The organism is Methylomonas sp. Uni0009, from assembly GCF_054188105.3.
Window position 1 is genome coordinate 4189446 of the sequence record NZ_JBTAFN010000001.1, and the last position, 230686, is coordinate 4420131.

The following is a 230686-nucleotide window of genomic DNA, read 5'->3' on the forward strand; positions in this document are numbered from 1 at the left end:
TGTACCGGCTATTAAGCCGTATGTGTTTCGCAAGGATCACTTACGGGATGTATTGGCGTTTTTAGGCGCGCATAACGGCGATGGCTTATACCTGACTGGCCCTACCGGCTCTGGAAAAACCTCGTTGTTGGAGCAAGTCGCGGCACGTCTGAATTGGGGCGTGCATTCGGTCACCGGTCACGGTCGACTGGAACTGAACGATCTGCTCGGTCAGTACATGCTGGTCGACGGCGGCGCGATGAAGTGGATCGATGGCCCGCTGACCCTGGCAGTCCGCCTGGGTCATGTGCTGTTGATCAACGAAATCGATGCCATCGACCCCGCTGAACTGATCGGTTTGAATGAAATCGTCGAAGGGAAACCTCTAACGATTCCACAGACTGGCGACGTAATTGCCCCGCATCCCAAGTTTCGTTTGGTGGCCACCGGCAATAGTGCCGGATCGGGTGATCAATCGGGAATGTATCAAGGGGTGTTGCGGCAGAACCTAGCGTTTCTGGACCGGTTTCGCTTGATGGAAGTCGGTTACCCGGAGCCGGAAGACGAAATGAAACTGTTGGCTGATGTGGTGCCGAGCATGCCGGAAACGGTACGCGAAAGCATGATCAAGGTCGCCAACCAGATTCGAAAAGTCTTCATTGGCGGCGCGGATGGCGCTGGCATGTTATCGGTGACGTTATCGACGCGCGGTTTAGTGCGTTGGGCGTCATTGGTGGCCACCTTCAAAAGTGCGCCTAATGCCTTGGCCTACTCGCTGGATCGGGCTTTGACCTTTCGGGCCGAACCGGCTGAGCGCGAAGCGATTCATCGTATAGCGAAAGATGTGTTTGGCGATGACTGGCAGGTCTGACCATGGCAGCCTGGAATTTATATCGTCATCGTAACAGTGATGGCAGCTCCAAAGACTGGGCGGTCAGGAGTAATTCGGATGGTTCGATTACGACGCGTTGGGGGAAAACGGCAGATAGTTTGCCGGGCGTTAGCAACCGATACAGCGTTAAGCAGCTCGACATCGAACGACAAAAGCAGGCCAAAGGCTATGTGTTTGTCGCCGAGGTGGATATTGATGTTAACGGCAAAGTGGTGTTTCCGGTCAAGACTTCGGCAACGCCATTACAAACGTCTGAGCCTGATTCCAATCCCGAACCCGTGCCAACACCGCTAGTCGAGGCACTGTATTGGACCATTGATTGCCATGCAAAACAGTCTATCCGTGTGGAATTGAGTAACGAGGTCAGGCGACTGATCGGCGCTATTCAAACCTTGTCGGATGGTCATGCTACGCCTGAACAGGAATGGAATGGCTGGCAACAATTCATTGATGCGACCCTCAATGCCGAAACCTTTGAACTCAGTGGTCAGATCAAATCAGTGCATGGCGTTTTGCCCTGGCTGTTTTTACTGGCGCTGAAAGCAAAAGGCTTTAAAGGCGTGGAGATTGATATTGCCACCGAAACTGCCCGAGATCTCTCGGTCGATCTGAAGGTTGAACAGGAGGTGCTGGCATTTTTTGGCACAGATCTGGATAGCATTCGTGAAACCGCTGAAGTTTTGGGCTTGCTCAAACCCCGATTAAATCTGGCAGTGGCCATGTCCGACACGGACGACTGCTGGTTTTAAGCGTACTGTTATTTTTATTTAACCCGAAAGGGGCACATCTGCCCCAGCGGGATGGGTGTGCCTCTTTTCTTTAGGAGGTTCCCATGTCGCATGAAACGCAAGTGATCTTAGATCGCGTGGTCTTGGTGAAAGTCGAAGCCAATATCTACGGTGCCCGCAAGAAACTGAAAAAAGAAGATCTGGTGCTGGCCGACGGTAGCAAACTGCCGCCGGAGGACTTAGCCAGCTTAGGGTCTAAACGTTTACTCGATCCTGACCAGTTGACGGTGTTTAACCGCCTGAAGAAAGAAGCCGAACGCATTTGTTTACGAGTCGGCACTCGCTTTCTGGGTGGCTTTGCCGTACCGGTTGAGTCTGCTTCGAGCATTACCGCTGAATTGGAACGCATCGCGCTAGATTTTGCAGCGGCTAAAACCGAGTTTATTGCCGGTTACGATGCGGCGGTGACTGACTGGGTGGTTCGCCATCCGGAATTTGCCGGCATTATCGAGCAAGCGGTGGATTCGGTGGAGTTTGTCTCGACGCGGCTGTCGTTTGATTTTTTGGTGGTCAGTGTCGGTTTGCCCGATAGTTTGCCGCCGGCAGACGTCGCGCGTCTGGAAAGCAAAATCAGTTCACTCAGTGAGCAGATGTTCTACGAAATCTCCGTGGAAGCCAATCAACTCATCGAGCAGTCGTTGCTAGGCAAGGAGCAAGTGACGCGAAATGCGTTACGACCGATTCGCCGTATGCGTGACAAGCTCGATGGTTTGGGCTTTCTGGATCATCGGGTCGCACCGGTGGTCAGCACCATTGACGATCTACTGACGAGAATTCCCAACAAAGGCGCCATTGAAGGCAGCATTTTGCAGGAGATTCTGGCGACAGCGATGCTGTTGTCCGATCCGGATAAAACCCGGCGGCACGGTGAAGGCTTGTTGGTAAATCAAACACCTGTTGTTGAAGAGACGGATGTTGAGGAAATCGTCGATCCTGCAGAGTTAGAACCACCAACGGTACCAACAGCAACAACAGTCGCAACCGAACCAACACCAGTCATCGCTGAAAGTGTTTCAGACAGCCACGATTTTTTCGATCTGTTTGACGGCATCTTTGACGATGAAATGGAACCTGAATCGGTATCGGGGGACTGGGCGCCTGGGGTCTTGCTAGATAAAAGCCAAGCCGATGCTGCTATTAATGATTCTGATGAAGACATCAAACCGGATGATCAATCCGATTTGGTAGCAGTCACTGCTGATGGCGATGATGATGAGGTCGCTGCGGAGCATTCTGACCAGGACTACTGGTTCTGAATGATCTGACGCCATTTAACTATTCACGCACTGGGGCAAATTCATGTCCCTTTGGGGCCGTGGTTTGCCCTAAATTTTGGAGCACACCATGAAAAATAGAACCTTACACAACGCCTTCCCCATCGTGGCGGCCGCCATCGGCAATCGCTTTGGCGTCAAAGTCAGTGTCGGTGGGAATCAAGCCTATACCGATGGCAAATCCATTCAGTTGCCGGCTTATGACGGTGACGATGCGGAATATCAGGATGTGGCCTGGGGGCTGTTGGCCCACGAAGCGGCGCACATTCGTTATTCGGACTTTACGCTGCGCTACGGTAATTCAGTATTACGCCGTCGGCTTTGCAACGCGATTGAAGATGTCCGCATTGAGTATGAACTGGCCAAGGATTTTCCGGGAACTCGGCTGACGATTCGCACGGTAATTGAAAAGATGATTGCCAAAGGCGACTTTGTCGCCAGCAATATCACTGATCATCCGGCCAATATTCTGTATAGCTTCGTGTTGAAAAGCTTGCGTGCCAGGGTATTGGGTCAGTCGTCGTTACGGCCGTTGGTCGAAGAAACTGAAACCGCTTTGAAGGCAACGTTCCCCACCGGCGCTGTGACACGTTTGAAAGGCTTATTGTCCGAAGTCCCGGAGGGATTGCAATCCGAATCCGATTGCCTGCAATTGACTGATCGCATCCTGACCATGATTGAGCAGGAGTTCGAGCAACAACGGCAGCGCAATCAGACTCAGCCATCGGTTGATGAGGACACATCGTGTGAATCGGATGATACGGATCAGGCCGGTGAAACAGCTGACTTGGACAATTCGAACGCTTCGGATTCCGAGGATGATATGGAACACGATCAAGATTTACCTACGGATAATGACGACGAACAGTCTTCAGAATCCGGTGGTAACGATGATTCCAATCCGGAAAATCCTGACGATGAACCCAGTGCGCAGGCAGAAAGTTCTTCATCCAATCCGCAAGGTGATGACGAAGAGAGCACGGAGATTGCAGACCCGATGGGCGTCTTGCAAACCCTGTTGTCCGCCGGCGACGGTGACATCGAACAAGACCTGTTTGAATCCCTTAAATCAGCCTTGTCGTTGGCGGCGGAAAACGTGTCAGAACTGCTAATGCCCAGTGGCCACGAGCCACCTATGGACGATCAGGCCGGTGCGTTTTTTCTGCGTAAGGTACAAAGCGAATCGGGGAAAATCCGCGCCGCTTTACAAGGCCTGGTGCAGTCACAAACCCTCAACCGCTCGCAACACGCCTGTCGTGGACGGCGAATGGATGGTAAGCGTTTACACCGCTTACCACTCGGCGAAACCAAGGTGTTTCAGCGTAAGCAGGCCAAATCGGCGCCCAATACTGCGATTCATCTGCTACTCGATAAATCCGAAAGCATGGGTTATCAGGTGACCGATAGCCAAGGCCAACCCATCGGATCGCGTATGCCGATTGCGTTGGAAGCCACCTTGGCGCTGGCATTGGCCTTTGAAGGCATTCCGGGGGTTAATCCCGGTGTCACTGCGTTTCCCGGCATTCAAGATGACTCGGTATTTCGTCTGCTGGAGCATGGTCAACGTGTGAATACTCGCACCGGTGCTTTTTCGCTGGCAGCCACTGGCAGTACGCCGATGACCGAAGCGATTTGGTTTGGTGCGGCGTCGCTATTAGGTTGCCGAGAACCTCGCAAAGTGTTGATGGTCATGACCGATGGTCAGCCCAACGATACCTTGAGCACGCTGGAACTGTTGCAGCGTTGCCGCGATAGTGGCATTGAAACGGTCGGTGTGGGATTGGGATTGGATGTCAGTCATCTATTCCCGATTGCGATCACCATTCACGATCTATCAGAGCTGAGAGCGCAATTGTTCGAACTCTCGAAAGCGGTGTTGTTGGCTGCCTAAGTCTCGGCCAGTCATTTATCCGTAGCCCAATCCTTGGCTTAATGCCTTGGATTGTGGCTATGGGTAGCTGATTGCAACCGTAGTTTGTCGAAGGCTATGTTCGCGTTAGTAGTTGAAAGGACATTGAAGCCGTCATCCCGGCATGGATTGCCGGGATCCAAGTCACAAGGATGTGAAGAAATCTTGCCATCCATGACTTCTGGGCCCCGGCAATCCATGCCGGGGCGACGTCAACTATTAACGCGAACATAGCCTTGTCGAATGCACTCACATCCTGGAGCCCATTCGACAAACAGACCTTTCATGCGTTCTTTTCGAAGAATGCTGAATCCGACCTTGGTCGGCGTTCCGTCATTAGGCGGCGAGCAAGGTGATCCCTTGATCGTGTCGGGTGCGTTAAGCCCGATGTAAATCGCAGTGGTGCTACCCACTGAAAATCAAAACCCGCTTCGGGCGACCATCGCCCGGCCGGGCGCTGCTCATTCGAAGTGTTTTCTTAAATCTTTAAAGGAGAACTTCAATGAACTTTATTTTCGGCGTCATCCTACTGGCTATGTTTATCCTCGCCTTGCGGGTGATTTGGGCAACAGCATTGCAACTGCTGAGCGCATTCAAACACACAGCTCAAACGTTTCACCGCTATCGTGCGCAGCGTTTGGCACGACACCGGCTACCGGTGATCATGCCCACCATCCGTCACGAGGTAGATTGGTTGGCCATGTCGGATTCCGTGCGTCAGGAAATTCATAGTCGCAACGCAGGTTCCAATCGGCAAGTTGATCGATTGGATGTGGAGTTGCAGATAAAATCCAAAACCATGGAACTGATTAAAGCCGATATTCAAATCGCCAAGTTACAACTGGAATTGGAAAAAGTCAGACCAATGGCAGCTTTAGATGAGCCGAAAGCCGGTAAACTGACAAAACGCTCGAAAAAAACTACTTCAGTGATGGATGAAGATTTATCCAAATCATCCCATCCAGTGCGTCAATTGAGGACTGCTCTCAAGTCTGGTAATGGCCTGGAGATTCAGGCTAATGAGCTTGCCCGCCATTGAAAACCGACCACTGAGCACCCGTTTGTGTTTTGAAGATACGAACGGGGTTTCTGTTGATTGGTTGATCAAATTGAGTCGGCAATAAGTTTGATGGCAACAAAGCCGAAAAATCGTGTTGGCTCTCTCGCCTGAGTTGGCGAATACGACTTAATAACGTCCAAGCGATTTCTGGATCGTCAATATCGTTCAAGACTTCCGCTTCGGCAGCGTCCAAATCAGCAAATAATTTTTTGCAGATTGGGGTGGCTTGATCGTTGGAATCCAACGGAATCGCCATCGGTTTTCGACTTGGATACGTCTCTTCCGTCTGCTTAGGACTGAGGAAATCAAAAATGCGCAAAATATCGTCAAACATGGCTATTTCTCTGCTTTTAATGAGTTTTAGTCACCATATACCGATTTTTGCGCGAATTCAACCCCGCTGCGCAAGCCGATTTTCGGCTTTATTCAGCGACTTTACCCTTGCAGGAACTTCATCCTGCCGGGTGGTCGTTCCTGCATTTTTTGGAGAACATGACCATGAAAACAATCAACCAACCCATCGTTGGCACAACCGCTGTCGAAAACAGCACGGTTCGCTATCTGAATCAGTACCGCTGTCCCTACTGCCAAACCGAATGGGAGGATGTATGGGATTGCGCCTGTAACGATCGCTGCCCGGACTGCAACAAGGAGATCGAGCCTTATGAAAGCGCATTGATCGAGGGTGAATCGGTGGAAACCGAATTGCCAGACGAAAAACCCGCCTCCGCCAATGTCACGGCGGCGGCTGTGAATCGGCTTTTCGTAGTTTCTTATGAAATCGACTATGTGCACCGGGTGTCGGTGGGTATCACCGCGGATAGTCCCGAAGCTGCACAACAGATTGCCGAGCAGGCATTCAACGATGCCACCATTTGGGATGACACAGCTAACGTGCCGCTATTATCCGACGAATACCTTGAGTCGGGCGATGAAAGTTTGGCCTGGGAATGCGTGGCCGTTGAACAATGGCCGGAACCGGATCATTCGGTTCGGCAATTGAAGAAAGAGCAAGCGGCCATGCAAGTTTGCCGCGGTTTGGTTGAAGCCTATCAACAAGGCGAAACCAACGGCGGCAGTATCGATTGGGAAAATTTAGATCAGTTAATCCCTCTGGCCTTACAAGCCTTGGGAAAGCCTGTACTGGAGATCCCATCCTGAAAAGTGCGCGCGGTGTTTAAGCGCGCAATTTGCAAAAACCTGAGTTAGCCACGTCATTCTATTCGGCACTCATTTTTGTCCATCCACACGGGAATGTCCTATTCCCGCTGGGGAATCGTGATGTTTCCGTATTTTTTGAGGACAACATCATGACACAAGTCTTTGAACACACCTTCGGCACGGGTCATTGCATCCAGTATCAGCGTTTGCCGTCCGGCACCTGTTATCACGCCGATACACCGGAACCGATGGTTGATTTGTTGGAACAACTTCGCCATAGCCGACGCAAAATTCGGGTTTATTACGGCGATACCCAAACCGGTCAGTCGTGGCTTGATGAACACGATGTCATCGGCTGGATTGGCCGTTCGACAGGCACCATCAAAGTGCCGTTATTGATCGAACCAGGTGACATCGGAGGTCCAGCGTTACTGGATCATTGTATCGTCCGTGTCGACAGTCCCCGCCAGGTACTTTACCAACATGATGATTTTCGAGTTGGCGAGGTAGAACTGGTGAAAGGCGAGCTTAACCGCTTGCCCTGGGAAATCTGGATCGACGGCAGCGTGCATGCCCGGTTCAAAGTAAAAACCGAAGCCCGGCAGTATCAGGACTTCATTCAAGGTAAGCGGTTCGCGTTGATATGACGCGCCGTTTAATTTCAACACTCGGTTAAACCGAGTCTTTCACACTACCCCTGCGGGATGATGCTATCCCGCCAGGGATAAATCGGTCGTCAGGGGCTTCTTTGGAGAAGATCATGACAGACCCCTATCAATATTACCCCACGCCAGAAGCACTGAGCCGTAAAGCCTGGGCGACGTTCAAGAACCAACAATTCACTCGGGTATTGGAGCCTTCAGCAGGCGAAGGCCATTTGCTTCGTTCAGTACCGTACCAATACGGGAAACGTTTGCCGATCGATTGCATTGAAATCGATATCCGCAAGCACGCGGTTCTGCGCGATGAAGGCTTTGCCGTGGTGGGGATGGATTTTCTGCAGTTTCAAAGCGGCAGTGTCTATTCGCACATCATCATGAATCCGCCGTTTGCCGACGGGGCCAAACACGTGTTGAAGGCTTGGGAGATTTTGTTTGACGGTGAAATCGTCGCCATCCTCAACGCCGAAACCGTGCGCAATCCGTTTTCGAAGGAACGCCAGCTGTTATTGCGTTTGATCGAGCAGCACGGCGAAGTCGAGTTTCTGCCAGAAATGTTCGCCGGCGAGGATGCCGAACGCAAAACGCCGGTCGAGGTGGCCTTGGTCTGGTTGAGGAAAACCTCAACGTTTGAGCAGGACATCCTCGGCTGTATTCTGGATGATTTGCGCCAGGATAGGCGGGAGGCCGACGATTTAGCCGGTGAGTTTCAAATGCCCAACGAGTTGGCCTTACCAAACGCCTTCATCGACAATGCGGTACTGATGTTCAATGCCGCGGTCGAAGCAGCGCGACAGGCCGTGGTCAGTGAAGCCCGTGCCAGTCGTTATCGGACCATGCTGGGCAAAACCCTCGGCGAACTAAGCGGTGGCGGTATCAGTAGTGAAGACGAGTCGTCTTCGGATGCGGTGAAGCGGACGCTGTTTAAACGCTATCACGATTTGAAGAATCGGGCCTGGGTCAGCATTTTACGCTCGACACAGGTCACGTCGCGCTTGTCGTCGGCGGCGCAAAAACGCTTGGAATCGGATTTCGAAACGGTCAAGTCTTTGGAATTTACCGTACCGAATATCTACGGCTTTTTGCAAGGCATCATCGATCAGCAAGGTGAAATTCAACTGAGCATGGTATGCGATGTATTCGATTTGATCACCCGCTATTACAGCGATAACGCGGTGTTTTACATGGGCTGGAAATCCAATGATAAACATCGCACGCTGGGTATGCGGATCAAAACCACGCGCTTCATTCTGCCGGGTCACGGCTCGAGTTCTTACCAGAATGGTTTGAACTGGGAATCGGAACGGCTGCTGGCCGACTTCGACAAGGTATTTGCCTTGCTCGACGGCAAGACCGAAGCGGAAGTAAGTTTGGTATCGGTGTTTCGGCAGCATTTTCACGCACTTCGGGTCGGCAAGCGGATTGGCGGTAGTTATTTTGACGTTCGCTATTATCCCGGCGTTGGCACCATTCACTTTTTTCCGAAAAGTAAAACCCTGATCGATCGGATGAACCGTTGGGTCGGCCGCCAGCGCCGCTGGTTGCCGCCGGTGGACATCCAAGCTGGAAAAGGTTTCTGGCATCAGTTCGAACAAGCGGAAGCGTTCGATAAGGCGTTTCACACCGAAGTGAACAAGCAGTGCAAACGCAATGGTCGAGCTATCCGATTCGATCCCTTTTGGGCTATCAAGCACGGCGGGGAGTCGGAACGGGAAAGAGGCCATGGCCTGTTGACACAAGCAATGAGCACGGTACTTGTCAGTCGGGGTATCGATCCCGATGCGGTATTGGAAAACGCCCAATCCAGCTTGCTGGAATGGGCGGGGTCTGTACCATCGGCTATTGATCTGGCTTTGGCATCGTAATCCGGTGTTATACAGGTCTTTAACTTAACCACTGGCCTAGCCAGTACTACCCGCCTCGGGGAGATGATCCGTTCTCCCCGTCGGGGTTGGACTATGTCATGTCCTTGGGGCATTTTTATACCCGGAGATAACACATGAACACACAAAACAACGAAGTCGCGATGAAAGTCAACCAAGCCAATTTGGTCAAAAGTCTACGCTTCAGTTTCACCAACAAAACCACGGTCCTGGGCGAGCTGATCCAAAATGCTCGCCGGGCCAATGCGGCCATGGTGGTGATTAAATTTTGTCCTGAAACCAAAACGCTACAGGTTTTGGATGATGGCTGCGGCATCGACTCGATGGCAACACTACTAACAGTAGCCGAATCCGGCTGGAATGCGGATGTGGTTGCCCATGAGCATCCGTTCGGAATCGGCTTTTTATCGGCACTGTTTGCCTGTCGACACATCAGCGTCACCAGCAAAAGCGGTTCGATCGATGTCGAAACTGACCACATTCTGGCATTTAAGCCGGTGACGATCACACCCGTCCAAGACTGGAACGGTATTACCCGTATTACATTGCAGGATGTGGCGTTGGAGATGGGGCAAATTGCCACCACGCTGAAACGCTTGGTGCGCGGTTTTCCTATTCCCGTGCTGTTTAACGATCAATTGCTGGAACGTGCCTGCGCACTGGATAGCGGATTGACTTTTGTTGACACTGAGATTGGCGCGATTTATCTGCATGGCATGGAGCAACCCAATGGGGCGCAATATGAGTTCGATGTCTACCTGCAGGGTTTACCTTTATATTCCTCGCACAACTATACATCGCACCGCCATATCATTCATCTGGATTCTGCCCGTTTTCACGCCCGCTTGCCGGATCGTGACAAGCTGGTCGACGAGGCTGATGTGGTCAAGCGGGTTAAAGCCGTGCTGGCGCAAACCATCGAACAGCGCTTTATCCAGATGAAAGCCACGCTGTCTGCCGAAGAATTTGTCGGATTTTATGACATGCTGCGGCATTGGGAGCTTCTGCGGTTACTCAACGATGTGCCCGTAGTACCGCCCGAGGCCTTACGCGAAATCATCGCTTATCCGGTTTGCGATACCGAAGTTTTTGATAACTTCGAGCAGCGGCCGGAAAAAGCCATGCCCCGTGCAGACATAATGGCCCGCGGCATCGTCTCGATTGACGATGACATCAAACAGGACGGCGCTGCGCGATATTTGTTTGCCTGGAACCGTGATTATTTGCTGTACCACGGCAACCTGGATAACGGGCATTGGCTTCATTCACTGGTTCGGCATCTTAACGACGAAGAGCTAGCGATTGAAACGGTCAATGAAACGCACCAAGCTCAATTCCAAGGTGCTTGGTGTTGGGTTAGCGTACGTTTTTGCGATGCTTACCGTATCCGGCTTGGGCAGGATGTTGTTGAAATCAGGGATGAGGCTTGCTATCAAGGTCAGGAAAACGCTGATGACATCATTGTGCCCAAGGGCGATTGCTCGGCTCAGGTTTTGCAACAAATGGCCAGTTTCAGAAGCGAATACGATGAATTTCAGGAATCGACCTTTGAAAGTGATTCGGATGCCTTCATCGCCTTTGTGGTGGCCAATACCGCCAGCGATCCAGCCAATGCCATGCAGCAACTATTGCCAAACTTTTGCGGCTGTCCGGCGTTGTACGGCAAAGCCTTCGTGGTGGAGTTGGATCAGCAAGGTAAACTGGCTTCGGTAATGGCGTATCCAGCGGCTCAATCCGTTCAAGCACAAACACCTGCAGCTGATAGGTAGCTAAGTCACTTTTATATTAGCGCATTATCCAGCCGAATAATGCGCTCTCCTTAATCACCGCAAATGAAATCAAATTAAAGCTCCATTCATGGATAGTGAAAAATCAACTTTAGACATTCAGCCGCCAGATCCGTTAGGGTCGGCGGCTTTTTTGTGCATGGCTTTTTCACGTTGCGTAAAAAAGTAGTTAATATAATACCTAACCCGCGCGGCCGCCACTCGACAACCCATTGATAGATTGTCGAGTGGCGGCCCATGGAGCATTTATTTGCTCCGGGTTCACTTCATGTCCTTTTCTCTGCGTAGTAGCCATTTTCTGTCCCAATGGATTTCCGCCTTGCTTCCCGCCGTGCCGCCGCGTTCGCGGGCGACCTTCATCAGATTGCTGCGCGCCTGCCTAGTGTTGCCGGTGCAAACCCTGAACTTGGTGATCGACGATACACTGGCGATGCGCCACGATCATGAGCACAAAACCAGTCGCCCTGATTTCGTGCAGGCACAATGTTGGGCGACGCTTAGCGTCAGCGTCTTGGGTCACAACAAGGCTAAGTTGGTGCTGCAGATTTTTTCGCGTTTGGTGTCAGACACCGGCAATCGTAACAAGCTGCCCCTCGCATTAGCCTTGCGCGAGTCTTGGCAACAACACAGACGGTGCCGACACGGTTGTTATGCGACTCATGGTTCATGCGCGGCCGTTTGGTTTTGCCGTTGCTCAGCCGTGGCATCCAGGCCATTACCCAAGCCCGCATCGATCCGCCTTGTTTTTGCCGCCCGACATGTCCGGCAAGTCTGGTCGTGGCCGACCGCGGAAGTATGGCCAACGCCTGACGGCGGAGGCGATCACCACCTTGCCGGCGATTGAGTTGTCGCTGACCATCTAGGGCAAACGCGAATACGTTCGGCGCTAGCCTTGGCCCGCTTCCTGAAAGGAGCACCTGTGCGGGCCGGCTGGTGCGAGTTTTACGACGACAAAAAACTATCCTGGGCAAAGCCGCGCCTGTTGTTGGTGACTGAAACCGAACTGTCAGGTCGAAGCGATGGTCGAGTTTTACGCCCGTCGCTGGTGGATAGAACCCTTGTTCCACAATCTGAAACGCTCGTGGGGGATTTCCAATCTCTGGCAACAATCGCGAACCGCCCTGGAAACCTGGATGTAAATCCGCTCCACCGCCTCCGAGGTTGATTTTCGTCAGTTCTTGAACATAAACCCGCTATCGTCTGTTGATTGGCTCGTTTTTAAGAATCTCATATTGTTCCTAATGAGACCGTTTACCAAAAAGCCTCAGTTTCGGGCAATGCTAACCTCCACTTGTGATTTAGTCCGAACGCTGAAACCAGTCCAATTGTTGATGAAGTGTAACTACCGCACCGACAATAATCAGTGACGGCGGCTTGATCTCGGACTGTTCCATACGACTTGGCATATCCGCTAGTGTTCCGGTTAAAACCCGCTGGTTTCGGGTTGTACCTTCCTGAATGACGGCAATGGGGTGATTGGCCGGACAACCGTACTGGATCAGCGATCGGCAGATGATTGCCAATCCAGCCAGTCCCATATAAATCACAATGGTTTGATGGGGACGAGATAATTGCTGCCAGTCGAGATTGATACTGCCGTCTTTTAAGTGGCCGGTGACAAATGTGCAGGATTGAGCATGATCGCGATGGGTCAGCGGAATGCCCGCATAAGCGGCACAGCCTGCCGCTGCAGTAATGCCAGGCACAACCTGAAAGCGGATCCCGAGTTGGATAAAGGACTCGATTTCTTCACCCCCACGACCAAAGATAAAAGGATCGCCCCCCTTTAATCGGGCGACACGTTTGCCGGCCAGGGCTAAATCAATTAACAGTTGATTAATCGACTCCTGCGGTAGGCTACGGTTATCCCTCTGTTTGCCGACATAGATTTTCTCGGCGTCTCGTCGGGCCATATCGAGCACTTCGATAGAAACCAGCCTGTCATAAACAATAACGTCTGCCTGCTGCAGCAGACGCAAGGCTTTAAACGTTAATAAATCGGGGTCGCCAGGACCGGCGCCTATTAAATACACTTCACCCTGATTTGCTGTAGGGTCAGCCTGCTGCAGTTGCGATCGCAGCAATTCTTCCGCTTCGCTCTGCTTGCCTACAAAAACTAATTCAGCCACTGGCCCTTGTAAAATCTTTTCCCAGAAAACTCTACGCAGACTCGGTTGTACAATGCGTTGTTTGACCAATAATTTGAATTTTTCAGCCAATTGCACCAACAGGCCAAACGATGCCGGAATGGCACTTTCCACCCTGGCGCGTAAAAGTCGCGTTAATACGGGAGATACACCACTTGAGGATATGGCGATAAGTAGGGGCGAACGATCAATAATGGCCGGGAATATAAAGGAACATAACGCCGGATCATCAACCACGTTAACAGGGATTTTCCGCTGATTCGCCAACTTGGAGACCTCTATATTTGTGGAGCGGCAATTGGTAGCGGAAACCACGAGCCCCATACCGTCGATATCCTCATGCGTAAATGCTTTTTGACGGATAACGATTTGATTTGACTGTTGCATAGCGGCTACCGCGCCACCAATTTCCATAGCAACAACGACGATGTTGGCTCCAGCCCGGAGCAGTAATTCAATTTTTCGCGCCGCAATTTCGCCAGCGCCTACCACCAAACAAGTTTGGTCTTTAACTTTTAAGAAAAGAGGAAAATAATCCATAACGCTTTGTTTTACTGCTATGGAACCGAGCAAGTACTTTGATGATAAATCAGCTCTTCGACAGGTCGACCGCCCACCAAATGCTCATCAATGATGCGCTGTAAATTGGTTTCATTGACGTTGTAATACCAGATACCATCGGGTTGCACGCATAGAATGGGGCCGGATTTGCAGGTGGCGAAACAGTGGGTGCGGGTGCGCTTAACCCTGAGTTCGCCTTTATCAATGCCGGCCGCTTTAAATTTCTCCCCCAGGGTTTCGAATAAGGCCTGCGCTTCGCCATTTTCGGTGCAGCGGGGGCCGGTACACACCAGCAAGTGGCGTTTGTAGTCACCCATTTTGGGTTTTTCTGGCATAGGTGTCGTGTTATCAGTCATGGTGGGTAGGTTCCAGAACAGTTGGGGCGCTAAATTGCGCTCGGTCATCGCGGTAATGTTGTAGGGCTGTGCTGTCGAAGCCTGCTTCGTCAGCGACTAACCATAAGTTGAATAAGGCGTCGCCGTGTTGATCGAGTACCTGAATGCCATAGGCTTGATTCTGTCGGCTCACAAACCAGATCTGCTGGGCCTTGCGCCAGTCGATGTGAAAATGAAAAGCGTCGTTGACGATACTCATCCAGCCGTTTTTGCTTTGCAAATCGGCAGCGTTGATCAGCAATTCCGCTACGGCGCCCGCTTCGCTGCGCACCACGGCGCGTAGTTTGCCCCAACCCTGGAATGACACAAGTAAACGTTCATGACTGTCTGGGGTTGCACGTTGCGCGCAGAACATGCCGGCTTGATCGCCCGGCGTGGACTGGCTGACGGCATCGAGAATGTCCGCCAGCGGTTGCGCGAAGTATGCTGCCGCCTGTTGCAATGTCACCTTGGGCGTGTCGCGCAAATATTGCCGCACACAAGCTTTCCAGCCCTCCAGGCCCATGCTCAGCGAACGACCCGCCTGTTCGCCTGCTCGGGTTACGCCGGTCATGGCGTCATATTTATTGGCATAGCCGCGCGGCGTCACCATCAACCCTGCACGGACGAAGGTGCTGCTGTTGCCGACCAAGACCGTGGTCAACATGCCGATGTCGCAATCGGCCATCTCCACCAAGCGAACAAGCTGGATGTGTTGCCGAGCACGATAACCGGATTTAACGATGGCAACCGGCGTGTCCGGGCTACGATGACGCAGCAATATAGTTTGCGCTTCGACGATATGCTGCGTGCGGCGACCGCTTTTCGGGTTATACAAAGCCACCACGAAATCCCCGCGCGCAGCGCTTTCCAGGCGGCGGGCGATCACCGGCCAGGGCGTCAACAAGTCGGACAGCGAGATCGAACAAAAATCATGGGTCAGCGGCGCCCCGACCAGGGATGCGCAACTCGACAACGCGGTACTACCGGGCACCACTTCCACCTGAATCGGATCATCCGGCGTCCAACCACTGTCCAGCAGCAGTTCATAAGTGGGTCCGGCCATGCCGTAAACGCCGATGTCGCCGGACGACACCATAGCGACGATCTTGCCCTGCTTGGCATGTTCATACGCTTCGATACTGCGATCGAGTTCTTCGGTCATACCTTTTTTGATGACTTCCTTGCCATCGAGCAAGTCTTGCACCAGTTTGATGTAGGTGCTGTAACCAATCACCACGTCCGCTTCCGCAATCGCTTGGCGAGCGCGGGCAGTCATGTGCTCATGCGCGCCGGGGCCGATACCCACCAGTAAAATTTTGCCTGCTTTTTTCATTTGATTCTCGCTATCGAAACGGTGGCGTTCTTGCCGTCCGTGCCGCAATATTTATGTTTCTCTACCAGTAAATCCGACAATTCGGCATTGGCCGCTCTCAAAGCGGCCGCTTCCGCCACAGCCGGAGTACCCATGTATTTCATGACCACCTCGGATGGATTCGGTACCGGGATGGTGGCCAGAGCCTCAGCCGGATAAAAATACAGCGGCCAATCGTATATCTGGGCTAGTTGTAACAAGGCTGCTTCATCATTTTTTTTGTCGATGCTGGCCAAGCCGGCTACCGTAGATGCATCGAGCCCGCAACGCCACAAGGCCTGGGCCAAGGCTTGCCGCAAGGTATCCAGGCTGGCATTGCGGTCGCAACCCATGCCAATCATGACTTTCATACACTTACGCTTGATCCGTGGGCGGCCTATACACCACCAATCGCTCAGCCAGTTGTTGCCAAACGGCCGGATCGATGGCCCGGTGTGTAACCCATAAAACCGACCGGTATTGTTCGGTATCAACGTCCTCGAAACGCTGGAACAGATGAATATTGGCCGGTAACGGCGATGGCCGCGTCCACCAATTTGAGCTGCCGGCTTCCTGCACGAAGGCAATCGGCAGTTGATTGACCACGTCCGCCGACACACGCGTGATGTTGACCTTAGGGGCTTCCACTTGCCAGCCCAGTTCACGGCCCAAGATATCCACCGGAATGGTTTTGCCCACGTCCGATGCGGTGGTCAGTACCGGCGTGGCATTTAGCAACGCGGCGACCTTTTCGGCATAAGCATTGGCACCGCCGACATGGCCGGATAGCACCGGGATCACGAATTCGGCGGCATCGTCGATCACCAGCACACCGGGATCCACATCCTTGGATTTAAGATGCGGCGCAATCAGCCGTACCACCGCACCGAGCGACACCAGAAAAATAATTTGGTCGTAGGATGCGAACAACTTGCCGAGTTGCGCGCTCAACGCCCCCTGATACACGCAACGCGGATTGGCAAAATCACCCAAATGTTCGGATTGCTTCTCCGATACCACCACCTCCGCTTCGGGGAGTTGTGGTGCCAGGCGAGTGGCAATCCCGGCGCCGTGTTTGGTAATCGCCACCAGGGCGACACGCACTTCATTCATCGATTGAGTCCTTTTTCTTGCGGCAACCGCGCTGCATTTCGCTGCGCTGACGGCCTGGGTTTTTGATGATAAGTAACGACAGATAATTGACCTTTTGCCCCTCGAGGCTGGCGATGTCGTGCACCATGCGTTCTTCCGGCGCCCCGGCTTTTTCGATAAACCAGCCTTGACCGAGCAAATCACGGCGGCGCAGCAAATCGATTACATCGTCCAGCAAAGGTTTGACCTTAAGCAGCACCAAGGTGTCGAAATCCTCGAGCAGGCGTTCAATCTGATCAATGCCGTATCCGGCGGGGATGATGGCGATAGTGTCATCAACATCAGCCAGCGGTTCGCCACTACGCGCCGCAGCGGCATGAAACGACGACACCCCCGGCACGACTTCCACGGTGACATCGGCTTGCAAAGCACGCACGCTGCGTTGCAAATGGCCGAAAGTGGAATAGGTCGAGGCGTCGCCCTCCACCAGAAACAACACATCCTCGCCGCGTTGTAATAGTGCTAACACGGTTTGTGCTGCTGCCAGCCAGTAACGGGCCAGAATCTCGGCATCGTGAGTCATCGGAAAATGCAGTTCGCTATGTTCGACAGGCAGTTTCAGGCCGGCGCGCAAGGCTATGTCCAAGGCATAACTATCGCTGTTTTTTTTGCGCACCGGATAAGTCCAATGGCCCGGACCGGTCAGTAAATCCCAGGCGTGCCGGGTCATCAGGCCAGGATCGCCGGGACCAAGGGAAACGCCGTAGAGGGTGCCGAGTTTAGTGTTCATCGTGACCGAATAATATGGGCTGTAAAGAATGGGTGGCAGATACGATCCACACTGGATTTTCGGCCTGCATGCGATGCATATTGAGAATCGGGCTACTACGCGAGGCTTGAATCTGACAGACGTCCCAGTCTGCGCCGAGTTGTTTCAGGGTATCGACGGCGGTGGACAGGTTTTCCAGCGTGACGAAGTTCATCACCAGCCAACCCGCCGGGCGCAAACGCCCTAAACACAAGGCTATCAATTCCGCCAATTCGCCACCGGAACCGCCGATGAATACTGCATCCGGATCGGGCCAGGTGTCGAGAAATTGCGGCGCCTTGCCATGCACTAAGCTGTAATTGCTGATACCCCAGGCAGCCTGATTCTGTTCGACATTAGCCATGTCATCGGCGTTTTTTTCGATGGCAAAGACATGACCCTCCGAACACAGCCGCGCCGCCTCCAAACCCACCGATCCGGAGCCGGCGCCGATGTCCCAGACAATACTTCGACGCGCCAATTGCATCCTCGCCAACGATACCGCACGCACTTCGCGTTTAGTGATCAGGCCTTTTTCCGGCTTGCGCTGCTGAAAGCTGTCGTCGCTGACGCCAAACAATACCGGTGCGGACAAAGCCGTTTTGCGTTTTAGAATGACGACGTTGGGATCGAGATAACGGCTTTGAGCGACCTCCGCGATACTCAGCCAGGCGTTGACTCGCTGTTGCGGCTGCTTTAGAGCTTCAGCAATCGCCATTTCGAACGCATCAGCCAAGCCTTCGATTTGCAATAAGCGGGCGATACGTGCTGGGGCGTTGTCCGGGCTGGTCAATATCGCCAGCAAATCGTGTTGGCGGCAGCGCTGAGCTAATTCGTACAAGCCATGCTCCGGCGTGGCCCCGCCCAGCCATTCACCGGCATCCTTGCTGTGGATCGAAACGATAGCGGCGGTTTGCCAAGACAATTTCAACTCGGCAAAGGTTAGTTGTATCGTACTTAGATTGGGCAAGATGCGTACCCTTCTGGACTCCAGCTTGCCGGCCAGGAAACCGGCGATGCCGTGGCACAAGGGATCACCAGTCGCTAGTACAGCTACTGCTTCATTTTGCGCCAACGCGACATTGATCCAGTCCGGCACTTGTTTGAGTTGCCCGGTTAAGTCGTAGTGTCTGGCCTGAGTAATGTCTTTAGCCAGCGTTGCCAGCAGACGGCTGCCGGCGATGACATGCTTTGCTTCGCGCAATGCCTGCAAGGCCTCCTGGCTCAGGCTGGCGACGCCGTTGTCTAGTACGCCGATAAAACTGCACATCGCTTGCATGATCAATTCCTGCCGGCTTCGGCCAGTTTGTTGCCATCGAAATCGCACACCAGAACACTGATGTGAAAACCGCCGGGATACCGGTTTTCCAAGGTGGCGATGACTCGGTTAGCCAGTTCGACATGAAATTCGTATTCCAATCCCAGCTCGGCCATGCATTCGGAGGCGTAACGAGCGGTTTCCTGGGCGGCGATGGCGTCGCATACATCGTCCGGCGCTCCGATGCTGCGGGCAATGTCGGCCACCAGTTCCACATCGACTGGGGCGCGACCGGCATGCGTAATGGTTTCACCCTGAGCCATTTTGGTCAGCTTGCCGACCATACCGCCAATGATGATGTGTTGAATGCCGCAACGAGCGGCGGTGTCCAGTGCCGGTGTCAGAAAGTCACCCATTTGCACGAAACAGCTTTCATCCAGGTCGGGCAATTCGCGCATCACGAATTTCTCGGTGCGGCCGCCGGTGGTCAGCACCACGCTAGCCTGCCCCTGATTGGCCGCCACTTCCACGCCTTGCACCACGCTAGCCCGAAACGCCGCCGTGGAATACGGATGCACGATTCCGGTCGTACCTAGAATCGAAATACCGCCGATAATGCCCAAACGATAATTCAGGGTTTTTTTCGCCATCTCTTCGCCGCCCGGCACCGAGATCGTTACCTGTAGGCCTCGGGTTTTTAGCGCTTCGGCGGCGATCAGACGGATGTTATCCTCGATATTTTTGCGCGGAACCGGGTTGATGGCCGGACCGCCGACCGCCAGCCCCAAACCGGGCCGAGTGATCAGGCCTATGCCCGCGCCGCCTTGCAATACGATAGTGTCCGGTTGTTCTATCCACATCACATCCGCCGTCAGCCGAGCGCGATGGGTGCAGTCCGGATCGTCGCCGGCGTCTTTTTCGATGACAGCATGTGCTCGGTCGTTCTGTACGAAGCTTTCTTCGACTTTGAATGCCACGTCTTGCCCATTGGGCAGCACGCAGTCGATAGTGTCCGGCACGTGCCCATTCAGCAAACCCTGCACTGCCGCCCGTGCCGCTGCCGCCGAACAGGCGCCGGTGGTGTAACCCTTCCGGGTACCTTTGGGTTTGCGTTCCGGCATTGCCATGCTATCAGCCGTTTTTCTGCCGGGTTTCCGCCAAGCTCAACAAGGCATGAATCGCCGCGACGACCAAGGTCGAGCCGCCTTTACGGCCACGGGTGATGATCCATGGCGCATCGGCTAATTCGGCGAGTAAATCTTTTGATTCCGTTGCAGAGACAAAACCGACTGGCATCCCGATGATCAGTGCCGGCTTGATGCCTTCTTCTTTGATCATCCGCAACACTTCCAACAGCGCGGTCGGTGCGTTGCCAACTGAGACGATACCGCCGGCGATTAAACCCAGGCGCTGCGCTTTACGCATGGCTTGTACCGCGCGGGTGCTGTTGACCTGTTTGGCGGCGGCTATGACATCCGCATCGGCGATGAACTGGCGGGCGCTGATGCCAAAATGCGCCAGGCGCGGCTGCGATAAGCCGACGCAAATCATTTCCACGTCGGCAACGATCGGCGCACCATTTAAAATGGCTTGAGTACCATCTTCGACTGCATGCGCGGAAAACTCGGTCAGGCCATTAAACTCAAAATCCGCAGTGGCGTGGATCATGCGACGCACCACTTGCCATTGGCCGTGGGAATAATGGTGCTCGCCGACTTCGCGGTCGACGATGGCAAAGGAATCGTGTTCGATTTGTTGCCCAGCCTGGGTCAGTTGTTCGGTTTGAATGTTGTGGCTCATGGCTAATCAATGATGGTGGTGATGTTCGGCTTGCTCGCGATACTGACAGCCGTCGCATTCCAGCATTTTCGGCGCGAGCGGGTCCCAGGCTTCGGTAACCCGTTGATCAAGCAATTTAAAAATGGCCGGATCAAAACCAAAATAAGTGCCGGCACCGAAGACAATCTGCGGATATTGGCTTTGCAAGCGTTCGATTTGTTTGCCGATGCGCTCGATCAGCAAGCCGGTAAACAGGTAATAGGGCAAAATCGCAATCTGCGTCATGCCCAGTCGTACTTGACGTTGCACGGCGGTTTCCAAACGCGGATGGGTAATACCGGTGAAGGCAATGTCGACGAGTTCATGCTCGGTAGCTTCAAACAGCCAACGCGCTAATTTTGCCAATTCCCCGTTGGCGACTTTGTCGGAGGAGCCACGGCCTAAAATGATCACGCCGGTAGTTTTAGGATCCGGCATCGCCAGTGATTTAAGCGCTGAATTGAGCTGTTTTTGCAGTATGGCCAACAAGGTTTCGTTACTGCCTAGATGCGGCGCATAGATGAATTCGACGGTTGGAAATTTTTCGCGGGCTTCCTCGATATGCTCGGGGATCTCCATCTTCACATGCCCGGCGGCGCTGATGATCAGCGGTACGATTATCACGCGGCTAGATCCTTGCGCGGCGCGGCTCAATCCTTCTTCCAACAGCACCTCGGCGAGTTCGATATAGCACAACTCGATGCGCCAGTCAGGGTGTTGCGCCTGCCATTGTTGTTGAAATTCGCGAATTTCATCGTTGCCGGCCTGATTGCGCGATCCGTGGCCGACCAAGAGAACGGTGGTTGTCATGCTTATTCCTTAGGCTGAGGCCGCTCGGCGCGGCGAAAACGATGCGTAAAACCGGCATCATAAAGTTTGGATTTTTTTAACGATGGCCAGTGCCTCGCGCCCAAGGTGGGGCTAATCACGATCATGGCCTGACTGTTGATTTTGGCGGCCCGGCAGCGTTCGCGAATATCAGCCAGGGTGCCGCGAATAATCTGTTGTTCACCCGGCCAGCTGGCCTTATGAACCACCAATACCGGGGAATCATCAGCCCAGTTGGCGGCTTTTAATTCGCGCTCGATCAAGGGCAACAAGGTGATCGATAAAAACAGGCACAGCGTGGTGTGATGGCTGGCCAATTCTTGCAAGGATTCACCGTCCGGCATTGGTGTGCGGCCTTCAACGCGAGTCAAAATCACGGTCTGCGTGACTTCCGGCAAGGTCAGGCTTTCGACTGCGCAAGCCATCGCAGCAAATGCCGACGAGACGCCCGGCACTACTTCGACGGCAATGTTGGCCGCATCCAGTGGTTGCACCATTTCAATCAATGCACCGTACAAGCCAGGGTCGCCGGTTTGCAGGCGAATGACGGTTTTGCCCGGACCGGCTTGTTCGGTCAGCCAGTTGGTAATCTGCTCCAAAGTCATGTCTTTGGAATCTTTGATCACGCAAGCGCTTGGTGCCCATTGCGTCGCTGCGGCCTGTACCAGAGAGCCTGCGAACAAAATGGCATCCGCTTTGGCAATTAAGTCGCGACCTTTGACAGTGATTAAATCAGGATCACCGGGACCTGCGCCGACAAACCATACTTTAGGTTGAGTGCTCATAGAAAAAATCCAGCCGCGACCTGGGGGTTGAACGGAAAGTAGGTGTGCAGATAAGACGCTCGCAACGAACCCACCTGATAAAAGTTTTCGCTACGGCTACGATTGCGTTGAGGCTTCGATTCGGTGAACGGCTGCTGTGTGGTTTCCAGTTGCGAGTGATGAAAGCTATGCCCGCGAATTTCGCCTTGTTCTAACTGCAAACTGTGCATGCCCAGATTCACCAAGCGTTTTTGCATCTGCGCGCTGCCGGGTAACAGACCAGCCATCGCTGCCGCATGGCCGTCTTTATCGATCAAGCGTTCCAGCAAATATAAAAAGCCGCCGCATTCTGCGTAAATCGGCTTACCGGCTTGATGATGTTGCTGCAAGGCTTGTTTCATGGCGACATTGTCGGCCAATGTTTGGAGATGCAGTTCCGGGTAACCGCCGGGCAGGTAGACACTGTCTGCCTCGGGAAATACGTGGTCTGCGAGCGGCGAGAAAAACGTCAGTTCAGCGCCCATGGCTTGCAAACAATCCAGATTGGCTTGATAGATAAACGAAAACGCCGCATCACGAGCCACAGCGATAAGCTTACCAGCCAGTAACGGTGGCGGCGGGGAGGTGGCGATCGGCGCGAAGGCAACCGGCTGCGGCAATCGGCACGGCGCATGGCTACTGAGTAATTCGGCTGCGCGCGCCAGGCGAAGGTCAAGGTCTGCAATTTCATCGGCCTGCACTAAGCCTAAGTGCCGCGACGGCAAGCCGACCGTTTCATCTTTCGCCATCGCCGCCAGTAGCGGCATGCTGTCCGGCAAGGCTTCTTCCAGCAATTTAGCATGACCCGGACTGCCGACTTTGTTGGCGATGACGCCGACAAACGGCAAGTTGGCTCTGTAATGGGCTAAGCCGTAAGCCACAGCGGCAAAAGTTTGTGCCATGCCGCCCGCATCGATGACAACGGCCACCGGCACGTCTAGTGTTTGTGCCAAATCGGCGCTGCTGCTATCGCCGTCGAACAAGCCCATGACACCTTCAATCAAGATGATGTCAGCGTCGGCGGCGTTATAAAGCATCTCACGGCAATGCGCTTCGCCCATCATCCATAAATCCAGCTGATAAACCGGTTGTCCGCAAGCAAAGCTCAATATTTGCGGATCGATAAAATCCGGGCCGGTTTTGAACACGCGTACCTTGCGGTTTTGCTGGCGATAGTAATAGGCCAAAGCCGCCGTAATGGTGGTTTTGCCTTGCCCGGAGGCAGGAGCGCTGATCAATATCGCCGGGCAATGGCGTGTTGCAGTAGCATTCACCACTAAAACGTTACTTTACGCAACAATCGGCCCGATATTGCGCCCAAGGTCAGCCAGAAAATAGCGTTGTTGATGGATGTCAACACCACAAAATGCTGTTGTAAGGCTTCGGGCGCTAAAGCCTGGGCAACCTCCGGATGCGGTGCGCCGATCAGATGCGGTAAGGCCAGTAAGCCAGCGCCGCCGATTTGCAGCCAGCGCTGTTTGGTCAAAAACAGACCAAACAAGCCAATCGCGGTAGCGGCGGCCGTAAAAAGCCACCACGCTTGGCGACTGTGTAATTCGGCGCTGTCGGTGCCCGGCAACTCCGGCGGCAAGCCCAATGATGGCGCGACAAAAAATACCAAATAACCGGCCAAACCCCAGCCGAGTCCGTACAGGTAACCATGTTGATCCCGCCAGTACAGGGCGACACTGATAAACAAGGCAAAGCCGAAGCCGGTTAGGCCATTGAACAGCAAGGTAAAGCCATTACGTTGCCAGCCGTCCATCGGTTGCCAGTCACGCACATGCTCAGCCGATGGCGTTTCGAATTGTTCGGCGGCCAAAATCAAGGGCAAGGTTTGATAGTGTTGTAGCACGCTGAGTAACAAGCCGCCCAATAGTCCCGCCAGTAGCGAGATGGTGACCAGCTTACGAAAATCCGCCATGTTAATGGCAAGGAAAAGCTGCGCTGTGACGTCCGTCGTGGGCGGCGTTATGCAGGTAGTTGTTAGCGTCCTGCAAGAAACCCAAACCTAACACGACGGTCAGGCCCAAAACAATAGCACTCAGGCCGGGCAGGATTTTTGAGGAAGAAAGGATGGTAGATGCCGCGAGTGTTTTCATGGTTGTCTGTTCCGAAAAAGGTGGACGGAATAACAGAGGGAAAGACAAACCAAAAAAACCGATTTGACAGATCGCCCTCCGCAATACTGTTGACTACAGTTTTAGGCCTGTCTCCGGGCTCGTGACGAATCACCTACCGTTGCGGGGGCAGCGTCGGCATTTAACCGACTTCCAGTTTCACCCGCCAAGAGCGGGAACCTTAAAACCAGCGGCGATTGTATGCCGCAGCTAGTCGTAGGGCAAATGAAATGTATTGAAATAAGAATAAACGGTGCGGCAGCAGCTCCTCTCGACAAGTTATCGATCAACCAGTAATCGCCCGCAACGAGTGATTCTATCAAAACTAAACACATGCTCTCTCGGGCTTTCATAACAACGCCCCACCAATCTTCGTCTGTAATCCGGCTCGCCTTTTTCGAGATAAATAGTGGCGCCACAAATGGGACATGCCGCCGAATACCGAACTAACCGAATTACTCTTAAATCTCCGTCTCGAAGCAGTTCGAACTGCGCAGACTGTTCATAAAAATTTGTGAATAGTTCATGGGCTACGACAATTCGATCATCCAACAATAATATCCAAGGCTTGATGATAGTTACCCAGGAACCATAGGGAATCGCAAAAATACTGACCAGTAATGTCAAATCTTGCGTTGTCACCGGCCTAGGCACGGATAACGATAGCCATCCTGCATAGGCAATTAACAATGCAAGTCCGCCTATTGTTGCCAACCAGCCCAGTACTCCCCATACATGCCATCGGCGTAATTCGATTTGTCCGTGCCGAAATAACCAACTCGCGATCCAACTGGGTTTGACTTCACCCAATTCTGTCAGTTGATAGCTGGCTTGCAAATCGGCTATGTTGCTCCCAGCCCGAACATTCTCGATTGCTTGGTCTTCTTCCAATATCACCGGAACCGTTTCAGCTTTGATATAGAACGTCGTGTGTCGTCCCGGCCCTCCCTTTGTGCTTTTACGCTCCGGCTTTGGATAATGCGAAAGCCTACGCTTACGGGCAAACTCCATGATTTGCGGTTCACGGATTTCGCAATATTTTTTTAACGAACCCGGCCAGTCGATCCATTTTTTAGGTTCGGCACTGTCTAAGGACTCACCAACAGCAGCGACGATTGCATCGGCCGTGAAACGTCGCTCCGACTCTTCGAAATCCACTTTCTTTAACGATTCCTGAGCTAACGCGCGCAATATGCGGTGGCCTTTTTCATCGCTTGGCTCACTATCCAACCAATCGATCAAGCATTGAATTACCTCGCGCATAAACCACCCCAAACCAGGTAACCGGTAGTTGCGGTCTGGTTAGCGAATAGCCGATTCATAACAATGTCCTCCATAACGAATGCGAGATGAGCGAAGTAAAAATGATTTTGGAAAGCACTTATTCAGGTCAAACGCCAATTAAGACTCCACTTGTTGTGGGCAAAGCCTCTAATAAGCAGAACGAGGTTAGAAGAATTTCAGAATCATTCAATCCATCAAACCATGCAAATTGCCTGGCGTTATCAAATTGGCCGCACATCACATGCCGAAAGAAGCATAACCAGCCCAATAAGCCAATTATTTTCAACAACGCCAAATCAGATCAATCGAGGCTTCCGGAGCTTTGTGACCCAAATCAGGTCACTTTGCGACCGAGACATTTGCGCGTTGCTCTCCTAGCATATCGACAACAGTCGTTAATCAACTCAGAGGCGTTTATGTCAACACTGGACGAAGATCTTGCCCGGTTAAATTTCGAATATCTCATGCTTGCTAGAGAGTGCGCGCGCAGTAATCCTGAAGAAGCGGCCTGGCGATTTGGATTAGATCGAGTTGGCATAGACCGTCTCGCCGGCATGACACAGGAGCAACTTCGTGAACACGCCGAAAGCAGTCGCGCTGTGATTCAGTTATTGCCTGTCTATACCCCAAGCAACTTGCCCCTGGTTGCCTATGTGGATCTCCTCCAACCTTGTATCACTAGAACTGCGGATGAAACCAATGCCGTTTAAAAGCAGGTCAAATATAGGCGCAGACTTGGTCTTGGCGGAAAGGCTAATTCAACTCGGCACCCGTCCGCCAATTGTCAGCCAACTCTGCCATCTAACCCGAAAGCAAAGCATCACATTTTTTAAAGCTATACAAGGAAAATCGCCCAAACAAGGCATGCTGCCACATGATCATCAATGGGCCATTCGCTCAGCATTCAACAATATTCATGCTTCTTTATTTTTAAGCATTATTGAAGACATTAGGAGCCGGCTTTCTACCCCAAGCCTAAGCGCGACCTTACTGGTTGCGACCTATGAGATATACACCAAGGTTGCTTCCAGAATTTTAGCCGATAGGCAATTTATCCAACCACGCTCCAGTCAACTTTATCCGTTAGACATCAACAGGGCTTGGTATTTGACCAGCCTGCTCTCTGCGGGTGATTTGGTATTCATGGTTTGCGGTCGTTGCCGCGCCCGCTACCTGGGCATGATTCACCCTGATGCCGCATTTAGCCAATGCCCTATCTGCGAGGTGTGGACTGATCGGTCGGGGCGGCGGCGTTGGGTTTCCGCAAAATCAAAAAGTCAATCTTTGAACAAACCAAGCACTCGTTAGAGGCAATCAATGAGCTACTAAGGAGAAGTCGCATGCATATCGTTGTCGTTACAGCCACCCATTCCCAAATACCCCAGACAATCCATGGCAAAAATTTCGCGCGACTGGCACGGGAGTGTTTTGCCAATCAGCAATCGCTGACGATTGATTTTAAGGACGTCAAAACCATCACGCAGAGTTTCTTTCAGGAATTGTTTTTGCCACTGGTTGCCGAATTCGGATCCGATTATCTGAAATCGAAACTGAAAATAGTCAATATGGCGGAGCACGTCGACAACATGATGCAGTCAGCATTCAAAAATCTTGAGGCCTACTTTGACAAACTGACGGCGATAGATCAACTGGGTTGCGATGAAGAGATCTATTCCATGAATCAGGCATGGCTCATCAAAGCCAGAGAAATCGCACGGGAGAACCCGGTGCTGACCGAATTAATCTTGGGGATTACCGATGAGGCCATGCGCTTGGCAGTTGGTCGTTTATCTTTAGAAGACATTGACTTAATTTCCCGCTCAAACTGGCTATGTTTTACCCCTCGATTTTCGAGTCAGTTTATTCAAAACATCAATAGAGAATCGCCTCCGATGCTGGAAGCCATGCTTGGATTAAGCGGCACTATTGATTAAGGGAGGCAGCTAATGCTCAAGAAATATCAACAACAAACCTTGGCGATAGAACTGCTCAATCTCCATGCGAAAGTCAAAATCGTGCATCAAGCAACGGGAGTACCAATAAAGTTACTGAGGCAGACATACCGTCAATTACATGGCCAATCGCCCAGTCGTGGATCGATCAAGTTTTCAACCCGAGGTTTGACCGGTAGTCGCCGTAAGTATAAAGATGTAACCATCTTCGCCGTGTGTTTTCAGGTTGCCACGGCCAAATCGAAAGAAGGCCAAATCCAGACGCTAATTACTGCCTTTAATGCGTATAAAAAATCATATCCCTTGGGACAACTCGAGTTTTCCGATGCTTGGGTGGTGGCACAGGACATCAAAGATAAACGAGTTCAACTTTCGAAGTGTCCACAATGTCAATCTTGGGTTTTGTTAAAAGCCCGTGAAGATCTCACTGATCGCTGCAGCATCTGCAAAATACATTTATGAGAAGGTTAACCAAAATATTTGAATCCTGAGTAAGATAAAATGGCAACCAATCCGGTCATTGCTTTATTTAAAACAAGGCCGGATCGAACGAGCGACCTATTTATTGGTAGACAACAAATACATGAGTAACGCCCATAAACGTCAGTCGGTATTGAGACCCATCATGATTGATCTTGAGGCGGTTTCAGAAGTCACAGGGCTTTCTGAATCTACCATCCAATCATTGATTCGTGCCGATGAGTTCCCTAAGCCTCGTAAAGCATCTGCACGCCGTTCCTGCTGGTTACTACGCGAAATTGAAGAATGGGCTGAGTCGCGTCCTGTTTCCGATTTATTACCCCCTCCTAATACGGCAATAGGCGGACGCAACGGCAAACCTAAATCTAGAAATTTGCCAATGACTCAAGATGCTCTGACAGATTAAAGAGCCATAGGCGTTTTTCATCGTCATATTGATGCCGATTATAAGTTCCTACCACACCGGGTAACATATGACCGAGAATCGTTTCACCTACGGAATCTGGACATCCTAATTTTGCAAGCAAGGTGCGTGAAGTCCGTCGCAAATCATGCGGTGCCCAATGAGTCACCGTTAATCGAGGCCTCACCTGCTCAGGGCGTATCTGACTATAGGGCTGTCTATAAAACACCTGTTCAGTGACGTATTTTTGTTCGATGTGCCCCACTTTATGACGGGATGGAAATAGAAAACCGTCTCCATACAATTTTTTCCGCCGTAACACCACTGCCAAACCCCTACCGAATAAGGGCACCCTTTGATCTGTAGCAGTTTCATGTCGAGCATTTTTCGTTCTAATTTTCGGTATCGTCCACCAAACTTGACCGCCCTCTTCACTAATTTCAGTTCCTGACATGCCGACAATTTCTGAGCCGCGAGTTCCGGTCCAGAGATATAACATTAGAACGTCAGTAATTATCGGTGCGAAATTTGGAAGCCAAGCTATCAATTCACCGATTTCGTCTTCAGTGAGTACGCGTTTGACCACGCCGATGTTCTTACCTTCTATGGTCTTTCCTTTTGATCTAATTTTTCCACGTAAAATTAAGCGCCACCAATTTACTGCAGCTTCAGGTAGTCTGCCGGCATCCATTGCATAATCCCATGCTGCTCCTAACTCACATCGTAATTTTCCGGCCTGCACGGGCGATATTGCGGCGTACTTTTGAATCAAATCAAAAGCCATTGAGCGGGTAATTGCAGTGGATGGTAAATCCGCCATATCACCCAGCATTGTGTTAAACATCCTAGTAATTTCAGTAGAACCTTTTTTGGCTCTGTGGCGACAAACATGTCCAGCTAAATATTCATCACACAGCACTCTAACTGTATAAGCGTTTTCAGAATTTGCCGCCTCTTGTTTTAATATTAAAGCTTTTGCCTCTAACTTAGCTTGCTTTGCCTCTAATACAGGATCATTACCAGAATCACGCTGGTTTTTCAAAGCTTCCCAAGCGACAATAGCCACGGGAAATGACATAGATGGCCAATGACCAATTGACACCTGCCTAAGGCGCCCATCAACAGTGCTTCTATACCGATAAAACCAAGTTCTCACTTTTGCCATGGCAGACAAACGCAGTCCTGGGTAATCGTCAAAAGCCATATGCTGTCCTGGCTGCAAAGCTTTAGCGGTGCGGGCATCGAATTGCATTTTAGTATAGGTTTTTTATGTTGATCGATGACACGAGTATAACTCGAAAAAACCTATACTAAAACCTATACTAAACAGCAAAGTGCAGGGAAGTTTTGAAAAGTGTAGCTGGAGTGAACCCGGCTCACAACATAGACATATTATCTGTTATTTCATTAACTTACGAATGAATATCCAAACAAAACAAGACAGCAGGCAAGGCAACAAAACACAGCACACCCCGATGATGCAACAATATATGCGCATCAAATCCGGCCAGCCTGAAACGCTGTTGTTTTACCGAATGGGAGATTTCTACGAGCTGTTTTTCGATGATGCGAAAAAGGCCGCGCAGTTATTGGATATTACGCTGACCGCTCGCGGGCAGTCCGGCGGCCAACCCATCCCTATGGCCGGCATTCCTTATCATGCAGCGGAAAACTACATCGCCCGCCTGCTTAAACAAGGCGAATCGATTGCAATCTGTGAGCAGATCGGCGACCCGGCCAAATCCAAAGGTCCAGTAGAACGCAAGGTGGTGCGCATCGTCACGCCAGGCACTGTCACCGACGAAGCGTTGTTGGAGGATCGCAAGGACAACCTGCTGGTGGCTTTAGCCGTATTCGACAAGTTCTTCGGGCTGGCTTGCCTGGACTTAGGCAGCGGGAAATTTACACTACAGCAATTGGACAGCGAAACCCAGCTACTTAGCGAGATCGAGCGCTTGAACCCGGCTGAATTGTTGTATAGCGAGGATATTAAACTGCCGTCGGCCATCAAGGAACGCCGGGGCTTATGCAAACGGCCGCCCTGGCATTTTGACTTGGATAGTTGTCGGCTATTGATTTTAAAACAGTTCAACAGCCACGATTTGAAAGGCTACGGCTGCGAACATTTACCGGCGGCCATTTGCGCGGCAGGTTGTTTGCTGCAATACATCCGCGACACCCAACAAAGCGCCCTGCCCCATATTCAAGGCATCCGCGTCGAGAACAGCGATGACAGCATTAGCCTGGACGCCGCCAGCCGCCGTAATCTGGAGCTGGACAGCCATCCCAGCGGTCAACTGCAATACACCTTGTTGGGGGTGTTGGACAAAACCGCCACCGCGATGGGCAGCCGTTGCCTACGGCGTTGGATACACCGACCGCTGCGCGATCATGCGATTGTCAATGGCCGTTATTCCTGCATCGCCAGTCTATTGCTGAATCATTTATACGAAGATCTACAAGGCTGCCTGCGTCAGGTGGGCGACATAGAACGGATTAGTTCACGTATCGCTCTGAAATCCGCGCGACCACGTGATTTGCTGGTACTGCGACAGACCTTGGCGGTTTTGCCGCAACTGCAAAGCCAGCTGGCAGATAGCGACAATCCGCATCTGGAAAGCCTGCGCACGCAATTGCGTGAGCAACCGGAATTACTGGCCCTGTTGCAACGCGCCATCATCGACAATCCGCCGGTGCTGATTCGCGACGGCGGCGTGATTGCCCCCGGTTATCATCCCGAGCTGGACGAGTTACGTAATCTCAGTCAGAACGCCGACCAGTTCCTGATCGATATGGAACTGCGCGAACGAGCGGCTACAGGTATCGCCACACTCAAGGTCAATTACAACCGAGTGCACGGTTATTACATCGAGATTTCCAATGCCCAGGCAGACAAGGTGCCGGTGCATTACACCCGCAAACAAACGCTGAAAGGTGCGGAGCGCTACATCACGCCGGAGCTTAAATCTTTTGAAGACAAGGTGCTAAGTGCCCGCGAAAAATCCCTGTCCTTCGAGAAAGCCTTATACGATCAGTTGCTGGAAACGCTAGGCAATGCGTTACTCGATCTGCAGCAGTGCGCCAATGCCTTGGCCGAACTGGATGTGCTGGTAAATTTTGCCGAACGTGCCGAAACCTTAAACTTGTCCCAACCGATATTGGACCAACAGCCGGGCATCGACATTATCGCCGGCCGGCATCTGGTGGTGGAAGCACTATCCAGTATTCCCTTCGTCGCCAACGATCTTAATTTCTCCGCAGAGCGGCGGATGCTGGTCATTACAGGCCCGAACATGGGCGGTAAATCGACTTATATGCGCCAAGCGGCGTTGATTGTGCTGATGGCTCACATCGGCTGTTATGTGCCGGCGCAAGCGCTGCGCTGCGGACCGATAGACAAGATATTCACCCGCATTGGTGCGTCCGACGATTTGGCCAGCGGCCGCTCGACTTTTATGGTGGAAATGTCGGAAACCGCCAATATTCTGCATAACGCCACTAGCAACAGCTTGATCTTGATGGATGAAATCGGCCGCGGTACCAGCACCTTCGATGGTTTGTCGTTGGCTTGGGCCTGCGCCGATTATTTGGCTCGCCACACCCAGGCATTCACGCTATTCGCCACCCATTATTTCGAATTAACCACGCTGGCGGAAGAACAAGCCAATATCCATAACATCCATTTGGACGCGATGGAACACGGCGACAAGATCGTATTTTTACATGCCGTGAAAGACGGTCCTGCCAGTCAAAGTTATGGTTTACAAGTGGCGGCGCTTGCCGGTGTACCGCAGAGCGTCATTGCCAACGCCAAAAACAAGCTGGCGCAACTGGAAAACACCGCCTATATCGAGCTGCAAAATCATAGCGAAATCAACCAGTTTGATTTATTCACCAGTCAGGAATGCCATCCGGCGGTCGTGCTGCTGGAAGAACTCGATCCTGATCATTTAAGTCCTCGGCAAGCATTGGACGCCTTATATCGATTGAAAGCGCTGCTAAAAGCTAACAAGCGTTGATAGTGGCGGGTTTGCGGACTCAAGACAATTTGTGCCCTGCTGTCAGGCCGTTAACAGCGGAAAGCCTTGTTTTACATTAACTGTTTGCGGTTGCAACTAGTATACTTTTCCTAGTATTTCCACTTTCACAGTAAATTCCATGGCGACTTGCCGCTTCGAAAAATCATTGATCGTCTTGCTGCTGATACTGTTTACGGTCGGCTTAAGCTATACGGATGCACTGTGGCGCTTTGATCGGTGGATTTATGATGCCCAACTAAAGCTGTTGGCTACACCGGCTTCAAAAGATATTGTCATTATCGAAATCGATCAAAAAAGCCTGCAAAAACTGGGGCGCTGGCCTTGGTCAAGAGATATTCACGCTCGCCTTCTTGAGACGCTAGCACCGGCTAAACCCAAGGCGATTGGGCTGGATTTTATTTTTTCCGAAGCGGATCGGCAACATCCTGAGTTGGACGCGCACTTAAGCCGTGCTCTAGCCAACAATGGACAGGTCGTACTGCCGGTAATTATCGAAAAAAACGATAACAAGATGGTGGAAACGCTGCCCTTGCCGGACTATGCCAAACATGCAGTCCTGGGGCACGCCAATGTCGATTTGGACAAAGACGGCATCAGTAGAAGCATTTTATTGCGATTGTCCTTGGGCGACTCGCAGTGGTCGGCGATGCCGCTGGCTATTTATGCGTTGAGCCATCCGGAGATACTTGCCGATTTACCGGGCTTACGGATCGAAACATCGCCAGAAAGCATACATGGCGATTATCGGGTCTGGTTGCCGTTCTTTGCGCCGGACAGTGATTTCATTAGGGTTTCTTATTTGGACGTATTATCGGGTAATGTGTCCGGACAATTATTCACCGATAAATACGTATTGGTCGGGCTCACCGCCAGCGGTATAGAACGTGACCTGCCGGCACCTCTGGCTATCGGAAGTCGGCCCATGAGCGGCGTGGATTTCGTCGCAGCCGGCTTGGATGGCCTGATTAAGCAAACGCTTTGGCAACCGCTGCCGGGCCATTGGCAATTTCTGTTAAGCCTGGTCATAGCCGGGATCGCCATCAAGATCAGCACCTGTTTTTCACTGCGCTGGCTGGCGCTGGCGGTTTCTATGCTGTCCATGGCAATTTTACTGTTTTGCTTAGTCTTACTGCATACCAGCCACTATTGGTTTGCACCGTCCGTGGCATTACTGGTGTTAATAATCAGCTATCCACTACGCAGCTGGCGGCATTTTGAGAAGCTGATCCAATCCTTATTCGCAGAACGAAAGCGCGCCTATATCACCTTAAACGCTATCGTCGATGGGGTAATCACCACCGATAACAAAGGCTCGATTGAATACATGAATGCCGCCGCTCTAGACATCATCGGCAGCAAACGTCCCAAGACTAGCAGTCAAAATATCGACGACATTTTTAGTTTGGAAATAGACGGCAAACCGCATCGAATCGCAGAATTGATACAACAAAGCGTCATCAATCAAGGACCGTTGAAAATCAGCAATACCCGCTTATCCATTTCCGACCATTATGCGATGAACGCGAATCTGACCATCGCTCCTTTGATAGGCAGTCGGGGCGCACTGATGGGCACTGTGTTGACCATCAACGATATTGGCGAGCGGATGCTCATGGCGAAAATGCTGCTGAAAAAAGCCGAAGAACAAACGGTAATGCGAGAATTGATTAACCGGACCGAACAAGTCAGCTTGGCCAAAAGCCAATTTCTGTCGCAAATGAGCCACGAATTACGCACCCCGCTAAATGCCATTATCGGTTTTGCGCAGCTGATGCAAATGGACGACCAGGAACATCCTTTGGCTGAAACTCACCTGGACTCGGTGAATGAAATACTCAAGGCCGGTCTGCACTTGCTCGGGCTGATTAACGAGCTTTTGGATCTGGCTAAAATCGAGTCCGGCAAAATCAGCGTGAATATCGGCAGCATCAATTTGGCGGAGCTGATCAAGGATTGCCAAACCCTGATCACACCCTTGGCGCAAAATAAAGGTCTGGCGTTGATTGTCGATAATTGCTTAACCGAGAACATTGAGTTGCAAGCAGACCCAAAACGCGCCAAACAAATTTTATTGAATTTTTTGTCCAACGCCGTGAAATACAATCGCCCCCACGGTTCCATCAACTTGAGCAGCAGACGGGTGGACGATAACCGGGTGAGAATTTCTATCACCGATACCGGCAACGGTCTGGCGGAGCAACAACAACAATTGTTATTCCAATCGTTTCAGCGCCTGGGTGCGGATAATACCGAAATAGAAGGCACCGGTATTGGATTGGCAATTACCAAACAACTGGCGGAATTGATGAACGGTACCGTCGGGGTTAGCAGCACACCGGGTGTGGGCAGCACTTTCTGGGTGGAATTGCTGATCCGTTAAAGCCGCTCAGACTTTTATCTAATGCAGGTAACCCTTCTATAAGCGCAGGTTTCCGATAGTGAGCTCGCGCCCGAAAGCCAGACCACGAACCGAATCCCACATAGCCACCAGGCTCCCGCCTTCGCCGGTGAGACAATATATAAAAGCGGCGTACGAATAGCCCTAAAACAAATAAGCTCTTGAATCTGACAACAATTAAATGCTGTCTATACTTACACGCTGAATTTCGATACCGCCCGCGCGGCTATTGATGTCCCAAAACACCGTTTGTAGAGGCCATTATGAAACGTCTTTTCGCCTGTTGTAGCCTGGGGTTAGCCCTTTGCATGCCGAATGCGGCATCGGCCGATGAAACAGTCATCGGCTACATCAAAACCATCAACGATCAAACGACTATTGACGAGAGTAGCGGCCCAATCAAAGCCAGCCTTGGTTCGCCAATTCATGTCGGCAACGTTATCAAAACCGACCAAAACGGCGCAGCCGGGGTAACACTGAAAGACAATACCATTTTGTCGATCGGCCCGAATACCGAATTCAAGATAGAAGCATATCAATTCGAACCACAACAGGACAAATTGCAATTAAACGCCAGCTTATTAAAAGGCACCCTGCACTATATTTCCGGCGTCATCGCCAAACTCAAACCGGAAGCGGTAACGGTAAAAACCCCCACCGGCGTGATTGCGGTAAGAGGCACACGTTTTTTAGTCAAAGTTGAAGATTAAACTGAGTATTTGCCATGACGACAATTTCCATACCCAAAACCTTAACATTCGCAGTCGCGCTGGCTTTAAGCGGTTGCGCCAAATCTTATTTGGTCTTACTGGAAGATCACGACGGCTCAACCGGAAAAGTGATTTTCAGCGGTGCCGGCAGCGAAACCGTGGTTGAACAAGCCGGTTTTGGTGCGGCTCTGGATAACTCTAAAACCGTATTCAAAGTAGAACAAGAGAAGATCAATAAGGACTTTGGCCGAGCCTTGGCGTCCGAGCCGGTATTACCGGAAACATTTTTATTGTATTTTGAAACTGGCGGCACCAAGCTGACTGCGGATTCTGCGGCCTTGATTCCGAAGATCATCGAAGCCGCCAGCAAACATCCGGCCGCCGATATTTCAGTGATAGGCCACACCGACACCGTGGGCGATGCCGGCAAAAACGAAAAGCTGGCTAATGAGCGCGCCGTTCAGGTCAGCAAGTTATTCGATGCCGGCAAAATGGATGTCAAAGAGGTCGCCGTGACATCGCACGGCGAAAAGAATTTGTTGATCAAGACCGGCGATGAAACGTCCGAACCGCGAAACCGTAGGGTAGAAGTGACGATCCGATAATTTTCTAACCCATCAAACCGCCAACTCGAAAGCTGGCGGTTTTTTGTATTTGCTTATTCGCTGGCCAGCACTTTTGCCAATTGCGCGGCAGGCACATAGCCGGGCAGGATATTACCTTTTTGCGTGACTATCATCGGTGTGCCGTTCATACCGAACGCTTCACCCAAGGCCATATGTTCATCCACTGGATTTTCGCAGGTTTTAGCGTCCAGATGTTCACCCTTCTTAGCAGTAGTTAGCGCTTTGTTTTTGTCGGCGGCACACCAGACTGAGACGGCCTTTTTATAGGAATCCGACCCTTTGCCGGCTCTAGGGAAAAACATATAGCGTATCGTAATACCCTGCGCCATGTATTGATCGATTTCAGAGTGCAACTTACGGCAATAACCGCAATCGATGTCGGTAAAGATAGACACGACATATTTGCTGTTTTCCGGTTTGAAAATAATCATTTTTTGTTCGCCGACTTTATCCAGCGAGGCTTTACGCACCTCAGCCAGCTTAGATTCGGTGATATTTTTCTTTGCTTCGGCGTCAAATAATTGCCCTTGCAGTAAATATTTACCGTCTTCGGATGAATAAAAGATATTGCCGCCCATAGACACTTCGTACAGACCTTTGACTTCCGATGGTTTCACCGAGTCAACCTGCCCACCCGGCATAAAGTTACTCAAGGCTTTTTTTATCGCAGCTTCGTCGGCAAATAATGCTGGACTAGTCAAAGCCAGTAGCGTCAGAGCCAGCGTGTGTGTGATTTTTTTCATGTAATTACCAGGGAAGATTAGAAATGAATGTGGTTGACCACAACGCGGCTGCTTTGTTCAGCGTTATTGAAATAATCTGCCTATATCCAGAAACATCGCCAGACCCATCAGCAGCATCAACAGCAACATGCCGGCCTGTTGAAAATACAGTTGTATTCTTTCCGGAATCGGGCTGCCTTTAACGGCCTCAACGGCGAAAAACAGCAAATGACCACCATCCAACACCGGGACAGGCAGCAAATTCAACACACCGAGACTGACGCTAACCAAGCCTAGAAACTTCAGAAACGCCGTAAATCCCATTTCAGCCGATTGACCGGCATATTGAGCAATGCTGATGGGGCCGCTCAAATTCTCGACGGAAGCCGAACCTACCACCATTTTTCCCATCATTTTTAATGTGGTCACCGCGTAAAACCAAACTCGCTTTCCGGCGACCGGAACCGCATCCCAGGGAGACAAGGCATGGGTCACCATCATGGAGTCCAGCAAGTCTTTCGGCGTATCCACACCGGCGCCGATTTTGCCGACAGCCTTGCCCTCACCCTGCTGTTCGCTACGCGGCGTTATGCTTAAGGATAATGGCGCGCCGCTACGCTCCAGCAATAACTTAATTTCAACATCCGGCCGGGCCTGCACATAATCTACCCATTGTTGCCAGTCGGTAATGGCGGTGCCGTCTGCGCTAATAATTAAATCGCCGCTTTGTAAACCGGCTTGTTTGGCGACACCATCGTCAAGCAGCTTGCCGATAACCGGTTTGATAGTGGGCACCCAGGGCTTCAGACCCAATCGCTTATGCAGCGTTTCCGGCGTTTGCACGTCTTGTTCCGTTAGGTGGATCAAACGTACCTGTTGACTATCGTCTATCGCTTTAGTCACTACGCTGATCTCGGTTTTGCCGTCAATCGCCGAGGTCAGCAAGGTGTCCAGAGCTTCTATCCAGGTAGGCGTGACGGTCTCATCGACGCTGATTATTTCGTCCCCTGCCGCAAAACCGGCCTGCTCGGCCAGAGATCCGGCCTCCACTCCACCGATAACCGGTCTAACGCCCGCTTCACCGATGACCAACACCAACCAAAATAAAACCACGGCCAGCAGTAAATTGGCAATCGGTCCGGCTGCGACGACGGCGGTTCGGGCTAATAGCGGCTGTCGGTTAAATGTGTAAGGTAAATCTTCCGCCTTAACGGCTTCTTCGCGTTCGTCGACCATTTTCACATAGCCGCCCAACGGAATGGCTGCGAGGACGAATTGAGTATCGGCCGAGCTTTTTTGCCAGCTGATTAACGGCTTGCCGAAACCGATGGAAAAACGGATAACTTTGATGCCAACCTTGCGTGCCGCCCAAAAATGGCCGTACTCATGAAACGCCACCAGTACCGCGATGGCGACGATGAAATAAAACAAGGTGTGCAAAGTATCCATCTAACTAGTGTTTGAGTTCGACAATCACTTTATTCGCAACGTCTCTGGCCTGCTGGTCGGCTGCCAAGACGTGTTCGAGCGTATCGGCGCAATCGGCAGTAAATTGGGCCATGCTTCGCTCTATGATGCGCGCAATATCGGTAAAGCGAACCTGCTCGTTCAAAAAGGCTTCCACGGCAATCTCATTGGCGGCGTTCAAAACGGTCGGCATGATGCCGCCGGCTTTGATAGCTTCGTAGGCCAGCCGCAAACACGGGAAACGTTGCAAATCAGGTTGTTCGAAATCCATGTGCTTGACTTCGAAAATATTCAGCGGCGCCACGCCGGAGTCAAAGCGCTCCGGCCAAGCCATGGCGTGCGCGATAGGTGTGCGCATGTCGGGGTTGCCCATTTGCGCTAACACAGAGCCGTCGACGTAATCGACCATGGAATGAATGATACTTTGCGGATGAATCACTACTTGGATCGCATCCGGATCCATGTTGAACAACAGGCAGGCCTCGATCAACTCCAAGCCTTTGTTCATCATCGTCGCCGAATCCACCGAAATTTTCCGGCCCATATCCCATTTCGGATGCGCGACCGCTTGTTCGGGGGTCACAGTATCCAAATCGGCAATTGGCGTTTGCCGAAACGGACCGCCGGATGCGGTCAACAAAATACGTCTGGCCTGTTTGGCAGTATGCCCGGTCGTATAGCCAGCCGGCATGCACTGAAATATTGCGTTGTGCTCGCTATCGATGGGCAGTAGCGTCGCGCCGTTTTCGGCGACGGCTTGCATAAAGATTTGCCCGGACATGACCAAAGCTTCCTTGTTAGCCAGCAATACCGTTTTGCCGGCTTTCGCAGCCGCCAAGGTTGGCAACAAACCGGCCGCGCCGACGATAGCGGCCATCACTGCGTCAACATTGTCCAAGGTTGCTACTTGCGTCAAGGCGTCCGCGCCGGCTAACACCTTAATATCGGCAAGAGGCGAACCGGCGATTTTGTCCTTGAATGCTTGAGCGTTATCCGGATTGGCGACTACCGCATACTCAGGACGATGGGCCAAACATTGTTCGTACAAGGCGTCGATATTACCGTTGGCGGTTAACGCTACCACTTTATATTGGTCGGGGTGGCGCGCAACCACATCTAAGGTGCTGACGCCAATCGAGCCGGTCGCTCCGAGTATGCAAAGACCTTTCATGCGTAAAACACCCTACCAATCAATAAAATCCCTGCATAGAAAAAAGGCGCGGCAGCAATGATGCTATCCACTCTGTCCAAAATGCCACCGTGACCGGGTAACAAGTTACCGCTGTCTTTAACACCTTTTTTGCGTTTTATCAGACTGAAAAACAAATCGCCGTAAATTGAGATCAACACGGTCATCACCGACAATATCAACATATCGGTCCACACCAATCCATTGAGGAAGCGCAACGTTCCGGAGTCAACATCTTCTGGCTGAGTCGCGGTAATCCAACCATAAATAGTAAAACCTATGCCGCAGACAGCCGCGGAAATTAAAGCACCATACATGCCTTGAATGGTTTTACCCGGACTTATTTCTGGCGCGAGTTTATCTTTACCCCAAGTTTTACCAGCAAAAAAGGCGGAAATATCCGCGGCCCAAATCAACAGCAAAAAGTAGATCACCATGCCAGGACCGTAATACGCTCTTAATTTGCTGAGAAACATCCAGGCAGAGAGCAATACCAACCAACCGCTGAAAGTCTTGAGCCGTGCCTTGAATTCGATATTCAACAACTGCGGACCGGCTTTTCTGATCAAAACCATTGTTAGCACCCAGAACAGCACAGGAGCGATAACAAACCACTCTAAAGCATCCGAATAGTCTTTGATTTCCGGCCATTCCATCGCCTCGCTAAGCAACTCCAGCAATACCGTCCAATAAGTAACGCCCAACATCGGCACAATTAAAAACAAGAGGAAAAGTATTTTGCGGATAAGCGTGTTTACGTCAGTCAAGGCCATCCATTCGAAGGCGGCGATCAGCGTAACCACAGCGATAAATAGGGAGAAATAAAGGGCTGGCAGCAGCATAACTGCCGTGATGACCACGGTAGCCAATACTAGCGCGGTTAAGATGCGTTTTAATAACATGTGTGTGGTTTTTTAATTATTATGGTTATAGAAAAAATCCCTAGAGAACTCTGTTATCGATGACTTGTTCGCCAGTGTGCCCAAAACGTCTTTGCCGGCCTTTGAAGCTGCCGATAGCTTTTTCCAATGCTTGCTGATCGAAATCCGGCCAAAGCGCATCGGTAAAATAAAATTCGGTATAGGCCAGTTGCCACAGCAGAAAGTTACTGATCCGTTCCTCTCCGCCGGAACGAATAAACAAATCAGGCTCGGGTAACTCAGCGGTCACCAGATATTGATTGACGAGCTGTTCTGAAATGGCTTTTTCGTCGATCTCGCCCGATTTCACCCCTGCTACGATTTGCCGCAAAGCTTGGGTGATGTCCCAACGTCCGCCGTAGTTGGCAGCAATCAGCAATGTCAATCCATCGTTTTGTGCGGTCTGCCCTTCGGCTGCGGCGATTTTTTCCCGCAGTTTTTCTGGAAACGCGCTTTTATCGCCGATGATTTTCAATCTGATGTTGTTTTTGTCGAGTTTATCGACCTCGGATTGCAGCGTGTTCATGAACAGTTCCATCAACAAACTCACTTCATCTTGCGGCCTGCGCCAGTTTTCGCTGCTGAAAGCGAACAATGACAGCACTTCAATGTTCTCTTTGGCACAATACTCGACGATCTTCCTGACCGCCTTCACACCAGCGTAATGCCCCATGATTCTGGGCATCAAGCGTTTTTGCGCCCAGCGGCCATTGCCATCCATGATGATGGCAATATGCCGTGGATTGCCGTTATTTATCGCCGGTTTATCGTTGTCAGCAGCAGTCATCACGCCTCTCGATTACATGGAAAGCAAATCGGCTTCTTTTTCTTCAAGATGCTTCTCTACTTCCTTGATGTATTGATCGGTGAGCTTCTGGATCTTTTCTTCGGCTTGACGCGCGTCGTCCTCAGAAATTAATTTTTCTTTCAAAGCATCTTTGATCGCGGCATTGGCATCGCGGCGAATATTACGAATCGCTACGCGGCCTTGTTCGGCTTCATTTTTGACGATTTTAACCAAATCGCGACGCCGCTCTTCGGTCAGCGCCGGCAAAGGCAGTCTGATGACGGTACCTTGAGTGGCGGGATTTAAGCCCAAGCCGGACGACATGATGGCTTTCTCGATAGCCTGGATCATGCTCTTTTCCCAAGGCACGACTTTCAAGGTGCGCGCGTCCTCGACAGAGACGTTGGCTACCTGCGACAAGGGCGATTCGTTACCGTAATACGTGACGCTGATTTGGTCCAGCAAGCTGGGATGCGCGCGCCCGGTTCTAATTTTGGTAAATGCTTTTTGTAGGGACTCGATGCTTTTTACCATACGGCTGGCGGCATCTTGTTGAATATCGCTGATCATTCTGTTAGTTCCTCTCGATTAGGGAGCCTATATCTTCACCGCGCATCAAGCGCATAATCGCTCCCGGCTCAAATACATTCATTACCCGCATGGGCAGATTGTTATCCCTACACAAAACCAAGGCCGTGGTGTCCATGACATTCAAACGTTGGTCGATGGCTTCGTCATAGGTCAAGCGGGGATAAAATACGGCGTCAGCCACCTTGTTCGGGTCCGCCGAATAAACGCCTTTGACTTTGGTCGCCTTAATCATCAACTCGGCGTCAATTTCAATAGCACGCAAACTGGCGGCGGTATCTGTAGTAAAAAACGGATTACCGGTACCGGCAGCGAAAATAGCCACTCTACCTTTTTCCAAATGTCTGACAGCCCGGCGACGGATGTAATCTTCGCACACCTGATTGATTTTCAGAGCAGTCATTACTCGGACGGGCTGCCCGAGATACTCCAGCGCGTCCTGCATCGCCAAGGCATTAATCACCGTAGCCAACATACCCATTTGGTCGCCGGTAACCCGATTCAGGCCTTCCGATGCTTTCTCGCCGCCGCGCAAAATATTACCGCCGCCAATCACCAAGCCGACCTGGATACCTGCATCGCACAAGTCTTTCACTTCTTGAGCCAAGCGTTGCACTATATCCGGATCGATACTGCCGCCGCGTTCGCTCGCCAGTGCTTCGCCGCTCAATTTAAGTAAAATTCTCTGACAAATCAATTGACTCATAATCAAATATCCACCGTAAACATGGGTTAAAAGCAACGAACTGATATAAATAAACCCGGCGAACCGGGTTTATTCCGAGGCGTTTAGCCTCTAACTTGTGCCATTACTTCGGCGGCAAAATCTTCTTCTTTTTTCTCAATGCCTTCGCCCACTTCGAAACGAGCAAAACGCACAACAGCATTGTCTTTGGATGCCAGCAATTTACCAACGGTAACGCTGTCGTCCTTGATGAAAGGTTGACCCAACAAAGTCACTTCCGCCAGGAATTTATTGATACGACCACCAATCATTTTTTCAACGATCTCGGCAGGCTTGCCACTTTCCAGTGCTTGCGCGGCAAAAATTTCTTTTTCCTTGGCGATGACATCGGCTGATACTTGATCATCCGATACATATTCAGGTTTAGCAGCGGCAACATGCATCGCCACGTCCTTACCCAAAGCGGGATCGTTTTTGCTTAACTCAACGATAACGCCAATTTTACTGCCGTGCAGGTAAGCCGCCTGACCACCTTCAGTGGTGGTGAATTTAACGAAACGGCGCACAGTAATGTTTTCGCCGATTTTAGCAATCAACGCACGACGGGTATCGTCAACGCTGACGCCGGTGCTCAGTACCATTGCTTGCAATTCTTCGTCGCTGTTGACATTGCTGGTCAACAAACTATTGACGACATCATTAGCAAAACCAATAAAATCATCGCCTTTGGCAACGAAATCGGTTTCGCAGTTCACGTCTACCATAACAACGGTTTTAGCGTCGTCGGAAACTTTAACACCTATGATGCCTTCCGCCGCGATACGGCCGGATTTTTTATCGGCTTTTGCCAAACCGGCTTTACGCATGTTTTCAATGGCCAGTTCCATATCGCCATTGGCTTCAACCAGGGCTTTCTTACACTCCATCATGCCTGAGCCGGTACGCTCACGCAATTCCTTGACCATCGCCGCACTAATACTCATCGTTTTTTCCTCAAATTTTATTAACTAAAAAAACGCCTCACAAAGGAGGCGTTTAAAAGACAGTCTGTTCTGAATACCAGATTCAGCGGCGCTCAACCACCTTGGCCGAGCGCGTTTAAAACTTACGCTTCCGTTACGACTTCTTCGACAAAATCGTCGGCTTTGGCTGAAGCATCCATACGCAAGGCTTTCGCTTCCAGCACGGAAGCCGAAGCACTTTGGCAATACAAAGTCACTGCGCGGATAGAATCGTCATTACCTGGGATAACGTAATCAATTTTTTCGGGCGAGTTATTGGAGTCAACCACGCCGACCACTGGAATGCCCAATTTTTTGGCTTCCATAATGGCATTTTTCTCATAACCTACGTCCAACACGAAGATAGCGTCAGGAGTGCCGCGCATATCTTTGATACCGCCCAAGCTACGCTCAAGCTTTTCCAATTCGCGCTCCATGCCCAAAGCTTCTTTTTTGCTGAAACGTTGGTACAAGGTGCCATCGGCTTTCATCGCTTCCAGTTCTTTCAAACGGTTGATGGATTTTTTGATGGTTTTGAAGTTGGTCAACATGCCGCCCAACCAACGATGGTTGACGTAGGGCATGCCACAACGTTTTGCTTCTTCGGCTACCACTTTACGCGCCGCTTTTTTGGTACCGACGAACAGGATGGTACCTTTGTTGGCGGTCATTTGGCCGAGGTAGTTCATCGCATCATTAAACAATGGAAGTGTTTGTTCCAAGTCGATGATATGAATTTTGTTACGCGCTCCAAACAAGTATGAAGCCATTTTTGGGTTCCAGTAACGGGTTTGATGTCCAAAGTGAACACCCGCTTCCAGCATTTGACGCATTGACACTGCTGCCATTTACTTCTCCTAATATTGCCGAAAATTCGGCGTTGGGTTACGCCTCCACTCGCCCCGATCAGTGACCGAAAATCTGCAATAGACTTTCAGCACCCCACCGACCGTGTCGACAAGTGTGAGTATTGGTTACATAGTGAACTTACCTTTATACCATGATTAGAATTTCACAACAACTTCAAGTCTGATAGACTCCTGTCGGCGCCTGCCTGCGAGAGCATCTTGAATTAAATAGCAAAACCAGGCCCGCACCCGCTTTTATCCTAATAATTAGCCACCTGCCGATGACTATTACCATAAAAACCGCTGAAGAAATCGACAAGATGCGCGTTGCCGGAAAACTGGCCGCCGAAGTACTTGAAATGATCGCCCCCTACGTCGTTGCCGGCATATCCACCGAAGAGCTTGACCAAATCTGCCACGACTACATCGTCGATGTGCAACAAGCCATTCCCGCGCCTTTAAATTATCGCGGCTTCCCTAAGTCGATTTGCACATCCATTAATCAACAGATTTGCCACGGTATTCCCAGCGAGAAAAAGCTAAAGAACGGCGACATCGTCAATATCGATATTACGGTGATAAAGGATGGTTATCACGGCGATACCAGCAAAATGTTTTGCATCGGCGAGGTCAGCCCACACGCCAAGCGCTTGGTGGACATCACCCGTGAATGCCTGTTTTTGGGCATAGCAGAAGTCAAACCCGGCGCCCGCCTGGGCGACATAGGCCACGCCATTCAAAAACATGCAGAAAGCAATCGCTACTCTATCGTGAGAGAGTTCTGCGGTCACGGCATCGGCAAAAAATTTCACGAAGATCCGCACGTGATGCATTTCGGCAAACGCGGTGAAGGCGAAATAATCGAGCCCGGCATGATTTTTACGATAGAGCCCATGCTCAATCAAGGCAAACGCCATATGAAGATCCTCGCCGACGGCTGGACGGCAGTGACCAAGGACCGCAGCTTGTCAGCACAATGGGAGCACACGATTTTGGTGACCGACACGGGCTACGAGATTTTGACGCTGAGACAGGAAGAACTGTGAGCCAAGCGCTGTTCACCGAAAACGATTTTCTCGACTGCTTTGCAGGCGAAAATCCGGTCGCCAAATTCAAAAATGCGATTAACGAAGAAAATGCGCAGTTAAAAATGCGCTTTAACCCGGACCAGGCGACCGTCGGCTTGCTGACCGAGAAAGCTCGCTTCATCGACAATCTATTGACCGCCTGCTGGCTACATTTCCTCGACGCAGCCGCCAGCCGCCATAGCCTAATTGCGACCGGCGGATATGGCAGAAGCGAATTGTTTCCCTACTCGGATATCGATATCTTGGTGCTGCTCGACGCCGCCAACCCGATAGACTATCAACAGCCGATATCCAGTTTTTGTAATTTTCTTTGGGACATTGGCTTAAAACCAGGACTCAGTACACGCTCTGTAGCAGAGTGCCTGGCGGTTGCCGCGGACGACCAAACCGTCTTTACCAATCTGCTGGAAATGCGCCTGATTACAGGCAACTCCGAACTATTTAGCGATCTAAAACACCAGATAAATTCTGAAACACTCTGGCCATCGGAACAATTTTTTCCAGCCAAAATGGCTGAACAGCAAAAGCGTTACAGTAAGTACCATGATACGGCTTACAACCTGGAGCCCAACATTAAGGAAGGCCCTGGTGGACTTCGCGACTTGCAGGTCATCAGCTGGGTATTCAAGCGCCATTACAACGCATCCTCTCTCCGCGAGTTGATCAAGTACGGTTTTTTACCGAAATCCGAATACGACAATCTTATTACCGCTCGCGACATCCTCTGGCGCCTGCGCTTTGCACTGCACAATCTGACCAACCGCTGCGAAGACCGATTGGTGTTCGATTACCAACGCGAGCTAGCCAGCCAGTTCGGTTACATCGATAAAAACGAACAACCCGACGTCGAGCAATTCATGCAGTTTTACTTCAAAACTGTCGTGGACATTGAACGCCTGAATGAAATGCTCTTGCAACTGCTGAACGAGAGACTGATCAGCAACAAGGAAAGCCTAACTCCCATCCCTATCACCGCCAATTTTTCATCGATTGACGGCTATCTGGAAGTCAGCCACAAAGACGTATTTCAAAAACAGCCACTGGCTTTGCTGGAAATTTTTTTAATCTTGCAACAATCGCCCTCTTTGAAGGGCATTCGCGCTAGCACCATCCGCTTGATTCGCAAAAACCTGCACCTGATCAATGCCGAATTCCGCACTAACAAACAGGCCAACCGCCTGTTTATGGATATTCTCAGACAGCCGCGCGGCATTACCAGCCAACTCAAGCGCATGAACCGATACGGTGTACTTGCCGCCTATTTGCCGGATTTCGCCAATATCGTGGCGCGCATGCAATACGACCTATTCCACATCTATACCGTGGACGAACACACATTGTTCGTTATCCGCAATTTGCGGCGCTTCTCGCTAGCCAAACACAATAAAGAATTGCCGTTTTGCAATAATATTTTTTTACTGATTTCAAAGCCTGACATTTTGTACATCGCCGCCATGTTTCACGACATAGCCAAAGGCAGAGGCGGAGATCATTCCACGCTCGGCGAAACCATCGCCAACAATTTTTGCCAGCAGCACGAATTATCAAGCCACGATACCAAGTTGATCACTTGGCTGGTTCGTCAGCACCTGTTGATGTCAATGACCGCACAACGCAAGGATATTAGCGACCCGGACGTGATCCACACCTTCGCCCAAGAAGTCGGCAGTATAGAGCGGCTAAATTATTTATATCTACTGACAGTGGCGGACATTCGCGCCACCAACCCTAGCTTATGGAATGCCTGGAAAGACGTATTGCTTAAAGACTTGTATATTTCTACCCACCAAGCCTTGCACCGCGGCCTGCAAAATCCGGTGGCCCGCTCGGAACGGGTACAGGAAAACAAAAAAGAAGCGGGCGACGAGCTTTTGAAACTGGGTATATCCAAAACCAATATCACGCAGTCGTGGCAGCATCTCAGCGACGACTATTTTCTGCGCTATTCTGCGGACGAAATCGCCTGGCACACCATCGCCATCGCGGCTTGCCAGGAAAGCGAACTGCCGTTGGTATTACTGCGCCCGCAAACCCAGCGCGGCAGTGCGGAGATTTTCGTTTACACCCGCAACGAAGCGCAGATTTTTTCGATTTCGACCGCGACTCTGGACCATTTGGGCCTGACAATTCTGGATGCCAGAATCATCACGACTGCCGATCAATACGTACTGAACAGTTTTCAGGTTTTGGAACAATCCGGCGAAGCCATTAACGACTTGTATCGCGAAGTACATATCTGCACCTCGCTACGCCAAGGCTTAATCGCCAAAAAAGTGAAAGCGTCAAAGAATATCCACAAGCAGTCCCGCCAGGCCCGACACTTTCCGATAGAAACCAGCATCACCTTTCTGGAAGATCCGTCGCATAAACACACCGTCATCGAATTAGTGACGACGGACCGCGCCGGCTTGCTATCGACCATAGGTAAGGCGTTTACGGAGCTGGATATTCAACTGCACGACGCAAAAATCACCACGATAGGCAGTCGCGCGGAAGACATGTTCTACATCAGCGACCAGCAGTCGCTACCGATCAGCAATGAAGATAAGAAGGCCCAGATACGCACTACGATGTTGAGATATTTGAGCCTGAAAGGTTAGAGACGCTATCTTGCCAACAGGCGCTCACCGCGCGCCAATTTCGGCAGACGACCTTCCAACCCCATCGCCGCTTTCATAGCTTTATTGCGCGCTGGGGTGATGCGCTGCGCCAACCCCAGCCCAAGATTTCTTAACAGCTTGATAGGCAAAATATCGTTACTAAACGATTTATAAAACACATCCATCAGGGTCATCATTTTCAGATTTTCGTTGCGGCGCATCGCTTCGTAACGTTCTAACACCGCCAGATCAGCAATGTCTTTACCGCGTTTTCGGGCATCTACCAGAATCTCCGCCAACGCCGCAGCGTCCAGCAAGCCGATATTAACACCCTGCCCGGCCAATGGGTTAATCATGTGCGCCGCATCGCCCACCAAAGCCACACCTTGTTTCACATAGCGTTGCGCATGCTGCCGCTTCAGCGGGAAGCTCGCCACACCTAACACCTGCTTGACCTCACCCAGGCAATCAGGGAAAGCCGCTACCAGCTCATCCCGCAATTGCTCGTAAGACAAGGCCTGTAAACGCCGGACTTCATCGGGGGATTGATACCAAACAATGGAAGCATAATTGCCTGTCAACGGTAAAAATGCTTGCGGGCCACTGGACACAAAACGTTGCCAGGTGATGTCCTGTTGCGGATAGCCCGTTTCTATGTAAATCACCAAAGCGTGCTGATTGTAATCCCAGCTGGTCACACCCAAGCCTACCGCCTGCCTGACTCGCGACTGCCCGCCGTCCGCCGCAACCAGCAACTTTGCTTGAAGCACGCGACCATCCGCCAATACCAACTCCGATTCGTGGCCGTCGTAATTTATCTTGGTGATGGTTTGCGGCATCAGTAATTCAATATTCTCAAAACTTGGCAGTCTATCCAGTAATGCCAGCTGGGTGATGCGATTTTCGACGATATAGCCCAGCTCGGGATAGCGAATGTCATCGCTGTTAAACGTGGTATCGCCGGCCGTTTCCCAAACCCGCATGCGTTTGAACGGGCAATAACGGCGTGACGTCACGCCTTCCCAAGCGCCGACGGCTTCCAGAATGTTCTTCGAGGCAATACTTAAGGCTGAAACTCTTAAATCATGCGGCTGCTCGCTGGAAAAAGCTTCTGAAACCTGCGCTTCTATCACAGCTACTTTTAACTCGCTACCACCCAGACAACAAGCCACGGCGGCACCCACCATCCCTCCGCCGACGATCACCACATCAAATTGTTCTTTCATATTTCTTCACAAAGTTTTAAAACTAGAGACCAGACGAGAGAACGACGCCGCCATTGGCTTTACGGAATGACAGAGGCCGCCCCACATGGTAGAATTACAAAGTTTCGCCAACTGAAATTCCGAAGTTAATCAGGGATTCTCGCCGCATGGGACGACTCTAACACGCAGCAGGCAGAAAAACCATAAACGGCACTACCGGTAAGGAAAATACCGGCTAGCGCATTTATTCAGTATGAGAGGATCTGGATAGCAATGATTAAAAACGCCCAGAAAATTAACGCAATACACATGCTTTACGACGCTGATCTTTCCCAGGACAGCTGCGGTGTTGGATTTATCACCCGCAAAGACAGCAAACAGACTCACGAGCTCCTAGTCAAGTCACACGAAGCCTTGTGTACTATTCCTCATCGCGGCGGCATGAGCGCGGAAGGTATAGGCGACGGCGCCGGCGTTAATATCGATTTGTCTCTGAAGTTTTTCCGTAAGGCCACAGGGAATGCGGACCTGGAACTGGGGCAATTTGGCGTAGCCAACTTTTTCTTCCCGGAAGATCACGCGCATTACGATTCCGAAGCACAAAAACTGGTCGAAGAACAATTTCTGGAATTCGATCTACCGATTATCAAATGGCGGGAAGTGCCGGTTGACAGTTCTGTGTTGAATGCCGCAGCGTTGCGCGCGCAATTACCGATCAAACAGGTCATTTTCGGTCGACCAAAATCCCTCAAAGATGCCAGTCACGAGGCTTTTGAAAGGCATATTCAATCTGCGCTGCTGACTATTGAAGCCCATGGCTTTACTCGCCCGGAACTGAATGGCTTTTACCCGTTATCCATGAGTTCCCGCACCCAAGTTTACAAAGGCCGCCTGAACTCGTTTGAAGTCATCCCCTACTTTGTCGATTTGTACGACGCGGACCACGAAATCAGTACGCTGTTTTTCCATACCCGTTTTTCCACTAATACCGCACCGGCGACGATGATGGCGCAGCCTTTTCGGTATATGGCACACAACGGCGAGCTGAACACCGACAAGAAAAACCGCCTGAGCGAAAACGCTATTGCTCGGCAAAACAACAAACATGTGGTGTTTCCTTGCGGCCAATCCGATTCCGGCCGCCTGGATCAAACCCTGACCCGCCGCATCAACGAAGATCAACTGGACATTGTCACCGCTATTTTGGCGATGATGCCACCGGCTTGGGAAAACGATAGCACCCTATCGGAAGATGTACGCGCGATGCTGGAATATTTCAGCCTGTACGAAGAGAAAAACGACGGCCCGGCCGCGTTAATCTTCAATGACGGCATTCGCGTCGGTGCGCGCCTGGACCGCCTGGGCTTAAGACCATTGCGCTCGGTCGAAACCGCAGAGTATCTGGCGGTGATGTCCGAAGCGGGCCAGATCGATTTTCCACCGGAAAAAGTACTCAAACGTGGCCGCATCGAAGCTGGCGGCATGCTGTATTTCGACCATAGCACCGGTGAATCTTACAACAGCCATCAAGTGATGGAACGTTTGGCTAAGGAAAGAGACTACAAAGCGCTGCTGAAACAAAGCTGCGTTCATATCAGCGAATTGCCCAAAGTAGAGCTTTCGGAACTCAGTAACGAGCATGAACTGAATATCGACCAACGTCACACAGCTTATTCGCTGAATCAGGAAAGCTTTAAATTTTTGCTGGACCCCATCCTGCAAACCGGCTTGGAAAAAGTCTCCGCGATGGGTTACGGCCTGACGCCGAACGCTTTGAGCGCATCTGAAGGCGGTATGTCGCGTTACTTCAGCCAACGCTTTGCGCAAGTGACCAATCCGCCGCTGGACTCCCTGCGCGAACGCGACGGCATGACTTTGCGCGTGGCACTGGGCGCCAAACCCACTTTTGCGCCGCAAAGCAGCAAACAGCTGATGATCGAATCGCCGATTCTGCAACGCACCCAACTGGAGCAGATTCGCAGACAAAGCCAGGTAAAAACCGCGACTATTGAGGCGCTATACACTCCAAACTTTGAAAACGCCGTGCAAAACGAACTGGCTTTAGAACAAGCCTTGCAAGCGGTATGCATACAAGTCGAACAAGCTGCGCGCGACAATACCGGCATTATCATTTTAAGCGATGCCAACATCAGCAAAGCCCAGGCGGCTCTCCCGGCGCTGCTCGCCATTGCCGCGGCCAACCAGCATCTGGTCAAACATGGTCTGCGCTTTAACAGTTCGTTGATCATGGAAACCGGCCAGGCAGCCAGCCCACACGACGTTGCCACCATACTGGGCTTCGGCGCTTCCGCGATCTGCCCGCTCAGCGTGCATAACCGGGTAATTACCGAATACGCCGATTCTGCAGCACAGCAAAAAGCGCTGTACAGCTTTCAAAAAGGCGTCGAAAAATCGCTGATGAAAACCATGGGCAAATTCGGCTTGTGTACAGCGGAAAGCTATATTGGCGGGGAGTTTTTCGAATCCAACTATCTGGATACCGACGAACCAAAGCTGAAACCGTATTTCCCCAACATCAATGCCTCGGTGGGCGGTGTTCGCTACAGTGACATCGCCGCCAGCGCAACGGAATGGCACCATAAGGCGCTATCCGTAACCAGCGAAAGCGACATTCCATTCCTTGGATTATTCAAAGAGCGGAATGAAGGCGCCGGCCACACGTTTGGCAATACGGCGGTGCGTGAATATATCAACATGACCGATGAAGCGATCATGTACATAGCACCACAACAAGCGCCGGAAGCCAGCGATACGGCGTATTTAGATTTTGGCTATGAGAAACGCACACCCGAGCAAATCGACGCTTTCGGCATTACCCCGGCTTATCGCAGCTTTACCCACAATCTGGCTCAGGAACGCGCGAACCGTCCCGCTGCTTTGCGCGATGTGATGGAGTTCCCAGCCGATGTCAGCGCCGCTAACAGCAAAGCCGATTTTGATCGTCTGCTGGGCAGCCAAGATTTGCACGGTAACAACAACTACCTGATCCGCGGCTTACAGGTCGAGAAAAGCAACGGTGTGGTCTTCAGCATTCGGTTTACCGAGAACTCAAGCAAAGCGCGTCTGGAACAACTAGCAGAACATCTGAAAGCTCGTTTTGCCGGCAACGATTTTGGTTTAAACCTGGAAAACGACAGTATCAGTCTGCGGGCGAACGACAGCGACAGCCTGATTTACCATTATTTGAGCAACGTGCGCCCTGCCCGCTCGCGGATAGCACTGGATCAGGTGCAACCAGCCCATGAAATAACCCCGACTTTCGCGTCCGGCGCGATGAGTCACGGCGCACTGCTGGCCGAAGCCCACGAAGCCGTGGCGCAAGGCACCAACATTGCCGGCGGCATGAGTAACTCCGGCGAAGGTGGTGAACACTCCAGCCGCTTTGGCACGATTCGCTCCAGTAAAATCAAACAGTTCGCGTCCGGCCGCTTCGGCGTCTGGGCCGGCTATCTGGCCGATCCGAATCTGGAAGAAATTGAAATTAAAATCGGCCAAGGCGCCAAGCCCGGCGAAGGCGGCCAATTGCCTGCACCGAAAGTATCAGTGGAAATCGCTGCATTACGTGGCGGCACACCCAAAGTAGAACTGGTCAGCCCACCACCGCATCACGACACTTATTCCATCGAAGACCTGGGCCAATTGATCCACGATGCCAAAGCCGCGCGCGTTCGCGTGGTGGTCAAGCTGGTATCTTCGGAAGGTATCGGCACCATCGCGGTCGGTGTCGCCAAGGCCGGTGCCGATGTGATTAACGTGGCCGGCAACACCGGCGGCACCGGCGCGGCGGCGGTGACCAGCTTGAAAAATACCGGCCGCTCACCGGAAATTGGCATCGCCGAAGTGCATCAAGCACTGGCGGCCAACGGTTTGCGCGATAAAGTGATTATACGGTGCAGCGCGGCCCACCAGAACGGTGCCGACGTCGTCAAATCCGCTATTTTAGGTGGCGATTCCTTTGAATTCGGCACCACCGCCTTGATGATGCTGCGCTGCGTGATGGCGAAAAACTGCAACATCCGCTGCCCCGCCGGTTTGACCACTGCCCACGAGGAATTCAAAGGCGACCCGCGCGTGTTGGCACAGTTCTTTATGAACCTGGCCCACGAAGTGCGCGAAATCCTGGCTGACTTAGGCTACACCAGTTTGCAGGAAATTCGCGGCAAAACCGAGTTGCTGCATTTGATCGATCATCCGAGCATGGTCGGCCAAATCCACCTGCAAAAACTGCTGGCGGAAGTACCGGTTGTCAAAATTGAGAAACCGATTTATCTGGAAAAAGATTTCGCCATCGACGATTTGATCTTTGCCCGCGTTAAATCGGCCTTGTTCGAAAAAGGTCAAAAGCAAGTGCTTGTCGAAGGCGACGAATTCAAACTGAACAACCGTAACAAAACCGTCGGCGGTCAAACCGCAGTCGATCTGGAACGCTTGTTGGCTTATGAACTCAGCCCTGAGCAAGTCGCTAAATCGAACATCATCTATACCAACCAACATGGTCGCCGCTATTTAGCCGACGATACAATTATCGTTCGCACCCATGGCTCGGCGGGCCAAAGTTATGCCGCGTTCAACAACGACGGCATGCGCATGGAACACACCGGCACTTGCAACGACGGTGTCGGAAAAACCGCTTGCGGCGGCACCATCGTGATTAAATCACCCGGTGGCGGCTCCCAGTTACCCGGCGAGAACGTGTTGATCGGTAACTTCGCGCTGTTCGGCGCTTCCGGCGGCAAAACCTTTATCAATGGCGAAGCCGGCGACCGGTTTGCCGTGCGTAACTCCGGCGCGATGGCGGTTGTCGAAGGCGTCGGTGATTTTGCCTGCGAATACATGATTAACGGCGCGGTATTGAATCTGGGCGGCTTTGGTAAAGGCTTCTGCACCGGCATGTCTGGCGGCAACGCCTACCAATACGATCCAGACAATCGTTTAAATGATCTGTATGACGATACCTCGGTATCCATACACAGTTTGACCGATGACAACGACCTAGCAAGCAGCCATGAGCAATTTATTTTGTACATGCTGGAACAACATGTTGAACATACCGACTCGGAAAAAGCCAAGGCTATCCTGGCTAATTGGGCCAACGAGCGTCGGCACTTCAAATTTGCCTTGCCGCTCTGGTTAAATCGCACGCAAACGGCGGAATACCTAAGCAAAGCGCTGGATCGCAAAGCGATGATCGAAGAGCTGTCGGTGGCATTTGCGCAAAAACAAATCGAGCAAATCAAACAGGCTTACAAACACAATACACCATTGTTCGATGGCGCCATTCCCGGTTACGGCGAAACCGACACCGATCTGACCTTGAAATTGATCAACAGCTATGCGGTGATCGATAAAGCCCAGCAAATTGCCCGCGATCAGTTAACTAAAGCCGGCCAACCGGCTACTGAAGCCTTAGTTGATAAGCATGCCTACAAACTCGTGATGGAACGTCCGCGCAAGCTGCAAGATGCGCTGATTAAAAATATCCGCGAAGCTTACAGCCAATACGATGATGGTCAGTTAGCCTCGTTGATGGCGGAAAAACGCCTGAACGACTACAAAACCACGCTGATGCTGCGCGACGTGCAAAGCATTTACTCGATAGGCTCCACGGCCTGGATCATCGAACAAGATAGATTCAACCGTTTAGCGTTGGCCGGCCTGCCGTCTATCGATAAAAATCTGGCGAGCTTGGAAAGCCTGTCTATTGTGAAAGACATGCTGGAAAGCGAGTCTGCCTGAGCTGAGGGAGGGTGCTTCATGCACCCTTCGCGCGCCACTTGGCAAGAACCAAATACAGTGACTGGACAACCTGACACCTGTCCACAGATGGTAATGAAATGAAAGCACCTTTTATCCCGCAAAACGCCCCTTTTAGTGATACTCAACGCGCCTGGCTTGGCGGTTTTTTCGCCGGCATGCACAGCCATATGTTGCAAAGCGCCGGTAGTGTCAATCAAGCGAACGCCCGCACCTTGCACATTCTTTATGGTACTCAGACCGGCAACTCCGAGTCGCTGGCTAACGACGCCGCCAATGCAGCCAAAAAACATGGCTTGCAACCGGTCGTCAAAAGCATGGATGAAGTTGAAATCGGCCAATTGCCGCAAATGCAATACTTGCTAATCATTACCAGCACATACGGCGAAGGCGCTATGCCGGACAACGCCGAAATGCTTTGGGAAGCGGCCAATAGTGATGCCGCGCCGCACCTGGACAACGTCAATTATTCGGTATTGGCCCTGGGAGATACCAGTTACGACTTGTTCTGTCAGGCTGGAATAGACTGGGATAATAAACTGGCAGCTCTGGGTGCCAAGCGCGTGTTTGACCGCGTCGACTGCGATGTGGATTTTGAAGCCCCAGCGGAAAAATGGCTCAGCGAAGTGATTCCGTTGATGGCGGAAGGCGCCAGCACCGTTGCGGTAGTCGATACCGAAACCCAAACTGCCAAATCGGTTTACAACCGCAAAAACCCATTCCCAGCCAAAATGCGCGTCAACCGCATTGTCACGGCATTGGATTCGTCGAAAGAAACTCGGCATTACGAAATTTCTATCAACGGCTCCGGCCTCAGTTACGAAGCCGGCGACGCATTGTGCGTGATCCCGACTAACTGCCCGGATCTGGTCGCGCAAATCGTCAAAGCCATCGGCTGCACTGGCGCGGAGGATGAACCGGTCAATGGCGAATTAATGAAGCTGTCGGATGCCTTACGCACACATTTCGAGATCAAATTACCCAGCAAAGAACTGATTGAAGAGATCGCCAGCCGTTCCGGCGATCAAGAGTTAAACGCATTATTGCTGTCCGGCGACAAGGAAAAACTGTCCGATTACCTGTGGGGCCGCGACATACTCGATCTACTGTTGCAATTCCCCGGCGTGGAATTTTCGGCCGCCGAATTTTTGCGTTTATTAAAACCGTTGCAACATCGCGCTTACTCCATCTCCTCCAGCGGCAAGAAACATCCGGACAGCGTGCATCTGACAGTCGCCAGCGTGCGCTACGACGCGCATGGCCGCCAACACAAAGGCGTTTGCTCCACTTATCTGGCGGATTTGGTGAATGAAGAAACCGATATACGGATATTCTTCACCCCCAACAACAACTTCCGCGTGCCGGCCGATGATAGCCTGCCCATGATTATGGTTGGACCCGGCACCGGTATCGCGCCGTTCCGCGCCTTCCTGCAAGAGCGCGAATTCCGCAAGGCCTCTGGTAAAAACTGGCTGTTTTTCGGCGACCGCAACGCTTCGACCGATTTTATCTACCGTGAGGAAATCGAAGCGATGCAATCCAGCGGCTTGCTGACCAAGCTGGATTTAGCGTTCTCACGCGACCAGGCGGAAAAAATTTATGTGCAGGATCGCATGAAAGAGCATGGTGCCGAACTGTATGCCTGGCTGGAACAAGGCGGTTACTTCTTCGTGTGCGGCGACGCTTACCGGATGGCCAAAGACGTCGATCAAGCCCTGCACGATGTGATTCGCGAGCATGGCAAGAAAACTTTGGTCGAGGCGGTTGAGTATGTCAACCAATTGAAAAAAGACAAACGCTACGTCAGAGACGTTTATTGATCCGGCATTGATATTTACGGGTACATCTGCGTCTCGACGTACCCGTAAGTTTTCTCCCATCGCAATCCTCTGAAGCCCCATGCCTTTCACGCCTTTTCACATGGGACCCGGCACGGCAATCAAAGCAGTTTTCGGCAAATATTTCAGCTTGACAGTGTTTGGATTCGCACAGGTGATGATGGACATAGAACCATTGGTGCGCATGGTTCGCGGCGATATGATTTTACACGGCGCGACTCACACCTACCTTGGCGCCATCTGTATCGGCGGTTTTTCCGCACTGGTAGGCAAACCAATTTGTGTTTTCCTATTAAGGTTTTGGAATGCCGGGCTTGGCTCAAAAACTCTGCGCTGGCTAAGAATCCGAACCGACATTGCATGGATACCCGCGATTACTGGTGCGTTTATCGGCACGTTTTCTCATGTGTTTTTGGACAGCATGATGCATGCGGACATGCAGCCGTTTGCACCATTCAGTAGTAACAACGGACTGTTGGGTTTTTTACCACTTGGCTTCCTGCACGTTCTTTGCGTGTTTTTTGGCGTTTTCGGGGTTTTTACTATATTTCTGGTTTGGGCCTGGCGCAAGTGGTCCATCGACGTTTGATCATCAGTCATCCCGTATCCGTTTTATCTTGGTGCAGATGAAGCACGAACGATGACGTCCCAGACAGACATTCCGTTCTCCCTGAGCCTATCGAGGCCAGAATCGGCCTAGCCTTCGAAGGCTCAGGGGTATTAGTATCTAAGGGCTGGGAGGCCCTTAGCAGCACTTAATCGATAGTCATCCGCTGTCCGCTTTTTTTCAGCTTCTTCGCTAGATTCAGCGTCAATATGCCGTTCTCGTAACGGGCTTTGCTGGCTTCCTCGTCAATCTCGGCGGATAGTTGAAAGCTGCGCGACACTTCACCGAAATAGCGCTCACTACGCAGCAATTTATCGTCTTTATTTTCGGTATCCAACTGGCTGATTTGCGCGCGGATGGCAACCACGTTGCCATCGATATCCACATGGATGTTCTCTTTACCAGCGCCCGGAATTTCGGCTTGGACGATAAACTCGGCTGGATTTTCCTTCACATCCACTTTGATTTGCACCGGCAAACCGTCACCGTGCAGCGGTTTAATGTAATAACCGGGATTAACATCGCGAAACAGTTCGTCAAACAGACCGCGACTAACAAATGGGCTTAAGTTACTCATGTCGATTCTCCTCTTTGTTGCATGTAAAAACCTGAATGGTTCTATATCAATATGGTGTTAGACCACAAGAAATTCAAGAGAAAGACACTTAAAAAACAACAGACAATCGCTGCAAAAAAATGGCTTAAAGAACTAGCGGCGTGTTAGCTATTTCGTTGGGATTTTCTTTATTTAACGCCGGAAAATGCTTTTGCAATTGCGCGGTGATTTGGGCAATCCCCTCAATCACGCCTAATTCGAATCGACCTGCCCTAAACTGCGCTTCCATCTGTTTGCAAATCCGGGCCCAAACCGCTTCGCCAACTCTGGCATGTATACCGCGATCAGCGACAATCTCTACATCACGATCAGCAAACAGCAAATAAATCAGCACGCCGGTATTGTGTTCCGTATCCCAGATTCGGCATTGTGAAAATACCTCAAGCGCGCGTTGTCTCGGCGTAACACCCTGCAATAACTCGCCTATCTCCAGCGCACTTTCCACCACAAAACGAATTTCACCCAAGTGTGATGTTTCGCTTTCAGTGATTGCCGCTTCGATAGCTTGCAAACTGCGCTTGGAAAACGCCAGACGCACACGCCAGGGACCACTAAAAATATGCTTTAGGAATCTAGGGGCTGTTGCCGTTTTACATGGGTAGCCAAATGAAAGCGCAGGCCAAAGCGACAACGCCTTCAAAATTGCGTTTCAATTTGTCATATCGCGTTGCGATGGCTCTGAAATGTTTCAATCGCGCAAAGACATTTTCAACGAGGTGGCGATATTGGTAGAGGCACCAATCCATTCCGTCATTCCCGACGATTGAATTTTGTTTTCTAGGAATGATAGGGACACTCCCTTTCTCGCGAATTTGAATCCGTAGAGGTTCACTGTCATAGCCTTTGTCAGCGACCGTGTAGTCAGCCAAAGGCAGTTTAGCCACTAATTCCGGCGCTTCTTTGCAGTCATGGACTTCACCACCGGTGATCGAGAAATGAATAGGCAGCCCACAGGCATCAACGGCCATATGGATTTTCGTGGTGTGACCCGCAACGGATTTCCCAATCGCGGCATCCTGTTCATGAGCCGCACCACTACTATGCTGATGCGCTTTCACGATACTGCCGTCAATAAAGGTCCATTCCAAATCCGGTGCCACAACCAGGCCTCGAAAGATGCCCATCAGTTTTTCTTGCAGTGACCACGCATTAAACCGTTTGTAGACTGCATTCCACTTACCAAACGTGGCAGGCAGGTCTCGCCAGGGGCAGCCGACTCGCATGCGATAAAAAATCCCTTCTACCGTTTGCCTGAGCGAAGGCTTGTCATAAATCCCCAGGCTTAACAGGATGGCTTTGAATTTATTCCAGTATGCATCCGTAAACATTTGTCGCGGCATAGCTCACTTGTCTTCTGATTGAAAAATCAATCAATGAGGCAGAGCCGTTCGATTTCAAGGCTATCGTTTCAAAATGGCAACAGCCCCTAATCACTTGCATGGTCTACCATCTCCCCGACGCACCGCCGCCGCCAAAACCGCCGCCTCCGCCGGAGAATCCGCCTCCCGACCCGCCGCCAAAATCGTCATCGTCGTAAAAATTGTCGTTTTGCCGGCCGCGAAACGCACGCCTGCCATTGCTAAGCGAAACCATGAACGCAAACAATGCCGCAAGACATACAACCAGCCAACCCGCGTTCAATAGCCAAGCGATAATACCAACCACGCTGCCGTTGATTATCCCGCCGAGAAAGCTTCCAAACAGAGTCCGTAAAATCCAAGCGCCGGCCACCGCTAGAAACACCAAGAGGGGCAGCAAGCGTTGCACCCGCCCATCGACAAACGAAGCTTGAGGGGCAGGCAGTGGCACACCATCAAATATTCCGATCAGGCTATCCACGCCGGCATTAATACCTTCCGCATAGTCGCCCTGCCGAAAATACGGAATCATGACGTCGTCAATAATCCGCTTAGCCAATACGTCCGGCACCACACCCTCCAAGCCGTAACCCACTTCGATGCGCGTGGCGCGGTCGTCCTTGGCCAGCAACATCAATATGCCGTCATCGACCCCCTTGCGGCCCAGAAGCCATTGTTCGACCACGCGAATAGCATATTGCGCAATGTCTTCCGGCTGGGTAGTGGCAACGATCAATACCGCAATCTGGCTGCCTTTTTGTTGTTCAAACGCCTGTAAGCGTTGTTCCAGCTCGGTTCTTTGCTGTGTGGATAAGGTAGCGGTCATATCGGTGACACGCTGTTCAAGATTGGGCACTACTTGCTCGGCATTTACGGCCGCCGCAAACAGACAAACCGCCAGGAATCGGGCGACCCAAAACCCTGAAAAGCCAGCTGTCTTCCGCATCTTATTTACCAAAATCAACCACTGGTGCAGTCGAAATGGCTTTCTCATTTTCAACGGTAAACGATGGCTTGGTTTTGTAGCCAAACAGCATCGCAGTCAGATTGCTGGGAAACGAGCGCACGGTGATGTTGTACTCCTTGATCGCGGCGATATAACGATTGCGTGCCACGGTGATACGGTTTTCGGTACCTTCCAATTGCGCTTGCAGATCGCGGAAATTGGCGTCAGCCTTCAGTTGCGGATAATTTTCAGATACCACCATCAAGCGCGACAAAGCAGAGCTCAATTCGCCCTGCGCCGCTTGAAATTTGGCAAAAGCCTGTTCGTCGTTCACCAATTCCGGCGTCACTTGCATGCTGCCCACTTTGGCGCGCGAAGCCGTCACGGCTTCCAATACGTCCTTTTCATGTCCTGCGTAGCCTTTCACCGTGTTCACCAGATTCGGTACCAAATCCGCGCGGCGCTGATATTGATTCAGCACTTCCGCCCAACCGGCATTGATTTGTTCGTCTTGTGTTTGAAAGGTGTTGTAACCGCAACCGGGCAGCATCAAGATCACGATTAAAAGAAAAACCGTTACTATTTTTTGCATCGTCCACTCCGTGAATAGAAAAACTTTAATTGTGGCAGCAGAATAACACGCAGGCACTTAAGTCACGCCAAACGTCAGACTTTGATCCCTATGCCCGCTTGCGCAACACTAATAGCCGGTTATTGGCCGGCATGGCGTGGTCGGCCTGTAAGGTCAAACCGATGTGTTCGGCCAAGGCCATGATCGCCTCGAAATCCTTGATACCGCTGCGCGCATCCCGTTCTTTCAACCATAGGTCGAAACGGGCGTTGCTTTCGCTGGTATATGCACCGGCGTAATTAAACGGGCCGTAGATACACATCGTCGCCTCGGCACTCAAATAGTTCGCTAGCCGCTTGAATAACAGCCCTACTTCTTCGCTGCTCATAATGTGCAAAGTATTCGCGGTAAATACCGCATCGATTTGCGCGCACGGCCACTGCAAATCCCCCACATCCAAGCTTAGCGGCGGCAGTAGATTCGCCAGTTGCGCCTCGTTCCGCCATAAATGGATCCCCGGCAGATTCTCCGGCCTATCGGTAGGCTGCCAGGTCAGATGCGGCAGGTTCCCGGCAAAATGGCAGGCATGTTGGCCGGTGCCGCTGCCGATTTCCCACACTGTCATCGGTTGGTCAAAAACCGTTTTGAGAATCTGTAAAATCGGTTCCTTGTTGTTCTCGCAAGCTTGAGAAAACGGCTTCTCTGTCGTCATGGGCGATGATTTGATGGTATGTTGGGGGCTTTAACTCTACTAAGATTAAAAATGGAAGTAAAACAAATCGCCAGCATGGCGCAAATCGACGCTGCGGATTGGAATCGGCTGTGCGGACCGGATTACCCATTTCTAAGCCATGAGTTTTTATCCGCACTGGAACAAAGCGCCGCCGTTTGCCCGCAGACCGGCTGGGAAGCCGCACATTTATTGGTTTTCGACAATCAGAAATTGTTGGCGGCATTGCCGCTGTATTTGAAAACCCATTCCTGGGGCGAGTATGTGTTCGATCAGCAATGGGCTCAAGCTTACCAGCAGCATGGCTTGGCCTATTACCCGAAATTAATCAGCGCGATCCCGTTTACCCCTTGCCAGGGACAGCGACTGCTATTCGCAGCGGATGCAGACCAAACGGCAATCTGCGCTTTGTTATTCAGTTTTATCCAACAACTCGCCGAACGACACGGCATTTCTTCCTGGCATTGTTTATTTCCCAACCCTTCCCAGCTTGAACTGCTGAAATCTTTAGGTTTAAGCGTCCGCGAGGGCGTGCAGTTTCAGTGGTTTAATCGAAACTACCTGACATTTTCATATTTTTTACAAACCCTAAGCGCCGATAAACGCAAGATGATTAAGCGTGAACGACGCCGGGTAGCGGAGCAAGGTATTGAGCTATTGCGTGTTCCAGGGACGGAGGTTACCGAGATCCAATGGCAGGTATTTTTCCGCTTTTACGCACTGACCTACTTAAAACGCAGTTCCGAACCTTATCTCAATCTAGCGTTTTTCAAACAAATTGCGCGAACCATGCCTGAGCAATTATTGCTGGTTCTGGCAATGAAAGACGATGTGTACGTCGGCGCGGCCTTGAGTTTTATCGGCGCGGATACCTTGTACGGCCGATATTGGGGATGCGATGCGGAATACAACGCCCTGCATTTCGAAGCCTGCTATTACCAGGGCTTGGACTACTGTATAGAACACGGCTTGGCGCGTTTTGATTCCGGCGCGCAAGGCGAGCACAAAATCTCCCGCGGCTTCGAGCCGGTCACTACCTACTCCACGCATTGGTTAAAGGATGCCGGTTTTGCCAAGGCCGTGGCGCAATTTGTAGCCCGGGAAAAACAGGCGATTGGGCATTACAAACAAGACGCGGCGAAATACCTGCCGTTTAAACGCGCCCAATAAAACAGTGCTGCGTCAGCTTTTTTCCAGCTCGGTTTGACAAGGTAAACAATACTGGCAGGCAATCGCCTGACGCCGTGCTTCCGGAATCGGCTCCCCACATTCCTGGCAATGGCTGGCCGATTCGCCCGTATAGATAGCTTTACGTGTCTCGGCGACGAACAGCTCGGTCATCTTGTCCATTCTTTCCAGAATGGCATCGGTACCACCCGCCCAGGCTGTGGACATTACTGCTGCTCCTGAATCTGCATAATTTTGCTTTAACGATGGGCTTCCACCCACGCACCAAAAGCCTCGAACGGCATCGGCTTGCTGAACAAGTAACCCTGCGCCAAGTCGCACCGGTAAGTGCTGAGTTTTTCGATGATTTCCTGAGTTTCCACACCTTCGGCAGTCACCTGCAATCCTAAGTTGTGCGCCAAGTTGATGGTGGCTTTAACGATGACTGCATCGTTTTCGCTGTGCAACAAATCGACAACAAAGGATTTATCGATTTTTAATTCCGTTAACGGCATGCGTTTTAAGTAAGCCAGTGACGAATAACCCGTACCAAAGTCGTCGATAGACAATTTGTAGCCCATTTCATTCAGGCGCTGAATCACTTCCATGGCCCGCTCCGGATCGGTCATGATGGAGCTCTCGGTAATCTCCAGCATCATCCAGCCGGGTTTGATATTGGCTGCCGCCGCCACACCGGCCATCACATCCGGCAGCTCAGGATCGTGTAAATCCTTGGCGGACAGATTGACGGAGATAATCAGTTCCCAACCGCGCTTGCGCCATTCCGCGCAGTGCTTGAACGATTGTTTCAGCATCCAGGCAGTCAAATGCTTGATCACCCGGGTTCTTTCGGCCATGGGTATAAATTCATCCGGCGCGATAAAGCCATGCTTAGGGTGTTGCCAACGTACTAAGGCTTCCGCACCGTAAACTTGCCCGGTTTGCACCGACACCTTGGGTTGGTAATAAACATGTAATTGCTCTTTTTCGATAGCCTGGCGCAGCTCGCTCATCAGCGTTAAACGGCGCGGGCTGTGATCGTCGTGAGACGGCGCGTAAGTGGTGTAGCCTTCGTGCGATTGGCCGGCTACGAATAATGCCACGCCGGCTTTTTGCACTAAAGTATCCACATCGTCGCCATGCTCGGGAAAATTTACGATGCCGATATTACTGTGGATTACCAGACTCAGACGCTCGACTTTAAAGGCCGGATCCAGGGCCGCCTGGATATTTTTGGCCAATGTCAGGCCAGCAGTTTCGTTATCCACCGCCGACAACAACACGCTGAAAATATTGCCGTCGATACGGGCGACACTATCAGTACCCAACACCACGCTTTGCAGGCGCGTGGCTATCTGTTTCAAAATCAAGTCGCTGCTGTTACGACCCAGTGTGTCGTAAACTTCCTTAAAATTGGCGACTTCCACCAACAAGATAGACAGCATTTTGTTTTGATTGCCGGCGGCTAACATCGCTTGCTCCACCCGGTCGTAGAACAATACCCGGTTAGGTAGGTCCGTTACCGAATCGTGGGTGGTGGAATAACTGACTTGTTTTTCTAATGATTCGGCGCGAGAGCGCAGTTCCTGGGTCTGGTCCAAAATCATCGCCCCAGCTTGATAAGCGATGACTGAGCTGGAATATTGGCCCCAAAATCCGAAAATAAACGGCAGTGCTTCAAGCATCCACAGACCGTAATTTTCGGTTTGTGCTTTGATGACGCCATTTAAAGAGATTTCGCCGACGTAGTAATAACTCAAGGCCAACAATGCACTGAGAATGCTGGCAATCGCAATACCCACACCTTGATAAGTGGTTTTAGATACCTCGCTTTTCAGCACGCGAACATTTTCGTTCAGTATGTTTTTGGCGGGTATCATCTGTTTCTCGGCGTCTGTTTCATGAATTCGCTATCGTTGTTTAGCTTCTGCCGACCAAGCTTTGCAAGCTGGGAACCTCGACAAAATTCACTAAATATAGTTAGCCAAAACGTTAATTACAAACCTAAGCCTCTTAAACCACCATCTCGGCTTGCAGCAATTTAATCTGATCCCTGATCCGCGCCGCATCTTCAAATTCCAGGTTTTTGGCGTGCTGATACATTTTTTCTTCCAGTTGCTTCAAGGCCTTGGCGGCTTGTTTGGGCGTCATAGCCTTGTAATTGCCGGCCGGTTCGGCGACTTTCGCTCTGGCGTTGGAAATGGAACCGCCGGAACCGGGTATCGATAACTCCAAAATATCGGTAACCGATTTGAATATGGTTTTAGGCTGGATATGGTGCTCTTTATTGAACGCTTCCTGCTTATCGCGGCGGCGCTCGGTTTCGTCGATAGCCAGTTGCATCGAACGAGTAATCTTGTCCCCGTAAAGGATTACCTTGCCATTGGCATTGCGCGCGGCACGGCCTATGGTTTGGATTAACGAGGTCAGCGAACGCAGGAAACCTTCCTTATCCGCATCCAAAATCGCTACTAGCGAGACTTCCGGTATATCTAAACCCTCCCGTAGCAAGTTGATCCCGACTAGCACGTCGAACACGCCTAGCCGTAAGTCGCGGATAATCTCCACCCGCTCCACCGTTTCGATGTCCGAATGCAGATAACGCACCTTGACGCCGTGTTCCATCAGGTAATCGGTCAAATCTTCCGACATGCGTTTGGTCAGGGTGGTGACCAGCACCCGCTCCTGCACGGCGGTGCGTTTGGTGATTTCCGATAACAGATCATCGACTTGGCTAGTCGCCGGGCGCACTTCGACGATGGGATCGACTAAGCCGGTCGGGCGCACTACCTGCTCCACCACCGCGCCGGAATGTTCTTTCTCGTAAGTACTGGGCGTGGCGGAAACATAGATACGCTGGCCGCAGATTTGTTCGAACTCTTCGAAGCGCAATGGCCGGTTATCCAGGGCTGAAGGTAATCTAAAGCCATATTCCACCAAGGTTTCCTTGCGCGAGCGGTCGCCTTTATACATCGCGCCAATCTGCGGTACCGTGACATGGCTTTCGTCGATGATCACCAAGGCATCCTTGGGTAAATAATCGAACATGGTCGGCGGCGATTCACCGTCTGCGCGATTGGACAAATGCCGGGAATAGTTCTCGATGCCGGAGCAGTAGCCCACTTCCATGATCATTTCGATGTCGAACAGCGTGCGCTGCTCCAGCCGTTGCGCTTCCACCAATTTGTGATTATCGCGCAATTGCTCCAGACGCTCGGCCAATTCGATTTTGATCTTTTCGACCGCGCTGAGTAATTGGTCGCGCGGCGTGACGTAATGGCTTTTTGGATAAAGCGTAAAGCGAGCCAGACGCTGCGTGACTTCACCGGTTAGTGGGTCGAACATCGACAACCTTTCGATCTCGTCGTCAAACAACTCGATACGCAGGGCTTGTTCTTCCGATTCGGCCGGAAATACGTCGATCACCTCGCCGCGCACCCGATATGTAGCGCGGCGCAGTTCGGTGTCGTTGCGGGTATATTGCATTTCCGCCAAGCGCCGCAGTATGTCGCGTTGCTTGATCATATCGCCGCGCACCAAATGCAAGACCATCTGGAAATAAGATTCGGGTTCCCCCAAGCCGTAAATTGCCGAAACCGTAGCCACCACGATGGTATCGCGCCGTTCGAGCAAAGCTTTGGTAGCCGACAGCCGCATTTGTTCGATGTGTTCGTTCAGCGAGGCGTCCTTGTCGATGAAGGTATCGGAGGCAGGAATGTAAGCCTCGGGCTGGTAGTAGTCGTAATAAGAGACAAAATACTCGACGCTGTTTTCCGGAAAAAACTCCTTCATTTCGCCGTACAGCTGGGCCGCCAAGGTTTTGTTGGGCGCCATGATCATCGCCGGCCGCTGGGTTTGCTGGATTACGTTGGCGACGGTAAAGGTCTTGCCGGAGCCGGTCACGCCCAGCAAGGTTTGATGCAATTCACCGTCGTTGATGCCTTCCACCAGCGCCGCGATGGCGGTGGGCTGGTCGCCAGCCGGTTGATAGCGGCTTTGTATTTTGAACGGTTTATGCGCCGGCCCTTTTTTTTGCGGCCGCGCTTCTTCCACGCCCAGAACACCCGTGATCGCCGACTGGCTAATCTCCATGCGCCGTTTATCGCTCATGCCCTACCCTCTGAAATTTGGTTCAACACCGGCTTATTTACAAGCCGTTTCCGGCTGGTCGTGACCCAAGGTATCCAGCTCGGTCTTCGGATGCAAAAATCCTTCGACCGGCGCTACGCTAACCAAAGAACGCGGTGCGGCCAATAATACCGGTTGCCGCAATTGACCGTCCCAAGGGCGGAACGACAGGGGCACGCCTTTGTAACCCTGCAACGCAAACGCTTCGGAGAAGATATAATCCTTGATGGCTTGGGTTTGATTGGACTTGCTACGGACGCTGGCCTCGCCTATCGCCCGCACCGCCAGATAAGCCGCGTAATCTTGTTCTTCCATCCAGCGGCCGGCGGTGTCCTTGAAGCGATTTTGCAATTGCACCGCGCCCCATTGTTCGTGGGTTCTGTGCCAGGCAGTGGCAACCAAACCCTGCGTGCCGATCACGGGACGCGGTTTCCAGGTCCGGTAATCCAGATATTCGCCGAACAAGCCTTGTTCGTCGGCCACAACCAACACGTCGTAATCGTCCACTTGCGTGAACACCGGCACGTCGGATTGCGCGCTACGGCGGGCGTCGTAATCGTTGGTCCAGGCTTTTTCCGCGACCAGTTTGATACCAAACTTCTTGGCCGCGCGTTTAATGGCCGCTGCGTATAACTTGTCTTCCGGCGTGGGACCTATCACCAAAAACCAGTTTTGCCAGCGCTTCTTTAACATATATTGCGCCAGCGCATCGGCACGCATGGCTCGGCTGGGTAAGAGGTGCAAAACCTGATGCCGGCAATCCGTGTTGCGCAACTCGTCGTCGCTGGTAGAAGCATCGAACAGCAATTTGTTTTTCGCCGCCGGCAAATCGGCGAGCTTGTTTAATTGGTCTGGCTGCACGTTCAACACCACCAAACCAACATCCTCGCCTAATTGATTGAAGGCCTGCTGCAAATCGCCGCCCACCGGCACTACAACCTGCTTTAACTCGTAGTGCTGGCCGGTAAATTGCCCGGTGGTATTGTTATCGGCAATCGCCAATTCGGCGCCGATCTGGCCTTTGTTCTGGATAAACGGATCAAGATTGGATAAGGCAGCCGGGGCGGCTCTTTCCTGACTAAAATAGCCGATTTTGACTATCTGCTTGGCAGGCTCGGCGGGTTTGCTGATCTGCGGTTTGGCGGGTGCGGCTTTCTTGGCAGGCGCGGCAATAGCGCTGCTGATAGGCAACGCGGCGAGCCAACAATAACAAAATGAAACAATCGCTATTTTTTTCATAATCCGGTTCGGAACGATATAAAAGCCCTATTTTAACGGATTCGCTTTGGCTGGGCTTGGTCAATAATCGTCACGCTCTATTGAATTTTAACGGTTTAACATCAATACTTAGCCACCTTTACATTTGCCGCGCTTGCCATGTCTGAGCCAGATTTCTCTTTAGATTTTCTCGATCAAGAGGTCACGATTGATAGCTCATGGTCTAACAAACGCAGTGCGGTTCGTTATCGACGCAACGACATCCGTGCTGCCGTCAAAGTCAAAAGTATCTGGTTTCCACGCCTGTTTCCGGTCGTGTTACGGGATGTGAGTAGCCGCGGCGCGGCGATATTCAGCGAAAAAAAACTCGGCAAGAATCAGCGGATATTCCTGTATTTATTGTTCGCCGACGGCAAGCGTTTCGATATACCCGCACTTGTTGTCCATTGCGACCGGGAAAACGGCCGTTACGGCATCAAGTTCGACAACATTGAAAAACATTTGGCAGAGCATTTACTGCACACCCAAACCGATCTGCTATTCAGCTAAGCGCAAAACAATATGCCAATACTCAGTGAAATTTATATATACCCGGTCAAATCGCTGGCCGGCATTCGCGTAGAACACTGGCCGGTCGACCACAAAGGCTTGCTGTACGACCGAAAATGGATGCTGATAGACGGCGATAGACAGTTCCTCAGCCAGCGCCACTTACCCAAAATGGCCTTGATTCAAACCCGCATTGCAGATCAACAGTTAATTTTGTCGGCGCCCAATCAAGCGGACCTAACACTGCCTTTGCAATCGGAAGACGGCGACGACATTGAAGTGGTAGTCTGGCACGACGTTTGTGTCGCCAAAACCTGTGGCGCTGTTGCCGATGCCTGGCTGAGCGATTTTTTACAAACCGAGTGCCGGCTGGTCTACCAAAGTGATGACGATATTCGTCAGGTCGATCCTAACTATGCTTTAGAAAGCGATCAAACGTCGTTTTCCGACGGCTTTCCGTTTTTGATTGTGTCGGAAAATTCCTTAAACGCTCTCAACCAAGCCATGCCGTTGGCAATTGACATGATTCGCTTTCGGCCAAATCTGGTCGTCAGCGATTGCGACAGCTACGCCGAAGACACTTGGCGACGGCTTAGCATCAACGATATTGGTTTTAGATTGCCCAAACCCTGCTCGCGCTGCTCGGTGCCCACCATAGACCCGCTCACCGCCGCAACCGGCAAAGAGCCGTTGACGACGCTGAATCGTCTGCGCAAATGGCAAAACAAAGTCTATTTTGGGCAAAACGCCTTGCACGATAAACCCGGCAGCTTGGCAGTCGGCCAGACCGTGCTGATCCATGAAATCGGCGAACCGCAGCCTCCGCTATCCCTAACTTAGAAAATCCCGCACTTTCATTACTCCTCGTCCGGCGATTGCCGGTTCGCCAGTCACGCCGTCAATGGTGGTATCCGCGCATTTGGGTGCTTCCCATGTAGATGCTTTGTTTACTTGTTTGTCGAAGCTGTTCGCTTGGCTAATCGGGGCTTTTGCAGTTTCACATCAGTTTGACAAAGCCTTCCTCTGCTTATTTAGTAATGGGTATTTCTAAGCTAAAAAGCCTACTTTCAATTACCCGCTCTATCGAGCTAAGCAATAAATCAAACCCCACCTCGAAATAAAAACGATATTTCGTACTTCATGCGACATATCGTGCCAAAACGCTTCCACACCAATTATGCATGCTGACTCCTCCTACCAAGCACAGCCATAAAATATCTTTAAAAACATAAAGATAAATTATTTTCCCGCACAAAACTAATAACTGGCATAAGAATTGGCTATTAATTCCCGTAATACAATTTTTTGAATAAAACAGAAGTAATTTAATTCAATTTATATGGCAATTTAGCAGCATGAGAAATTATTTTAATCCACTGCATTTAAATACTTACTAGATGCCTGCATTTTGCACGGAACAAGTCATTAATATAAATATATTACCGCCAAATCTAATCAAATATAGAGGTATCAAGATGGAATCAATTAAATTTAAAAAGAGCATCGGTAGCGATTTTAAGAAGCTACCTACAAACCACGGTTGCCGGACTCGCAATGTCGCATTGGCTATCACATTGCTGCTCGGCGCCCATTCCGGATGGGTGTCGGCCGCAGCTTTTGACAGCAATATTGTAATTCGCGGTTCGGCCGAGTTTGATAGCCTCGGTTCCCCAGCCGATCCCATAAACGCCATCCAGACAGGCTCGCTGACCAGCATTATCGCCGGCTCTACTTCCACCACCACGCTGGTGGGTTCCACGGTCACTGGTCCTGACCCCTTGTCAGGCACCTTAAGCCAGATCGGCGACGGTTTTGGTATCAATTTAAACGCTAGCGGCACTGGCGGCGCCGAGCCCTCAAGCATCAGCCCGCTGTTCGGCGACTATACCTTTTCGATTGAGAACAAGTCTGCCGTGGATAGTTTTGTGGTGAACTTGCAATTCCAATACAGCCATCAAGTCGAAGCCACCGACACACCGCCGCTGAACAATGACGGCGAATTCGCACAGTCCATAATTGGCTTTTACAAAGCCGATGGCAAGGAACTGGCGTTTTCTAAAATTATTTCGGATCCCGTTCGCGGTAACGAAAAATTCATACCCAGTAATCCGAATACCAATATCGCTACCGGTAAAGGCGGCCTGGTATCCGACGTCGGCACTCTGCTGCTGTCGTTTCTATTAAACCCTGGCGACTTAATCAGCTTTGGCGATAGCAACCCCGATCTATTCATATTCGGCGGCGCGGACTCCGGCAGATTTTCGATAAATGCGTCCAGCCTGATTACAGTCGAGTCGGTCACCAAGCAAACCAACAACACGGTACCGGAGCCGGAAACCCTGTGGTTGCTGGCTATCGGCTTGATCTCAGTCCTTACCAGCAAACGCCGTCACTACGCTTTCAATTAATTTCAACTCAATTTAAAGGTACTCAACATGTCAAAAGCATTCAATAAACCACTCTTGAAACTCGCCATGATCGCTATCACCGGCTTACCAGTATCAGCCTCGGCTTGCGGTTCCGACCCCTTTCTCGGCGAGATTTGCACATTTAGCTTTAACTTTTGCCCGCGCGGTTATCTGGAGGCCGCCGGACAGACGCTGAGCATTGCGCAAAACACAGCCTTGTTTTCGCTGTTGGGTACGCAGTATGGCGGTGATGGACAAACAACATTTATGCTACCGGATCTGCGCGGCCGTTCGCCAATCGGGGTCGGACAAGGTCCGGGGCTATCGCCAATATCGATTGGCCAAGAAATCGGCATAGACTTTGTAACCCTACAACCAAGCCAAATGCCTTTACACTCCCATGGTGCGCAAACTTTTTTAGATAACGTTTCCGCTACGATTGACGCAGTAAGTACAGCCGGCAATAAGAGTACGCCCTCCGGCAATGTATTGGCGGCCTCGACATCGAGAGATAATATCTATTCAAGCGATGCCCCCAACGCTTCCCTAAAGGCAAACATCATAAAATTTACGGGTAGGCCAACCACTTCCGTTCAGCCTGCGGGACAAAGCCTGCCTTTTGATAACCGTTCACCTGCTTTGGGTATCACTTACTGTGTAGCCACACAAGGTATTTTTCCTGGCCGAAATTAACGGCTGGAATCTTATAAATCTGCCCTGTTAATCGCAAATAGTCTGAAGTGATATTCACGACACATAGTGCCCACGCAAAAAAGTGGGCACTATGTAGCTAGGCAAAACACGCTGCTGACTGAGCCACATGATCAACCCTTAGCCGGGTAAGCAAAAACCGGTTTACCCGAGTTTAAATCCCACAAAAAAACCGCCTGCACCGCTAACACCCCGGCTGGTAAACACCGCCAGCCGATCCAGCAAGAAACTGCCGGATTCCTTGGCAGCCTCTGCGGCTGAGCTAGCCGCATTTTCCAACGCCATATTGTTGATGTTGATAAGATCGTAATATTCGGCAACGAACAATATCGACACAATCGCCCCACCGACAAACAAGGCCGTGCGCAGCATTTTTTTGGCGAAATAGCCAATCGCCATTCCCAAAATAAACGGTGCGCCTAAATTACCCAGCAAAAAGGCTTCGGAAAAAATATCGTTGGATGCGTGTGTTTCAATGGCGTTATTCATAAAATCCAGTCGTAAAATGTTTAAAAATTTTCGACGATTTTATAACGAATCCGGCAACATAGAGCATTTACTGCGCAGCAACATCTAAGCCGCCTGCGACGCATAACACGGGCCGGCAAGCGCATCTGCCGCTATGGCTTGTAAGTCAATCACCCTATCCACCGAGGCGATAGTCTCCGGGCGATGGGCGATGATGATGCGGGTCAATTTCAGTTGCTGCACCGCACCGTTCACCAGTTTTTCGCGGGCCACATCCAAGTGGCTGGTGGCTTCGTCCAACACCAGAATTTTTGGGCGTTTGTATAAAGCGCGGGCCAGCAGCACCCGTTGTTTTTGGCCGCCGGACAACACCGTGCCCATATCACCGATCAGTGTGTTGTAAGCCATCGGCATGGTCATCACATCCTGATGCACCGCCGCCAGTTGCGCGCAGGTTTCGATCCAGGCTTGATCCGGCTCCGGGTCAAAAAAACAGATGTTGTCGGCAATCGAGCCGGCAAACAATTGATCTTCCTGCATCACCGCCGCCACCATATTGCGGTAATCGTGGCTGTCGATGCGGTTTAGGCGCACACCGCCGATCAGGATTTCGCCGGCACTGGGCTGCAATAAACCCAAGATTAATTTGGCCAGCGTGGTTTTGCCGTAACCGGACGGACCAATGATCGCCACCGACTCGCCTTCGGCAAAATCCAGATTCAGGTTCTTCAGCACCGGCGGCTCGGACGGCGCATAACTGAAATCCAGATTGCGGATTTGGATCGATGCCGCCAGTTGCTCGTGACGGGCACCACTAACATGCTCATCTTCGGCTTCCGCCAACGCAATATCGGCGACCCGTTCGGTGTGTAAGCCCAGCATTTTGAATTCGATGCCTTTTTCGATGAAGCTGCCCACCCGATGAGTGAACTGGTCTTTAAAGGACATAAACGCAAACAGCATCCCCACCGAAAAGCCGCCGTCCAGAATAAACAAGGCGCCTAGCCAGATCACCGCGATGTTTTCCACCCCAAACAACAAGCTGTTCAGGGCGCGGTAAATGATATTGAGCTTTTGCACGCGGATGCCGGCGTTGAAATGATCGACCATCAAATTTTGATACCCGTGCCGGCGTTGCAACTGGCGATTAAATAACTTCACGCTTTGCATGCCACGCACAGTTTCCAGCAGATTGGTTTGCTGCTTGGCGGCGCGCAGGATTTGCTCTTCGCTGGCTGCGCGTAATGGGGCGAACGACAACAAGCGCAATACTCCGTAAAGCAGCGCGGCCAAGCTGACGATAGCCGCAAGCTTCCAGCTGTACACCAGCATCATACCCAGTGTCACCAACGCCATCACGCCGTCAATAATCGCTTCCAGAAAGCTGGTGGTCAGGGTGCGTTGAATCACGTTTAAGGATTCGAAGCGCGAGACGATGTCGCCCAGATGCCGCTTCTCGAAGAAATTCATCGGCAGCTGCAATAAGTGTCCGAACAGATTGCTCATCATCTGCAAATTCACCGACGTACTGAGTACCAGCACCACCCACGAACGCAGCGCGGTAATGCCTATCTGAATCAAGGCCAGCAATAGAAATCCCAATCCCAATACCGTCAATAAATTGGTATCCCGGGCCACCACCGCGTTATCCACCACCAGTTGCATAAAAAAAGGCGCTACGATTGCAAACACTTCGATGGCTGCCGCCAATAAAATGATTTGCAAGGTAGCGCTGGAGGCACCGTTCAATCGGCCGATGAGGCGGGAAAGTTTGATTTGTTGACGTTCGGTTTTGGCGGTAAAAGCTTGGGTGGGCTGCAACTCCAAAGCAATACCGGTGAAATGTTTGGAGACCTCGGTATAGGGCAAATGCACGGTACCTTTGGCCGGATCGTGTATCGTCGCCACGCCGCGTTTGACCTGGGTCAAAACTACGAAATGATTGAAATCCCAATGCAAAATAGCCGGCAGGCTTAGTCTGCTCAGTTCGTTCAAATCCACCCGTACCGGCCGCGAACCCAGATGCAATTGGTTGGCGATCTGGATCAGATGATTCAAGGTCGAGCCTTTCAAAGACAGGGAAAACTTTTGTCTTAAACTGGCCAGATCCACCCGGTGCCCATGAAAATTGGCCACCATCGCCAGGCAAGCCAGACCGCATTCGGCTGCTTCGGTTTGCAGGATCAGCGGGGTCTTCCTGCGGCCGGAAAAGTCGAGGATATGTTGCATAGTCATGATTAAACCCGTCCTAGAATGCTGTAAAGAGGATCGAACACCCATTCGATCAGGCGGCGATGATCCAACCAAATATCCGCATCCAGCAGCATGCCGGATTGCAGCGGAATATCCTGGCGATAGGCTTGCACCGCTTGTTTATCGATCTCGACAGTGACCCGGTACACCGGCTCTTGCAAAGCCACCGGCAAATCGGCTTCCTTGGGGGTAATCAAGGTTTTGGCGATTTCGACGATACGGCCTTGATGACTACCGAAGCGTTGATAGGGAAAGGCTTGATAACGCACCGACACGGTCTGCCCCTGCTCGACAAAGCCCACCGCGCTGGACGGTACCAATAACTGGGCTTGCAATTTGGCACCTTGCGGCAGGATGGACAGCAAGGGATTGGCGGTCGTGGCATTTTGTCCCTGCTCCGCCAGGATGGTGGTGACGGTGCCGTCGTGCGGCGCGGTGATTACAATATTGCGGCGCGATTCGGATTCGGTGATGTTTTGCGCCAAACTCGAAATATTGCGTTCGATGGCCGCGCGCTGGTTTTTAAATTTCATTTGGCTACTGTCCGCTTCCAACTGCGCGGAGCGGATGTCGCGTTGTAAGGTCATCTGTACCCGTTGCAGGGCTTGCAGCTTGGCTTGGTGATCCAACCATTCATCTTGTTTTTGTTGGGCTTGCACGGCCGAAACGAATTTTGTGCTTAGCAACTGCTGATAGCGTTGCGAAGTTGCCGCGGCACCGGCCAAACGCTGTTGCTGGGTGTCTATTTCATTATTGACTTGTTGCAATTCGCGTTGCATGCCATGCAGTCTATCCAACACCGAACGGTATTGAATCTGATCGATTTGCTCTTGCTTCACCAGTTCGGTCTCCAGACTTTCCCGGCGTTGTTTCAGTTGTTCAATCGCCGCGGCCTGAGCTTGCGGGGTTTCCCGTGAACTACTTTCGGTGGATAACACGAACAACGTATCGCCGGCTTTCACGGCTTGCCCCTCACGCACGTGTTTTTCGATCAAGGTGCCGGCCTGCGGCGCATACACTTTGATTAATCCCATGCTCGGCGACAAATAACCATTCACATGCGATTTGCGGGTGTACTCGCCCCAAAAGGCAAAGGCGACCAGCAGCAAAGCGCTGCTGACGGCTAAAGCGGTGAGAAAGGCAAACGACAAGGATTCCACGTGAATAACCTCCCCTAAGGGCTTGTCTTTTTTAAAGTCCAAGGCTTGTTGTCGAAATAACTCATGTTTCATAGCGCCGTTTCCTTCTCACCCTTTTTGACATTGCGACCAAAACCCTCAGAGAACGCCGTAGTCGGCTGCCCGCCGCATGTCTTCGGTCGGCTTGAGGTTATTGGTCACCACTTGCGGACATCTAAAACACGCCGAGCGGCCTTCCTGTAGCCACCAACGACAGTCGGCACGAATCGCGCACACCGGCAATTGCTCGGTGACCGTCGGCGTAAAACGCACGACTTTTTCAGCCAGCCGGCATTTGGACTCCGCTTCCGCGTAGTGACCGCAACCGGTGCAGGCGCACGGCGCGGAAAAGCGGAACACTTCCGCCGGACTGACCGGGCCCGCCAATTCGAGCAATTGCTCGGTCACCGGTTGCGGGGCTTGCAGATAAGCCATTTCCGGCTGATCCGCAGTGCCAGTCATCACCCCGATGACCTGGGCACCTTCCCATTCCGGCTGCGCGCTGGGACATAACACTGGGTTCTCCGAGGTCATGGCCTTATCAACCCAGCTGGGTTGCTCCTTGCAGGCCGCCCGCTAAGCCACCGGCCAAACCGCCGGCACCCTGATTGGTAATCACATTATTTAATCCTCTAAACTGATCGAACCAGGGGCCGCCGGCGATAATGCCTTTATTCAGCACCAAGCTTAACGAGGCGCCGCCGCTAACTTGATCCAGTTGCGCCTGATTCAATTCCACGCCGGCAGCCTCGCGGGCTTGCAAAGCGCGTTCTATACCTTGCGCGGCAAAGGCGGATAATTCATCGGCAGAAATTCGAGTGGTTTTGTTTGACATGACAGCTCTCCAAAAAATAAAAGATGACTTCAGGGAAGTGATTTAGCGCACAACCAAGCCAGCATTGGCTTTAATCACGAACGACCCTGGATTGATGACCGGCCAGAATTTACGGGGAAACTGACTTAAATCAGTGCCGACATCGACTAAACCGCCGGAAACTTGGCTGATTTCCTCAGGTTGCAACACCTTCAGAGCTTGATCTAATTTGGATTTTTGAGACATTGTCTTTCTCCTTAAAAAAGTGATGAGGCCGGCTCATAGCTGGCCCAACGACTGCGATACCGGCAGCATTGCTTACCGAACCACATCCCCATCTACCGGTTTGTGAACTTGAGCGGGTATTGATACTTTAGGTGTTCGCCACCCTGGAAAGCTGTGAAAAATTCCACTGCGAATGGCGGTAGTTTTTCATTCGACAAGGATTCGTGCCGCTATGGCGGCTACGCTAAAAGCGGAGCTTGGCTGGATGCGTAATTTGCGAAACTTTTTTACCGGCTAAATTTAAAGATCGTCTTCAGCATCTACAATTATTATCGCGGCCCTAAAATACCGCTGGCCTAAATGCCTTTGGGGTAAAGGCTCTATCGAAGGCTTAAACCGTTTCAGGCTTCGACGAATGCAGCCCAAACGGGGCAGCAGCGATAAATTGGGCCGATTTGCATGACAATGTCTTTGATACAAATGACGGCATTTATAGAATTTGGCGATTTTCGAGAACCAAACTGATCGGGAGCTGCCGCTTACGCAATTGCCCGAACTCGACACGATTCCAGCTTTGCAGCGTACTGCCCAAGATGCGCTAACAAGATCACTTCACAGCGATAGCCATTGACCAAACAACCATGAATAACGCGCCTTCACCCGCGAAACAGACAACGTTATCCGAAACAGTTGCTCCTTCATTTACCCGAGTTTTAATTTCCAATATCGTGGGTTTGGTGATGTTGCTTGGTCTGGCGCTGTTAATAGGCATGACTTGGCAAAGCGTCGCCAGCACCGAAGAAACCACCCGGCGGGAGGTGAAAGAAACCCTGGACCGCGCGACCGAGCGCCTGCAGATTTTGATTCGCGCGGCGGAGATGACAGCCGAATCCGCTGAACGTGCCGCGATAGCCCCGGAGGTAACGGGCGCCACTTTACAATCGACACTGGAATATTCGCTGGCGGCATTCGAACAACGCCCGGAATTAAGTTATCTGGGCATTTCCTTGGCAGCTTCAGGCGAATACGGCGCGTTGGAACGAACTGCAAATGGCGAGATTTTACTTTGGCTATTTCCGGGTGACCGCACGGAAGGCCCGCCTGCGCGAAAGTTCATATTGACCGAGCAGGGATTCGTGCTCCATCAACAGCTGTTTAACCAACACTACGATCCCCGCAGCGATGCGTTCTACGCAGCCGCTTTGCGCAGCCCGAGCGGCGACACCTGGGTTCCGGCTTACCGCTGGGCGGCGCCATTTACAGGCAACGAGCCTTTGTGGGGCTTCAGCTACGGCAAAGTGCTGAAAGATGCGGGCGGACGTTTGATCGGCGTTCTGGATGCTGACTTCGACATCCCGGCATTGAATAGCTTTCTAAGCGCCATAGGTACGGAATATCACTCCCGGTTTCAGGTCCTGGAGTTGGGAGCCGCTCCCCGCCTAATCGGCGATCAGTTGCAAGTAGGCCGAGCGCCGTTGCCCTTGCCTGCCGATTTGAGCCCTTTGCTGAATTTCACCGGCGAATTATTCCTAGACCGCATGCTATTGGAAGGCGAGCAACGCTGGGTTGCCGCCCGCCGCATGCCGCTGAAAGGCGGCATGTCTTGGTTGGTCATTACTTCGCGAAAAGTATCGTTTATCGAAGACATGCTGCGTCGCCAGTTGTATCAGGTGGGCGGTATGGGCGTGGCAATTACCGCAGGACTGGTGCTGGTCTCAATGCGCATGGCCCGGCGCTTCGGCAAACCGCTGGCGGCGCTGGAGCGCCGGGTCGCCGGCATCGGTCATACCGAACTGGAACCCCCGGCGGCCGCCACTTTCGCCACGAACGAGTTCCGGGAAACCCAAATTCTGGGGGAAGCCCTCGACCACATGGCCGTGGCCGTTAAACAACTGCTGGAAGCCAAGGAACAGCAAGCCGCTTCTCTGGCCTTAAAAGGCGCAATTTTCGACTCCACTCACACCGCAATCTTTAGCCTGGATCACCAATTGACCGTTATAGAATGGAACGCCGCCGCAGAACGTTTGTTTGGCCTGGCGCGTGAATTCATTCTGGGTAAGGCCATCACCGATGCTGTGCTTGCGCCCGACGGCCACGCTGATTGGGCCGAGATTCTCAGCACCACCGATTCCGGCGCGTTTCAATTTGTCGGCACCCAAGGCGTGTTCGACGCGGAATTGCGAGTGGCGGCTTTTACACGCAACGGTTTGGAAGTCCGCACGCTGTTTCTAAACGACATCTCGGAACGACAACGCGCGGATGCCGCGTTGCGGGAAAGCTTAGCCCGCTTCCACGCCGCCACCCGTGCGACCGGCGATGTCGTGTGGGACTGGGACTTCACCAGCAACAACATCTGGTGGAGCGAGAACTTTCAAATTGTGTTCGGCTACGCCACTGACGAAATTTTGCCTTCATTCGACTTCTGGGCCCGCCGCATCCACCCCGACGACCGCGACCGCGTGGTTGCACACCTTCAAGCCACCGTAGCCGGCAGCGAGAACACATGGTCCGAGGAATACCGTTTTCGGCGCAAGGACGGCAGCTATGCCGACTTGTTTGATCGCGGCCAATTGCTCTGTGACGACACGGGACGCGGCGTGCGGATGATAGGTGCCATTCAGGACATCACCGCGCGCAAACAGGCCGAGCTACAGATTCGCTATCTGGCCACCTACGACGGCCTCACCGGCCTGCCCAACCGCGACCTGATCCAGGACCGCATTGCCCAAGCCATCGCCCACGCGCGCCGCGCCGGCAATCAGCTGGCACTGCTCTATCTGGATCTGGATCGCTTCAAGATAGTTAACGACGGCTACGGCCATCCATTCGGCGACGCGGTGTTAAAGGTCGCCGCCGAACGGCTAGGCAGCCTGGTCAGGGACGGTGATACCGTGTCTCGCCTGGGTGGTGACGAATTTCTAATTTTGCTGACTGATTTAAATAAAGATAGCGATGCCTATTTCCTCGCCCAAAAAGTGGTCCGGCATCTTGATTGTCCGCTCCTGGTTCAGGGGCGTAATATCCATTTGTCCGTGAGCATTGGCGTCAGCGTATTCCCGCAGGACGGCGAAACCGCCGAGGCGCTGATCGACAACGCTGACGTGGCGATGTACCGCGCCAAGGACCTAGGCCGCAACACCTGTCAATTCTTCACCCGCGAGATGAGCGAGGAAACCCTACGCCGTGTCAATATAGAGACGCGCTTGCGGGAAGCGTTGGCATTGGGACAGTTTCAGTTGGCCTACCAACCCAAGGTCAACTTGAAAAACGGCCAAATTTCCGGCTGCGAAGCCTTATTGCGCTGGCAACATCCCGAAATGGGTGCGGTATCTCCCGCCCAGTTCATTCCAATCGCCGAGGACTCCGGGCTTATCGTGCCCATTGGCGATTGGGTGCTGCGCGCAGCTTGCGCTCAGGCAAAAGCCTGGACAGACGCCGGTTTGCCGCCGGTCTGTGTGGCGGTGAACATATCCGCACGCCAGTTTCTACAGCAGGATGTGATCAGTTGGGTGATGAATACGCTCGAAGACACCGGTCTACCGGCCTCTCAACTCGAACTGGAACTGACCGAGAGTTTGATCGCTCAGGATGTCGAGAAGGTCATCGCCACTTTTAGTCAGCTCCGGACCGCCGGGGTGAAGCTGTCCATAGACGATTTCGGTACCGGCTATTCCAGCCTCAGCTACTTGAAACGATTTCGCGTAGATACCCTGAAAATTGATCAATCCTTCGTGCGCGACATGCTCACCGATCCGGAAGATGCCACTATTGTATTGGCGGTGATTGCACTGGCGCACAACCTGGCGTTCAAGGTGATCGCCGAAGGCGTGGAAACCGAACAACACTGCCAGTTTCTGCGCGAACACCACTGTGACGAGATACAGGGCTATTACTTCAGCAAGCCATTACCGGCATCAGCATTCGAGGTCTTGCTGCGTACCGGCAAAAGCTGGGTATAAACGGCAGGCGCTTGGCGGGATGGGTTTTGCAAAGTTGAAGTTCGCCAATGCGCCGAGCGCTATTTCCGCTGCCGCCGTAAAAGGGGTATGTCTGTGATTTAATTGGCTGACAATCTGTGAAATACTTCACTATCATGACGCAAAATTAGTATGCTAGGCGTCAACTACAAACCAGACCGTTATCAAAAGCGGCACTCTACTAAACCAAGCGGTTATAGCCTCATCATGCAAGCAGAAGTCATCGCCAGTCTGAACCACATCCCCTTTCTCGCCGATCTGCCCGAGGAGGCTTTGGAAGCTTTGGCATCCAGGGCCAAGGTCATTAAATTTCCGAAAAAGGCCATGATCATCGCCGAGGGCGACCAGACCAGTTCGCTGTACATTATTTTGTCCGGCAAGGTGCGGGTGTTTGGCAGTAACGACAAAGACAAGGAGGTCACCTTATTGATTCAGGAGGCCGGCTCTTATTTCGGCGAACTGGCCTTGCTTAGCGACGAACCGCGTTCCGCCGCGGTGGAAGCCCAGGAAAAAACCGTGTGCGCGGTCATCGCCAAAACCGATTTCATCCACTGGTTGAAACTACACCCCGATGCGGCGATTGCCTTACTTAAAGTATTGGCTGAAAAAGTCAGATTTCTGACCGAGAAAGTCAAACAAATGGCCTTGTCGAATGTGTACGAACGTACCATTAAGGTACTGCAAGACATGGCGGAAAAGGAAGGCGACGTCTACGTGATTCATAACCGCCCGACTCAGCAAGAGCTGGCGACCATGGTGGGTTCATCTCGGGAAATGATTAACAAAGTGATGAAAGAACTAACCAAAGGCGGTTACATCAGCGTCGACGAAAAAACGCTACGCATCGAAACCACCCCACCGGCCGCATGGTGAGCTGCCTGTAGCGATTATCGGCAGCGCATGATCGCAACTGCACCTTGGGCCAATTGACAAAAATAAGAAAATCCCGAGCAAAGTTAATTATTACCTTGATCAGTTAGGGTTTCAGACTTTATCATCCGAAAAAAAACATCTTTCGGAGATAAAATGCGCTGCCTTGTGATTTGCTTCATGGTTTTATTTGCGCCAATGTGTTTGGCGGAAACCGATGCGACCGCGACAAGCTGTAGCGTGGAAAAAGCCGCCAAACTGGTTTCGCTGCAAGGCAGTTTATATTACGACGCCGGCGCGCAAGGACAATGGCAGCCGGCACAATTGGAGCAAACTCTTTGCGAAGGCAGCAGGGTTAAAGTCGAAACGTACAGCCGCGCATCTTTGTTACTTCCGAACGGCATCACGCTGCGTTTGGCCGAAGGCACCGTCTTGACCTTAAACGGCATCGCCCCCAGCCAGCCCACTTTAGTCGATTTACTGAAGGGCTTTGTGCATTTCATCAGCCGCACACCCAAGCAGTTACAAATCACCACACCCATCGCCAACGCCGGCCCGGAAGGCACCGAATTTGCACTACGCGCCGATGATGCCAGCGCCGAATTGTGGGTCTACGAAGGTGCCGTGCGCTTTTTCAATACCTACGGCGACATTCACCTGAAAGCCGGCGAAGCGGGTCAGACCTTGTTGGGCCAGGCTCCGCGCGCGCAAATCGATCTTAAGCCCGCCGATGCAGTGAATTGGGCTTTGTATTACCCGCCGCTATCAGCCTATGCGGAGCCGGACGCCCCGATAACCCCGGCTCTGCGTGCCGCGATTCAGAATTATCGGCAAGGCCGGATCGATTTGGCGCTAAGCAGTTTAGAGCGGACGCCACCAGTTGAACAGTCGCCGGAGTTTTTGAAAATCCGTGCAGCAATCAGGCTGACAGCCGGGCAAAGCCAGCTGGCGATGCAAGACATTCAAGCCCTACGCTCCGGCAACCCAAATGATGCAGAAGCTTTAGCGCTGGAGAGCATTCTGGCGTTGACCCAAAATCGCAAAACAGACGCGCTGAATCTGGCCGAGCGTGCAGTGACGGCAAATCCGCAATCGGCGACCGCTTACTCAGCACTATCCTACAACCAACAAGCCGGCTTCGAACTGGAAAAAGCCTTGGCAGCGGCGCAGCGTGCCAGCCAGTTGGCACCTGACGATGCGATGACTTGGGCGCGGCTGTCCGAGCTGCAATTGGCGCTGGGCTTGCGCGAAGAAAGCGCACAATCGGCGACTAAAGCCTTCATGCTCGACGCCAATCTGGAAAGAACGCAAACCGTACAGGGCTTTTCGCATTTATTCCGAGTAGATACTGCCCAAGCCATGCGGCATTTCGAATCCGCCGTCCAATTAGACTCTACCGCGCCTTTACCGCGCTTGGGCTTAGGTCTAACAAAAATCCGCAGCGGCGACCTGGAAGCCGGCCGCCGCGACCTGGAAATCGCCGCTATTCTCGACCCAAATAATTCCCTGTTACGCAGCTATCTGGGCAAAGCCTATTACGAAGAAAAGCGCCCCGCGTTGGCCGGCGACCAATTCGACCTGGCAAAACAACACGACCCTAAAGATCCAACACCGTATTTCTACGATGCATTGCTCAAGCAAGCCTCCAATCGCCCAGTCGAAGCAATGCGAGACATGCAACAGGCCATAGAACTGAACGAAAACCGTGGCGTGTACCGGTCAAAACTGCTGCTGGACGAAGACGCCGCCGCCCGCACCGCCAACTTGGCACGTATTTATAACGACCTGGGCTTCGGCCGAGTCGCGTTGAAGGAAGCCTGGAAGTCCTTGGGTCACGATGCCACCGATCCTTCGGCCCACCGCTTTCTGTCGGACGCATATATCGGCCAACCTCGATATCGAATTGCGAGGGCCAGTGAGTTACTACAAGCTCAACTACTACAACCAATTAATATCACCCCGGTACAGCCGCAACTTACGGCGGAAAATATCGGTATCTTAAATAATACCGGTCCGGGCACTCTGTCCGCGAATGAATATGACAGCCTGTACACCCGAAATGGCGCTCATTTAGTTGCCAATGGTGCCTACGGTAGTCGTAACACGCTGACAGATAACACGATTATCTCTGGTTTATACGATAAATTATCGCTTAGCCTAGGCCAGTTCCATTACCAAACGGACGGAATACGCATTAACGACGACTATCATCAAGATGTTTATAATGCTTTCGCTCAATATGCTTTCACCCCAGATTTTAGTTTGCAATTCGAATTAAAAACCGAAGACATTGAGACTGGTGATGTCCCTTACCGTTTAAACGGATCACACTCAACCAATCTTAGAAATGTCATCGCTCAAGATACCGCAAGAATTGGTAGCCATTACCGAATAAATAGCCAGCAAGATGTACTATTTTCATCTTTTTATACTACTAGAGAAACAACCATTAACAATCGACTTCCATTGACCAGAAACTTCGATGAATTAGATGATTTAATAGTAGACACAAAAAGCTATCAAACAGAATTACAGCACAATTTTGGCGGCGAACGTTTAAATATAACAACAGGAGCCAGCTATATAAACGCCGACAATAAGAGTGTATACAGCCAATTGGCAAAAAGAATAAGATCACCTTTCAATATCGTATTTTTAAACTCAACGTCCAGCAGTTTCTCCACAGAGTATTTCAATATTTACAGTTATTTTAAATACAGGCTGCCAAACAACATAAACGCAACTTTCGGGCTGAGTTACGATAGTTATGAAGAACCAACCTCCAAAAAATATCAATTAGACCCGAAGTTCGGCATCGTATGGGACGCAACCAATAGCGTCACTCTAAGAGCAGCGGCATTTCGAACAATCAACAGACCACTTACAAATAACCAAACCATAGAACCCACTCAAGTTGCCGGATTTAATCAATTTTACGATGCTAACAATGGTGCATCGGCTTGGCAATACTCATCCGGAATTGATTTTAAACTTACCAAAGAGGTCTTTGCCGGCGGGGAAGTCAGCTGGAGAGAGAGCCATCAAGAACTGATTGATTTAACAGCGCCTGAATACCGTGCAGCATTCAGCCGCAACGAATTATCTCACTTAGCCTATGCCTACTGGGCACCAAACGATTGGATCACATTCAAAAGTGAATACCGATTCGACAAAAGCAAAAGGTCACTTTTTAATAGCTCAGCAGACTCAACCAATCCAGTGGGTGTAAGCACTCATCAAATTCCGTTATCGATTAACCTATTCCATAAAATCGGATTATTTTCTAAGCTATCGGCTACATTTGTCGATCAAAGAGTCGCAGAAATCGCCCCATCAACCACTCCCATATCAGGCGTTTCGATTATCGGTTCAAGTCAAAATTTTTGGTTATTTGACACAGCGATTGGTTATCGCTTTCCAAAGCGTTTGGGTACCATTACATTCGAAGCTAAAAACATATTTAACAGACATTTTGCGTACCAAAGCGCTTTCGATGCGAGCGGCCCACAATTAAGCCCTTACATACCGGAGCGACAGCTATTTATACGACTGAGTTTTGTTTATTAATATGAGCCCTAACCAACCCCTAAAACCAACACAGGATAAAATCCATGATGAAACTAACCACTGCAATCTGCTTAATGACAAGTCTTTTTTTAACTTCTTGCGGAAAGACAGACCAACCCATTTTATCGCTACTCAAAAAAACCGTTGTCATCGCTGAAGGTGTTAACGCCAAAACCGACGAGTTTGTAGTTATTAACCCTCTGGATAGCAAACTACTGCCGCCTTGCGGAAAAACAACCCTCCCAACAGAGAATGAAAAAGATGTAAAAGCCCACGAAGAGGAATCAAAACGTAGTCAGAATAAAAGCTCAGACTGCCAAACCACTATCGCCAAAGTAAATGATGAAGTCTTAAATGCAATTAAAATCCAGGCCCCCATAGAAGGCGTGATCCTTAAAAACGGCAAGGAAATTCCCGCAAAATTCTTTGTTTCAGTCAAAGCTGTTTACGATGATCCCTGTACCACTATTTACGCCAACGGATATCAGTATCAACAATGCATAACGGATCAACAACTCGCTGATCTTTTAGACTAAATTAAATCATGCATAAAGGCTCCCCGGACATGCGGGAGCCTTTGTCAGAAAAATATTAACCTCAGTTGCAACAATAATCATATCTTTGAATTTTTTTATTACACTAAGGCTAATATGTTCATATGGGTTATTTTAGAAGAATAGCTGTTATTACTATTTCTGGTTTTTTAGTCAGTAATATTAGCGCCAAGCTTTTTAACTTCGAAATTTCACAAGGTCTAGACCTACTATTCCAAATTCGCGGCCCGCAAATACCACCCGACGATGTCGTCATCGTGGCGATGGATGAAACGTCAGAATCCGCTCTTGGCGTAGGCCAAGACTTGACACGCTGGCGACGCTTTCACGCCGACTTGATCCGCCAATTGCAAAAGCAGGCAGTAAGTTTTATCGTCTTCGACCTGCAATTCATTCGCCCCCAATCTTCGGAAGATCAGGAACTGGCCGCAACGATGCGTGCCGCCGACAATGTTTTAGTGGTCGAATGCGTGCAAAAATTTCGCCACGGCGCCGAGGATTTTTATGGCCGCGAGGAATGCTCAGACAGCAATAGCCGCCCGGCCATTTCCCGAGAAGGAGACACCAACATCCAGCTTCCGGAACAATTGGTCGGGATGCGCAAAGTGTCGCCGACCTCGACCATTGCCGGCGCTGTTTTGGATAGCGCGCCGTTCTATCTGATCAACGATGCCAGCAATAGTAGCGTGCGCGAAGTCTGGACTTTTTCCGACGGGCTGGCTGAATCGCCCAGCCTGCCGACACTGGTTTGGTTTTATTATTTGCAGCATTCCGGCGCAATACCCGATCAGGGTCAACCACTGTCTGCCTGGTTAACCCAACAACGCCGAGCTTGCCAAGTTGACGGCAGCGTTACATCCAGCCAGGCCTCACCTGAACTCCGAATCAACAAACTATTTTGCGAAGGCGACAGCCGCTATCTCAATTACTACGGCCCGCCGCGCACGCTCAGAATGGAATCTTACGCCGATGTTTACGAAGGTAAGGTTAAAGACTTACAAGGCAAAGTGATATTCGTCGGCCGCGCCAATCGCCAGTTTTCGCCGGGCAAATCGGACTTTTTTCCTACGCCTTATTCCGATTCGCATTCCGGCAAAATGGCCGGCGTGGAGATCATGGCCACGCAATTCGCCAATTTACTGGAAGACAGTTTTATCGAGAACCCGGCGCCGGGCTGGATAATTTCCAGCGTATTTGGTTTGCTTGTCGCCTTGTTGCTATTCAGTTTTGCCGGCTGGCCCGGTATCGTCCTCAGCCTAGTGTTTGCCTCGGCTTACGCCGGCTCGGCTGTCTGGTTGTTCGCTCGGTACCACTGGTGGTTGCCAATCGCCGGACCCATATTAATTCAATTGCCATTGTCATGGCTGCTCAGTTTGGCCTGGTCGCGTTACGACTTAATGTGCGAACGGGGGCGGATACTTGAATTCGTCAGCAGAGTATTTCCGCAATGGGTCGGCATGTTGCCCGCGGCGCCGGGACAATGGACCGAAAGCGCTAACGCCGGCATCGCTAAAAGCGAAAAAGATGTTTCCGGTTTGTGTCTAGCCACCGACATCGAAGACTACACCGCCATCGCCGCCCAACATTCACCCCGGGAAATGTGGACGCTGTTGAATACCTACTACCAGGTGTTGGGGCATCCGGTAGTGTCCCACGACGGTGTCATAGCCGATGTGACCGGCGACGCGATGATGGCGGTGTGGTTCGATGCGCCGGCAACCCAGCAACGCCGCGCCGCCTGCTTGGCCGCGCTGGAAATGGCCACGGCGGTGGCATCTTTCAACCTCTCCTCCAGCCAGGAACCACTCGCCACCCGCATCGGCTTGCATGAAGGGGATCTAACGCTGGGCAGCCTGGACGCCGGCAGCTCCAGTCATTACCGGGCTATTGGCGATACGGTCAACATTGCGTCGCGAATTCAGGGGGTGAACAAGTATTTAGGCACCCGGATTCTGGCGTCGCAGAGCATCGCAGCCGACTTGGAGGGCATCGTAACCCGACCCGTGGGCATGTTTCGCGTGGTAGGCCGTGTAGAGCCGTTGAGGCTGGTGGAAATTGTCGGCGTCAAGCATGGCGACAACGCCAAGCCGAACGAAATACACGACCTATTTGCGGATGGCCTGGCAGCATTTCAGCAAGGCCAATGGACAGACGCTGCCCGCCTATTTCGCGCCGCACTCGCTGGCGACGCCAACGACGGACCCAGCCGTTTTTATCTGCAAAAAGCTTTGCACTATAGTGAAATGCCGCCTTTGGCATGGGACGGAATCGTGGTGTTGGATGGCAAATAAGCCGTAGCAGCGACATCTAAAAAATGGCGCTCCATTAGAACGATCAGATAGTATTAACCGCTTTCAACGGCCATGCATTGAGCCCAGTCCGGCAATTTCATGAGCCAATTCGATACTAAAGCGCGTCAAGCAACGGCTTTGCGCAGCGACACTGGCTTCAGCGCCCTTACCTGCCGCTTCGCTGCATTCGAAGCGTTTGCCAAGCACGACTTGTTCGGCTTTTTTTAACTGCCATTGCACGGAGAAGCGGCTTTGGCCGCTAGCGGTTTGATGTAACTCAAGAATATCAAAGCTAATTTGGTAGTCGATAGCCTGACGCGGTGCCCATGGATAGCGAACCACTTGGTCTATGCCCAGTTGTTTGGCTAGAGAAAGCCGCAAAACCCGAGCAATATTGTCATCCAGACGTTCGGCCCAGCGATGTTGGTCATCCAATTCATACTGATGCTCGCTCAGCGCAGTAATTAGCTGCGGCCGGTCCAAATACGCCGGCAAATGAATCGGGCCCAATCCCAACACCGTATCGGCCGGTAAAACGGCAGCAACAGACGGCGTGTCGGTTTCGGCGCTCAACATGTAAAACTGCATCGGCTTACTACTGCAAGCGGTCAACAACAGCGCTGAAAGTAACATTGGCAAATAAATTATGTGTTTCATATTCATCCGGTTAAATCTATTAACAACCCAATCTATTTGCCGTATATCAACGACTCCGGCCGCCGCTCCAGCGACTCGGTCAAATCCTTCAGGGAACGGGCGGCATTGCGCATTTCCACCAAGGCTTGCCCGAGTTGCGCATCCGGCGCGGCCAAGGTTTCGACAGCGGTCAAAGCGTTTTGCGAGCCTTCCATCACCTTGGTAGCGGCGTTCAGACTTTGTTCGGCGGCTTTCAACACCGGCAACAATTCCTTGTTAAAGTCCTGCAAGGTGGTGCGGGTATCGCTCAAAGCGCCATTGGCGTTGCTCATCAACGGTCCGATCTGATTGTTTAACGTCGCCATCAAACGCTGAGTTTCCTGCAAGGATTTGGCTAGCGCAGCTAACGATTGCTTGGTGTCGTCGGATTGCAGCAAACTACGCATTTCGCTGAGGGTATCCGCCAAATTCTTCATCATCTCCTCGACCGGCAGCTGGCGCGCGCGATTGAGAATTTCATCGGCGGTATTGCGGATTTCGTCAACGGTAGTCGGCACGCTGGGCAATTCCGGCAGATTTTTGTAATCCAGCTTAATCAGATTGACCGGTTTATCGCTATAAAAATTAAGATCGACATAGAGCAAGCCGGTCAGCAAGCTCTGCGTCTCTAACCGGCCCTTCAAGCCCGCGTCTATCAGCCGTTGCGCGTCCTGCATCCGCTGTTTTTTACTGTGGCCGCCGGATTGCTGTACCGACAAATCTTGCAGCAAGGCGGGGTCGATCTCAATCACCACCGGCTTGAAAATCCGGCCGGTCGCAGAATCCATCACCAAGGAAATTTCGTTGACGTTACCGATCTGCACACCCTGCAATTTAACCGGCGCGCCGACATTCAAGCCATTCAACGCCGAATCGAAAAAAATGACGAAGCGTTTTTTGTCCTTAAAAAAATCGCTGCCGCCAAAAATCATCACGCCCGCCGTCAGCAGGATCAACGCACCGACCAAAAACGCGCCGATGGCGAGTGGATTGGCTTGTTTGCTCACGCCGGACTCCTCATGTGTCGATGATTGCTATTTTGCTCGGTTTGGTCGCCGCGATTTAAAAATCGAATCACGTTGGGGTGTTTGGATTCGTGCAGCAGTTTTTGCGGGGAACCACCGTCGATATTGGTACGGGTTTCGGCATCCAGAAATACCGAATTGTTGCCAATCGCGAAAATACTGTCCAGATCGTGGGTGACCACGACGATGGTAGCCGACAAAGCGCTACTCAAACTTAGAATCAGATCATCCAGCAATTTGGCGGTGATCGGGTCCAAGCCGGCGGACGGTTCGTCGAAGAACAGAATCTCCGGATCCAGGGCCATCGCCCGCGCCAGACCAGCGCGCTTTTGCATGCCGCCGCTGAGTTCGGAGGGATAATAATCTTCAAATCCGGCCAAGCCGACCAAAGCTAATTTATAGGAGACAATCTCCCGCACCTTTTTAGCTGGCAACTGGGTGGCTTCGGTAATCGGCAGCGCGACGTTTTCGGCTAAGGTCATCGAGCTGAGCAAAGCACCGCTTTGAAACAACACCCCGGTGCGTGCCAGAATTTGCTGGCGGGCTTTAGGATTGGCTTGCCACAGTCCTTGCTCACCATAACAGACATCGCCTTTTGCCGGCGACTTTAAGCCTATCATATGCCGCAACAAGGTGGTTTTGCCGCAGCCATTGCCGCCCATGATGATGAACACGTCGCCGCGATTGATCGTAAAATTCAGATCGCGCTGAATCACGAAATCGCCGTAAGTCATGGTTAGATTTTTTACTGTAATGCAGGCCTCGGCCATCGTTAAATCCCCAGCCGGTTGCAGATGATGGTCATTACCGAGTCGGCAACGACGATAAACACGATGGCCGTGACCACCGCCGACGTGCCGGCATCGCCGACCGCCGAGGCACTGCGGCCGCATTGCATGCCGCGCATACAACCCGATAGCGCAATCAAAATCCCGAACACCGAGCACTTCACGAAACCGATAATGAAATCCTTCATCTTCACGGCATGGGCGGTGCGGTCAAGATATTCGGTCAATGACACGTCAAAAAAATTCACCGTGACGAAGCCGCCGCCGATGATGCCCATCAAATCGGCATAAAGACATAAAAGCGGCATGATGATGATCAAGGCCAACATGCGCGGCAACACCAGAAACGCCATCGGGTCCAGGTTCATGGTTTTTAACGCATCGATTTCGCTGTTGACGTGCATCGTGCCAATCTGCGCGGCATACGCGGCGCCGGTGCGGCCGGACATAATAATGGCCGTCATCAAACCGCCCATTTCCCGGGTCATACCCAGACTAACCAGGTTAGCAATGTAAATTTGCGCACCGAACAAAGACAACTGCACCGCGCCGACGAAAGCCAGAATTAACCCTACCAACAAGCTGATCAAGGTGACTATAGGCAACGCCGACGGCCCGCACTCTTGAATATACAGCCATAAATCCTGGCGGCGAAAGTGGGCTTGTCCGCGCAACGTGGCGAAGGTGCTGATCATCATTTCCCCGACAAAAATCAACATCTCCTTGCCATGCTGGATGGCTTTGCCGGTGCTGACCGCCAAAGCCTGCGACCACGACCTCTGGGTTTGCTCGCGGTGCGCATCGACGCGCTCCGGCACGGCGGCAACCAGAGCCAGCAAGCCTTGAATCGATGCCGGCAAGCTGGTCTTATCCACAGCCACCTGTTTTTGCTCGGCGTAATCAATTAGCTTAATTAATTCAGTCACCAACATGCTATCCCAACGGCCAAGCGCCGCCGTAAACACGACGATTTTTTCGATAGCCGGGGTTTCAATCTGCGCGAGTATGGGTTCCAAAGCGGGTAATTGCGCATCCAGCACCCAGTCTCCGGATAAGGCAATTTCCAAGGTCTTTGCCTGACGAATCGCGCTGATGGCGCAGCTTGGAGCACTATTGATGGCTGGCGGTAGGATTTTTGACGTTTTCATCCCTGTTGATACTGATAAAACTTAGCCGCAAGTATGCGCAGAACACCGACGCATGGCAATAGCCGACTGAGAAGTATTTTTCCTAAAAATAGCCGGGAGCAACTGCTCTGACTGAATAGCCCTGCATCTTCAAAATCGGCATGTCGGCAGCAAAAAGCTTATCAGTAACTATGAAGTTTTCGCCAATTCGCGAGTTTCCCAGTCGGCCTTGATTTGCAAAATTTGCGGTTGAATATCCAGAAAACAGGTCACCATCGCCGGATCGAAATGCTGCCCGGCGCCTTCGCGGATAGTCGCGACCGCCTTATCGACCGGCCATGCTTCTTTATAAGGCCGGCGCATGGTTAGCGCGTCGAACACGTCGGCCACCCCGACGATACGCACCGATTCGGGAATATTGAGGTTAGCCAGCCCATTCGGGTAGCCGGTGCCGTCCCATTTTTCGTGATGCGACAAGGCCACTTCGGCCGCCAGTTTAAAAATTGGTGCATCGCTTTTCGACAGAATATCGTAACCAATCTGACAATGCCGGCGCATGATGCGCCATTCGTCTTCATCCAGCGCACCCGGTTTACTCAGTACCGCATCGGGTACACCGATTTTGCCGGTATCATGCATCGTCGCGGCAAACTCCAGCAATTCGGCATCGGCACACGTCCAGCCGACGTTTAAGGCCAAGGCTTTAGCATAAGCGGCCATCCGCCAAATATGTACCCCGGTATCGTTATCGTTATAGTGGCCGGCTTCGCCCAACATATAGATGGCGTCGCGGTGGCTTTTTTCTAACTGCGTCGCTCTTACCAATGATAAATGGGTTTTTACTCGCGCGCGCACCAGACTGGGTACAACAGGCTTACTCAAGTAATCCACACAACCCACCGCAAACCCTTGCTCTTCATCGCCCAAGTCGGATAAAGCCGTGACGAATATGACCGGTATGGTTTCGGTGACCGGATCGGCTTTCAAAGCCCGACAAACTTGGTAGCCGTTCATATCCGGCATCTGAATATCTAGCAAAATTAAACTCGGCCGGTGTTTGGCAACCGCCAGCAGGGTTTCCTCACCGTTACGCGCAAACACCAAACGATAGGTAGGCTCCAGAATTTCACGAAGTATCGCCAAATTCGCGGGTTCGTCATCCACGATCAAAATCGGATTATTAGGCATGGGTATCTTACTGTTTTGGTATATCGAGCTGGTTTATTAACGCCAGAACTAAGCTTTCAGCTTGCCGAAAATTATAGTCGCGAATTTGTGTCGCGAGCGGCGCCAATAACTCGGTATCTACCAAGCCCGCCAATGTCAGCAATAGGCGCTCGGCATGACCGGGGTTATCTTCATCCAGCGCCGTTAATAATTCACTTAACAAGGGTTTGATACCATCGGGCGCCTCGCGTTGAGCACTATGGTCAAGCGGTGACTGGGTGTTTGCGCTTAAGTTACCGATGCTGATGATCACCACGTCAAGCGCCTGTTGCAGCGCTGCGGCGGCCGCAGCCAACGGCTGACTGTGATGCAAGGCCGTTTCCAGTTCGACGCTGCGTTTGGCTACCTCGGTCAGAGCCAAACCGTAAGCCGCGCCTTTTAACTTGTGCGTCAGGGTGGCAAGCTCGGCAAGTTGACCTTGCTCGGCCGCGACACTAATGTCCCGTCCGGCTGTGCGATACTGCTCGACAAAGCGTGCCAGATAGGCCTGGTAAAGATCGCGCTTATGCCACATTTTAAGGCCGGCGTTAACATCGATTCCCGGCCACTCGTCTGGGTCTGGAGTTGTCGGCACAATGAGTGGGGCGGATTGGCCGCGGGGAATCAACCCGTCATCCAGATCGCCGGATGCCAGCCCCGTCACTCCGAGCGGCGAATTGTTTCCTGTCCAACGCCTGATCAAAGCCAGCATTTGCGGTACGTTAAAGGGCTTGGCGATAAAATCGTTCATACCGGCTTCCAGCGCTGCTTCCTGCAAGTTTTTAAAGGCGCCGGCCGTGAGTGCCAGGATGGGTAAATCAGACCACGCCGGATTTTTGCGTATCCGCCGAGTGGCGGCATAACCGTCCATGCGCGGCATTTGCACATCCATCAATACCAAATCCACAGCACCAGGGTTTTTAAACAACCAATCCACCGCGTCTTGGCCGTCGCAGGCCAAGCTGACTTGCGCGCCCTCCGACTCCAAAATGCGCCTCGCCACTTCGCGGTTGATGTCGCTATCGTCCACCACCAGTATTCGCAGACCTTGCATACGTGTGCCTGCCGAATTGGACGATTTATCCGGCAAAACTGGCAGCGGCGGGGGTTTCGACAATACCGCCGCGACGGCGTTATACAATGCGGAAGGGGTTACCGGTTTGCTCAATATCCCCTCGACATGCTTCATATCGGCATCAACCGCCAGCAGTTCCCGGGAATAAGATGAGCTGATCATCAAGATAATGGCTATACGCGGCTGATCTGGGTTAACCGCCGCCAATGAAGCGCGGATAGCTTCGGCTATACTCGTACCGTCGACATCCGCCATGGGCCAATCCAGCAACAGCACGTCATAAGGCTCGGCGCGTTCCAAACTGGCGAGCAGTTCGACGATTGCCGCCTCACCCGAGTCGACGGCGTTGGCATGCCAATCAAGACTTCGCGCCGAGGTATTGACGGCTTCGCGCGTAGTCTCACAATCATCGACCACCAGCAATTTCAAATGGTGCAAATGCGGGAGAGACTGCGCCGGATTGCAGTCAAGATGCCACTGCAACCGCAGGACAAACCAAAATTCGCTGCCTTGGCCGGCTACGCTGTTTACCCGCAACTCGCCCCCCATCAAATTCACCAGCTGGCGACAAATTGCCAAGCCAAGGCCGGAGCCGCCAAAGCGGCGGCTGATTGTATTATCTGCCTGGGTAAAGGCGGCAAACACATCGTCCAATTGCGGTTCGGAAATACCGATACCGGTATCGCTGACGGCAAAGCGCACCGCCACCGTATCGCCGCTTTGCCAATCATCGACAGTCACGCGCAACACGACTTCGCCTTTTTCGGTAAATTTAATCGCATTGCCGAGTAAATTAATCAAGACTTGTTGAATGCGCAGGCCATCGCCGATCAGAGCATCGACACCGGCCGGCGGGATAATGATCAATTCCAGATTTTTGTGGTCGGCTGCCGCCGCCATCAAGGCCGCAAGGTGATCGAACATATCGCTGAGCCGGAACGGCAGGTTTTCGATCTCCAGGCGTCCGGCCTCGATTTTGGAAAAATCCAGAATATCGTTAATGATCGCCAACAAAGAACGCCCGGCATCACGAATTTTCCGCACCAAACTGTGTTCTTCTTCGTTCAGCGCGTGTTGTTCCAGCAAATAACAAAACCCCAGCACCGCATTCATCGGCGTGCGGATTTCGTGGCTCATATTCGCCACAAAACTGCTTTTTACCTGCGTCAAATGCTCTGCGCGTTGCAAGGCTTGGTTGAGCTGTTCCGTCCGTTGTTCGACCAGGTTCTGCAAATGATCCCGATATTGCAGCAATTCCATTTCCTGTTTTTTCCGCACGCTGATGTCCTGTACCGTGGCCACCCGATACATCACCTTTTGCTCGGCATTTTTGACGCTGACCAAATCCACCGCCACGTCAAACTTAGAACCATCCTGGCGCCGATAAACCGATTCGTAACGTATTTTGCCGAATTGGTCGGCTTCATGTAGACGCTGTGCGGCCGATTCGACGTATTCCGGCGCGTACAGGGACAGAATGAGTTGGCCTTCAAACTGATCGGCGTTGTCGTAACCCAGCATCTCGGCAAACGCCGGATTGCAGGTTACCAGGCGGCCGGTCTCGGGGTTGCCTATGGCTATACCGTGCCCGCAATAGCGGAAAGCATCGATCCAACGCTGTTTTTCCGCGGCCGCAAGCTTGGCTTCGGTGATGTCTTGCACGGTCCCAATCAAGCGCCAGGGTTGACCATCGGCCGTGGTCTCCAGTTTGGCTTTGGACAACACCCAACGCTGCTGTCCTAGCGGGGTACAAATACGGTATTCCAAACCGTTACCGCTGTTACCCGCCAAACAGTCCTGATGCCAGGCGCGCCTGGCGGCACGGTCATCGGGATGCACCGTTTCCAACAACTGCTCCATGGATAAGGCTTGATCGGTTTCGGGTGATAGGCCAAATACCCGAAAGGTTTCTTCGCTCCACATCGCTTGGCCGCCAGGTAGGTAGCGAACCCAAGAACCAATATGAGCCACGGCCTGAGAATCTGCCAGCAGCCGTTCTTTTTCTATCAGGCTTTGCTCGATTTGCCGGCGTTCGGTGATGTCTAAGACAATACCTCGATAGAGTAGAGGCCGACCTTTCTCATCCAACTCTGGTTGACCACGCGACATCAGCCAACGCTCCCGGCCGTCGACTAGTGCGGCAAGCCGCCATTCCACGTTCAACTCGATATTTTGCTGTACCGCTTGGTGAATTGCCGCTTGCGCGATGGCGCGATCATCCGGATGCACAGTGGACAGCCAGACGTCGTAGCTTGCTTGGCAAGCAAACGGCTCCAAGCCATACAGGCGCCACAAACCTTCATCCCATTGATTTTCGTTGGTTTGTAAATTCCACTCCCAGATACCGGCGTTGGCAGCGCGAAGTGCTTGGTTCAAACGCCGGTGGTTAACCTCCGATTCCAAACTGGCAATGCGCTGCAATTCGGCTTTGGAGCGGCGCAATTGTTCGAAAGCCAGATTAAACGACAGCCCCATCAAGGAAAAAATCGCCGTGGAATAGTAATAACGCACGTCCGCAATGTTAAAACTTCCCTCAGGCGGGATAAAAAAATAGATACCCATTGAAACGGCCATTGCGGTAGCAAGCAGGCCGCTAAGCACTCCTCCCAAGTAGGCACTTAAAAATACCGCCGGATAAAACAAACTCCAGGTCAGGGGCGACAGCGCGGACCATAGCGACCATTGCAGTAAACCTGCGGCCATAGGTATCGCCACAGACACAATTGAAGTCAAGTGGATGGGAATTCGTTGGAAGCGGATCTGCAGAAAACGCTCAGCATGCCGATTTCGCTGCTGGTTAAACCTGAGCGGGTCGAAGAATTTAATCAGCGTGTCCTTAATCACCGCGATAAACCCTGCAACATTCAGCCGTTGCGCAACGCATAAAAATGCAAAAGTTATCCATGCAAAACAATGCCGGCCGCCACTTTATTAGCAATCCTGCAGCAATTCAGGTGTGTAGCTGCCAGTCTAAAAACAACTAACGAACGTACTGAATCGGAGACTGTCGCCGCGTCAGACCCGGTGTATTGCCAACGCTGCTCGGCAAGTATCAACCGGCACGTTTTGTCATCCGCTATGAAAATGTTGCGCAAACCGAAAAACATATGCCCCCCCCCGTGCTTTAGGTAGCCCTCTAAAACGCTAGCTTACCAGATGAGTTTATTGCGGCAAATATCGAGGGGCTCTAGTATCTGTAGACAGCGGATAATATGTAAAGTGGCGTTTTAGACGGCGCAGAACAAACAGATTTCGCGCGCTATAAAAAAGCCCCTGAGTAGGGGCTTTTTGCTTCTTCTAAGGTAAGTCTCAAAAAGGTTCTTTCTACCACTCATAAAACAAAATACTCATAACTTATTGATTTACGATAAATAATAACATTAAAGCTTAACAAATTATCTCCTTAATTGTTAAATTTTGCCCATTTTTAGCTAGAAAACGCAACAAAGCATTTTTGTCTAACCATATCATATGGATATGCCATTCATAACCGTCTCTGAAGTAGGCTTATCTGTTTGCCACATCTATCCACAATCAAGCACCCCCATCTTGAAAAATGATTACGCCCAGCAGGTAATCCGTATGCATGCTGGAAGACATTAACGTAGCATTAACAGATGTTACTGCGCTCGCGTCATACTAGCAATATGAAGCATTACGCTGGAAAAAACGGGGTATTTGTCCTAATAATCATTTGCTGGTGCTTATATGTAATCACATTTTAAGGCCGCATATTTTTTCCGTTAGTGCACTTCAACTCGCCCTCGCCGAGCAATTTCTCGCCTTCGTTTGTTTCCAATATAGTCGTTGAATAGAAATCCAGAAGCTCTTTGGGCTCAACAGACAATGTCTGCGCAATCGTTCCAATTGTGCTCAACGAAACATTGATCTTTCCCCGCTCAATGCCGCTCACGTGGCTCCGAGCTAACCCACTTTCTGCTGCAAATCGCTCTTGCGATAGACCTCGGAGCTTTCGTATCACAGCTAAACGCCTACCAAATAATTGCGACAAGTCAGGCAGCGTAGTTTCTTCCGTCATCTTGCTACCGGCAAAAAGCAGACACTCTATAAGAGTGTGGTCTTTATGGCTACGCTAGATATACGCACCCTATTTGTTTACACCCTATTTGTTAGACATTTTTTGAAGTGTCGTGTATAGTCATTCCCATCAAAAACACCAGTAATGAATCCGTACAGCCAAAGTAGCGATCTGACGCCAAGCTGCCAGAACGCTATTTATTGATTTTCGAGCAACAAAATGTACACGCATGACAAGAACAAACTCTTTGCAGCATACCTGAGACAGAAAGCCGTCAAATCTGAAGTCGAAAAACAAGAAGCCGATGACTTGCCTGTCGTCGATCGCAAAGAACCAAAATACGTCCGTGTCTTTGATACTGACAAGATTGAAGCATTCGCCGAGCAAAATGGCCGTAGCAGTAACTCACGTATAAATTCCAAGCGCTTGCTCGGTCATTTAGAGGATACAAACGGATATTTACCACTTGTCGAAATTCCGAAAACGATAATTGGCGACCTTGAAGAATTGAGCAATCGATTCCCTAACTTCTTACAAGTCATCGAGTATTACAAACAAGAATTTGCACTAGCCAAGCTTAACGATTACCGATTGAGCCCAAGGGAGAAAAACTTGGCTAAGGGGAATTTAGGCATACGAATAGTTTGTATGTCCGATTTGCATAATATCCCCCTTGATTTCACTGTCCCTGATGGGGACATACTGATTATTGCTGGTGACATATGCGGAGTCGGAAATAAATCTGAACTCGACGATTTCGATGCTTTTCTTGCGCTGCAATCCCATTCTCTGAAACTTGTCGTCGCCGGCAATCATGATTGGGTTTTCGCGCTGAGCACTCCAGCGGAATCCAAGATGTTGTTGAAAAACGCTATTTATCTAGAAGACGATGGCGGCGAGTTTTTTGGATTGAAATTTTGGGGTTCTCCTTGGCAGCCTTGGTACCTAAATTGGGCATTCAATCTTCCAAGGGGCCAGAGACTGGCTGATGTCTGGGCAAAAATACCTTCAGATACAGATGTTTTGATTACTCATTCGCCGCCCTATGGAATTTTAGACGTCGTGTACGGTGACAATGTTGGCTGTGAAGATTTAGCAAAAGCACTGAAGCGTATACGACCGAGATTGCATGTTTTCGGGCACATTCACCAAGGCTATGGAATGGTAGAGCGTGATGGAACAATCTACGTCAATGCTTCGCTACGTAATGAAAAATATTGGCTCGTTAATGAGCCGATTGTTGTTGACCTATAAAAATATTACATTGGATTATTGGAGAAAGTTATGACTCTTAATACGCCGGACCGGTGGGTTGTGGTTGAATTTAGAGAGCTTGAGAACGAACCTGTCCGTAAAGTTTTGGCTGGCTGGTACGGCGGATATGGCGGCTCAGATAGTTGGAAGCTATCTTCTGGGATAACTGAAATCAAAGAACATGCCGATTGCTATGAATTTAGTAACGTGTCAGGTAGCGTTTATCGATGCAACAAGCGAGCGTATGGCATGAGCGGCATAATGAACGAGAATTACCAGTATTGGTCGGCTTATCTTAAAAGTGAAGAGCTAGGGTCAGTAGAGATAGTAGAGGATTACGAGCCGACCGATTTATAGCAATTCGCGCATTCCTTTGCGCGATGCTGCTCTAGAGAGATTAATGCTGGACGTCAGGTCTGCATGTTAAATGCAATGTCGACGCAGCGCTTAGCAACCTATGAGCAAACAAATGCAATACAGTCGCATCTTGCTGGGTTAAATCGTCAAAATTGCATTCTTCGCTAGCAGCGATCATCTGATCAAGTGCTTCTTTAAATTGTATTGCTCCCCATTGTTGGGCGTTAAGCTTTTTTGGGTTAGGGTTAGCAGAGGAAATGTTATTGTCGGTCATCTTTACACCAGATTTTGTTTATGTTAAGAACCTCTATTATAGGCGGGCCAAGGTGGTTTGACGGCTGCGTCGTCGAAACGTGAAAAAAATTTTTTGGCGCTGTAATTGGATGTCAGTTGGTGGGGCGTGTGACGTTTTAGAATAACGGTTTTTGGCAAAGATGTACGTTGGGGGACAGCGGTGGATAGGCTTTTTTTGGGGAACTTGGCTTTCGTTGATTTTGCGCTAACGAAAACTCAAGCTCGAACACTCTATATGGCTATCACTCTTCCATAAAAATTCGCTGATTCTTTCAATAACGATGCCAAGCGCTCCATGCCTGGCCCAGCAAAGTCTGAACGGGTCACAATCAGATATAGAGGTATTTCTCGGATCGCACCTTCTTGCAAATGAAATGGTTTAATGAAACCGGACACTTCTCACCATTTTTTGGCTTGCTAACCCAATCACAATTGTTGATAGACATTGATTCTTGTTTTTTGTCTGTCAGGCGATTAGTTGATGATGTGTTGATTGGCATAATACCAATCGACTGTTTAAAAACAGTGATCAGTTCCTGTTTTTCATTTTCTGGGAGAGTTTGCCCTTCGTCGTCAACTAGCTCTTTAGTCTCAAAAATGCGGTTTAGTATGTCGTTATATACAAGATTGACATAAATGTCGTTGGCTATTGAGTTTCTATTATCTTTCATAATCGGTTTGCATTATAAGTTATCCATACTTATATTATATGCAAATTATGATTGATTGTTAATATATAGATGATAAACTATTATCAATATTTTATTGATACATGATAACTTTTTCGTCGTGTATTTTGTTCTGTATCTAAGCTAAACGCCTTGATTGAAATAAATTTAAATTCTTAGCAAGAAAACTTTGCGTAAATCATTAGAGCTCTAGTTGTAATTAGTGGCTTATCAACATTTGAAAATAGCATAATAAATCACTAGCGCATCGTCATCCGTCTCATTCGGATAAAAGTCAGAATACAAAAAACATCCAAAACTACTGAATAAGCACACTTAACCGGACATATTAATATTATCGCTACCGTAATGAAAAATGCATATTTGAGTACCTATTAGAATTATCCTCTGTAATCTGTGCATTTTTGACTATATTTTCGATAATATTTTCAATTTTCTCATCGCTGATTCCGTGCAATTCATCTGAAGTTACTACCTTGTCAAAATCGTTTTGATCCTCATAAATTTTACGCCGTTTATCCCAATCTTTCATATAAGACTGGCTAGTAACTCGTCCTAGATGTTCCCAATAAATTACCCGATTATCCATAAACCGAATTACAAAATCAGGATGTATATCAAATGGCTTATCAACAACTTGATAGGTTTCTTCATAAGCAAAAGTGAAATTGCCATGTCGGGCCTGTGCTTCTAACAACTTTCTATAAATAATGTACTCAACCCTACTTTTTACTATTACACCTTCATCAGGAGCATACGCATAAAATTGCCCCTTCTCCGTGAATAGACTTGTTCGCCGCCCAAAGACTGCGCTTTTAGACCTGATCTTATTGAAAAACTCAGGAGCATCCGTTATGCCATTGCCCTGTTGAAGGAAAATAGTAACTTTATTCTTTGCACGCGTAAACGCCGTATAAAGCAATTCACGCGACGTAAATTGCGCTTTTCCGGGCAACACAATGAATACATGATTGAACCCGCTGCCCTGTGATTTATGCACAGTTATTGCGTAGGCAAGTTCAAGCATGCTTTTAGTGCGTAGCGAATCTATACGAATAGCTTTTTCGTTATCTACGAAAAATACTTGCCCATTGTTGAGAATGGCTCCAAGTGAGCCATTTGAGACTAATAACTCGTTACCATTGTATTCGTTCTGAGTATGCATGACCTTGTCAAATATCTTGAAAACAACATCACTGCTCTTACGCTCAAACGGCACATTGGGCCTCAAGTGATCCTGAAAATGGATGTTGAGTCCTGATGCTCCATAATATCCACTTCTATATGGTGAGAGAACCTGAAATCTTTCGAGCTTACTGGGCTTTTGAAATGAATTTTCTATTCCTAGAAAACTTGGTAACTGATCTGGTCTATAACCTTCGATATCTAATAGATTTCTAACTTTAGCTGCCAAACTGCTCTGTAATTCCTCACTGGTTCGCCAAAAAACCAACTCAAGGGCGTTGTTACAAATATGACCCTCTTGCGCTGTTTGGGATAAAAATCCTTCGGCAAACTTACTTTCATTCGCGAAAATTCGAGTAAATCCAATGAATTCATCACTCATCTCTGCTCGGCAATTGACTTCTAGCTGAACAATATAGTCATTGTAGGCACCCGGTTTCTCGGCCATCATATCAATCACATCCGAAAACGGCTTGCCAAAACCAATTGGTGGAAGTTGATTAGCATCGCCGACAAGAATTAGTCGCTTAAGGTTCTTAGTATCAATACTTCGCAAAGTCGCTGCGAATTTCGGTAAATCTACCATCGATGATTCATCAATAATCAGATTGTGAATAATACTGGTGGCTGCTTGCGCCTTAGCTTTTTCTTGTTCAATTAGAAACTTATCGATGGTTTTTGCATTAATTGACCGAATTCCTTCTTCGTTATTTTTCAATCTGATAACAGCCTTGCCTGTCAACGAAAGTACGACATGTGTTTCGTTATGAGACCTTAGGAAGTCAATAATTTTAAGCAACTCAAAGGATTTTCCTGCACCAGGGAATCCAGTTATAACAAAAAATGATTTACTTGCAATATTGCTGTATAAACGCTCTCGCTCTTCTCGGAAAAGCGTTTGATCGAATCTATCCCCAATTTTGTTACGAAGTGATTCGATCGAATCCGATAAACCGGCTTCAAGCGATTTAGCAGAAAGATTATGATCATCACGATCAATAAGATTCGTGACGAAGTCCCTTATGAAAACTTCATCATCATATAGTTCTTTCAAATAATAGTTGTTTTGGCCATTAACTTTTCGAATGACTAACTTTTCACGAAAGAACTGATCCACGATTTTATCTGGATCAGCTAGGTGCTCTTCGATTAAATAAGGAGTATCGGTTTTGTAAAATAACGAATATGATTCCGCCTGTTTCGTTATCTCCTTGACATCAAGAAAACAGTCGCCTGTTGTTTCGCGATTTAGCAAAATCTGGATAACTACCGATCGTAGTCTTCGTTTATCGGTTGGATGGAAGTCATGAAAACCTTTAATGCGCCGCTGATACTTAGCAAGCGGCATCAGGCTAATATCGATTTTAAATAGATCAATCTCCCCATCGATTTTCTCTCCAGAAAGCTCATCTTCAGTTTCCTTTCCAGGCTCGTACTCTTCATAAAGAAGATATAGGTTTTGACAAATTGAAGACAATTTATGGTGAATACCTTCTTTCTTACTAATCCGGCTGAATTGATGCGATGTTAGATTTAGACTTGCAAGACGGAGAATATCTTCGCTACTTATTGACTGCTCCCTCATAAAGTCTTGAACTTCTGTCAATAAATCATCGAATTCATCAGTCAATGAGTTCGAATTACCGTCAAGCGCATCACGAAAATCGGTTACAGTCTCTTGTTGAGCTACATCAATGGCATCAAAAAGTTCATTTACCTTTGCAGAATAGTGCTCCCTAATACCAGGGATTGCTAAAAGCAAGTTCTTGAGACCTGGCAAGTATCCTCGCTTATTCCAGGTAAAGTTGATTAAATCATCAACTTTTAAAAGTTGATATTCAGTCTCTGATTGATCGACAAATCCATGTCCCAATACAGTTAGTAAACTTCGACGAATTTTCATCAATAGGTAGATTGCCTGATCATCATCAATATGTTTGGCAACGAATGTAAAACCATCTCTTAATTCTGGTTCATCAATAGTTACTGCGATATCATTAAGAAAATCTTCCGAAATACCGCTTCCCCCTGCGGTAAGCCTGTCCAAGTATTCGTGATACGGAATCCTGATGCCAGTACCTTCGAAGTCCAAGGTGTAGCGTAGAGCCCAATTCATTGAAGGAAAATTGGGTTGCTTAAGTTCTTCTGCTTTCTTAGCGAGTTGTTCTCTTGTTATATCGAAATATTCCGGCTTACCTTGATCTGCAAGAAGAGCGCAACCAGTTACCAGATACTTCATATCTTCGCCGGAGATCGGATTGCTATAATTACAATAGGTGAAGACTACGCTCTGAGCAGGTTTTATGTCTCTTTGAAAAATTCTAATTCTGTTTTCAAAAATCTCTTTTGGATAGTAATTGCCGTATTTTTTCTTCTCTTCTGCTAAGCCTTTGACGAACGCCAATTTGAATGGCCAGGAAATAAGGGAGTAAGGTGGTAGCTCCTGTTTAATTTTTGGAAAGTCTGGTGCTACAGGATTCTCATGCTGAAAGTTAAGGCTATGTTTTCCGAACAGGTTTATAGACCAAAAGCAAGGGGGCTGATACTCACCTAAATTAGGCGAATCTGACTTGCATCCAGCACAATTTGGTTGATTCTCGATTTCTAAAACTCGCAGACGCCGAATTCTCTCGGAAAGTAAGGAATACTCACCAATGCAAAAATCATTGCTTTCTGGATGCTTACAGATATTCCCATTCCACTTATCGTCATGCCATGCTGTTCTCAGGCAAAGATGTTTTATATCAATATCTTGAGAATCTTGGCTTGCATACAACTCAAAATTTTTAGCGGCATGTCCTGTTTGTTTTGTTTCAGTGTTATAAACTAGATTGTATATTCTTTCTAGTTGTCGCAACTGTTTGAAAGATGGCATACCGCCTGATTTGAGCTTTTGTGCAATTGAGTAAGCAATGCTCTTATCTATACCACTTATAGCTTGATTCTGAGATATATTAAACACTTCCTGGAAACCGATTTTTTCCGCCCATTTTTTTAATTCTTCGTAGTTTCTTTCCATACTAATATTGTTTTATCCGAAATTTCAAATTAATGTAAGCTGCGCGCATCTAGCTTTTGGATTGTATTAAAGGTAATCCCTTAACCAACATAGGCTCCAATGCGTTAGTTTGCTACCAATATATTAACTATCCATCAAACAAAGCTATCCTACTATTAAATCTGGCGCAAAAAACCAAGCCGAATTTTAGACGCTCACTGTATTTAATTTAGTATCTCTTGAAAAAGAGTTAAAATTTATCTCAATTGATCTGAAAAATTGAAATTGCATCAAAAATCATGGGAGCATTCACAGTAGATTAATGTTTCAATCAATCCTTAAATTACACCCCAACCACCCTAACACCACTCCGTCCGCCACCAAGCTTTTCCACTACAACCTTGGCTCCAATCCTTTCGACAAGAATTGGCACATGCGAAATTACGCCGACTTTTCTTCCTAGTGCTTGTAACGTATCAAGGCTAGCAATCGCTATATCGAGGGTTTCAGGGTCAAGACTGCCGAAACCCTCGTCAATGAAGAGTGATTCAACTTGTGTTTTATTCGACGAAAGCGAGGCTAACCCCAATGCCAAGGCTAACGAAACCAGGAAACTTTCCCCACCTGACAGGCTATGAACGCTGCGGACATCATCGGCCATGTCGCGGTCAATAATTTGCAGTTCTAGGTCGCTACCAGGCACCCGCTGTAATACGTAACGTTTGGCAAAATCTTGTAAATGTTGGTTGCTATAAGTTAGCAAGGCTTCCAGCGTAAGGCTTTGAGCGAACGTGCGAAACTTGGCACCGCTTTTCGATCCGATCAATTCATTGATGCTTTCCCAGCGTTCCCAGGTTTGCTGTTGAGCATCCAATTCAATTTTTAATTGCCGCCCACTTTCAAGCCGTTGGTCGTCCTCTCGAATACGAATTACGATTTCTTCCTTTTGACTGCTTAGGGTCTGCTTTTGCCCTTGTAACTCGCCGGATAATTTAAGGGCATCAGCTTCTGGTACAGCTGCGCTTTGCTTTTGATGTTCTTGGCGATCGGCTGTTTTAACTTTCAACAGAGCTTCGTTTTCCTTCAGCGACTTTTCAAGGTTCTGCAATGCAGCCTTTTGCTCGGCAATCCAAGCATCGTCCTTTCGCAGCAACTCCTTTAGTTGTGGTAACTCGACACTGTGTTTATGCAGCTCCTTCTCCAAAGCAATTCTGGCATTTTCAAGGTTGCCAACCCGTCGATCGGTTTCAGCTTGCCAATGAAGCAGGTTTTGTTTTTGGGTAGCCAATTCGGTTTCTGCTGCACTGACATTTTGGCTTGCCTGCTGAACGGCATTTTTTGCCGTCGATACGTTTTGTTGACTCGTTTGCTCATAGCTATCAGCCGATAACGGTTTGCCGTCAATCATCGGCAAAAGGCTAAGTCGCTCTTGTTTAAGTGAGTCTAATTGTTTGCTTTGAGAGTCTAATTCGGTTTTTTTATTGTCATGTTGAACTTGGCTTTGTTCAACGCGCTGAGCTGCCAATTTTGCTTCGTGTACAAATTTATCAAGCGCTTTTTGGGCCTGCTCCAATTCCTGCTCGGTGTGTATTAACTGCGCTACCTTTCCAGACCAGTCTGTTCTGAATTCCGTTATGGAAGCCTGTAGCGCCACTTTCCAGTTTTCAACTTCATTGAATGGTGTCGCCAACAGAATGAGGATAGTCCCCATTTGATCGTCAAATGCCTGAATACTGGTTTCGAGGTTAGTCAACTCAGTTTGATTCTTGGCGAACTGTTTATCCAGATTGGTATGCTCGTCACTCAGCTTCTCTTTGTGAAGCTTTACTACATCAAATAAGCCTTGCTCCGCTTTGATCAAGGCTTGCAATTCCAACGCAGATTTTTCCTGAGCTTTGACTGTTACCAAGGCCGATGTGATTCCGTCTAGTTGGGCTTGAAGTGCTGGTAATAGCTGATGATCGGTAATCAATAAATCTGGTTTATTGGGGACAATCAGCTGCGACCATTCTTGGCAATATTCATTGAGCTTGGCTTTGGCTAAACCGAGCTTTTCGGTTAATTCTTGTTTCAGTTGGTTGGCAAAGCTGATGCTTTTGTTGAGTTCAGCAATTTTGGAAACTAATGTTTCGTTAGTTTTTTCCAAATCCGCCACACGTTGCTGCTGACCAGCAATTTGCTCATTGCCAAAACTTGGGTGATCCTTCCAAGGATGCTCTAATGCGCCACAGACAGGGCAATGCTCGTTATCTTGTAATAACGTGCGGAATTGTTCGGCACTTTTATGATTGCTTGCCTCAATAAGCGCCAAAGCCCTTTTGGCCTCTATCAGCGCGATGCTGTTTTCAGATTGTTGCTGTGTAGCCTGACCAAGGTTTTTAATGTTCTCATCAACTGCTTTCTCGTTTAACTGCAAGCTTTCATTGGTCTGCTGAATGGTCGTCGATGTCTCCAATGCATTTTTTACCAGCGCTACTGCTTTTGATATCTGATCACGCTTGGTCTCGAAATCCTGTTTCGAATGCAGTAGTTCTTCGAGTGAATGCAGTGCTTCCTGACTTTTAAGTTGATTTAGCGTTTCCGTGTGTTGATTGAGCTTTCCATTATCCTCGGCAATCGCGGTCGTTAATTCATCCAGTCGTTGTTGATCGGTCGCAATTGCCTTATTCAGTTGTTCAGTCTTATCTTCGGCCTCGGCTTTTTGGGTGCTTAGCTTCTGGTAACGGTCAAGTTCGGATTCCCAGCGGCTCCATTCTTTGGCGACCACTTTTGTTGCTGCATTTTGTGCCATCCATGCAGTGAGTTTCTCCAGCTTTTCTGTTTGCTCAGCCTGTTGGGCTAATAACTTTTTGTGATCTGCATTGGCTTGGTCATAAGCGTTTTTCAGTTGCTCTTCTTCAGTCGTCAAAGAATCAACAGTTTTTTGAATTACGTCGATACGGGTATCTAAAGCTCGCACTTGAATCAATAAGGGCTGAGCCTGCTTTTGTTGCTGTTCAGCGGCGTCGAATTGATCAGATTGGGTTTTTAAAAGCTCTTTAGCGTTTTGTAGCTTGGACTCAGCCGCTTGCTGCTGTTCGGAACTGGCGATTTGTTTTTGTTGGGCATCCTGATGCTCAGCTGTCGCGTTTTCAAATTGAGAAACTAAAGGTCTTAGGGGTTGTATGGCTTCAACTGTTTGCAACAACTGCCGGTCAGGTTCAGCATTATTCCAAGCGGTTTGGCTTACATTAAAATCAGTCCTGGCGGTTTGCTCAGCTTCTTGAAGTTTTTTGAGCTTTACGTACCAGTCAATAATTTTTTGGTTACCTTCGATTTGCTTGTCTAGGTCGGCCAGTTGATTAATTAATAGGTCACGCTGTTGCTCGATTTCTTGCCGAGCGGATGCCTCAAGAGGGATTTGATTTTGTAACTTTTGAATGATTTGATTTAGTGCATCTTTTTCGTCGCGGGCTCTATCGAATGCTGCAATCGACAAATCCGAATATATTTCGGTGCCGGTGATGCGCTCAAGCAAACTTGAACGCTCATCTTTTTTGGCTTTCAAGAATGCCGCAAAGTCGCCCTGTGCCAACAGCACGGAACGACGGAATTGCTCAAAACTTAAATCGATAAGATCGCTAATGGCTTCAAGGGTACTTTTTTTGCCTTGCCCAATAATTTGGCCAGTGGCTATGTTCGTCAGCTTAACGTCTTGGGATTGAAGGCGACCATCGACTTTACCCCGTGCCTTAGTTACTTCCCATCGTGCCCGGTATTGCTGTTTATCTTTACCAATAAAATCGACTTCAGCGAAACCGCTGCTGGTACCCTTACGGAGAATAGAGCGGACATCAGTGGTGGTAACGCGAAGGTTTTCATCTTCATCTTTATGGCCGACAGCAATTCCATGGCCATCTGGTAAGCGAGGAATTTTGTCATAGAGAGCTAAGCATAATGCATCCAGAATGGTGCTTTTACCGGCACCAGTCTGTCCTGTAATGGCAAATAAACCAACTTGAGCCAGTGGACCGTCGTTGAGAGAAACCTCAAACGGTTCAGCTAAGCTGGCTAAATTTTTTCCTCGAATGGCTAAGATACGCATGTTATTCGTCCACCTGAATGCTTTCCAAGAGTTGGTTAAAGAGGCCTTTTATTTCTTCAGGTGGATGGGAGTCATATTTGTTTTGGTAGCAACGTTCAAAGACATCGAGGGGTTGGAGTTCTTCGAGGCGTTCTTCGATTTTGATATCCGCTAAACTTTTTTCGCTGCCTGTATAGGCGGTGCTGATTTTTAACAAACGTATGGGAAGCTGCGCTATAGCTTCTTCAATTTGCTGGCGAAGACTTGGCTCAGGTTTATCAAGCCTGATTCGCAATTCCAACAGAGGTCTTTGATCAATAGGCAAATCGTCCAACTTTAAGCATTCCAACTGCTGGATCACCTCAGGTAACGACGCAAAATCTTTACCGTTGGGGATTCGCAATAGATCGAGACTACGCGGTATCTTTAGGGCACTAATCTCAGCTAGTTGGTCGACCTTGATATCGACTTGAAGCACTTGATGGTTATAGTCGGATTCGTCAAAAGATAATGGTATCGGCGAACCGCTGTATCGAATGTGCTGGTTTCCACCAACCTGCTGGGCTAAATGCAAATGGCCCAACGCAACATAAGCAATGTTTTCAGGGAACAGCTCAAGAGGCAAAGCATGTTGGTTACCGCCCAGTATTTTCCGTTCGCTCAGTTCAGATACGGCTCCGTTAACCATATAGCAGTGGCCGGTAAGGATCATACGGCCATCTTGCCCAGCTTTTTGGGATAGTTGGTCAACAAGTTCGGCATATAGGGACTTCATGCCGAAAATTAATGGGTCTGACTCATCATTATTTGTTGGCAAATCAGCGTTCCGTAAAAACGGCATGGCTCCGCACCAGGCTCTAATCTCACCAGCTGAGTTAGTTAAGGGCACAAGTAATCGAGCCCAATCGATATCGCCGTCCTCATCACGAGTCAGTCCGCCAACCACATGCACACCAAGCGCATTTAATATTGGTTCAGGTGCATCTAATCTCGATGCAGAGTCATGATTTCCGCCGACCAAAATGATAGAAAGACCCGGTAGGCTTGTTCTAGCCTTAACCAAAAAATCATAGAGCTGCGCTTGCGCAGCAGCAGGGGGATTTGCGGAATCGAAAATGTCACCGGCAACAATTAAAACATCGGCTTCATTTTGTATTAATGCATCTAAAAGCCAGTTCAAAAATTGTTGGTGTTCGAAATGGCGAGAAACACCGTGGAGTTGATGGCCGAGATGCCAGTCTGCTGTGTGTAAAATCCTGAGCATTAATTATCCTTTGTAAACGACAGACGCTTACGAGCATTTATTCATCTTTTAAAATCCTTGATGCCAAGAATTATTCAGCCATAGCTTTTAACAAGGCATCCCTGGCATCCGAATAAAACTGAATATCAATTTTGGTAGCCATTTCGTCTGACAGATCGAACAACTGGCGTCGACAAGCAACTGGCATCAACAAAGCAGTAGCCCCTTTTTCTACAGCAATTTCGGCAATACTAACTGGATTATGAATCGGCTCAATTGAGCCGCCGAGATTGATTTCTCCAGCAATAATAAGCCCGCCACGGACACTTTTTCTCAAAAGAGCTGTACATAACGCCACTAACGAGCCAACACCCAATTTTGCTCCTGATTTCGATGCATCAAACGCTCTGAGTTGAACAGTAAATTCATGATGCCTTGGGTCTTTATCTCCCACTAACTGCATTGATCTCGCATAAAGGTTTTGCTCTGCAAAACCCATGCTTTCTCGGAATGCAGGTGGAATTGGTTTATTTAAAATTTTGACACCGCTACCAGGTCCTTCATTGACTTCAATTCTGTACAGCCCAGGATTTTCATCACCACCACCCGGACTGATAGCCCATACTTGACCAGGCTCAAGAGGATCGCCCCCGATACTGTTTTCACTTTGTAACTCTGGTGTCGAAACGAATTTTTCTACGCCATCAGCACCCATCACGTAGCTGAAGTGGGTATTTCGAAACTCTGCGGAACCAATGCGTTTCTGTTGTTCTTTTACTCGTCTTCTCGCTTCCATGGCTATACGAATCGCCCATTCCAAATCCTCTTCGGCAACCACACTTTCACTATCTGGATAAAGCAATTTCAATAAGCCACTGACCGTTTTATTGACGGCATTGGTATCCCGTCCCGACAACGCTCCACCCAAAAAAACCCGATTTTGTAGCGCACTCACGCGACTTTGGTTACGCAATTGACTCCAACACTCTGATAAAAAGTCACTAACCAGACCGAAATGACTGGTTAGAAGGTCTTTATTGATCTTTGGAACATCCCATCCGGGCAGATAAGCATGAATACGGTCCATAAATGCAGTATCGTCACGCATCTCTTGCGGCATTGGGCCAAATAGATGACCTATACGCTGTTGATGTTCAACATCGACATCAAAGTTACCGACCAAAACGATGCTACCGTCAGCACGAATACTTTCCTTGCCACGACTGAACTCACCAGATTCCATATAACCTTTCATGATGTTCACGCCGTCTTTCTGGTCAAATGAAATTCCAGACACTTCATCAAAGCAAATGACATCGTACTGGCAAACCAAGCCGCGTTGGCCTGTCCCCATGTGTACAAACATGCGGGCAACGGTAGCCTTCCCCCCCGAAATCAAATGCGCATAGGGTGAAATCTGTTGAAAAAGATGGCTTTTGCCGGTACCGCGTGGCCCCAATTCGACCAAGTTATAGTTACGCTCGACGAATGGCACCATACGAAGTAGCAGTGCGTTTTTCTGTCTTTCAGACAAATTGACGGGCTCTATACCGATCGACCTGAACAGCAAGTCTTTCCACTCTTCGGTAGTAAAACTTTTCCGAGCATGAGAAAGCGCATCTAATACGTCCCGTTTCGACAATTGAATTTCACGCAACGATTCAACACCGAAAGGGCGACCATTGCGTTCTTGAGCGATTGCAGCATCATAGCTGACCGTAATCTCAGCATAAAAACCACCCGTCAACATGCGCTCATGTTCATTGACCAATTCGGAACTGATTCGAACGTCTGTCAGTTGCAAGCTTGGTAACGTTGCTAAATAAGAATCGGTCCTAGCATCCAATCTAGCGGTAATCAGATCAATGATTTTAATATCGCCATTTTCGCGGGCTCGCGCTTTGAAAAGCTCTTCTTCTCCAGCTTTTATGGTTCGTGACTTTAATTGACGTTGAACAATTTCTAGTCCCTCGTCGATTTCATCTTGATTAACACTGGCGCAATAACGACCCAACAGAAACTCGACCACATAAGTTGGCACCGGAAATTGACGGCTGAATGTTCGAACCAAATCCTTCCTGACTAAATAGCCCTCAAGCTCAGAAGCTGCCTTGCGATCTATCGCATCCAATTCAACCATGCTTAAACTCCACCAATCACTGTATCCAATTGCGCTTGTAAATGTCCGCTTTCATCAATCAAAACCAGAAAAGCTTTTTTACCGTCGAGTTCCTCATTTTCCACGACAACGGAAGCTGTGCCATTCTCTCTGATTGGCTTTATGGCCTGCACTAGGCTTGATGAGGCGTCTGCTGCCGATTGCCGAATGTCGAGAAATAAACCATCAAAAGTTCCTTCAAGTGTTACAGTACACCGTAAGCCTCTCCAGCCAATATTAGTCACCTCAAGTTTCATTGATGATTGACTACTGTTTTGGCTGACTGTGAGTTGCAATATCAAACATTCCTGCAAGCTCAAGCCGCCGTGAACATATTCCTCGCCATTTTTGAAACAGCTGATACCGTGAGCTAATACAAAATTGTGGTAGGGATTCCAGAACCAAGCATAGAGTGCGTGTTCCGTTGATGTTCCTGGCTTTAAGCAAGCACACCGCCCCCATTTGTTTTCGGTTAATGCGCTGGATAACTCAATTTTGGGTAACCCACCCGGCATTAATAGCCAACCATGATCGGTAACGACGCGAACGCTTTTCCAACCGGCAGACAACAGCGCCTGAATTCGATCGGTGATTTCTTTTAACAAACCATCCAAATGTTTGGCGAGCTTCCAACCCCGATCATGTCCTTCATGATCAATATCGCCAAATTCACACCACGCATTGCCAGTACCGTCACCACAGTCGGTACGTTCCAAAATCTGCCAACCACTGTCTAGCAGTAATTTTTTTAGATGGTAGCCACCTTTGAGTGACTGACCCGTGGCACTGACGCTTGGCTCAAAATCGCTATTGCCGTCCTTACCACGAATTTTTTCTCTAACCGGTGCAGCAGCGGCTTTTCCGGTAGCCGTGACACTCGGCAAGGCAGACCACATCGATTGTTCTTCAACATGTAATCCACGTTTAACCAAGCGATCAACTAAGCGTTTAGCAGCATCGAAGCGCAAGCCATCGACAAACAAAACGCATTGTCCGTCAGGATAAGCAATGGGTTTTACCGTATCGATATTGCCGCCTGGATATTGAGATAAGGCAACTTGGGTTTGCAAATAGCTTGCGCCCTCATCGAGCCAAGGCAAATACAGTGCGCGAATGACCACAGAAACGGCTTTCAAATCAATGGCTGTATCAACGCTGGATAACACACGCAACACTGCGTCATCCACTTTCCAACCCACTGTCTGGTAAGCAGCTAACAACTCATCGAATGTGCCTACGGCCATGCTGTTTTGGGTCAATTCTGCAAGCAGCAGTAATTTTTCCAAAGCCATCGCCAATGGTGCCTCATTCAATTCAGCCCAAATAAGTTGACGACGTTGTCCATGAAAACCTTCTAGCTTCAACAGTTCATGGCGAACAGACTGTGGCAATGCTCCTTCTAATGCTAACAAACTACTGCGCAGACTATGCTCTTCCAATTCATTCCATTGTGGCCAGCCACCGAATGTTGATTCATTGTCGAAAATACCCGGACTCGGCATCTGACATTTTCTGATAAGCACGGGAATATTGGGATACTTTCTAGGAGCCTCACAATAACGTTCCCATACCCCTTGCCATGGTCCGGCATGATTAGCCAATTTATCAGCACCTGCCAATACGCCTTCTTTGTCTGGATTGAAGGTCAACTGAGATTTACAAATTTCCACAAAACCCAACCATTCATTTTCCTGTCGGGTGGTCTTGAATGCCGTTTCATCATTCAACCACTGCAAGACCTCTTTTATGGGGTCACCACCTGTCAATAAGGTATTGAAATAATCTCTGTTGAGCGGCTTACCTTTTAGGTAATCGGCATCGACCTGCAATAATCGGGGCAAGGCTAATTGCATCGCCGTCTTAGTGTCGGCATCCTGTGTCACATTAAGGCCTAAACCACCTTGATCGGAAACCAAGAACGCCAGTATCGTCCAATCCTTAGCGTTGACCTGAGACCAAATCACCCCACGATACTGTAACTCGGCCAAAGGCTTTAAAAGGTCGGGGCAATTTTCAACAGCGCGCAAGTCTTGGCGACTAACGCCCGGCAAGTAGAGAATGGGGATAGTTGGTTTAGTCGCAGGGCTTTCCGTATTATCAGTGATCATGCACCGTAACCAGATTGCCGGTCCAGTCCGTTTATCTGGAACGAAATCACCTAATATCCATAATTCCGGCAATTCCGTCTGGAGCATAGGAATGATAGCTTCCCACTGCCGATCACGATCAGGCCAAAGAATACAGGCAGGAGCGACTTGTATTTCTGGATTGAAAATGGCGGCGCTTCGAACCGCTTTGATTAAAGAATCGATGATTTTCATGCAATCAACGGAGTTCCCAGTTATCCGCTAAAACATCCAGCAAGTCATTTTGGCGTGTCTTGACTATTTCAGGTGTCCATTCATCGGTTTTTAAAACTTGTGTCGTCAAAATATAGGATGAGACACCTTGTTTACCGCCAAAGTAGGCTGATTTTTTCTTGGCAAAATCGTAATTCTGGGCCTGTGAATTTCGTTTTTGCGTCAGTGGTACAAGATTCGCAATACGATGAACCCAATCATCACGTAATTCTTGGTTTGGCCAAGTTTTCTCCCATTCACTGCCGGGACTAACGGATTGGGGCAGTACGTGTTCAATCGTCAAGATACTGGGATCATAGGTAGCGGCAGCATCCGACAAGAAGGCGTCTAGACGTAAAATCAGATAATTTCGTCTTCTTGCGGTCAACCAATAAATCTTGCCATCAAGGCACGCATTCATTTCCGCTTTTTCGTTGTCTGTTAATTCAATGGCTTCAATAGGAACATGTAAAGAATGCGGTTGATGTAATGCGTCCAACACCAATGCATAACGCTGAATGCGATCATTCACATTTTTGCCGCTGATATGCATATAGGCGGCCAGCCGTTCCAATTTTTTGAAAAACCAATAAACGTATTCTGGTTCGTTTTTCTTTTGTGCAAGGAACAAAATTGCAGGCGGCAGCCAGTCTGAGTTATCAATACGATTGAGCCATTTCAACAAGGAATTGATGTCGGCGGCATTGGTCGTGGAGATATATTGGCAGTTCTTGGCAACAAGATAGGCCTCTGCATAAGGCTCAATGACCTTGTTAACCAAATCAACGGCTGATGAGGCCACCGGCAACACATGCTCCTTAAATTCCTCTAGCAAGGTGCGTTTTGCCTTGGCTTTTGCATAGATCATCCGAATATGACCAAACAGCTCGGCAAAACCATTACGACCAGTTTCAACCTCTAACTCTTCCCACTTATCGGTAAATTCTTCCTGCATCGATGCCGGAATATTTCCAATCACATTCGACTTGATAATGTCTGTCGGTAGTAGGTCAAGCCCGCGACTATTCAAGACAGAAAACACGCGGAAAGCGGACTGCTGACTAGGCGTTGAAACGGCCACCAAAAAACAGCGCTGAACCAGAAAAGCGCCAAACGCACACAACTGCTCTATGTCATCCCCAAAGGATGTTTTCAATCGTTCCAATAGCAGTTTCGCATTGCTTTGAATATTTCTTTGAGCTTCATTATTTAACTGAGCAGGATCGTAGCTGAGTAATTTTTCAAATTGCAGTGACTGAACATGATCTGCAAAAAAGCCACTGTCTCTTTCTCTCAGGGTTAAACGAGGCTTAGGTTTTAAACCCTGCGAGGCGCGACCTGGCTCACGGATATAGTTTTCGAAGTCTGCTCGGAGTTCGCCTGAAAACTGGGCTGTCAAAGCGGAGAGCAAAATAGTCAATGTGGTTAATCGTTGTTGCCCATCAATCACATCGGCGCGTGGCTTCGTTTCCTCTTTGATCAATACGATGCTGCCTAAGAAATAGGTATCTTCCGGTTCCCGCAGAAAAAAATCATAAAGATCGTCAAAAAGCTCAGATGCTTGGTCAACTGTCCAGGCATAAGGCCGTTGATAATTAGGAATGATGTAATCAAAGTCCGAACTGAAAATTTTTGCTAGTGGATATTCCGCTCCACTGATTTTTTTGCTCATTAAAATATCCTGGTTAATCTTTTTATATCCGAATTAACAACCCTGAAGAGACGGCAAATTTTCAATTTGCGTCAACCAACCATCAAACAACCGGCATTGTTGACGAATAATGTCCAATCCAACTTCCAATGCAGCTAACGATCCGTGTATCGGTTTGTCATATTGTGGGTACAACCCGATTAGCCGTTTACTGGGTGCGGTGTTTGGACTGTCATTGATCTCTTCCGGCGACTTAAATTTATCGCGAATAGTCATTAACTGCTCCGCCAATCCTTGATCAAGAGTTTTCGCCAAGGCTTCGGGATCACTAAATAACAAGCCTTCAAATTCGTACATTTGCACATATGGCAAAAACCTAGAGGCAGCGTTTCCATCCAAATTTTCGCGTGCCCATTTCGATAACTCTTCAGTGATAAAACGCTGTTTATCGGTAATATTCTGTAATGAGTTTCCCTGTGCCTTTCCAGGAAAATTACTAGGCAAGCCGTAATAATCAAATAAAGTTGTGCAAAAGCACTGTTTTTCCTTGAGCAAACGTTCCCGAACATCGAGTTCGAGCCGAGCTAAATTAACGTTTCCGCCTTTGTGTCCTACTTTGCCGATACAGGAAGGCAACAGAATGACATTGCGCTCCAATAAAGCTGGATACAATACATGGCGAACAAATTCTTCTTCGGTTTGCCCCTCACAGATCACATGGACTCGGATCATCCCCGTCCCCCAAGCACATTTTTTTCCCAAAGGTCGCCGACCGAATATTCTTCCAACCACGCTTGAAAGTCAGCTTCGTTATGGCGGCGAAAGACGGTTAAGCCCTGTTCACGATCGACCACAATCAAATCATCGATCGAAAATTGATTTACCAGCGTTACCGATTGCGTAGACACAATGACTTGTCTGCGTTTGGACGTGGAACGCAGCATGGATGCCAAGAAGCCGATGGCTCTAGGATGTAATCCTAATTCCGGCTCATCGATCAGGATAGTTTCAGGCTGAAATTCTTCCGGTTGATTTAAAACGGTCGCCAGGCAAATAAATCGCAAGGTGCCATCTGAAAGCTGGTGTGCTTTAAAGGGTTTGTCTTCGCCTTTTTCAGTCCATTGCAGTTCGATAATCTCTGGATTATCCACGCTAGGGCGTAAATAAAAGTCGCCGAAGAACGGCGCGATGAATTGAATCAAACGCACGATACGTTGATAGGCATCGGGGAAATGCTTCTGCAAGCGGTAAAGAAACGCAGCCAAATTACGGCCATCCGCTCTAAGGTAGGCATTATCATTGAGACCATGGGGCGCTTTGACCAACGCCGTTTCGCCGGTATCGTGGAAATGATAAACCCGCCAACTTTTCATGATGGGCAGCAAAAAATCGTTTTGAATCGATGCATCATCCTTACACGCCGATTCAAAATTACCCGCATAATCGATACTCATCATGCTGTTAAACACAAAGCGTTCTTGGTCAAACATCAAACGGTTATCCAGTGTTGGCACCAAATTGAACAGATACGCATGGGTGCCAAAATAAAGACCCGCACTTAACTGTGCGGTCTTTTTCCGCCCGAAATGTAATATCGCGTCAGGTCCACCTTCTAGCCCTACATGACGCTGTAAGTTTCCCTCTATGATTTGTTGAATGAACTTAAAAAAGCCGATGAAGTTGGTTTTACCGGCCCCGTTAGGGCCAATCAATACATTCAGTTCTTTTAGTTCCAGGTCACATTCACCGATGGATTTAAATCCACGCAAAACTAAACGCGAAAGATGATTGGCGTTCATTGTGACTCCCTGGCTTTCTGTTTCTCGGCCAAACTCAAATGATGATCATTGATCCGGTCACCATTGAACACATGAAACCACGGCGCGGATTCCACATCCTTGCCGCGATCTTTGTCCCATTTGATGTTGGGTTTGTCGCGTAGGACACCTGCGCCTCGTTTACCGACATCGGGGACGGTCATGAAGGGGCGGATGTTGAGACGGACGCCGTCGTTGAGGTCGGGGTTCCAGCCGATGGGTTGCTGGTCCAGTGGTTTCCAGCGCACGAAGATGTCGTAGGGCGCTTCGCCTGACAGGATCAGTTCCAGCTTTTTCTTCAGACTTTCAGCGGCGGCGAGTTTTTCTTCCGCGCCGTCAATGCCCTTGGCAATGTCCTGTTTTTGGCGGCTGATCCAGTCGCCCAAGTAGGTGTAGATCAGGGTTTCCAGCAGTTTGGCATCAAATTTATGGTAATTGACCAAGGCGGCAAAGCCATCGCGCAGTCCATCCCAGATATGCCAGATGAACGGACGATGTTGGAACAGTTTGCAATGCTGGGTAAAGAATTTCTCACGCAGCCAGGTTTCCAAGGATTTACCAGCATGGTCAGCGCTGTTGAGCAATTGCGCTAGGATGTCGTTTGACCAGGCATCGCCATAAGCTGCGGCCAATAGATTTAGTAAACGGTCGGCAGCAGCGGCTTCACCGCGTACCGGTGGCAAACAAACGATGCCGTCTTCATCGGCATAGGGCAACAAGGCCTCGCAGCGTTTAACCCATTCACGTTGCTCATCGGCCAATTCCATTTCGGCATCCAACTCGGCAGGCCAGCGATAACCGAGTAGGCGGGCGATAGCGACTTGCAAAACCGTATCATCGGTGCGTAGCGAACCGTGGATTGTCCATTTGCTTTCCTCATCCCAAATCACAGAGCCGCATGGATGGCCATGAAAAATCGATTGGGTGGGATCGTTAGAATAGGGTTTCGGTAAACCATTTGGGTATTGTATTTCGGCAACATTGACCCAACGATCCAGATCAAAAGGAACTTTTGCAAGAGTGGCACTTGTGACACTCATTTTTTGGTCAATTTGACGAACCGCTTCGTTGTATTCTGGTGAAGAACAATAACACCATATAGCTGGCAAACTTTTTTCATCATTAGGAATAACAACAGCAGTGTTATTGTCAAAAGCGAACTTTGAGTAAAGCGTAACGGGCAAGCTACCCATTTGACTGATTAATAAGCCATGTCGCCCCCATGCACCTGTACCATCTTTCCTTGCACCCAATAACTCCAAAATTGATCCTTCGCCATTTTCCCATCGAAGAAGATACTCATTACCACCATAAAACTGAGAATTCTTTACGGTACCCTGAAAGGGAATCCATATATGCGATGTCTCTAAAATTTCCCAAAAGGAAAACTTCATTCTAGGTGTGTCACCGGATGTTAATCCATGATGGCTATAACCGTGTTTTTCGAATAACTCCCCCTCTTCAGCGTATTCTAATGAAACTCTGGAATCTGGATTCTCCAACTGCTTTGTCTGCCCAACGCTTTTAATTTCATATATCAGCAAGCCAGACGATTTTTCGGCAGCAGTACGCGGCTCAGAAACATCCACGCCACGAATTATATTCTTTGAAGAAGCAGGCATTAACAAATCAGAATTGCCCATATGACTTCGACTCAAAGTAATCAAGATTGCCTTAACGACTTCGCCACTGATAGTTTCAAATGCACCTGGTCCCAATCGAGCGATAAGATGCCAAGTATCGTTAATCAACAATTGTTCACGAAACTTTTTGTAACTGGTCAAAAACAGCCAGTTCTGTGGCAAGACAATGCTAGCCGTGCCACCTTGCACACACAGTTGCAAGCAACGATCCAGAAATACCGTTGCCAAATCGTTTTTCGCAGTCGGATAGTGCTGTTCACAAAAATCGCGCAGCCGTTCATCCTGCTTTCCGCGTGCCAGATACGGCACATTGGTGATCACCCATTGATATTGTCCAGCCAATAATGTGGCCGCTTTGGCCAAACCTTGGGCTACGACGCCAATTTCATGCTGTTCGTCGTTTTGTTCCTGATTCAGTGCCTGGTTTAAGGTTTGCGACAGTTGATTCCATTGCACCAGATTAGCCGCTTGGGTTTTTGCTGGATTCAGCAAACTGCCAAGGACAGGCGCATCCTTGAAAGTATCGTGCAACCAGTCGAGCGCGATGGTCAGATTTTTTTTGCCCAAACCCAGTTGTTTCCATTCTTCCTTGGCAACACTGACGGAAAGCCCAGTACAGGCAATGTGCAATTCCGGTAATGGCCTGTAACCGCCCGCATCTGGATAACGCCAGGCGGTCAGCGCCAAGGCAAATGCCGCCAGTTCCACGCAGCGCTGATCCAGTTCCAAACCATGCAGATTTTCGCTGAGTACGCGATCTACAGCTTCGCGAGCGGTCAAATTCTCCAAGGTCATACGCATCGGCACTAACATCAAAAACGCCGCGACCAAAAAATGACCGGAGCCGCAGCATGGATCAAGTGTCTTCAGATCGCTTAACTGCTTGGGCCATTGGTCGAAGGTGCCCGCTGCGGGGGTCCATGTTTCGTCTGCACTTTGTCCCTCTGCCGATTCACCAGCAGGTGTTTTGACAAAACGTAAATACTCCAACGGCACCCCAGGGATTGCCGCTTTCTGGCGTAACTCTGCTTCACTATGGGCGTATTTCAAATCGCTTTCGCTCAAACGCCGTGCCGCCCACCAGGCGCCCAAAGAATTGTCAAGCAGAAAGCTAACCATATACGGTTCGGTGAACAATTGGGTGACGGCTGGTAGTTCGCGCGCGCCGATTTTGACTTCCGATTTATTAATACGCTCTTTGTTATTGGCCTGCCAGAATTGGTACACCCAACCCAAGGAGTCGGATGCGGAAAAGGATTCCATCGGTAGCTCGGTGACCAAGCGTTCCAGTTTTTGTTGGTGCTCCGGTGGCAAGGTCAATTGCAAAACCGGCGAGTCGAGACGAAAAATCTGTGGCAGCATGCGGGCGGCAAAACGTGCGGCCAATTCCCAACCATTCGCCGCGCCTTCATCTGCGGCCAAGTCATCACATTCTGCCAAAGTAATCGCCACCGGCTCATCGGGGTCGGGATACATCAACAGATTGTTTTCTGCCAAGAAGCGAGCAAACAACATGCGATGCCAATGCTCGTAAGCCACTTCTTCAACCAAACGGCTGATATCTTGTAGGCCGTTAGCGTTGTGTTCGTCACCCAATTGGCGGCCATGAATGCGTAATTTACGCCGTAACTCCCGTTCGTTCTCAGTTAAGTGCGCGAATGGCTGCGCTTCACCGACGCCCAATTGCTCCAATGCGGCACGTGCTGCCGCTTCGGCGATGTCACGAGCGTCTTTGATGGTTTTTTCGAGACGGTTGCGTAAAGTCTTTTCCAACGGTTGCATGTTTATCCTTAAATTTTCGCAACAGGCCAAGCTGGAAAATTTTTATTCCAGCGTTCTAGATTGACAACGGTTGCGGATTTGGCCATTTCCCTTGTCCAACGCGGACCCGTTTGAGCCAAGGGTAACTGCTGATTAAGCTCTTTATGCATTCTTGAAACCAGCGCATTATCAAGTGTCAGCAAACATAGATAGCGAATCGATTTGTCGGTCTTGTTCTCTGCCCAACGATAGAGCCAACTATCTCGGTATTTATATTTAAGTGTCTCGCGCAAGTGATTGAAATATTCAAGTCGCTGTTTACGCTGATCTTCATTAACTGCGCCATTAAAGTCATAATCGTCGGGCGCATGAAAATCTTTTACTTCGACAAACAAATAGTCATTTTGCAGTTCCACAATTAGATCAACGGCTTTCATAGCATGGGATAAGCCATGGAAGTGGGGAGCTACTCTATTTTTTTCGTCAAAAACAAATGCATCTAAGGCATCAGTAAAATCAAAAGCGAATCCGTCTGCTTCAATCCTCATTTGCCTAGAGTCCCCATGGATTTTTCTATTTCACGATCAACGATGCCGCCAAAGGTATCGTCAATGGTATTGGGTGAAATGCTCAGATAATTATTGGTGGAAGTAACATCTACTTCATCATTATTTTCTTTATTACGGAATAAGCTATGGAATAACAATTTGTCGCTTGAGTTAGTTTGTAAATCAAATTCTTTGAGAATGATGTAATCATGAGTAGTAAGGAAAATTTGTACCCCCATGCGTTGGAGCTCTATCAATATTTCAACCACGGTACGCATGAGCTTTGGGTTGAGGTTAGTTTCGGGTTCATCCCAAAATAAAACCGAACCATTCAATAAGGTCCCATTCTGAATTAATACCCAAAGCAGCGCTAATTTACGAATACCCTCGGCAAGCAAAGTAAACTCCAACTCGCCTTGTTTGTTTTTTAAAAAAAATTCTTCATTTTTGCTGATGACTTTACCATCCATGGCACCTTGTAATATTTCCAGCAATTTTTTTCGTGCTTGATCGGCTTGTCCTTTCAGTGTGCCAAGAAAAGCACGATCAATAATATCCGCGTAAACTTCTTCAAAATGAATATTGCGCAGGCTATAGAGCGAGCGAAAGCCTGGCGCATTCGCCATCATATCTTTAACCGGTATGTAGACTGATTCTAAAGGATTCTCTTGCCATTGTTTGTAAGAGCCTGAAACCGTTGCCTTTTCTGGTATTTTGGTGTGGTTTGACAATGACAAGCGAATATGAATGGACTTATCTTGCTCTTTTAAGCGTCGATGAATCTCGACATAACCTTGTGTGCTGACAGAGGCGCGCTTTGCTAAACGACCGATTTGTCCCCCTGACGGTAAAAATACTTTGGCAATTTTATCGGCGAAATTTTTTTGGCTTTTGGAAATGTCGCAGGCTGAATAAGTTGCTTTCAATATATGAGTTTTTCCAGTGCCATTTTCGCCGACAAAAATATTAATGCCTTCAGAAAACTTAACTTCCAGCTTTTCAAAGGCAGTAAATTTTTCAAATTTGATTTTATCCAGCATTATTGTGACCTACTTAATGACAATCGGACCCAAAGACAATGCCGATTGTAATTGACTTTTGACTTCAACAATCCACGCGTCAATGTCCTCTTCGCTTTTAAGCGTTCGTCTTGGTACCTGAATGAATTGCGCCTGCGGTTCCAACAATTCGGCGGCATCCATGGCAACTTTGTCAAAGCGTGCCGGTAACGCTACGACACGATCCGTTAAACTCGATAATGGTTGTTTATCCAGTGTAGCGAGAATGGTTTCCGTAGACGCCAGATTAAATTCTGGTTGGTCTGACAGGGTTAACTTTTGCTCGCTCAGCAACTGGTTGCGTTGTTCAGGCTCCAGTTTTTGCCAGTTTTCGTCTTGCTCCAACCGTTGCATGCCTTGCTTATGGCGGCCTTCATACTCATGCTGCAAACGGTTCAATTCGTCACGCAATAACTGAGTAACGTTACTCAGTAATGGCGTGATGGCATCAGGTTCCAGTAAAAGCTGGCGTTGTTCTTCAATGGTTGTGATTTGAATCGACATCGCATCGATGTCCGGCAAACTCTTGGCATGCTGAGCCAATCGCTTCAATGTTTGCCAAGTTGGCCAACGTTGCTCAATTTGTTCGGCTGTTGTTGTCCACTGATCGATAATGGTCGGCAATTCATCGCGCTGGTTATAGATTGCCAACAATTGTTCGTTACCCGCAGTCAGGCGAATATCATCCAAGAATTGAGTATTTGGGCGCTCAGGCTTTGGCGCTTCACCACCGGCACGGTTTGCGAGTTCTTGCATTTTTTGCAAAAACGGCGGAATCACGGCCAATTCTTCGCCTTGCTTTACGCTCAAATCCATCTTTTGCAAGACTTTACGGATTTGAATACGCTGTGGCGTGGTAATGGTGGTTGCTTCGACTTTGAACAGCGCCTTACCGATGCTTTTTCGTTCGATCTCCTTAGGATCAAGGGTTTTGCCTTGCTCGTCTTGGGCTCTGATCAAGCCCGCAATCAGCAACACCTGCAAGCCACCATCAACTGTATCCCGCGACCAGCCATAGGGTGATGATTCGAATTGAGCACGTAAATCCGCGCCTTTTTTGCCACCGGCAATGGCACTCAGTAACAGCTTACAGACCGGATTTTTGGCTGCTTCATCTTCAAAGCCAACCGCTTTGAGTGCATCTGGCGCGCCTTTTTGGGCTTTTTCATAGACCTTTGGCCAGCCAATATGATCGCCTGTGGCGAATTGCGGATATAGGCGCTGCAAGGCATTGGTAGCAGCTTCATTCACCATGTCTTGCAAATCATTGCCGACTATTTCATTACCACCGCCCTGAAATACCCGCGCCCCTGAAAATGCTTCGTCCAGCAATTCCTTGATTTTGCCTTCGGCGGTTTGTTTGGTGGTTTCCATGGCTGCCCTGGCTTCCGTGCCTTCCGGTGTATTGGGCACGCCGCGTTTATCCAAGGTTGCCGTGGCTGCTTTGTATTCGATCAGGTAATGACGCAAGTCATCGGCAGAGCGCTTGGGGATATAGACGAACAGTGTCGGCGATTGGTTGCCCGCCTGTCTGGCATCGACACGCACGGAATTTTCATCGAGACTCCAGCCATCACGCACCCACAGGTAAATTTTTTGTGCGGCATCGTTAGGCAGTTGGCTATCAAACAATGGAAAAATATCGCGACTGACTTTGGATTGACCATGCAGTAATGACAGCTTTTTAACGATTTCACCGAATTTTTTCCGAATTCGGTCATCACGCTCCGCTTCGATACGGTGTGCCTCGTTAGCCAAATTGGAACGTTGGCTTAGGAACTCGTCATTCCATGCGGCACTTTCTTCGGTCTGAATACGATATTCATCACCGACTTTCATCAATAGCTCGCATTTATCGAGCAAGCTTGGCAGCTTACTGCGCAGGCTACTTGAGCCTTCGGCGATATTTTCAACCAATAAGTCGGCAATGGAATCAATGGTTGCGCGAATGCCGATTTCGTTATTACTGCCAGAAAGTTTGTTGACGAGAAATACCAGTCCACACGCTCTGGCCATCAAACGTTCAGTCTCCGAACCTTTAGCCCAGGTCATGGTTTTTTCATGGACTTTGCGAGGCAATATTCTTGCCTGCAACAGCTTATCTGCCGAATCAAAATACAGATAGTCAGCGGGTACCATATGGCCAAGCGAATCATCCAGATTGGTTTGAATGACTTTATGAATCATGCTGAGCTGATTACGCAGCTGGCTATCCGTGCCTGTCTGGTCAAGGACGCGCAGGGTATTTTCCCAAAACCGCCGACGTACCGGCAAAATAGGATAATCCTGAGCGAAATAGGGAATGTCGTCTTGCTTATGTCCAATGGTCGTTCCCGCAAGATGCCTTGAAATCTCGCCGAGATTGGTCTGCATGATTTGTTCGATAGGCGCTTTGGCTTCCGGCTTTTTAGCCAAAATCACTTGTCGAATAACCGCATCTACGTCGGCATCTGAAAGCTCAACCCGAATGGTAAAACGACCTTCCAATTTCTTGAGGTTACTGGTACCGGTCACGGCGGTTTGCCCCGTACCAATAAACAACAGTTTGCCGCCAATATTCTTACAACACGCTTCTACGACTTCTTGCACATCAATAGAGCGCTGACTGTCTTCACCGATGTATTGTTGAACCTCATCCAGCACGACTAAAGTCAGCGGAAATTTTCCCTCTTTGGTTAACGCCTGCTTGATGGCTTTTAGCATTTCGTCACTGGTTACATCAGAGACGTTCGGGTAAAGCTGAGGCAGAATTTCTACGGCGCTTAATGAAGATGAAAATATGGTGGGCTTAACTTTGCACAGTGCGGCATAAAGTCCTTCAGCGACATGAAAATTGTCCAATTCCTCATTCCAGTCAAAACCATTGGCTTCAACTTCATGTCGAATTTGGTCATAAATCCCTTCATTGTTCAGCCACATGACGAAACGGGCTACAGGATATTGTTCCGGTAATCCTACAGATTTAAAGATGATGCGGAGTAGCGCCAATCGAACACTACCACTGGCTCCTGCGCCCAACGTGCCAGAGGCTGCGTGGAGTCCACCATGGCGTTTGGCTTGGGTGCTGAGTTCTTTCAATCCATCACGAATCGATATTGGCAAGTTTGCAATGCCGCGAGCAGTGGCTCCATCGCTAAAAACAGTGTCTACCCAAAGTGCGCGTAGCATTTTGACCAAATGGGATTTACCTGAACCGTAAAAGCCACTGACCCAGACGGCGGGTTGCTGAGCTTGCTCGACGTTTTTTAGGTAGGTATCAAGAATATGCGCCATCCCTGCTTCGTACTGTCCGTCGCAGACGAAGGTTTCCAATTCGTATCGCAATACTGCTAATGCTTGCTGGGTTTGTTCATCATTAACACTAGCGACACCTTCGTTGACCAATTTTCGACTAACGGGGTCTTTTTGGTAAATATCCCGATTTTGCATGCTAATCCTCTTAAATTTCCTTGTCTGCGGTAATAGGTACGGCTAGATAATTCCAGCCATCGTAACCATCTAATAATCTGTAATTGTTGTTTTCGTAGCTGCCCGGAAAAAACACCAGTAGCCGACCGTGTACCTGCGGCGCAAGCTGGTCAACCACATCTTTGACTTTTAGAAAACCAAATAAAGAGCCGACGCCTTTGATGGCCACCACTGAACTGCCATCGACTTGCTGATCGATCAAAAATTGTCCAAACCGTTGATCAATAAAATCCATGTATTTGGGAAGCAAGTTCGATAGCAGCGCAGGCTTTTGAAAATAGCTATTGGCATAGCGCTGTGGTTTCAACCATTCTGCAAAAGTATCGGTTAAATCGAAAAGAGCCCAATCATGGCCAGCTTGTTTCGTGACAATCTCAAACTCATCAATTTTGGCTCTGATGGTGCGTTCTTCTGTTTCTGGATAGACACAAAAGATCACACGCTGAGCCGCTGCCGCATCATCACGCCATGGAATTGAAATATATTTGTTGTAGGAGTTCAGTAAACGTTTAACCTTGCTCACGCAGCCATTCCATTTCTTGTTTGGTCAATAAATTGGGAAACACCACTTCGATGGTTTTACCAACACGTTTGAATACGATCCAACCTCGACGAGACGCTTCTTCGGCTAGTTCGATCGCTTGGTCATTTGAACAGTCAAGTAATTTGACAAATTCGGTCTGAAATAAAGATTCTCCACGTTCACCAATCAAATACCCCAGAAACAAAGCAAAGGAAACGCTGCCTGAAGTGGCCTGTGCCTTGGTTCTAATTTTTCGAACCCTACCGGTTAAATGTCCGGTTTGAGTCCATGATGAATTGACATTCTGTGCTACTGATTTGAGTGTGGCGGGACTAAATCGGTCCGGATGTAAGTTGTCGATAAATAGCTCTAACTGTTCTCGATCAACAGCCGAAGCAACTTTTAGATCGAGGATAAAAGGCGCGGTGCCACGCAATATAGAATCTCTACAAAAGGCACATAGCAAGGCTAATAGTGGACGGCTGCTAGTGTCTCTACTCCAAAAGTAACTCATCACCCGAAAAACAGTCACTGAAGGGTCTAGCGCATAAAGTTTGCCCAGGTCGCGATAGGTTATTTTTCGATTTGCGAGGGTTCGTTTGTTTAAACAGTTATCATCTATGATGGCTGAGACATAGCTTAATTTGTCGGCATCAGGATTATCAACATACGCCAACAACGCAGTTAGTTCCTCTAGCATCAGCGTCCGCGACGTGTGTGCTCCCGCTCGATCATAATCAATCCCAAATCGAACCATCGGCTTAGTTTGCAATGTGGCAATTTTGTCAACCAACCTATCTTTTTTATGCATCATTAAAAGGGCAATTTAGTCTGGATTAGCTACAAGATTGACACCATCAGGTGAACGATATCCCGGTGCGAGTACAGCATTTTTGACGCCGTATAAGGCCAAATGATTACGCAGCCACAACCGGTATTCATGTCCACGCAATGAATGATCTGGAGAGCAATCAACACTCCACTTGCGCAAAAAATATCCTGCAACAGCGGCTCGAAGATTCATCGGCAGAACACCGTTTCGCATCGCGTAATCCATTTCTGTAATCACTGGATGTGGCTGATCCGGGTGCGGAACCAGCTCAAGCTCTACGATACGATTCCATTGAATGTCTTGATCCCGCATCTCCTGAGGCAAAACTTCGTCATTGATGAAGGCAACGGGCTCTTTGACTCTGGTAAGGACAAAATCCCGGAATTCTTGGCTTTTTCGGTCAAAAGCACGAACATGCCAACGCAAACCGTTATCAACCAGTGCAAAGGGAACAATTTGTCGTTCAGTCTTGCCGCTTGTGATGGAGTAGTAGTGAATGCCCAGTGGATATGACTTGTGTATTGCTCTAGTCACATGGGCTAAAACATCCATGTCCGCTTGATTGATACGAGAGGACACTTCACATGGGAAGTTAGCCGTTGTAACGATCGGCTCACTGTCCCCATAGCCAAGCGATAGCCATGCCAGCACTCGCTCCGTTGAAAAGGGAAAGACAGGTTTAAAGTCCTTTCCGAGCAGATAGGATTTAGCGTTAGCGTTGTACTGTATGTTACTTTTCGCTAATTGTTTGTAAACGGCGAGATCACGCGTTGCCGCAGCAGTCTGTATATCAAACCGATTCACCAAATCCTGTCGGCGAACGTCACCAAAGAACCTAAGTTTAAGCTCTATGAATGCAAGTCGATCCCTCTGTGGCTGCGTAAGATCGGTGATCTGACTGATTGACATTGTAGTTTTATTGATGGCGACACGCATAAGAATGACGTTTGCCACCAGTATATTAGTCGTACTAGAATGTGTCTACTGGCTATTTGTAATTCAAGATCATCATCAAAATGATCGCAATGATTTCCTATGTTCAGCAATCACACCGAGCTGACTATCGGTGACGGAAATGTGCTGAACATTATGTTTCTATTCAATAACTTATCAGGAGATGTGTATGGGATTTTGGCACACGGGATATATTGAACATCATGAGTTTTCAGGATTTGAAAGTCCATTCCATCCTCAACCAATCGTATACCAGTGCCAACATTGCAATTTCAGCACCACGATTTTTGAAGACTTTCGACGCCATCGATTTGAAGCACATCCCTACACTAGACCATCTTTATTTATTGGCAATACTGAGTTGGGAAGTACGACATTTAGAATCACAAGCCCCTTATCAGCTGATGAAATAAAAGTTGATCATTGCATACGCGCAGCAATCAACGGTCAACCCGTATCAATTGAAAATTTAGGTGCTACGCTATCAACAATCCATAATGACACGATCAGCATTGATCTAGAAAACAATAAAGTTAAAGCAACTTTCAAAATTCATTTTGAAATTGCTGACGAGAATGATTTGGTGCAGGTAGAGAAAATTTTTTACGAAGTCGCGCGCGGTCGTCGTTTAGATATGCGAGCCATTGAGCATTTTATTCATGCATCTAAACCTTTTCGTACTGCAATGGGCTATTGCGATGGGATATGTGAGTATTTTTTTGGCGTACTTGCAAAAGAGGATTCGCCAGAATCCAGTCTTCCTTATGATGCTTACCGGAAAAAATTTAACCGTGCAGTCGATCAATTAAAAAACTTTGATCGCCCATTGGCCAATGTATTGATTGCTTTGATTTCATTTCATTTTAATCACTTCAACGAAGCGCAGACTAAAGCAGGTTTATCTAGGGTTGGTTTAGCCGCTAGTCGCTATTTTAACTGGCTCTCTCTGACAAATACAACGAATAAGACTGATTTTGATCAAAGTTACACTACTCTAGAGCAATTAGTCACCGATTTTGATTCAGAGCAAATTATTCGTTGGAGTATTATGGATAGTAAACAACTTTTACAGCACAAAGATGAAATCGTTTTTTTTCTTAAAGGCAACCTTCCAGAGTTTGACAAAACAAAAGGTCACATATTACTGAGTGAATTAGCTCTTGAAATAGGTGATGCTGAGTCTGCTGTATATTATGCTAGAGATTATAGAAACAGTCCGACTATAGGCGGATGGGCGGAAAATATTATTGAACGAAGTAAAAATATAGGTTGAATCAATGTCTAAAGATGAAGTGCCAATTTTTAATAAAACCACTGGTAAAAAGTCCAGCGGCAAATCAGCAAGTTTTCTAAATCAAAAAAAAACATTCACTACCAATAGAGCCAACTCAATACCAAAGAGTCAAGATGATATTAGAGAACCCATAGAAAGCGAGTCAATATCTGGTCATGCAAATAAAGTTCAAGATGAATCAGGTGATAATAATAAATCAAAGAGATCATCAAAAATAGAAATTCATAGCTTATCTGAATTTATCGAATATGCTTATATACGCAAAGGACAGCGTATATCAGGAACATTCAATAAGGCTGAGAAAGCGATTTGCCAAGATTATCTAGTCTCTCCAGAAAAAATGGCAAAGCTCTTAGATTATGCGAATAGCGATGTTTTATTAGCTGTACCAAAAGAACTTTTGCTCATAAGTCGTGAAATTGTAGGTTACCCTAGGGTAAAAAGTGAAATTAGAAGCTTTGTAGAAAAAGTTTTAAAAAGGCACTTCCTCTTCGCTGAAGAGGAGTTGTCTTTGGTGCTAAATAATCATCCTCATGCGATTTCTCCAGAAGATGCATTGAACAAGTTGGCAAAGGCTGAATTACCTAAATCTGAAAACTCGACTGAGAATTCCAACACAAAAAGCTTGAATTTAGAGCAATTGAAGATAAATGCCGTTTATTGCCTCGCCACATGGCTTGTTGAAACAAGGTCATATTCAATTGAAAAAATAATGCAAATGATCTACTCAGCTTTATGGAAATCCAGCATTCCTGAATCTCTAGATGATACGGAGAAATTAAAGACTTTAACAGAAATAGATAACATTAAATCGGCTGGATTTATTTATTCTACTTTGAAAAAAGAAGCCGAAAGAAATGCCGCATTAACAGAAAAAGCGCTTCGCGCTCAAGAAAGTCTCGCTGAAGAACTAAAAACTTTGAATGCAGAAATTGAAAATTTAAAACTCATTCAGAGTGAAAAAGACAGCAAGATTCAGAGATTAACTGATGCCTTAGAACTCGAAAAGAATGCTCATACTCATGCTCGTATTCACCTAGGTGATGACAAGGAACAACTTCGGACTCGCTTATTAAGAAGATTGAAAACGGAAGCAAACCTACTTCAAGAAGGATTGCATGCTTTACGCCGAGACCCACCGAAAATTCATGTAATGGATGATCATGCTGAAAGAGTATTAGATGGGTTATTTAAAGAAATCAAAGAACTAGAATCTGAGGATTAAGAATGAGCGTGGTTGGTTTTGATTTTGGTACGACTAATAGTTTAGTGTCATCAATCCAAGGCAATAGAGCTATAAATTTTTTGGACGATGAGGGATTGCCTATTCCTTCTGTTGCATGTTACGAAGGAAACAAGATCATCGTTGGGCGTGAAGCTAAACTAAGGCTTGGCGAATCTGGCTTAGGTATAAAAGGAAACGTTGTTAAATCGCCAAAAATACTTTTGGGACAAGATTCGGTATTTGTTGAGGGGGTTGAAAGAGACCCCATTGATATCGTCGCTGATGTTGTGAGATTTGTTGCAAAACAGGCAGAAGACAGTAGCCGTAGCCGAAGAGGTGATTCATTAAATAAAATTGAGCGAGCCGTTGTCACAATACCAGTCGATATGGATGGTCGCCGCCGTGCTGCTTTACGTGACGCATTTCGTTTAAGTGGTATTAATATCGTGCAGTTTGTACACGAACCACTTGCTGCGCTTTATGGATTCTTTCGTAACCAAAATGATATTTCAGCCACACTCCGAAGCTACGACAAAAAGCTAATTCTCGTTTTTGATTGGGGCGGCGGCACGTTAGATTTGACTCTTTGCCGCTTAATTGATGGGATGTTAGTTCAGATTCAGAATGATGGGACTTACGATGTTGGTGGCGACATGTTCGATGAAATGCTTGCTCAAGAAATTGAACGGCGAGTTCTTCAAAATATGGATGATGCTGAGGCTGCACAGATTTTAATGGATGCCAAAACTAGGCTCATACATCGCTGTGAACGAGCAAAAATTGACTTATCAACACGCGACAAGGTCCAACTTTATATTCCGAATTTCTTTAGGGGTTCTAAGAATGATGAACTAGATTATTCTCTAACCCGCGATGAGATGGAAGAAATCATCGCGCCATTATTAGACAATGGCTTAAATCGGATAACAAAACTTCTCGAATCTGCACATGTATCGCCAGCGCAAATTTCATTATGTCTTGCAACTGGTGGAATGGCCAATATGCCAATCATAAAAGCGCGGTTGCACGAATGGTTCGGAGCTCAAAGAGTACAGGTATCTGATCGAAGCGGTACGTTGATAGCAGAGGGAGCTGCTTGGATTGCCCATGATGAAGCGCAATTACAAATAGCCAAAAAAGTAGAGCTTTTGTTAGCTCGTAATTCCTATATGTCGTTGATTGAAGCTGGTTCAATTATGCCGAAAGAAGGCGAAACCAAAGCGGATCAATTCCACTTATATTGTGCAGACCCTAGAGATGGTTATGCAAAATTCCAACTTTCTGCGCCAGTTCGACCTGGCAAAAATGTGTTACCTAATGACGATAGAAATACGCTTGCAAACCTAGTTGTGAAAGTAGATAGTAAAGCTCGGCCATTTCAAGAAAGACTTGAGCTAGATGTAGAAATTGATGAAAACTTGATATTAACAGCCAAAGCTAGGTCTCTCACTAAGAAATATTTGGCTACTACCGAAGTTCATGATTTGGAGTTTGGATTATATTTTCCAACTGATTATACAAAACAAGGAGTTTTGGATGACATTAATTATGAATCAAAACTGAAAAACCACAAACAAGGTAGCCTAATATTTCGATCAAACATAGTGGCATCAAATAAACACAAAATAGCTATCCCTGGTGAGTTACTATATCAAATCGAACCTCACTATTTTGATTATCGCTTGGACCCACCCTCAATCCAAGTAGAAGAAAAGCTTTATTACCAGCCTTGTGCTATTTGCCACAGAGCATCAAATGACCCGTTATGTAATTGTTCATCAAAGCTCTGATAATATCCAAAATAATTCATCTGCCAAAATTTTAAAGTTTTGAAAAAAATTTAAACCAAACGCCAAAGTAATTTATGTAATATTGACTGTCTGCAATTTCTCGGTGATTGATGGAGCATACATCTGAAAAACTACGCGCGAAGTGTCTATGTCTAGGCATAGGCACTTCGCGCCAAGATAGACTCAAACTCAATAAAATTGGCATGTACAGGCCGGATACCGAAGTTCGCTTACGCGGCATAATAATTATTTCAAGCAGACGACATTTGACATGGAACAAATAGCGGTTTTTCAGCTAAACAATATTGAACACTGCCGGAGAAGACTCTTGAGGAAAATTGCAATTTTATTTGCCGGACTATCAATTGGTGGATGTACATCCGTCACAGTTAAACCGCTAGATGCATCCTATGATGTAAAGCGTATCTGTATAAGAGAGAATCCGAAAGTGGTTATCGCTGAGTTAGTGCCGGTCATCACGGATGGCCTAGCTCGCCACCACATTGAAAGCGAATTTGTTCCATCGCAGTTGGACAAAGTTAAACTCCAAAATAGCGACGATGGTGATGAAATGGATCATTACTATATGAACATTACACCAGCACCCGATTCATGTGATTTTAGCTTAACCTATACCGCAAGGCAGTCTTGGGATATAGGGACTTATCTATCGACAGCGGACATTGAGATATCAAACAAAACTGGGGTTATCGCAACAGCGAATTATCATCTAAGGAATAAAGGCGGATTATCGTTTTTTAAATGGCAAGGAGTAAAAACGAAAATGGAGCCTGTTATAGATGAGTTGCTTCAGTTTTATAAATAGGCTTATTACCGATAACCGGGAAAATTAGGCCAAATTTTTATTCACCAGCGTAGGCTATCGTTAAGTGCGCTAGAAATTTAGGGCGATATTTGCGCTGGAACAGTGAAAACTCGGCTACCGAGGACATGGCTCGATGTCATGTTGGGCAAAGTTTTACCGGATGTTTATTAGCCCGCTCGACTTCGTCTTTGGTGACAAAACCAACTTCCTGCCCCTGCAAATCGATTCGTGCGGCACCGGCAACCAGGCATTCAGCATACCGTTTACCTTTAGCCCATTTTTTCAAGGCCGCGCGTATCTCATTTGCAGTAAGACCAAGCGCTTCGGCTTGCTCAAGTAAATCTTTATGAACCCCAATTTTTAACGGCACCTTTGCATTCGGTTTTTTGGGAAAAGCCAGCGGAAAATGTTTTTGCAGCAAACCAATTGTCCGTAATACAGGGTCAACTGGATACAGTTTGTTATTTGCAGAACCGCGTTTTTGTTTTTCGGCTTCTTTTCTAGCGGCTGCTTGTTTAGCTAAATCTTCTTTCAAAGATGCGAGTTGTTCAAATCCCATAGATGTCAATAGTTGAGTGGAAATAATGAATACTTTGGTTATGGCCAGGAGTGTTTAATAAAGGGCACCAACGCAATCGACATATGTCATGTAAATTCGGGTATCCAATTCTAGCTGGTGATAGTTAGGCTCAATATATTCACATAACTTATAGAAAGCCTTATTGTGTTCTTTCTCTCGTAAGTGAGCCAGTTCATGCGCAACGATCATGCGCAGGAATTCCAGTGGTGCTGATTTAAAGACTGCGCCAATCCGTATCTCGTTTTTAGCTTTAAGTTTGCCGCCCTGGACTCTCGATACAAACGAATGGAGACCGAGTGCTTGGTGAAGCACATCGATTTTGTCGTCGTACACGATTTTGCTGATTGGGCTTGATTGGCGGAGATACTGGTTCTTTAGTTCCATGACATAAGCATAGAGAGCCTTGTCGGTTTTAATTTCATGCGTGGCAGGATATTTTTTTAAGAGCACGGCTCCCAGTTTTTCTGTGTCAATCAGCCGCTGAACTTGGTCGGTGATGGTGGTTGGATAACCGGATAAATATCGTAATGTTTGCATTCCAGACGAGTGCTAAGGGTAATGTCGAAGCGGGTTAGCATTGAGGCAACGTCTTTCCACCTTGCTCAACAATCACAGCATTTTTCAGCAAATCGGATGTCGCAGGATACCGGTCATACAGATTGCCTATGCTCCGATAGTAATCTAGCATACTAAATGGTTGTGCTGCCTGTTGCCGAACGTATTTGACCAACATTGATCGAAAATCCGGCGACACGGTCACCATCCGTAAGCCCCGAATGATTTTGCTATCAGGATCAACCAATACTAAATTGAATGGGAGATAAGCGTAACCTTCTTCGATAGTCTCTTCGCCCGCAAGATGAATGGTAAACGCTAAATCTGACCAATCCAGGAAACCCTCTATTTTGAACAGAAAGAACAACACGTTTTCTTCTGAATGTAAGGCAAACGAGGTTGTGCCACTTAGAAAGGCATTGATTTCGCCAGGGGTAGCCGAAAAATTGAAGGTCAAAAGCGGTGTGCCACCCGCAAGCATAATGCTCATGCCCGCATCGGGTATGTCATGATCGAAGCGTTCGCCGACGCAGAGTTTTAGAAAATCCATGAAACCGGCAGGCTGATTTGTTTTTTAGGCAATTTGAAATATTGATCGGTCACATCAACTTCAACTCGATTATACATTGCGCCAGGATTCCAGGCTGATTAGAACCGAAATACCGACTCATTTCAGATCGATGCTGCTTGTAGCATGCTAGCCAAACGCTTCACACCAGGACCTGCAAAGTCTGAATGAGGCATAATCAGATATAGCGGTATCTCTAGAATCCCGCCTTCTTGCAAGGGTAAGGGCTTGAGTAGCCCCGTCGCCAATTCGTTGCGGATATGCTCTTCCGGCAACCAAGCAAAGCCATAGCCATTTGAAACGGCTGCAATTGACGTAGCAATATGACTGACCGTCCATCGCTGATTCACTTCAACGGTTACCGCCCTTTGATCCCGTTTGTTGCCGGAATCGCGGACCACAATATGCCGATAGTTTCGTAGATCGCGATACGTTAATGCCTGCGGTTGATGATGCAAGGGATGGTCGGCATGCGCGACGGCTAATAGCCGCACCTGCGTCAACACGTCACCCAAAAAGCCAGGCGGCACCTGCGGCGAAATAGCCAAATCAACTTGCCCGCTCAATAACGCATCGGCAGTGCCACCTAATACCGACTCGATCAGCTCGATGCGCGTGCCGGGGCTTTCCTGTCCAAACTGATCCAAGCAAGCCAGCAACCGAGCCGATGGATACAGGATTTCAACCGCAAGGGTTATGGTGGCTTCCCAGCCTGCCGAAAGCTGATGCGCGGCTTGCTCCAGTTCATTGGCTTCATTCACCAAGGCCAATGCACGCCGATACAGCATCTGCCCGGTTGGCGTCAGCATGGCTTTGCGTCCCTGAATCTCAAAGGCTTTGACGCCGAGCAGGGTTTCAATTTTCTGCACGGCATAGGTCACTGCCGATTGGCTTTTATTGAGCTTTTCCGCAGCCTGGGCATAACCGCCCGCATCGACTACTTCGATCAAGGCTCGCCATTGTTCCAGCGTAATGTAGGGACTCACCATAACTTATCTAATAAACTAATAATTATGAGTCAATAATTATACTTTTTTATCGACCAGTTAACGCTTTAAATAGCGCCATCGTCACTCATCAAGGAAAAAGACCATGACCACTTTGCTGAAAATACAATCGAGCCTGTTCGCGTCTGAAGGGCAATCGAGCCAACTAAGCAATGAATTTGTCGCCGCTTGGCAGCGCAATCACCCGGAAACGCAAATCAAAGTGCGCGATCTGGCGCAAGAAACCTTGCCGCATCTGGACGCCGAAATCGTTGCCGCATTTTTCACACCCATGGAAACCCGGACGGCGGTGCAACAAAAGCGGGTCGATATATCGGATCATTTGATCCATGAACTTAAACAATCGGACATCCTGGTGATCGGTGTGCCCATGTACAACTTTGGCATTCCGTCGACGCTCAAGACCTATTTCGATCACATTGCCCGTGCCGGTGTGACGTTTCGTTACACGGAAAATGGGCCGGAAGGTTTATTGACCGGCAAGAAGGCATATATCTTCGCTACCCGTGGTGGTCAGTACGCGGGGACGGCACTGGATAGCCAAACAACCTATGTCAGGGATTTTCTGAATTTTCTCGGCATCACAGACATTGAATTTGTTTACGCCGAAGGCTTGAACATGAGCCCCGACACCAAAGCAAAAGCCTTGGCGGATGCCAGAGTTAAATTGCAGGAATTGGCTGCGCGAAAACCGACCCCAGAAAACTTGATGTGAATTCGGACCAACCGATTTTGAGTGTACTTTTCCATAACCGCAGGAGCTTTACCATGAAACCTACCGTCTTATTGCCGTTAGCGGCTTTATTTTCCACTCCAGTATTGGCCGCGCCGGACACTTTCGTGATCGACGGCTCGCATACCTTGCCGCGATTTTCGTACAGCCATTTTGGCTACTCTACCCAGCTCAGCCGCTTCGATAAAACCACGGGTAAGATCGTCCTGGATCGCCAGGCCAAAACCGGTTCGGTGGATGTGACTGTCGATACCACGTCGGTCAACACCGGCTCTGCATTGTTCAATGAGCACATTCAGGGGGTCGATTTTCTGGATACCGCTCACTATCCAAGCATGACTTTTAGTTCCAACAAGCTCCATTTCGAGGGTGAAAAGCTGGTCAGTGTCGAAGGTACACTGACCCTTAAAGGCATCAGCAAGCCGGTCACGCTGACGGTAACCTCATTCCAGTGCATGCCGCATCCGATGCTGAAGAAAGATGCTTGCGGCGCGAATGCCACCACGATGGTCAAACGCACCGATTTCAATATGGGCAAATATGCCCCGAATGTCGGTGATGAAGTGACCGTGACCATTCCGGTCGAAGCCGTCAAAGAATAAGTCGCTGCGCACATTGACGCAGATGGCTTTGTTGCAACAATGAATCAGGGCAATGGTTTTTGCTATCGCCCTGAAAAGATAAGAGGTTCACATGAAAACTCGCTCCCTTCAACAAACCATTCCCTCGATCGCCACCTCAGACGGTGGTGGTGTCAAACTGCGTCGTAGTTTGGGACAAAACCAAACCTTGCGCGTCGATCCCTTTTTGATGCTCGATGAATTTTCCTCGGCCAACGCCGACGACTACATCGCCGGATTCCCCAGCCATCCACACCGGGGATTCGAGACCGTGACCTATATGCTGGATGGCCACATGCTGCATGAAGACCATCTGGGTAATCAAGGCGATCTAAAAAGCGGCGGCGCGCAATGGATGACGGCGGGACGTGGCATCATTCACTCGGAAATGCCGCAACAAGAGAGCGGACGCATGCGCGGCTTCCAACTGTGGATCAACTTACCGGCCAAAGAAAAAATGAAGCCCGCGCGCTATCAGGATATTCAGCCCGATGAAATTCCGCTACGGGCTCTGCCGGACGGCGGCGAAGTCAAAGTGATTGCGGGTTGTGCCGAAATCTATGGTCACGCCATTCATGGCCCGATCCAAGGCTTGAGCACGCAACCGTTATTTCTGGATGTCAGACTGCCCGCGCATAGCCGTTTTTCCCTGCCCATTGCCGAGGCGCATAACGCTTTTGTTTATCCCTACGAAGGCAAGATTGAAATCGGTGCAGCCGAGCAGCTTCGTGCGCTGGCCTCGCAAACGGCGGGCGTGTTGTCCGAAGGTGAGCAAATTGAGATTCACACCACCGATCAGTCCGCTGCTTTTCTACTACTGGCTGGCCGCCCCTTGCGGGAACCCATTGTGCAATATGGGCCGTTTGTGATGAATACGCGCGAAGAAATCGATCAAGCGCTGAGCGACTACCGCAATGGGCAACTGGTATGAGCGATGATTCAATCTTGAGTCCTGTGTTGTTCATACCCCATGGCGGCGGCCCTTTACCGCTGTTGGGTGACCCAAGGCATCAGCAATTGGTCGATTTTCTGCAAGGTGTTTCAGCCAGAATACCCACACCATCGGCGATTTGCGTCATTAGCGCGCATTGGGAAGCATCCGTCGCGACCATCACCCGTGGCGCCTCGCCGTCCTTGATCTATGACTATACGGATTCCCCGATGAGGCCTATGCCATCCGATATCCAGCATCCGGCTCACCCAGCTTGGCGGACAAGATGTTTGCCGCCTTGCAGCAAAGCGGCATTCCTGCGCGATTGGACGAGCAGCGCGGCTTTGATCATGGCTTATTTGTGCCGTTAAAGTTGATGTTTCCAGATGCTACGATTCCCTGTGTTCAGTTATCCCTGTTGAGCAGTCTCGATCCTGCCGCTCACATAGATATAGGTAAAGCGCTACGGCAATTACGCCGGGATAATCTGCTGTTCATCGGCTCAGGGTTTTCCTTTCACAATATGCGAGCCTTCTTTACCGGCAATCAAGGTTTGGATAAGCAAAATGCGGCCTTTGAAGACTGGTTGATTGACACCTGCACCAAGCAAACCCTGTCATTCGATGAGCGGACTTCACGGTTGATAGCTTGGGAACAAGCACCGTTCGCGCGTTACTGTCATCCCAGGGAAGAACATCTGTTGCCGTTGCATGTATGTGCGGGTCTTTCCAATGAAGCAGCGGAATTAATATTTGATGGCAACGTTTTGGGCAAAAAGACCAGTGGTTTTATCTGGCATCGTTGATTACTATCAAATATTGACACAATTCCAGAGTATTGATAAAGACAGTGACATGCAGCAGTCCATCACGTATTGCCCATCGTCGATGCTACAAAGCGTTTCGATGCATCCATTCCTAGTCCTAACGGAATGGCCAAAGAAACGTCGAAATCACCAGCATGGCTGAATTCACCAATTGATGCTTGGATAGATGAAAGCCGAGTTTTTTAAAACTCTAACATCATAATGTGTCTATGGCTTATTTCGCTTACAGTCACGAAATCCCAACGCTCAAAACGCTTTCGATGTTTAGTGCTCACCAGGCAGCGACCTCGTGAGAAATTGCTTCTCATCCATTCTATGCGAGTACCTTCCAATGCTGAGCCAACGCCTTTTCCGCGATGGTCTTTATCCACCGCCATCATATAGAGAATATGGGTATCTGAAGCCCAGTCAGCGGCTTTGATGCCACCCACGCCAATCAGCACTCCATCACGATCATAAGCGCCGAAAAACTTTCGGTAAAATGGCAGTGTATCTATCGCCACGATCTCAGTTTCTAATCGGCTTTTTTCGTATCGATCAGATTCGCTTGGGCAGTTGAACGATAGCAGATTGACCGCCGCAGATACTGCGAGCGAGCTGGTCTCTAATGCACGTATCGTGTACGTTTTCATTGGTACAAAAAACCAGCATCGGCTTTTAACCGAGCGCTAATTCATGCTCGTCAAGGAACGAGTTTTCTTTCTCGAAATCGTTAGGCTTGGAATGGGTTTTTCCCGCCAAAATCTCCTGCAATTCACGAGGGAGCGTTAATTCAAATCCTAAATGGAAATATTCGGTATCGGGTTCATTCGCCAAAACACTATAACCGATTAGTTCTTTAATCTTGTCTAACAAAACAACAACCAATGTAATTTCACATCAAACGCTCAGTCTAGAGCGGAGTCATGACAGAAATGTGACAAGCTCATTTCGTCATTCCCATACACTATAATCGACTAGATTTGCTTGGCGATTTAACCCGACTCTTACTAGCGACATGCGGGAGCCATTTCAGTTAGGGCATTCCAAATGGTTTGGCGCATCATTACACCAGCCCGATTGTTTTGAATAATTCATGGTGAAATGGAACATGCTAGGTTCTGGTTTGTTCAGGCAACAACGCTTTGAACTTGCCAATATCACTGGCATGTGGCCGAGTCGCCGCAATGTCTGGTAACCCAGTTAAAAAGATCACCTCTGTTCGTGCATCTAGATAAGCTTCGAAAATATATTCGTGCCAATAGCAAGGCGATAAACCATATTTCATCAATTGATCGAGATTGCTTGCAGTGGTTTTGGATTTTTTGCCTGTTATCGTTCGCTGTAAATAGGCCAACCAGTCATTTTTATCGGTTTGCTGCAATACATAAGGGGTGATAAACACGATACTGTAATCGAACATGCCAAATAGCGGTGGCAATACCCTTGCAAACCATAACTCTCCAAGCCGATTGCCTTGATAGCCTGCCGGACAAATGCACTGGATGGTGTCTTCTTGGCCAATTTCTTTCAACAACACCCCATCATGATTTCGCCCCATGAATTCGTACATCCCCATACGAGACTGTTGCATGGCTTGGATAACCTCTACCATTTGCTTATCCAAGCCAATCAGATGCGAAAGATCAAGCACAATCGTTGTTAGGGTTTCCTTATCAAGGCCAATAGCCAGGTCAAACAGCAACCAACAATTAAAATAGCTGGTTGTCAAAGGACTCATCGGTGGCCCACCAGGCATATAGTCTTCATCTGCTTTTGCGAACACATCCCAAAAACGATTGAGAGAAGGTTCTGGCATCTCTTGCAAACTCTCGGTTAAAACCGATAGCAGGTTTTGAGCGTGAATATAAACGGCATGCAAGGGATCACGACCGTCTTTGATATTTTGTTCGGTCGTTTTGATTTGACTGAATAAGGTTTCAGCCTCTTGCTTGGATTGGCGATAGCTTGAAAAGTCGACGACTTTGCTAGACTGGGCTTTACTCAAGCGCTTGGCGATTTTACTGGCAATTTTTCTCATTGTTGAAAGATAGATTTTTTATTTTTTGTCATACAAAGCCCAAGGATGCGTTAACCGTACTTGTTGGTCAATCAACCGGAAGACAGAAACAAAAAAGGCCTAGTTTTTATGCATCCGCGTAAGCTATCGAGAGCGAACTGGATGGGCCAATATTTCGTTCAAATAGCGACGGCTTGGCTATTAGAAACATCGTTCGCCGTCAGGTGAAGCAAAGTTTTAAAGCCCAATCAATGAATTTGAAGTTAGCATAGAACAAATTAAGAACAAGTGCGTTTTTGGTGTAACATCGTCATCCTATATTTTTAAACCGGTGCCGACGATGATCGCTTCCTCTTCAAATTTACCCCAGCAACTTTCAGACATTTTCAGTCAGCGCTTGAAGACCGACAATTTAGAGCTACCGATTTTAGAGCCAAGTCAGGTTGCCTCAATACTTGAACTCCCATTATTCACAGCAAGGGTACCTGCCGGCTTTGGATTTCCTTCTCCGGCTGACGACCACCTGGAAGCGGCCATCGACTTAAACGAGCAATACGTCCAGCATCCGGCGTCTACCTTTTATGTGCGAGTAAAGGGACATTCTATGAAAGACGCTGGCATACATAGTGGCGATATGCTGATCGTTGATCGATCGTTGGAAGCCAAATCAGACTCGATTGTAATTGCTGTCGTTAATGGCGAGCTAACGGTAAAACGGCTTGTGCTAGAAAATCAGCAAGTCTGGTTAAAGCCTGAAAATGCCGACTACAAGCCGTTGCTAATCACCGAAGAAATGGACTTACACATATGGGGTGTGGTTGCCCATGTAATTCATTCGCTGTAGACCATGTTCGCGATTGCCGACTGTAACAATTTTTACGCATCATGTGAGCGAGTTTTTCAGCCGCACTTGAATGGCAAGCCAGTCGTTGTGCTGTCGAATAACGATGGCTGCGTGATTGCCAGATCGAATGAAGCAAAAGCATTAGGCGTGGCAATGGGAGCGCCGTACTTCAAGATTAAGCAGTATTTGCGCCAGGAAGATGTTGCTGTCTTTTCGAGTAACTATGCTCTCTATGGAGACATGTCGCAGCGCGTGATGAGCATATTGGCAGGTTTTGCACCACGAGCCGAGGTGTATTCGATTGATGAGTGTTTTTTAGATTTAGCCGGTATTCCCGGTAACTTGACTGAGTATTGCATGCATATCGGGAAGATAGTTAAGCAGTACACCGGCATTCCCATTTCCATCGGTATTGCGCCGACGAAGACATTGGCAAAGTTAGCGAACCGAATAGCAAAGAAGGATAAATCGACAGGTGGCGTTTTAGATTGGCGGAATGTTGATGCAGACGAGATGCTTCGAGCTACAGCCCTTGATGATATCTGGGGAATTTCGAGAAGGTTAAAAGTACGGTTGCAAGATATGGGCATTCATAATGCTTTGGAACTTCGCTGTTCCCCCCTCAAGCAAATTCGGCAAATTTTTGGCGTGGTCGTTGAACGAATCGTTTCTGAGCTTTCCGGTATTTCCTGCATTCCTCTTGAAGAGATGCCTTCGCCGAAAAAACAAATCATGACTTCGCGTAGCTTCGGCACTAAGTTGACAGATTACGACGATTTACAGGCCGCTGTTACTTACTTTGCCACTCGCGCCGGCGAAAAACTGCGGGCGCAGCAATTAACCACCAATGCGTTGACTCTCTTTATACAGACGAGCCCGTTCGATACAAGCAAACCTCAATTCGGCAATAGCGCGACCATTGAATTCGATTACCCAACCTGCGACTCATCAAAACTGATCAACGCCGCGCAAACTGGGTTGAGAAGCATTTTCCGGCGCAACTTCAGTTATCAGAAAGCGGGTGTATTATTGCCGGATTTGTTACCCCTCGGTGTTGGGCAGCTATCTTTATTTGGTGTTACAGATGCAGAGCGTTCGGATCAATTGATGTCTGCATTGGACAAGATCAATCGTCGGCATGGTAAAAGCAGCGTGCGCTTTGGTAGTGAATTAGTCAGTGATCTTTGGCGGATGCGGCAGGAGTTTAAGTCGCCTTCATACACAACAAAATGGGATGAGTTGCTGACTATCACGGTCTGAGCTGAAACTGGGCAATATTGCGTGCTCGAATCTGTCGAATTCACCTTTTCGGCCAAAACCGGACAATAAAAGCTTTTACTGAATGGCTGAAACTCCACTCAAAGCGGAATTTCAATCCTATGACTTGATATTTGGTTTACGTCCTTCCATCAAATCGATTTCGCTGGTCAAAAAATCGACCATGCGGTCGCGAAAAATGCGCACTCTTGCGGTGGTACGTAAATCAACGTGGCTGAGAACCCAAACATCGTCGCTGGATTCAATATATTTCACCGGAAATCGCACCAAATCGTCCACTTCATCGCCCACGGAACAAGGCAACAAAGCCAAGCCCAAGCCTTCAAGACACATCTCATAAATGATTAAGCTGGAATTCGTCCGGTACGCCCGCTTGAGTTTGGGAAAATTTTTCTTAATCCAATAAGGCAAAGTAATCCCGTCACCTGTCCAGGTGATACAAGGCGGTGTTTCTGGCGAAAGGTCTTTCAATAAAGACGGATGACAATAGACCGAATAAGCAAGCTTACAGATACGCTTGCCGACTACATTTTGTGGTGGTTCAGTCATGGCATGAATATCAATGTCAGCTTCCCTGCTTGCAAGATTTAAGACGCCTTCAGCTGCAATCAATTCAAAATCGACCTCAGGATAATCGCGTTTGAAATCACGCATGACCGGCATCACAAATCGCCTGGAACAAACATCGGAAACAGCCACTTTGATGAGTCCAGAAACATTTTCGGAATCGCTTTCGATTTCTCGATGAATGGCCGTGGCCCGATTCGCCATGTCTTCGGCAAGCATGACAACTTTTTCCCCGACCGGCGTGATTACCCAGCCTTTTGCGGTACGGCCGAACAAGGCTTTCCCTAATTGCTGTTCCAGTTGCGCAATCCGACGACTTACGGTTGATTGATTAACGCCAAGCCTTAAGCCTGCTTCGGTCACGTTACCTGAGCGAACCACTTCGATGAAGTAGCGAAGATCATCCCAATTCAAGTTATGCATATTTGCAAAAGCCTTATGCTGATTTCGACATTGGCTATGCATTTTAATTATTAGTGTATTGTCATACAATTATTTTTACTGTTTCAAAGCTCTGCTAAAGAGGCCTTGATTACTCATATGACATTCAAGTGCTTGTGAGGCTTTGGGTTGCAAAAATATTTGTTTAACTTGGGTAATTGACTATGTCTGGTTACGTTGATGAGGTTGTCATACCATATGACCGCGATCTGGGGCCGGTGCTGTTCGAGCATTACGGCGCCGATACCGCTAGACGCGTGGCTGAGCAAGCGCCAATGGACGTACTGGAAATTGCCGCCGGCACCGGCATCGTCACGCGCCATTTGCGCAACGGGTTAAAGAAAGAAGCGCGTTTGACCGCTATCGACATTAGCGATTCGATGATGAATGTGGCTAGGCAAAAGTTTCAGCTTGGCGAGCAGATCATCTTTCAAAACGCCGACGCCACCGCCTTGCCGTTTGCCGATGCAAGCTTCGATGCCGTGGCGTGCCAATTCGGCATCATGTTCTTCGATCGCGACAAAGGCTTTCGCGAGGTTTACCGCACCTTGAAACCCGGTGGCCGCTATTTGTTCCGGGTTTGGGATTCTGAACGCTACAATCCCTTTGCAAGGTTGAGCTACCAAGTCCTCAAACAATACTTTCCGTCAGACCCACCGCAGTTTTTGTTCGATCCGGTGTCCTGCCATCAAATCGATCCGCTCAAGGAACAGTTGATTCAAATTGGCTTTGATCCCATTGTTATCTCCGTCCAGCGCCATGCTTATGATATTTTCGATGTGACGGCTTTTGCGCGGGCCTTAGTCTATACGCCGGTGATTTTTGAAATCAGGGACCGAGGCGGCGTCGATCCCGAAGACATCGTTAAGCAACTGGCCGAAGCTTTCAAAAAAGAGTTTGGCGAAGGCCCAACCCGCTATCCGATGCAAGCCATTTTATTCGAGACGGAAAAGCCCAACGCTTGAGCGCAGCAAACAACAGTCATTTCTTGATAGAACCACAAAAACCCATGAGATACCTGCTATGAAAACAAAATCCTTGCACCTCAATCCTGTTATGGTCGGATTGGCTCTGCTGTTGGCATCGAACGCGTGTTACACGATGCCCGGCATGGATATGCCAAACGGCGCCAATGCCCAGGCGCCGTCGCTGGCGAAAAGCTTGGGTGCGCCGATCAATTCCGACGCCGCCGAATTTGAATTGACCTACAGTGCCGACGGCAAAACCGTGTTGTTCGTCTCGACGCGGCCGGGGAGCATCGCATCACCCGGCAACCCCTACAGCTTCGACATCTGGATGGCGCACAGCGTTAATGGCCAATGGCAAACGCCGATAGCCCTGGGGCCAGGCATCGATCCTAAAGTCGGCCCGGCCATCAACACCGAAGCCTGGGAATTGGAGCCCAGCCTGTCCGACGATGGCAACGCGATTTATTTTACCCGTTATCAAGCCGGCAACCTGTCGACTGGAGATTTATACGTGGTACAAAAAATCGATGGCGTCTGGCAAACCGCGAAAAGCTGGAACGAGGTGACGGAATTGCCGGCTCTCAACACACCGACTGGTGAGGAACATTGCCCGATCATCGCCTCGGACAGTCTGATTTATTTCAGCTACCAACAGCCGGGCGTGACCCAGGATAGTGACATCTGGAAAGTTGAAAAGAAAAACGGCGCCTGGCAGAAACCGCAAAGTTTGGGGTCACGTATCAACTCGCCCTTCCGCGATCATTTGCATTGGACCGGCTTGTCGAAAGACGGCAAAAGTCTGGTGATAACCAGCATGCGTACCGATATGGGCTCACGCGGCGGCCACGACGAATGGATTTCGCATCAGAATCCCAAGGGCGAATGGCAGGAACCGCTGAATCTCGGCGACACCGTCAATACTGCCGGCGAGGACATGTGCTGGTCGTTTACACCGGACGGCAAACAGTTCTTCGGCGGTTGGGGGCCACAAGGCTCGTATAACATGGATGTACTGTGGCTGAATAAAGATGACGTGCCGCTGCTGAAAAATTTCGATCCCATCGGCCCGCCGCCTAACTTGATGGCCAAAATCAAGGCCAAAGCCGTTAACAAATAGACGCAGGCGTTCTGCCACCACCTGCCAGACACGGCTCGGCCGCAACACAGCCGAGCTGCCTGACCCACACCCACGGAAACACTACATGAGCTTGCATTTAAACGAAATCGACCCCGCTAAACTGGAGCAGCTGCAAGGCAAAGTCATCAACGACGTCGCCGGTTCGTTGGGGCTGCTGATGGCCTATATCGGCGACAAACTGGACCTGTACAGCGCACTGCTGGAGATCAGCCCGGCGACCAGCCAGCAACTGGCCGACAACACCGGCATGGATGAACGCTACCTGCGGGAATGGCTGTCCGCCAACGCCGCAGCGGGTTACGTGAACTACGATGCTGCGTCCGGCACCTTTGCGCTGTCGCCGGAACAGGCAGTGATTTTCGCCGCCGAAGGTCATCCGGCCTGCATGCAGGGGTTTTTCCAGGCGGTGATGTCGGTATATATCGACGAACCCAAGTTGACTGAGGTATTCCGTTCCGGTGCCGGTCTGCCGTGGCGCGAACACAGCCCTTGCCTATTCTGCGGCACCGAGCGCTTCTTCAGGCCCATGTACGCGATGAATCTGATCGACCACTGGCTGCCGGCGCTGGACGGCGTACGCGCCAAACTGGACGCCGGTGCCCGGGTTGCCGATGTGGGTTGCGGGCACGGTTCGTCAACCATCCTGATGGCCCAGGCCTTTCCCAACTCCACTTTCCACGGGTTCGACTTCCACGCGCCATCGATTGAACACGCCCGCGAACGGGCGCGCGCTGCTGGCGTTGCCAGCAATACCATTTTTGAGGTAGTTACCGCCAAGGAATATCCCGGCAAGCATTACGATCTGGTGACCATCTTCGATGCTTTGCATGACATGGGCGATCCGGTTGGTGCGGCGACGCATATCGCCAATACCCTGACCGAAGGCGGTACTTTGATGCTGGTCGAACCCTTTGCCGGCGACAGTCTTGAAGAGAATCTGCATCCACTGGGGCAAATCTATTATTCGTTCTCGACCATGGTTTGCGTACCGGCGTCCAAATCCCAAGAGGTCGGCCTGGGATTAGGGGCGCAAGCCGGACAAAAGCGGCTGACGGAAGTGCTCAATGCCGCCGGTTTCAGCCAAGTCCGCCGTGCTGCTACGACGCCGACGAATCTGGTGCTGGAAGCCAGGCTTTAATTACGGCCGGTGCGATCATCCCGTGTGTAACAACCAGGCGCTGCAGAGCGGGCCGCACGGCTTTTGTACAACACAAACGTGCGGCGGCCCGACCAGGTTGACGTGCTTTTGCTTAAAAATTTCGAGCCTATCGGTCCGCCGCCAAACCTGATGGCTAAATCAAAAGCCAGCGACACCAAATGGTATCGTCTTACATCACTCTCCAAAACTTATTCTGACTGTTCCAAGTCAGAATAAGTGAATGATCCTGGCATATTTTGAGACATTCAATTTAAGCGGGTAACGGTAGCTTGGGGTCGATTACAGCAATTCATCACTTCCATAATCTGTAACTCAATATTGAATTAATCCTACCGGAATCGATGAACCAGTACGTCCGAACATATGGCGGTTGCAAAGAACTTACTGCTAAAGTTGTTTGGGCATATGCTGTTAACTCAGCAAAACGACCGGATGCCCTTAAAATTTATTCATTCGCATCATAACTTAAAGTCTGCATGGAATTACAGCCAGGTTTTATACGCGAAAGCTAAAATGGTTAAAGCGTTTTTTCGTTAAAATTCACGTACCAGGATAAATGGGCAATATAGCCAATTTTTCCAAATTCATTTTATCGAAATCAAGCCCCAAAACTCATGACCAACTTTACCCCACGATGATTACATCGAAATCCGCAGACGTGGCGTTTCGCTAACCAACAATATCTTCAAAAAGCTTACAGACATCGCTCAATGGCTTTTTCCATCAATCGCATTTTAAAATTTGACACAATTTTGTGCGCTACCTCATGGTATTTCCAAATATTTGATCTATATTGAAGGCAAAGGGACTTGGAACGTATAGCAAATTTTTTAATGCTTAAACAGTCTGTGTGACAAGGGGGTTTATAGTAGATGCCATCTTTTTACATTACGGTGCCTGGTCAATGAGACCTTATTGATTTTGTCAAATCAAAAAAATTATATATTTACGAGCCCCTGAAGCGAAATGCTTCAGGGGCTTCGTGCTTTTAAAGGCACCATTTAAATTCTTCGTTTGGCTGGGTATTCTGTATTGTTCGAGATTCTAGAATCACTCGATCACGACTCGAAGAACATCAGGTCGATGACATCGTCAAGGCTAAAGTGTTTTCCCACCTTGTTATCGGAAAACAATGGTGTGTTCAGCCGAATCGCGCATGATTATCAAGATGCAAACAATGTCCTAAATCAGCTGGAATTGCATGATGCGGGAATGAGCGCCATTACAAATTCTGGGGCATGATAGGTGGTTTATTCGGACTCAAAAAGGTATTGGGTGACAACTATCAAACACATTGTGTTGGGCATCGGTGTCATCGGATTATCTGGTTGTGCCACGTTTAATGCTTTAGAAGCAGATATTCCCTTGTTTGAGCGAACATATATTTATTGTGGGACTAGGCTAGATTGGGCGGCATTAACAAAAGACGATATAACAGTTAGAAAATTTAAAGCAGACCCACCCAGTTATCCATTAATCGATTTGCCGTTCAGTTTTGCCCTGGACTCTTTGTTTTTACCGTTAGCTGTTAGTGCTCAGATTTTTCACTGACGAGAGGGCTGATAAACAAGGATTACGCTTGCTCTCTCTCAACATGCTTGCCTATCCTAGGCTTTTATCTCACTGTAGAATAAGCCTAGCCGTAGACGCGATTGATCGCCTACAATCCGGCCCAAGTAATCCAAGGATCGTCATGGACATCAATAACATATTCATTCAAGCGTTTGGCCCTGCAATTAGCGCGTTTTGGTGGTTAGTCCCACTATCGCTGCTGCTGGCGTTCCTGAAATCCCCATTTATGAAAGGCATCTTTGGTGAATTTCAGGTCAACTTGCTGGCGAATCTAATGCTCGACAAGCAGCATTACACGCTATTCAAGAACGTCACGCTACCCACAGAAGATGGGACTACACAGATCGACCATATAATCGTATCGCGGTATGGCGTTTTCGTCATCGAGACGAAAAACATGAAAGGCTGGATATACGGTGGGGCCAATCAAAAAACTTGGACTCAGAAGATTTACAAGCACACGACCAAATTTCAGAATCCCCTGCATCAAAATTACAAGCATACCCAAACATTACAATCTGCCTTGGAAATCAATGATGAGAAGATTTTTCCGATAGTTGTTTTTATTGGCGATAGCGAATTCAAAACGCCAATGCCGGAAAACGTTGTTTATGCCGGCCGCTACATCCGATATATAAAAGGGAAAACTCAGCTCATCTTGTCAGACTTTGAGGTCATGGCTATATGTAAAAAAATTGAATCAGGCCGCCTGAGCCCATCCCTGAAAACTCATGTGCAACATGTCCGGCACGTTACCGAGATTGTCGAGGCAAAGCGTCAACAGGCAACCAATAGCTGCCCGAAATGCGGAAAGCCAATGGTTTTAAGGACAGCCAAATCAGGGGCTATGGCTGGTAATCAGTTTTGGGGGTGTAGCCGGTATCCGTATTGTAAGACGACCAGACAGTATTCTTAATGCTGGGTTTGCGATTACTCAGGGTATCGCCAATGCATTTCATGGGTGTCGATTTCAGCCAGACTTAACCGATACAAAAGAGTTGAGTTCCTTTGAATGACCATTGACATCAAAGCGACTCCATTGCTCTCGGATGTTGGTTTGAAATGGTTTAATCATCCCGGACACTTCGAAAGACACCCTTTATACTGTCTTTAGAGGTGAATATGAACGAGAGCAACAAACACAAACGCCCCAAATACACATTGGAATTTAAGCAAGATGCGGCCAAGTTAGTGCTTGAAAACGGCTATACCCAACAACAAGCCGCCGATCATTTGGGGATATCGGTGGAACGATAGCGCTTCCTGACGGAACACCAATAGACTTACCATGGCGCAAATGATTAGATTCTTTATCGTTCTCTTAGCGCTACTATCGTCTTGGTCAGCCGTCGCTGAAGATCAATCACTGGCCAATCTGTTTTCGCAGCAAGGCATTGAAGGAACGATTGTCATTTCGGCGCTACAAAGCGAAAAAATCTTCATCCACAACGATTTTCGCGCACATCAGAGATTCTCGACGGCATCGACTTTCAAAATACTAAATACGCTGATCTCACTTGAAGAAAAGGCCATTTCTGCAAAAGACGACGTAATTAAATGGGACGGGCATATTTACGACTTCCCCGATTGGAACCATGACCAGACCTTAGAAAGTGCATTCAAGGTTTCCTGTGTTTGGTGTTTTCAGGAGCTTGCACGTCGAGTTGGCGCTGAGAAATATCAAGAATATTTGCTCAAAACAGCCTACGGGGAACTCCGCGAGCCGTTTGAGGAAACAACTTTCTGGCTTGATGGCTCACTTCAAATCAGCGCCATTGAACAAGTGAATTTCCTCAGAAAGGTGTATCAACGGTCACTGCCATTCAGCTCGTCGTCCTATGACACGCTACAGCAAATAATGCTTGTAGAGAAAACCCCGTCATATACGATTTGGGCAAAAACAGGCTGGGCAACGAAAGTTAGCCCTCAAGTAGGGTGGTATGTGGGATATGTTGAAACACCAAATGATGTTTGGTTCTTTGCCACAAATATTAATATTCGTGACGAAAAGGGCTTGCCCTTAAGACAGAAGCTGACGCGAGAAGCTTTGAAAGCAAAAGGAATCATGTAATGCATTACCTAGAGGTAAGCCGAATCACTTGCACTGTGCTCAATCGGTCATGGTTACATTTCGCCATGTTAAAGCTTGATTTCGAATATTAGCCTTGTTTTGTATGGATATAACTCAAAAATAGATTAGCGCTTGCCGCTCAGCGAAAGAGCTGAATTTAACCCCAGACTGGTTTAACCCATTTTCTTAATCCTGAAACCCAATCCATGAAATCCCATCTCTACTACTTCCATGATCCTATGTGCAGTTGGTGTTGGGCATTCAGGCCTTTATGGAACGATATCGTGTCTGGTCTTCCTGAAAATGTCATTGCACAGCGCATTCTAGGCGGACTCGCTCCCGATACCGATCAACCAATGCCGTTAGAGATGCAAACCAAGTTAAAGGGAATCTGGCAAAAAATTCAGCAAGTCGTACCAGGCACACAGTTCAATTTCGACTTTTGGGAAAAATGCTTACCTCGCCGATCCACTTATCAAGCTTGCCGTGCCGTCATCGCTGCAAGAAATCAAGACCCTGCATATGAAGAGGCGATGATTTTGGCCATCCAGCAGGCATATTACTTAGAAGCAAGGAATCCCGCCGATTTGAACACTCTCATTGAACTGGCTAATCAAATTGGACTAGACCGTGGGCAATTTATTGCGATCATAAAAAGCCCAGCTGTCAATCAAGTGCTTATGCAGGAGATTGAATTCATGCAGCGGCTCGGTGTGAAGGGTTTTCCAACGTTGTTGTTGGAAAGAGAGGGTAAGTTCACTAACATTACAAATGATTATATAGATACGAACAACGCCCTAAACCAGATAAAACTGCTTTCCCAGTAAATTTTTGAAGACTGGTCTATGCCGCACAACTACCTAATCCAAAAATGATATTGACTAGTTTTTTGTCGACTGCGGCAGAGCGCAGCCTTTCAAAGTGAATGCCAGAAAGACGCCTCGAAATTTTTTGGCGCTGGAATGAAATGAAGGCATCAAAGTAACCAGCCACCTAGTTTTCCAATACCTCTTGATTCCGTTCCTACCGAACCCAAAGCTTCGTTTAACCACCTATTCCTTAATTTCCTCTTCGTATAGCATCTGCTTCTTCAGTAGTCACAATAGTCTGCCCAATTGGAGCAAGTGCAATTACTGCTAATTTGAGATGCTGAATACCAAACGGTATACCAATAATCGTTACAAAACACGCCAAAGCAGACATGATATGTCCGATGGCTAACCACACACCGGCAAACACGAACCAGATAATATTACCAATCGTTCCAAAAACGCCTGTCCCTATATCATCTTCCTGGTTAAGCGTCCTTCTGCTTATTGCTTCCATTCCAAACGGAAAAAATGAAAACTGGCCGATCACAAAACAAGCCTTCCCCCAAGGAATGCCAACTACCGTTATAAAGGCAATTACCCCTACGATCCACCATGCCAAGCCCATGACGACACCGCCTAAAATAAACCAAAAAAAGTTACCAATTGCACGCATCGTTGTTCTCTATTTACGATAATAAATGTCGCAGCGAGATTTGGTCATCTGAATCTGCGACAAGAAGCTCTCCCTATCGCTTAGCTTTGGACATCCATGGCATCGGTTTCAAGACAGCCGACACGTTGGCACAAAAGCTTGGTATCGGTCCGCAATCCTTGCTCCGCGCGCAAGCGGGTGTGCGTCATACGCTTCAAGAATGGTCTAGCGACGGGCATTGCGCGGCTATACGGGATAACCTCGCTGAGATGGCGGCCAAGTTATTAGAAATCCCAACTTCGATCATTCAAGAAGCAATTGGCGCCGAACTCATCGAAGGTAATTTGTTTGCTGAACAAAATGGCGCTGACGAGTATATTTTTCTGACCCCGCTTTACCGAGCGGAAGTCGGTTGCGCCTCACAATTGCAACGGCTCAATCAAGATGATCCGCCATGGGGAACTATCGATGCCGATAAGGCGATTCCTTGGGTAGAAGGCCAAACCGGCATGAGCTTGTCAGAATCCCAAACAGCCGCAGTGCGCTTAGTATTGCAGCATAAGGTCGCAGTTATTACTGGTGGCCCTGGCGTCGGCAAAACCACGCTTGTCAATAGTTTGCTGAAAATCCTGAAAGCCAAACGGATTGAGATCGGTTTATGCGCTCCAACTGGAAGAGCGGCAAAACGCTTGGCCGAATCTACCGGTATGGAAGCCAAAACAGTGCATCGCTTATTGGAATTCGATCCTACGCAATTCGCGTTTAAGCACAACGACGAAAATCCTTTAGAACTTGACTGTCTTGTCATCGACGAATCGTCAATGATGGATGTTGTGTTGATGAATCAACTGCTGAAAGCTATTCCAACCGATGCCGCCTTACTGATTGTGGGCGATGTCGACCAATTACCTTCCGTGGGTCCAGGCTCGGTATTAGCTGACATCATTGAATCGGGGCAAATCGCCACCGTCAGGTTAACGGAAATCTTCCGGCAAGCAAGCACATCGAAAATCATCACCAATGCTCACCGCATCAATCAAGGACAAATGCCGGTAGTCGAAAAATCAGAATCGCTGACAGACTTCTACTGCTTGTACGCCGACACACCCGAAGAAATCTTCGCCAAACTGATGCAAGTCGTTTTAGAGCGCGTCCCCCAACGGTTTCAGGTTCACCCCGTCAACGACATTCAGATTCTGACTCCGATGAATCGCGGCGGCCTGGGCGCCAGATCATTGAATATCGAATTACAAGCTCGGTTAAATGGGCACAGTGAACCCAAAATCACGCGTTTTGGCAACACTTACGCCCCAGGCGACAAGGTCATTCAACGCATCAACAACTACGATAAAGAGGTCTTCAACGGCGACATCGGCGTAATAAAATCCATTGATGTGGAAGATAGCTTGGTCAAGATACAGTTCGACGACCGCGAGATCGATTACGAATTCAGCGACCTCGACGAAATCAACTTAGCCTATGCGACCAGCATTCACAAATCGCAAGGTTCGGAATATCCTGTTGTGGTGATTCCCATGGCGATGCAGCACTTTATGCTGCTTGAACGCAATCTGCTTTATACCGGGGTTACGCGCGGCAAACAGCTTGTGGTTGTGATTGCTCAGCCAAAGGCTTTGGCCATGGCGGTGAAAAACCGACAATCTCATCGGCGGATCACGCACTTGGCTGCCAGATTGAATCAGGCTTGATGGAGCTGGCCGGTCTTCTCGACTCTAAGAAGCCAGTCACATACTTGATTTGAACGGCAGCAAATGAGTTTATTGCTGCCGTTGATCAGCACATCCAGCGGCCATTTTTGAAACTATTTGGGGTGAGGACCAATCAATGTCATTATCCGATTCCTAGTCTTAGAGGAGCGCACACATGAGTTTTGCCGCTTTGAGTCAAATATTTTTGTTTCTTTTATGGCCTGGGGTTTTCTGGCGATTTTTTACTTTAGCGACAAGGAAAAGTTTAAACAACGGTTGAAGCAGTTTAAATTTAAGGATTGGTAACTCGCAAGGGTGAGCGTATTACAGTTTCGCCGAAGGGGGATAGCGAATCGATTACCCTACGTTCGCTCATGGTTGAGTCATTGCCATCAGGTTTTTCATTTTTTCTGTCCGATGTTGGCCGAATTAGTCCATCTCTACCGAATTCCGCCTCTTGCCCCGTCAAAGCCCGAACAATCCTCAGCCTAGTTTTTTTTGTGGTTCTATACCTGAACTGGATCAAGTTCTAACGTTCAATAGCGGAATTGATACCACGATGGAAAAGTTCACTCTAATAAATTCACCCGACCCACCAAAGCATCAGCCAACCCCATTCCCGATCATTTATACAAAATCTTACGGGTAATTGGCGCCACTGAAATTGACGACTCTTCAGTTTTATAGACGGACATTTATAGCTGACACATCATAGAGTAAATCATAAAGATTCAGTCGATCGGCACCAAGCAAACTAATTTGCAATCCGGCTGCATGGCTACCACCAATGTTGTCTGCCGATAGCATAGGACGCCTCGTTCGGGATGATGAAAACTGCGTTCACCACCTTCCCGATGAAGTACCACTTGTTGTTGCCAATACTGCGCAAATTCAGAACTTTGCTCTATCAGTTGATCGACCAATTCTTGCATGTCGTTATCAAGGGGTCGACGATGATAATCGGCACGAAATTCTGCCACTAATCGCTGCGCACGGCTCGGCCAATCAACGATAAAGCGTTGTGCCTCGGCATTGAGAAACACATAGTTAAGCAAATTACGCTCGCTCGATTCAGAATCCAGCCAACCGACAAACAGTTCTGCGGCAGACTGATTCCATGCACGCGCAGTCCAAACGCGATCGATTAAATATGCCGGCCCATTGAACATAGTTGGCAAATGCAGCAGTTGCGGCAACATATCCGTTGACTGCTTTGATGCCACGTCAGGATCGCGCTTTCCCGCCAAATCAAACAACGACGCGCGTTCAGCGGGAGATAAATTCAGCGCTTGTGCCAGGCGTATCAAAGTGACGACAGAGGCTTGCACTTCGCGCCCTTGCTCCAGCCAGGTCAACCACGTAACGCTTACACCGGCTGCGTCGGCCAATTCTTCGCGCCGCCAGCCCGGTGTGCGCCGTCGACCGATTGATTTGGTCGGTACTGGCAAATGTTCTCGATGTGTACGAATAAATGCACCCAACAAGCGGCGCGGATTGGAGTCAGGCATAGTGTTTTTTATACCAGTATAAATGATTATCTTGTACCAGTTAAATCATCGCCAGACAATAGTAGTGTCATAAAACATTTCGGAGTTGACTATGCACCGCTATATCTGGAACGCCGACGACTATCGCCACAATTCCTCTGCACAACAGCAGTGGGCTCAAGAATTAATCGCCAAATTGAATTTGACCGGCAGCGAAACTGTATTAGATGTTGGCTGCGGCGACGGCAAAGTAACCGCCGAAATCGCCGGACAATTACGACAAGGTCAGGTGATTGGCATCGACAACTCGGACGCGATGATCGCGTTGGCTAATCGCGAGTATCCAGCGAGCAGTTTTCCGAATTTACGGTTTCAGCAAATGGACGCCCGTGAATTAGGCTATAAAAGCCAATTCGACGTAGTGTTTTCCAATGCGGTACTTCATTGGATTCACGATCACAGCCCTGTACTGAGCGGCATGTTTCAGAGTCTGAAGCCGGGCGGCAAAGTTATGCTGCAGATGGGTGCTCATCAGGGCATCCGCGCCTTTATGGATGCTTTGGATCAAGTTTTGACCCTGCCGCAATGGAGTGAATATTTCACTGGCTTTCCGTGTCCTTATGGCTTCAAAAGCATTGCAGATTATCAGACTTTATTGCCCGCAGTAGGCTTTGAAATCGAACGGCTGGAGTTGATTGAAAAACATGCGATTCATCAGAATGCGGAAGCTTTTAAAGGCTGGATTCGAACTACGTGGATTCCTTATACTGATAGGGCTCCCGAACATAAGCGAGCTGATTTTATTGATGCAATCGTCGACCAATATCTGGAATCAAACCCTGCGGATAAAGTTGGTCGTGTACATGTGCTGATGGTACGGCTGGAAGTGGAAGCGAAAAAACCATAACCCGTTTGGCAGTGCCCTTGAAACCACATCAACCATGTTTTAAGGGATAAAAACAGAGGTGCATCAGAGTTTGCCGGAAAGGCAACGAGCTATAAGATGTGACGGCCAAGTTTTTCCAAACTTTTCTTGCTTAATCAATGAGCCATCGGCATTTTGACTTACCCCCATGAATGCAACAAAAGTAAATCACAAAGCAGTTACGTTATCCACATCATCTGTGGATAACGCTGTGACAATGTCGTGACAAGATGCAATAAGTCTTTGATGTGATGCGTACTGACTTAGATTGATCGAAAATTAGCCAGCCGATCTAGGCTAGCTCAAAGATTGGGCATGCTATGGCCCCCAGTAATCAAAATGAAAGACAACGCCTTCAGGAATATCAAATTCGATCCACCCGCCGCACTGAATTTTATGATGACCTGGAGTGATTAATCCGGCCTCACCAATCATGTAAGACCAAATTTTTCCATCAACGATGATTGGTCCGCATCCACAACCGTTATCATCAACGACTACCAGATAGGTTTTGCCATCACTAGATATTGTTACCGATCCTCGAAGATAGCCGTCATCACATGCGACCATGGCAATAACCAAGGAAAAAAGTAATAACCGTAAACTAATCATGTTGAAAAGCTTTCCAAATCTTACCATGCCGGGTTTTTCACAAAATGCCGCTAATCTTGTGGTAGAGCCTGAACCAAGATATTTCAAAATGCTCTCTGAAATGATAGATGACGCTCTCCTGAACCCCGATTTTTAAATGACGGCCACGTTGTCCATAACTAAAAGCTAAAATTCGAACCAGCTTCTCCGACGCTTATCCACTGTTTTCATCAAATTTCCACCATCCAGCCTACCACCGGCTTCTTCGAGCGCGTCCATGATATGGATGAAATACTGTATGTCACGAAAGTCGTAGTTTCTGTCGTCAGCCATATTTTTGTTCCGATTCGTCAATCAACTTTCAAAATCTCAGTATTGAGCTGTAGTATCAAAAACCTGCTTGCCAAAAACCTTGTCGAGTTTTTCAAGAACTGCGGCCGATCAATATGACCATACCCGAATCCCGGTATTTCACAATACCTGCTAAAGTGGAAGGCGGCTGATCGCCGAAAATAACGACTTTGAAATGAAGGCCATGTTATCCATAATTTTTTTCCCCCTCAGCAGCCATCTTAGCACCCAATGCCCCCACAAATCACACCAGTCCCCACCAAGACTCGCCAATTAATCGAAGACAGATTGGCATCAATAGCAAGCGAGCAAAACATCAAAATTCTCTACGCATGCGAATCCGGTAGCCAGGCATGGGGATTCCCATCGCCTGATAGCGACTACGATGTCCGTATTATTTACGCTCACCCTGTCGACTGGTACCTAAAGCTCGATGAAGACCGAGACGTCATCGACTTGCCTTTAGAAAGCACATCTGCAGGCTTGCTTGACCTCGGTGGCTGGGATTTACGTAAGACCTTACGATTGCTCGGTAAATCCAACCCCGTTATATGGGAATGGCTGCAATCGCCGATTTGCTACCTTGATGACAAAATACTACGTGAGTCGCGCGACGTATTTGATCCATTCTTTTCTCCCATTACGGCTTGCCATCATTACCTCTCCATCTGCCGGAACACCATGAATCAAGGATTAAATGGGTCGACGGTAAAAATCAAAAAGTATTTCTACATGCTACGACCGCTGTTAGCGGCAGCTTGGATTGAACGTTTCCATGCGATCCCGCCGATGGAATTATCGCTACTGTTGCCTCTGCTTGATGATCGAGCGGAAATTAAAGAAAGCATTTTAGAATTACAGGAGCGTAAGCAAAATATCGATGAGCAAGTACCCATTGCCAGAATTGCCATGATCGATAATTTTTTAGTGAGCGAAGTGGCTCGCTTGCAAGATACTGGTAAATTGTTACCCGTGGGCAATGGCGATAAAACTGAATTGGATAGCTTATTTCGAAAATGCCTGGATTTATGAGGGACGTTGCCAATGAGTCTGAGCATCGATGACCTGAAACAACAAAATCTGATTCTGCTTGATACTATCAGCGGCAGTCGAGCCTATGGATTAGAAACGCCGGAATCCGATACCGATACGCGAGGCGTGTTTATATTGCCGCAGGAGTTGTATTTTGGATTTGACTACATCGAGCAGGTCAACAGCGAGCGCAACGACCATTCTTATTACGAGATTGGGAAATATCTGAAGCTCCTGGCCAAAAATAATCCTGCCAGCATTGAGCTTCTCTTTGCGCCGGAAGAAACGGTCATCTTCCGCCATCCACTAATGGAACGTATTAAGCCTGAAGTCATCATGTCTCGATTATGCCGGGATAGTTTTGCCGGTTATGCACTAAACCAGGTTAAGCGGGCCAAAGGTTTGAACAAAAAAATTTTCAATCCAATATCCGACGTGCTGCCGCAACCAATCGATTGCTGCCATGTCGTAGAAGCCGATAAAACTGTTCCTGCCGCGCAATGGCTTGCCGAAAAAAACATGGCTACCGAGCGTTGTGGATTATCGGCTTTACAACGCGTCAAGGATGGCTATGCGCTCTTTTATGAAGATGACTCCAAAACAGACGTACATTTTAATGGACTGTTTCGTTCTAATGACATCGATGGAAATCAATCTCAAGATGTTTGCTTATCGTCGATTCTCAAGGGCATGCAGCCTCGCGCGTGGTTGGTATTCAATAAAGACGAATATTCCAGACGACTCCGAGATTTTCATGAATACCGAAAATGGGAACAATCCCGCAACCAGCAACGGTACCAAGGTACGCTCGATCACGGCGGCGGCTACGACGCTAAGAACATGATGCACACCTTCCGTTTGCTTCGCATGGCAAAAGAAATTGCAGAAACAGGCCGTCCGCAAATCCGCCGACAGGATCGTGATGAGTTGCTTGAGATTAAAGCTGGGCGCTTTTCCTATGATGATTTGATGGCGAAGGCAGCCGCTGAACTGAAAAAAGTCGATGAAAGTTTTGCTTCAAGTACATTGCCGAATGAGCCGGATATTGGGCAAATTGAGAGGTGGGTTATTGAAATTAGGAAAGCTTGGTATACGAATGGGGGCAAGCATAAATTTAGATAAGCTGATTTATTTCAATATGTTCGTGAACGATGATTTAATATCGAAAAACATCGAGTAAGCGGTGATGAAATTTTAACCATGTTTTCAAGGCATGTAATAGTCATAATAATTCACAGAGTTTTAATACAAATAGGCAATTGCCGAATTTTATAAAAGTTTCACAAAAACTGTTATTGATAAATATACCTGATGCGTCTATAAAACGGTGGTTTTATAGACAGTATTAAAAATGCGCGTTACGTATTAGGTTTAGATACTTTAATTGTTAAAATATATGTATATAAAACAAAATATCAAAAACGTCTATGAATCATCAAATTGGATATGCAAGAGTATCGACAGATGACCAGCATCTAGACCTTCAGCGCGATGCATTGCTCGCTAACGGTTGCGCTGTAATTTATGAAGAAAAAATAAGTGGTAAAAGCGCTGACCGTCCTGAACTCGGCAATTGTTTGAAGTCACTGCGTAGAGGGGACACATTGGTGGTATGGCGCTTAGATCGGCTTGGCCGATCCTTGAAAGACCTTATCTACATCGTCGCTGACCTTGAAAGTAAAGGCATCAACTTCGTCAGCCTGACAGAACGAATCGAAACGCAAAGTGCTGCAGGTAAACTGACGTTTCATTTATTCGCTGCATTGAGTGAGTTTGAGCGTACCATCATCCGGGAGCGAACAAAAGCTGGTATTGCTGCAGCTCGTGCACGTGGCAGGAAAGGCGGGCGCAAACCGATTCTCGATCCCGGCAAAATTAAAGAGATCAAAGCATTAATGGCTGACCCTACAATCAAGGTTACTATAATTGCCAAACGATACGGCGTTAGTCGCGCAACGCTTTACAAATACGTTAAACATTAATTGATTAGCCCTAATTTGGGTTGCTTCTGTTATTCTTTTTTGGTAATGGAAGATTAAGTTTATCCATGGACACACCATGTGCATAAGCGTTATATTGCCAGACGACAAACTGAGCTAATAAGCTATCTTGCTCTTTTTTTAGTCTTTCATTTTCAGCTTCAAGATTTGCAATTCTTTTTGCTGCAATACTAAGTGAGGCTGGTATTTTTTCTTTACGCTTGCCATTAACCCGAAGATTTTCTTTCTTATCTTTAAAAGCTGATTTTATCCTTGAATATTTTTCAAGGGTTTGACGAGCTGAGGATATAGAATATCTTTTTAAAGCTAATTGACAAAGGCTTTCCCATGAGAATTTTACATCATCATTCCACTGGTCAATTAACGATACTATTTTTGCAATGTCTTGATCAGTTAAATGCTTTGCCATTAAGAGTTCCTCAACATTTTTAGTTTATTGAGTGCTTGTGGGCCTCTTATAACAGTTTGAACACCGGTGTCACGGTTTTTTTCAATTTTTGGAAGACGTTTTTTATTGTTAATATCCAAAGCCTTATCCAAATGACTCATATTTGAAGCAGAAGAAAGTTTGATTAAAGTACCATCTGGCAACGTATCGTCAGTAAGCTTTTCTATAAGCTCTGAACAAATTTTAATTGATTCAAGACGTTTGTTATAATGTCGATCAGCGCCAATTGTTCCCTCAACCATTGCTGCTCTATCAGATATGAGTAAAGATTGCTCTGCTTCGAGATGAGTTTTTAACCTTTCGAGTTTTACATTATCACCCTTCAGGCATACTTGCTCAGGGCAAGTAATACATTGACGGTGCTTTGAACATGGCGAAATAATGTAGTCGTGAATACATACACCAAACTCAGTTTGATGAAGCGTTAATGATGCGCTAGTGTTGATTTCTTGGATAGTATTAGGTTTAACGATTTCGATAATCGGTAGATTGCTATGGCTGGTTATGTGACTTCCTGAAATCAAGGATAATTGTTTGTTGTAGTGTTCTGGTGGCGTATGATTATAAACTCTGTTATGTTTCTCATTTGCTCTACCAGCCCATTTTGTTAATAGAGCAGTATCCATGCCATTGACTTTAGCGATTGTCGAAAGCAAATGACGTATTTGGTGGCTTGTTATCTTATAAGATAGATATTCGTGTCTTTGGAATATGCTTTTAACATTAACCGGTTCATTTGAGTCTTTTTTTTTCTTTTTTGTTGGCTCAAGGTCCTCATTTAACGTGTCGATATGTGGCATCCATAATTTTCTAGTATTTACGCTCCCCTTTATACGAAACTCATATGCATGTAATGTGAATAGTCCCTCAGACCATTTTACTGAAACATCATCACCTGTAGTATATGGAACATATGGAAAATTCAATAACCTCTCAGAGAATGTTGAACTTGCTTTATTATCTTCAAGGCTTTTAGCAAATTTTCTAGCTGGTTCAGATAAATTTTTTAAGCGCCTTACCGCTTCTCTAACAGTGTTTTCCATAGAGCTAGGAACCCATTCAACTTCGTATCCATAGCCCTTACCGGAATACCATTTAATACCAAGAACTTTATTACCCTGCCGATCTACATCCTCATGTAGGCAATCAACTTTCAGGTAAAATAGTTCGCTTGCTCGTGCAGGTGCTGTTAATAGTATTGCGATGGCTGACGAAGTAAATATATCTCTTTTGCTTAAGTTGTCCTCACCTAGTGCAAAAATTTCGGCTAAAGCAAGTAGTGCATTTTCGTCTGGTAATTTTTTTTCTCTATGAGTTGCACCGACTTCGCCAACTTTGTCTACATCGTCTGGATGTCGGTTTAATGGATTAATCCATGTGAATGGTTTTACGATCTTCTTTGAAACAAGAAAATCTTGTAACTTTTCCAGATGCAATCCACCATGATAAATTGCTTGTCCTTCATAAGACTCTCTAATTACCTGTGCTGCTTGGTCTAAAGTCACCGCATTAATTGAATTAACGTCTACCGTGCCATTTGTTTTCAGCATGACTTGTTCAAGAGCACGAATAGCCTTCATTTCATTGAATGCTTTAGCCTTTTTCAATGACTGACTATATGTAACATAAGCCTTGGCAAATGGAATAATTGACTCATCTAACTGATTTCTAGGTTCTCTATTTTTTGAACTAACACCTATTTTTGTAAAATTAACAGCACCTTTCCAGTAATTCGATGAATATACCAACTTATCATTCAAGGCAGGCAGTTTTTGAGAAAACCCAATAAAATCTTTAAGATTTTGTTTGGCATCTTTCTCAAACTTTGGTGTAAATATCAGAACATTATCCATAAGCAATATCTCCCTTCATTTCCGCACAACGCTGTATTACTTGAGTAACCGCAAGAATAGCGCGGTCATTTATAGTTGCAATTTGTAGATCGTTTGTCGTTTCGATCACTCGTTCTCGCTCATCTAGCAACCATTTCAGCACTTCATGATGCGGGGCATCTCGCCAAGCCTTGAATTTTGGACATAAGTAACAAGCGATTGGCGCATAGTCGTGACACATTGCGGTTGTACCGCATGAACCCACATTGCATGAGTTATCACTTGACCTGATCCGTTGTGCCCCTGGGATAGTCGCAAGAACATCATATTCAGAGTCTACAATTTCTCCTTCAAATGCTCTTGCGTATCGCATCAGAGAGTTATTCATAAATGCAGATATCTTTACCGCGTGTTCGGGAATATTTGCCACATAAACCGTAGTATTTTGCGTATCTGATTGATCTAATAACTTTGCTATTGTAAGCACGCCAGCACCTTCTCTTGCCGCACGAGTACCTAACGTATATCTAAACCTATATCCTGTAATTTTAATTTTATTGCCCGTTCTTTCGGATGTAATATCTAACTTGCCAACTACATCTTTTAACTCTGAAACTATTTCTCTTGTTTTGCAGTGAAAGCTGTCAGTAGTTAACCAGGACTCAACATCGTCAGAAGCAACATTGGTGAGTTGCACCCAATCATCTGGAAAGAGCGGCAACAAATTGCACTCAGATTCTGACAGTTTACGGCCAAGCACCTGACTTGCAGTTTTCTTTATATTCTCAATGTGTTTAATCAAGACTTGTCCAGTGCTTTCTAAAAGAGCAAAATCTGTGAACCTAGATCGGAATTTCCCACCTCGCACTTTTGCTTTAGGGATGCTTAACATACATACTGTCTCCCCAAGTGTTTCTGAATCCATTCGAAAGTCACCGACTTTCAATGAAGCAATCTGAATAGGTCGTCGTCCAGTTGCTGCAAACATTTGAGCCAACGAATATTCCCTGTCATTTATAACTGATTCGGCATATTTGTTATCAAGCCCATTTCTAATCGCATCAAATTCAATATCGCTAAATGGCCCCTCTTCAGGGTCCAATGACAGCACTGCCATTCCTTTGTCGTTACCGGATAGGCTCCAGCTATTCATTAACTCAAATAGTTGATCACTAACTGCATTAAACTCTAAAAAATACAGTTGTTTCAAAAAAACTCTCAAAACACCAAGCCTGTGTTCTTGGCTCTTAGAAGAATAAAGCGCCTTATAAGTTAACAATCCTTTTTCGTTAATTACTCTAAAACTAGTTTTATCGTAATAATTCTTTATTGCCAAGCATACATTAACCGCATGACTTGCTGATTTTGTTTCAGCAAAATACACAAGAGTTTCTCTTATATCATTTTGTATCAAATCATCAAACTCAACAATAAAAGAAACATTCAAATATTTATTTGTGTTCAATTGCCATTTATCAGAATAAATATCAAACTCATACCCATCAAATGACACGGACTTTGATACCTTAACGGGGTTAAAAAAAACTGCCTTCATTAAATATTTTCACTGTAAAATATAATTATTATGCTACCGAAAAAGCTTAATGTTAATAAAAATCCAATATTATCACTGCTTCTAAATTTACATTTTTAAAGCACATTATTTTTCGACACCAATTATTCTTCTTTGTAATTGCAACCCAATTTTCATTGCCTTCTTATGCTGAAATCGTTTTGTATATGTTTTCGCTGTACCTGAGTCTTCTTTCCATCCCATTAAATAACTGCGCAGGTCTTCTATTTCTGACTCTGACATTTCTCCTGAATGTAAATAAGGCTCTACCATGCTGCTAAAGTCATCGTTCCATGCATGACGAAGTGCATGTGCATGAACACTAAAACCTAAAACGTTCGTAAGCTCTGAAAAAATCTTATCAATTGCCGAGTGAGAGAGTGGCATGGCACTTCTTGCCCCTCTTTGATGACTGAGAAATAAATAAGGGCATTTGTTGGCACCTTTCACTTTTGAACGATATTTAATAACATAATCCTCAAGCATTAAATAAATCTCATCGATAATATCAATATCTCGACTTTTAGTTTTTACTAGCGGCGGATTTGTGCGCGGATCATTTGGATTATCAGCGTCTCTTCTAATGCTAATTTGTTTGGTGCCAGGGTCTAAATCTGTGGCTTTTAATGACAATAGCTCGCCCTTCCGACAACCTACATAATAAAAGACATGCACTATCAATTTATTTCTAAAACGAATGTCTTCGCCTTGCCATGGATTGTTCGGAGAATCTAATTCAACTAGCTCCATTAACTTCTTTTTCTGATTTTCATCCAATGATTTGAAGTTTACATTATCTTCAAATGAAACTTTTACCGGTCGATGACTAATAATTCTGTTCACCATCCGTTCAATTTCTTTTTCAGTTGCTAGGTCAAACGTATTCGCCAGCCATTCAAGATATTTAGAAATTACTGTTAATCGGTTGTATGTTGTGTTTGGCTCAACAAGGTTCTCATCAATGATGATCGTATGACGTGCTAATTCCAGTCTTTTAAGATTAATAGGTATGACGTTGTTGTTTTTCCCTGCATTTTTATTTTCAAACAGTGCTTCAATCGGTTTAGTTGCCCACAAGCCAATTGATTCAATTTCTGGCTTCGTTAGTAGCTTACCTTTACGGAATCTAGCTTCGATATCGATTTCTAATAAATCACACAGTGTCGCAAAGAATCCAAGCACACCAATAACTGATCTAATTGTGTTGATGGAATCATGTTTGTTTCGATGATGAATCGTCACATATAGATTTTGATAAATAAGAGGCTCCCCAAGTTCTCCACTTACCAGCACCCCATGTCGCTCCCCGTTGGGAAACCTGAATGTCTTGTATCGATACATCACCACCTCACGTCATTACAAAAACCCTAGGTATATGATAACCGAAAATATCTCACAAAAAAAGCTTACGGATTTCTTCTATTTTTTCCGTAAGCTTCATTTGTAAGGCAATGTTTTTTATACTAAAAAATCAAAAAACATTACAAAATAAATCTAAGGTAAGGGTCAGAACGGAATATCGTCGTCGAAATCGTCATAGGAAGCCGGCGCAGCTTGTGGGCCTGAAGGTCCGGAAGAGCGATTGTCATAGCTACTGGCCGGCGGAGTATTATTGTCCGAGTAGCTGGCAGTGCCGCCGCTTTTACTGTCCAGCATGTGCATATTGTCGGCAACGATTTCGGTTGTGTACCTATCTTGACCGTCCTGGCCTTGCCATTTTTGGGTACGGATACGGCCTTCGACATAACATTGGCTACCTTTTTTCAGATATTCGCCGGCGATTTTCGCCAAACCACTGAAAAACACTACCCGGTGCCATTCGGTTTCTTGCTTGCGCTCACCAGTTTGCCTATCTTTCCAGCGTCTATCGGTGGCCAACCGTATCGTGGTAATAGCATCGCCGCTCGGCATATAGCGCACTTCCGGATCGGCGCCGAGGCGGCCGATCAGCATAACTTTATTCAGCATGGTGTTCTCCGTGTAAAAATTGCGAGTAACAGCGGCTTATTGCCACTGCTTCAAAAAAAGACCTAATTGATTTTTATCGAGCTGCTGGTTATCGACTTTCAGATACGCGGCATTTTCTTCGAAATGCAGCCGTACCTCTTCAATGCCGTTAATCGCCAACAAAGCTTTGGAAAATTCCGCTCCGCGTTCGGGTTTGATCGCCTGCAATGGCAACAGCAAATTGGCCCAGTAGCGCGGTGGCGACATGAACAGCGCGATGACTATCCAGCTGGCGGCAACGCCCGCCGAAAACATAAACACCGCCGCGGCGCCGAATTCGCCGTACAACCAGCCACCAGCGCCACCGCCTAAAAACGCGCCGAGGAATTGGGCGCTGGAATAGATGCCCATCGCCGTGCCTTTTAGGTCGCCGGGTGCGGTTTTGGAAATCAATGACGGCAAGGTGGCTTCCAGCAGATTGAACCCGCAGAAAAAGATCCACAAGCAAGCGATCAATCCGATCAACTCGCCGTGCAGCAACACAAAGCCAATGTTGGCAATCACCAAGGTGGCAATCGCGCCGATAAACACTTTCTTCATCTGCCGCTTTTTCTCGGCGATGATCACGAAGGGGATAATCATAGCCATCGACGTCACCAACACCGGCAGATATACCAGCCAATGGCTGCCGCCTTGCAAACCAGCATCGCGCATCAGTAGCGGCACCACCACGAAACTGGCCATCAGGATCAAATGCAGCGCAAAAATACCGTAGTTCAAGCGCAACAGATCGGCATTCTTGATGACCGAACCCAGCTCCGAAGGGATGTACTCGGCATCGCGGTGGGTGGTAATTTTTTCCGGGTTAGGCACGACAAACAGAATCACCAAAATGGCCAGCGCCGCCAATACCGCAATCATCCAGAAGATGCCGGCAATGCCGAAATGATGGGCGATGATAGGTCCCAGAGTGATAGCCACCCCGAACGACACGCCGATGCTGGCACCTATGGTCGCCATGGCTTTGGTGCGGTGTACTTCCTGGGTCAAGTCGGCCAGCAAGGCCATGACCGCAGCAGAAATCGCCCCGCAGCCTTGCAAGGCTCGCCCAATCAAAACGCCGTAAATATCGGTCGCCAGCGCCGCCCAGACGCTGCCGGCGACAAATAAAATCAGGCCAATCACGATGACCGTCTTACGGCTGAAACGGTCCGACAACAAACCGAACGGAATTTGCAGGATGGCCTGCGTCAGGCCATAGATACCCATCGTCAAACCTACCAGCTTGGGCGTCGAACCGGGCATTTGTTCGGTAAACAGCGACAACACCGGCAGCAGCATGAACAAACCCAGCATTCTGAGCGCATAGATACTGGCCAGCGACACGGTAGCCCGCTTCTCCATGGCCGTCATCGGACTGGTAATATCCTGAACCTGTGTCAAACCAAACTCCCCTTTGCCTTGCGTCGTTAAAGGTGGCTATAGTACCAGTTTATCAAGGAGAGACTCCAGCGCCGGAATGAAGCCTGAAGAGTATTTGCCAAGGATTTTCGCGTGTTAGAATGCAGCGGAAAATATCCATCTAGGAAACCAAAATGACTGCGATCATGTTCGACACCCATGAATTTGTGAAAGAACTGAAAGCAGCGGGATTTAGCGAAGAGCAAGCGGAAATCATCACCAAGTTGCAAAAAACCGCCATTTCCGCAACATTGGAACAAGCGAAACACGATTACGATTTGGATGATTTATCGACCAAGCGCGACTTAAAGGAACTGGAAACCGGCCTTAAGCGCGACATCAAGGAGCTGGAGCTGAAGCAAGACGCCAAATTGGCCGAAACCAAAAGCGAATTGATCCGCTGGATAGTCAGCGTGGGCTTGTTGCAAACTGCCTTGATTTCGGCGTTGTTGCTTAAGTTGAGCGCATTGGGTTAACGCTAGCAAACGGGACATGCTGAAGCATCTGTAAGGATTGATGCAACTTACTAGGGGCTGTTGCCGTTTCACATCGGTAACCATATAAATGCACAAGCCAGGGCGATAGCACCTTCAAAATTGCGTTTTAGTTTGTCATATCGGGTGGCAATAGCTCTAAAATGTTTCAGTCGCGCAAATACGTTTTCAACGAGGTGGCGATATTTATAGAGACACCAGTCCATTTCCTCATTCCCGACTATTGAATTTTGTTTTCTTGGGATGATGGGGACTGTGCCTTGGTCTCGAATTTGAATCCGTAACGGCTCGCTGTCATACCCTTTGTCTGCAATCATGTAGCCCGCCTGGGGGAGCTTGGCCACAAATTCCGGCGCTTCTTTGCAGTCATGTACTTCGCCCCCCGTAATCGAAAACTGGATGGGAAGTCCACCGGCATCAACCGCCATATGGATTTTGGTCGTGTTGCCTGCGACCGATTTCCCGATGGCTGTTGGATTTTCATGGGCGCCGCCGCTACTGTGTTGATGGGCTTTAATAATGCTGCCATCAATAAATAGCCATTCCAAATCAGGCTCAATCACTAGCGCTTGAAAGATACCCCTCAGCTTTTCTTGCAGTGACCAGGCATTGAAGCGCTTGTACGCGGCATTCCACTTGCCAAAAGCGACGGGCAAGTCTCGCCAAGGTCAGCCAACACGCAAGCGATAAAAAATCCCTTCGACCGTTTGCCGAAGACCGGGTTTGTCGTAAATGCTGAAACTCAACATAATCGTTTTTAGCTTTTCCCAGTGGGTATCTGTAAGCAGTTGGCGTGGCATTCGCTAGTTATCGTTTGATTGAAAACTCAATCAATATGGCTCGCCAATCGATTTTCAAAGGGATTATGACAAAATGGCAACAGCCCCTAAATATGCACGGGGAAACCGGCCTTAGCGTTTGTGTATTAGCTCAGACCTGATCTGACAGTTACCGTTTTTGCGGGGTGTCTGTCAGATTAGATTTGGTTCAGATTTTTTTGAGCCCAAATCTGTTTTCCATCCAGCAAGGTATCCATCGGCGTTCTGCCGTTGCACATTCTGCCCTGATGAGTTCGGTCATTGTTGTAATAAACCAGCCATTCGTCCAGATCTTTTTGGAGTTCATCCAGGTCGCTATAGAGCTTTTTGCGGAACGTGACCTGATAGAACTCCTGCAAGATGGTCTTGTGGAAGCGTTCGCAAATCCCATTGGTTTGCGGCGACATGGCCTTGGTTTTGGTCTGGTCGATGTCGTTGATCGTCAGATATAGCTGATAATCATGCTGTTCGACCTTGCCACAATATTCTGTGCCGCGATCCGTCAGAATGCGTAGAACGGGTAATGCGTTGGCTTCATAGAACGGCAATACTTTGTCATTCAGGATGTCCGCGGCAGTAATCGGCGTTTTGGTGGTGTACAGTTTGCAGTGAGCGACTTTGCTGTAGGTGTCCACGTAAGTCTGCTGGTAAATCCGCCCAACCCCTTTGAGGTTGCCAACGTAAAAGGTATCCTGCGAACCCAGGTAACCGGGATACCCACAGGGCACAAGTGGGCTGTTTCGATTTCGCCGCAGGCTTGATCATCCTGCTGCTTTTTCTCCAACGCCGCAATCTGCGCATCGCTCAGCATTAACCCTTCGGCGGCTACCTTGGCTTCCAGTGCTTTAAGCCTCTTTTTAAAGTTCTCCAGGTCATGCCGTAACCAGATGGAGCGAACGCCGCTGCCGGATACGAATACCCCTTGTTTACGCAGTTCATGACTGGTTCGATGCTGTCCATGCGCTGGCCACTCAACCGCATAGGCTTTCACTGCTAGCTCAATGCTTTCATCGACGCGATTCTTCAGATTCGGAGACCGGCGGTTTTTGTCGATTAAGGCATCAATGCCACCTTCGGCCACAAGCTCTTGATAACGATAAAACGTATCGCGCGAGACACCCATCACCTTGCAGGCTCTGGAGACGTTATTCAGTTCTTGGGCTAAATTTAACAGCCCCGCTTTGTGTTTAATGATCGGATTGTTTGTATGGATCATGGGAGTTACCTTTTGTGTTTTGTGTAAGGATTCGACACCCCTATCAAAACCGGTAACTCTCATCTTTTCAAGTCGATGTGTCAGATCAAGTCGTGACTAATACAAATAAAATATTACCCCTGCTTAAAGCAAATAAGAGCACCGTAATCCTATTTGCCATTGCAACCTTTTTATGTTGTGAGCGACTCAAAGCCTACATCATCATACCGATTGCCATAGCAGCACTGCTCTACCAAGTTATCCAAATCCTGCGTTACTGGCGTTCGCCACTGCAACGCGCCATCCGCCTGACTGCGATTGCCATTATTTTAGCATCACTAAGCAGCGTACTCGTTTTCCACATCTATCGACACTACAGCGTCAGAGCCAAGAGCCATCAAATCGCCAAAACTATTGAAATGTTTTACCTACAAAACCAGCGATACCCGGATAAGCTAAAAGACATGGGAATTGATTCCCGAGCAGCGCGCGATTGCTGCAGAGTGTATTTCCATGTCTACGACGGCCAGCCAACTCTGATATACGATGTAACCTACGATTACATGGACTGGTGGAGCTATAACTTCAAGACCCAGGAATGGATCTATGTATCGCCTTGAGCATCCCCCTTACGAACCTACATAAGCAAATCGCTCTTTGCCCAACGCCCACCGTTCCCCGTATAGTATGGAGTTGTTCAAAAAAACAGGAATGCACAGCAGTGGACACCATCAGCATACGCGGCGCCCGCACTCATAATTTAAAAAACATCGATCTGGACTTGCCGCGCGACAAGTTGATCGTCATTACCGGCCTGTCCGGCTCCGGCAAATCATCGTTGGCGTTCGACACGATTTACGCCGAGGGCCAGCGCCGTTACGTCGAATCCTTGTCCGCCTACGCCCGCCAGTTCTTGTCGATGATGGAAAAACCCGACGTCGATCATATCGAAGGCTTGTCGCCGGCGATTTCCATCGAACAAAAATCGACCTCGCACAATCCGCGCTCCACGGTCGGCACCATCACCGAGATTTACGATTATCTGCGTCTACTTTATGCCAGAGTCGGGATTCCGCGCTGCCCGGAGCACGGCGTATCGCTGGAAGCACAAACCGTCAGCCAGATGGTTGATCAAGTGTTGGCCCAGCCGGAAGGCGAGCGCTGGATGCTGCTGGCGCCGGTGATCAACGACCGCAAAGGCGAGCACGTGTTGCTGCTGGAAGATTTGAAAGCCCAAGGCTTTTTACGCGCCCGCATCGACGGCGAAGTCTACGAGTTGGACGAGCCGCCTGCCCTGGATTTAAAGAAAAAACACACCATCGAAGTCATCGTCGACCGCTTCAAAATCCGTGATGACATCCAACTGCGCTTGGCCGAATCCTTCGAAACAGCGCTACGCTTATCCGAAGGCTTGGCAATTGCCGCATCGATGGAAAACGATCAGCAATTATTGTTCTCCGAACGTTACGCCTGCCCACATTGCGGCTACAGCCTCAGCGAACTAGAACCGCGTATTTTCTCGTTCAACAACCCGAAAGGCGCCTGCCCCAGTTGCGACGGTCTGGGCGTGCGCCAGCACTTCGATCCGCAATTGGTGGTGCACAATCCTGAGATCAGCCTGGCCGGCGGCGCGGTACGCGGCTGGGATCGGCGCAACGCATACTATTATCAAATTATTTGCGCCTTGGCCGAGCATTACAATTTCGATCCAGAAGCGCCGTTCTCGCATATACCTAAAGATGTACAGGGAGCAATTCTGTACGGCAGCGGCGAGGAAAAAATTAGCTTTACCTTTCAAATGGGCAACGGCAAACCCAAAACCAGCCGCCACGCCTTCGAAGGCATCATTCCCAATATGCAGCGCCGTTACCACGAGAGCGATTCGCAAATGGTCCGCGATGAATTGTCGAAATACCTAGCGCAACAAATTTGCGCGGTGTGCGACGGCGCAAGGTTAAACATTGGCGCCCGCAACGTGTTTGTCGATGAGCAACCTTTGCATTACGTCACCCGCTTGCCAATTAAACAAACCTTGGGCTTTTTTCAAGGCTTGAATATTCCCGGACACCGTGGCGAAATCGCCGCCAAAATCAACAAGGAAATTCAGGAACGCCTGGAGTTTTTAGTCAACGTGGGCTTGGATTATCTGACGCTGGACCGCAGCGCCGACACCTTATCCGGCGGCGAAGCGCAACGTATCAGGCTAGCCAGCCAGATCGGCGCCGGCCTGGTGGGCGTGATGTACGTGCTGGACGAACCGTCGATAGGTTTGCACCAACGCGACAACGAACGCCTACTGAACACGCTGTTTCGATTGCGCGATTTGGGCAACACCGTCATCGTGGTCGAGCACGACGAAGACGCGATCCGCGCCGCCGACCATGTGGTGGACATCGGTCCCGGTGCTGGCGTGCACGGCGGGCAGATTGTGTCGCAAGGCACACCGGCGCAAATACTGGCCGATCCCAATTCCTTGACCGGCCAGTATTTGTCCGGCGGCTTGAGCATAGACATTCCCAAGAAAACCACGCCGCGCGATCCAAGCAAACAAGTTACCATCCGCAAAGCCAGCGGCAACAATCTGCAAAATGTCGATGTCAGCTTTCCGGTGGGTTTGATGACTTGCGTGACGGGCGTCTCGGGTTCGGGTAAATCGACGTTGATCAACGATACGTTATACAGCCATGCCGCGCGGCTGATTAACGGCGCCAGTTGCATTCCAGCACCCTGCGAAGCGATTGAAGGTTTGGAACACTTCGACAAAGTAGTGGACATCGACCAAAGCCCCATCGGCCGCACCCCTCGCTCCAATCCGGCTACCTATACCGGCATCTTCACACCGGTGCGCGAGCTGTTCTCCGCGACGCCGGAGGCCCGCTCGCGCGGTTACACGCCGGGCCGTTTCAGCTTCAACGTCAAGGGCGGCCGCTGCGAAGCCTGCGCCGGCGACGGCGTGATTAAAGTAGAAATGCATTTTCTGCCGGACATCTTCGTGCCTTGCGACATCTGCCACGGCAAGCGCTATAACCGCGAGACCCTGGAAATCCGCTACAAAGGCAAGACCATCCACGAAGTGCTGGAAATGACCGTGGAAGACGCCACCCAATTCTTCTCGGCCATCCCCAGCCTGGCCCGCAAGCTGCAAACCTTGATCGACGTGGGATTGAGCTATATCACGCTGGGCCAGAACGCCGTAACTCTATCCGGCGGCGAGGCGCAACGGGTGAAACTGGCGAAGGAACTATCCAAACGCGACACCGGCACCACGTTGTACATCCTGGACGAGCCGACCACCGGTCTGCACTTTCATGACATAAAACAATTGCTGACCGTGTTGCACACCCTGCGCGACCACGGCAACACCGTAATCATCATTGAGCACAATCTGGACGTGATCAAAACCGCCGACTGGATTGTGGACATGGGCCCGGAAGGCGGCAGCGGCGGCGGCCTGCTGGTGGCGGAAGGTACGCCCAAGCAAATCGCCAAGCACAAAAGCTCGCATACCGGGACGTATTTGAAGCGGTTTTTTGCTTAGAGCCTGTTCACGATCTTTTCCCCTAGTTCCCACGCGCTGCGTGGTAACCGGAAAGCACCGCGCTGCGGTGCAAATAACCGCAACGCGGCCTAGCCACTCGTTCCAACGCAGCGCGTTGGAACGAGGAGAAAAGCTTATTCCAACCTAATCTGTAGAAGTAGGATTACTTTTGTCGTAAATAGTGTTTTTAAGATTCGCCGATTCGAAATTCAGTGCTTCGTGAAGATTTGTATTTTTCAGATTGGCGCCTTCGAAGTTTGCACCCGCAATATTCGCGTCTTTAAAGTTAGCCCCCTCTAGGTCTGCTTCTCTAAAGTTTGCGTTGATTAGAATTGCGCCTTCACAATTGACATATCTTAGAGACGCAAAGCCCAAATTTGATTCTTCAAGATGAGCTTCTACCAAACATGCGCCATCCATAAATGCTTCACAGAGCTCTGTGCCAGAAAAACTAGCATGTGACAAATCCGTTCCTTCAAAATCGGCTCCCCAGAAGAATTGCCCAAACAGCGCACTGGCTTCCAAATCCAAAAAGGCTAAAGAGCTAGAAAACAAATAGGGGCTGTTGCCGTTTCACATCGGTAACCATATAAATGCACAAGCCAGGGCGATAGCACCTTCAAAATTGCGTTTTAGTTTGTCATATCGGGTGGCAATAGCTCTAAAATGTTTCAGTCGCGCAAATACGTTTTCAACGAGGTGGCGATATTTATAGAGACACCAGTCCATTTCCTCATTCCCGACTATTGAATTTTGTTTTCTTGGGATGATGGGGACTGTGCCTTGGTCTCGAATTTGAATCCGTAACGGCTCGCTGTCATACCCTTTGTCTGCAATCATGTAGCCCGCCTGGGGGAGCTTGGCCACAAATTCCGGCGCTTCTTTGCAGTCATGTACTTCGCCCCCCGTAATCGAAAACTGGATGGGAAGTCCACCGGCATCAACCGCCATATGGATTTTGGTCGTGTTGCCTGCGACCGATTTCCCGATGGCTGTTGGATTTTCATGGGCGCCGCCGCTACTGTGTTGATGGGCTTTAATAATGCTGCCATCAATAAATAGCCATTCCAAATCAGGCTCAATCACTAGCGCCTGAAAGATACCCCTCAGCTTTTCTTGCAGTGACCAGGCATTGAAGCGCTTGTACACGGCATTCCACTTGCCAAAAGCGACGGGCAAGTCTCGCCAAGGGCAGCCAACACGCAAACGATAAAAAATCCCTTCGACCGTTTGCCGAAGACCGGGTTTGTCGTAAATGCTGAAACTCAACATAATCGTTTTTAGCTTTTCCCAGTGGGTATCTGTAAGCAGTTGGCGTGGCATTCGCTAGTTATCGTTTGATTGAAAACTCAATCAATATGGCTCGCCAATCGATTTTCAAAGGGATTATGACAAAATGGCAACAGCCCCTAATGCTTCCTCGGCATTGCAGGATTGCCTGAGCATTTCCTGAAAATTGCACAACCCCATCTTTTCCATCGGCATGCCATGAGAAAACACCGATTTTAATAACCGAATCAACATCACTTGCCATTGTTGAATTTGGTCTAAAGGTGCTAATGCAACCTGATCTGAAATAAACGAATCCAGGTAAAAATTAATTCCAGTCGGCCCGCAAATCTCAACCCAATGCACTAATGCCTGGCGCTCATCCCAACCTTCATCAGGATCTTCATCGTGAAGTAGTATTTGTTTGCAAACCCTATCCAGCATTCTGACGATGCGGCAAGCAGTCAAATATTCACCAAAGCTTTTGTGCGTAAACTCGAAGGTTTTATCGCCTTTAATTTCACCACTTTGCCGAAAATAAAATGCCGTTAACAGGCGAGTTACGCCTTTTTCAGCCCCCTCTTGAAACTCCTCTAAATAGCGATGAAGACTACCTTTTTGGCATCTTGTTTGGATGTTCTCGACCGTAGTAGTTCTACCGTCTTCATGCCAAATCGCTAACGCAATTTCTTCCAAGATTCGACAAAAGTTAGCAAAACTGAGATTACCGGTGCCTTGGTGTCGGCGATTATTGCCTTCATACTGACGCTCATATACAGCTTGTAATAAGTCTTGATAAACCAGATTTAAACTGGTGTCTGAATCAAATTCCAATTGCTGGCGCTGGTAGCTCAAGGCTACTAAATAATTTAGTAGAGGCCAGCAGGTTATTTCCGTGAGATTATCCCCGGACAAATTCTCCGGCATACACTGATAGTTTTTACCGCGGACTAGACCATATTTTTTCCACCAAATCTGACGCTGATCTTCATTCAGCAAATGTTGCACGTCTTGATACTGCTCTAGCTGTTTTTCCGGAACAAAGTACGGCAGAACGTGCCATATTTGTTTGGGCTGGCGGAGTTTATTGGCGTTAGCTTGCACTGCCAAATCGCGACCACTAATCAATATTTGCCGTTGCAATTTCTGCGCAGCGAAGTGATCGAGTTTACGTAACACTTCGTCGACAAATTCCAGCGCCACTTGCGCCGCCGCCTTACCTTGCATCGACAGCTCATCCAAACCATCGAAAATCACCAATAATCGACTCTCTCCCTCTTTGGCATCTAAAGGGTTGCCAACCAAATAGCGATTTTGATTGACAAAGCGCCCCACTGCATCAATCAAATCCGCAGATAGATCAAACAAGTGTAACGATATAAACAGAACTTTAATCCCAATGTGCTCGGCCACATGGGTGGCGAACATTTTACAGAACGACGATTTTCCGCAACCCGGGCCGCCACTAATCAACCGCACCGCATCATCAGCGTTAAAATGCTGTACCCACTGAGTTAACTCGGTCTGTAAATCAACCACGTGACGGGTAGTTTCAGACTTTTCATGGTCAAGAGCGCGGTGTTTGATTTCTTTGGGTGATTCTTCATAGTAAGCGCGCAACGGCACATAAACACTTTGCAGGCTGAAAGCCTCAGCAAACATGCGCTGATTAACTTGTTCGCGCAACCAAGCGCTGTAATGCAGCTATTGGCGTTGCTGTTGAGCTGCCTTGGTAAAAGGCGAATCGATTGCTGCGGTGATTGATACGTATCGTTCCGAATCTTTCAACCATTCGCTGTGTAGCGCTAATACAAATTTGTCGGGTAAGCGCTGAACCAGCGCTTGAGCTTGAATTTCCGGCAAACTCAAACCTGCTAGCCATTGCTGCATGGATTTACCGAATTCAGTCAGTAATGGCAATTGTTGCGGCTTGTGGAAAAACTCAGAGTCTATGCTGACGGTTAAACCATCGAGATGATCGGCAAGAATACCCGACAGGTTTTCTAGCGTTGAATCGTCAATAGAATTCTGGTTAAACAAATCCTGACTGTCATCTAGCAATTCCACTAGAGCCGCCGTGAATGCTCGGTAGATCAACAGCCACGCAAGTTGACCGGCTTTGTCATCAGATTTCAAATCAGTCAGAGCATCGGCTAAGGTCTCCGTCGCATCTTCCAATTCTCCTTGTACACCCTTGGCTAGGGATTTCGCTAATCCGAGGAAAAACTTTTTCGGTTCAATTTTTAGTGGCTTATTCCAGATTGAAACGGGCTTGCTGATGGTTAAACCGCGTTGAATATCCATTTTCTGTGTCGACAGTTGCAGAGAATAAAAACTAGGTTTTACCAAATTCTAGTATTCCGATCCACCAGCCTGTCGATTTGAATCCAAACTCGCTACCAACCGCCGCTTCTCGCTTTCGGCAATCATGGCCGATAAATCCTCGGCGGGGCGAACTTCCCAAGGCCCCATCTTGATTCCGGGGTGGTTGGATATCAATTGAATGGCGTGATTAATATCCGTCGCGTCCAAAATCAATAGTCCGCCCAACAGTTCTTTGGTTTCGGCGTAAGGGCCGTCGGTGCGGAAAACCTCGCCGTTTCGGTAACGCAGGGTGACCGCGGTGTTGGGGCCTTGCAGCCCTTCCCCGCTTACCCAATTGCCGTTTTTCTTCAGGACTGCATCGTAGATAAAGCAGGCATCGATCATGGCTAGTTGTTCGGTTTCCGGCTTACTAGTCCAGTTTTCGACGTCCAGGTAGCCGAAGCAAATGTATTTCATGGTTTTCTCCCAAGTTGGTTTATGAAGACAAGAAGGCTTTCGGCACATAATCGTTTGAGAAGCTTCCAAATCGACAACGGCTCGAAAAACTATTTTTCGATTATGCAAAGGCTATGGGGACCATTGACAGTCTTCATAGCCTGCATTGGCTTGATTAAGCTTTGGTCGCAACGATTCCTGTATCGGCTTTTACTTTAATTTAATCGCCCCAAATTCGGCGTAAACTAGCACCAAAATGGCTACCGAAACCGAACCCCCAACTACTCAGCGCATCGGAATCATCTCAGACACCCACGGCTTGCTCCGCCCCGAGGCGCTGGCGGCGTTGCAGGGTTGCGCGCGGATTATCCACGCCGGCGACATCGGCAAACAGGAGGTGTTGCAGCGGCTGAACGAGTTGGCACCAGTCACGGCGGTACGTGGTAACAACGATAAAGGTGCTTGGGCTGAGGAACTGCCGCTTAGCGCCAGTGTGACAGTTGAGCAAGCCTGCCTTTACGTGATTCACGATTTGACCGAGATGCGCATTGATCCAGTCGCGGCCGGGATTCGCGTCGTCATCTCCGGCCATTCGCATAAACCCTCGATTCAAGAACGCGATGGCGTGCTGTGTCTCAACCCCGGCAGCGCCGGTCCACGCCGGTTCAAATTGCCGATAGCCGTTGCCGAACTTGTCATCAGGGATACCGCAATCGAGGCGCGAATCGTCGAGCTGGCGGTTTGAAACCGATTGCAAGAATTTGTTATCGTTGCCACCTGCTGGATTGCCGGCGCACGATTCTCTTCCTTTTAATCGCTTTTTTTACTCTACAAGATTACCCCATGAGTTTTGATTTTAACGCTTACCTAAACCGCATCGGCATAGCCAAACCGGAGCCGACCCTCGCCGGGCTCAGCCAATTGCAACAGGCGCAACTCGGCGCTATTCCGTTCGAAAACATCAATCCGCTATTGGGCTTACTGCCCGAGTTGGAAACGGCGGCGTTGATGGAAAAAATCGTCGCCAATCGACGCGGCGGCTATTGTTTCGAATTGAACGGGTTGTTTGGACAGGCGCTGGATGCCTTGGGATTTGCGTATCAGCCGATTATGGCCAGAGTGCGAATGGGCCGTAACGAGGGCGGACCGCGCCTGCATTTGGCGTTTATCGTAGAGGCTGAAGGCGAATCGTGGCTGGTGGATGCCGGCTTCGGCGGGCCTAGCCACTATCGACCGTTGCGCCTGAATACCGAGCAGACGCAAAATCAGGACCACAACCGGTTTCGGTTGCGCCAGGAGGCGGAATCCGGAGAAACGGTGCTCGAACGGCTACAGGACGGCGAGTGGTTTGCCTTGTATAGTTTCGACCGCTCAAAAGTGCAACGCTGCGACCTGGACGCGGCCAACCTGGTATGCACAATCTGGGACCAATCGCTGCTGTCGCAAAATTTATTGATTTGCCGGAATACCGCCGAAGGCTGGGTACAATTGTTCAATACCCAGTTTTCAAGATGCCGCGCGGATGAGAAAATTAGCCATTCAATTGACAGTCAGGCGCAATTAAATGACTTGCTGGACGAGCAGTTTGATATAGCGCTCAACAGTGAGCAGTTGCGCCGCCTCGCCGAGCGCTTGGCATTAAACCGGGATAACTAAGCATTTGTCCGGCGGGTTTTATCGGCATTGCAGCGCCCTGTCTGAGCAGGTACTCGGCAAATTTGCCTATTTGTTCAAGCAAACTTGACGATTTATCCATCGCTCAAGATGTCTGAAACGGCTTTTGCTTGGAAATGGCGACACAACTGGCTAATACAAAGGTCGCGTGCTATCAGCAAGGCAAACTGGGTGTAAAAAAATGATTTTGGCATTCTCATACGTATGCTGTAGCAGGGAAAATTTATTTCCAAACTCGGCGAGCACTTTAAGGCAAGTCTTGTCGCGCGTTTATCGCACCCGTCGATGTGCGCTTACCCAAGGCCTCGGAGCCAAATTCAGTCCAGCACCAGGACTACATGCTAGTGAATTACTCTGCAGTTAACACAGCTTTTTGAAGAGCGTGACCAACCGTCAATACGGTTGCTAATTGTGAAGTAGGATTAACCGGCAGAGCAGTTTAGTGTGCTGCTGAGTACTGTCGTTTTTATACCAACCGGTACTCAATATCTCGCAGGCATAAAAAAAGGACTAGCGAATTAACGCAAGTCCTTGATTTAAATGGTGGCGATACCGGGGATCGAACCTGGAACCTCGGGGTTATGAATCCCGCGCTCTAACCGGATTGAGCTATATCGCCACTGGGAACAGCTTTGAAAAGACGCGCATTATAGGGCGCGTCTTTTCTATTGTCAAACATTGAAACGAAAGTGCATCACATCCCCATCCTGGACTTTATACTCTTTGCCTTCCAACCGCCATTTACCGGCATCTTTGGCACCTTGTTCGCCGCTATATGCGATGAAATCCGCATACGAGACAACTTCGGCGCGGATGAAACCTTTTTCGAAATCGGAATGGATTACGCCCGCCGCCTGCGGCGCGGTCGCATTGACCGGAATTGTCCAAGCCCTGACTTCCTTGACGCCAGCAGTGAAATACGTCGAGAGATTCAAGAGCTCGTAGCCGGCACGCACCACCCTGTTCAAGCCCGGCTCTTCCAAGCCCAAATCTTCGAGAAATTCTTTCTTTTCGTCTTCATCCAACTGCACGATCTCCGCTTCTATCGCGGCGCAGACGGCAACCACTTTGGAACCTTCCTTCTCGGCAAAAGCCTTGACCTTATCCAACATCGGGTTATTGTCGAATCCATCATCTTGGACGTTGGCAACATATAGAGTCGGTTTGATGGTGATCAGACATAATTCCTTGATAAGTTTAGCCTCGTCCTCGGTCAAGCCTAGAGTACGCACGGCTTCTCCGGCATTGAGGTGATCCAGCACCCGTTCCAGAACGTCTTTTCTCGCCAGTTCGTCCTTATTGCCAGACTTTGACGCTTTTGCGGCTTTTTGCAGCGCTCTCTCGACGGAAGACATGTCGGCCAGAGCCAATTCGGTATTGATGACTTCGATATCGTTAATCGGATCGACCTTGCCGGCAACATGAATCACATTGTCGTCTTCAAAACAGCGCACAACATGGACAATGGCATCGGTCTCGCGAATATTCCCCAGAAATTGGTTGCCCAGACCTTCGCCTTTCGAGGCACCCGCCACCAGGCCGGCTATATCGACAAACTCAATCGTGGTGGGCAACACCCGTTCCGGTTTGACGATTTCCGCGAGTTTATCCATGCGCGGATCAGGAACCGGGACGACGCCGACGTTAGGATCGATAGTGCAGAAAGGATAATTTTCGGCGGCGATAGTCGCTTTAGTAAGCGCGTTGAACAAAGTTGATTTACCGACGTTGGGCAGCCCAACGATTCCGCAGTGTAGTGCCATGAATTTTATACAGAAGGATAGTTTAACGGGAGCCGGATGAACCGGAAGAGTGCGGGCGCGATTATACAGAGAATTTAAGAATACGGCCGTGCCGATGCGAGAAGTAGCGCATCGCTTGCGAGCGATGCGCTATCGTTTGGTTATTTGACTTGCAAAACGCCGCCTTGACCGCTGCCGCCACCGCCTTGCACTTCTTGCGCCTTATAGTTTCTGAGCGACTGGACCATATTGTTATAAGCGTCAAAAAAGGCTGCCGCAGTCGCTATGCCTTCCGGAGTTCTGCTGTACATACCTATGCTGCCGCCCGCCGCGCCGGCAAAAAGCCCTCCCCATCCACCGAATGCGCCGCCGCCCGAGGTACTCATGTTATTTGCGGTGGCACTGCCTTGGGAAATGGCAATTTGCACCGTTGAACGAATATCGGTCAGGGTAAGCGCCACATCGGTGGTTCGAGTTTCCACGGCATGCGAAACTGCGCCGGCAATGGCGCCTAGACCGCCCAATCCGGCAGCGCCTAATCCGGCACCGATTAATCCGGCACCGATAGAGCCCTGTTGTCCGCCTGTCGATTCGTTAGCGACGATAATCTGCGGATCGAGTAGATAGTCAGCCGCAACACGTTGGCCTTTGTGTTGTTTTGAACCTGAGCGGTATTCTCCGGAGTTTCTTTGTTGATCGGTGATTCTATCCAGCATGGCACTGGTGCTCATATTGCCAATGCCGGTAATAATAAAACAATTGGATTGCTGTACCGCCAAGCGGATTAACGGATCAACCGTGGTAACCCCTGATGCACCCGAAAAACGCCCGTCGCTGACCGCCAAGGTACCCAATGGGCTTGCACAACGTTCCAACGACTTATTGGCGTTGACGCTGGTCGCGCCGCCGGCAGAACCAGAAACTAAATTTGAACTACCACCTGTCTGCAAGCCAGGCTGTTGCGCGCAGCCGGCAAAAGCAAAAACAGAGACCAGTAATGATAAATCTCGAATTGATTTAACGCTCATCCAAAAAACTCCAAAAAATTGCCATTCAGTTAATGGTGCCTAGCAAACTAAAAAATTCGAGCGATAATAGACCAAAACTTATAAAAAGAAAAAGGAAATACTCATGCATTCAAAAAAGCCTTTTTTGTCAACGCTATTTGTTTTATTCGTAGCGTTTGGCCTTGTCGCCTGTACACATCAAGAAAAACAAGTTAAGTCGGACACCATTAGAATTTGCGACGAAAATGGATGCGCGGACCGCCCGAAAGACTATGCCTCTTTTCAACCGGAGCCGGCGATGTCCGCCGAAGACAGCGCCAAAATCAAAGCACTTGAAGAACTGGCCGCAAACGATCCGCGCGCCGCTTACGATTTGGCGCTACGTTTCTTTAGAGCGGACGGCGTTCGTCAAGATACCTACAAGTCGATCAAATGGATGCGCGAAGCCGCCGAGAAAGGCAACTTCGATGCTCAAAAAGCACTGGGTAGGGTTTATTTGACTGGTCTTGGTGAAATGGGATCCGATCCGGGCGAGGCTGAAAAATGGTTGTCTATTACCGCCAACAAAGGCGACAAAGAAGCAAGCAGCTTACTTAAAGAAGCAGTAAAAGCGCGCCAATCGGAGCAAGCCGATTACCAATGGCGGAGACGATGGCAACAGATTTTTTATAACAACTGGTATTCCGGCTATCGCTACAATTGGTACTGGGGAACAGGACGCTGGTATTTGTATTATTGACCCTGCCCTTAAATGCCGTTCGCCAAAATGTACTTGAGGGCACTGAGCCCGTTGACAGTCACACCAGCTTGGGCTTCGACCAGCTCAGCCCGGACGGAATAACCGTTAATAAATAGGGCCGGATTAATACCAAGAATACGTAATTACCTAAAAATCAACTAGCGGACTGACAGACACTCCTGATGTCGTGCTGAGTGAGAAATTCAAATATTTTTAGTCACAACTTAAGGTTATGAATATCCCGAAGAACCATCCCAAATACTCTTACAACTGATCCGAGCAGGCTTCGCCGAATACTATCGTCTTATCTCGGCCGCTGGCTTTAGCTTGATACAACGCAGCATCGGCGTAATTAATCATTTGATCAATGTCTGGGGCTTGTTCGGATTGAATTAAATCGCTATTCAAGCAATATATGCCAATACTCAGGGTCAAATTAACCACCTCTTGATTGATAGACCATTCCAGGGTTTTGATTTCCTGACGAATGCGCTCCGCAAATGTTTTACCGCTATCGCAGCGGGTATTAGTAAAAATTGCTACAAACTCTTCGCCACCAAAACGTACCAGAATATCGGTATTACGCACTTGCCGCTTTAACGCTTTAGCTACACCGGTCAGCACTTGATCGCCGAACAAATGTCCGAAGCGATCATTAATGACTTTGAAATGATCGATGTCCATCACCAGCAAACAAAAACCGGTTTTGTAGCGCTTATGGTGAGCGATAACGACTTCGACTTGGTCATAAAAAAACCGCCGATTATGCAAGCCTGTTAACTGGTCATGCATGGACATACTGGCAAAATGATCTTTAAGTTGATTGGTTTCGGCAACCAAACTCTCCAACTCGGCCGTCCTGGAAGCAATTTGCTGTTCCATATGCTGAACCAGGCGCCTAGTGGTAATCAACTGACCAAGAATGTTTTTATAAACTTCCAACAAACGGATATGCCAATCGTTGAAATAATAGGCTTGCGGATGCGATACGTTTAAAACGCCAATCAGGGTGCGATTGAAAGTAAATACCGGCACACTGATAATTGAACCGGGCGATTGCTTCGAGTTTCCGGTTTTTTCGAATCGCTTATCTTCGTGGCAATTTTGACAATGCTGCAAAACACCGGTGGCCGCGGCAGCGCCAATCAAGCCTTCCCCTACTCTAAAGCGCAAAGAGCTATCCATATTTACTTCAGGAGCGCCAAGCTCGCCCGCACTAATGCCGGCAACATTGCTTAATAAGCCTTCGCTATCCACGATAAAAAAAGAGCACCGCTCCATATCTTGATATTGGATAAGGCTTGCCAAAGCTTGTCTGATAAGGGTTTTTTCATCATCGACTTGACAATCGATTTCGGATAACTGTTTCACTGCAGACAGCGCATTGACAAGATCTATCAGCAAATCCTGCACGCCGAAACCTGCCAGTTTCACATCTTGACTGTTTGCGCTAGGCTGGTTCATCAATTCCCCATGATGGCGGCAAGTTTTTGCATAGCGGGCTGATTTTCTGCCAGTTGTTCAGCAAGCTCTTGTATGTTACACAATGGACACTTAATCTGCCGGCATTCCGATTCAAACTCTTGCAGATTAATCGACTCCCCTGAAATCACGGTTACACTTAAGCGTTCACAAACCCTCAATAAAATCAGCAAGGGCAGTTCTATCCCTTCAAAGTCCTTATTTTCATAATTGTCTAATAGCACTTGGTACAAAACCGGCAAATGCCATTTACGCAATAAAAAATGACCGATTTGATAATGGCTCTGGCCCATTTGTCGAGAAATTCCCTGACTTACAGGCAAACCCGTTTTTTTGCATTCGACAAACACTTCATGCAGCTCTTCCGGCTGCAAATAGCCGAGCACCAATATGCCGATATTAAGAAGTAATCCACCGGAATAAATTGTCGATGGCGTAAATGCTCGCAATTGCGGAATTTCGATCGCCAGTTTTTGGGCGGATACCGCGGTGGTTAATGAGCGTATCCAAAAATACTCGGCGTCGAAACCTTGGCATTTGCGCGTATCAAATTGGACATTAAAAATAATTGCCTGTGCCAAAGCCTTCACCAAATCCAGACCCAAGACCTGAAAAATAGCGGTGCGAATATCTGAGACATTTCTGCCACGGGCGAAATAGGCCGAATTTGCTAATCCAAGCAATCTAGCAACTAAACCAGGCGATAACGATAAGGCATCCGCCAACTTTTCTATGGGTATGTCCGGCGTATTGATGACATCCAGAATTCGCAGACTCGCCTCGGGCAAAACCGGCAAGTTTTTCAGCGAACCGATTTGCAGTTCAATTGTTTGCTTCACACCGGCATTCATCAACCATGACCATAACCTGAAATAATTAAACAAACCGAGAGTTTGCGGTAATCGTCGTTACTCATTGCATCTTTTGGAATTATCATCGATTGACACCTCCCTTCATCGTGCACCCAATGCAGTGCGATCAGTAATCCACTTACCACAGTTGACGCTTGAATCTCGATAGAACTGTAGTGGTCGCCCGTTCCAAGCAGCGACCATCCATACTGAGGAGTATAGCGCAGATAAGTAACATCAATTTTGCCGAATGCCATATTGTTTCGCCAGCTTAGTAATACCAGCATCGTCAGCAAATATTTGTATGGCGAAGGTAGCGCGTTTAGCCAACATGCCGCCAGCGCCGCGCTGTGAATAGCGCTAACAACGAATCTCAGCGCCTTCGAGCGCTCCACTTTAAAATTCATGCTCTGTTCAAGATTTTTCGACACAATCGCTGCACCTTTTTCGAGCTAAGGTAAACTACCCTGCTAAATTATGTTCATGTATTCCTACAAACGTTGCCGCCATGCTTGAAGACCGCACAAATCACACAAACGCTTTTAGCGAACCCAATGCACTTGCTTTATCCAAAAAAATTTTCGCGTCCACCGGTCTTAGCCTTATAGAAGTCAGCGGTCAGGATGCCGCAAAACTGTTACAAGGCCAGCTGACGTGCAATATTAATGATTTATCGGCATCGCAAGCCAGTATAGCCGGATTCTGTAACGCCAAGGGCCGAGTCATCAGTACACTGTTGGTAGTTAAATCGCCAGCGTCTTTTTACCTGATATTGCCTGCGGATTTGCTCGACACGGTGTTAAAAAAATTGCGGATGTACGTATTGCGTGCCGATGTAACATTGCAGGATCAAACTGGAAACATGCATATTTTGGGCATATCGGGTTTTGCGCCTGAGATAGACGCTCCAACAGGCAATTTCGCTGTAGGGCAAATACCGTTAACGACCATTAAACTACCTGGCGCCCCGCGTTATTTGACACTGGGTACACCTGATCAGATCGATGAATTTGCCGGATTACTCAGTAGCCGATACGATTTCGAATCCGGCTGCCTGGACGAGTGGCGTTATCAAGACATCTCCACTGCCCTACCCTGGTTCGATATTAACCAATCGGAACAGCACATACCGCAGATGTTGGGTATTGACCAACTTGGCGGCATCAGTTTTAGTAAAGGCTGCTACACAGGCCAAGAAATCGTGGCTCGCAGCCACTATCTGGGCAAAGTTAAACGCGCGCTGTTTATCGCCGAGTGTCAGCCCTCAGCCAGCGGCGTGGTTAATGGCTGCAAGGTGTTAGACGGTATTTCTCAGCAAAGCATGGGGTGCGTATTGGCTAACGCGGTCTGGTCCGAAATAAACCGGGCGCTGGTGGTCTTGCAAATAGTTGATGGACTGCCAAAAAACCTTATACTTGATGACGACTATCGGACGCCAATCGCGATAATTTCGGATCAATAGCGGAAATTCAATCCATGCAATTCAAATCTGTTCAAGACTTTTTAGTCCATGTGCAAGCGGAACTGGACGCCAACCGATTAATCCTGCCTACCTTACCGGATGTAGCCATCAAAGTCCGCGATGCTGTGAGTAAAGGCGATGCCACCGCGCAAAGCCTGGCCGAGATCATCGCAACCGACGCCGCCATTTCCGCCCGTTTGATACAAGTGGCCAACAGCCCTCTGTATCGCGGCACCATGGAAATCAAAAATATTCAAATGGCCGTAACCCGGCTCGGTAACAACACTATTCGCACGCTGATTACCAGCTTGATCATGCAGCAAATGTTCACGCCCACCACGGCTTTACTAGAAGGTTATTTCCGCAGCACTTGGGAGCAAGGCGTGAACGTCTCGGCGATCAGTCGGGCGTTGGCCGCTTTTGTGCCGCATTTAAACGCCGACGAAGCGATGCTGGCTGGGCTCATCCATCAAATCGGTAAATTACCGATACTGACGCTGGTTGAAAAAATTCCGGAGTTTAGAGACAGCCCATCCCGTTTGGATAAGTTATTGGAAAAAGCCCACCCGCATGTTGGCAAACTGATCATGAACACCTGGAATTTCCCGGAAGAACTGAAACTGGTGCCGTCCGAATATGTGGATTTTCAGCGCGACTCCGGAGCCAAGGCCGATTACGTCGATTTAGTGCAAGTCGCATTTTTGCAAAGCATCGCCGGCACCGACCATCCAGCCTGCCGCGTCGACTGGAACACCGTACCCGCTTTTGTGAAACTGGGCATACAGCCTGATACCGAAATTCTGGAAATTGAAGGGGTCTCTGAAGAGATCGAACTCGCCCATTCAATGTTCCTTTGAGAATTGAAAGCACATGATAGACGCCCAAGACGCCGCCCGTTTTCGCCGCTTAGGCACACTGACCATCTTTGCTGTGTATTTCGTAATTCTGGTTGGCGGCATCGTCCGCGCCTCAGGAGCCGGCATGGGCTGCCCGGATTGGCCGACCTGCTTCGGGCAATGGGTGCCACCGACCCACGAGTCGCAATTGCCGGCTAATTATCACGAAATTTATGCGGCACGCGGTTATGAAAACACCGCCTTCAATCCGGTAAAAACCTGGACCGAATACACCAATCGCCTGGTCGGCGTGACGATTGGTTTTCTGATTTTTCTCACCGCCTGGACGTCGCGGGTTTATCTGAAAGCCGACAAAGCCATCTTTTACTTAGCGTTATCGGTATTCTTGCTGGTCGGATTTCAGGGGTGGCTGGGTTCGGCCGTGGTAGCGAGTAACTTAAAGCCCTTGATGATAACGCTGCACATGTTGTTGGCCTTATTTATCGTCGCGCTGCTCATATACGCGATTGCCAGATCGCAAAAACCCCTACTGCAAGCCATCGACAGCCATTGGCTAACGCCGCGATTTGCTTTGGTTTTAAAAATTGCCATGGCAATGACTTTGCTGCAAGTAGCAATGGGCACCCAAGTCAGGGAAGCGGTCGATTACATTGCTCATGAGCACAGCTATATCGACAGGCAATATTGGCGCGATAGTTTCCCGATCATTTTTTATATTCACCGCTCTTTTTCATCAGTCATTTTGTTCACCAACCTCTGGCTGGCCTGGCAAATTTATCAACAAGCCGACAAACAGAGCCTGCTGTTGCGCACGGCTTACGTTTTAGTAGGATTGATCGTTACCGCCATTTTGGCTGGCGTCAGCCTGGACAGACTGGGATTTCCCGCCGTCGCTCAACCGGTACATCTGTTGATGGCTAATCTGATTTTTGGCGCGCAATTTTTCATCTTTATTTGCTTAAATTACTCGTCCAGAAAAGCAAACTGAACAAGCCAGGATTTTACGGTAATTATCAATAAGTTAAGCAATATCAGACTAAGTTGCGATACAATGCCGGGCATAGCTAGCCCATGGCCGGCAACTCTCTTTTTTTCTACAGGTATTATTAATGTCCGACGCCCCTTCCTCCGCCACGCCTTCCTTTAAAGATTTATCGCTTTCAGACACCATTTTAAAAGCGCTGAAAAGTGTCGGTTACGAAACCCCTTCTCCGATTCAAGCACAGATTATTCCGTTCGTCATGGCTGGTCGCGACGTGTTGGGCCAAGCCCAAACCGGTACGGGTAAAACAGCTGCATTCGCCTTGCCGATTTTGTCGCGTATTAATCTCAATCAAAAAGACCCGCAAGCTTTGGTACTAGCTCCTACGCGCGAATTGGCGATACAGGTTGCCGAGGCTTTCCAAAGTTATGCCGCCCATATCAAAGGCTTTCACGTCTTGCCAATCTACGGCGGCCAGGATTACACCAGCCAGCTACGCCAATTGAATCGCGGTGCGCATGTCGTAGTGGGTACACCGGGACGAGTCATGGACCACATGCGCCGCGGCACACTGAAACTGGACCAACTCAGCACCCTGGTGTTAGACGAAGCCGACGAAATGTTGCGGATGGGCTTTATCGATGACGTGGAATGGATTCTGGAGCAAACCCCATCGACGCGCCAAACCGCGCTGTTCTCGGCCACCATGCCGACCGAAATTCGCAAAATTGCGCAGAAATACCTGAACAACCCCGAACAAGTCACCATCAAGGTTAAAACCGCCACCGCCGCCAATATTCGCCAACGCTACTGGTTTGTCAGCGGTGTGCACAAAATGGATGCGCTGACCCGTATTCTGGAAGCGGAAAACTTCGACGGCATGATCATCTTCGTCAGAACCAAAACCGCTACCATCGAAGTCGCGGAAAAATTGGAAGCACGCGGTTTTTCAGCATCGGCGATCAACGGCGACATGTCGCAAGCCTTGCGCGAGCGGGCTATCGATAATCTGAAAAGCGGTAAACTGGATATTCTGATCGCCACGGACGTTGCGGCCCGTGGTCTGGACGTGGATCGTATCACCCATGTCGTCAATTACGACATCCCTTACGACACCGAATCTTATATCCATCGTATCGGCCGTACCGGTCGTGCCGGCCGCACCGGCGACGCGATTTTGTTTGTCTCGCCGCGCGAAAAACGCCTGCTGGCCAATATCGAGCAAGCCACGAAACAAAAAGTCGAAGAAATGCAGTTGCCTTCCACCGACTTTATCAACAACGCCCGCATCAACCGTTTCAAACAGCGGATTACCGATACACTGGCCGGCGAGGAACTCAGCTTTTACAACCAATTAATCAACCAATATCAGGTTGAGCATAATGTCCCGGCACTTGACATTGCAGCGGCGTTAGCCAAGTTATTGCAAGGCGATACACCTTTGCTGATGAAAGAACCCAGCAGAAAACCGCGTAAAGACGCCGAGGAAAAAGGCCGTTCCGACCGCAATGATCGTGGTGATCGTGGGCCGAGACGGGAAAAAGGTCGCGTCGGCGCGGTAGAAATGGAAACCTTCCGCATCGAAGTAGGCCATGCCGACGGCGTGAAACCAGGCAATATCGTCGGGGCTATCGCCAACGAAACCGGTATAGACGGCGATCATATCGCCCGCATCAAAATCGAGGAGCACTACAGCACCGTAGAACTGCCCGCCGGCATGCCCAAAGACTTGTTCCAGGCCCTGAAAAAAGTCCGGGTAGTCGGTAAACCTTTGGATATATCCAAATTCGACCCGGCTTTGGTGAAAAAAGACAAAAGTAAAAAACGGGTCGGCTCACCATCAAGACGCGGCAAAAATAAAGACCAAGCCGAATAATCGTCCCCTCGGAATGGACTACAAAGGCTTAGGTTGGAAAACCTAAGCCTTTTTTATTGCCTTGCGGCTTGCAATGCCAAACTTGCGCCGTACACAAGTTCATCGAATTGCACCGGCTCTCTACGACTGGACTATTTGAATGGAATAGTGAACTGCGGTTGGAATACTTTTTAGCACCAGCAACTCAAGCAACAATTAAATTCAGCAACACCGCTTGATGCCATTCCATTTGCGCTGCGTTTCAGCCGCAAAAAATCCTTTTCGACTTAACGGCGGAAACTGCCCGGCGTGATGCGCTTGCCAATGCAGCAAATAACGCTCATAAGCGGCATCGCCATTGAGGTGACCCCAGAATGACCGCACACACCTTAGCAATCTGCTCATAAGGGTCTCGATTAATCTTTACGCTGTGGTGCCAGCTTAACGCATTCGAACATCAGATCGTCGAATTCGTCCTCGCTGTGCTTGCTCGGACTATATTGCAAACCGCATTCGCGATCTTCGCGGATATGCTTGATGTTACCGTGTATCGACATCGCCACCCGCGACTCCGGCAGTATGATGGAAATCCGCAATTCCGCTTCGTCCACTGCTTGACCCAGAGGTTCTTTCAAGCGAATTTTTATGCCGCTGTAACTCATATCAACAACTTGGCCGTCAATGATGATCTCGCCGCCGGGCGGTGGCGGTTCGATGATGATGTGCGCCACGAGTCCTTCCGGGTTAAAACGTATTCTGCTACGGTTTTCATTCTCCACTGCAATGCTCCATATTTTGATCCTGAGAGTATAGGCAGAAACGCCGACACGGCAAAATTTATCTGACATCAATACTCTGCCGATTCGGCGCGGGTGTTCGCCAATATCGTTGCCGTTTGGCTCGCTCGGCTATCGGCTGAATTGTTTCGGGCCCACTACGCACCGAAATAGCGCCCTGTTCGGCCGTATTCAACCAAGCCATGCCAAGCTGGCTATAGCGTTCGATAACCTGGCGATGCGGAAAACCAAAACGGTTTTGATAACCGGCAGGAATCAAAATAAGCCTGGGATTAACTTTTTCAAGCAAAGCCAGGCTTGATGAGGTTTTGCTGCCATGGTGCGGTGCCAACAATACGTCGCTGGCAAGTTTGTCAGCGTACTCTCGCACCAACCAGTTTTCGGCTGTTTGTTCGATGTCGCCGGTCAGCAAAAAAACCTGCTGTGCGGAGCTTACTTGTAATACGCAGGAGTTATCGTTATCACCGATGAATCCACTTTCCGGCGGGGACAGCACCTTAAAAGTAACTTCATCCCAACGCCAGGTTTGTCCGGCCCGGCAATACTCGCCATGTTCGCGTGCGGCCCATTCAGGAACGCTGCTAACAGACTTGTCTACCGGCAATTCGGCAAATATCGACTCCGCGCCGCCACTGTGATCGTTATCGCCATGACTAATCACCAAACTATCAACCCGAGAGATACCCTGCTCGCGTAAAAACGGCAGGACCACTGAATCGCCCATGTCGGAATATTCCGAATAACGTGCGCCGGTATCAAACACCAGAGTATGTTCCGCAGTTTGCAGCACGGCTGCTAATCCTTGCCCCACGTCCAAAACAGTCAACCAAGCTTCACCGGGTTTCGGTTTTTCAACATCAACCAGTAATAACGGCAAAAACAGTAACGGACTTAAATACCGGCACGGAAAGCCCCTTGGCGCTAACAGCAGAAGCACGCCGATGGCCGCCAAGCCAATCGCATACCATGGCGGCGGGAGGCAATAGATGCGGGCTAATGGTAATTCGGCCATGTGCGAAAGCACCCACCACAAGCCTTGCAAGGCATAGTCCAAAACTTGCAGCAACAGCGCTCCGCATGCCGGCCAGATAAACAATAACACCACCGCCAACAAGGCCGGCGGCACGATCAATATACCGATAACCGGCACTGCCAACCAATTTGCGACAGGCGATATCAACGATACTTGCTGAAAAAACACGACCAATAAGGGCGACAAGCCCACGGCCGTGGCCAATTGCGCGGCGCCGGCTTCGCGCCAATACGAAGGTCTGCCCAATCGGCCCGCCGACACGTAAATCAATAATGCCACTGCCACGAATGACAGCCAAAAGCCGACCGACAGCACCGCCAACGGATCGAACAGCAAGACAGCCAGCAACGCCAGCAATAAAACTCGCATCGGCGCGGTGTTACGCTGCCAAGCGATTGCTGCCAACGCCACGCTGAGCATCACCACCGCACGTAGAGTGGGCACCGAATAGCCCGCCAAGCCGGCGTAAAACAGCGAAGCCAGCCAAGCGCACAATGCGGCGGCCCGTTGCGGCGAAATGCTTAATATCCCGGTCCAAGCCCACAGCCGTCTGCTCCAAAGGTAAATCAGGCCGGCGATCAGACTGATATGTGAACCGGAAATCACGATTAAATGCACCACACCGGTGAGTCTAAACACGCGCCATTGCTCTTGGGTGATTGCGTTTTGGCTGCCGATGGTCAATGCTTTTATCACGCCTAACTGTCCACTGCCGGGCAAAGCCGCGTCCAGTCGGTTGGCAATCGCTTGCCGACACTGAGCAAAATATTGACCGGCACTCGGCGATAAGCTCACGATTTGCGGCGGCGGTTTATCGCGCACATAACCCGTAGCACCGATATGGTTGGCAAATAACCAGGCTTCGAAATCAAAGCCGCCGGGGTTGAGGCGGCCGTGCGGCCTGCGCAACTTAACCTGGAACTCCCAGCCCTGCCCCGCAGCTAAGTTGAGCTTTGGGTAATACCAGCTCAGGCGAATTTTATCCGGAAAGTTGCCGGAGGGCGCCGTGACAATAAAATCAAAATTGGTGCGCTGCTCTTGTTGTTGCGGCAGACTGGCGATATAGCCTTGAATTTTCACTTCCTGGTTTTGATAGGTATCGGGGAGTTGTTGGGACAGCCGCCAGCTACCCAATAGACTCGCCCACAGCACCCCAGCCAGCAGCGCGAAAAATCGCCAATGGTGCCGATAAATCAACAACAAGCCGCTAACCACCAAACCGATAAACTCGAACAGACTAGGCAAGCGGCTGAACTGTTGGACAGCAACAATTCCGGCCAGAAATAGCAAACTGCTCAGATTCATCGCCTCTCCGACCTACATTTATCCTGTATAAAACGCCTCATATCTCTACCAATCAAACTCCGCCGCCCTGCGTATTTCACGCAGTCTAGCCGATTTTTTAAACTTGTCTGCGGCGCAACGGCTGTCATGGGCTGGTTGTTGTTGCATTAATCCTGCAAAATAGCCGGTTGCCGTGCCTGGCAAATGCTGTTTTTTAAATTTATAGCGTCTAAGGCTGCTGAAGGCGGGCTGTCGCTAAATCTCCCACTGTATACCCCATGCAAGAAACCCATTACCCGCTGATTGTCCGCCCACGCTTTATCCTGAATGCCCGCAAATGGTGGCGCTTGTGCCATGTTTATCTGGCACTGAGTTTGGGACTCATCTTCGCGCTGATCGGCTTGACCGGCAGTTTGAGTATTTACCGGGAAGAATTGGATAGCTTGCTCAATCCGCAATTGCGCGTCGATACCCCACAATCAACGGCTTTATCGCTGGACAAAATCGTCGCGGCGGTACGTGCTGCCCATCCGGATCGGCACGGTGCCTGGACCTTGGAAATGCCGCGAGCACCGGACGGCATGATCACCGCCTGGTTTGAAAAGCCCAAGGAAAGCGTAGACGCCTTTTATGCGCCTCTGATGGTCTCGGTCAATCCTTACACCGGCCGGGTTGTCGACAGCCGCTTATGGGGCCAAACCCTGACGACCTGGCTGTTGGATTTACATACCCAACTGCAATTGGACGGCTTTGGCCGAAATGCGTTGGCGGTTTTAGGCGGCTTATTAATGTTGTCGGTACTCAGTGGTTTGTACCTGTGGTGGCCGGGCTGGCCCAAGTTGTGGCGCGCCTTTTCGCTGCGCCACGATGCCGGCTTGATGCGGCTAGTATTTGATTTGCACCGACTACTGGGCGTAGCCAGTTCCGGCTTTTTAATGTTGCTGGCCTTCACTGGTTTTCATCTGGCCTACCCTAGCCTGCTGGAGAACCTGACCGCCGCGTCCGGCATGGGACATGGTGACGCCGGCCCCAATGTGCGCAGCAGCGCCATACCCAATGACAGGCCGACCAGTCTGTCGGAAGCAATCCTCGTGGCCCGCGGACCGTTTCCCAGCTCGGAAGTCCGGCGAATTACCACCCCGGTTGGCGAGCTGGGGACGTATCGGATCAATTTGCGCCAACTTAACGAGATCAATCAACACCACCCGTTCACGACCGTTTGGGTGGACCGCTGGAGCGGACAAATTCGCGATGTGCAAAACCCCAGCCAATTCTCAGCCGGACAAACATTTACCACCTGGCTTTGGCCGCTCCATACCGGCGAAGCCTTGGGCGAAAGCGGCCGCTTGCTGTGGTTTTTTGTGGGATTGACGCCGACATGCCTGTTTTTGAGCGGCTTATTACACTGGTTACACCGACATGGCTGGGTCGCGGATCGAGAAATCAACCTGAAACAGGCGACAGACGCGGCGACAACTGCTTGCATGACGACATTAAAACGCGCCGCCAAGGCAATTCTTAGGGTCGTGATCCCCGCTGCTAACCGTTTTTTGCAAAAAATCTACGGCCGAATCAGGCGGATAAAAAGACTAAAGTAGTGTTTTCAGCACCACTTCTTAAGGAAATAGCACTTTCGCCAATTCCTGAGTTTTTAAATATTGGCTTTGCAGGTCGGCAAATATCTCAGCCTGACAGGCCGGGCTGATGCTCAGTTTCTCAAAGGCCGAGACCGGCCAGGTTTCTTTATCGTCGAACACACTACCCACCATATGCGTCGCCGCGCCGACCAAAGCTGCCTGCCGCCAATAGCTGCCTTGATAACCCGGATTGCGATGGTACCGAATAATCGCCACCAACGCTTCGGGTATTCCCCAGGAAACGGTCAGATGCGCCCCGACTTCGCAATAATCGGTATGCAGCAATTTGCGCAAGGCTTGATTCAAGTCCAATTCGGGATTGGCTTGTTTAAAACGCAGGGCCTGGTGGGTTTCTTCGGGCATGATGTCGGCCATGCAGAGCAAGCCGATATTGTGCAGGATGCCGCCGGTATGCACGGTTTGCGGCAAGTGTTCATTGCCCCGCTCCGCCGCAAGCTCGTCGGCCAGCGCACGGGCAGCGTGCGCCACCAGCATGGTACTGATCCAATAGCGTTTGATATCGAAACTTCGGCAATCCCTGATATTAAACGGCTTCATCACCGCCAAACCGATACCGACGCCCCGGACAATATTTAATCCCAGTTTCAAACAGGTTCTTTCCAATGACGTCACCGGTTCGCTGGAGTTGTTAAACCACGCTGAATTGGCCAAGGCAATCAGTCGCGACGAAATCGTGGCATGCCCCGCCAGAATCTTGGCTAACCGGGCATAATCCAGATTATCGTCGGACAAGGCTTTGACCACTTGATGAACGTCGTGCGGTAAAGAAGGCAGCCGTTTAATATCTGCAAAGCGTTCCGGCAATTCAAGATCAGTCATAATTGTTTCGATGAATATCGTTATGGGCTGGTTTGGAGTGAATAAATTCCAGCCGGAAATCTTTGTCAAACATGGCCGGCACTTCGGCGGCAGTCAAAGGTTGACTAAACAAATAGCCTTGCACCACTTGGCAGCCCAAGCCGCTCATCACCATGGCTTGCTCTATCGTCTCCACGCCTTCCGCCACCAGCGAGAAATCCATCGCATTGGCCATGCCGATAATCGTCCCGAGCAAAATGGGGGTTTGCGGATTAAACAGCACATCCTGAACAAAGGTTCTGTCGATTTTCAGACAATCCACCGGCAATTGCTTAAGGGACGCCAGCGACGAAAAGCCGGTACCGAAGTCGTCTATGGCGATTTTCACTCCTATGCCCTTCAGTTTTTTAAATATCTCTAAGTCTGCCGCCGTTTGCATGGCACTTTCTGTGACTTCGATTTGCAAATAGTGAGCCGGCAATTGGGTATGTTTGAGGATTTCCCGCAACGTGAACGGAAATTGCGGATCGCGGAAATGGCTTGCCGAGACGTTGACAGCCGTGGTGAATAACGGCAGCCCTTGGTTTTGCCAGGCAATTAATTGTTCGCAAGCCTGTTGAATAGCCCAGTCGCTAATTTTACCGATCAAACCCAAAGCCTCAGCCAAAGGAATAAACTCGCCGGGCCCCAACAAACCGCGCAACGGATGTCGCCAGCGCACCAAGGCTTCGAGACCTATCATTCGCCCATCCAACATACTTACCTGGGGCTGATAATACAATTGCAATTGCTGGTGCTCCAGCGCGTCGCGCAAGGTTTGCTCGTCTTGCATGCGCTTAATCGCCAGGCCCGTCATCTCAGGCCGATAGTAAGCGTAGCGCTGTTTGCCGGCGCTTTTCGCTGCGTACATGGCGGTGTCGGCGGCTTTCATCAAGTCGTGCTCGTTCTCGCCATCTTTTGGATAAATAGCAATACCGATACTGACGCGGGGCTTTAAATGGTGGGTATCCAAAATTAAAGGTCGGTTGATTTCCTGCAAACAGCGTTCGGCGATTTCCATGGCTTGAAATTCGTCGGTAATGCTGCTGGCGATAATACAAAATTCGTCTCCGCCCAATCGCGCAGCAAAGTCTTCTTCACGTACCACGCTTTGGATACGTTGGGCGATCGCTTTCAGAAATTGATCGCCGACGTTATGTCCAAAGCTGTCGTTGACATACTTAAATTCGTCCAGATCCAGGAATAGAAACGCAAACTCCAACTTGCCGCGCGCCGAGGCTTTGATGGTCTGTTGAATACGCTTGTGATAATGCACACGGCTGGCCAGGCCGGTCAACTCATCGAAATACGCCAACTGATGGATGATTTTTTCCGATTGCTTTTGCTTGGAAATATCCTGCACCGTCCCGGTGACAAAACTCTGCTGTCCGCTGCTGATCATGGCCGTATCCTGGCGGACACTGATGGGCGTTTCCAGATCCGGCCGCAAGCGGTACTCGACATACTCGACTTGTTCGCCCTGGGCAGCAGCTTCTATCAAGGTCTGCACTATTTTGCGGTCCGCAGCCTCAATTAAATTCAAATAGTTGTTGAGCTCACCCCGAAAATAGTCGGCCGGCATTTGGCACATTTCCGCTAAAAACGGCGATATTTCGAATTTGTCCTGCCGCGGATCCCAAGTCCAATAGCCCAAACCGGCGATGCGTTGCGCAGCAGACAGTTGCTGCTTACTGTTGCGTAATTCCGCCGTATCATGGCTGGAGCGCAGCAGAAAACGGATGTGATGAATCAACACCACATGATTAAGCGGTTTAATGATGAAGTCGGTAGCGCCGACCTTAAATGCCCGATTTATCGATTCGATGTCTTCCAAGCCGGTAGACATAATGATGGGAATGTCGGTCATGGCGGGGTTGGCGGACATGCGCCGGCAGGTTTCAAAACCGTCGATGCCCGGCATAATCGCATCGACTATGACTAGATCCGGAATGGCCGTTTCCAGCAAGAGCAGCGCCGCTTCGCCACTCTCGGCCTCCACGACGTCGAAACCCGAGGCTTTTAACTGCTCGCCGGTAATCAATCTGAAGTTTGGATCGTCGTCTATCAGTAAAATTCGCTTGGCTTCCAGCGCTAGGTCGGTTACTCGCTTATCCATGCCGGCTTGCGGTGCATCGGGCTGCGCTACGCTGGCATGGGCAATAGCACGCAACTCGGCCAAAGCCTCCGGCAATTGCGCCTCAAATTCCGCCAGCAGTGCCGGAATTGCTGCAAGATCCGCTTGGCGGCCGGCAGTTTCCAGCAATCGGCAGGTTTTAGACAAATCCCTGGCACCCAGATTGGCACTGGACGATTTGAGGGCATGAGCCATATCGGCCAGCAAATCCGCCTGCCCATCGGCAGCGGCGTGTCTAAGTTTTTCGGCTGTTTCCGGCACGGTTTGCAGATAGAGTGCGATGGCCTTGTTTAACAAACTTACCCCATTCGCATCGTAAATATCCCGAAGCTGAGCCAGATCGGCCTGGCAAATCGGTCCGGGGGGAAATTCGCCTGCCATCACTGGGTCTTGATATGCCAGCGGAGCCGGCTCCAGTGCATTATCCGCAGCATTTGGCAGCCAATTTATCAATAGATGGCGCAGTTGTTCTTTGCTGAACGGTTTACTTAAATAGCCGTCCATACCAACCATTTCACACTGATCGTGTATGCCTTTTTGTACATCGGCGGTTAAAGCGATAATCGGAATTCGGGTCGAGGCCGTGGCTTGTTCATGCTCGCGAATTTTGACGGTTGCCGAAAAGCCATCCATAACCGGCATATGACAATCCATCAAAATTAAATCGTAACGGCGCCGGCAGGCGGCTTGCAACGCTTCCTGACCGTCTGCTACCACCTCCGCGATGCAGCCCATGCTTTCTAAGAAGCTTTTGACCACTTCCTGATTAACTAAGTTATCCTCGGCCACCAAAATGCGCCCGGATAACTTAATTTGCTCCGGTGTAACAGCGGATGGCGCCGTTTGCTCCACGGGTGCGAACGTAGCGATTTCCAGCAAGCAATTCAGCAGGCGTTGTTGAAAAACCGGTTTGTTCAAATAAAAGCTGATGCCGTATTCGTGGGTCAGGCCGGTTTTAATGCTGACATTTTCGGAGCTGAGCATGATCAACGGCAGCTTGGGAATACGCTGGTCGCGTTGAATGGCCTTGGCCAGCGTCAAGCCATCCATCACCGGCAAATGCCAATCCAGCAGAGCAACTTGAAACGGATTATTTAAAGTAGCCGCCTCGACCAATAGCTTTAGCGCCCTGGGGCCGCTATCGACGGTCGTAACGTGGGCGCCCCATAGCGAAACTTGATCGTGGAGTATGTCGCGGTTTATCGCATTGTCATCCACTACCAGGATGTGCAGACCTTCCAACGCGCTGGTATCGGCACGTTCGATGTCGGTCTGGATGCCCAATCCCAATTCTAAGCCAAAGTAAAACCGGGAACCCCGACCGATATTACTTTCCAGTCCCAAACTACCGCCCATTAATTCGACTAATTGCTTGGAAATGGTCAAACCTAAACCGGTCCCGCCATAACGCCGGGTAATGCTGCCGTCGGACTGGGTGAAACTATCGAAAATTTCCGCCTGACGCTCAGCGGCAACCCCTATGCCGGTATCGATTACTTCGAATAATAATCTGACTTTATCGCGGGTCGCGTTTTCCGGAACACTCACCTTAAGCTGCACATCGCCTTCTTCGGTAAACTTGATGGCATTGCTCAGCAGATTAACCAACACCTGCCGTAATCGTTCCGCATCGCCCTGCACAATAAAGTGCATTTGGTGCGGCAGATTCAATATCAATTCCAGGCCTTTACGGTGGGCTTGCTCCGCCATCATTTCCACGGTGTCTTCCAATAAGCGGCGCAGATCGAACTCCTGAACGATCAACTGCAATTTGCCGGCTTCGATTTTGGAAAAATCGAGAATATTATTGATGATGCTGAGTAGCGAATTGGCAGAACGGTAGGCGGTATCGGCAAATCTGGTTTGCCGATCATCCAAACCGGATGACATCAACAACTCGGTCATGCCCAACACGCCATTCATCGGCGTTCTGATCTCATGGCTCATGGTTGCCAAAAATTGCGACTTGGCTTTACTGGCTTGTTCCGCTTGCTCTTTGGCGGAGAGCGCTTCGGCGATACTGATACTCAGCTCTTGATTTTTTTCTTCCAATTGCTGGGTACGTTCGATAACTTGCCTTTCCAAAGAATCTCGGTGCATGGCTAGTTGATCGTCTCTGAACTGGATTTCGGCTAGCATGGCATTGTACACATCGGCTAAATCGCCGAATTCGTCGTTGCTGGTCTTGTTAATCCGATGCGAAAAACTCTTCTCATGTCCAACCGATTGCATGGCATCCATCAGTTTGAGTAGGGGCGCCAAAAATATTTGCTGCAATTTGGTGGTCAACATACCGATTAAGACCATGGTAAACACCACGATCAAACCCATAGTTGAATAAAACGCTTTTAATATGGCGTAGAAGCCGCTTTGGTCATCCACCAAATGCAATACCCCTACGACGTCACCATCCAGTTCTATCGAACGGACAAAATGCAGATTATTGTCGTCATCGTATTTGAATACGCTTTTTTCGCCAGCCTTACCGACAATATTATTGGTATAAGGAAACAAGCGTTCATACCAATAAGCGAAAACTTCGCCGATAAAACCATATAGGCCTTCTGAACTAGGGAGGGATTGCGCATCGTTTAATAGCGCGGAAGCTTTTTCCGCATCCCAATGACTAATACCCAGTTTTTGCGAGTGATAGTCGGCAAATAACTTGCCTTGCTTATCATATAATTCGGCATTTAATATGCTGTCCCGGGTTTTCATACTATTCAGCATAGTATTAGCCGAGACCGTATCTTCAAAAACCAGCGCCGCTGAAATATTCGACGCAATAATATTGGCAATTAATACCAGCTGCTGCTCGGTATCTTTCTTTTTTGCATAATATTCATTCACAACAATCGCAGTGCTTGCCGAAAACAGCGTCAACACAGCGATCAAAGTCATAATAAGTACTAGCTTGATCTTGATAGGCGCATTGTTAAACCATTTAAACATGCGATTATCTCTCCTAATTATCGCCGACAATTTTCGCTAAGCGCAGAAGGCTGGAACTAATCGTTAGCCCCGAGCTTTTGACCATGGCAAGATTGATATGTAACTGTATTTTTCCATCGGCATTCACCATAGCCACCATACCCCCCGATTCGATAAAATCGGTTTCTTCACCTATCGTCAACACCGGAAACTGCCTGGTATCCAAAAAAACTTGCGACAAAACACTATTGGATAATTCGCTTAAAAACAAAATATGACATTGACTTAAATTACGTAATTTGTCCGAATTAATTATTTTAATCACTCTATCCCCAACCGCTTTACCGCTAATTGAATCGAAAGATTGCAATAATGCATTGTCCCCCACCAAACAAACCTGCAGGTTATTTCCGGAATTGGCAAACGCCTGCTCCGGCCATTGCGTAAAACGGGCAAAATTAAGCGTCAATGCGGCCAACACCGTATATTGCTCAAGCGCCAACGGCGCCGCGCAAGACGCGCTTGAACTAAATAACATTAATGCCAACAGATACATTTTTATTGCGTTTTGCATATCCGTCGCAACAATAATCCAACTAAATAGAAAAAATGCAAAACAGTCTACCTGCCAGCGGCATCAGAAATTCCAACTGATTTTTCCGTACATACCCCTATCAATAAATGTTGGCAGTACCAGGTTTTCCTGTTGATATTCCAAGTGGCTATTAGTTAATAAGTTTTGGCCTACCAATGATATTTCCAGATCAGGTTCGGGGCGCCAGGCCAAGCGCGCGTCCATCGTCACATAATCGGGTATGTAACTGTTGCCGGAAGCTGTTGCTGCGGCATTGTTGCCGACGTAGCGAAACCAAACATCAAAGTCCAAATCCTGCCGAATATTGACCGCACTGCGTAAATTCATCCGCTGTTGCGGGCTGACGCCGACTACCGCCATAGCAGTTTGCGGCACTTCGGTTTTAAGCACGCTGTAATTGGCGTCCCACCGCCACCAGTCCAGCATTTGCCAGACTGTCGAGACTTCGACACCATAGGTCTTGGCCTTTAAATTATTGCTAAAGGGTAAAGGCTGGACCAACACACCGCGAATAGGATCGAAATAAACGGCGCCTTGGGAAGCGTCGCGCATGTGCGCGTAATCGTTATAAAACGCCGTCACATCCACCGATACAGATTTGATCATGGTGGTGCGGTAACCCACTTCGTAAGCAATCACATCTTCGCTGCGCAAGCTTGTGTTACCCTCCAGCGCCAGTTCCACCGGTATAAAAAATGGCGATGACGGCGGCACAACCGCTGTCGTCAAGCGCATATTGGCTTCGCCGCGCGAGGGCGTGCGCACTGCTCTGGATACCCCAGCCCAAAGCCGATGATTCAGCGCCGGCGCCCACATTAATCGGGCGGTGGGCTGGCCTTCAAAGCCGGTGAAATCGTTATGTTCAAATTTGTTGCCCAAGGTCAACCACAGCGTTTGGTCTATCAATTCCATTTCATCCTGGACGAATGCGCTGAATAATTGATTTTTCCGGTGGGCAGGAGACATGCTGAATATAGTGCTACTTTCAAGGCGATCCGAGGTTAGTTGGTAACCCAGCCCCCAAATCAATTCATGGCTATCAAACAAGCCAAAGCGATGCTGAAAATCCAAGTCAAATGTATCCCGCCCCTCGGACATCCATTCCTCATTGCGCCGATAATAGTCGTAAAACAACTGTAGGGACATGTCGGACTGGGTGGAAAACGTGTGCTGCCAGCGACCCATGATATTGCCGCCGTAAGCTTCGGCTTTATCACGGAAAGTTGTACTGTAGGGCGCTAAAATACTGGGCTTAGACAACACTTGATTGAGATGACTGTGATAAAGATCGCCCTGAAATTTAAGTTCGTCTGCTGACGACAACTGAGAATCTATGCGAAACCCGCCCTGTACTTTGTCCCAATCGTCGCCGGCGCCATGGCCTTGGGCATTGGTATTTTGATCGCGTTTGAACCCCTTGGCATAAACCCGGCCCGTCGTATCCTCGCCCAACTTGCCGCCGTAGCGAAATGCGCCAAACCCCTGTTCCTCAGTACCGCCGCCTGCAGCCACCAGACCACCCTGCGTTTTCGAACTGTGTTTGGTGATGATATTAATCACACCGTTTACCGCGTTTGCACCCCACAGCGTCGCGCCCGGCCCCCTGATCACCTCAATCCGCTCGACATCCTCCATCATCACATCCTGGTTTTCCCAGTAGGTACCGGAAAACATGCGGCTATAAGTATTGCGACCATCGATCAATACCAGTAACTTGTTGGAGAAACGCGCATTAAAGCCCCGGGAACTGACCGCCCACTTGTTCGAATCGATACGCGCCACGTCAAGTCCTGGGGCCATGCGCAGTGCCTCGGGAATACTGGTCGCGCCCGTTCGTTTGATGTCATCGTTGGTAATGACAAATATCGCGGCCGCGGAATCGTTTAAGGCTTGCGCTTTCTTGGAAACTGAAGTGACTTCAACATTCAGCAAGTCTTCCACATTCAGCTCAAGTGCGTCTTGAGATGCAGCATGCAAGACGCCGGCGTGACCAGTTAATACAAAAAATCCGACAATATATTTTTTCATAGGGTCTTATGAGCAGTGCTTTGAGTCGTTCAATCTTTATTAATCAGCAATCCCGGATACCTGGATTGCGACTCCGGCATGCGGTTTGACTATCAACCGGCCTTCATATCGACAGCGAGAGACATTCCCACAGCTTGGGGGGCCTTATAGGCCGCGAAGGGAATCAATCCGGATTCGCAGGAACAGCAATAATTAAGGATCGGGCTAACCATAAAGCATGGCGTGTAATGATCGTTTCGATATTGTTTTGCAATGTGGGCAAGTCTAGCTCAATTATCGAATTCAGACAGATGATGGGGCAGGCATGCGAGGCTTCTGTCTCCATGTTCGGCCAAGCCGGAAAAAATGCCCCGACTCGGCCGCAGGAAAATCATGGGAAATCTTTGTTTCAAGCCAGGAAATTAAGTTGCTGCACGCTGCCGGCTTGGCCTTGTTCGGTTAAATAGATACCGCTACTGGCAATTTCACCCAACGCTTGATTGGCGGTGTCTTTTAATTGAAACGGCGTCGTCAAGTGACCTAAGTAAATCGCGCCGACATTTTTATCACCCAGCGCCAATAATTGCTGCGACCCGTCATCATGCCGCTGCCAGATTCGCAGTTGTTTGTAAACGGCATCGCCGGCGTCGATAAACTGATTGTTATCGTCGTCATAAGCCGCTAAGTCTGCAAAGCCGTTGCCGCTGCGCGGACCGAACAATTCCGAACCGTCGTTGATCAGGCCATCCTGGTTTTTGTCCAATGCCAGCAGACCGCTGCCGGCTTTCAAACCGGCTATTTGATCCAAACGACCATCGGCATCGATATCGAATTGAAATCGGCTGCCGCTTAACTCTGCGGCATTGCCGTCGAAATTGATAACCAAAGGATCGGTTTTCGCCGCGTCGCCGGCGCGGATACTGAGATTGGATTCGGTATAAAAGCTGCGACTCATCGACAAGGACACTGAAAAACTCAGCGTTTGCCCATCCCGGGTGGTGATACTCCCTTCGGCGCTGAAATTAGTCGTTTCGCTTTCGAAATAAGACTCGGATTTTTCGTAGACCAGTCCATACCCTTCGCGCTCGGGGCCGGATGTTGCCGGTGCTTGCTGCGGGGCCTGAATGGTCACAGAGTCGGCTTGCCCCTTGAGATCATCCGGTGCGAATAATTCAAAGTCGCGGCCGGTAATCTCCTTGACCATGCGTCTAATGATTTGTAACAGCAGATTATCTTTGGAACTGAGCGCCCTATCGGTATCCAGGGTCTGCGCAGCGGTTGCCGAAGTTTGCGCCGACCGGCTGAGATCCAGGGAATCTTGAATGACGTTGCGCGCGGTTTCGGGACGAATCTTTCGCGCTGTATTGGGGGTATCTTCCGGCTTATCGATCCAGACCCGCAGCGATTCGTTGCGTTTACTGATCTGTTGCGCTTGATGTTGACTTTGCAGGTGGACGGCGGAATTCTGGATAATCATGGCAACCCCCATAGCTCGACTGGTGTGAGCTAAATATCGGCTGCGACCCTGAAATATTAAATATTTAGTTTGTCTTCTATTTTTTGCTTGTAGTTTAGGAAATGGGCGGCTTGTAACTGCTCGTTTCGGTCTGTTCCCAACAAACGACAAGGTACATCTATTTCGGTGATGTGAAACGGATAGTCGTCGCGGTTTTTCCGATAGCCCAGTATGTGGGCACGGATCGGTTTGAAGCTATCGGCGTTAGTAACGGAAAATTTTTCTTCGTTGCAATAGATCGCAATAGCCCCGTTATCCTCGGTCGCTATCCGGACTCTCAGATCCATGACACTGCCGCCGAGTTTGACCGGTACGGCCTGACAGGACAACACCCCCGCCGAGTTTCGCTGGATTTCGTAAAATTTGACACTCAAACCATCCGGCAATTGCGCGCGCGCCAGCAAGGTGTCTAAAAACACGGAATAGTGCGTGATGACGTGCTCAGGATTCGCATTGCTATGCTGATGGACAAACAGCGCGCCTTTTTCATCAAGCACATAAACACCCACGTGTTTGCTGGTTGCATGATAAAAAACCTGAATCACATCAGCCAAATTCTGCGTATATAAAGACGGAATATAGGTTTGATCCAGTACGTAGGCATCAAAAAATACTGCGGAAAATTGCGGATTCGGCTTGGCTAATTCATGCAGCAGTTGATTTTGCGTGTCCAGCCGGTAATAGCCCAGGCTGCCGTTTCTGAGTTGGAACAAGCCATAACCGGTCTCGGCAGCCACGATATAACGCTGCAAGCCATCCCGAGCGGATGCAAAAAATTTTAGCAAATTGCCGAACAAAGATTCGATGCGCAAGATGATGCTTTTGCCACGTACCGGGTTGTAACATAGCGCTTGGAGTTTATCAGCAGACAAGGGCGCGGCGCTGTTATTGAACACATCAACGAGGCAGTTAAATACTCCCTCTATGCCTATATAGCGCTGCAAGCTGGCCTCACCCCAACTGGATACGGATAGGCGCTGGATGCTCTGGATGAAACATTGGCGGCTGTCACCATAACTTAACGGATCCGAGCGTTCGCTCATCACTAACTGTTGATTGTTCGCGTCAATCGCCAAACTTTCGCCGAGGTTTATCAGTAACAAGGACGACGAGACGCGATTCGGCTCACCGTAAACCTCCAGATCGTTCTCCCTGCCCGGCAAATAGCGGCTTAGAAACGCATTCAACTCATTAAACAGTTGATATAAATCATTACTGGCAATTTTAAGACTGGGAGTCACCAGTTGCAAATTGAGCGACTTTTTGTTCAAGCCGTTTACCACGGCCCAGCATAAAACTTCGAGCAAGCTCTCGCCGGATTTAATCGCGCTTTCTAGAGAGGCTTTCTGTGACGCCGCTCGGTCATCGTATAAACACCAGCGCGGCGGCGCGTCGTCAGTCAGGACTTCCACAGCTATCAGCAGATCGGGTTTGGCGTGGACAGTGGTTCTGGTGGTGAGCACCTCGATTTTGTCGGGACGTAAATCCAGGGTGGCCCGCAATTTCCGGCCGATCAATTTCAAGTCTCTGTTTTCCCGCTGCGCCTGATCCAATGGCAAACCGGAAAACTTTAAAATCATCCGCAGACATTGTTGCAATTGATCGCGAATCACCACGTGCTCGACACTGGCTTTCTTAATGTCCCAAAATTTTTGGCTGGCTAAATTGTCCAGCAAATCCTCCGGCCATTCCCATTGATCTGCCACACTATGCAGATAATCTTCACGCTGCAAGCGCACTCTGTTCTCCGTGAGATTATCGGACGCAGCCATGATCTTCATGTAAAAACATTCCCGAATCAGATTCAAGCGGCGTTTGGACTGAGCCTGGCGCAGATAGGCATCCACTTTGCGGTACATCAGCAGGTAAGGATCCAAGCTTTCGACACTGAAATCGCCTTGATACACCGCCTGCTTCAATGACAGACACAACCACTGCGGTTCGGGAAATTCGCTGGCATAACTTTCCATCAGCAGCAGCTTCAACAAGGACTTATGCGGGGATGTCAAAGACTTGTAGATATGCCAAAGCGTCGCACTGACGAATTCCGCCATCGGCATATCTTCTAGGCCGCCGAAATCGACGACGTCGGTTTCGGAGATAAACCGGTTCTCCAGCAAATGCGCGACATATTGCTTATAGTATTTTTCCTGTTGCGGCGGCACCAACCACCAGACCGGTATCCGCCCGGCGATATAAATCGAGGTGCGGTAAAACTCTTCCAACAGCAGATAATGTTGGGTTTCGCCGCTACTCTCTTTAGAGATCGGCGTATTTTCGCCGCGCAAAAACTGCGTGGCATCTACCAGAAAAAAATGCGTCTCGATTTTTAAGGTCGCCGCCCATTTTTCCACTTCCTGAGCTTTTTGCCGCAATTCGTTTAATTCGTCGGCTGCCAAAGTGGATGAATGGCAAAGCCAAATATCAATATCGCTGTTTTTCGAAAACGCCATACTACCGACGCTACCCATTAAAAAAATAGCCTGGATAGGATAGTGTCTTAAGGCTTTGCGCTTGTAGACAAAGCCTTTGGAAAACTGTTTGGCAACATCGGTAGCCTGCTTGTTGGGCGTGTAATCAGGAATACCGGCCGGGCCTTCCAACGACACGAAACCGGGCAACAAGGGATGGTTTTGATGAAACAGTAAAGGCAGCAGCTTCAAGAAATCCTGCTGGCGCGGCTGTAGAAAACTTTGCACATGTTGCAAACGCAACTGATTGAAGTGCTTGAATCGTTGGGCAACCGCATATAGATCTTTTTTGCTGATCTCTTCGCCCGGCGCGCCTAAATGGATGGGTAGGAATCGATTGGTCAAAATTGCCGCGCCTAAATCAAGTGTGAGGCCAGTATAGAAGAATCAACCCGGCTTGTGAAAATTAAGCTGGACGAAGCGCCCCTTACCGTCATCGAAGCTGGTAAAACGGGTTAAACAGGCGTGCGGCAAATCGATATGAAAACTTTGGGTAACCGGCAGATTGAAGGCTTCCGCGAATATTGCTCTGATCACACCGGCATGGGTAACCACCAGCACTCGCCGCCCGGCCTGGCCGGTCAATAAATTTTCCCAGCCCTGCCGCACGCGGGCGGCGAATGTTTGATAGCTTTCGGCATTGGGCGGGGTGAAATTCACAGGGTCTTTATAAAATTCCGCAAGTGCGTCGGGCCAGCGACTGGAAATTTGCTCGGCGGTTTGGCCTTCCCAAGCGCCGAAATCAATTTCACGCCATGCCGGTTCGATCACCAAGTCCAATTGCTGTTGTTCGCACCAGGCGGCGGCAAATGAACGGCAACGGCGCAACGGCGAACTGATCACCGCGTCCCACTGCCCTTCCCCGCATTGGCTATACATCTGCCGCCAACCGCGTTCGGTAAGCGGATCGTCTGTGACTCCGCGATAACACGAACCGCCTCGGGCTTCGCCGTGCCGCAGAAAATCGATTATGGTTGACTGATGCATTAGGATGAAATCAGGTGTTCAAGGTGTCCATCAAATCGATCATGAACTCCATTTCCTCGTCCTCGATCCGTTGCCATGCCCTAAAGCCCAGGGCATTCAACACCCCACCGCCTTTTTCATCCTTATCCATCTCCAGTAATATTTTTTGAATGTCGGCGCGGCGATTTTGCAATCTCGGCCCTATCATCAAAGAATGGTAGATGACGCTAATTTGACTACGCACCAATATCCGCAGTTGTTTTTTGATCATACCGGACAGGTTATCGTATGCCTCAGCGAGAATAATGCCGACATCCGCCTCGCCTTTCAGCAGATGTTTTGCCACCAACACATGATTGTCCGATAACAGCGGGACAATATTGCCGGCATGCAAATCGGCGGGCTCCAGCATAATCATCCCCATCAGGCGTACATCCGGATCGTCAGTGAATGCCACACGAGTATTCGGCTTTAAATCCGCCACATCGTTGACATTGCTGTCGGCGTTAACGGCAATGATGGCTTCATCGGCTTCGCCCTGGGCGCGCACCAGGGGTAAAAAACCTTTCTCTCTGACCAGCATGGCGGCATCGAAGGGATTGGCGTAAATCAAATCGATCTTATCCTCGGCTATGGCTTGGTGTAGATCGTGATAATGATTGTACATTTCCAAATGGATGGCTTCGGCGCTCTGTTTTTGCAACCAAGTGTTGAAGATATACCAACCCGACAGGCGGTCTGGGGCAAAATCCGGGCTAACTGTAAACATGTAAGACATGATGCTCCCCAATTAAATAAGTGTCGGATACAGCGCGATGCATTCATCGACTTTACTGCGCGAGGGTTTGCGGCGCACCGAGGTATAACCCACCACCTTGCCAGCGCGCACATTGGGAATCACCGTAGCTTTTACCCAATAATAACCGCCATCCTTGCGTAAGTTTTTCACAAAGCCTTGCCATTTTTCACCGCGTAATACCGTATCCCATAAGTCTTTAAATGCGGCTGCCGGCATATCCGGATGTCTGAGAATACAATGCGGCGCGCCAAGTAACTCCGCTTCGGTATAGCCCGACATTTCCACAAATGCGCGATTGACGTGGCTGATGATGCCATCCGGCGTGGTGGTGGAAACAATCAACTTGCCATCGGGATACGGCGTTTCAAGCTCGGTGTACAGCACTTTTCTGGATTTGCCATCGCAATAGGTAAGCGTTGCTTCCTGGTACTCGCCAACGATGTCTTCGGGTTTCATATCAACGATCATGATTTACTCCGGGTTGCCGGTTAGGGTTTACAGCATTTCGGAAATACTCTCCGCCGCACGCTTCACGTCAAGAAAGATGAGTCCGAGCTTGGCGTTGGGTTTGGCGAGTACGGTGAGTACGGCTTCATTACCCGCATAGGTCATTAACACATAGCCCCGGGCACCTTTGATCAACACCTGCTCCAAATTGCCGCGATTTAATTCTTGCGCAGTTCTATCGCCCAAGGACAACATCGCCGCACTCATAGCCCCGACCCGATCCTCGTCCATACCGGCGGGTAACACCGACGCCATCATCAAACCGTCGGTGGAAATCACACCGGAGGCTTCTATATCCGCCGAAGTACCGTTCAGCTCGGTTAAAACCGACGTCAGCATGTCTGCTTTCATAATCTAATTCCTCTTAACTAATGAGTGATGTGGCGATGCGTTTAATTGGCAGCATCAGCGGCTTTGGTTAAATAACGGGTGATTAAAGCCCAGGCCAGGGTTACAAACTCCGCCTGGTTAAAGTGCGGTACGCCGGTGATCGCCAAGACGAATCGGTGTTTACCGACGAACATCGGCCAAAAGCCGATTTGACTGTTACCGAAAGGATCTACTATGGCCCAGGCGTGACTGGATATGCCCATATTGTTTATCAGTAATCCGGAACGGCGTTTATGCACGGTTGCCAGTTCCGCGCTAAGTGCGGACAGTTCTTCGGCTACTTCATGCGGAAAGCCGCTGCAAGCCAAGTAAAACCCTTGGTCGTCTGCCAATAGCACTTTGCCGCTCTCGGAAATCTTTCCCAACAAATCCGGCAAAATCTCCTCTAGCGCTGAGTGTGGCGCCTGCAAAGGCGTGTCTACGCCTTGCACCCAACCTAGCTTTTGGCAGTACAGCAACAATTGCAAGGCTTTCTCCTCGTCATCGATTTCCATCAATGTTTGCAACTGCGCGATAGTCAGTGCCGGAGTCTGTTCCTGTTGCAGCAAGCGGATTAAAAACCGCCGGGGTTTATCGTTTTCAGGCGACGAGACAGCGTAGTAAGCACCAGCGGGAGTAGGATAGAGATACAGCCCGTTAATCAGATCAAATCTTTCCATGGTGATTACCCCGCCAAACCAGGATCCAGGGAATATAAAAGAGCTTGTACCAACAAAGAGACATCATTCTTTTCCCGCGCATCCACCGAAAAAACCGGCGGTTTCAAGCCAAAGCCTTGCAGTTGCGCATGGTAGTCTTCTATTGAGGGTGTGCTGCTTAAATCCATTTGCGTCACCCCAATCGCTACGCTGGTGTCGTTGATAAACTTACCGAACGCATCCAGAAAAAAACGCATATCCTGAAAAGGGTCTGCGCGGGTGTTGTCTAGCAATAAAATTAAGCCGATGCCGCCGTTGGTCAAAATATCCCACATAAAATCAAACCGTTCCTGGCCGGGAGTACCGTACAAGTGAATTTTTTCGCCGCCCGCCAAATTCATGACACCGTAGTCCATCGCCACCGTAGTGGATGCTTTACGATTTTTTGTCATATCACTGGCAGCCGCATCAGTTTTGATCGGAGGCACATCGCTAATAGCGTTGATTGCAGTCGTTTTGCCGGCGCCTACCGGGCCCGTGAAAATAATTTTGTATTGACTCATCGAGATTCCTTATCGTTTGCTAAGCGCCGCGCAATTTATTGAGAATTTTGCTTAATAAACCCTCATTTTTGGGCTTCTTGGTGGGTTCTACGGCAATCACCGCATCGGCTTGACGTTCGCTTTGTTTCAATATGCCTATCGTCTGGCAGGCACTAATAAACACAAACACATACTGCGGTTTGACATGTAACAGACCAGCAACTTCCAACGGCGTTCTCGGTGCCTGAACCAACAATGCGGCAATGCGCAAAGCGTCTGGCGTGATGACCAGTCGGGTAAAATTCGGCCATCTTTCTAAGTAGACCGGCCCTTGAATATCCAGACCTATCGGGAAGCGTCCTTTGGATGTCCAGATTGCCAATTTCCAAATAAAAGCACCCATATCTTGAAACTTATCTTCGGCGCGCTGAATGGCGGTTGTGGAATCGACTGCCGTCAAAATCATTTTGCCGACGGAGCCTTTACCCAAGGGCATCCCGGCAAATGCGCGGGTTTGTTTATCGTCGGCATCGATCCATACTTCCTGGCTTTCCGGAAAAATCGTCAAAGGTTTCCAAATCGAACAAAGTTGCAAAACACGCGACTGTAAATTGGCCGTTTTATATGCCGACATGACGTAGCCTAAAAAATACTGCCTGGGGTCGTAACAGGCTGTTAACAACTGCACCTCGTCGTCAAAATCGATGTCGCTCAGTGTCCCTAAAAACGCTGTGAAGCCGCCTTCGTTCAACTGCATTGCAGAATGATGTTTGCTGGCCTTGTGGTGCTCAGCGGCATCACCCGTTTTTGGCGCCTTAGCCTTATTGACATAGACATCCATAGCCATTTTTTTCGGCTTCTCGTCCATGGGCGGTTTGGGCACATCAGGTATCTTTGCAGGTGCTTGCGCAATCTTCGTACGTTCGGCAGCGGCTTTGCGAGCCTCGGCAACCGCCTTAATCTTGTCCAGCACCGCCATTATTTGCTGGACATTCACCGGCTTTTTGATGAAGTAAGTATTATCCAGTTGTAGGTTTTGTAATGACAATAAGATGATCGGTCGGCCCGGCGCGGCGGCTTTTCTGGCATCCAGAATATCCCGGGCTTTGGGGTGATCCGCGTCGATCATATCAATGCTGGCTTCGGCATCCTCGACCACGACGGCAGCCCCCCGACAAGGCCCCTTCAGATACATTTCCATGGTTTTATAAGTGCGGGTATCCATGCCATGCAGAGCGATTCGAAATGGCGTTTTGTTCGACTTGCTCATGATGCCTGTCCTTCAAAATAATGTGCCAATTCCAGCCATTCACCCTCCAGCACCACGCCGGAGTCGCTAAATCGCTGCCGATTGAGCTGAAAGCGCTCCCGGTTTTTTGTAGACTTATACAGCTCTAACAAAGCCAGTTGCAAATCCGGACGATCATGTTGCAGGTTGATACCCGTTTCCAGCACATCCATGGCTTGTTCGAGCTGACTGTATTCGATAAAGTCGTTGGCTAAGGCCAAGTAATCATGTTGCGCTTCGGTTTGCCGTCTGGACCTGACCAGTTCGCGGCTAGCCAACAGACCTTTACTGAACAAAGAATATCGGTTAGCTGGCGGCGTTTGCCCGTCAGTTTTAAGCAAATCCTGACATTGCTGGACCAGCAGCCGCGACTGGCTAGCTTGTATCATACGGCGACTGATCGCAGTTCCCTTCCCATCCAAAATAATCATTAAATCCAACAAGGCCGCGTAGAGTTGCTCGGACAGGCGCCGGTCGTAACAAAAATAAATTCGGCGTAGATGCGCCAGCAGATCTTTCGGGTTTCTACTAATTTTAAAAACTAATGCGGTCAATGCGTAATCAGCATCGGCGCTGGGGCAGCTAAACAAACTAAGCTCCCGGTCGTGCCAAAAGTCGGTTTCTTGCGGGATTGCATCCAGCGATGGTCCAGCAAGCAGTCGGGAAAAATATTGGGGCATACCACCCTCCGAATCAAACGATGCTCGAAGGGTAGCAGTTAAAATGCCAAATTCCAGGATTTAGTGGGGTATTTGTTGTCTTGCTTCACATATTGCCTGACGAACGGCTGCCGGTGCCGTGCCGCCGATATGATTGCGGGCAGCGACCGAGCCTTCCAATTTTAGAATATCGAAAACATCCGCTGTAATGGTGCCGGAAAAGCCCTGCAACTCTGAGAGAGTTAGTTCCGATAGATCCCGCTCTGTTTGCAGTCCTAAGCGCACAGCTTGACCTACGACTTCGTGGGCATCGCGAAAAGGCATACCTTTGCGAACCAAATAATCAGCCAAGTCGGTAGCCGTCGCGAAGCCTCTTTTTGCGGCGTTGTACATATTTTCGCGTTTGGCTTGAATGCGCGGCATCATGTCGGCAAAGGCTCGCAGACAATTGATTAAGGTGTCGGCGGTATCGAACAAGGGCTCTTTGTCTTCCTGATTATCTTTGTTATAAGCCAAGGGCTGGCTTTTCATCAACATCAATAAGGACACCAGATGCCCGGTAACCCGGCCGGATTTACCGCGCACCAGTTCCGGTACGTCGGGATTTTTCTTTTGCGGCATGATTGATGAGCCAGTGCAGAATGCATCCGGAATATCGATAAAATTGAATTGCGCACTGGCCCACAACACCAGTTCTTCCGAGAACCTGGACAAATGCATCATGATTAAACTAGCGGCCGCGGCAAACTCAATCGCAAAATCGCGATCACTGACCGAATCCAAAGAGTTATTAGACGGCCGGGAAAATCCCAACAATTCGGCGGTCATGAAGCGATCAATGGGATAGCTGGTGCCCGCCAATGCTGCGGCACCCAAGGGCATCACATTCAGGCGTTTACAGCAATCTTGCAGACGTTCTTTATCACGGCACAGCATTTCGAACCACGCCATTAAATGATGGCCGAATGTCACGGGTTGCGCGACTTGCAAATGGGTAAAACCGGGCATGATGGTATCGGCCTCGCGTTCCGCCACATCCAACAAAGCGATTTGCAGGCGTTGTAACTGCGTCAATATAGTTTCGATTTCGCTACGTAAATATAGTCTTATATCGGTCGCTACCTGGTCATTACGCGAACGGCCGGTATGCAGTTTTTTGCCGGCAATCCCGATCAAATTAGTCAAGCGCGCTTCGATGTTCATATGCACATCTTCCTGCTTGATTGACCAGAGGAACTCGCCGCGTTCGATCTCACCGCCGATTTGCATCAATCCGCTGCGAATGTCGGCGAGCTCCTGTTCGGTCAGAATACCTATTTTGCAAAGCATGGCCGCATGCGCCAACGAGCCTTGAATATCTTGCCGGGCCATGCGCCGGTCAAAATTGACGGAAGCGGTAAATTCTTCGACAAAAGCATCGGTGGCTTCGGCAAAACGGGCGCTGGAAAGTTTTTCGGTGTTAACGGTGGTCATAAGCAATCAAACGGTAAATGCAAAAGAAGCGGGAATTATACCGATGCTGCGGCTATCCACCTTGGGAATTGCACTGTTACTCGCAAACCGCCTAGTTGCCCGGAACGCATAATCTCCAACTCGCCGCCATAAAATACGGCGATGTCACGCACAATCGCCAAGCCTAGCCCATGTCCCTGCACTGCTGTCCAGCCTTAAACCGCGCTTACTGAGTTGCTGCATGTCCTGCGCCGAACAACCCGGACCGTCGTCTTCGACATTGATGGTAATGCCGGCGCCATGTTCAACCGAGACTAGAACCTGTTTATCAGCCCATTTGCAGGCGTTATCCAACAAATTACCGGTCAGCTCCAGCATGTCTTCCCGATCAAAATTGATTAGTTGATCGGGGGCATTGACTTGGATCGCTAAATTTTTCTCGGCATAGACATTTTGCAACAGCATGACTAAAGCAGTGAGTTCTTGCTGTGGATTAAACACGCTGGCGGTTTGCATATTACCGGAGATACGGGCGCGTTTTAATTCTCGCTCGATGCGCTCATGGATCGCTTGCGTTTGCTTTTGCAGCAGATTACGCAGCTCGGAATGGGCATCCAGTTGCGAATTTTCAGCCAGACGAAACAGCATCGCCAACGGCGTTTTCAGCGCATGCGCCAAATTGCCAATTGCGGTGCGAGACTGGTGCAAGCGCCTCTCAACCAACACTAACAAGCGATTGACTTCCGCAACCAAGGGTTTGATTTCCGCCGGCACTCTGGCTTGGATCTGTGACTGACGGCCGTAGGCAATCTCGGCCAGTTCGTCGCGCGCTGCCTGCAACGGTTTCAGCGATCTGCGTACATCGTTACTTTGCAGGGCGATTGCGATCAAAAGCACCATGGCAGTCAATACCAGATAGGCAAGCCGGATATGATCTATGTCATGGCCAATATCGCTTAAATCCTCGGCGATGCTAATGGTGATTGCATGACCAAATCGCTCGAAACCTCGACTCAAAACCAGTAAAGGTTGGTGATGCGGTCCATCAGGAAAATGGAATTGCCTGGCGGTATTGGGCGGCTCGGTAGTAAAAGGCAAAACGTCGTCTTGCAGCGAACTTGAATAATAGGTTTTTCCGTCAAGCTGGATCACAAAGTAGTGACCCGAATAGGCTTGGCCGTATACCGTGCCGGCATGCGAGCTATCGAAAATCAGTTGTCCTTCCGCGTTAAGCGTCAAGGTATCCAGCAACGAATCGCCATCGTGCTGTAAGCGGGTCAGCATTTGTTTTTCCGCCACAGAGCGAATCACCCAATCTGCTGCCAACCAGTGTCCGGCAAACACCATACTCAGGATAATGATCAGGCCGCGGTTAAGACGCTGGCGTAATGAAATCACGGCTTATCGCCGAAGATGTAGCCTTGCCCACGCCGGGTAGCGATCAAATCCTTACCCAATTTACGCCGTAACCGGTTGATATACACTTCGATAACGTTGCTGGCCGGGTCACCGTCGCATTCGTAGACGTGCTCAAGTAAATGGGTTTTGGTAAGCAACTTGCCGGGATGCAGCATGAAATAGCGCAGCAAACGAAATTCGATTGCCGTCAGCTCGACATGCTCAGCACCATCAACGCTGACGGTTTGCCTGTCTTCATCCAAGGCCACGCCGCAACCACACAGTTGCGGCTGCATCATCCCGTGCATGCGCTTTAACAGGGCCTGGATGCGTGCCTGTAACTCCTCGATATGAAACGGTTTGCCTAGATAGTCGTCGGCACCCACTTTGAAGCCGTCGACTTTTTCATGCCAGGCGTCCCTGGCCGTCAGCACAATGACCGGCACATGATTACCCGCTTGCCGCCATCGTCCCAGCACTTCCAGTCCGGGCATTTTCGGCAAGCCTAAATCCAGGATGACAATATCGTAGGATTCAGTCATGCCCAAAAATTCGCCATTCTCGCCATCCATGGCCAAATCGACCGCAAACCCGGCTCTTTCCAGATCGGCTTTTAAAGATCGGGACAGGCCTGGATCGTCTTCTACCAGCAATAGTCGCATAGTTGAGTCATAACAATGGTTGGTTTCAAAGATTTACTCGGAGTAAGGGTATTTTAACCCCGAACTTTTAAGATTGGATTTATCTCGGTTTCCTACACTAGCTACATCTGCAACTAAGCATGCCGAGGTAAACCACATGAATAACCAACACACCGTAGCGGTCTGGGACATTTTTATCCGTATTTTTCACTGGTCGCTGGTCGTTGCCTTTACTGTGGCCTATTTCACCAGCGAGGAAGAAAACGCTTGGCATATTTACGCCGGTTACACGGTTTTGGGTCTGATTATCTTCCGCATTCTGTGGGGAATCATCGGCAGCCGCCATGCCCGATTTAGCGACTTTGTCCGTTCTCCCGGAACTGTTTACAGCTATATTCGCGAACTGCGCGCAGGCTCCGCGAAACATTATGTCGGCCACAATCCTTTGGGCGGCTGGATGGTCATGGCATTGCTCTCAACGTTGCTGGTTGTGACTGTCAGCGGCTTGAAAGTATATGCGATAGAAGAAGGGCGAGGTCCGCTGGCTGCCAATCCAACAACACTAACTTTGATTAGCGCTGCCCATGCGGAAGAAGACGACGAAGAGGATAGAAAAGCAGAAACGCAAAGCCAAGATGAAGAATTTTGGGAGGAAATTCATGAAGGGGCAACCAATTTTATGCTAGTCCTAATTGCCTTACACGTAGTGGGCGTCTTTGTTTCTGGTAGAGCGCACAACGAACACTTAATCAAAGCCATGCTAACCGGAAAGAAATCAATTAAATGACAATAGAAATGTGAGATTTCCCGCAATTTTAATTTTGAATTCATTTTCCATTGTTATAAGTCCCGCGACTTTTAGTTGTCTAAATATGTCGAAATCGACTTTTGAGTTTAGGCAACTGACTACGTGCCTTGCGGCAAGACTTCTTAGCTTTTTGACTTAGTCAGGCTTTATCTCGGTCTATCAAAATCGGGAGGTCGTCGGTTCACCCCGCCAAGTTTCATTGTTAGTTAAAGTCAATTGACACACCACAAACCTACGGGGAACACTCAATGAAACAGATGACATTCTTACTGCCATTGCTGGCGCTCGGTTCTATTGCCGAAGCAAGCGACATCAGGGGCGGGCTGGGCAACTTTGACGCACTGAATCACACCGGCGGTCCGGTCTACGGCATAGAAATAGAACTGGACGATACAAACAGCAAAGATGTAGTCAGCACCTACCCAGGTAATCATTACGGTTACGGAAAAATACGGGAAGACCTCAGCGACCCTGCGCACCCCAAAACCTTCGTACGTTACGAAAAAGACGGTGCCGTCACCAATCCCTATCCAATCGGCAGTACCTTGTATTGCTACGATTTAAGCAAAAATGTCGGCTGCGAACATTTTGGGGTGCACTTTGCCTACTCCGCCACCACGCCTTATAGCGCGGTCAAATACAACTGGCTGGTCAAGGATGGCAGCGGCAAACTGGTTGTTGGTCCCGCGCTGCAGTTGAATACGCCGGTATTCGACTACACCCCACCGACCACTGACTTCCCTGCTCAAGTCGTGGCAACCATGCCGGCTCCGGTTGTTCCGCAAAGCGTCGTAAAAGAATTTGGCGAACCTAGTTGGGTCAAGGTTATTAAAACTAAAACTCACAACACTCGGGTTTTGGCCTTAGGCGCACTGATCAGTGATGATCATGACCACGACGGTCTAGCAGACTGGACCAATGGTGAGCCGGACGAAGTCGAATCCGAATGGTATTTGCTGCAATCCCACAATGGTGTCAGCAACGCCAAATCCGAATTGCGTGGCGGCAGCGACAGCATGGGCAACAACGCCGAAGAAGTCGTCACCCGCCGTTATGAGTTTTATGCCTATGGCGGCCCCGCCGCGTCCATTGATGGCGAAAAGGGTGAAGCCATGTGCGATGCGGTCGGAACGGATAATCTGCACGGCGACGGCGTAGTGGAAGTAACCGATGCCAACGGCGGCTCTCATGAATTCGATTGTTCGACTGCGGAAATCGTCGGCGCCTATCAAGGTTCGCAAATGACGGAATTCGTGGCTATTTCGCCCTTCGCAATGGTCGATGCGCTGCAAAACGGCAATGTCAACGAAGTGTTTCCGGAGCGGCCCACCGTTAGCGGCGGCAACACGCCTTACGTGGTCAACGTCAGCGCCGGCGCATTACCAAACGGTTTGACTCTTGCGCAAGACACAGGCCTGTTATCAGGCGTGCCTTCCAAGGTAGGCATTTTCAACTTTACCGTCTCAGCAAACGATGCCGATAACACCAGCGCATCTAAAGCTTTTACCGTGAAAGTAACAGGCCCCGGCGATACGGATCGCGATAACGACATCGACATGAACGATTTGAACGCCATCAAAGCCAAATACGGCAAAGTGGTAGCAGCCAACGACCCCGCTGATCTGAATGGCGATTTGCGAGTCAATATTATCGATTACAGAAAGGCAGCTTCGCTTTGTACTTTGCCGCAATGTGCCGTGGTCAACCCTGCGCCCTAGCCCATTTTTTGAATCAGTTTGCCGGAGCGATTGGCTCCGGTTTCCAGCCCTACGGAATATTTTATGAACAAACATTTACTTACCAAACTGCTTGCGCTGGCATTCGTTGGATTTTTCCAGACTACCGAAGCGGCCACCCTTAATCTTAAATTTTCTGACAACACGAATATCCGCTCATTCGCTAAAGGCTCTATTTTCGACGTCAATATTTATATTAATAACGTTGCTGATTTGGCGGGCTTCGATTTCGATCTGACCTACAACAGCACCAATCTATCGGCGCAATTGCTAAGCAGTGGCAGTATTTTTGGCACTGACACCGAAAGTCTGGCGAACAGCATTACCCCAGGCTCGGGCGCAACCTTGGGGAAAATTCATTTTGCCGAAATGTTGTCGGGCAGTGTCGCAACCGGTTTAAATATCTCTGAGCCCACCTTGCTGGGCACCGTCAAATTTCAAGCACTCAATGTCAGCGCGGGGAATGCCTTAAGCATAATCCCCGACCCGATCTATACGCCGGCACAACTACTATTTCTCTCCGATGGTAGCGGACCCGCCACAACCATCACAGGCGCTACTGTCCACGTCACTGCCGCACCAGCCACCGTTCCGTTACCTGCTTCTGCCTTCTTGTTTGTTCCGGCTCTGTTAGGCGTATTCGGATTTGGGAAAAACCAATTCAAAAAGCCATAAAGCAGTTCGCCGGGTTATCGCACCGATTTTGTCCATCGACGGACAAGGTGGTAGCAATGTCAAAAGCCATCCCTTGGGGATGGCTTTTTCGTTTTTAGTAGGCAAAGGGAAAATTAAATTGAACAACGTTTAGTTTGTCGTTATAGTGCCTTCCGGCAAATCGCAATCTGTCTGCTAATATGCGCTTACGGGAGGAATATCATGTTAAAAATTGTTTTACGCTGGCTGTTGACGCTAGTCTATCGAGTGAAGGTCCACGGGCTGGAAAATTACGCTAAAGCCGGCAACCGCGTGTTGATCGTCGCCAACCACACTTCATTTCTCGATCCTTTGCTGCTGGGCGTGTTTTTGCCGGACGACATCACCTTTGCGATCAATACCCAAATCTCTGAACGCTGGTGGCTGAAACCATTTTTGCGTTTATCCAAAGTGTTTCCGATGGATCCAACGCATCCCTTGTCTTTAAAGGCGTTGATTCATCATTTACAAAGCGATACCAAAACCGTGATTTTTCCGGAAGGCCGGATCACCGTGACCGGCTCCTTGATGAAAATCTACGACGGCACCGGCATGGTTGCCGATAAATCGGGGGCAACCTTGTTGCCGATTCGCATCGACGGCGCTGAATACAGCCGCTTTTCCAAGCTGGGCAGCGTGCGTCAACACTGGTTTCCGCGCATCACCATTCATATTCAGCCGCCAACCTTGATCGAGACTCACGGCGATGTGACCGGCAAAGCCCGCCGCAAGCATAGCGGCCACATCCTGGCTGACATCATGACGGAAATGATGTTTGCCACCAGTCATTACCAACAAACCATCTTTGCGGCCTTATTGGAAGCTCGGGCTTTACATGGCGGACGTTACACCGTTGCGGAAGATCTGGAGCGCAAGCCACTAAGCTACGATGCTCTGATCACCCGCAGCATCATCGTGGGCAAACTAATCAAAACCCTCACGCAAACCGGCGAGAATGTCGGCGTGTTGCTGCCCAATAGCTGTAAGACGCTGAACGTGGTACTGGGTTTACAGATTTATCAGCGGGTACCGGCGATGCTGAATTATTCAATAGGCGCCGCCGGTATGGCTGCCGCTTGCCGCACCGGACAAATCAATATTGTGCTGACTTCTCGCAAATTCATTGAATTAGCGAAACTCGGAGACGAAGCCGCAACGCTGGCACAACACGTCAAATTAATTTATTTGGAAGACTTGGCGACATCATTAACAGGCTTCGACAAAATCATCGGCTTGCTACAGGCTAAAACTGCAAGATTTTGGTACAAAAGCCAGGATTATGATGCCGACGATGCGGCAGTGGTATTGTTTACTTCAGGTTCGGAAGGCTTACCGAAAGGCGTGGTGTTGTCGCATGCCAATATCCTGGCCAATCATAAACAAATCAGAGCGCGCATCGATTTTGGACCGGGCGATGTGGTGCTGAATTTTCTGCCGATGTTCCATTCCTTCGGCTTTACGGTCGGTACGATGATGCCGATATTGAACGGCATGACCAGCTTTTTTTACCCGTCGCCACTGCATTATGCGGTAATACCGGAGATGGCATACGAGGTCGGCGCAACCATCATGTTCGGCACCAATACATTTTTAGCGGCATATGCCAAAAAAGCCCATCCTTACGATTTTTACTCTTTGCGTTACGTGGTAGCCGGCGCCGAAAAATTGCAGGAAACCACCCGCACCACTTGGCTGGATAAATTCGGTATCCGTATCTTGGAGGGCTATGGCGCTACGGAAACCTCGCCGGTTACGTCGGTGAATACGCCAATGGATTACAAAGCCGGCAGCGTCGGCCGCTTCATGCCCGATATGCTGCACAAGCTGGAACCGGTGCCTGGCATTGAGAACGCCGGTAAATTGCATGTTGCCGGCCCCAACATCATGAAAGGTTATCTACTGCCGGACAATCCTGGGGTTTTGGTGCCACCCTGCTCCGCTGCTTTCGGCGAAGGTTGGTACGATACCGGCGACATCGTCCATGTCGACGAGGAAGGCTTTATTCACATTCAAGGCCGCAGTAAACGTTTCGCGAAAATCGGTGGGGAAATGGTATCTCTCACCGCGGTGGAACAATTGGCCATCCACGCTTGGCCGGAAGCGCAGCATGTGGTGGTCAGTCTGCCCGATCCTAAAAAAGGCGAACAACTCATTCTGTTGACGACCCGCCGCGACGCCAACGCCAAACAATTAGCCGACGCCTCCCCTGGCGTCGCCACCATCAATCTCCCTAAAAAATTGTTTGTGCTGGATAAACTGCCGGTATTGGCGACCGGAAAAACCGATTATCCAGGCGCGACAGCGTTAGCGGCGCGATTACTGGAAGGCGGTAACGCCGATTCAGATTGAGCGAGTTCCGCGAATGTCCAGCCTAAATTAACTACCATGTAAGGCCATGAGCAAACACATCTATCCCCTTTTAATCGCGCAATTCCTCTCGGCATTTGCCGACAACGCCATATTGTTTACGGTCATCGCCATGGTGATGCAGGATGCGCACCCTGTCAGTTGGTACGTGCCGGCTTTGCAAAGCGTGTTTCTGGTGGCATTCGTAGTGTTGGCGCCCTGGGTGGGCGGATTTGCGGACAGTCACGCCAAATCGCGGGTGTTGATTGTCGCCAATCTGATCAAGGCTTGCGGCGCGGGTTTGTTGCTATTTAACGTCGAGCCTCTATTGGCGTATTGCGTGGTCGGTGTCGGCGCTGCCTTGTACAGTCCGGCCAAATACGGCATTTTGCCGGAACTGGCCGGCCACAACGGTCTGGTCAAAGCCAATAGCTGGATTGAGGGCTCGACGATACTGGCGATATTAACCGGTATGGTGGTTGGTGCAAAACTAGCCGATTATTCGACCAGTTGGGCGTTGGTCGCCACAATAGTCTTGTTTTTGATCTCGGCGGCAGCCACCTTGTTCTTACCGATAGGTTTACGTAAAGCGGCGCCGACCGGCTCGAAAATTGTATTGTTTTATTTGGAAGTTAAAACTTTTTTGGCGATGCCGCGTTCGCGGTTCGCGGTGCTGGGCGCATCCTTGTTTTGGGCAGCAGCAGCCAGTGTGCGGGTGATTATCATCGCCTGGGCGCCGTTGGTGTTAATGACGCATAACGCCAGCGATATTGCCAATCTCACGCTATTTTTGGCTATCGGTATCATCGCCGGTTCGGTCCTGGTCCCGCGCTTAATTCCGCTGGAACATTTGCGCCGGGCGCGCATCCCGGCCTATCTGATGAGCATCTTCATCATCGCCCTAAGTTTCACGGAAGCAGTCTGGCCGGCGCGGTTTGTGTTGTTTTTAATGGGTATGGCCGGCGGCATGTTTATCGTCCCAATCAACGCTGCTTTACAGGAGATCGGCCAGCAAAGCATAGGCAGCGGCGGCGCGGTAGCGATGCAGAATTTTTTCCAGAATGTAGCAATGTTATTGTCGGTCGGCGGCTACACCCTGGCGGCGGCCGAACAAGTCACACCGATTACCGCGCTGATCGGTCTGGGTTTTCTGCTGCTAGCGGCTACTTTTCTGGTGGTTTGGCATTTACCTGAACTGGAGCAAGCGCCTTCCAGCCTTGAATAAAGGTTTGCACCAATAAATCCACGCTTAGCCTGGATGCTTCGATGTCGCTAGCCTGCGGTTTGGCGGTTAGCGACAAAATACAGATTCCATGCACGCCGCTCCACAAAGTTCTGGCTGCCAGCCGGCTTTGTTCCGCGGAGCTGCCGGGTGTAAGCTGGATAAACAACACCTCGACAATCGCAAACATCTGCTCCACCTTTTGTAGATACCAGTCAGGCTGAGGCTCCTCGCTCTGAATATCGAAGATCATTCGCCAGCGATTGAAATGCTGGGCGGCAAAATTCAGGTAGGTTTCAGCCAAGATCATAATATTTTCCTCGACACTAGCGGAAGGTTCACAGTTAAGCAATTGTTTAGCCAGCTCGTCCAGAGTGCGGCCTTTGACGTGGGTCAGCAAATCATTCATGTTGGCAAATACCATATAAATGCTGCCCACGGTATAGCCGATTTCCATCGCGATTTTGCGCACCGTCAGAGCACTATAGCCGTCCTCTATAACGATAGTTTCCGCGGCGACCAACACCATTTCCTTGATTTGTTCCTGACTATGTTCGCTTCTTCTTGCCATATGTTCTCTGCGACATGCACTAAAAACAGCTACCATACACGACCTTGCTTCAGGAATCGATAGTTTACATGCACAACGAACTTCTCGATGTCGTCGATAGCGACGATACAGTGATTGCCCAACAACCCAGGTCGGTGATTCACGCCAACAGACTGCGTCATCGGGCCGTGCATATTCTGGTTTTCAACGATGCGGGTCAGTTGTTTCTGCAAAAGCGCTCGATGAAAAAAGATTTGAACAAAGGCTTATGGGATACCTCGGCGGCTGGTCACGTCGACGCCGGCGAAAGCTATGACCGTTGCGCGCCTCGTGAATTAAAGGAGGAATTGGGCATATTTGCCGAAAGCCTGGAGAGTTTATTTAAATTGGAACCTAGCACCGACTTGGGTATGGAATTTATCCAGGTCTACCGTTGCCGGCATAACGGACCGTTTAGCTTAGCGGCAGATGAAATCGACGAAGGCTGTTGGGCAGATCCGGATAACCTGGATAAGCGCGTTGCCGAGAACGATCCAACCTTGACGCTGACATTTAAAATTATCTGGCAACGGTTTAGGAATATTGCAAACTAAAATGCTTGTTAGATACTCATCATCAATGTCACTTAAACGATGAGATTAAAACGCAGATAAAAACGAAAGTGGCGGAGCGGACGGGGCTCGAACCCGCGACCCCCGGCGTGACAGGCCGGTATTCTAACCAACTGAACTACCGCTCCGCAGTAGAGAGCGGCGCATTCTACAGCATATCGCCCATGCGTCAAGCAAAAGCCCAAATTAATTATGCCGGCACCATCCTGCCCACTCTGTAACAGCCTCGATATCCATCTTTATCACCGCGACGCAAAACGCGATTACGCTCAGTGCCGGCATTGCTTACTGGTGTATATCGCTTGCTCTCAGCACTTAACGCCAAGCCAGGAAAAAGCAATTTATGATCTACATCAAAATACCATCGACGATCCAGGCTACATCGAATTTCTATCCCGCTTGGCAAAGCCTTTGCTCAGAAAATTACCTAACAATTCCATTGGACTTGATTATGGTTGCGGCCCGGGCCCGGCGCTTGCAGAACTGTTCAAGGCGCAAGGGCATCGAGTCAATGTCTATGACCCATTCTATGCGGACTTTCCTGAGCACTTGCAAGGGACCTACGAATTTATCGTCTGCACCGAGGTTGTAGAGCATTTTCGCGCGCCGCAACGCGAATTCGACACGCTATTTAGATTATTAAAACCGGGCGGCTGGCTGGGCATCATGACCAAATTGGTCATAGATGCCGAGGCCTTTGCCAAATGGCATTACAAAAACGATCAAACCCACATCGCTTTTTTCTCGCGACCGACTTTTCATTGGTTAGCGGCGCATTATCATTGCCAAATAGAATTCATCGGCAACGACGCGATTATTCTGCAACGCAATCCTGACCCTTACAACAATTGACTTCCACGGTGATATGGTCGAGCTGCGCGAATTTGCCCAATAGATTCTTGTAATAACTGGGCGATTTTGGCTGCTGCGTGACCAAAACCACGATTGCCGCATAATGATTTGCACTAACGGGCCAAACATGCAGATCACTGACAAGGCATTCGCCGTCTTCCTCCAGCGCGGTTTGTATCGCGTGGGTGTATTTGGGGTTCATGGTCTGGTCCAGCAATACGGGGCTAGTGTCTTTGATTAAGCCGTAAGCCCAGACCAGAATCACTGTCGCGCCAACAAAACCCATCACCGTATCCAGCCAAACCCAACCGTAATATTTGCCAGCCACCAAGGCGACGATGGCCAATACCGATGTCAGCGCATCCGCCATTACGTGTAGATAGGCCGCTCTTAGGTTGTGATCGTGATGGTGGGAGCGCTGGCCATGATCCTTGTGATCATGATCATGTTCGTCATGGTCATGGTCATGGTCATGGTCATGGTCATGGTCATGGTCATGGTCATGGTGAGCATTATGCCCGTGTCCATGGTGGTGGTCGTGATGATCTCGCAATAACAGCGCGCTTAGCAGATTGATCAGCAAGCCCACTTGCGCGACTAAAATCGCCTCGTCAAAGCGAATTATTTCCGGCATCAGTAGCCGTTGTACCGAGTCGGCAATCATTACCAAGGCTACCATCGCCAATGCTATCGAACTGGCAAATCCGCCCAATACACCCACCTTGGCGGGGCTAAATGCGAAGGTTTGATCATTCTGGTGGATACGGCTGTAACGGTAGGCGAAGATTGCGATCATAAAAGCCACCACATGCGTAGCCATATGCCATCCGTCCGCCAACAACGCCATCGAATGAAACTGCATACCGGCGACAATTTCCACAATCATCGTCGCAAACGTCAGAAGCAGCACCCATTTCGTACGCCGCTCGCCTTTGCGATTGATCCGCGCGAAATCGTGCGAATGTTGCCAGTTACTCAATTGATGTTCATGCATCCGTAGTTCCTTGTTCGCTAAAGCCGAAATCATTACCGAGACAGCATTTTAGCGCAGCTTACCTGGAAACACTTCCGCAAAGTAAAAGCCCCTGTTATTTGCGGCAAACCGCCGTAAAATAAGGTTTTCAACCTATTCGCCCTGCACTTTCAAGCATTCGATGAGTAATTCCGAGCAGATCTTCAGCGTATCTCAGCTAAACCGCGAAGCCAAACGCTTGCTGGCCAGCCATTTCTTAACCGTGCAAGTACAAGGCGAGATTTCCAATCTCAGCCTGCCCTCTTCCGGCCATTACTACTTTACCTTGAAAGACGCGCAAGCCCAGATCCGCTGCGCCATGTTCAAAGGACAACAGCAACGACTAAGGTTCAAACCTGCCAACGGCAATCTGGTGGTCGCCACCGCGCAAGTCAGTTTGTACGAACCGCGCGGCGATTATCAATTGGTGGTGGAACAATTGGAAGAAGCAGGTGACGGCGCATTGCGTCTGGCTTACGAACGCTTAAAACAAAAGCTATTACAGGAGGGTTTGTTCGAGCAAAACCGCAAGAAACCGCTGCCGCCACTGCCAACACAAATCGGCGTCATCACCTCGGCCAGTGGCGCAGCGATTCACGATATTCTCAGCGTACTGAAAAGGCGCTTTCCGGCGATCCCGGTGCTGATCTATCCGGTAGCGGTGCAGGGCGAAAGCGCTAAATTCGAGATCAGCGCGGCATTGGCAGCAGCCAATAAACAAGCTCTGGTAGATGTGATCATCCTAGCGCGCGGCGGCGGGTCGCTGGAAGATTTGTGGGCGTTTAACGAAGAAATTGTCGCCAGGGCGGTAGCGGCCAGCGAAATTCCAGTGATTTCAGCAATAGGCCACGAGGTGGATTTCAGCATCGCCGATTTCGTCGCTGATTTGCGCGCGCCGACACCATCGGTAGCGGCCGAATGTGCGGTGCCGGACCAATCCGCCTGGCTTAATCGCTTTACAGCTATCGAGCGCCAACTAACCCGGCAAATGCAGGATAAATTACAGCAGCAACAGATGCATTTGAGTTGGCTAAATAAAGCCCTACAAACCCAACATCCGGGCGAAAAACTACAACGCAATGCCCAGCGTCTCGACGAATTGGAACAACGCTTGGATCGAGCGACGCGAGCCGGCTTGGGGCTGTGCCGCCAGCGTCTGGCGTTAAACACCCAGCGTCTGAACGGACAGCAACCGTTGGTATCGATTCACGGCTATCGGCAGCAACTTGATTACTTCCAACAACGATTAAGCCGTTCGATGCAAATTAAACTGACGGCATTGAAAAATCGGCAACACGCGATGTCACAAACCTTACATGCGATTAGTCCACTGGCAACGCTGGAACGCGGTTATGCTATCGTGCAACGACACGAAAGCTCCCAGCTGGTGAAGTCGGTTAAACAGTTAGCCAAGCTTGAACTGTTCGACATTAGAATGGCCGATGGGCGCATCGTTAGTAGAGTTGATGAGGTAATACCCGATTAAATCTGGCCGGCGCTTTAATTGCCATCGACAATCATCCATCGGTTTTATCGTCGGCGATTACTGGGCATAAAACATGCTTTAGTGCATTAGTTTACAAATCACACGAGTGTTCAAATGACAATATTCGACAGAACCATACCCCTGAGTGTTGGTTATGCTCACATCGATCATGATCACGGCATCTTTATTGATTTGGTAAATCAATTGGATAAGGCCAATAACACTGACTTTCCGGGCTTGTTTGCGCAATTGTATCAACACACCGAAGAACATTTTGAATCTGAAAATCGGTTAATGGCGCAATTCGGATTTCCGGCGGAAACCGAACACAAAGGCGAACATCAACGGGTTTTGGAAGAATTCAAACAGTTTAAAACCCGGATCGACAAAGGCTTAATTTCCTTTGGTCGTGCTTTTGTCAAGGAGCGTCTGCCGCAATGGTTTTTATTGCACATTACGACAATGGACAGTGCACTAGCTTCGCATATTAAAGCACAGCAGGAATTGCAAGACGAATGACGCCTGATAAGGAGCTGAGAATAATAAGAGATTTTTACGACGCCGCCGAAAGCGATGCTATCTATAGGCGTTTGCTCCAGGAACAAAATTGGCCCGACAATTGTTACAGCGTTGCCGGTCGGGAATTTACTTTACCCCGCCTGCAAACCTGGCATGCTGATCCGGGGATAGTTTATAGCTACAGCAATAATCTATTAAAAACTCGGCCCTGGACGCCATTACTATCGGATATAAGGCAAAAAATCGAACAGTTCTTAAACTTTTCGTTTAATTCGGTATTAGTGAATTTATATCGCAACGGCGATGATTATGTAGGCTGGCATGCGGATAACGAAGCGGAGTTGGGACCACAGCCTTTTATCGCATCATTGACGCTGGGAGCGACCCGACAATTTGCATTTCGGCATAAAAAAACCGCGGAAAGCGGCAGTATTTTACTGACTAGTGGAATGCTATTGATTATGCAGCCCGATTTTCAACACCACTGGCTGCATAGTATTCCTGTCGATCAGAAGTTGACTCAAGGACGCATAAACTTAACGTTTCGGAGAGTTATCGCTCCGAAGTAGCTTAGTTTATCGCTTTGGGCAAGCAGTCCTAATGTTGTTCCAATGTTTTAGCTTGCTCAGCTTCA

Annotated in this window: 199 protein-coding genes, 2 tRNA genes, 3 pseudogenes and 1 riboswitch (2 of these 205 only partly in view); of the genes and pseudogenes, 82 read left to right on the forward strand and 122 right to left on the reverse strand. The window is 49.1% G+C overall.

What is annotated here, in order from left to right:
- From ACWAU0_RS19390 to ACWAU0_RS19410, 5 genes are all read left to right on the forward strand, one after another.
- On the forward strand, positions 1-850 hold the 3' portion of the coding sequence (locus tag ACWAU0_RS19390) for an AAA family ATPase (RefSeq protein ID WP_458137619.1). 92 nt of this gene lie to the left of the window's left edge; 850 of the gene's 942 nt are visible here — the last part of the coding sequence; its start codon lies beyond the left edge, outside the window; the stop codon is at positions 848-850.
- A gap of 2 nt (positions 851-852) precedes the next feature.
- On the forward strand, positions 853-1620 hold the full coding sequence (locus ACWAU0_RS19395) for a hypothetical protein (RefSeq protein WP_458137620.1): 768 nt from the start codon (positions 853-855) through the stop codon (positions 1618-1620).
- A gap of 83 nt (positions 1621-1703) precedes the next feature.
- Positions 1704-2915, forward strand: coding sequence for a DUF3150 domain-containing protein (locus ACWAU0_RS19400; protein WP_458137621.1), 1212 nt, complete (start codon positions 1704-1706; stop codon positions 2913-2915).
- 88 nt (positions 2916-3003) lie between these two features.
- Positions 3004-4824 carry a VWA domain-containing protein gene (locus tag ACWAU0_RS19405; protein ID WP_458137622.1) on the forward strand — a complete coding sequence of 607 codons (1821 nt, stop codon included), beginning with the start codon at positions 3004-3006 and terminating at the stop codon, positions 4822-4824.
- A 520-nt stretch (positions 4825-5344) separates the two neighbouring features.
- Positions 5345-5881, forward strand: a complete 537-nt coding sequence (locus tag ACWAU0_RS19410) for a hypothetical protein (RefSeq protein WP_033158742.1) — start codon at positions 5345-5347, stop codon at positions 5879-5881.
- On the opposite strand, the gene ACWAU0_RS19415 is transcribed toward ACWAU0_RS19410, so the two are convergent.
- The gene (locus ACWAU0_RS19415; protein ID WP_033158743.1) at positions 5859-6236 is read right to left on the reverse strand and encodes a hypothetical protein; all 378 of its coding nucleotides are present in this window, start codon (positions 6234-6236) and stop codon (positions 5859-5861) included. The two genes, ACWAU0_RS19410 and ACWAU0_RS19415, sit on opposite strands and share 23 nt — an antisense overlap.
- 164 nt (positions 6237-6400) lie before the next feature.
- Here ACWAU0_RS19415 and ACWAU0_RS19420 point away from each other — a divergent pair, with 164 nt between their 5' ends.
- The 6 genes from ACWAU0_RS19420 (at position 6401) to ACWAU0_RS19445 (ending at position 12531) form a co-directional block, all read left to right on the forward strand.
- A complete protein-coding gene (locus ACWAU0_RS19420; RefSeq protein WP_101053444.1) occupies positions 6401-7063 on the forward strand; it encodes a hypothetical protein in 663 nt (220 codons plus the stop codon).
- Positions 7064-7212: 149 nt separating this feature from the next.
- The gene (locus tag ACWAU0_RS19425; RefSeq protein ID WP_033158744.1) at positions 7213-7710 is read left to right on the forward strand and encodes a hypothetical protein; all 498 of its coding nucleotides are present in this window, start codon (positions 7213-7215) and stop codon (positions 7708-7710) included.
- Positions 7711-7823: 113 nt separating this feature from the next.
- Positions 7824-9587, forward strand: coding sequence for a DUF4942 domain-containing protein (locus ACWAU0_RS19430; protein ID WP_101053436.1), 1764 nt, complete (start codon positions 7824-7826; stop codon positions 9585-9587).
- 134 nt (positions 9588-9721) lie between these two features.
- Positions 9722-11374, forward strand: coding sequence for an ATP-binding protein (locus tag ACWAU0_RS19435; RefSeq protein ID WP_458137623.1), 1653 nt, complete (start codon positions 9722-9724; stop codon positions 11372-11374).
- Positions 11375-11660: 286 nt separating this feature from the next.
- On the forward strand, positions 11661-12236 hold the full coding sequence (locus ACWAU0_RS19440) for a hypothetical protein (RefSeq protein ID WP_205454230.1): 576 nt from the start codon (positions 11661-11663) through the stop codon (positions 12234-12236).
- A gap of 175 nt (positions 12237-12411) precedes the next feature.
- The gene (locus ACWAU0_RS19445; protein WP_117433616.1) at positions 12412-12531 is read left to right on the forward strand and encodes a transposase; all 120 of its coding nucleotides are present in this window, start codon (positions 12412-12414) and stop codon (positions 12529-12531) included.
- 159 nt (positions 12532-12690) lie between these two features.
- Here ACWAU0_RS19445 and cysG read toward each other — a convergent pair whose 3' ends face one another.
- The 15 genes from cysG to ACWAU0_RS19520 all read right to left on the reverse strand — a co-directional run bounded on the left by cysG (position 12691) and on the right by ACWAU0_RS19520 (position 25797).
- Complete coding sequence (gene cysG / locus ACWAU0_RS19450) at positions 12691-14079, reverse strand: siroheme synthase CysG (RefSeq protein ID WP_458137624.1); 1389 nt, start codon at positions 14077-14079, stop codon at positions 12691-12693.
- Positions 14080-14096: 17 nt separating this feature from the next.
- Positions 14097-14435: a (2Fe-2S) ferredoxin domain-containing protein gene (locus ACWAU0_RS19455; protein WP_231890936.1), complete on the reverse strand. Its 339-nt coding sequence runs from the start codon at positions 14433-14435 to the stop codon at positions 14097-14099.
- Positions 14436-14448: 13 nt separating this feature from the next.
- Positions 14449-15810, reverse strand: a complete 1362-nt coding sequence (gene cobJ / locus ACWAU0_RS19460; protein WP_458137625.1) for a precorrin-3B C(17)-methyltransferase — start codon at positions 15808-15810, stop codon at positions 14449-14451.
- Entirely contained in the window at positions 15807-16199 is a 393-nt protein-coding gene (locus ACWAU0_RS19465) for a cobalamin biosynthesis protein (RefSeq protein ID WP_101052996.1), read from the reverse strand. Before ACWAU0_RS19465 ends, cobJ begins: the two co-directional genes overlap by 4 nt.
- A 4-nt stretch (positions 16200-16203) precedes the next feature.
- Complete coding sequence (locus tag ACWAU0_RS19470; protein WP_101052994.1) at positions 16204-16941, reverse strand: cobalamin biosynthesis central domain-containing protein; 738 nt, start codon at positions 16939-16941, stop codon at positions 16204-16206.
- Positions 16934-17710 (reverse strand): precorrin-2 C(20)-methyltransferase, encoded by a 777-nt coding sequence (gene cobI / locus ACWAU0_RS19475; RefSeq protein ID WP_101052992.1) that lies wholly within the window; start codon positions 17708-17710, stop codon positions 16934-16936. The genes ACWAU0_RS19470 and cobI overlap by 8 nt, the downstream gene beginning before the upstream one ends.
- On the reverse strand, positions 17700-19007 hold the full coding sequence (gene cbiE, locus ACWAU0_RS19480) for a precorrin-6y C5,15-methyltransferase (decarboxylating) subunit CbiE (protein ID WP_458137626.1): 1308 nt from the start codon (positions 19005-19007) through the stop codon (positions 17700-17702). The genes cobI and cbiE overlap by 11 nt, the downstream gene beginning before the upstream one ends.
- A gap of 2 nt (positions 19008-19009) precedes the next feature.
- Positions 19010-20113, reverse strand: coding sequence for a cobalt-precorrin-5B (C(1))-methyltransferase (locus ACWAU0_RS19485; RefSeq protein WP_458137627.1), 1104 nt, complete (start codon positions 20111-20113; stop codon positions 19010-19012).
- A gap of 4 nt (positions 20114-20117) precedes the next feature.
- Positions 20118-20786 carry a precorrin-8X methylmutase gene (locus tag ACWAU0_RS19490; protein ID WP_458137628.1) on the reverse strand — a complete coding sequence of 223 codons (669 nt, stop codon included), beginning with the start codon at positions 20784-20786 and terminating at the stop codon, positions 20118-20120.
- Positions 20787-20792: 6 nt separating this feature from the next.
- Positions 20793-21614 carry a sirohydrochlorin chelatase gene (locus tag ACWAU0_RS19495; protein WP_174843456.1) on the reverse strand — a complete coding sequence of 274 codons (822 nt, stop codon included), beginning with the start codon at positions 21612-21614 and terminating at the stop codon, positions 20793-20795.
- A gap of 2 nt (positions 21615-21616) precedes the next feature.
- Complete coding sequence (gene cobM, locus ACWAU0_RS19500; protein ID WP_033158757.1) at positions 21617-22417, reverse strand: precorrin-4 C(11)-methyltransferase; 801 nt, start codon at positions 22415-22417, stop codon at positions 21617-21619.
- Complete coding sequence (locus tag ACWAU0_RS19505) at positions 22414-23709, reverse strand: cobyrinic acid a,c-diamide synthase CobB (RefSeq protein WP_101052984.1); 1296 nt, start codon at positions 23707-23709, stop codon at positions 22414-22416. The genes cobM and ACWAU0_RS19505 overlap by 4 nt, the downstream gene beginning before the upstream one ends.
- A gap of 2 nt (positions 23710-23711) precedes the next feature.
- Positions 23712-24359: a CbtA family protein gene (locus ACWAU0_RS19510; RefSeq protein WP_101052982.1), complete on the reverse strand. Its 648-nt coding sequence runs from the start codon at positions 24357-24359 to the stop codon at positions 23712-23714.
- 1 nt (position 24360) lies between these two features.
- Positions 24361-24537, reverse strand: a complete 177-nt coding sequence (locus ACWAU0_RS19515) for a CbtB domain-containing protein (RefSeq protein ID WP_101052980.1) — start codon at positions 24535-24537, stop codon at positions 24361-24363.
- Between the two features lie 87 nt (positions 24538-24624).
- A riboswitch (cobalamin riboswitch) is annotated at positions 24625-24754 on the reverse strand.
- 80 nt (positions 24755-24834) lie between these two features.
- Positions 24835-25797 carry a hypothetical protein gene (locus ACWAU0_RS19520; protein WP_415878334.1) on the reverse strand — a complete coding sequence of 321 codons (963 nt, stop codon included), beginning with the start codon at positions 25795-25797 and terminating at the stop codon, positions 24835-24837.
- A gap of 107 nt (positions 25798-25904) precedes the next feature.
- Between ACWAU0_RS19520 and ACWAU0_RS19525 the strand changes: the two genes are divergently transcribed.
- From ACWAU0_RS19525 to ACWAU0_RS19545, 5 genes are all read left to right on the forward strand, one after another.
- Positions 25905-26549 carry a flagellar transcriptional regulator FlhD gene (locus ACWAU0_RS19525; RefSeq protein ID WP_240618036.1) on the forward strand — a complete coding sequence of 215 codons (645 nt, stop codon included), beginning with the start codon at positions 25905-25907 and terminating at the stop codon, positions 26547-26549.
- Positions 26539-27147: a FlhC family transcriptional regulator gene (locus ACWAU0_RS19530; RefSeq protein ID WP_458139241.1), complete on the forward strand. Its 609-nt coding sequence runs from the start codon at positions 26539-26541 to the stop codon at positions 27145-27147. The genes ACWAU0_RS19525 and ACWAU0_RS19530 overlap by 11 nt, the downstream gene beginning before the upstream one ends.
- Before the next feature lie 32 nt (positions 27148-27179).
- Entirely contained in the window at positions 27180-27773 is a 594-nt protein-coding gene (locus ACWAU0_RS19535; protein ID WP_415878335.1) for an STAS-like domain-containing protein, read from the forward strand.
- A 12-nt stretch (positions 27774-27785) separates the two neighbouring features.
- Positions 27786-28253, forward strand: coding sequence for a FlhC family transcriptional regulator (locus ACWAU0_RS19540; RefSeq protein ID WP_026600434.1), 468 nt, complete (start codon positions 27786-27788; stop codon positions 28251-28253).
- Between the two features lie 121 nt (positions 28254-28374).
- A complete protein-coding gene (locus tag ACWAU0_RS19545; protein ID WP_458137629.1) occupies positions 28375-28677 on the forward strand; it encodes a helix-turn-helix transcriptional regulator in 303 nt (100 codons plus the stop codon).
- On the opposite strand, the gene ACWAU0_RS19550 is transcribed toward ACWAU0_RS19545, so the two are convergent.
- On the reverse strand, positions 28637-29926 hold the full coding sequence (locus tag ACWAU0_RS19550; RefSeq protein WP_101052973.1) for a tyrosine-type recombinase/integrase: 1290 nt from the start codon (positions 29924-29926) through the stop codon (positions 28637-28639). The genes ACWAU0_RS19545 and ACWAU0_RS19550 overlap by 41 nt on opposite strands.
- A gap of 166 nt (positions 29927-30092) precedes the next feature.
- Here ACWAU0_RS19550 and mutS point away from each other — a divergent pair, with 166 nt between their 5' ends.
- The 4 genes from mutS (at position 30093) to ACWAU0_RS19570 (ending at position 36427) form a co-directional block, all read left to right on the forward strand.
- Positions 30093-32693, forward strand: a complete 2601-nt coding sequence (gene mutS / locus ACWAU0_RS19555) for a DNA mismatch repair protein MutS (protein WP_458137630.1) — start codon at positions 30093-30095, stop codon at positions 32691-32693.
- A gap of 139 nt (positions 32694-32832) precedes the next feature.
- Positions 32833-35094, forward strand: coding sequence for a CHASE2 domain-containing protein (locus ACWAU0_RS19560; protein WP_458137631.1), 2262 nt, complete (start codon positions 32833-32835; stop codon positions 35092-35094).
- Positions 35095-35375: 281 nt separating this feature from the next.
- Positions 35376-35822: a FecR family protein gene (locus tag ACWAU0_RS19565; protein ID WP_225892855.1), complete on the forward strand. Its 447-nt coding sequence runs from the start codon at positions 35376-35378 to the stop codon at positions 35820-35822.
- A 14-nt stretch (positions 35823-35836) separates the two neighbouring features.
- Positions 35837-36427: an OmpA family protein gene (locus ACWAU0_RS19570; RefSeq protein ID WP_051670395.1), complete on the forward strand. Its 591-nt coding sequence runs from the start codon at positions 35837-35839 to the stop codon at positions 36425-36427.
- 53 nt (positions 36428-36480) lie between these two features.
- Here ACWAU0_RS19570 and ACWAU0_RS19575 read toward each other — a convergent pair whose 3' ends face one another.
- The 9 genes from ACWAU0_RS19575 to rpsB all read right to left on the reverse strand — a co-directional run bounded on the left by ACWAU0_RS19575 (position 36481) and on the right by rpsB (position 44655).
- Positions 36481-37191: a DsbC family protein gene (locus ACWAU0_RS19575; RefSeq protein ID WP_458137632.1), complete on the reverse strand. Its 711-nt coding sequence runs from the start codon at positions 37189-37191 to the stop codon at positions 36481-36483.
- A gap of 63 nt (positions 37192-37254) precedes the next feature.
- Positions 37255-38619 (reverse strand): RIP metalloprotease RseP, encoded by a 1365-nt coding sequence (gene rseP / locus ACWAU0_RS19580; RefSeq protein ID WP_458137633.1) that lies wholly within the window; start codon positions 38617-38619, stop codon positions 37255-37257.
- Between the two features lie 4 nt (positions 38620-38623).
- A complete protein-coding gene (gene ispC / locus ACWAU0_RS19585; RefSeq protein WP_458137634.1) occupies positions 38624-39808 on the reverse strand; it encodes a 1-deoxy-D-xylulose-5-phosphate reductoisomerase in 1185 nt (394 codons plus the stop codon).
- The gene (locus tag ACWAU0_RS19590; RefSeq protein WP_033158770.1) at positions 39805-40728 is read right to left on the reverse strand and encodes a phosphatidate cytidylyltransferase; all 924 of its coding nucleotides are present in this window, start codon (positions 40726-40728) and stop codon (positions 39805-39807) included. Before ACWAU0_RS19590 ends, ispC begins: the two co-directional genes overlap by 4 nt.
- A gap of 40 nt (positions 40729-40768) precedes the next feature.
- Complete coding sequence (gene uppS, locus ACWAU0_RS19595) at positions 40769-41533, reverse strand: undecaprenyl pyrophosphate synthase (RefSeq protein WP_415878344.1); 765 nt, start codon at positions 41531-41533, stop codon at positions 40769-40771.
- A 12-nt stretch (positions 41534-41545) separates the two neighbouring features.
- Positions 41546-42103 carry a ribosome recycling factor gene (gene frr, locus ACWAU0_RS19600; RefSeq protein ID WP_020481855.1) on the reverse strand — a complete coding sequence of 186 codons (558 nt, stop codon included), beginning with the start codon at positions 42101-42103 and terminating at the stop codon, positions 41546-41548.
- A gap of 4 nt (positions 42104-42107) precedes the next feature.
- Positions 42108-42827, reverse strand: a complete 720-nt coding sequence (gene pyrH / locus ACWAU0_RS19605) for a UMP kinase (protein WP_020481856.1) — start codon at positions 42825-42827, stop codon at positions 42108-42110.
- Between the two features lie 83 nt (positions 42828-42910).
- On the reverse strand, positions 42911-43789 hold the full coding sequence (tsf, locus tag ACWAU0_RS19610) for a translation elongation factor Ts (RefSeq protein ID WP_415878345.1): 879 nt from the start codon (positions 43787-43789) through the stop codon (positions 42911-42913).
- A 122-nt stretch (positions 43790-43911) separates the two neighbouring features.
- Positions 43912-44655: a 30S ribosomal protein S2 gene (gene rpsB, locus ACWAU0_RS19615; RefSeq protein WP_020481858.1), complete on the reverse strand. Its 744-nt coding sequence runs from the start codon at positions 44653-44655 to the stop codon at positions 43912-43914.
- A 281-nt stretch (positions 44656-44936) separates the two neighbouring features.
- Here rpsB and map point away from each other — a divergent pair, with 281 nt between their 5' ends.
- The gene (gene map, locus ACWAU0_RS19620; protein WP_033158773.1) at positions 44937-45701 is read left to right on the forward strand and encodes a type I methionyl aminopeptidase; all 765 of its coding nucleotides are present in this window, start codon (positions 44937-44939) and stop codon (positions 45699-45701) included.
- The gene (gene glnD / locus ACWAU0_RS19625; RefSeq protein ID WP_458137635.1) at positions 45698-48343 is read left to right on the forward strand and encodes a [protein-PII] uridylyltransferase; all 2646 of its coding nucleotides are present in this window, start codon (positions 45698-45700) and stop codon (positions 48341-48343) included. The genes map and glnD overlap by 4 nt, the downstream gene beginning before the upstream one ends.
- A gap of 5 nt (positions 48344-48348) precedes the next feature.
- Here glnD and ACWAU0_RS19630 read toward each other — a convergent pair whose 3' ends face one another.
- The gene (locus tag ACWAU0_RS19630) at positions 48349-49569 is read right to left on the reverse strand and encodes a UbiH/UbiF/VisC/COQ6 family ubiquinone biosynthesis hydroxylase (RefSeq protein WP_458137636.1); all 1221 of its coding nucleotides are present in this window, start codon (positions 49567-49569) and stop codon (positions 48349-48351) included.
- Between the two features lie 252 nt (positions 49570-49821).
- Here ACWAU0_RS19630 and ACWAU0_RS19635 point away from each other — a divergent pair, with 252 nt between their 5' ends.
- The 3 genes from ACWAU0_RS19635 to ACWAU0_RS19645 all read left to right on the forward strand — a co-directional run bounded on the left by ACWAU0_RS19635 (position 49822) and on the right by ACWAU0_RS19645 (position 57750).
- Positions 49822-55305: a glutamate synthase-related protein gene (locus tag ACWAU0_RS19635; protein ID WP_458137637.1), complete on the forward strand. Its 5484-nt coding sequence runs from the start codon at positions 49822-49824 to the stop codon at positions 55303-55305.
- 98 nt (positions 55306-55403) lie between these two features.
- Positions 55404-57143: a sulfite reductase subunit alpha gene (locus ACWAU0_RS19640; RefSeq protein ID WP_458137638.1), complete on the forward strand. Its 1740-nt coding sequence runs from the start codon at positions 55404-55406 to the stop codon at positions 57141-57143.
- A gap of 79 nt (positions 57144-57222) precedes the next feature.
- Positions 57223-57750 carry a DUF4184 family protein gene (locus ACWAU0_RS19645; RefSeq protein ID WP_458137639.1) on the forward strand — a complete coding sequence of 176 codons (528 nt, stop codon included), beginning with the start codon at positions 57223-57225 and terminating at the stop codon, positions 57748-57750.
- Positions 57751-57916: 166 nt separating this feature from the next.
- On the opposite strand, the gene ACWAU0_RS19650 is transcribed toward ACWAU0_RS19645, so the two are convergent.
- The 6 genes from ACWAU0_RS19650 to ACWAU0_RS19675 form a co-directional block, all read right to left on the reverse strand.
- The gene (locus ACWAU0_RS19650; protein ID WP_458137640.1) at positions 57917-58345 is read right to left on the reverse strand and encodes an Hsp20/alpha crystallin family protein; all 429 of its coding nucleotides are present in this window, start codon (positions 58343-58345) and stop codon (positions 57917-57919) included.
- Positions 58346-58469: 124 nt separating this feature from the next.
- A complete protein-coding gene (locus ACWAU0_RS19655) occupies positions 58470-58922 on the reverse strand; it encodes a TPM domain-containing protein (protein WP_458137641.1) in 453 nt (150 codons plus the stop codon).
- Between the two features lie 52 nt (positions 58923-58974).
- Positions 58975-59724: an IS5 family transposase gene (locus tag ACWAU0_RS19660; RefSeq protein ID WP_445366335.1), complete on the reverse strand. Its 750-nt coding sequence runs from the start codon at positions 59722-59724 to the stop codon at positions 58975-58977.
- 103 nt (positions 59725-59827) lie between these two features.
- Positions 59828-60688 carry a TPM domain-containing protein gene (locus ACWAU0_RS19665; protein ID WP_458137642.1) on the reverse strand — a complete coding sequence of 287 codons (861 nt, stop codon included), beginning with the start codon at positions 60686-60688 and terminating at the stop codon, positions 59828-59830.
- A 1-nt stretch (position 60689) separates the two neighbouring features.
- Positions 60690-61280 carry a LemA family protein gene (locus ACWAU0_RS19670; RefSeq protein WP_458137643.1) on the reverse strand — a complete coding sequence of 197 codons (591 nt, stop codon included), beginning with the start codon at positions 61278-61280 and terminating at the stop codon, positions 60690-60692.
- 88 nt (positions 61281-61368) lie between these two features.
- Positions 61369-61971 (reverse strand): DUF938 domain-containing protein, encoded by a 603-nt coding sequence (locus tag ACWAU0_RS19675; RefSeq protein ID WP_458137644.1) that lies wholly within the window; start codon positions 61969-61971, stop codon positions 61369-61371.
- A 51-nt stretch (positions 61972-62022) separates the two neighbouring features.
- Here ACWAU0_RS19675 and ACWAU0_RS19680 point away from each other — a divergent pair, with 51 nt between their 5' ends.
- A complete protein-coding gene (locus ACWAU0_RS19680; RefSeq protein ID WP_458137645.1) occupies positions 62023-63159 on the forward strand; it encodes a GNAT family N-acetyltransferase in 1137 nt (378 codons plus the stop codon).
- Positions 63160-63171: 12 nt separating this feature from the next.
- Here the strand turns inward: ACWAU0_RS19680 and ACWAU0_RS19685 are convergent, their stop codons facing one another.
- From ACWAU0_RS19685 to pedA1, 4 genes are all read right to left on the reverse strand, one after another.
- Positions 63172-63384 carry a TraR/DksA C4-type zinc finger protein gene (locus tag ACWAU0_RS19685; RefSeq protein ID WP_033158783.1) on the reverse strand — a complete coding sequence of 71 codons (213 nt, stop codon included), beginning with the start codon at positions 63382-63384 and terminating at the stop codon, positions 63172-63174.
- Between the two features lie 32 nt (positions 63385-63416).
- The gene (locus ACWAU0_RS19690; protein ID WP_458137646.1) at positions 63417-65036 is read right to left on the reverse strand and encodes a putative bifunctional diguanylate cyclase/phosphodiesterase; all 1620 of its coding nucleotides are present in this window, start codon (positions 65034-65036) and stop codon (positions 63417-63419) included.
- Between the two features lie 133 nt (positions 65037-65169).
- Positions 65170-67266 carry an excinuclease ABC subunit UvrB gene (uvrB, locus tag ACWAU0_RS19695; protein WP_458137647.1) on the reverse strand — a complete coding sequence of 699 codons (2097 nt, stop codon included), beginning with the start codon at positions 67264-67266 and terminating at the stop codon, positions 65170-65172.
- A gap of 33 nt (positions 67267-67299) precedes the next feature.
- Complete coding sequence (gene pedA1 / locus ACWAU0_RS19700) at positions 67300-68523, reverse strand: lanthanide ABC transporter ABC transporter substrate-binding protein PedA1 (protein WP_458137648.1); 1224 nt, start codon at positions 68521-68523, stop codon at positions 67300-67302.
- A 138-nt stretch (positions 68524-68661) separates the two neighbouring features.
- Between pedA1 and ACWAU0_RS19705 the strand changes: the two genes are divergently transcribed.
- From ACWAU0_RS19705 to ACWAU0_RS19720, 4 genes are all read left to right on the forward strand, one after another.
- Positions 68662-69051, forward strand: a complete 390-nt coding sequence (locus ACWAU0_RS19705) for a PilZ domain-containing protein (RefSeq protein ID WP_101053327.1) — start codon at positions 68662-68664, stop codon at positions 69049-69051.
- Positions 69052-69063: 12 nt separating this feature from the next.
- Positions 69064-69891: an MOSC domain-containing protein gene (locus ACWAU0_RS19710; protein WP_458137649.1), complete on the forward strand. Its 828-nt coding sequence runs from the start codon at positions 69064-69066 to the stop codon at positions 69889-69891.
- Positions 69892-70526: 635 nt separating this feature from the next.
- The gene (locus tag ACWAU0_RS19715; protein ID WP_458137650.1) at positions 70527-71459 is read left to right on the forward strand and encodes a PEP-CTERM sorting domain-containing protein; all 933 of its coding nucleotides are present in this window, start codon (positions 70527-70529) and stop codon (positions 71457-71459) included.
- A gap of 27 nt (positions 71460-71486) precedes the next feature.
- Positions 71487-72152, forward strand: coding sequence for a phage tail protein (locus tag ACWAU0_RS19720; RefSeq protein WP_205454198.1), 666 nt, complete (start codon positions 71487-71489; stop codon positions 72150-72152).
- Positions 72153-72314: 162 nt separating this feature from the next.
- Here ACWAU0_RS19720 and ACWAU0_RS19725 read toward each other — a convergent pair whose 3' ends face one another.
- The 6 genes from ACWAU0_RS19725 to ACWAU0_RS19750 form a co-directional block, all read right to left on the reverse strand.
- A complete protein-coding gene (locus tag ACWAU0_RS19725) occupies positions 72315-72659 on the reverse strand; it encodes an FUN14 domain-containing protein (RefSeq protein ID WP_033158788.1) in 345 nt (114 codons plus the stop codon).
- An 84-nt stretch (positions 72660-72743) separates the two neighbouring features.
- Positions 72744-74873 carry a peptidase domain-containing ABC transporter gene (locus ACWAU0_RS19730; RefSeq protein WP_225892856.1) on the reverse strand — a complete coding sequence of 710 codons (2130 nt, stop codon included), beginning with the start codon at positions 74871-74873 and terminating at the stop codon, positions 72744-72746.
- Positions 74874-74875: 2 nt separating this feature from the next.
- Positions 74876-76123: an HlyD family secretion protein gene (locus ACWAU0_RS19735; protein WP_033158789.1), complete on the reverse strand. Its 1248-nt coding sequence runs from the start codon at positions 76121-76123 to the stop codon at positions 74876-74878.
- Between the two features lie 45 nt (positions 76124-76168).
- Entirely contained in the window at positions 76169-76603 is a 435-nt protein-coding gene (locus ACWAU0_RS19740; protein WP_033158790.1) for a hypothetical protein, read from the reverse strand.
- 7 nt (positions 76604-76610) lie between these two features.
- Complete coding sequence (locus ACWAU0_RS19745; RefSeq protein WP_033158791.1) at positions 76611-76904, reverse strand: hypothetical protein; 294 nt, start codon at positions 76902-76904, stop codon at positions 76611-76613.
- Positions 76905-76946: 42 nt separating this feature from the next.
- The gene (locus ACWAU0_RS19750; RefSeq protein ID WP_033158792.1) at positions 76947-77129 is read right to left on the reverse strand and encodes a hypothetical protein; all 183 of its coding nucleotides are present in this window, start codon (positions 77127-77129) and stop codon (positions 76947-76949) included.
- A gap of 620 nt (positions 77130-77749) precedes the next feature.
- On the opposite strand from ACWAU0_RS19750, the gene ACWAU0_RS19755 reads away from it, so the two are divergent.
- The 3 genes and pseudogenes from ACWAU0_RS19755 to ACWAU0_RS19765 all read left to right on the forward strand — a co-directional run.
- Positions 77750-81067, forward strand: coding sequence for a bifunctional diguanylate cyclase/phosphodiesterase (locus ACWAU0_RS19755; protein WP_458137651.1), 3318 nt, complete (start codon positions 77750-77752; stop codon positions 81065-81067).
- A 225-nt stretch (positions 81068-81292) separates the two neighbouring features.
- The gene (locus tag ACWAU0_RS19760) at positions 81293-81958 is read left to right on the forward strand and encodes a Crp/Fnr family transcriptional regulator (protein WP_033158819.1); all 666 of its coding nucleotides are present in this window, start codon (positions 81293-81295) and stop codon (positions 81956-81958) included.
- 195 nt (positions 81959-82153) lie between these two features.
- Positions 82154-82525, forward strand: a pseudogene (locus ACWAU0_RS19765) (FecR domain-containing protein); the annotation flags it as partial.
- 6 nt (positions 82526-82531) lie between these two features.
- Here ACWAU0_RS19765 and ACWAU0_RS19770 read toward each other — a convergent pair.
- A complete protein-coding gene (locus tag ACWAU0_RS19770) occupies positions 82532-82666 on the reverse strand; it encodes a hypothetical protein (protein ID WP_458139248.1) in 135 nt (44 codons plus the stop codon).
- 24 nt (positions 82667-82690) lie between these two features.
- Between ACWAU0_RS19770 and ACWAU0_RS19775 the strand changes: the two genes are divergently transcribed.
- The 3 genes from ACWAU0_RS19775 to ACWAU0_RS19785 all read left to right on the forward strand — a co-directional run bounded on the left by ACWAU0_RS19775 (position 82691) and on the right by ACWAU0_RS19785 (position 88367).
- Complete coding sequence (locus ACWAU0_RS19775) at positions 82691-85522, forward strand: TonB-dependent receptor domain-containing protein (RefSeq protein WP_458139249.1); 2832 nt, start codon at positions 82691-82693, stop codon at positions 85520-85522.
- Between the two features lie 44 nt (positions 85523-85566).
- The gene (locus tag ACWAU0_RS19780; protein ID WP_458137652.1) at positions 85567-86058 is read left to right on the forward strand and encodes a hypothetical protein; all 492 of its coding nucleotides are present in this window, start codon (positions 85567-85569) and stop codon (positions 86056-86058) included.
- Positions 86059-86180: 122 nt separating this feature from the next.
- Positions 86181-88367: a CHASE2 domain-containing protein gene (locus tag ACWAU0_RS19785; protein WP_458137653.1), complete on the forward strand. Its 2187-nt coding sequence runs from the start codon at positions 86181-86183 to the stop codon at positions 88365-88367.
- Positions 88368-88430: 63 nt separating this feature from the next.
- Here ACWAU0_RS19785 and ACWAU0_RS19790 read toward each other — a convergent pair whose 3' ends face one another.
- The 7 genes from ACWAU0_RS19790 to ACWAU0_RS19820 all read right to left on the reverse strand — a co-directional run bounded on the left by ACWAU0_RS19790 (position 88431) and on the right by ACWAU0_RS19820 (position 98302).
- On the reverse strand, positions 88431-89024 hold the full coding sequence (locus ACWAU0_RS19790; protein WP_458137654.1) for a PqiC family protein: 594 nt from the start codon (positions 89022-89024) through the stop codon (positions 88431-88433).
- Between the two features lie 32 nt (positions 89025-89056).
- Positions 89057-90049, reverse strand: coding sequence for an MlaD family protein (locus tag ACWAU0_RS19795; RefSeq protein WP_101053303.1), 993 nt, complete (start codon positions 90047-90049; stop codon positions 89057-89059).
- Entirely contained in the window at positions 90046-90837 is a 792-nt protein-coding gene (locus ACWAU0_RS19800; RefSeq protein ID WP_458137655.1) for an ABC transporter ATP-binding protein, read from the reverse strand. The genes ACWAU0_RS19795 and ACWAU0_RS19800 overlap by 4 nt, the downstream gene beginning before the upstream one ends.
- Positions 90838-90839: 2 nt before the next feature.
- Entirely contained in the window at positions 90840-92003 is a 1164-nt protein-coding gene (locus ACWAU0_RS19805) for an MlaE family ABC transporter permease (protein ID WP_458137656.1), read from the reverse strand.
- Between the two features lie 168 nt (positions 92004-92171).
- Entirely contained in the window at positions 92172-93170 is a 999-nt protein-coding gene (locus ACWAU0_RS19810; protein ID WP_458137657.1) for a response regulator, read from the reverse strand.
- 7 nt (positions 93171-93177) lie between these two features.
- The gene (locus ACWAU0_RS19815) at positions 93178-97107 is read right to left on the reverse strand and encodes a response regulator (RefSeq protein ID WP_458137658.1); all 3930 of its coding nucleotides are present in this window, start codon (positions 97105-97107) and stop codon (positions 93178-93180) included.
- Positions 97108-97984: 877 nt separating this feature from the next.
- Positions 97985-98302: a helix-turn-helix domain-containing protein gene (locus ACWAU0_RS19820; protein ID WP_171695155.1), complete on the reverse strand. Its 318-nt coding sequence runs from the start codon at positions 98300-98302 to the stop codon at positions 97985-97987.
- 219 nt (positions 98303-98521) lie between these two features.
- Here ACWAU0_RS19820 and ACWAU0_RS19825 point away from each other — a divergent pair, with 219 nt between their 5' ends.
- Both ACWAU0_RS19825 and ACWAU0_RS19830 read left to right on the forward strand, forming a co-directional pair.
- Positions 98522-99556: a metallophosphatase domain-containing protein gene (locus tag ACWAU0_RS19825; protein WP_458137659.1), complete on the forward strand. Its 1035-nt coding sequence runs from the start codon at positions 98522-98524 to the stop codon at positions 99554-99556.
- 30 nt (positions 99557-99586) lie between these two features.
- On the forward strand, positions 99587-99913 hold the full coding sequence (locus ACWAU0_RS19830; RefSeq protein ID WP_458137660.1) for a hypothetical protein: 327 nt from the start codon (positions 99587-99589) through the stop codon (positions 99911-99913).
- A 40-nt stretch (positions 99914-99953) separates the two neighbouring features.
- On the opposite strand, the gene ACWAU0_RS19835 is transcribed toward ACWAU0_RS19830, so the two are convergent.
- The 17 genes from ACWAU0_RS19835 to ACWAU0_RS19915 form a co-directional block, all read right to left on the reverse strand.
- Entirely contained in the window at positions 99954-100187 is a 234-nt protein-coding gene (locus ACWAU0_RS19835; protein ID WP_458137661.1) for a hypothetical protein, read from the reverse strand.
- Positions 100188-100536: 349 nt separating this feature from the next.
- Positions 100537-100878, reverse strand: a complete 342-nt coding sequence (locus ACWAU0_RS19840; protein ID WP_458137662.1) for a hypothetical protein — start codon at positions 100876-100878, stop codon at positions 100537-100539.
- A gap of 358 nt (positions 100879-101236) precedes the next feature.
- Positions 101237-105100: an AAA family ATPase gene (locus ACWAU0_RS19845; protein WP_458137663.1), complete on the reverse strand. Its 3864-nt coding sequence runs from the start codon at positions 105098-105100 to the stop codon at positions 101237-101239.
- Between the two features lie 322 nt (positions 105101-105422).
- On the reverse strand, positions 105423-109163 hold the full coding sequence (locus ACWAU0_RS19850; RefSeq protein WP_458137664.1) for an AAA family ATPase: 3741 nt from the start codon (positions 109161-109163) through the stop codon (positions 105423-105425).
- 1 nt (position 109164) lies between these two features.
- The gene (locus ACWAU0_RS19855; protein WP_458137665.1) at positions 109165-110406 is read right to left on the reverse strand and encodes an exonuclease SbcCD subunit D C-terminal domain-containing protein; all 1242 of its coding nucleotides are present in this window, start codon (positions 110404-110406) and stop codon (positions 109165-109167) included.
- A gap of 70 nt (positions 110407-110476) precedes the next feature.
- The gene (brxL, locus tag ACWAU0_RS19860) at positions 110477-112525 is read right to left on the reverse strand and encodes a protease Lon-related BREX system protein BrxL (RefSeq protein ID WP_458137666.1); all 2049 of its coding nucleotides are present in this window, start codon (positions 112523-112525) and stop codon (positions 110477-110479) included.
- Positions 112526-112527: 2 nt separating this feature from the next.
- Positions 112528-114864 carry a BREX-1 system phosphatase PglZ type B gene (gene pglZ, locus ACWAU0_RS19865; RefSeq protein WP_458137667.1) on the reverse strand — a complete coding sequence of 779 codons (2337 nt, stop codon included), beginning with the start codon at positions 114862-114864 and terminating at the stop codon, positions 112528-112530.
- Positions 114865-114868: 4 nt separating this feature from the next.
- A complete protein-coding gene (locus tag ACWAU0_RS19870) occupies positions 114869-116554 on the reverse strand; it encodes a DUF262 domain-containing protein (protein ID WP_458137668.1) in 1686 nt (561 codons plus the stop codon).
- Positions 116555-116587: 33 nt separating this feature from the next.
- Complete coding sequence (locus ACWAU0_RS19875; RefSeq protein WP_458137669.1) at positions 116588-117265, reverse strand: DUF4276 family protein; 678 nt, start codon at positions 117263-117265, stop codon at positions 116588-116590.
- Positions 117262-118332 carry an AAA family ATPase gene (locus tag ACWAU0_RS19880; RefSeq protein WP_458137670.1) on the reverse strand — a complete coding sequence of 357 codons (1071 nt, stop codon included), beginning with the start codon at positions 118330-118332 and terminating at the stop codon, positions 117262-117264. Before ACWAU0_RS19880 ends, ACWAU0_RS19875 begins: the two co-directional genes overlap by 4 nt.
- On the reverse strand, positions 118329-121775 hold the full coding sequence (locus ACWAU0_RS19885) for an Eco57I restriction-modification methylase domain-containing protein (RefSeq protein WP_458137671.1): 3447 nt from the start codon (positions 121773-121775) through the stop codon (positions 118329-118331). The genes ACWAU0_RS19880 and ACWAU0_RS19885 overlap by 4 nt, the downstream gene beginning before the upstream one ends.
- Before the next feature lie 8 nt (positions 121776-121783).
- Positions 121784-122302 carry a hypothetical protein gene (locus ACWAU0_RS19890; RefSeq protein WP_458137672.1) on the reverse strand — a complete coding sequence of 173 codons (519 nt, stop codon included), beginning with the start codon at positions 122300-122302 and terminating at the stop codon, positions 121784-121786.
- Positions 122299-123342: an AAA family ATPase gene (locus ACWAU0_RS19895; protein ID WP_458137673.1), complete on the reverse strand. Its 1044-nt coding sequence runs from the start codon at positions 123340-123342 to the stop codon at positions 122299-122301. The genes ACWAU0_RS19890 and ACWAU0_RS19895 overlap by 4 nt, the downstream gene beginning before the upstream one ends.
- Before the next feature lie 9 nt (positions 123343-123351).
- Entirely contained in the window at positions 123352-126789 is a 3438-nt protein-coding gene (brxC, locus tag ACWAU0_RS19900; RefSeq protein WP_458137674.1) for a BREX system P-loop protein BrxC, read from the reverse strand.
- 10 nt (positions 126790-126799) lie between these two features.
- Entirely contained in the window at positions 126800-127351 is a 552-nt protein-coding gene (locus ACWAU0_RS19905) for a BREX protein BrxB domain-containing protein (RefSeq protein WP_458137675.1), read from the reverse strand.
- Positions 127338-128165 (reverse strand): hypothetical protein, encoded by an 828-nt coding sequence (locus ACWAU0_RS19910; protein WP_458137676.1) that lies wholly within the window; start codon positions 128163-128165, stop codon positions 127338-127340. Before ACWAU0_RS19910 ends, ACWAU0_RS19905 begins: the two co-directional genes overlap by 14 nt.
- Positions 128166-128177: 12 nt before the next feature.
- Positions 128178-129119 (reverse strand): WYL domain-containing protein, encoded by a 942-nt coding sequence (locus tag ACWAU0_RS19915; RefSeq protein ID WP_458137677.1) that lies wholly within the window; start codon positions 129117-129119, stop codon positions 128178-128180.
- 187 nt (positions 129120-129306) lie between these two features.
- On the opposite strand from ACWAU0_RS19915, the gene ACWAU0_RS19920 reads away from it, so the two are divergent.
- From ACWAU0_RS19920 to ACWAU0_RS19935, 4 genes are all read left to right on the forward strand, one after another.
- Complete coding sequence (locus tag ACWAU0_RS19920) at positions 129307-130410, forward strand: hypothetical protein (protein WP_458137678.1); 1104 nt, start codon at positions 129307-129309, stop codon at positions 130408-130410.
- A 4-nt stretch (positions 130411-130414) separates the two neighbouring features.
- Complete coding sequence (locus ACWAU0_RS19925) at positions 130415-131656, forward strand: hypothetical protein (protein ID WP_458137679.1); 1242 nt, start codon at positions 130415-130417, stop codon at positions 131654-131656.
- Between the two features lie 2 nt (positions 131657-131658).
- The gene (locus tag ACWAU0_RS19930) at positions 131659-133446 is read left to right on the forward strand and encodes an Hsp70 family protein (RefSeq protein ID WP_458137680.1); all 1788 of its coding nucleotides are present in this window, start codon (positions 131659-131661) and stop codon (positions 133444-133446) included.
- A 271-nt stretch (positions 133447-133717) separates the two neighbouring features.
- Complete coding sequence (locus tag ACWAU0_RS19935; protein ID WP_458137681.1) at positions 133718-134272, forward strand: hypothetical protein; 555 nt, start codon at positions 133718-133720, stop codon at positions 134270-134272.
- Between the two features lie 136 nt (positions 134273-134408).
- On the opposite strand, the gene ACWAU0_RS19940 is transcribed toward ACWAU0_RS19935, so the two are convergent.
- From ACWAU0_RS19940 to ACWAU0_RS19955, 4 genes are all read right to left on the reverse strand, one after another.
- Positions 134409-134831 (reverse strand): ProQ/FinO family protein, encoded by a 423-nt coding sequence (locus tag ACWAU0_RS19940; RefSeq protein WP_458137682.1) that lies wholly within the window; start codon positions 134829-134831, stop codon positions 134409-134411.
- 54 nt (positions 134832-134885) lie between these two features.
- Positions 134886-135389 (reverse strand): M48 metallopeptidase family protein, encoded by a 504-nt coding sequence (locus tag ACWAU0_RS19945; protein WP_458137683.1) that lies wholly within the window; start codon positions 135387-135389, stop codon positions 134886-134888.
- Between the two features lie 34 nt (positions 135390-135423).
- Positions 135424-135957, reverse strand: a complete 534-nt coding sequence (locus ACWAU0_RS19950; protein ID WP_458137684.1) for a hypothetical protein — start codon at positions 135955-135957, stop codon at positions 135424-135426.
- A gap of 122 nt (positions 135958-136079) precedes the next feature.
- The gene (locus tag ACWAU0_RS19955; protein WP_458137685.1) at positions 136080-136964 is read right to left on the reverse strand and encodes a LysR family transcriptional regulator; all 885 of its coding nucleotides are present in this window, start codon (positions 136962-136964) and stop codon (positions 136080-136082) included.
- Between the two features lie 103 nt (positions 136965-137067).
- Between ACWAU0_RS19955 and ACWAU0_RS19960 the strand changes: the two genes are divergently transcribed.
- From ACWAU0_RS19960 to ACWAU0_RS19975, 4 genes are all read left to right on the forward strand, one after another.
- Complete coding sequence (locus ACWAU0_RS19960; RefSeq protein ID WP_458137686.1) at positions 137068-137697, forward strand: FMN-dependent NADH-azoreductase; 630 nt, start codon at positions 137068-137070, stop codon at positions 137695-137697.
- 53 nt (positions 137698-137750) lie between these two features.
- Entirely contained in the window at positions 137751-138317 is a 567-nt protein-coding gene (locus ACWAU0_RS19965) for a YceI family protein (RefSeq protein WP_458137687.1), read from the forward strand.
- 91 nt (positions 138318-138408) lie between these two features.
- Positions 138409-139266 carry a pirin family protein gene (locus ACWAU0_RS19970; protein ID WP_458137688.1) on the forward strand — a complete coding sequence of 286 codons (858 nt, stop codon included), beginning with the start codon at positions 138409-138411 and terminating at the stop codon, positions 139264-139266.
- A 286-nt stretch (positions 139267-139552) separates the two neighbouring features.
- Entirely contained in the window at positions 139553-140071 is a 519-nt protein-coding gene (locus ACWAU0_RS19975; protein WP_523070826.1) for a DODA-type extradiol aromatic ring-opening family dioxygenase, read from the forward strand.
- Between the two features lie 203 nt (positions 140072-140274).
- Here ACWAU0_RS19975 and ACWAU0_RS19980 read toward each other — a convergent pair whose 3' ends face one another.
- The 3 genes from ACWAU0_RS19980 to ACWAU0_RS19990 all read right to left on the reverse strand — a co-directional run bounded on the left by ACWAU0_RS19980 (position 140275) and on the right by ACWAU0_RS19990 (position 142112).
- Positions 140275-140724 (reverse strand): GNAT family N-acetyltransferase, encoded by a 450-nt coding sequence (locus ACWAU0_RS19980; RefSeq protein ID WP_458137690.1) that lies wholly within the window; start codon positions 140722-140724, stop codon positions 140275-140277.
- 25 nt (positions 140725-140749) lie between these two features.
- Positions 140750-140947, reverse strand: a complete 198-nt coding sequence (locus tag ACWAU0_RS19985) for a hypothetical protein (RefSeq protein ID WP_458137691.1) — start codon at positions 140945-140947, stop codon at positions 140750-140752.
- Between the two features lie 238 nt (positions 140948-141185).
- Complete coding sequence (locus ACWAU0_RS19990) at positions 141186-142112, reverse strand: hypothetical protein (RefSeq protein WP_458137692.1); 927 nt, start codon at positions 142110-142112, stop codon at positions 141186-141188.
- 319 nt (positions 142113-142431) lie between these two features.
- On the opposite strand from ACWAU0_RS19990, the gene ACWAU0_RS19995 reads away from it, so the two are divergent.
- Together ACWAU0_RS19995 and ACWAU0_RS20000 are read left to right on the forward strand one after the other, a co-directional pair.
- Positions 142432-142935 carry a LexA family protein gene (locus tag ACWAU0_RS19995; protein WP_458137693.1) on the forward strand — a complete coding sequence of 168 codons (504 nt, stop codon included), beginning with the start codon at positions 142432-142434 and terminating at the stop codon, positions 142933-142935.
- A 3-nt stretch (positions 142936-142938) separates the two neighbouring features.
- On the forward strand, positions 142939-144195 hold the full coding sequence (locus tag ACWAU0_RS20000) for a Y-family DNA polymerase (RefSeq protein ID WP_171695136.1): 1257 nt from the start codon (positions 142939-142941) through the stop codon (positions 144193-144195).
- Positions 144196-144312: 117 nt separating this feature from the next.
- On the opposite strand, the gene ACWAU0_RS20005 is transcribed toward ACWAU0_RS20000, so the two are convergent.
- Complete coding sequence (locus ACWAU0_RS20005) at positions 144313-145203, reverse strand: LysR family transcriptional regulator (protein ID WP_171695135.1); 891 nt, start codon at positions 145201-145203, stop codon at positions 144313-144315.
- Between the two features lie 182 nt (positions 145204-145385).
- On the opposite strand from ACWAU0_RS20005, the gene ACWAU0_RS20010 reads away from it, so the two are divergent.
- From ACWAU0_RS20010 to ACWAU0_RS20045, 8 genes are all read left to right on the forward strand, one after another.
- Positions 145386-146186, forward strand: coding sequence for a class I SAM-dependent methyltransferase (locus ACWAU0_RS20010; protein ID WP_171695134.1), 801 nt, complete (start codon positions 145386-145388; stop codon positions 146184-146186).
- A gap of 58 nt (positions 146187-146244) precedes the next feature.
- Complete coding sequence (locus ACWAU0_RS20015; RefSeq protein WP_171695133.1) at positions 146245-147306, forward strand: TolB family protein; 1062 nt, start codon at positions 146245-146247, stop codon at positions 147304-147306.
- 85 nt (positions 147307-147391) lie between these two features.
- Entirely contained in the window at positions 147392-148465 is a 1074-nt protein-coding gene (locus ACWAU0_RS20020; protein ID WP_171695132.1) for a class I SAM-dependent methyltransferase, read from the forward strand.
- A gap of 1296 nt (positions 148466-149761) precedes the next feature.
- Positions 149762-150037, forward strand: coding sequence for a YceK/YidQ family lipoprotein (locus ACWAU0_RS20025; RefSeq protein WP_458137694.1), 276 nt, complete (start codon positions 149762-149764; stop codon positions 150035-150037).
- A 142-nt stretch (positions 150038-150179) separates the two neighbouring features.
- A complete protein-coding gene (locus tag ACWAU0_RS20030; protein WP_458137695.1) occupies positions 150180-150974 on the forward strand; it encodes a nuclease-related domain-containing protein in 795 nt (264 codons plus the stop codon).
- 206 nt (positions 150975-151180) lie between these two features.
- On the forward strand, positions 151181-151315 hold the full coding sequence (locus ACWAU0_RS20035; protein ID WP_458137696.1) for a transposase: 135 nt from the start codon (positions 151181-151183) through the stop codon (positions 151313-151315).
- Between the two features lie 40 nt (positions 151316-151355).
- Positions 151356-152129 (forward strand): class D beta-lactamase, encoded by a 774-nt coding sequence (gene blaOXA / locus ACWAU0_RS20040; RefSeq protein WP_458139242.1) that lies wholly within the window; start codon positions 151356-151358, stop codon positions 152127-152129.
- Positions 152130-152335: 206 nt separating this feature from the next.
- A complete protein-coding gene (locus ACWAU0_RS20045) occupies positions 152336-152956 on the forward strand; it encodes a DsbA family protein (RefSeq protein ID WP_458137697.1) in 621 nt (206 codons plus the stop codon).
- A gap of 232 nt (positions 152957-153188) precedes the next feature.
- On the opposite strand, the gene ACWAU0_RS20050 is transcribed toward ACWAU0_RS20045, so the two are convergent.
- Complete coding sequence (locus ACWAU0_RS20050) at positions 153189-153614, reverse strand: YccF domain-containing protein (protein WP_458137698.1); 426 nt, start codon at positions 153612-153614, stop codon at positions 153189-153191.
- A gap of 2 nt (positions 153615-153616) precedes the next feature.
- On the opposite strand from ACWAU0_RS20050, the gene recD2 reads away from it, so the two are divergent.
- Entirely contained in the window at positions 153617-155302 is a 1686-nt protein-coding gene (recD2, locus tag ACWAU0_RS20055; protein ID WP_458137699.1) for an SF1B family DNA helicase RecD2, read from the forward strand.
- 731 nt (positions 155303-156033) lie between these two features.
- Here the strand turns inward: recD2 and ACWAU0_RS20060 are convergent.
- Complete coding sequence (locus tag ACWAU0_RS20060; RefSeq protein ID WP_458137700.1) at positions 156034-156810, reverse strand: helix-turn-helix transcriptional regulator; 777 nt, start codon at positions 156808-156810, stop codon at positions 156034-156036.
- Between the two features lie 91 nt (positions 156811-156901).
- Here ACWAU0_RS20060 and ACWAU0_RS20065 point away from each other — a divergent pair, with 91 nt between their 5' ends.
- Entirely contained in the window at positions 156902-157696 is a 795-nt protein-coding gene (locus tag ACWAU0_RS20065; RefSeq protein WP_458137701.1) for a class I SAM-dependent methyltransferase, read from the forward strand.
- A 336-nt stretch (positions 157697-158032) separates the two neighbouring features.
- Here the strand turns inward: ACWAU0_RS20065 and ACWAU0_RS20070 are convergent, their stop codons facing one another.
- Positions 158033-158413: a hypothetical protein gene (locus ACWAU0_RS20070; RefSeq protein ID WP_458137702.1), complete on the reverse strand. Its 381-nt coding sequence runs from the start codon at positions 158411-158413 to the stop codon at positions 158033-158035.
- Positions 158414-158887: 474 nt separating this feature from the next.
- Here ACWAU0_RS20070 and ACWAU0_RS20075 point away from each other — a divergent pair, with 474 nt between their 5' ends.
- The 3 genes from ACWAU0_RS20075 (at position 158888) to ACWAU0_RS20085 (ending at position 161670) form a co-directional block, all read left to right on the forward strand.
- Positions 158888-159688: a nucleotidyltransferase domain-containing protein gene (locus tag ACWAU0_RS20075; protein ID WP_458137703.1), complete on the forward strand. Its 801-nt coding sequence runs from the start codon at positions 158888-158890 to the stop codon at positions 159686-159688.
- 12 nt (positions 159689-159700) lie between these two features.
- Positions 159701-160810: a DNA polymerase beta superfamily protein gene (locus tag ACWAU0_RS20080; protein ID WP_458137704.1), complete on the forward strand. Its 1110-nt coding sequence runs from the start codon at positions 159701-159703 to the stop codon at positions 160808-160810.
- 305 nt (positions 160811-161115) lie between these two features.
- Positions 161116-161670, forward strand: coding sequence for a recombinase family protein (locus tag ACWAU0_RS20085; RefSeq protein WP_458137705.1), 555 nt, complete (start codon positions 161116-161118; stop codon positions 161668-161670).
- 10 nt (positions 161671-161680) lie between these two features.
- On the opposite strand, the gene ACWAU0_RS20090 is transcribed toward ACWAU0_RS20085, so the two are convergent.
- The 6 genes from ACWAU0_RS20090 to ACWAU0_RS20115 form a co-directional block, all read right to left on the reverse strand.
- Entirely contained in the window at positions 161681-162097 is a 417-nt protein-coding gene (locus ACWAU0_RS20090) for a hypothetical protein (protein ID WP_171695127.1), read from the reverse strand.
- Entirely contained in the window at positions 162097-163989 is a 1893-nt protein-coding gene (locus ACWAU0_RS20095; RefSeq protein WP_171695126.1) for a hypothetical protein, read from the reverse strand. Before ACWAU0_RS20095 ends, ACWAU0_RS20090 begins: the two co-directional genes overlap by 1 nt.
- A complete protein-coding gene (locus ACWAU0_RS20100; RefSeq protein WP_523070827.1) occupies positions 163982-165523 on the reverse strand; it encodes a site-specific integrase in 1542 nt (513 codons plus the stop codon). The genes ACWAU0_RS20095 and ACWAU0_RS20100 overlap by 8 nt, the downstream gene beginning before the upstream one ends.
- A 105-nt stretch (positions 165524-165628) precedes the next feature.
- Positions 165629-166882, reverse strand: coding sequence for a tyrosine-type recombinase/integrase (locus ACWAU0_RS20105; RefSeq protein ID WP_171695124.1), 1254 nt, complete (start codon positions 166880-166882; stop codon positions 165629-165631).
- Positions 166883-167047: 165 nt separating this feature from the next.
- On the reverse strand, positions 167048-167509 hold the full coding sequence (locus ACWAU0_RS20110) for a single-stranded DNA-binding protein (RefSeq protein WP_033158801.1): 462 nt from the start codon (positions 167507-167509) through the stop codon (positions 167048-167050).
- 36 nt (positions 167510-167545) lie between these two features.
- On the reverse strand, positions 167546-168931 hold the full coding sequence (locus ACWAU0_RS20115; protein WP_458137708.1) for an MFS transporter: 1386 nt from the start codon (positions 168929-168931) through the stop codon (positions 167546-167548).
- A gap of 152 nt (positions 168932-169083) precedes the next feature.
- On the opposite strand from ACWAU0_RS20115, the gene ACWAU0_RS20120 reads away from it, so the two are divergent.
- Positions 169084-169425 carry a coiled-coil domain-containing protein gene (locus ACWAU0_RS20120; RefSeq protein ID WP_458137709.1) on the forward strand — a complete coding sequence of 114 codons (342 nt, stop codon included), beginning with the start codon at positions 169084-169086 and terminating at the stop codon, positions 169423-169425.
- A 68-nt stretch (positions 169426-169493) separates the two neighbouring features.
- On the opposite strand, the pseudogene ACWAU0_RS20125 reads toward ACWAU0_RS20120, so the two are convergent.
- A pseudogene (locus tag ACWAU0_RS20125) lies at positions 169494-170243 on the reverse strand (IS5 family transposase).
- A 176-nt stretch (positions 170244-170419) separates the two neighbouring features.
- A pseudogene (locus ACWAU0_RS20130) lies at positions 170420-171477 on the reverse strand (IS481 family transposase).
- Between the two features lie 92 nt (positions 171478-171569).
- Between ACWAU0_RS20130 and ACWAU0_RS20135 the strand changes: the two are divergent.
- The gene (locus ACWAU0_RS20135) at positions 171570-172076 is read left to right on the forward strand and encodes a hypothetical protein (protein WP_523070828.1); all 507 of its coding nucleotides are present in this window, start codon (positions 171570-171572) and stop codon (positions 172074-172076) included.
- A gap of 101 nt (positions 172077-172177) precedes the next feature.
- Positions 172178-174994, forward strand: coding sequence for an excinuclease ABC subunit UvrA (gene uvrA, locus ACWAU0_RS20140; RefSeq protein ID WP_458137711.1), 2817 nt, complete (start codon positions 172178-172180; stop codon positions 174992-174994).
- A 144-nt stretch (positions 174995-175138) separates the two neighbouring features.
- On the opposite strand, the gene ACWAU0_RS20145 is transcribed toward uvrA, so the two are convergent.
- The 5 genes from ACWAU0_RS20145 to ACWAU0_RS20165 form a co-directional block, all read right to left on the reverse strand.
- Positions 175139-175519 carry a pentapeptide repeat-containing protein gene (locus tag ACWAU0_RS20145; RefSeq protein ID WP_494521985.1) on the reverse strand — a complete coding sequence of 127 codons (381 nt, stop codon included), beginning with the start codon at positions 175517-175519 and terminating at the stop codon, positions 175139-175141.
- Between the two features lie 48 nt (positions 175520-175567).
- Positions 175568-176317: an IS5 family transposase gene (locus tag ACWAU0_RS20150; protein WP_129871393.1), complete on the reverse strand. Its 750-nt coding sequence runs from the start codon at positions 176315-176317 to the stop codon at positions 175568-175570.
- 63 nt (positions 176318-176380) lie between these two features.
- Positions 176381-177949: an NACHT domain-containing protein gene (locus tag ACWAU0_RS20155; protein ID WP_458137713.1), complete on the reverse strand. Its 1569-nt coding sequence runs from the start codon at positions 177947-177949 to the stop codon at positions 176381-176383.
- A gap of 18 nt (positions 177950-177967) precedes the next feature.
- The gene (locus ACWAU0_RS20160) at positions 177968-178567 is read right to left on the reverse strand and encodes a hypothetical protein (protein WP_458137714.1); all 600 of its coding nucleotides are present in this window, start codon (positions 178565-178567) and stop codon (positions 177968-177970) included.
- Positions 178568-178615: 48 nt separating this feature from the next.
- Positions 178616-179044 carry a YciI family protein gene (locus ACWAU0_RS20165; RefSeq protein WP_458137715.1) on the reverse strand — a complete coding sequence of 143 codons (429 nt, stop codon included), beginning with the start codon at positions 179042-179044 and terminating at the stop codon, positions 178616-178618.
- Between the two features lie 235 nt (positions 179045-179279).
- Between ACWAU0_RS20165 and ACWAU0_RS20170 the strand changes: the two genes are divergently transcribed.
- Together ACWAU0_RS20170 and ACWAU0_RS20175 are read left to right on the forward strand one after the other, a co-directional pair.
- Positions 179280-179768 carry a metallophosphoesterase family protein gene (locus ACWAU0_RS20170; protein WP_458137716.1) on the forward strand — a complete coding sequence of 163 codons (489 nt, stop codon included), beginning with the start codon at positions 179280-179282 and terminating at the stop codon, positions 179766-179768.
- Between the two features lie 98 nt (positions 179769-179866).
- Complete coding sequence (locus ACWAU0_RS20175) at positions 179867-180679, forward strand: arylamine N-acetyltransferase family protein (RefSeq protein ID WP_458137717.1); 813 nt, start codon at positions 179867-179869, stop codon at positions 180677-180679.
- Between the two features lie 559 nt (positions 180680-181238).
- On the opposite strand, the gene ACWAU0_RS20180 is transcribed toward ACWAU0_RS20175, so the two are convergent.
- The 3 genes from ACWAU0_RS20180 to ACWAU0_RS20190 form a co-directional block, all read right to left on the reverse strand.
- A tRNA-Met gene (locus ACWAU0_RS20180) sits at positions 181239-181316 on the reverse strand.
- Between the two features lie 52 nt (positions 181317-181368).
- Positions 181369-182460, reverse strand: a complete 1092-nt coding sequence (ychF, locus tag ACWAU0_RS20185) for a redox-regulated ATPase YchF (protein WP_171695057.1) — start codon at positions 182458-182460, stop codon at positions 181369-181371.
- Between the two features lie 140 nt (positions 182461-182600).
- Positions 182601-183467, reverse strand: coding sequence for a hypothetical protein (locus ACWAU0_RS20190; RefSeq protein ID WP_192395307.1), 867 nt, complete (start codon positions 183465-183467; stop codon positions 182601-182603).
- 277 nt (positions 183468-183744) lie between these two features.
- Between ACWAU0_RS20190 and ACWAU0_RS20195 the strand changes: the two genes are divergently transcribed.
- On the forward strand, positions 183745-184185 hold the full coding sequence (locus ACWAU0_RS20195; RefSeq protein ID WP_445369555.1) for a tetratricopeptide repeat protein: 441 nt from the start codon (positions 183745-183747) through the stop codon (positions 184183-184185).
- Between the two features lie 264 nt (positions 184186-184449).
- On the opposite strand, the gene ACWAU0_RS20200 is transcribed toward ACWAU0_RS20195, so the two are convergent.
- The 3 genes from ACWAU0_RS20200 to ACWAU0_RS20210 are packed head-to-tail and all read right to left on the reverse strand — an operon-like array spanning position 184450 to position 186925.
- On the reverse strand, positions 184450-185649 hold the full coding sequence (locus ACWAU0_RS20200) for a sensor domain-containing diguanylate cyclase (protein WP_445369556.1): 1200 nt from the start codon (positions 185647-185649) through the stop codon (positions 184450-184452).
- Positions 185649-186518, reverse strand: coding sequence for an HDOD domain-containing protein (locus ACWAU0_RS20205; protein ID WP_458137718.1), 870 nt, complete (start codon positions 186516-186518; stop codon positions 185649-185651). Before ACWAU0_RS20205 ends, ACWAU0_RS20200 begins: the two co-directional genes overlap by 1 nt.
- The gene (locus ACWAU0_RS20210; protein ID WP_445369558.1) at positions 186518-186925 is read right to left on the reverse strand and encodes a protein YgfX; all 408 of its coding nucleotides are present in this window, start codon (positions 186923-186925) and stop codon (positions 186518-186520) included. Before ACWAU0_RS20210 ends, ACWAU0_RS20205 begins: the two co-directional genes overlap by 1 nt.
- 101 nt (positions 186926-187026) lie before the next feature.
- Here ACWAU0_RS20210 and ygfZ point away from each other — a divergent pair, with 101 nt between their 5' ends.
- From ygfZ to ACWAU0_RS20230, 4 genes are all read left to right on the forward strand, one after another.
- Positions 187027-187980, forward strand: coding sequence for a CAF17-like 4Fe-4S cluster assembly/insertion protein YgfZ (ygfZ, locus tag ACWAU0_RS20215; RefSeq protein ID WP_458137719.1), 954 nt, complete (start codon positions 187027-187029; stop codon positions 187978-187980).
- Positions 187981-187994: 14 nt separating this feature from the next.
- Positions 187995-188837 (forward strand): HDOD domain-containing protein, encoded by an 843-nt coding sequence (locus ACWAU0_RS20220; RefSeq protein ID WP_171695051.1) that lies wholly within the window; start codon positions 187995-187997, stop codon positions 188835-188837.
- 13 nt (positions 188838-188850) lie between these two features.
- Positions 188851-189825 (forward strand): COX15/CtaA family protein, encoded by a 975-nt coding sequence (locus tag ACWAU0_RS20225; protein ID WP_458137720.1) that lies wholly within the window; start codon positions 188851-188853, stop codon positions 189823-189825.
- A 121-nt stretch (positions 189826-189946) separates the two neighbouring features.
- Positions 189947-191695: a DEAD/DEAH box helicase gene (locus tag ACWAU0_RS20230; RefSeq protein WP_319961482.1), complete on the forward strand. Its 1749-nt coding sequence runs from the start codon at positions 189947-189949 to the stop codon at positions 191693-191695.
- Between the two features lie 201 nt (positions 191696-191896).
- Here ACWAU0_RS20230 and ACWAU0_RS20235 read toward each other — a convergent pair whose 3' ends face one another.
- From ACWAU0_RS20235 to ACWAU0_RS20245, 3 genes are read right to left on the reverse strand one after another with little or no spacing between them, the layout of a single operon-like run.
- Positions 191897-192079: a YbdD/YjiX family protein gene (locus ACWAU0_RS20235; protein WP_101052613.1), complete on the reverse strand. Its 183-nt coding sequence runs from the start codon at positions 192077-192079 to the stop codon at positions 191897-191899.
- Positions 192080-192090: 11 nt separating this feature from the next.
- Positions 192091-192522, reverse strand: coding sequence for a PilZ domain-containing protein (locus ACWAU0_RS20240; RefSeq protein WP_225892859.1), 432 nt, complete (start codon positions 192520-192522; stop codon positions 192091-192093).
- Complete coding sequence (locus ACWAU0_RS20245) at positions 192512-194809, reverse strand: DNA internalization-related competence protein ComEC/Rec2 (RefSeq protein ID WP_458137721.1); 2298 nt, start codon at positions 194807-194809, stop codon at positions 192512-192514. The genes ACWAU0_RS20240 and ACWAU0_RS20245 overlap by 11 nt, the downstream gene beginning before the upstream one ends.
- 257 nt (positions 194810-195066) lie before the next feature.
- Here ACWAU0_RS20245 and ACWAU0_RS20250 point away from each other — a divergent pair, with 257 nt between their 5' ends.
- A complete protein-coding gene (locus tag ACWAU0_RS20250) occupies positions 195067-196386 on the forward strand; it encodes a PepSY-associated TM helix domain-containing protein (RefSeq protein WP_101052611.1) in 1320 nt (439 codons plus the stop codon).
- Between the two features lie 18 nt (positions 196387-196404).
- On the opposite strand, the gene ACWAU0_RS20255 is transcribed toward ACWAU0_RS20250, so the two are convergent.
- From ACWAU0_RS20255 to ACWAU0_RS20335, 17 genes are all read right to left on the reverse strand, one after another.
- Positions 196405-197265, reverse strand: a complete 861-nt coding sequence (locus tag ACWAU0_RS20255) for an HDOD domain-containing protein (protein ID WP_051670511.1) — start codon at positions 197263-197265, stop codon at positions 196405-196407.
- Positions 197258-202369, reverse strand: a complete 5112-nt coding sequence (locus ACWAU0_RS20260; protein WP_458137722.1) for an EAL domain-containing protein — start codon at positions 202367-202369, stop codon at positions 197258-197260. Before ACWAU0_RS20260 ends, ACWAU0_RS20255 begins: the two co-directional genes overlap by 8 nt.
- A gap of 13 nt (positions 202370-202382) precedes the next feature.
- Complete coding sequence (locus tag ACWAU0_RS20265) at positions 202383-202922, reverse strand: YfiR family protein (protein ID WP_319961485.1); 540 nt, start codon at positions 202920-202922, stop codon at positions 202383-202385.
- Positions 202923-202985: 63 nt separating this feature from the next.
- Positions 202986-204971 carry a TOL_0244 family TonB-dependent receptor gene (locus ACWAU0_RS20270; RefSeq protein WP_319961486.1) on the reverse strand — a complete coding sequence of 662 codons (1986 nt, stop codon included), beginning with the start codon at positions 204969-204971 and terminating at the stop codon, positions 202986-202988.
- Positions 204972-205359: 388 nt separating this feature from the next.
- Complete coding sequence (locus ACWAU0_RS20275) at positions 205360-206427, reverse strand: SPM autocatalytic domain-containing protein (protein WP_458137723.1); 1068 nt, start codon at positions 206425-206427, stop codon at positions 205360-205362.
- A 56-nt stretch (positions 206428-206483) separates the two neighbouring features.
- Positions 206484-209282, reverse strand: coding sequence for a class I adenylate cyclase domain-containing protein (locus ACWAU0_RS20280; protein ID WP_458137724.1), 2799 nt, complete (start codon positions 209280-209282; stop codon positions 206484-206486).
- Between the two features lie 42 nt (positions 209283-209324).
- On the reverse strand, positions 209325-209924 hold the full coding sequence (locus ACWAU0_RS20285) for a histidine phosphatase family protein (RefSeq protein ID WP_020481937.1): 600 nt from the start codon (positions 209922-209924) through the stop codon (positions 209325-209327).
- A 10-nt stretch (positions 209925-209934) separates the two neighbouring features.
- On the reverse strand, positions 209935-210681 hold the full coding sequence (locus ACWAU0_RS20290) for a phosphate/phosphite/phosphonate ABC transporter substrate-binding protein (protein WP_458137725.1): 747 nt from the start codon (positions 210679-210681) through the stop codon (positions 209935-209937).
- Between the two features lie 12 nt (positions 210682-210693).
- Positions 210694-211170 (reverse strand): PAS domain-containing protein, encoded by a 477-nt coding sequence (locus ACWAU0_RS20295; protein WP_020481939.1) that lies wholly within the window; start codon positions 211168-211170, stop codon positions 210694-210696.
- A 27-nt stretch (positions 211171-211197) separates the two neighbouring features.
- Positions 211198-211560, reverse strand: a complete 363-nt coding sequence (locus ACWAU0_RS20300) for a roadblock/LC7 domain-containing protein (protein ID WP_020481940.1) — start codon at positions 211558-211560, stop codon at positions 211198-211200.
- 41 nt (positions 211561-211601) lie between these two features.
- Positions 211602-212258, reverse strand: coding sequence for a hypothetical protein (locus ACWAU0_RS20305; RefSeq protein ID WP_458137726.1), 657 nt, complete (start codon positions 212256-212258; stop codon positions 211602-211604).
- 5 nt (positions 212259-212263) lie between these two features.
- Positions 212264-212800: a GTP-binding protein gene (locus ACWAU0_RS20310; RefSeq protein WP_033159328.1), complete on the reverse strand. Its 537-nt coding sequence runs from the start codon at positions 212798-212800 to the stop codon at positions 212264-212266.
- A 19-nt stretch (positions 212801-212819) separates the two neighbouring features.
- Positions 212820-214049: a hypothetical protein gene (locus ACWAU0_RS20315; protein ID WP_319961493.1), complete on the reverse strand. Its 1230-nt coding sequence runs from the start codon at positions 214047-214049 to the stop codon at positions 212820-212822.
- Positions 214046-214747: a type IV pilus assembly protein FimV gene (locus tag ACWAU0_RS20320; RefSeq protein ID WP_171695036.1), complete on the reverse strand. Its 702-nt coding sequence runs from the start codon at positions 214745-214747 to the stop codon at positions 214046-214048. The genes ACWAU0_RS20315 and ACWAU0_RS20320 overlap by 4 nt, the downstream gene beginning before the upstream one ends.
- A 60-nt stretch (positions 214748-214807) precedes the next feature.
- On the reverse strand, positions 214808-216199 hold the full coding sequence (gene argH, locus ACWAU0_RS20325; RefSeq protein WP_458137727.1) for an argininosuccinate lyase: 1392 nt from the start codon (positions 216197-216199) through the stop codon (positions 214808-214810).
- A gap of 144 nt (positions 216200-216343) precedes the next feature.
- Positions 216344-217576, reverse strand: coding sequence for an ATP-binding protein (locus ACWAU0_RS20330; RefSeq protein WP_458137728.1), 1233 nt, complete (start codon positions 217574-217576; stop codon positions 216344-216346).
- Entirely contained in the window at positions 217573-218238 is a 666-nt protein-coding gene (locus tag ACWAU0_RS20335) for a response regulator transcription factor (RefSeq protein ID WP_458137729.1), read from the reverse strand. The genes ACWAU0_RS20330 and ACWAU0_RS20335 overlap by 4 nt, the downstream gene beginning before the upstream one ends.
- 136 nt (positions 218239-218374) lie before the next feature.
- Here ACWAU0_RS20335 and ACWAU0_RS20340 point away from each other — a divergent pair, with 136 nt between their 5' ends.
- The 5 genes from ACWAU0_RS20340 to lplT all read left to right on the forward strand — a co-directional run bounded on the left by ACWAU0_RS20340 (position 218375) and on the right by lplT (position 225025).
- On the forward strand, positions 218375-219004 hold the full coding sequence (locus tag ACWAU0_RS20340; RefSeq protein ID WP_458137730.1) for a cytochrome b/b6 domain-containing protein: 630 nt from the start codon (positions 218375-218377) through the stop codon (positions 219002-219004).
- A 269-nt stretch (positions 219005-219273) separates the two neighbouring features.
- The gene (locus ACWAU0_RS20345) at positions 219274-220743 is read left to right on the forward strand and encodes a putative Ig domain-containing protein (RefSeq protein ID WP_458137731.1); all 1470 of its coding nucleotides are present in this window, start codon (positions 219274-219276) and stop codon (positions 220741-220743) included.
- Positions 220744-220806: 63 nt separating this feature from the next.
- The gene (locus ACWAU0_RS20350; protein ID WP_458137732.1) at positions 220807-221436 is read left to right on the forward strand and encodes a cohesin domain-containing protein; all 630 of its coding nucleotides are present in this window, start codon (positions 220807-220809) and stop codon (positions 221434-221436) included.
- 201 nt (positions 221437-221637) lie between these two features.
- Positions 221638-223803, forward strand: a complete 2166-nt coding sequence (locus ACWAU0_RS20355; RefSeq protein WP_458137733.1) for an AMP-binding protein — start codon at positions 221638-221640, stop codon at positions 223801-223803.
- A 46-nt stretch (positions 223804-223849) separates the two neighbouring features.
- Positions 223850-225025, forward strand: a complete 1176-nt coding sequence (gene lplT, locus ACWAU0_RS20360) for a lysophospholipid transporter LplT (protein ID WP_458137734.1) — start codon at positions 223850-223852, stop codon at positions 225023-225025.
- Here lplT and ACWAU0_RS20365 read toward each other — a convergent pair.
- Entirely contained in the window at positions 224964-225593 is a 630-nt protein-coding gene (locus tag ACWAU0_RS20365) for a TetR/AcrR family transcriptional regulator (protein ID WP_458137735.1), read from the reverse strand. The genes lplT and ACWAU0_RS20365 overlap by 62 nt on opposite strands.
- Before the next feature lie 68 nt (positions 225594-225661).
- On the opposite strand from ACWAU0_RS20365, the gene ACWAU0_RS20370 reads away from it, so the two are divergent.
- On the forward strand, positions 225662-226165 hold the full coding sequence (locus tag ACWAU0_RS20370) for an NUDIX hydrolase (RefSeq protein WP_458137736.1): 504 nt from the start codon (positions 225662-225664) through the stop codon (positions 226163-226165).
- A 69-nt stretch (positions 226166-226234) separates the two neighbouring features.
- Here the strand turns inward: ACWAU0_RS20370 and ACWAU0_RS20375 are convergent.
- A tRNA-Asp gene (locus ACWAU0_RS20375) sits at positions 226235-226311 on the reverse strand.
- Between the two features lie 64 nt (positions 226312-226375).
- On the opposite strand from ACWAU0_RS20375, the gene ACWAU0_RS20380 reads away from it, so the two are divergent.
- A complete protein-coding gene (locus ACWAU0_RS20380) occupies positions 226376-227035 on the forward strand; it encodes a class I SAM-dependent methyltransferase (RefSeq protein ID WP_458137737.1) in 660 nt (219 codons plus the stop codon).
- Here ACWAU0_RS20380 and dmeF read toward each other — a convergent pair.
- Entirely contained in the window at positions 226998-228029 is a 1032-nt protein-coding gene (gene dmeF / locus ACWAU0_RS20385; protein WP_458137738.1) for a CDF family Co(II)/Ni(II) efflux transporter DmeF, read from the reverse strand. The genes ACWAU0_RS20380 and dmeF overlap by 38 nt on opposite strands.
- Before the next feature lie 160 nt (positions 228030-228189).
- On the opposite strand from dmeF, the gene xseA reads away from it, so the two are divergent.
- From xseA to ACWAU0_RS20400, 3 genes are all read left to right on the forward strand, one after another.
- Entirely contained in the window at positions 228190-229533 is a 1344-nt protein-coding gene (xseA, locus tag ACWAU0_RS20390) for an exodeoxyribonuclease VII large subunit (RefSeq protein ID WP_458137739.1), read from the forward strand.
- A 114-nt stretch (positions 229534-229647) separates the two neighbouring features.
- Entirely contained in the window at positions 229648-230052 is a 405-nt protein-coding gene (locus ACWAU0_RS20395) for a bacteriohemerythrin (protein WP_051670515.1), read from the forward strand.
- The gene (locus ACWAU0_RS20400) at positions 230049-230621 is read left to right on the forward strand and encodes an alpha-ketoglutarate-dependent dioxygenase AlkB family protein (protein WP_171695024.1); all 573 of its coding nucleotides are present in this window, start codon (positions 230049-230051) and stop codon (positions 230619-230621) included. The genes ACWAU0_RS20395 and ACWAU0_RS20400 overlap by 4 nt, the downstream gene beginning before the upstream one ends.
- A gap of 28 nt (positions 230622-230649) precedes the next feature.
- On the opposite strand, the gene nqrM is transcribed toward ACWAU0_RS20400, so the two are convergent.
- Positions 230650-230686: the 3' portion of a (Na+)-NQR maturation NqrM gene (gene nqrM, locus ACWAU0_RS20405; protein ID WP_033159346.1), read on the reverse strand. Its footprint extends 152 nt past the window's final position; 37 of the gene's 189 nt are visible here — the last part of the coding sequence; its start codon lies beyond the right edge, outside the window; its stop codon occupies positions 230650-230652.

Bases quoted from the DNA above. Each gene is read 5' to 3' on its own strand.
- ACWAU0_RS20300 (WP_020481940.1), bottom strand. From the start codon at position 211,560: ATGAAAGCAGACATGCTGACGTCGGTTTTAACCGAGCTGAACGGTACT.
- ACWAU0_RS19920 (WP_458137678.1), top strand. From the start codon at position 129,307: ATGGGATTTTGGCACACGGGATATATTGAACATCATGAGTTTTCAGGA.
- ACWAU0_RS20105 (WP_171695124.1), bottom strand. From the start codon at position 166,882: ATGTATCGATACAAGACATTCAGGTTTCCCAACGGGGAGCGACATGGG.
- ACWAU0_RS19720 (WP_205454198.1), top strand. From the start codon at position 71,487: ATGTCAAAAGCATTCAATAAACCACTCTTGAAACTCGCCATGATCGCT.
- ACWAU0_RS19960 (WP_458137686.1), top strand. From the start codon at position 137,068: ATGACCACTTTGCTGAAAATACAATCGAGCCTGTTCGCGTCTGAAGGG.
- ACWAU0_RS19880 (WP_458137670.1), bottom strand. From the start codon at position 118,332: ATGAACGCCAATCATCTTTCGCGTTTAGTTTTGCGTGGATTTAAATCC.
- ACWAU0_RS20190 (WP_192395307.1), bottom strand. From the start codon at position 183,467: ATGAGCGTTAAATCAATTCGAGATTTATCATTACTGGTCTCTGTTTTT.
- ACWAU0_RS19825 (WP_458137659.1), top strand. From the start codon at position 98,522: ATGTACACGCATGACAAGAACAAACTCTTTGCAGCATACCTGAGACAG.
- ACWAU0_RS19820 (WP_171695155.1), bottom strand. From the start codon at position 98,302: ATGACGGAAGAAACTACGCTGCCTGACTTGTCGCAATTATTTGGTAGG.
- ACWAU0_RS19780 (WP_458137652.1), top strand. From the start codon at position 85,567: ATGATGAAACTAACCACTGCAATCTGCTTAATGACAAGTCTTTTTTTA.
- ACWAU0_RS20395 (WP_051670515.1), top strand. From the start codon at position 229,648: ATGACAATATTCGACAGAACCATACCCCTGAGTGTTGGTTATGCTCAC.
- map (WP_033158773.1), top strand. From the start codon at position 44,937: ATGACTATTACCATAAAAACCGCTGAAGAAATCGACAAGATGCGCGTT.
- ACWAU0_RS19490 (WP_458137628.1), bottom strand. From the start codon at position 20,786: ATGAGCCACAACATTCAAACCGAACAACTGACCCAGGCTGGGCAACAA.
- ACWAU0_RS20240 (WP_225892859.1), bottom strand. From the start codon at position 192,522: ATGTCAGATAAATTTTGCCGTGTCGGCGTTTCTGCCTATACTCTCAGG.
- ACWAU0_RS19970 (WP_458137688.1), top strand. From the start codon at position 138,409: ATGAAAACTCGCTCCCTTCAACAAACCATTCCCTCGATCGCCACCTCA.
- ACWAU0_RS20305 (WP_458137726.1), bottom strand. From the start codon at position 212,258: ATGGAAAGATTTGATCTGATTAACGGGCTGTATCTCTATCCTACTCCC.
- ACWAU0_RS20100 (WP_523070827.1), bottom strand. From the start codon at position 165,523: ATGAAGGCAGTTTTTTTTAACCCCGTTAAGGTATCAAAGTCCGTGTCA.
- ACWAU0_RS19965 (WP_458137687.1), top strand. From the start codon at position 137,751: ATGAAACCTACCGTCTTATTGCCGTTAGCGGCTTTATTTTCCACTCCA.
- pyrH (WP_020481856.1), bottom strand. From the start codon at position 42,827: ATGAGTCAATTGATTTGTCAGAGAATTTTACTTAAATTGAGCGGCGAA.
- brxL (WP_458137666.1), bottom strand. From the start codon at position 112,525: ATGGTTGAATTGGATGCGATAGATCGCAAGGCAGCTTCTGAGCTTGAG.
- cobJ (WP_458137625.1), bottom strand. From the start codon at position 15,810: ATGAAAAAAGCAGGCAAAATTTTACTGGTGGGTATCGGCCCCGGCGCG.
- ACWAU0_RS19415 (WP_033158743.1), bottom strand. From the start codon at position 6,236: ATGTTTGACGATATTTTGCGCATTTTTGATTTCCTCAGTCCTAAGCAG.
- ACWAU0_RS19530 (WP_458139241.1), top strand. From the start codon at position 26,539: ATGCCGTTTAAAAGCAGGTCAAATATAGGCGCAGACTTGGTCTTGGCG.
- ACWAU0_RS20010 (WP_171695134.1), top strand. From the start codon at position 145,386: ATGTCTGGTTACGTTGATGAGGTTGTCATACCATATGACCGCGATCTG.
- ACWAU0_RS19575 (WP_458137632.1), bottom strand. From the start codon at position 37,191: ATGAAAAAAATCACACACACGCTGGCTCTGACGCTACTGGCTTTGACT.
- ACWAU0_RS19485 (WP_458137627.1), bottom strand. From the start codon at position 20,113: ATGGCAATGCCGGAACGCAAACCCAAAGGTACCCGGAAGGGTTACACC.
- pedA1 (WP_458137648.1), bottom strand. From the start codon at position 68,523: ATGAAAAAAATAGCGATTGTTTCATTTTGTTATTGTTGGCTCGCCGCG.
- ACWAU0_RS19525 (WP_240618036.1), top strand. From the start codon at position 25,905: ATGAGCGAAGTAAAAATGATTTTGGAAAGCACTTATTCAGGTCAAACG.
- ACWAU0_RS19950 (WP_458137684.1), bottom strand. From the start codon at position 135,957: ATGGATTTTCTAAAACTCTGCGTCGGCGAACGCTTCGATCATGACATA.
- ACWAU0_RS19995 (WP_458137693.1), top strand. From the start codon at position 142,432: ATGATCGCTTCCTCTTCAAATTTACCCCAGCAACTTTCAGACATTTTC.
- ACWAU0_RS19885 (WP_458137671.1), bottom strand. From the start codon at position 121,775: ATGCAACCGTTGGAAAAGACTTTACGCAACCGTCTCGAAAAAACCATC.
- dmeF (WP_458137738.1), bottom strand. From the start codon at position 228,029: ATGCATGAACATCAATTGAGTAACTGGCAACATTCGCACGATTTCGCG.
- ACWAU0_RS19710 (WP_458137649.1), top strand. From the start codon at position 69,064: ATGCCAATACTCAGTGAAATTTATATATACCCGGTCAAATCGCTGGCC.
- ACWAU0_RS19925 (WP_458137679.1), top strand. From the start codon at position 130,415: ATGTCTAAAGATGAAGTGCCAATTTTTAATAAAACCACTGGTAAAAAG.
- ACWAU0_RS19790 (WP_458137654.1), bottom strand. From the start codon at position 89,024: ATGAAACACATAATTTATTTGCCAATGTTACTTTCAGCGCTGTTGTTG.
- ACWAU0_RS19590 (WP_033158770.1), bottom strand. From the start codon at position 40,728: ATGTTATTAAAACGCATCTTAACCGCGCTAGTATTGGCTACCGTGGTC.
- ACWAU0_RS20250 (WP_101052611.1), top strand. From the start codon at position 195,067: ATGCAAGAAACCCATTACCCGCTGATTGTCCGCCCACGCTTTATCCTG.
- ACWAU0_RS20225 (WP_458137720.1), top strand. From the start codon at position 188,851: ATGATAGACGCCCAAGACGCCGCCCGTTTTCGCCGCTTAGGCACACTG.
- ACWAU0_RS20260 (WP_458137722.1), bottom strand. From the start codon at position 202,369: ATGTTTAAATGGTTTAACAATGCGCCTATCAAGATCAAGCTAGTACTT.
- ACWAU0_RS19990 (WP_458137692.1), bottom strand. From the start codon at position 142,112: ATGAGAAAAATTGCCAGTAAAATCGCCAAGCGCTTGAGTAAAGCCCAG.
- ACWAU0_RS20045 (WP_458137697.1), top strand. From the start codon at position 152,336: ATGAAATCCCATCTCTACTACTTCCATGATCCTATGTGCAGTTGGTGT.
- ACWAU0_RS19835 (WP_458137661.1), bottom strand. From the start codon at position 100,187: ATGACCGACAATAACATTTCCTCTGCTAACCCTAACCCAAAAAAGCTT.
- ACWAU0_RS20380 (WP_458137737.1), top strand. From the start codon at position 226,376: ATGCCGGCACCATCCTGCCCACTCTGTAACAGCCTCGATATCCATCTT.
- ACWAU0_RS20315 (WP_319961493.1), bottom strand. From the start codon at position 214,049: ATGAGCAAGTCGAACAAAACGCCATTTCGAATCGCTCTGCATGGCATG.
- ACWAU0_RS19410 (WP_033158742.1), top strand. From the start codon at position 5,345: ATGAACTTTATTTTCGGCGTCATCCTACTGGCTATGTTTATCCTCGCC.
- ACWAU0_RS19875 (WP_458137669.1), bottom strand. From the start codon at position 117,265: ATGATCCGAGTCCATGTGATCTGTGAGGGGCAAACCGAAGAAGAATTT.
- ACWAU0_RS19660 (WP_445366335.1), bottom strand. From the start codon at position 59,724: ATGCCGCGACAAATGTTTACGGATGCATACTGGAATAAATTCAAAGCC.
- ACWAU0_RS19540 (WP_026600434.1), top strand. From the start codon at position 27,786: ATGCTCAAGAAATATCAACAACAAACCTTGGCGATAGAACTGCTCAAT.
- ACWAU0_RS20245 (WP_458137721.1), bottom strand. From the start codon at position 194,809: ATGAATCTGAGCAGTTTGCTATTTCTGGCCGGAATTGTTGCTGTCCAA.
- ACWAU0_RS19705 (WP_101053327.1), top strand. From the start codon at position 68,662: ATGTCTGAGCCAGATTTCTCTTTAGATTTTCTCGATCAAGAGGTCACG.
- ACWAU0_RS19755 (WP_458137651.1), top strand. From the start codon at position 77,750: ATGAATAACGCGCCTTCACCCGCGAAACAGACAACGTTATCCGAAACA.
- ACWAU0_RS19725 (WP_033158788.1), bottom strand. From the start codon at position 72,659: ATGAATAACGCCATTGAAACACACGCATCCAACGATATTTTTTCCGAA.
- lplT (WP_458137734.1), top strand. From the start codon at position 223,850: ATGAGCAAACACATCTATCCCCTTTTAATCGCGCAATTCCTCTCGGCA.
- ACWAU0_RS20335 (WP_458137729.1), bottom strand. From the start codon at position 218,238: ATGCGACTATTGCTGGTAGAAGACGATCCAGGCCTGTCCCGATCTTTA.
- ACWAU0_RS19850 (WP_458137664.1), bottom strand. From the start codon at position 109,163: ATGCGTATCTTAGCCATTCGAGGAAAAAATTTAGCCAGCTTAGCTGAA.
- ACWAU0_RS19400 (WP_458137621.1), top strand. From the start codon at position 1,704: ATGTCGCATGAAACGCAAGTGATCTTAGATCGCGTGGTCTTGGTGAAA.
- ACWAU0_RS19640 (WP_458137638.1), top strand. From the start codon at position 55,404: ATGAAAGCACCTTTTATCCCGCAAAACGCCCCTTTTAGTGATACTCAA.
- ACWAU0_RS19435 (WP_458137623.1), top strand. From the start codon at position 9,722: ATGAACACACAAAACAACGAAGTCGCGATGAAAGTCAACCAAGCCAAT.
- ACWAU0_RS19800 (WP_458137655.1), bottom strand. From the start codon at position 90,837: ATGGCCGAGGCCTGCATTACAGTAAAAAATCTAACCATGACTTACGGC.
- ACWAU0_RS19455 (WP_231890936.1), bottom strand. From the start codon at position 14,435: ATGCCAGAAAAACCCAAAATGGGTGACTACAAACGCCACTTGCTGGTG.
- ACWAU0_RS19495 (WP_174843456.1), bottom strand. From the start codon at position 21,614: ATGACAACCACCGTTCTCTTGGTCGGCCACGGATCGCGCAATCAGGCC.
- ACWAU0_RS20345 (WP_458137731.1), top strand. From the start codon at position 219,274: ATGAAACAGATGACATTCTTACTGCCATTGCTGGCGCTCGGTTCTATT.
- ACWAU0_RS20160 (WP_458137714.1), bottom strand. From the start codon at position 178,567: ATGGATATTCAACGCGGTTTAACCATCAGCAAGCCCGTTTCAATCTGG.
- ACWAU0_RS20285 (WP_020481937.1), bottom strand. From the start codon at position 209,924: ATGCATCAGTCAACCATAATCGATTTTCTGCGGCACGGCGAAGCCCGA.
- ACWAU0_RS20295 (WP_020481939.1), bottom strand. From the start codon at position 211,170: ATGATCGTTGATATGAAACCCGAAGACATCGTTGGCGAGTACCAGGAA.
- ACWAU0_RS19785 (WP_458137653.1), top strand. From the start codon at position 86,181: ATGGGTTATTTTAGAAGAATAGCTGTTATTACTATTTCTGGTTTTTTA.
- ACWAU0_RS19805 (WP_458137656.1), bottom strand. From the start codon at position 92,003: ATGAAAACGTCAAAAATCCTACCGCCAGCCATCAATAGTGCTCCAAGC.
- ACWAU0_RS20370 (WP_458137736.1), top strand. From the start codon at position 225,662: ATGCACAACGAACTTCTCGATGTCGTCGATAGCGACGATACAGTGATT.
- ACWAU0_RS20235 (WP_101052613.1), bottom strand. From the start codon at position 192,079: ATGAGCAGATTGCTAAGGTGTGTGCGGTCATTCTGGGGTCACCTCAAT.
- ACWAU0_RS19830 (WP_458137660.1), top strand. From the start codon at position 99,587: ATGACTCTTAATACGCCGGACCGGTGGGTTGTGGTTGAATTTAGAGAG.
- ygfZ (WP_458137719.1), top strand. From the start codon at position 187,027: ATGCTTGAAGACCGCACAAATCACACAAACGCTTTTAGCGAACCCAAT.
- ACWAU0_RS20090 (WP_171695127.1), bottom strand. From the start codon at position 162,097: ATGGCAAAGCATTTAACTGATCAAGACATTGCAAAAATAGTATCGTTA.
- ACWAU0_RS20210 (WP_445369558.1), bottom strand. From the start codon at position 186,925: ATGAATTTTAAAGTGGAGCGCTCGAAGGCGCTGAGATTCGTTGTTAGC.
- ACWAU0_RS19715 (WP_458137650.1), top strand. From the start codon at position 70,527: ATGGAATCAATTAAATTTAAAAAGAGCATCGGTAGCGATTTTAAGAAG.
- ACWAU0_RS20150 (WP_129871393.1), bottom strand. From the start codon at position 176,317: ATGCCACGCCAACTGCTTACAGATACCCACTGGGAAAAGCTAAAAACG.
- xseA (WP_458137739.1), top strand. From the start codon at position 228,190: ATGAGTAATTCCGAGCAGATCTTCAGCGTATCTCAGCTAAACCGCGAA.
- tsf (WP_415878345.1), bottom strand. From the start codon at position 43,789: ATGAGTATTAGTGCGGCGATGGTCAAGGAATTGCGTGAGCGTACCGGC.
- ACWAU0_RS20355 (WP_458137733.1), top strand. From the start codon at position 221,638: ATGTTAAAAATTGTTTTACGCTGGCTGTTGACGCTAGTCTATCGAGTG.
- ACWAU0_RS19670 (WP_458137643.1), bottom strand. From the start codon at position 61,280: ATGCAAAAAATAGTAACGGTTTTTCTTTTAATCGTGATCTTGATGCTG.
- uvrB (WP_458137647.1), bottom strand. From the start codon at position 67,266: ATGAGCGATAAACGGCGCATGGAGATTAGCCAGTCGGCGATCACGGGT.
- ACWAU0_RS20050 (WP_458137698.1), bottom strand. From the start codon at position 153,614: ATGCGTGCAATTGGTAACTTTTTTTGGTTTATTTTAGGCGGTGTCGTC.
- ACWAU0_RS19895 (WP_458137673.1), bottom strand. From the start codon at position 123,342: ATGCTGGATAAAATCAAATTTGAAAAATTTACTGCCTTTGAAAAGCTG.
- ACWAU0_RS20365 (WP_458137735.1), bottom strand. From the start codon at position 225,593: ATGGCAAGAAGAAGCGAACATAGTCAGGAACAAATCAAGGAAATGGTG.
- ACWAU0_RS19405 (WP_458137622.1), top strand. From the start codon at position 3,004: ATGAAAAATAGAACCTTACACAACGCCTTCCCCATCGTGGCGGCCGCC.
- ACWAU0_RS20170 (WP_458137716.1), top strand. From the start codon at position 179,280: ATGGCTACCGAAACCGAACCCCCAACTACTCAGCGCATCGGAATCATC.
- ACWAU0_RS20065 (WP_458137701.1), top strand. From the start codon at position 156,902: ATGCACCGCTATATCTGGAACGCCGACGACTATCGCCACAATTCCTCT.
- ACWAU0_RS20290 (WP_458137725.1), bottom strand. From the start codon at position 210,681: ATGTCTTACATGTTTACAGTTAGCCCGGATTTTGCCCCAGACCGCCTG.
- ACWAU0_RS19465 (WP_101052996.1), bottom strand. From the start codon at position 16,199: ATGAAAGTCATGATTGGCATGGGTTGCGACCGCAATGCCAGCCTGGAT.
- ACWAU0_RS19745 (WP_033158791.1), bottom strand. From the start codon at position 76,904: ATGTCAAACAAAACCACTCGAATTTCTGCCGATGAATTATCCGCCTTT.
- ACWAU0_RS20075 (WP_458137703.1), top strand. From the start codon at position 158,888: ATGCCCCCACAAATCACACCAGTCCCCACCAAGACTCGCCAATTAATC.
- ACWAU0_RS19690 (WP_458137646.1), bottom strand. From the start codon at position 65,036: ATGATACCCGCCAAAAACATACTGAACGAAAATGTTCGCGTGCTGAAA.
- ychF (WP_171695057.1), bottom strand. From the start codon at position 182,460: ATGGCACTACACTGCGGAATCGTTGGGCTGCCCAACGTCGGTAAATCA.
- ACWAU0_RS20005 (WP_171695135.1), bottom strand. From the start codon at position 145,203: ATGCATAACTTGAATTGGGATGATCTTCGCTACTTCATCGAAGTGGTT.
- ACWAU0_RS19735 (WP_033158789.1), bottom strand. From the start codon at position 76,123: ATGAAACATGAGTTATTTCGACAACAAGCCTTGGACTTTAAAAAAGAC.
- ACWAU0_RS20275 (WP_458137723.1), bottom strand. From the start codon at position 206,427: ATGATTATCCAGAATTCCGCCGTCCACCTGCAAAGTCAACATCAAGCG.
- ACWAU0_RS20095 (WP_171695126.1), bottom strand. From the start codon at position 163,989: ATGGATAATGTTCTGATATTTACACCAAAGTTTGAGAAAGATGCCAAA.
- frr (WP_020481855.1), bottom strand. From the start codon at position 42,103: ATGATCAGCGATATTCAACAAGATGCCGCCAGCCGTATGGTAAAAAGC.
- ACWAU0_RS19890 (WP_458137672.1), bottom strand. From the start codon at position 122,302: ATGAGGATTGAAGCAGACGGATTCGCTTTTGATTTTACTGATGCCTTA.
- ACWAU0_RS20340 (WP_458137730.1), top strand. From the start codon at position 218,375: ATGAATAACCAACACACCGTAGCGGTCTGGGACATTTTTATCCGTATT.
- ACWAU0_RS20030 (WP_458137695.1), top strand. From the start codon at position 150,180: ATGGACATCAATAACATATTCATTCAAGCGTTTGGCCCTGCAATTAGC.
- ACWAU0_RS20085 (WP_458137705.1), top strand. From the start codon at position 161,116: ATGAATCATCAAATTGGATATGCAAGAGTATCGACAGATGACCAGCAT.
- ACWAU0_RS20080 (WP_458137704.1), top strand. From the start codon at position 159,701: ATGAGTCTGAGCATCGATGACCTGAAACAACAAAATCTGATTCTGCTT.
- ACWAU0_RS20060 (WP_458137700.1), bottom strand. From the start codon at position 156,810: ATGCCTGACTCCAATCCGCGCCGCTTGTTGGGTGCATTTATTCGTACA.
- ACWAU0_RS19440 (WP_205454230.1), top strand. From the start codon at position 11,661: ATGTCCTTTTCTCTGCGTAGTAGCCATTTTCTGTCCCAATGGATTTCC.
- ACWAU0_RS20200 (WP_445369556.1), bottom strand. From the start codon at position 185,649: ATGAACCAGCCTAGCGCAAACAGTCAAGATGTGAAACTGGCAGGTTTC.
- ACWAU0_RS19760 (WP_033158819.1), top strand. From the start codon at position 81,293: ATGCAAGCAGAAGTCATCGCCAGTCTGAACCACATCCCCTTTCTCGCC.
- uppS (WP_415878344.1), bottom strand. From the start codon at position 41,533: ATGACTGCTGCTGACAACGATAAACCGGCGATAAATAACGGCAATCCA.
- ACWAU0_RS19630 (WP_458137636.1), bottom strand. From the start codon at position 49,569: ATGAAAGAACAATTTGATGTGGTGATCGTCGGCGGAGGGATGGTGGGT.
- ACWAU0_RS19425 (WP_033158744.1), top strand. From the start codon at position 7,213: ATGACACAAGTCTTTGAACACACCTTCGGCACGGGTCATTGCATCCAG.
- ACWAU0_RS19420 (WP_101053444.1), top strand. From the start codon at position 6,401: ATGAAAACAATCAACCAACCCATCGTTGGCACAACCGCTGTCGAAAAC.
- ACWAU0_RS19855 (WP_458137665.1), bottom strand. From the start codon at position 110,406: ATGCTCAGGATTTTACACACAGCAGACTGGCATCTCGGCCATCAACTC.
- ACWAU0_RS19570 (WP_051670395.1), top strand. From the start codon at position 35,837: ATGACGACAATTTCCATACCCAAAACCTTAACATTCGCAGTCGCGCTG.
- ACWAU0_RS19565 (WP_225892855.1), top strand. From the start codon at position 35,376: ATGAAACGTCTTTTCGCCTGTTGTAGCCTGGGGTTAGCCCTTTGCATG.
- ACWAU0_RS19645 (WP_458137639.1), top strand. From the start codon at position 57,223: ATGCCTTTCACGCCTTTTCACATGGGACCCGGCACGGCAATCAAAGCA.
- ACWAU0_RS20310 (WP_033159328.1), bottom strand. From the start codon at position 212,800: ATGAGTCAATACAAAATTATTTTCACGGGCCCGGTAGGCGCCGGCAAA.
- ACWAU0_RS20195 (WP_445369555.1), top strand. From the start codon at position 183,745: ATGTCCGCCGAAGACAGCGCCAAAATCAAAGCACTTGAAGAACTGGCC.
- cysG (WP_458137624.1), bottom strand. From the start codon at position 14,079: ATGGATTATTTTCCTCTTTTCTTAAAAGTTAAAGACCAAACTTGTTTG.
- argH (WP_458137727.1), bottom strand. From the start codon at position 216,199: ATGACCACCGTTAACACCGAAAAACTTTCCAGCGCCCGTTTTGCCGAA.
- ACWAU0_RS20265 (WP_319961485.1), bottom strand. From the start codon at position 202,922: ATGCAAAACGCAATAAAAATGTATCTGTTGGCATTAATGTTATTTAGT.
- ACWAU0_RS19935 (WP_458137681.1), top strand. From the start codon at position 133,718: ATGGAACAAATAGCGGTTTTTCAGCTAAACAATATTGAACACTGCCGG.
- ACWAU0_RS19430 (WP_101053436.1), top strand. From the start codon at position 7,824: ATGACAGACCCCTATCAATATTACCCCACGCCAGAAGCACTGAGCCGT.
- ACWAU0_RS19650 (WP_458137640.1), bottom strand. From the start codon at position 58,345: ATGAGTAACTTAAGCCCATTTGTTAGTCGCGGTCTGTTTGACGAACTG.
- ACWAU0_RS20015 (WP_171695133.1), top strand. From the start codon at position 146,245: ATGAAAACAAAATCCTTGCACCTCAATCCTGTTATGGTCGGATTGGCT.
- rseP (WP_458137633.1), bottom strand. From the start codon at position 38,619: ATGGATACTTTGCACACCTTGTTTTATTTCATCGTCGCCATCGCGGTA.
- ACWAU0_RS20350 (WP_458137732.1), top strand. From the start codon at position 220,807: ATGAACAAACATTTACTTACCAAACTGCTTGCGCTGGCATTCGTTGGA.
- ACWAU0_RS20035 (WP_458137696.1), top strand. From the start codon at position 151,181: ATGAACGAGAGCAACAAACACAAACGCCCCAAATACACATTGGAATTT.
- ispC (WP_458137634.1), bottom strand. From the start codon at position 39,808: ATGAAAGGTCTTTGCATACTCGGAGCGACCGGCTCGATTGGCGTCAGC.
- cbiE (WP_458137626.1), bottom strand. From the start codon at position 19,007: ATGCAAGCGATGTGCAGTTTTATCGGCGTACTAGACAACGGCGTCGCC.
- ACWAU0_RS19515 (WP_101052980.1), bottom strand. From the start codon at position 24,537: ATGAAAACACTCGCGGCATCTACCATCCTTTCTTCCTCAAAAATCCTG.
- ACWAU0_RS19545 (WP_458137629.1), top strand. From the start codon at position 28,375: ATGAGTAACGCCCATAAACGTCAGTCGGTATTGAGACCCATCATGATT.
- ACWAU0_RS19740 (WP_033158790.1), bottom strand. From the start codon at position 76,603: ATGACCTCGGAGAACCCAGTGTTATGTCCCAGCGCGCAGCCGGAATGG.
- ACWAU0_RS20175 (WP_458137717.1), top strand. From the start codon at position 179,867: ATGAGTTTTGATTTTAACGCTTACCTAAACCGCATCGGCATAGCCAAA.
- ACWAU0_RS19975 (WP_523070826.1), top strand. From the start codon at position 139,553: ATGTTTGCCGCCTTGCAGCAAAGCGGCATTCCTGCGCGATTGGACGAG.
- ACWAU0_RS19680 (WP_458137645.1), top strand. From the start codon at position 62,023: ATGGAAGTAAAACAAATCGCCAGCATGGCGCAAATCGACGCTGCGGAT.
- ACWAU0_RS19560 (WP_458137631.1), top strand. From the start codon at position 32,833: ATGGCGACTTGCCGCTTCGAAAAATCATTGATCGTCTTGCTGCTGATA.
- ACWAU0_RS19675 (WP_458137644.1), bottom strand. From the start codon at position 61,971: ATGACGACAGAGAAGCCGTTTTCTCAAGCTTGCGAGAACAACAAGGAA.
- ACWAU0_RS19395 (WP_458137620.1), top strand. From the start codon at position 853: ATGGCAGCCTGGAATTTATATCGTCATCGTAACAGTGATGGCAGCTCC.
- ACWAU0_RS19470 (WP_101052994.1), bottom strand. From the start codon at position 16,941: ATGAATGAAGTGCGTGTCGCCCTGGTGGCGATTACCAAACACGGCGCC.
- ACWAU0_RS19940 (WP_458137682.1), bottom strand. From the start codon at position 134,831: ATGGGATTTGAACAACTCGCATCTTTGAAAGAAGATTTAGCTAAACAA.
- ACWAU0_RS20230 (WP_319961482.1), top strand. From the start codon at position 189,947: ATGTCCGACGCCCCTTCCTCCGCCACGCCTTCCTTTAAAGATTTATCG.
- ACWAU0_RS19810 (WP_458137657.1), bottom strand. From the start codon at position 93,170: ATGCCTAATAATCCGATTTTGATCGTGGATGACGAACCCGCGAATTTG.
- ACWAU0_RS20120 (WP_458137709.1), top strand. From the start codon at position 169,084: ATGACTGCGATCATGTTCGACACCCATGAATTTGTGAAAGAACTGAAA.
- ACWAU0_RS20165 (WP_458137715.1), bottom strand. From the start codon at position 179,044: ATGAAATACATTTGCTTCGGCTACCTGGACGTCGAAAACTGGACTAGT.
- ACWAU0_RS20400 (WP_171695024.1), top strand. From the start codon at position 230,049: ATGACGCCTGATAAGGAGCTGAGAATAATAAGAGATTTTTACGACGCC.
- ACWAU0_RS19665 (WP_458137642.1), bottom strand. From the start codon at position 60,688: ATGCGGAAGACAGCTGGCTTTTCAGGGTTTTGGGTCGCCCGATTCCTG.
- blaOXA (WP_458139242.1), top strand. From the start codon at position 151,356: ATGATTAGATTCTTTATCGTTCTCTTAGCGCTACTATCGTCTTGGTCA.
- ACWAU0_RS19535 (WP_415878335.1), top strand. From the start codon at position 27,180: ATGCATATCGTTGTCGTTACAGCCACCCATTCCCAAATACCCCAGACA.
- ACWAU0_RS20270 (WP_319961486.1), bottom strand. From the start codon at position 204,971: ATGAAAAAATATATTGTCGGATTTTTTGTATTAACTGGTCACGCCGGC.
- ACWAU0_RS20020 (WP_171695132.1), top strand. From the start codon at position 147,392: ATGAGCTTGCATTTAAACGAAATCGACCCCGCTAAACTGGAGCAGCTG.
- brxC (WP_458137674.1), bottom strand. From the start codon at position 126,789: ATGCAAAATCGGGATATTTACCAAAAAGACCCCGTTAGTCGAAAATTG.
- ACWAU0_RS19750 (WP_033158792.1), bottom strand. From the start codon at position 77,129: ATGTCTCAAAAATCCAAATTAGATCAAGCTCTGAAGGTGTTGCAACCT.
- ACWAU0_RS19550 (WP_101052973.1), bottom strand. From the start codon at position 29,926: ATGCAATTCGATGCCCGCACCGCTAAAGCTTTGCAGCCAGGACAGCAT.
- ACWAU0_RS19910 (WP_458137676.1), bottom strand. From the start codon at position 128,165: ATGATGCATAAAAAAGATAGGTTGGTTGACAAAATTGCCACATTGCAA.
- ACWAU0_RS19915 (WP_458137677.1), bottom strand. From the start codon at position 129,119: ATGCGTGTCGCCATCAATAAAACTACAATGTCAATCAGTCAGATCACC.
- ACWAU0_RS19635 (WP_458137637.1), top strand. From the start codon at position 49,822: ATGATTAAAAACGCCCAGAAAATTAACGCAATACACATGCTTTACGAC.
- ACWAU0_RS19685 (WP_033158783.1), bottom strand. From the start codon at position 63,384: ATGTCCACAGCCTGGGCGGGTGGTACCGATGCCATTCTGGAAAGAATG.
- ACWAU0_RS19840 (WP_458137662.1), bottom strand. From the start codon at position 100,878: ATGAAAGATAATAGAAACTCAATAGCCAACGACATTTATGTCAATCTT.
- cobM (WP_033158757.1), bottom strand. From the start codon at position 22,417: ATGAGCACTCAACCTAAAGTATGGTTTGTCGGCGCAGGTCCCGGTGAT.
- ACWAU0_RS19730 (WP_225892856.1), bottom strand. From the start codon at position 74,873: ATGACTATGCAACATATCCTCGACTTTTCCGGCCGCAGGAAGACCCCG.
- ACWAU0_RS19870 (WP_458137668.1), bottom strand. From the start codon at position 116,554: ATGAGCAAAAAAATCAGTGGAGCGGAATATCCACTAGCAAAAATTTTC.
- ACWAU0_RS19930 (WP_458137680.1), top strand. From the start codon at position 131,659: ATGAGCGTGGTTGGTTTTGATTTTGGTACGACTAATAGTTTAGTGTCA.
- ACWAU0_RS19845 (WP_458137663.1), bottom strand. From the start codon at position 105,100: ATGGAAAGAAACTACGAAGAATTAAAAAAATGGGCGGAAAAAATCGGT.
- ACWAU0_RS20000 (WP_171695136.1), top strand. From the start codon at position 142,939: ATGTTCGCGATTGCCGACTGTAACAATTTTTACGCATCATGTGAGCGA.
- ACWAU0_RS19955 (WP_458137685.1), bottom strand. From the start codon at position 136,964: ATGGTGAGTCCCTACATTACGCTGGAACAATGGCGAGCCTTGATCGAA.
- ACWAU0_RS20320 (WP_171695036.1), bottom strand. From the start codon at position 214,747: ATGCCCCAATATTTTTCCCGACTGCTTGCTGGACCATCGCTGGATGCA.
- ACWAU0_RS20110 (WP_033158801.1), bottom strand. From the start codon at position 167,509: ATGCTGAATAAAGTTATGCTGATCGGCCGCCTCGGCGCCGATCCGGAA.
- ACWAU0_RS19510 (WP_101052982.1), bottom strand. From the start codon at position 24,359: ATGGCGGATTTTCGTAAGCTGGTCACCATCTCGCTACTGGCGGGACTA.
- ACWAU0_RS20205 (WP_458137718.1), bottom strand. From the start codon at position 186,518: ATGAATGCCGGTGTGAAGCAAACAATTGAACTGCAAATCGGTTCGCTG.
- mutS (WP_458137630.1), top strand. From the start codon at position 30,093: ATGAATATCCAAACAAAACAAGACAGCAGGCAAGGCAACAAAACACAG.
- ACWAU0_RS19980 (WP_458137690.1), bottom strand. From the start codon at position 140,724: ATGAAAACGTACACGATACGTGCATTAGAGACCAGCTCGCTCGCAGTA.
- ACWAU0_RS20255 (WP_051670511.1), bottom strand. From the start codon at position 197,265: ATGACTGATCTTGAATTGCCGGAACGCTTTGCAGATATTAAACGGCTG.
- rpsB (WP_020481858.1), bottom strand. From the start codon at position 44,655: ATGGCAGCAGTGTCAATGCGTCAAATGCTGGAAGCGGGTGTTCACTTT.
- ACWAU0_RS19445 (WP_117433616.1), top strand. From the start codon at position 12,412: ATGGTCGAGTTTTACGCCCGTCGCTGGTGGATAGAACCCTTGTTCCAC.
- ACWAU0_RS19945 (WP_458137683.1), bottom strand. From the start codon at position 135,389: ATGCAAACATTACGATATTTATCCGGTTATCCAACCACCATCACCGAC.
- cobI (WP_101052992.1), bottom strand. From the start codon at position 17,710: ATGAACACTAAACTCGGCACCCTCTACGGCGTTTCCCTTGGTCCCGGC.
- ACWAU0_RS20220 (WP_171695051.1), top strand. From the start codon at position 187,995: ATGCAATTCAAATCTGTTCAAGACTTTTTAGTCCATGTGCAAGCGGAA.
- pglZ (WP_458137667.1), bottom strand. From the start codon at position 114,864: ATGAAAATCATCGATTCTTTAATCAAAGCGGTTCGAAGCGCCGCCATT.